This is a genomic window from Mesorhizobium sp. Ca11 (genome assembly GCF_020165275.1).
In the GTDB taxonomy this organism is placed as follows: domain Bacteria; phylum Pseudomonadota; class Alphaproteobacteria; order Rhizobiales; family Rhizobiaceae; genus Mesorhizobium.
In genome coordinates this window covers 1-225,166 of record NZ_JAIUHU010000010.1, presented here as the reverse complement: position 1 = coordinate 225,166, position 225,166 = coordinate 1, and the positions used below count along the sequence as shown (strand labels likewise).

Annotated in this window: 207 protein-coding genes, 1 tRNA gene and 2 pseudogenes; 99 read left to right on the top strand and 111 right to left on the bottom strand. The window is 63.8% G+C overall.

The features are described from left to right. Positions 1-318 precede the first annotated feature (318 nt). The 3 genes from LB538_RS19505 to LB538_RS19495 all read right to left on the bottom strand — a co-directional run bounded on the left by LB538_RS19505 (position 319) and on the right by LB538_RS19495 (position 3,067). Entirely contained in the window at positions 319-1,665 is a 1,347-nt protein-coding gene (locus LB538_RS19505) for an NAD(P)/FAD-dependent oxidoreductase (protein WP_224531771.1), read from the bottom strand. A 138-nt stretch (positions 1,666-1,803) separates the two neighbouring features. After that, positions 1,804-2,826: a substrate-binding domain-containing protein gene (locus LB538_RS19500; protein WP_224531770.1), complete on the bottom strand. Its 1,023-nt coding sequence runs from the start codon at positions 2,824-2,826 to the stop codon at positions 1,804-1,806. Between the two features lie 16 nt (positions 2,827-2,842). After that, positions 2,843-3,067 (bottom strand): hypothetical protein, encoded by a 225-nt coding sequence (locus LB538_RS19495; RefSeq protein ID WP_224531769.1) that lies wholly within the window; start codon positions 3,065-3,067, stop codon positions 2,843-2,845. Between the two features lie 118 nt (positions 3,068-3,185). On the opposite strand from LB538_RS19495, the gene LB538_RS19490 reads away from it, so the two are divergent. The 5 genes from LB538_RS19490 to LB538_RS19470 all read left to right on the top strand — a co-directional run bounded on the left by LB538_RS19490 (position 3,186) and on the right by LB538_RS19470 (position 9,693). Next, positions 3,186-4,541 (top strand): ABC transporter substrate-binding protein, encoded by a 1,356-nt coding sequence (locus LB538_RS19490; protein ID WP_224685847.1) that lies wholly within the window; start codon positions 3,186-3,188, stop codon positions 4,539-4,541. 165 nt (positions 4,542-4,706) lie between these two features. Then, positions 4,707-5,720, top strand: a complete 1,014-nt coding sequence (locus LB538_RS19485) for a carbohydrate ABC transporter permease (RefSeq protein WP_095768190.1) — start codon at positions 4,707-4,709, stop codon at positions 5,718-5,720. Position 5,721: 1 nt separating this feature from the next. After that, the gene (locus LB538_RS19480; protein ID WP_095768189.1) at positions 5,722-6,876 is read left to right on the top strand and encodes a carbohydrate ABC transporter permease; all 1,155 of its coding nucleotides are present in this window, start codon (positions 5,722-5,724) and stop codon (positions 6,874-6,876) included. 4 nt (positions 6,877-6,880) lie between these two features. Then, the gene (locus LB538_RS19475) at positions 6,881-8,545 is read left to right on the top strand and encodes an alpha-glucosidase (RefSeq protein WP_224531768.1); all 1,665 of its coding nucleotides are present in this window, start codon (positions 6,881-6,883) and stop codon (positions 8,543-8,545) included. Between the two features lie 35 nt (positions 8,546-8,580). Beyond that, positions 8,581-9,693, top strand: coding sequence for an ABC transporter ATP-binding protein (locus LB538_RS19470; RefSeq protein WP_224531767.1), 1,113 nt, complete (start codon positions 8,581-8,583; stop codon positions 9,691-9,693). Between the two features lie 178 nt (positions 9,694-9,871). On the opposite strand, the gene LB538_RS19465 is transcribed toward LB538_RS19470, so the two are convergent. Further along, the gene (locus tag LB538_RS19465; RefSeq protein WP_095768186.1) at positions 9,872-10,105 is read right to left on the bottom strand and encodes a DUF680 domain-containing protein; all 234 of its coding nucleotides are present in this window, start codon (positions 10,103-10,105) and stop codon (positions 9,872-9,874) included. A gap of 69 nt (positions 10,106-10,174) precedes the next feature. After that, on the bottom strand, positions 10,175-10,381 hold the full coding sequence (locus LB538_RS19460; protein WP_095768185.1) for a DUF680 domain-containing protein: 207 nt from the start codon (positions 10,379-10,381) through the stop codon (positions 10,175-10,177). 620 nt (positions 10,382-11,001) lie between these two features. Here LB538_RS19460 and LB538_RS19455 point away from each other — a divergent pair. Genes LB538_RS19455 through LB538_RS19435 form a run of 5 tightly spaced genes read left to right on the top strand, consistent with a single transcriptional unit; the run spans position 11,002 to position 15,405 of the window. Next, entirely contained in the window at positions 11,002-11,424 is a 423-nt protein-coding gene (locus LB538_RS19455) for a PqqD family protein (protein WP_224531766.1), read from the top strand. Between the two features lie 33 nt (positions 11,425-11,457). Continuing rightward, on the top strand, positions 11,458-12,507 hold the full coding sequence (locus tag LB538_RS19450; protein ID WP_224531765.1) for a serine kinase: 1,050 nt from the start codon (positions 11,458-11,460) through the stop codon (positions 12,505-12,507). After that, positions 12,504-13,259, top strand: a complete 756-nt coding sequence (locus LB538_RS19445) for a glycosyltransferase family 2 protein (RefSeq protein WP_224531763.1) — start codon at positions 12,504-12,506, stop codon at positions 13,257-13,259. The genes LB538_RS19450 and LB538_RS19445 overlap by 4 nt, the downstream gene beginning before the upstream one ends. Continuing rightward, positions 13,256-13,933: a glycosyltransferase family 2 protein gene (locus LB538_RS19440; RefSeq protein WP_224531761.1), complete on the top strand. Its 678-nt coding sequence runs from the start codon at positions 13,256-13,258 to the stop codon at positions 13,931-13,933. The genes LB538_RS19445 and LB538_RS19440 overlap by 4 nt, the downstream gene beginning before the upstream one ends. Beyond that, positions 13,933-15,405, top strand: a complete 1,473-nt coding sequence (locus tag LB538_RS19435; protein WP_224531759.1) for a nucleotidyltransferase family protein — start codon at positions 13,933-13,935, stop codon at positions 15,403-15,405. The genes LB538_RS19440 and LB538_RS19435 overlap by 1 nt, the downstream gene beginning before the upstream one ends. 25 nt (positions 15,406-15,430) lie before the next feature. Here the strand turns inward: LB538_RS19435 and LB538_RS19430 are convergent, their stop codons facing one another. From LB538_RS19430 to LB538_RS19395, 8 genes are all read right to left on the bottom strand, one after another. Beyond that, entirely contained in the window at positions 15,431-15,835 is a 405-nt protein-coding gene (locus LB538_RS19430; RefSeq protein WP_224531757.1) for a type II toxin-antitoxin system VapC family toxin, read from the bottom strand. Next, positions 15,832-16,065 carry an AbrB/MazE/SpoVT family DNA-binding domain-containing protein gene (locus LB538_RS19425; protein WP_095768178.1) on the bottom strand — a complete coding sequence of 78 codons (234 nt, stop codon included), beginning with the start codon at positions 16,063-16,065 and terminating at the stop codon, positions 15,832-15,834. The genes LB538_RS19430 and LB538_RS19425 overlap by 4 nt, the downstream gene beginning before the upstream one ends. Positions 16,066-16,134: 69 nt before the next feature. Beyond that, positions 16,135-16,881: a ferredoxin reductase gene (locus tag LB538_RS19420; protein ID WP_224531755.1), complete on the bottom strand. Its 747-nt coding sequence runs from the start codon at positions 16,879-16,881 to the stop codon at positions 16,135-16,137. Between the two features lie 24 nt (positions 16,882-16,905). After that, positions 16,906-17,517 carry a molybdopterin-dependent oxidoreductase gene (locus LB538_RS19415; RefSeq protein ID WP_224531746.1) on the bottom strand — a complete coding sequence of 204 codons (612 nt, stop codon included), beginning with the start codon at positions 17,515-17,517 and terminating at the stop codon, positions 16,906-16,908. A gap of 113 nt (positions 17,518-17,630) precedes the next feature. Beyond that, positions 17,631-19,169, bottom strand: a complete 1,539-nt coding sequence (locus LB538_RS19410; RefSeq protein ID WP_224531745.1) for a DegQ family serine endoprotease — start codon at positions 19,167-19,169, stop codon at positions 17,631-17,633. Between the two features lie 189 nt (positions 19,170-19,358). Then, positions 19,359-20,105, bottom strand: a complete 747-nt coding sequence (locus LB538_RS19405) for an MBL fold metallo-hydrolase (protein WP_140844655.1) — start codon at positions 20,103-20,105, stop codon at positions 19,359-19,361. 14 nt (positions 20,106-20,119) lie between these two features. Next, positions 20,120-21,286: a diphosphate--fructose-6-phosphate 1-phosphotransferase gene (locus LB538_RS19400; protein WP_224531744.1), complete on the bottom strand. Its 1,167-nt coding sequence runs from the start codon at positions 21,284-21,286 to the stop codon at positions 20,120-20,122. A gap of 112 nt (positions 21,287-21,398) precedes the next feature. Then, positions 21,399-22,088 carry a L,D-transpeptidase gene (locus tag LB538_RS19395; RefSeq protein WP_224531778.1) on the bottom strand — a complete coding sequence of 230 codons (690 nt, stop codon included), beginning with the start codon at positions 22,086-22,088 and terminating at the stop codon, positions 21,399-21,401. 304 nt (positions 22,089-22,392) lie between these two features. Here LB538_RS19395 and LB538_RS19390 point away from each other — a divergent pair, with 304 nt between their 5' ends. The 3 genes from LB538_RS19390 to xylB all read left to right on the top strand — a co-directional run bounded on the left by LB538_RS19390 (position 22,393) and on the right by xylB (position 25,876). Further along, a complete protein-coding gene (locus LB538_RS19390) occupies positions 22,393-23,016 on the top strand; it encodes a LysE family translocator (RefSeq protein WP_140844649.1) in 624 nt (207 codons plus the stop codon). 4 nt (positions 23,017-23,020) lie between these two features. Continuing rightward, positions 23,021-24,340, top strand: coding sequence for a tetratricopeptide repeat protein (locus LB538_RS19385; protein ID WP_224531743.1), 1,320 nt, complete (start codon positions 23,021-23,023; stop codon positions 24,338-24,340). Between the two features lie 81 nt (positions 24,341-24,421). After that, positions 24,422-25,876 (top strand): xylulokinase, encoded by a 1,455-nt coding sequence (gene xylB, locus LB538_RS19380; protein ID WP_224531742.1) that lies wholly within the window; start codon positions 24,422-24,424, stop codon positions 25,874-25,876. A gap of 194 nt (positions 25,877-26,070) precedes the next feature. Here xylB and LB538_RS19375 read toward each other — a convergent pair whose 3' ends face one another. Beyond that, positions 26,071-26,433, bottom strand: coding sequence for a nuclear transport factor 2 family protein (locus LB538_RS19375; protein ID WP_224531776.1), 363 nt, complete (start codon positions 26,431-26,433; stop codon positions 26,071-26,073). A gap of 111 nt (positions 26,434-26,544) precedes the next feature. On the opposite strand from LB538_RS19375, the gene xylA reads away from it, so the two are divergent. The 3 genes from xylA (at position 26,545) to LB538_RS19360 (ending at position 29,066) form a co-directional block, all read left to right on the top strand. Then, positions 26,545-27,870 (top strand): xylose isomerase, encoded by a 1,326-nt coding sequence (gene xylA / locus LB538_RS19370; RefSeq protein ID WP_224531741.1) that lies wholly within the window; start codon positions 26,545-26,547, stop codon positions 27,868-27,870. A gap of 170 nt (positions 27,871-28,040) precedes the next feature. Continuing rightward, entirely contained in the window at positions 28,041-28,244 is a 204-nt protein-coding gene (locus tag LB538_RS19365) for a hypothetical protein (protein ID WP_224531740.1), read from the top strand. A gap of 60 nt (positions 28,245-28,304) precedes the next feature. Next, entirely contained in the window at positions 28,305-29,066 is a 762-nt protein-coding gene (locus LB538_RS19360; RefSeq protein WP_318011856.1) for a TIGR01458 family HAD-type hydrolase, read from the top strand. On the opposite strand, the gene LB538_RS19355 is transcribed toward LB538_RS19360, so the two are convergent. After that, on the bottom strand, positions 29,047-30,027 hold the full coding sequence (locus tag LB538_RS19355) for a GlxA family transcriptional regulator (RefSeq protein ID WP_224531738.1): 981 nt from the start codon (positions 30,025-30,027) through the stop codon (positions 29,047-29,049). The genes LB538_RS19360 and LB538_RS19355 overlap by 20 nt on opposite strands. Before the next feature lie 131 nt (positions 30,028-30,158). Between LB538_RS19355 and LB538_RS19350 the strand changes: the two genes are divergently transcribed. The 12 genes from LB538_RS19350 to LB538_RS19295 all read left to right on the top strand — a co-directional run bounded on the left by LB538_RS19350 (position 30,159) and on the right by LB538_RS19295 (position 47,688). Further along, entirely contained in the window at positions 30,159-31,082 is a 924-nt protein-coding gene (locus LB538_RS19350; protein WP_224531736.1) for a 3-keto-5-aminohexanoate cleavage protein, read from the top strand. Positions 31,083-31,096: 14 nt separating this feature from the next. Continuing rightward, positions 31,097-31,723, top strand: a complete 627-nt coding sequence (locus LB538_RS19345) for an HD domain-containing protein (protein ID WP_224531733.1) — start codon at positions 31,097-31,099, stop codon at positions 31,721-31,723. Between the two features lie 5 nt (positions 31,724-31,728). Continuing rightward, positions 31,729-32,850 carry a carnitine 3-dehydrogenase gene (locus LB538_RS19340; protein ID WP_224531731.1) on the top strand — a complete coding sequence of 374 codons (1,122 nt, stop codon included), beginning with the start codon at positions 31,729-31,731 and terminating at the stop codon, positions 32,848-32,850. Positions 32,851-32,854: 4 nt separating this feature from the next. Continuing rightward, on the top strand, positions 32,855-34,018 hold the full coding sequence (locus LB538_RS19335) for an acyl-CoA dehydrogenase family protein (protein WP_095768160.1): 1,164 nt from the start codon (positions 32,855-32,857) through the stop codon (positions 34,016-34,018). Positions 34,019-34,082: 64 nt separating this feature from the next. After that, positions 34,083-36,161, top strand: coding sequence for an acetate--CoA ligase family protein (locus tag LB538_RS19330; protein ID WP_224531729.1), 2,079 nt, complete (start codon positions 34,083-34,085; stop codon positions 36,159-36,161). After that, on the top strand, positions 36,154-36,936 hold the full coding sequence (locus LB538_RS19325) for a carnitinyl-CoA dehydratase (RefSeq protein ID WP_224531727.1): 783 nt from the start codon (positions 36,154-36,156) through the stop codon (positions 36,934-36,936). Before LB538_RS19330 ends, LB538_RS19325 begins: the two co-directional genes overlap by 8 nt. A gap of 47 nt (positions 36,937-36,983) precedes the next feature. Then, on the top strand, positions 36,984-37,916 hold the full coding sequence (locus LB538_RS19320) for an alpha/beta hydrolase (RefSeq protein WP_224531774.1): 933 nt from the start codon (positions 36,984-36,986) through the stop codon (positions 37,914-37,916). A 365-nt stretch (positions 37,917-38,281) separates the two neighbouring features. Continuing rightward, complete coding sequence (locus LB538_RS19315) at positions 38,282-40,243, top strand: hypothetical protein (RefSeq protein WP_224531725.1); 1,962 nt, start codon at positions 38,282-38,284, stop codon at positions 40,241-40,243. A gap of 11 nt (positions 40,244-40,254) precedes the next feature. Beyond that, a complete protein-coding gene (locus LB538_RS19310) occupies positions 40,255-44,097 on the top strand; it encodes a DUF11 domain-containing protein (RefSeq protein ID WP_224531724.1) in 3,843 nt (1,280 codons plus the stop codon). Between the two features lie 288 nt (positions 44,098-44,385). Then, complete coding sequence (rpe, locus tag LB538_RS19305) at positions 44,386-45,063, top strand: ribulose-phosphate 3-epimerase (RefSeq protein WP_224531722.1); 678 nt, start codon at positions 44,386-44,388, stop codon at positions 45,061-45,063. A 261-nt stretch (positions 45,064-45,324) separates the two neighbouring features. After that, the gene (locus LB538_RS19300; protein ID WP_224531720.1) at positions 45,325-46,062 is read left to right on the top strand and encodes a GntR family transcriptional regulator; all 738 of its coding nucleotides are present in this window, start codon (positions 45,325-45,327) and stop codon (positions 46,060-46,062) included. A gap of 108 nt (positions 46,063-46,170) precedes the next feature. Further along, entirely contained in the window at positions 46,171-47,688 is a 1,518-nt protein-coding gene (locus LB538_RS19295; protein WP_224531717.1) for a malonate--CoA ligase, read from the top strand. A 182-nt stretch (positions 47,689-47,870) separates the two neighbouring features. Here the strand turns inward: LB538_RS19295 and nagA are convergent, their stop codons facing one another. Genes nagA through LB538_RS19275 form a run of 4 tightly spaced genes read right to left on the bottom strand, consistent with a single transcriptional unit; the run spans position 47,871 to position 51,713 of the window. Continuing rightward, entirely contained in the window at positions 47,871-49,031 is a 1,161-nt protein-coding gene (gene nagA / locus LB538_RS19290; RefSeq protein WP_224531715.1) for an N-acetylglucosamine-6-phosphate deacetylase, read from the bottom strand. Beyond that, positions 49,028-50,059, bottom strand: coding sequence for an SIS domain-containing protein (locus LB538_RS19285; protein ID WP_224531697.1), 1,032 nt, complete (start codon positions 50,057-50,059; stop codon positions 49,028-49,030). Before LB538_RS19285 ends, nagA begins: the two co-directional genes overlap by 4 nt. After that, positions 50,056-50,835 carry a GntR family transcriptional regulator gene (locus LB538_RS19280; RefSeq protein WP_224531693.1) on the bottom strand — a complete coding sequence of 260 codons (780 nt, stop codon included), beginning with the start codon at positions 50,833-50,835 and terminating at the stop codon, positions 50,056-50,058. The genes LB538_RS19285 and LB538_RS19280 overlap by 4 nt, the downstream gene beginning before the upstream one ends. Continuing rightward, entirely contained in the window at positions 50,832-51,713 is an 882-nt protein-coding gene (locus LB538_RS19275) for a BadF/BadG/BcrA/BcrD ATPase family protein (RefSeq protein WP_224531691.1), read from the bottom strand. Before LB538_RS19275 ends, LB538_RS19280 begins: the two co-directional genes overlap by 4 nt. Positions 51,714-51,913: 200 nt before the next feature. Between LB538_RS19275 and LB538_RS19270 the strand changes: the two genes are divergently transcribed. The 6 genes from LB538_RS19270 (at position 51,914) to LB538_RS19245 (ending at position 58,397) form a co-directional block, all read left to right on the top strand. Next, positions 51,914-52,864, top strand: coding sequence for an N-acetylmuramic acid 6-phosphate etherase (locus LB538_RS19270; protein WP_224531689.1), 951 nt, complete (start codon positions 51,914-51,916; stop codon positions 52,862-52,864). Positions 52,865-52,978: 114 nt separating this feature from the next. After that, complete coding sequence (locus LB538_RS19265) at positions 52,979-54,238, top strand: ABC transporter substrate-binding protein (RefSeq protein WP_095768147.1); 1,260 nt, start codon at positions 52,979-52,981, stop codon at positions 54,236-54,238. 241 nt (positions 54,239-54,479) lie between these two features. Then, the gene (locus LB538_RS19260; RefSeq protein WP_095768146.1) at positions 54,480-55,409 is read left to right on the top strand and encodes a carbohydrate ABC transporter permease; all 930 of its coding nucleotides are present in this window, start codon (positions 54,480-54,482) and stop codon (positions 55,407-55,409) included. Between the two features lie 8 nt (positions 55,410-55,417). Next, positions 55,418-56,257, top strand: a complete 840-nt coding sequence (locus tag LB538_RS19255) for a carbohydrate ABC transporter permease (RefSeq protein ID WP_224531687.1) — start codon at positions 55,418-55,420, stop codon at positions 56,255-56,257. A 64-nt stretch (positions 56,258-56,321) separates the two neighbouring features. Then, positions 56,322-57,383 (top strand): Gfo/Idh/MocA family protein, encoded by a 1,062-nt coding sequence (locus tag LB538_RS19250; RefSeq protein ID WP_224531685.1) that lies wholly within the window; start codon positions 56,322-56,324, stop codon positions 57,381-57,383. A 15-nt stretch (positions 57,384-57,398) separates the two neighbouring features. Then, complete coding sequence (locus LB538_RS19245) at positions 57,399-58,397, top strand: ABC transporter ATP-binding protein (RefSeq protein ID WP_224531683.1); 999 nt, start codon at positions 57,399-57,401, stop codon at positions 58,395-58,397. 204 nt (positions 58,398-58,601) lie between these two features. Here LB538_RS19245 and LB538_RS19240 read toward each other — a convergent pair whose 3' ends face one another. The 5 genes from LB538_RS19240 to LB538_RS19220 all read right to left on the bottom strand — a co-directional run bounded on the left by LB538_RS19240 (position 58,602) and on the right by LB538_RS19220 (position 65,353). Then, positions 58,602-59,447, bottom strand: a complete 846-nt coding sequence (locus LB538_RS19240; RefSeq protein WP_224531681.1) for a fumarylacetoacetate hydrolase family protein — start codon at positions 59,445-59,447, stop codon at positions 58,602-58,604. Positions 59,448-59,621: 174 nt separating this feature from the next. Then, a complete protein-coding gene (locus LB538_RS19235) occupies positions 59,622-60,353 on the bottom strand; it encodes an SDR family oxidoreductase (RefSeq protein WP_224531679.1) in 732 nt (243 codons plus the stop codon). Between the two features lie 280 nt (positions 60,354-60,633). Continuing rightward, entirely contained in the window at positions 60,634-63,009 is a 2,376-nt protein-coding gene (locus tag LB538_RS19230) for an aldehyde dehydrogenase family protein (RefSeq protein ID WP_224531677.1), read from the bottom strand. Between the two features lie 16 nt (positions 63,010-63,025). Next, positions 63,026-64,072 (bottom strand): deoxyribose-phosphate aldolase, encoded by a 1,047-nt coding sequence (gene deoC, locus LB538_RS19225; RefSeq protein WP_224531674.1) that lies wholly within the window; start codon positions 64,070-64,072, stop codon positions 63,026-63,028. Between the two features lie 453 nt (positions 64,073-64,525). Then, a complete protein-coding gene (locus LB538_RS19220) occupies positions 64,526-65,353 on the bottom strand; it encodes a ferredoxin--NADP reductase (protein ID WP_224531671.1) in 828 nt (275 codons plus the stop codon). A gap of 221 nt (positions 65,354-65,574) precedes the next feature. Here LB538_RS19220 and LB538_RS19215 point away from each other — a divergent pair, with 221 nt between their 5' ends. Both LB538_RS19215 and LB538_RS19210 read left to right on the top strand, forming a co-directional pair. Beyond that, positions 65,575-67,647, top strand: a complete 2,073-nt coding sequence (locus LB538_RS19215; protein ID WP_224531667.1) for a hydantoinase/oxoprolinase family protein — start codon at positions 65,575-65,577, stop codon at positions 67,645-67,647. Between the two features lies 1 nt (position 67,648). Next, complete coding sequence (locus LB538_RS19210; RefSeq protein ID WP_224531664.1) at positions 67,649-69,337, top strand: hydantoinase B/oxoprolinase family protein; 1,689 nt, start codon at positions 67,649-67,651, stop codon at positions 69,335-69,337. 262 nt (positions 69,338-69,599) lie between these two features. On the opposite strand, the gene LB538_RS19205 is transcribed toward LB538_RS19210, so the two are convergent. The 6 genes from LB538_RS19205 to LB538_RS19180 are packed head-to-tail and all read right to left on the bottom strand — an operon-like array spanning position 69,600 to position 76,724. Next, a complete protein-coding gene (locus tag LB538_RS19205; RefSeq protein WP_095768135.1) occupies positions 69,600-70,061 on the bottom strand; it encodes a MarR family winged helix-turn-helix transcriptional regulator in 462 nt (153 codons plus the stop codon). After that, the gene (locus tag LB538_RS19200) at positions 70,058-70,642 is read right to left on the bottom strand and encodes an amino acid synthesis family protein (protein ID WP_224531661.1); all 585 of its coding nucleotides are present in this window, start codon (positions 70,640-70,642) and stop codon (positions 70,058-70,060) included. Before LB538_RS19200 ends, LB538_RS19205 begins: the two co-directional genes overlap by 4 nt. Then, the gene (locus tag LB538_RS19195; protein WP_224531659.1) at positions 70,635-71,519 is read right to left on the bottom strand and encodes a UPF0280 family protein; all 885 of its coding nucleotides are present in this window, start codon (positions 71,517-71,519) and stop codon (positions 70,635-70,637) included. Before LB538_RS19195 ends, LB538_RS19200 begins: the two co-directional genes overlap by 8 nt. Further along, complete coding sequence (locus LB538_RS19190; protein WP_224531656.1) at positions 71,519-73,060, bottom strand: 6-hydroxynicotinate reductase; 1,542 nt, start codon at positions 73,058-73,060, stop codon at positions 71,519-71,521. Before LB538_RS19190 ends, LB538_RS19195 begins: the two co-directional genes overlap by 1 nt. After that, complete coding sequence (locus LB538_RS19185; protein ID WP_411909039.1) at positions 73,057-75,834, bottom strand: molybdopterin-dependent oxidoreductase; 2,778 nt, start codon at positions 75,832-75,834, stop codon at positions 73,057-73,059. Before LB538_RS19185 ends, LB538_RS19190 begins: the two co-directional genes overlap by 4 nt. 32 nt (positions 75,835-75,866) lie before the next feature. Further along, on the bottom strand, positions 75,867-76,724 hold the full coding sequence (locus LB538_RS19180; RefSeq protein WP_224531654.1) for an FAD binding domain-containing protein: 858 nt from the start codon (positions 76,722-76,724) through the stop codon (positions 75,867-75,869). Between the two features lie 303 nt (positions 76,725-77,027). On the opposite strand from LB538_RS19180, the gene pncA reads away from it, so the two are divergent. Together pncA and LB538_RS19170 are read left to right on the top strand one after the other, a co-directional pair. Beyond that, complete coding sequence (gene pncA, locus LB538_RS19175; protein ID WP_224531653.1) at positions 77,028-77,642, top strand: bifunctional nicotinamidase/pyrazinamidase; 615 nt, start codon at positions 77,028-77,030, stop codon at positions 77,640-77,642. 289 nt (positions 77,643-77,931) lie between these two features. Continuing rightward, complete coding sequence (locus LB538_RS19170) at positions 77,932-79,314, top strand: sodium:proton antiporter (protein ID WP_224531651.1); 1,383 nt, start codon at positions 77,932-77,934, stop codon at positions 79,312-79,314. 238 nt (positions 79,315-79,552) lie between these two features. On the opposite strand, the gene LB538_RS19165 is transcribed toward LB538_RS19170, so the two are convergent. The 8 genes from LB538_RS19165 to gcvA (LB538_RS19125) all read right to left on the bottom strand — a co-directional run bounded on the left by LB538_RS19165 (position 79,553) and on the right by gcvA (LB538_RS19125) (position 88,611). Then, on the bottom strand, positions 79,553-80,281 hold the full coding sequence (locus LB538_RS19165) for an ABC transporter ATP-binding protein (protein WP_224531649.1): 729 nt from the start codon (positions 80,279-80,281) through the stop codon (positions 79,553-79,555). Next, entirely contained in the window at positions 80,274-81,002 is a 729-nt protein-coding gene (locus tag LB538_RS19160) for an ABC transporter ATP-binding protein (RefSeq protein ID WP_224531647.1), read from the bottom strand. Before LB538_RS19160 ends, LB538_RS19165 begins: the two co-directional genes overlap by 8 nt. Further along, positions 80,999-81,961 carry a branched-chain amino acid ABC transporter permease gene (locus tag LB538_RS19155; protein ID WP_224531646.1) on the bottom strand — a complete coding sequence of 321 codons (963 nt, stop codon included), beginning with the start codon at positions 81,959-81,961 and terminating at the stop codon, positions 80,999-81,001. The genes LB538_RS19160 and LB538_RS19155 overlap by 4 nt, the downstream gene beginning before the upstream one ends. Continuing rightward, positions 81,958-82,839, bottom strand: a complete 882-nt coding sequence (locus LB538_RS19150) for a branched-chain amino acid ABC transporter permease (RefSeq protein WP_224531644.1) — start codon at positions 82,837-82,839, stop codon at positions 81,958-81,960. Before LB538_RS19150 ends, LB538_RS19155 begins: the two co-directional genes overlap by 4 nt. Positions 82,840-83,057: 218 nt before the next feature. After that, the gene (locus tag LB538_RS19145) at positions 83,058-84,362 is read right to left on the bottom strand and encodes an ABC transporter substrate-binding protein (RefSeq protein ID WP_224531642.1); all 1,305 of its coding nucleotides are present in this window, start codon (positions 84,360-84,362) and stop codon (positions 83,058-83,060) included. A gap of 154 nt (positions 84,363-84,516) precedes the next feature. Further along, entirely contained in the window at positions 84,517-85,959 is a 1,443-nt protein-coding gene (locus LB538_RS19140; protein WP_224531641.1) for a hypothetical protein, read from the bottom strand. A gap of 183 nt (positions 85,960-86,142) precedes the next feature. Continuing rightward, positions 86,143-87,447, bottom strand: coding sequence for a nicotinate phosphoribosyltransferase (gene pncB, locus LB538_RS19130; protein WP_224531638.1), 1,305 nt, complete (start codon positions 87,445-87,447; stop codon positions 86,143-86,145). 189 nt (positions 87,448-87,636) lie between these two features. Next, the gene (gene gcvA, locus LB538_RS19125) at positions 87,637-88,611 is read right to left on the bottom strand and encodes a transcriptional regulator GcvA (protein WP_095768121.1); all 975 of its coding nucleotides are present in this window, start codon (positions 88,609-88,611) and stop codon (positions 87,637-87,639) included. A gap of 213 nt (positions 88,612-88,824) precedes the next feature. On the opposite strand from gcvA (LB538_RS19125), the gene speB reads away from it, so the two are divergent. The 4 genes from speB to LB538_RS19105 all read left to right on the top strand — a co-directional run bounded on the left by speB (position 88,825) and on the right by LB538_RS19105 (position 92,203). Next, complete coding sequence (gene speB / locus LB538_RS19120) at positions 88,825-89,880, top strand: agmatinase (RefSeq protein ID WP_224531636.1); 1,056 nt, start codon at positions 88,825-88,827, stop codon at positions 89,878-89,880. A gap of 141 nt (positions 89,881-90,021) precedes the next feature. Continuing rightward, positions 90,022-90,822 carry a transporter substrate-binding domain-containing protein gene (locus tag LB538_RS19115; RefSeq protein WP_224531634.1) on the top strand — a complete coding sequence of 267 codons (801 nt, stop codon included), beginning with the start codon at positions 90,022-90,024 and terminating at the stop codon, positions 90,820-90,822. A 68-nt stretch (positions 90,823-90,890) separates the two neighbouring features. Then, on the top strand, positions 90,891-91,559 hold the full coding sequence (locus tag LB538_RS19110) for an amino acid ABC transporter permease (protein WP_224531632.1): 669 nt from the start codon (positions 90,891-90,893) through the stop codon (positions 91,557-91,559). After that, positions 91,556-92,203 carry an amino acid ABC transporter permease gene (locus LB538_RS19105; protein ID WP_224531630.1) on the top strand — a complete coding sequence of 216 codons (648 nt, stop codon included), beginning with the start codon at positions 91,556-91,558 and terminating at the stop codon, positions 92,201-92,203. Before LB538_RS19110 ends, LB538_RS19105 begins: the two co-directional genes overlap by 4 nt. 40 nt (positions 92,204-92,243) lie before the next feature. On the opposite strand, the gene LB538_RS19100 is transcribed toward LB538_RS19105, so the two are convergent. Then, entirely contained in the window at positions 92,244-93,647 is a 1,404-nt protein-coding gene (locus LB538_RS19100; protein ID WP_224531627.1) for an MATE family efflux transporter, read from the bottom strand. Positions 93,648-93,890: 243 nt separating this feature from the next. Here LB538_RS19100 and LB538_RS19095 point away from each other — a divergent pair, with 243 nt between their 5' ends. The 6 genes from LB538_RS19095 (at position 93,891) to LB538_RS19070 (ending at position 100,302) form a co-directional block, all read left to right on the top strand. After that, positions 93,891-94,808: an AraC family transcriptional regulator gene (locus LB538_RS19095; protein ID WP_140846401.1), complete on the top strand. Its 918-nt coding sequence runs from the start codon at positions 93,891-93,893 to the stop codon at positions 94,806-94,808. A gap of 278 nt (positions 94,809-95,086) precedes the next feature. Next, positions 95,087-96,361: an ABC transporter substrate-binding protein gene (locus LB538_RS19090; protein ID WP_140846400.1), complete on the top strand. Its 1,275-nt coding sequence runs from the start codon at positions 95,087-95,089 to the stop codon at positions 96,359-96,361. A gap of 100 nt (positions 96,362-96,461) precedes the next feature. Next, a complete protein-coding gene (locus tag LB538_RS19085; protein WP_224531626.1) occupies positions 96,462-97,328 on the top strand; it encodes a carbohydrate ABC transporter permease in 867 nt (288 codons plus the stop codon). Further along, a complete protein-coding gene (locus LB538_RS19080; RefSeq protein ID WP_224531623.1) occupies positions 97,307-98,152 on the top strand; it encodes a carbohydrate ABC transporter permease in 846 nt (281 codons plus the stop codon). Before LB538_RS19085 ends, LB538_RS19080 begins: the two co-directional genes overlap by 22 nt. Before the next feature lie 14 nt (positions 98,153-98,166). Further along, on the top strand, positions 98,167-99,213 hold the full coding sequence (locus tag LB538_RS19075) for an NAD(P)-dependent alcohol dehydrogenase (RefSeq protein WP_224531618.1): 1,047 nt from the start codon (positions 98,167-98,169) through the stop codon (positions 99,211-99,213). A 3-nt stretch (positions 99,214-99,216) separates the two neighbouring features. Further along, on the top strand, positions 99,217-100,302 hold the full coding sequence (locus tag LB538_RS19070) for an ABC transporter ATP-binding protein (protein ID WP_224531616.1): 1,086 nt from the start codon (positions 99,217-99,219) through the stop codon (positions 100,300-100,302). A 360-nt stretch (positions 100,303-100,662) separates the two neighbouring features. Here LB538_RS19070 and LB538_RS19065 read toward each other — a convergent pair whose 3' ends face one another. The 9 genes from LB538_RS19065 to gcvA (LB538_RS19025) form a co-directional block, all read right to left on the bottom strand. Further along, on the bottom strand, positions 100,663-102,249 hold the full coding sequence (locus LB538_RS19065; RefSeq protein WP_224525731.1) for an FGGY-family carbohydrate kinase: 1,587 nt from the start codon (positions 102,247-102,249) through the stop codon (positions 100,663-100,665). Next, positions 102,246-102,929 (bottom strand): HAD family hydrolase, encoded by a 684-nt coding sequence (locus LB538_RS19060; protein ID WP_224525733.1) that lies wholly within the window; start codon positions 102,927-102,929, stop codon positions 102,246-102,248. Before LB538_RS19060 ends, LB538_RS19065 begins: the two co-directional genes overlap by 4 nt. 22 nt (positions 102,930-102,951) lie before the next feature. Further along, positions 102,952-104,430: a mannitol dehydrogenase family protein gene (locus LB538_RS19055; protein WP_224525734.1), complete on the bottom strand. Its 1,479-nt coding sequence runs from the start codon at positions 104,428-104,430 to the stop codon at positions 102,952-102,954. A gap of 148 nt (positions 104,431-104,578) precedes the next feature. Continuing rightward, a complete protein-coding gene (locus tag LB538_RS19050) occupies positions 104,579-105,349 on the bottom strand; it encodes an L-iditol 2-dehydrogenase (RefSeq protein ID WP_095768106.1) in 771 nt (256 codons plus the stop codon). Then, positions 105,346-106,350 carry an ABC transporter ATP-binding protein gene (locus LB538_RS19045; RefSeq protein WP_095768105.1) on the bottom strand — a complete coding sequence of 335 codons (1,005 nt, stop codon included), beginning with the start codon at positions 106,348-106,350 and terminating at the stop codon, positions 105,346-105,348. Before LB538_RS19045 ends, LB538_RS19050 begins: the two co-directional genes overlap by 4 nt. A gap of 46 nt (positions 106,351-106,396) precedes the next feature. Continuing rightward, on the bottom strand, positions 106,397-107,221 hold the full coding sequence (locus LB538_RS19040) for a carbohydrate ABC transporter permease (protein WP_224525735.1): 825 nt from the start codon (positions 107,219-107,221) through the stop codon (positions 106,397-106,399). A gap of 206 nt (positions 107,222-107,427) precedes the next feature. Beyond that, entirely contained in the window at positions 107,428-108,300 is an 873-nt protein-coding gene (locus LB538_RS19035) for a carbohydrate ABC transporter permease (protein ID WP_095768103.1), read from the bottom strand. Positions 108,301-108,444: 144 nt separating this feature from the next. After that, positions 108,445-109,755, bottom strand: coding sequence for an ABC transporter substrate-binding protein (locus LB538_RS19030; RefSeq protein ID WP_224525737.1), 1,311 nt, complete (start codon positions 109,753-109,755; stop codon positions 108,445-108,447). A 174-nt stretch (positions 109,756-109,929) separates the two neighbouring features. Beyond that, entirely contained in the window at positions 109,930-110,838 is a 909-nt protein-coding gene (gene gcvA / locus LB538_RS19025) for a transcriptional regulator GcvA (RefSeq protein WP_224560586.1), read from the bottom strand. Between the two features lie 62 nt (positions 110,839-110,900). Here gcvA (LB538_RS19025) and LB538_RS19020 point away from each other — a divergent pair, with 62 nt between their 5' ends. After that, complete coding sequence (locus LB538_RS19020; protein ID WP_224629626.1) at positions 110,901-111,134, top strand: hypothetical protein; 234 nt, start codon at positions 110,901-110,903, stop codon at positions 111,132-111,134. Positions 111,135-111,155: 21 nt separating this feature from the next. Here the strand turns inward: LB538_RS19020 and LB538_RS19015 are convergent, their stop codons facing one another. Next, positions 111,156-112,112, bottom strand: a complete 957-nt coding sequence (locus LB538_RS19015; RefSeq protein ID WP_095768100.1) for a sugar-binding transcriptional regulator — start codon at positions 112,110-112,112, stop codon at positions 111,156-111,158. A gap of 207 nt (positions 112,113-112,319) precedes the next feature. Here LB538_RS19015 and LB538_RS19010 point away from each other — a divergent pair, with 207 nt between their 5' ends. Next, entirely contained in the window at positions 112,320-112,952 is a 633-nt protein-coding gene (locus tag LB538_RS19010) for an HAD family hydrolase (protein WP_224525742.1), read from the top strand. Between the two features lie 406 nt (positions 112,953-113,358). Here LB538_RS19010 and LB538_RS19005 read toward each other — a convergent pair whose 3' ends face one another. The 8 genes from LB538_RS19005 to ureC all read right to left on the bottom strand — a co-directional run bounded on the left by LB538_RS19005 (position 113,359) and on the right by ureC (position 120,039). After that, positions 113,359-114,126, bottom strand: a complete 768-nt coding sequence (locus LB538_RS19005; protein WP_140628305.1) for a class II aldolase and adducin N-terminal domain-containing protein — start codon at positions 114,124-114,126, stop codon at positions 113,359-113,361. Between the two features lie 82 nt (positions 114,127-114,208). Beyond that, complete coding sequence (gene ureG / locus LB538_RS19000; RefSeq protein WP_042637471.1) at positions 114,209-114,841, bottom strand: urease accessory protein UreG; 633 nt, start codon at positions 114,839-114,841, stop codon at positions 114,209-114,211. Further along, positions 114,838-115,278 (bottom strand): DUF3995 domain-containing protein, encoded by a 441-nt coding sequence (locus LB538_RS18995; RefSeq protein WP_224525743.1) that lies wholly within the window; start codon positions 115,276-115,278, stop codon positions 114,838-114,840. The genes ureG and LB538_RS18995 overlap by 4 nt, the downstream gene beginning before the upstream one ends. A 454-nt stretch (positions 115,279-115,732) precedes the next feature. Further along, positions 115,733-116,434: an urease accessory protein UreF gene (locus tag LB538_RS18990; protein ID WP_411909038.1), complete on the bottom strand. Its 702-nt coding sequence runs from the start codon at positions 116,432-116,434 to the stop codon at positions 115,733-115,735. Next, positions 116,397-116,981, bottom strand: coding sequence for an urease accessory protein UreE (gene ureE, locus LB538_RS18985; RefSeq protein ID WP_224525744.1), 585 nt, complete (start codon positions 116,979-116,981; stop codon positions 116,397-116,399). The genes LB538_RS18990 and ureE overlap by 38 nt, the downstream gene beginning before the upstream one ends. Next, positions 116,978-117,583, bottom strand: coding sequence for a glutathione S-transferase family protein (locus tag LB538_RS18980; RefSeq protein WP_224525745.1), 606 nt, complete (start codon positions 117,581-117,583; stop codon positions 116,978-116,980). Before LB538_RS18980 ends, ureE begins: the two co-directional genes overlap by 4 nt. A gap of 56 nt (positions 117,584-117,639) precedes the next feature. Beyond that, entirely contained in the window at positions 117,640-118,233 is a 594-nt protein-coding gene (locus tag LB538_RS18975) for a hypothetical protein (protein ID WP_224525747.1), read from the bottom strand. A 93-nt stretch (positions 118,234-118,326) separates the two neighbouring features. Further along, positions 118,327-120,039 carry an urease subunit alpha gene (ureC, locus tag LB538_RS18970; protein WP_411909035.1) on the bottom strand — a complete coding sequence of 571 codons (1,713 nt, stop codon included), beginning with the start codon at positions 120,037-120,039 and terminating at the stop codon, positions 118,327-118,329. A 167-nt stretch (positions 120,040-120,206) separates the two neighbouring features. On the opposite strand from ureC, the gene LB538_RS18965 reads away from it, so the two are divergent. Together LB538_RS18965 and LB538_RS18960 are read left to right on the top strand one after the other, a co-directional pair. Next, on the top strand, positions 120,207-120,584 hold the full coding sequence (locus tag LB538_RS18965) for a hypothetical protein (protein ID WP_140546156.1): 378 nt from the start codon (positions 120,207-120,209) through the stop codon (positions 120,582-120,584). A gap of 159 nt (positions 120,585-120,743) precedes the next feature. Beyond that, the gene (locus tag LB538_RS18960) at positions 120,744-121,229 is read left to right on the top strand and encodes a hypothetical protein (protein WP_140843683.1); all 486 of its coding nucleotides are present in this window, start codon (positions 120,744-120,746) and stop codon (positions 121,227-121,229) included. A gap of 20 nt (positions 121,230-121,249) precedes the next feature. On the opposite strand, the gene LB538_RS18955 is transcribed toward LB538_RS18960, so the two are convergent. The 5 genes from LB538_RS18955 to LB538_RS18935 are packed head-to-tail and all read right to left on the bottom strand — an operon-like array spanning position 121,250 to position 123,654. Then, entirely contained in the window at positions 121,250-121,555 is a 306-nt protein-coding gene (locus LB538_RS18955; protein ID WP_224525749.1) for an urease subunit beta, read from the bottom strand. Positions 121,556-121,562: 7 nt separating this feature from the next. Further along, the gene (locus LB538_RS18950; RefSeq protein WP_224525752.1) at positions 121,563-122,156 is read right to left on the bottom strand and encodes a HupE/UreJ family protein; all 594 of its coding nucleotides are present in this window, start codon (positions 122,154-122,156) and stop codon (positions 121,563-121,565) included. 25 nt (positions 122,157-122,181) lie between these two features. Then, complete coding sequence (locus LB538_RS18945; RefSeq protein ID WP_140756795.1) at positions 122,182-122,436, bottom strand: DUF1272 domain-containing protein; 255 nt, start codon at positions 122,434-122,436, stop codon at positions 122,182-122,184. Between the two features lie 12 nt (positions 122,437-122,448). Further along, complete coding sequence (locus LB538_RS18940) at positions 122,449-122,751, bottom strand: urease subunit gamma (protein WP_041003069.1); 303 nt, start codon at positions 122,749-122,751, stop codon at positions 122,449-122,451. A 21-nt stretch (positions 122,752-122,772) separates the two neighbouring features. Then, positions 122,773-123,654 (bottom strand): urease accessory protein UreD, encoded by an 882-nt coding sequence (locus LB538_RS18935; protein WP_224525755.1) that lies wholly within the window; start codon positions 123,652-123,654, stop codon positions 122,773-122,775. A 203-nt stretch (positions 123,655-123,857) separates the two neighbouring features. On the opposite strand from LB538_RS18935, the gene LB538_RS18930 reads away from it, so the two are divergent. From LB538_RS18930 to LB538_RS18920, 3 genes are all read left to right on the top strand, one after another. Further along, positions 123,858-124,112 carry an acyl carrier protein gene (locus tag LB538_RS18930; protein ID WP_041003067.1) on the top strand — a complete coding sequence of 85 codons (255 nt, stop codon included), beginning with the start codon at positions 123,858-123,860 and terminating at the stop codon, positions 124,110-124,112. Positions 124,113-124,116: 4 nt separating this feature from the next. Continuing rightward, a complete protein-coding gene (locus tag LB538_RS18925; protein WP_224525758.1) occupies positions 124,117-125,325 on the top strand; it encodes a beta-ketoacyl-[acyl-carrier-protein] synthase family protein in 1,209 nt (402 codons plus the stop codon). A 133-nt stretch (positions 125,326-125,458) separates the two neighbouring features. Then, positions 125,459-126,163 carry a glutathione S-transferase family protein gene (locus LB538_RS18920; protein WP_224525761.1) on the top strand — a complete coding sequence of 235 codons (705 nt, stop codon included), beginning with the start codon at positions 125,459-125,461 and terminating at the stop codon, positions 126,161-126,163. A gap of 418 nt (positions 126,164-126,581) precedes the next feature. On the opposite strand, the gene LB538_RS18915 is transcribed toward LB538_RS18920, so the two are convergent. The 4 genes from LB538_RS18915 to LB538_RS18900 form a co-directional block, all read right to left on the bottom strand. After that, a complete protein-coding gene (locus LB538_RS18915) occupies positions 126,582-126,902 on the bottom strand; it encodes a hypothetical protein (RefSeq protein ID WP_224525766.1) in 321 nt (106 codons plus the stop codon). 150 nt (positions 126,903-127,052) lie between these two features. Beyond that, a complete protein-coding gene (locus LB538_RS18910; RefSeq protein WP_140843669.1) occupies positions 127,053-127,679 on the bottom strand; it encodes a nucleoside triphosphate hydrolase in 627 nt (208 codons plus the stop codon). A 261-nt stretch (positions 127,680-127,940) separates the two neighbouring features. Then, positions 127,941-129,047 (bottom strand): hypothetical protein, encoded by a 1,107-nt coding sequence (locus tag LB538_RS18905; protein WP_224525769.1) that lies wholly within the window; start codon positions 129,045-129,047, stop codon positions 127,941-127,943. 240 nt (positions 129,048-129,287) lie between these two features. After that, a complete protein-coding gene (locus LB538_RS18900; protein WP_224525772.1) occupies positions 129,288-131,096 on the bottom strand; it encodes a tetratricopeptide repeat protein in 1,809 nt (602 codons plus the stop codon). Positions 131,097-131,414: 318 nt separating this feature from the next. On the opposite strand from LB538_RS18900, the pseudogene LB538_RS18895 reads away from it, so the two are divergent. Continuing rightward, positions 131,415-132,263 (top strand): annotated as a pseudogene (locus LB538_RS18895) (D-alanyl-D-alanine carboxypeptidase family protein); the annotation flags it as partial. A 208-nt stretch (positions 132,264-132,471) separates the two neighbouring features. Here the strand turns inward: LB538_RS18895 and LB538_RS18890 are convergent. Further along, positions 132,472-132,921 (bottom strand): universal stress protein, encoded by a 450-nt coding sequence (locus LB538_RS18890; RefSeq protein ID WP_224525779.1) that lies wholly within the window; start codon positions 132,919-132,921, stop codon positions 132,472-132,474. 500 nt (positions 132,922-133,421) lie between these two features. Here LB538_RS18890 and LB538_RS18885 point away from each other — a divergent pair, with 500 nt between their 5' ends. The 6 genes from LB538_RS18885 to LB538_RS18860 all read left to right on the top strand — a co-directional run bounded on the left by LB538_RS18885 (position 133,422) and on the right by LB538_RS18860 (position 139,491). Further along, positions 133,422-134,345 (top strand): DUF1003 domain-containing protein, encoded by a 924-nt coding sequence (locus LB538_RS18885; RefSeq protein WP_224546579.1) that lies wholly within the window; start codon positions 133,422-133,424, stop codon positions 134,343-134,345. 210 nt (positions 134,346-134,555) lie between these two features. Next, positions 134,556-134,632: transfer RNA gene (locus LB538_RS18880), tRNA-Arg, on the top strand. 363 nt (positions 134,633-134,995) lie between these two features. Further along, the gene (locus LB538_RS18875; protein ID WP_224525781.1) at positions 134,996-136,111 is read left to right on the top strand and encodes a Fic family protein; all 1,116 of its coding nucleotides are present in this window, start codon (positions 134,996-134,998) and stop codon (positions 136,109-136,111) included. Continuing rightward, positions 136,095-137,336: a hypothetical protein gene (locus LB538_RS18870; RefSeq protein ID WP_224525784.1), complete on the top strand. Its 1,242-nt coding sequence runs from the start codon at positions 136,095-136,097 to the stop codon at positions 137,334-137,336. Before LB538_RS18875 ends, LB538_RS18870 begins: the two co-directional genes overlap by 17 nt. Before the next feature lie 53 nt (positions 137,337-137,389). Continuing rightward, positions 137,390-137,629: a hypothetical protein gene (locus LB538_RS18865; RefSeq protein WP_224525787.1), complete on the top strand. Its 240-nt coding sequence runs from the start codon at positions 137,390-137,392 to the stop codon at positions 137,627-137,629. Beyond that, positions 137,611-139,491, top strand: coding sequence for a nuclease-related domain-containing protein (locus LB538_RS18860; protein WP_224525790.1), 1,881 nt, complete (start codon positions 137,611-137,613; stop codon positions 139,489-139,491). The genes LB538_RS18865 and LB538_RS18860 overlap by 19 nt, the downstream gene beginning before the upstream one ends. On the opposite strand, the gene LB538_RS18855 is transcribed toward LB538_RS18860, so the two are convergent. After that, a complete protein-coding gene (locus tag LB538_RS18855) occupies positions 139,457-140,086 on the bottom strand; it encodes a hypothetical protein (RefSeq protein WP_224525793.1) in 630 nt (209 codons plus the stop codon). The two genes, LB538_RS18860 and LB538_RS18855, sit on opposite strands and share 35 nt — an antisense overlap. A gap of 119 nt (positions 140,087-140,205) precedes the next feature. Here LB538_RS18855 and LB538_RS18850 point away from each other — a divergent pair, with 119 nt between their 5' ends. After that, entirely contained in the window at positions 140,206-140,442 is a 237-nt protein-coding gene (locus LB538_RS18850) for a helix-turn-helix domain-containing protein (protein WP_224525795.1), read from the top strand. Here LB538_RS18850 and LB538_RS18845 read toward each other — a convergent pair. Together LB538_RS18845 and traA are read right to left on the bottom strand one after the other, a co-directional pair. Continuing rightward, a complete protein-coding gene (locus tag LB538_RS18845) occupies positions 140,436-140,636 on the bottom strand; it encodes a helix-turn-helix transcriptional regulator (protein ID WP_224525796.1) in 201 nt (66 codons plus the stop codon). The genes LB538_RS18850 and LB538_RS18845 overlap by 7 nt on opposite strands. Before the next feature lie 127 nt (positions 140,637-140,763). After that, the gene (gene traA / locus LB538_RS18840; protein ID WP_224525798.1) at positions 140,764-143,811 is read right to left on the bottom strand and encodes a Ti-type conjugative transfer relaxase TraA; all 3,048 of its coding nucleotides are present in this window, start codon (positions 143,809-143,811) and stop codon (positions 140,764-140,766) included. Between the two features lie 172 nt (positions 143,812-143,983). Between traA and LB538_RS18835 the strand changes: the two genes are divergently transcribed. The 3 genes from LB538_RS18835 (at position 143,984) to LB538_RS18825 (ending at position 145,424) form a co-directional block, all read left to right on the top strand. Then, a complete protein-coding gene (locus LB538_RS18835; protein WP_224526215.1) occupies positions 143,984-144,310 on the top strand; it encodes a conjugal transfer protein TraD in 327 nt (108 codons plus the stop codon). Between the two features lies 1 nt (position 144,311). Continuing rightward, a complete protein-coding gene (locus LB538_RS18830) occupies positions 144,312-144,530 on the top strand; it encodes a conjugal transfer protein TraD (protein ID WP_224525800.1) in 219 nt (72 codons plus the stop codon). Between the two features lie 597 nt (positions 144,531-145,127). Continuing rightward, entirely contained in the window at positions 145,128-145,424 is a 297-nt protein-coding gene (locus LB538_RS18825; RefSeq protein WP_224525802.1) for a protein-L-isoaspartate O-methyltransferase family protein, read from the top strand. Positions 145,425-145,805: 381 nt separating this feature from the next. Here the strand turns inward: LB538_RS18825 and ftsH are convergent, their stop codons facing one another. Next, positions 145,806-147,737, bottom strand: coding sequence for an ATP-dependent zinc metalloprotease FtsH (ftsH, locus tag LB538_RS18820; protein ID WP_224525804.1), 1,932 nt, complete (start codon positions 147,735-147,737; stop codon positions 145,806-145,808). A 114-nt stretch (positions 147,738-147,851) separates the two neighbouring features. Then, on the bottom strand, positions 147,852-148,634 hold the full coding sequence (locus LB538_RS18815; protein WP_140715342.1) for a Crp/Fnr family transcriptional regulator: 783 nt from the start codon (positions 148,632-148,634) through the stop codon (positions 147,852-147,854). Positions 148,635-148,728: 94 nt separating this feature from the next. Between LB538_RS18815 and LB538_RS18810 the strand changes: the two genes are divergently transcribed. The 3 genes from LB538_RS18810 to LB538_RS18800 are packed head-to-tail and all read left to right on the top strand — an operon-like array spanning position 148,729 to position 151,835. Then, complete coding sequence (locus LB538_RS18810; RefSeq protein ID WP_224525806.1) at positions 148,729-149,208, top strand: circadian clock KaiB family protein; 480 nt, start codon at positions 148,729-148,731, stop codon at positions 149,206-149,208. Continuing rightward, positions 149,195-150,691 carry a circadian clock protein KaiC gene (kaiC, locus tag LB538_RS18805; protein ID WP_224525808.1) on the top strand — a complete coding sequence of 499 codons (1,497 nt, stop codon included), beginning with the start codon at positions 149,195-149,197 and terminating at the stop codon, positions 150,689-150,691. Before LB538_RS18810 ends, kaiC begins: the two co-directional genes overlap by 14 nt. A 1-nt stretch (position 150,692) precedes the next feature. Next, positions 150,693-151,835: a two-component system sensor histidine kinase NtrB gene (locus LB538_RS18800; RefSeq protein WP_140715338.1), complete on the top strand. Its 1,143-nt coding sequence runs from the start codon at positions 150,693-150,695 to the stop codon at positions 151,833-151,835. Between the two features lie 119 nt (positions 151,836-151,954). Here the strand turns inward: LB538_RS18800 and LB538_RS18795 are convergent, their stop codons facing one another. From LB538_RS18795 to LB538_RS29355, 6 genes are all read right to left on the bottom strand, one after another. Then, positions 151,955-152,320 carry an SPW repeat protein gene (locus LB538_RS18795; protein ID WP_140715336.1) on the bottom strand — a complete coding sequence of 122 codons (366 nt, stop codon included), beginning with the start codon at positions 152,318-152,320 and terminating at the stop codon, positions 151,955-151,957. Positions 152,321-152,323: 3 nt separating this feature from the next. Next, positions 152,324-152,662: a DNA-directed RNA polymerase subunit omega gene (locus tag LB538_RS18790; RefSeq protein WP_224525810.1), complete on the bottom strand. Its 339-nt coding sequence runs from the start codon at positions 152,660-152,662 to the stop codon at positions 152,324-152,326. Between the two features lie 8 nt (positions 152,663-152,670). Beyond that, entirely contained in the window at positions 152,671-153,417 is a 747-nt protein-coding gene (locus LB538_RS18785) for an NADH dehydrogenase ubiquinone Fe-S protein 4 (protein ID WP_224525814.1), read from the bottom strand. A gap of 73 nt (positions 153,418-153,490) precedes the next feature. Beyond that, on the bottom strand, positions 153,491-153,988 hold the full coding sequence (locus LB538_RS18780) for an Hsp20/alpha crystallin family protein (RefSeq protein WP_140715330.1): 498 nt from the start codon (positions 153,986-153,988) through the stop codon (positions 153,491-153,493). Positions 153,989-154,063: 75 nt separating this feature from the next. Further along, positions 154,064-154,534, bottom strand: a complete 471-nt coding sequence (locus tag LB538_RS18775; protein WP_224525817.1) for an Hsp20 family protein — start codon at positions 154,532-154,534, stop codon at positions 154,064-154,066. Between the two features lie 114 nt (positions 154,535-154,648). Continuing rightward, complete coding sequence (locus LB538_RS29355; RefSeq protein WP_411909034.1) at positions 154,649-155,377, bottom strand: hypothetical protein; 729 nt, start codon at positions 155,375-155,377, stop codon at positions 154,649-154,651. Here LB538_RS29355 and LB538_RS18765 point away from each other — a divergent pair. Next, a complete protein-coding gene (locus tag LB538_RS18765) occupies positions 155,376-156,770 on the top strand; it encodes a Do family serine endopeptidase (protein WP_224525820.1) in 1,395 nt (464 codons plus the stop codon). The genes LB538_RS29355 and LB538_RS18765 overlap by 2 nt on opposite strands. A 432-nt stretch (positions 156,771-157,202) precedes the next feature. On the opposite strand, the gene LB538_RS18760 is transcribed toward LB538_RS18765, so the two are convergent. Then, positions 157,203-158,537, bottom strand: a complete 1,335-nt coding sequence (locus LB538_RS18760; protein WP_224525824.1) for a tyrosine-type recombinase/integrase — start codon at positions 158,535-158,537, stop codon at positions 157,203-157,205. A 613-nt stretch (positions 158,538-159,150) separates the two neighbouring features. Between LB538_RS18760 and LB538_RS18755 the strand changes: the two genes are divergently transcribed. Both LB538_RS18755 and LB538_RS18750 read left to right on the top strand, forming a co-directional pair. Further along, positions 159,151-160,140, top strand: a complete 990-nt coding sequence (locus LB538_RS18755) for a hypothetical protein (protein WP_224525826.1) — start codon at positions 159,151-159,153, stop codon at positions 160,138-160,140. Between the two features lies 1 nt (position 160,141). Next, complete coding sequence (locus LB538_RS18750) at positions 160,142-161,617, top strand: FAD-dependent oxidoreductase (protein WP_224525829.1); 1,476 nt, start codon at positions 160,142-160,144, stop codon at positions 161,615-161,617. Positions 161,618-161,938: 321 nt separating this feature from the next. Here LB538_RS18750 and atzF read toward each other — a convergent pair whose 3' ends face one another. From atzF to LB538_RS18710, 8 genes are read right to left on the bottom strand one after another with little or no spacing between them, the layout of a single operon-like run. After that, entirely contained in the window at positions 161,939-163,741 is a 1,803-nt protein-coding gene (gene atzF / locus LB538_RS18745; protein WP_224525832.1) for an allophanate hydrolase, read from the bottom strand. Further along, positions 163,738-164,088 (bottom strand): cupin domain-containing protein, encoded by a 351-nt coding sequence (locus tag LB538_RS18740; protein WP_224525835.1) that lies wholly within the window; start codon positions 164,086-164,088, stop codon positions 163,738-163,740. Before LB538_RS18740 ends, atzF begins: the two co-directional genes overlap by 4 nt. Next, positions 164,081-164,749 carry a cysteine hydrolase family protein gene (locus LB538_RS18735; RefSeq protein ID WP_140655605.1) on the bottom strand — a complete coding sequence of 223 codons (669 nt, stop codon included), beginning with the start codon at positions 164,747-164,749 and terminating at the stop codon, positions 164,081-164,083. Before LB538_RS18735 ends, LB538_RS18740 begins: the two co-directional genes overlap by 8 nt. Then, positions 164,749-166,281: an ABC transporter ATP-binding protein gene (locus LB538_RS18730; RefSeq protein ID WP_224525837.1), complete on the bottom strand. Its 1,533-nt coding sequence runs from the start codon at positions 166,279-166,281 to the stop codon at positions 164,749-164,751. Before LB538_RS18730 ends, LB538_RS18735 begins: the two co-directional genes overlap by 1 nt. A gap of 10 nt (positions 166,282-166,291) precedes the next feature. Continuing rightward, positions 166,292-166,993, bottom strand: coding sequence for a cysteine hydrolase family protein (locus LB538_RS18725; protein ID WP_224525839.1), 702 nt, complete (start codon positions 166,991-166,993; stop codon positions 166,292-166,294). Between the two features lie 14 nt (positions 166,994-167,007). Further along, positions 167,008-167,934 carry an ABC transporter permease gene (locus LB538_RS18720; RefSeq protein WP_224525841.1) on the bottom strand — a complete coding sequence of 309 codons (927 nt, stop codon included), beginning with the start codon at positions 167,932-167,934 and terminating at the stop codon, positions 167,008-167,010. Further along, positions 167,934-169,022, bottom strand: coding sequence for an ABC transporter permease (locus tag LB538_RS18715; RefSeq protein ID WP_224526218.1), 1,089 nt, complete (start codon positions 169,020-169,022; stop codon positions 167,934-167,936). Before LB538_RS18715 ends, LB538_RS18720 begins: the two co-directional genes overlap by 1 nt. 57 nt (positions 169,023-169,079) lie before the next feature. After that, positions 169,080-170,207 (bottom strand): BMP family ABC transporter substrate-binding protein, encoded by a 1,128-nt coding sequence (locus tag LB538_RS18710; RefSeq protein WP_224525843.1) that lies wholly within the window; start codon positions 170,205-170,207, stop codon positions 169,080-169,082. Between the two features lie 324 nt (positions 170,208-170,531). On the opposite strand from LB538_RS18710, the gene LB538_RS18705 reads away from it, so the two are divergent. Beyond that, on the top strand, positions 170,532-171,176 hold the full coding sequence (locus tag LB538_RS18705; RefSeq protein ID WP_224526221.1) for a GntR family transcriptional regulator: 645 nt from the start codon (positions 170,532-170,534) through the stop codon (positions 171,174-171,176). 103 nt (positions 171,177-171,279) lie between these two features. On the opposite strand, the gene LB538_RS18700 is transcribed toward LB538_RS18705, so the two are convergent. From LB538_RS18700 to LB538_RS18670, 7 genes are all read right to left on the bottom strand, one after another. Continuing rightward, positions 171,280-172,593 (bottom strand): ABC transporter substrate-binding protein, encoded by a 1,314-nt coding sequence (locus LB538_RS18700; RefSeq protein WP_411909037.1) that lies wholly within the window; start codon positions 172,591-172,593, stop codon positions 171,280-171,282. Positions 172,594-172,687: 94 nt separating this feature from the next. Continuing rightward, positions 172,688-173,536, bottom strand: coding sequence for a carbohydrate ABC transporter permease (locus LB538_RS18695; RefSeq protein ID WP_224525849.1), 849 nt, complete (start codon positions 173,534-173,536; stop codon positions 172,688-172,690). Next, on the bottom strand, positions 173,533-174,468 hold the full coding sequence (locus LB538_RS18690; RefSeq protein ID WP_224525851.1) for a carbohydrate ABC transporter permease: 936 nt from the start codon (positions 174,466-174,468) through the stop codon (positions 173,533-173,535). Before LB538_RS18690 ends, LB538_RS18695 begins: the two co-directional genes overlap by 4 nt. Position 174,469: 1 nt before the next feature. Then, complete coding sequence (locus LB538_RS18685; RefSeq protein WP_224525855.1) at positions 174,470-175,561, bottom strand: ABC transporter ATP-binding protein; 1,092 nt, start codon at positions 175,559-175,561, stop codon at positions 174,470-174,472. A 46-nt stretch (positions 175,562-175,607) separates the two neighbouring features. Further along, complete coding sequence (locus LB538_RS18680) at positions 175,608-177,119, bottom strand: alpha-N-arabinofuranosidase (RefSeq protein WP_224525858.1); 1,512 nt, start codon at positions 177,117-177,119, stop codon at positions 175,608-175,610. Between the two features lie 185 nt (positions 177,120-177,304). Further along, the gene (locus tag LB538_RS18675) at positions 177,305-178,231 is read right to left on the bottom strand and encodes an ArsR/SmtB family transcription factor (RefSeq protein WP_224525862.1); all 927 of its coding nucleotides are present in this window, start codon (positions 178,229-178,231) and stop codon (positions 177,305-177,307) included. 203 nt (positions 178,232-178,434) lie between these two features. Next, positions 178,435-179,907, bottom strand: a complete 1,473-nt coding sequence (locus tag LB538_RS18670; protein WP_224525867.1) for a PLP-dependent aminotransferase family protein — start codon at positions 179,905-179,907, stop codon at positions 178,435-178,437. A gap of 550 nt (positions 179,908-180,457) precedes the next feature. On the opposite strand from LB538_RS18670, the gene iolE (LB538_RS18665) reads away from it, so the two are divergent. The 7 genes from iolE (LB538_RS18665) to LB538_RS18635 all read left to right on the top strand — a co-directional run bounded on the left by iolE (LB538_RS18665) (position 180,458) and on the right by LB538_RS18635 (position 187,552). Beyond that, positions 180,458-181,369 (top strand): myo-inosose-2 dehydratase, encoded by a 912-nt coding sequence (iolE, locus tag LB538_RS18665; protein WP_224525869.1) that lies wholly within the window; start codon positions 180,458-180,460, stop codon positions 181,367-181,369. Between the two features lie 27 nt (positions 181,370-181,396). Then, entirely contained in the window at positions 181,397-182,494 is a 1,098-nt protein-coding gene (locus LB538_RS18660) for an ABC transporter ATP-binding protein (protein WP_224525871.1), read from the top strand. Continuing rightward, entirely contained in the window at positions 182,491-183,804 is a 1,314-nt protein-coding gene (locus tag LB538_RS18655) for an extracellular solute-binding protein (protein WP_224525873.1), read from the top strand. The genes LB538_RS18660 and LB538_RS18655 overlap by 4 nt, the downstream gene beginning before the upstream one ends. An 11-nt stretch (positions 183,805-183,815) precedes the next feature. Further along, positions 183,816-184,709: a carbohydrate ABC transporter permease gene (locus LB538_RS18650; protein WP_224525875.1), complete on the top strand. Its 894-nt coding sequence runs from the start codon at positions 183,816-183,818 to the stop codon at positions 184,707-184,709. Next, entirely contained in the window at positions 184,706-185,524 is an 819-nt protein-coding gene (locus LB538_RS18645) for a carbohydrate ABC transporter permease (protein ID WP_095768049.1), read from the top strand. The genes LB538_RS18650 and LB538_RS18645 overlap by 4 nt, the downstream gene beginning before the upstream one ends. A 63-nt stretch (positions 185,525-185,587) precedes the next feature. Continuing rightward, positions 185,588-186,580, top strand: coding sequence for an inositol 2-dehydrogenase (gene iolG / locus LB538_RS18640; protein ID WP_224525878.1), 993 nt, complete (start codon positions 185,588-185,590; stop codon positions 186,578-186,580). 33 nt (positions 186,581-186,613) lie between these two features. After that, positions 186,614-187,552, top strand: a complete 939-nt coding sequence (locus LB538_RS18635; RefSeq protein ID WP_140843616.1) for a sugar phosphate isomerase/epimerase family protein — start codon at positions 186,614-186,616, stop codon at positions 187,550-187,552. Positions 187,553-187,621: 69 nt separating this feature from the next. Here the strand turns inward: LB538_RS18635 and LB538_RS18630 are convergent, their stop codons facing one another. After that, positions 187,622-188,731 (bottom strand): Gfo/Idh/MocA family protein, encoded by a 1,110-nt coding sequence (locus LB538_RS18630; protein ID WP_224525880.1) that lies wholly within the window; start codon positions 188,729-188,731, stop codon positions 187,622-187,624. A gap of 157 nt (positions 188,732-188,888) precedes the next feature. Here LB538_RS18630 and LB538_RS18625 point away from each other — a divergent pair, with 157 nt between their 5' ends. The 9 genes from LB538_RS18625 to phnN all read left to right on the top strand — a co-directional run bounded on the left by LB538_RS18625 (position 188,889) and on the right by phnN (position 198,955). After that, on the top strand, positions 188,889-189,734 hold the full coding sequence (locus tag LB538_RS18625) for a MurR/RpiR family transcriptional regulator (protein ID WP_224526225.1): 846 nt from the start codon (positions 188,889-188,891) through the stop codon (positions 189,732-189,734). Between the two features lie 154 nt (positions 189,735-189,888). Next, positions 189,889-191,823, top strand: coding sequence for a bifunctional 5-dehydro-2-deoxygluconokinase/5-dehydro-2-deoxyphosphogluconate aldolase (locus tag LB538_RS18620; protein WP_224525899.1), 1,935 nt, complete (start codon positions 189,889-189,891; stop codon positions 191,821-191,823). A gap of 32 nt (positions 191,824-191,855) precedes the next feature. After that, complete coding sequence (iolD, locus tag LB538_RS18615) at positions 191,856-193,700, top strand: 3D-(3,5/4)-trihydroxycyclohexane-1,2-dione acylhydrolase (decyclizing) (RefSeq protein ID WP_224525902.1); 1,845 nt, start codon at positions 191,856-191,858, stop codon at positions 193,698-193,700. A gap of 35 nt (positions 193,701-193,735) precedes the next feature. Continuing rightward, on the top strand, positions 193,736-194,650 hold the full coding sequence (iolE, locus tag LB538_RS18610) for a myo-inosose-2 dehydratase (protein ID WP_224525906.1): 915 nt from the start codon (positions 193,736-193,738) through the stop codon (positions 194,648-194,650). Between the two features lie 64 nt (positions 194,651-194,714). After that, positions 194,715-194,927, top strand: a complete 213-nt coding sequence (locus tag LB538_RS18605) for a DUF3329 domain-containing protein (RefSeq protein ID WP_095768043.1) — start codon at positions 194,715-194,717, stop codon at positions 194,925-194,927. Positions 194,928-195,304: 377 nt separating this feature from the next. After that, positions 195,305-196,117, top strand: coding sequence for a 5-deoxy-glucuronate isomerase (iolB, locus tag LB538_RS18600; RefSeq protein ID WP_224525908.1), 813 nt, complete (start codon positions 195,305-195,307; stop codon positions 196,115-196,117). Between the two features lie 245 nt (positions 196,118-196,362). Further along, the gene (locus LB538_RS18595; RefSeq protein ID WP_224525910.1) at positions 196,363-197,070 is read left to right on the top strand and encodes a DUF1045 domain-containing protein; all 708 of its coding nucleotides are present in this window, start codon (positions 196,363-196,365) and stop codon (positions 197,068-197,070) included. 122 nt (positions 197,071-197,192) lie between these two features. Beyond that, positions 197,193-198,332: an alpha-D-ribose 1-methylphosphonate 5-triphosphate diphosphatase gene (locus LB538_RS18590; protein WP_224525913.1), complete on the top strand. Its 1,140-nt coding sequence runs from the start codon at positions 197,193-197,195 to the stop codon at positions 198,330-198,332. Further along, the gene (gene phnN, locus LB538_RS18585; protein ID WP_224525917.1) at positions 198,329-198,955 is read left to right on the top strand and encodes a phosphonate metabolism protein/1,5-bisphosphokinase (PRPP-forming) PhnN; all 627 of its coding nucleotides are present in this window, start codon (positions 198,329-198,331) and stop codon (positions 198,953-198,955) included. Before LB538_RS18590 ends, phnN begins: the two co-directional genes overlap by 4 nt. Positions 198,956-199,154: 199 nt before the next feature. On the opposite strand, the gene LB538_RS18580 is transcribed toward phnN, so the two are convergent. The 7 genes from LB538_RS18580 to LB538_RS18550 all read right to left on the bottom strand — a co-directional run bounded on the left by LB538_RS18580 (position 199,155) and on the right by LB538_RS18550 (position 206,220). Beyond that, positions 199,155-199,970: an ABC transporter ATP-binding protein gene (locus LB538_RS18580; protein WP_224525919.1), complete on the bottom strand. Its 816-nt coding sequence runs from the start codon at positions 199,968-199,970 to the stop codon at positions 199,155-199,157. Next, on the bottom strand, positions 199,970-200,701 hold the full coding sequence (locus LB538_RS18575; protein ID WP_224525921.1) for an ABC transporter permease: 732 nt from the start codon (positions 200,699-200,701) through the stop codon (positions 199,970-199,972). Before LB538_RS18575 ends, LB538_RS18580 begins: the two co-directional genes overlap by 1 nt. 9 nt (positions 200,702-200,710) lie before the next feature. After that, positions 200,711-201,457, bottom strand: a complete 747-nt coding sequence (locus LB538_RS18570) for an ABC transporter permease (RefSeq protein WP_224525923.1) — start codon at positions 201,455-201,457, stop codon at positions 200,711-200,713. Between the two features lie 86 nt (positions 201,458-201,543). Then, positions 201,544-202,386, bottom strand: a complete 843-nt coding sequence (locus LB538_RS18565; RefSeq protein ID WP_224525924.1) for a transporter substrate-binding domain-containing protein — start codon at positions 202,384-202,386, stop codon at positions 201,544-201,546. Between the two features lie 193 nt (positions 202,387-202,579). Next, positions 202,580-203,575: an ABC transporter permease gene (locus LB538_RS18560; protein ID WP_224525925.1), complete on the bottom strand. Its 996-nt coding sequence runs from the start codon at positions 203,573-203,575 to the stop codon at positions 202,580-202,582. Next, a complete protein-coding gene (locus LB538_RS18555) occupies positions 203,572-205,137 on the bottom strand; it encodes a sugar ABC transporter ATP-binding protein (protein ID WP_224525926.1) in 1,566 nt (521 codons plus the stop codon). The genes LB538_RS18560 and LB538_RS18555 overlap by 4 nt, the downstream gene beginning before the upstream one ends. A 120-nt stretch (positions 205,138-205,257) precedes the next feature. Continuing rightward, positions 205,258-206,220: a sugar-binding protein gene (locus LB538_RS18550; RefSeq protein ID WP_095768035.1), complete on the bottom strand. Its 963-nt coding sequence runs from the start codon at positions 206,218-206,220 to the stop codon at positions 205,258-205,260. Positions 206,221-206,832: 612 nt separating this feature from the next. On the opposite strand from LB538_RS18550, the gene LB538_RS18545 reads away from it, so the two are divergent. The 5 genes and pseudogenes from LB538_RS18545 to LB538_RS18525 all read left to right on the top strand — a co-directional run bounded on the left by LB538_RS18545 (position 206,833) and on the right by LB538_RS18525 (position 210,214). Further along, on the top strand, positions 206,833-207,939 hold the full coding sequence (locus LB538_RS18545; protein ID WP_224525927.1) for a LacI family DNA-binding transcriptional regulator: 1,107 nt from the start codon (positions 206,833-206,835) through the stop codon (positions 207,937-207,939). A gap of 90 nt (positions 207,940-208,029) precedes the next feature. Then, a complete protein-coding gene (locus LB538_RS18540) occupies positions 208,030-208,335 on the top strand; it encodes a DUF1778 domain-containing protein (protein WP_224525929.1) in 306 nt (101 codons plus the stop codon). Beyond that, entirely contained in the window at positions 208,335-208,871 is a 537-nt protein-coding gene (locus tag LB538_RS18535; RefSeq protein ID WP_224525931.1) for a GNAT family N-acetyltransferase, read from the top strand. The genes LB538_RS18540 and LB538_RS18535 overlap by 1 nt, the downstream gene beginning before the upstream one ends. Positions 208,872-208,883: 12 nt before the next feature. Further along, positions 208,884-209,105: pseudogene (locus LB538_RS18530) on the top strand (hypothetical protein); the annotation flags it as partial. A gap of 32 nt (positions 209,106-209,137) precedes the next feature. Then, positions 209,138-210,214, top strand: a complete 1,077-nt coding sequence (locus LB538_RS18525) for an NAD(P)H-dependent flavin oxidoreductase (protein ID WP_224525933.1) — start codon at positions 209,138-209,140, stop codon at positions 210,212-210,214. A 68-nt stretch (positions 210,215-210,282) separates the two neighbouring features. On the opposite strand, the gene LB538_RS18520 is transcribed toward LB538_RS18525, so the two are convergent. After that, positions 210,283-211,686, bottom strand: coding sequence for an FAD-dependent oxidoreductase (locus LB538_RS18520; protein WP_224525935.1), 1,404 nt, complete (start codon positions 211,684-211,686; stop codon positions 210,283-210,285). A 177-nt stretch (positions 211,687-211,863) separates the two neighbouring features. Here LB538_RS18520 and LB538_RS18515 point away from each other — a divergent pair, with 177 nt between their 5' ends. Beyond that, positions 211,864-212,664: a class I SAM-dependent methyltransferase gene (locus LB538_RS18515; RefSeq protein WP_224525938.1), complete on the top strand. Its 801-nt coding sequence runs from the start codon at positions 211,864-211,866 to the stop codon at positions 212,662-212,664. A 19-nt stretch (positions 212,665-212,683) separates the two neighbouring features. Here LB538_RS18515 and LB538_RS18510 read toward each other — a convergent pair whose 3' ends face one another. Continuing rightward, positions 212,684-213,388, bottom strand: a complete 705-nt coding sequence (locus LB538_RS18510; RefSeq protein WP_224526228.1) for a helix-turn-helix transcriptional regulator — start codon at positions 213,386-213,388, stop codon at positions 212,684-212,686. Between the two features lie 127 nt (positions 213,389-213,515). On the opposite strand from LB538_RS18510, the gene LB538_RS18505 reads away from it, so the two are divergent. Continuing rightward, positions 213,516-214,151 carry a LysE family translocator gene (locus LB538_RS18505; RefSeq protein WP_224525940.1) on the top strand — a complete coding sequence of 212 codons (636 nt, stop codon included), beginning with the start codon at positions 213,516-213,518 and terminating at the stop codon, positions 214,149-214,151. A gap of 21 nt (positions 214,152-214,172) precedes the next feature. Here LB538_RS18505 and LB538_RS18500 read toward each other — a convergent pair whose 3' ends face one another. The 7 genes from LB538_RS18500 to LB538_RS18470 all read right to left on the bottom strand — a co-directional run bounded on the left by LB538_RS18500 (position 214,173) and on the right by LB538_RS18470 (position 222,117). Continuing rightward, the gene (locus LB538_RS18500) at positions 214,173-215,264 is read right to left on the bottom strand and encodes a 3-deoxy-7-phosphoheptulonate synthase (protein ID WP_224525942.1); all 1,092 of its coding nucleotides are present in this window, start codon (positions 215,262-215,264) and stop codon (positions 214,173-214,175) included. Between the two features lie 465 nt (positions 215,265-215,729). Beyond that, on the bottom strand, positions 215,730-216,524 hold the full coding sequence (locus LB538_RS18495; RefSeq protein WP_224525945.1) for an SDR family oxidoreductase: 795 nt from the start codon (positions 216,522-216,524) through the stop codon (positions 215,730-215,732). 29 nt (positions 216,525-216,553) lie between these two features. Beyond that, positions 216,554-217,546: an inositol 2-dehydrogenase gene (gene iolG, locus LB538_RS18490; RefSeq protein WP_224525948.1), complete on the bottom strand. Its 993-nt coding sequence runs from the start codon at positions 217,544-217,546 to the stop codon at positions 216,554-216,556. 80 nt (positions 217,547-217,626) lie between these two features. Further along, a complete protein-coding gene (locus LB538_RS18485) occupies positions 217,627-218,397 on the bottom strand; it encodes an ATP-binding cassette domain-containing protein (protein WP_095768022.1) in 771 nt (256 codons plus the stop codon). A 2-nt stretch (positions 218,398-218,399) separates the two neighbouring features. Next, complete coding sequence (locus LB538_RS18480; RefSeq protein WP_224525950.1) at positions 218,400-219,476, bottom strand: ABC transporter permease; 1,077 nt, start codon at positions 219,474-219,476, stop codon at positions 218,400-218,402. Positions 219,477-219,657: 181 nt separating this feature from the next. After that, positions 219,658-220,599: a sugar ABC transporter substrate-binding protein gene (locus LB538_RS18475; protein WP_095768205.1), complete on the bottom strand. Its 942-nt coding sequence runs from the start codon at positions 220,597-220,599 to the stop codon at positions 219,658-219,660. A gap of 486 nt (positions 220,600-221,085) precedes the next feature. Then, entirely contained in the window at positions 221,086-222,117 is a 1,032-nt protein-coding gene (locus tag LB538_RS18470) for a LacI family DNA-binding transcriptional regulator (protein ID WP_095768204.1), read from the bottom strand. Positions 222,118-222,290: 173 nt separating this feature from the next. Here LB538_RS18470 and LB538_RS18465 point away from each other — a divergent pair, with 173 nt between their 5' ends. From LB538_RS18465 to LB538_RS18455, 3 genes are read left to right on the top strand one after another with little or no spacing between them, the layout of a single operon-like run. Further along, positions 222,291-223,397: a fatty acid desaturase family protein gene (locus LB538_RS18465; protein ID WP_224525951.1), complete on the top strand. Its 1,107-nt coding sequence runs from the start codon at positions 222,291-222,293 to the stop codon at positions 223,395-223,397. Positions 223,398-223,428: 31 nt separating this feature from the next. Next, complete coding sequence (locus tag LB538_RS18460) at positions 223,429-223,743, top strand: MocE family 2Fe-2S type ferredoxin (protein WP_095768020.1); 315 nt, start codon at positions 223,429-223,431, stop codon at positions 223,741-223,743. A gap of 5 nt (positions 223,744-223,748) precedes the next feature. Further along, a complete protein-coding gene (locus tag LB538_RS18455) occupies positions 223,749-224,978 on the top strand; it encodes an NAD(P)/FAD-dependent oxidoreductase (RefSeq protein WP_224525953.1) in 1,230 nt (409 codons plus the stop codon). The last annotated feature ends 188 nt before the right edge of the window (positions 224,979-225,166 follow it).

The window sequence follows — 225,166 nt, the reverse complement described above, 5'->3', positions numbered from 1 at the left end:
CTGTCCGAAAGGACGACCAGGATTCATTCGGTCTCCTTCCCACTTCAACCATACACCAGAACCAACACACAGGATTCCAGGGTCTTCGCGACGGAGCTTCGCTCCTGCTCCGCCCTCGAATGACGATCGCGATGGGCGTTTCGGCCAATCCCCAACGCACCTGCCAACGCAAACAGCCGATCGATCAAAATCCCTGTGCAGAGCGTTGCTTCAGAAGAATTGTGGTTTACCAATCCCGGCGTCGCCATCCAGCCGCCCTTGACGGCGGATCGCGATGACCGCGACCGACCACGACGATCAAGAATGAACTTCGGCCATTTAAAGAGCCGGACCTAGCCGGACAGGGCTTCCGTCATAGAAACGCGACAATCGAAAACGGCTGAGGTCGTGGCCGGTTTCATTTCCCTGGATCATGTCGCAGACGACGCGGCCGATGCCAGGCCCGATACCGAATCCGTGGCCGCTCATGCCCGTCGCGACGAAAAGACCGCCGATCGCCTGGACCCGATCCACGACGGGAACGACATCGGGCATGGCGTCGATCATGCCGCCCCAGCCGGCCTTCAGGCGAACCGTCTCGAACCGGGGGAAAAGCTGTTTGAAATTGCGCTCGATCGAGCGAAGCTTTGCCGGCTCAGGGGCTGGGTTGAGCACGCGCATTCTTTCGAAAGGGCTTGCGGAATCCGGCGCCCAATCGCGCGGCGTCGACCAGCCATCCGGGTAGCCTGACGGAGCGAACGGGAAATAGCGCGTGCCGAACGGATTGTCCCTGAGGGCGGGAATATACTTGGTGAAGTGCCGGAATGCGTCAGGCCCCAGATAAAGCAAGTGGCTGCCGCCCGCAGCGAGCGTATATCCGCCATCCTGCCTGCGCCTGAAAGCGATGTGGTCGTCGGCGGCCGCGCCTCGATAGACCTCAGGCATGGGTTCTGTGGCGGCCGCGGTAACGCGGACGCTGAGCTGGGGGATGGCTACGCCATGTCTCGCCAGGAACAGGGACGACCAGGCGCCGCCCGCGACCAGCACGGTTGAGGTCTCGATATATCCCGCCTCGGTCCAAACGCCCTTGATCCTGCCGGCTGCGATCTCGAGGGTGCGCGCCGCGCAATTCTCCACGATCCTGGCGCCTTTTCGCACGGCAAGCCTGGCTAACGCAGGCACCGCCAACCAAGGTTCCGCGCGCATATCGGAGGGCGTCGTCATCGCGCCCTTGAACCTGCGCGACATGCCGGTGATGAGTTTTGCGGTCTCGTCGGCGCCCAGGAGGCGTGTGTCGAGCTCATGGATCGCGGCGATCCTCATGAATTCTTCGAACTTGGCCATATCCTTGTCGGCGTTCGCCAGGTAGGTCACGCCTGTCTGGTTGAGCCCGATGTCCTCGCCGCATTCCTCGGCCAGTTGCCGCCATAGGCGAATGGCCTCGATGACGATCGGCAGCTCATCCGCGTCCCGTCCCTGCTTTCTGATCCACCCCCAATTGCGAGAGGACTGTTCGGCCGCAACGCGGCCTTTTTCCAGCAGCGTCACCGGAATGTTTCGGGAAGCAAGGAAGAGGGCCGTCGTTACGCCGATGATGCCGCCGCCGACGATCACCACCTCCGAAGCCTTCGGCGGAGGACCGGGGTACTGGACTGGATCGGCTTCGGTGAACGGGAATGTCGGCAAATGGCGCACCCGGAAGGACTGGTTGAGGGTTCTGGCTTACCGGTTGTCACCGTCCAGCATCAGGAGCAGCCGAAGGCTGACCGTTGTCCCACGGCAGTCGCCCGGAATGAGTCAGTGGCGAAGCTGTTGGATTAGCCCCTATACCGGCGCTCCGGCCACCGACCCTCGCACCACCAGATCCACTGGCCAGACCTCACCACGAGCCCCTTCTTCCAACCCCGATATCCGCGCCGCGAGCCGTTCTGCGACACGCGCGCCGGCGAGGCGGATCGAGGAGCGTGTCGTCGACAGCGGCACCGGGAAATTCTCCGGCCGCAGCCAAGGGAAGACGTCGTCATGGGCGATCAGCGAGAGGTCGCCCGGAATGGTGAGGCCGAGATCGCGCACGGCGCGCACCACACCCAGCGCCATGATGAGGCTGGAGCAGACGATCGCCGTCGGCGGCTCAGCCTCCTCGAGCAGGCGGCGAGCGGCGCGGTAGCCGTTTTCCTCGGTCATCGCCACGGAGTGGATGTGGCGCTCGCCGAGCGCCAGCCCGTTCGCGGCAAGCGCGCGGCGCATGCCGCGCTCACGGTGGATGGCGAAGGTCTCGCGCTCGTCGCCGTTGATCAGCGCCAGGCGCTTGTGGCCGAGCTGGATCAACAGCCTCGACGCTTCGTGGAAGGCGCCCTCATTGTCGATGTCGAGATAGGGATAGTCGAAATCGAAGCCCTCGCTGCGGCCGTGGACGATGAAAGGGATGCCCAGCGTGTTGACCAGCGCCAGCCGCTTGTCGGCCGGCCGCGGCGCGGACAGGTAGACGGCGTCGACCTGGCGGTTGGCGACGATGCGCCGGTAGGTCGTTTCCTCGTCGTCGGCGTCGGCGGGCGAAAGCACAAGGTCGAGCTCGTGCGCACGCGCATAGTCGCCGAGGCCGGAGAGGAATTCGACGAAGTGCGGATCGATGTCGACGGCGGCCCCGGTCGGCAGCACATAGCCGATCATTCCCGACTTGCCGGTGGCGAGCCGGCGCGCGCTGGGGTTGGGCCGGTAGCCATGGCGCTTGGCGGCGTCCACAACCCGGCGCCGGGTCTCCTCGTTGACCTCTGGGTAGCCGTTCAGCGCCCGGCTCACCGTGGTCTGCGAGAGCGACAGCATATGCGACAGCTGCTTGAGGTTCATCGGAGGCCCTCCCGCCTCAAAGCGCTTTCAATTTTGAATCGGTCTGACGATTGTTGGCGAGATCATCAAGCAGGACGACCTTAGAGGCCAGACAGCGTCGTTTGAAGCAAAATTGCTGCTGCAGCGCCAAAAAAGCATGCTGCGCCGCACTTTTTTCGCTTAATCTTCTCCTACTTAAATCGATTAATGACGTCGCCCACTTGACTCCAAGGCGATTCAATGGCGAGATCAAAATAGCCAAAGCGCTTTGGAAGTCTCTTCGAAAGGTTGCGGTTGCCCTTTCGCTGAGTCACAGTTCCGCGGCGTCGGCGGACGAAATGGAGGTTTCGTCCTTTTTGTGATCACTGGGAGGACTTGCGATGAAGAAAATGCTTCTCTTGGGTGCGGCATTCGCGGCACTCACCCTCAGCCTGCCGGCGCAAGCCGAACTGAAGTTCAAGCCGGGCGAGGATTCGAAATTTCATTGGGCCAATTACGACGACCTCAAGAAGGTCGACCTCAAGGGCGAGACGCTGACGATCTTCGGGCCGTGGCGCGGCGAGGACGAGGCGCTTGTCCGATCCGTTCTCGACTATTTCCAGGAAGCGACCGGCGCTGAGGTGAAATATTCCTCGTCCGAGAATTATGAGCAGCAGATCGTCATCGACACCCAGGCCGGCAGCCCGCCCAACATCGCCGTCCTGCCGCAGCCGGGCCTCATCCAGGATCTTGCTTCCAAGGGCGTGCTGACCCCGCTGGGCGACGACGTCGCGGCCTGGATCAAGGAAAATTACGCCGCCGGCGACTCCTGGGCCAAGCTCGGCACGTATACGGGCAAGGACGGCAAATCGGGCTTCTATGCCTTTCCCTACAAGATCGACGTGAAGGGGCTCGTCTGGTACTCGCCCGACAATTTCGACGAGGCCGGCTACAAGGTGCCGAAGACCCAGGAAGAACTCGCCGATCTGGAGAAGAAGATCGTCGCCGACGGCGGCAAGCCCTGGTGCATCGGGCTGGGTTCGGGCGGCGCCACCGGCTGGCCGGCGACCGACTGGGTCGAGGACATCATGCTGAGGACGCAGCCGCCGAAAGTCTACGACAAGTGGGTGAAGAACGAGATTCCGTTCACCGACCCGGCCGTTGTCAACGCCATCGACATCTTCGGCAAGATCGCCACCGACGACAAGATGGTGGACGGCGGCGCCAAGGCGGTCGCGGCGACCGACTTCCGCGACAGCCCGAAGGGCCTCTTCACCGTGCCGCCCAAGTGCTACATGCACCACCAGGCATCGTTCATCCCCTCCTTCTTCCCGGAAAACGTGAAGCTCGGCCAGGACGCCGACTTCTTCCCCTACCCGCCTTACGCCTCCAAGCCGGAACTGGGCACGCCGCTGGAAGTGGCCGGCACGCTGGTGATGATCACCAAGGATTCCAAGGCCTCGCGCGAGTTCATCAAGTTCCTCGAGATGCCGCTCGCGCATGAATTGTGGATGGCGCAGAAGAGCTTCGTCACCCCCTTCAAGGCGGCCAACAAGGAGGCCTATGGCAGCGACGCGCTGAAGAAGCAGGGCGAGATCCTGGTCGGCGCCACGACGGTCCGGTTCGACGGATCCGACCTGATGCCGGGCAAGATCGGCGCGGGTTCGTTCTGGACCGGCATGGTCGATCTGGTGGGCGGCAAGTCCGCGCAGGACGTCGCCGCCGACATCCAGAAAAGCTGGGACGGCATCAAATAGCATCCTGAAATCTTCCTAATCCTCCTATTGGACCCGGGCTACGGCCCGGGTCCGACCGGCGGTCCGCGCCGGAAGCCTTCGCGTTTCGATTGTTCCGAATAACCGAAAGTCGGTGCATCCGATCGCCAGCCTCGGCCGGCCGATCATGCGCAGGGAGAGGGACCCATGGCGGCTCAGATTTTCTCGGCCATATTCGTCATCATCATCGGCGTCGGCGGCTGCGTCGCCTATTTCTGGGGCGCCAACAAACTGCTCGATCTCGTCTTCCCATCACGCGGCGTCTCTGGCACCGCCGCCGTCGACAATTTGCGCCGGCAGGGAATGGTGCGGCCCTGGCTGTTCGTCGGCCCGGCGATGATCATCCTAGCCATCTACCTGATCTACCCGGTGATCGCGACGCTGTGGCTCTCCTTCTTCGACCGCGGCGGCACCAATTTCGTCGGGCTCGCCAATTATGAATGGGCGGTCAGCGATCATGATTTGCGCAATTCGATCTTCAACAACATCCTGTGGCTGGCCGTCGTGCCGGCCGCCTGCACCTTCCTCGGCCTGATCATCGCCGTGCTCACCGACAAGATCTGGTGGGGCACCATCGCCAAGAGCCTGATCTTCCTGCCGCTGGCGATCTCCTTCGTCGGCGCCAGCGTGATCTGGAAATTCATCTACGAGTATCGCGGCGAGGGCCAGGTGCAGATCGGCCTGCTCAACGCCATCATCCAATATTTCGGCGGCCAGCCGCAGGTTTGGATATCGCTGCCGTTCTGGAACAATTTCTTCCTGATGATCATCCTGATCTGGATCCAGACCGGCTTTGCGATGGTCATCCTGTCGTCGGCGCTGCGCGGCATTCCGGAAGAGACGCTGGAAGCGGCCGTGATCGACGGCGCCAACCCGTTCCAGATCTTCTGGAAGATCATGGTGCCGCAAATCTGGGGCACGATCGCCGTGGTGTGGACCACCATCACCATTCTGGTGCTGAAAGTGTTCGACATCGTGCTGACGATGACCAACGGCCAGTGGAATACACAGGTGCTTGCCAATCTGATGTTCGACTGGATGTTCCGGGGCGGCGGCGATTTCGGCCGCGGCGCGACCATCGCCATCATCATCATGATCGCGGTCATCCCGATCATGGTCTGGAACATCCGCCAGGCCAACAAAGAGACGGGAGGGCACTGAGATGGCGACCAAGACCGGAAAGTCCTTTGTCGGCCGCTTCGGCGTCCATATCGCCGTGCTCGTCTTCGTGGCGATCTGGACCATCCCTACCCTCGGCATCCTCGTCTCGTCGCTGCGCGACAAGGACCAGATCGTTGCCTCCGGCTGGTGGAACTCCTTCGCCAGCTCCAGCCAGAGCGAGGCGGGACGGCTGCCGGGCGCATCGGCGCAAACCCAGAAGGACGGTAAATACGTCATCGAAGGCAATATCTTCGGCGATGGCCCCAAGCGCGAGATCAGCGCCTTCGGCGTCAAGTCCTCCGCGCCGACGCAGTACAAGGCGGGATCGGTTGCCGACCTCGATGATGGCGTCACGCTGCAGATGAATGCTGACGGCGGCTTCGTGCTGTCGTCACCGAAGGCCTTCGAGGGCGACCGCGGCCAGCGCGTTTATTTCGCCTCCTCGGCGCCGCCGAAATTCACCACGGACAACTACGATGCGGTGCTGTTTTCCGAAGGCATCGGCCGCTCGTTCATGAACTCGCTGACGGTGACCATCCCGGCGACGATCATCCCAATCCTGATCGCAGCCTTCGCAGCCTACGCGCTGGCCTGGATGCGCTTTCCCGGACGGCCGCTGCTGATCGCGGTGATCATCGGCCTTCTGGTGGTTCCGTTGCAGATGTCGCTGATCCCGCTGCTCAGGCTCTATAACGGGGTCGGCGCCTTTTTCGGCGTGCCGTCCAAGACCTATCTCGGCATATGGCTGGCACATACCGGCTTCGGCCTGCCTTTCGCCATCTACCTGCTGAGGAGCTATATCGCCGGCCTGCCGCGCGAGATCATGGAATCGGCACGCATCGACGGCGCCAGCGACTTCGAGATCTTCGTCAAGATCGTGCTGCCGCTGTCCTTCCCGGTGCTTGCCTCCTTCGCCATCTTCCAGTTCCTGTGGGTATGGAACGATCTACTGGTGGCGATGGTTTTCCTCGGCACGGCGCCCGATCAGATCGTGCTGACAGCCAAGCTCAACGCGCTGCTCGGCTCGCGCGGCGGCAAGTGGGAGATCCTGACCACATCGGCGTTCATCACCATTATCGTGCCGCTGTTCGTGTTCTTCTCGCTGCAGCGCTATTTCGTCCGCGGGCTGCTTGCCGGCTCGGTGAAAGGAGGTTGAAGACATGCAATCGGCTTTGAAGGCGACGTCGCAGCCAGACCCGGCCGTGGACCGCGACTGGTGGCGGGGCGCGGTGATCTACCAGATTTACCCGCGCTCCTATCAGGACTCCAACGGCGACGGCATCGGCGACCTGAAGGGCATTGTTCAGCGCCTGCCCTATATCGCTTCGCTCGGCGTCGATGCCATCTGGATCTCGCCCTTCTTCAAATCGCCGATGAAGGATTTCGGCTACGACGTGTCGGACTATTGCGACGTCGACCCGATGTTCGGAACGCTCGCCGATTTCGACGCGCTGGTGACGGAAGCCCATCGGCTGGGGCTCAAGGTGATGATCGACGAGGTGCTGTCGCACACCGCCGATATCCACCCCTGGTTCAAGGAGAGCCGTTCCAGCCGCAACAATCCGAAAGCCGACTGGTATGTGTGGGCGGACGCAAAGCCCGACGGCACGCCGCCCAACAACTGGCTGTCGATCTTCGGCGGCTCGGCCTGGCAGTGGGACACCAGCCGCCAGCAGTATTACATGCACAATTTCCTGGCCGAGCAGCCCGACCTCAACTTCCACAACGCAGAAGTTCAGGACGCGCTGCTCGACATCACCCGCTTCTGGCTGGAGCGCGGCGTTGACGGCTTCCGCCTCGACACGATCAATTTCTACTTCCACAGCCAGGGGCTGGAGGACAATCCGCCGCTGCCGCCGGAACAGCGCAACGACCAGACGGCGCCCGCGGTCAATCCCTACAATTACCAGGACCACATCTACGACAAGAGCCGGCCGGAGAACCTCGGCTTCCTGGAGCGCTTCCGCGCGCTTCTCGACGAATATCCGGCGCAGGCGGCCGTCGGCGAGGTGGGCGATTCCCAGCGCGGCCTGGAGGTGGTCGCCGCCTACACCGCCGACGGCAAGCGCGTGCATATGTGCTATTCCTTCGACTTCCTGGCGCCGGAGAAGATCAGCGCGGCGAAAGCGCGCGCGGTGCTGGAGGCCTTCGGCACGGTCGCCAGCGACGGCTGGTCGTGCTGGGCCTTCTCCAACCATGACGTGATGCGGGTCGCCTCGCGCTGGGCCGCCAACGAGGCGGATCCGATCGCCTATCTGAAGGTGATCTCGGCGCTTTTGATGTCGCTGCGCGGCTCAGTCTGCATCTATCAAGGCGAAGAGCTCGGCCTTGGCGAGGCGGAGCTGAAGTTCGAGGACCTGCAGGATCCCTACGGCATCCGGTTCTGGCCGGAGTTCAAGGGTCGCGACGGCTGCCGCACGCCGATGGTTTGGGACGCGGCCGCCAAGAATGGCGGTTTCTCGACCGCCAAGCCGTGGCTGCCGGTGCCGGGCAAGCACCTGTCGCAGGCGGTCAACGCGCAGCAAGGCGACGCAAGCTCGCTGCTCGAACATTACCGCCGCTTCCTAGCCTTCCGGCGCCAGCATCCGGCGCTGACCAAGGGCGACATCAACTTTATCGAAAGCGACGGCGACACCGTCGCCTTCACGCGCCGCGAGGGCAATGAGCGGATCGTTTGCGCCTTCAATCTCGGCAGCAAGCCCTCCGAGGTCGATCTCGGCAAAGGTGCGCTGCAACCCTTGCCCGGGCACGGCTTTTCGGGACAGACTGGCAGCGGGCCAGTCCGCCTCGGCGGCTACGACGCCTGGTTCGGACGCATCGACTGAACTTGCAAAACAGGGATCAACGGGAGAAGAAAAACATGGCCGATGTCACGCTCAACCAGGTGAAGAAATCATACGGCAACCTCAACATTCTCCACGGCATCGACCTCGATATCAAATCAGGCGAGTTCATCGTCTTCGTCGGGCCGTCGGGTTGCGGCAAGTCGACCTTGCTGAGGTCGATCGCCGGCCTCGAGGAGATCACGTCGGGCGAGCTGAAGATCGACGGCGAGGTGGTGAACGACGTGCCGCCGTCGAAGCGGGGCATCGCCATGGTGTTCCAGTCCTATGCGCTCTATCCGCATATGACGGTTTACGACAACATGGCCTTCTCGATGAAGATCGGCAAGGAAAGCAAGGCCGAGATCGACAAGCGCGTGCGCCAGGCGGCGGAGATCCTGCAACTGACCAAATATCTCGACCGCCTGCCCAAGGCGATGTCGGGCGGCCAGCGCCAGCGCGTCGCCATCGGCCGCGCCATCGTGCGAAACCCGAAGGTGTTCCTGTTCGACGAGCCGTTGTCGAATCTCGACGCAGCACTGCGCGTCGCCACCCGCATCGAGATCGCCAAGCTCAAGGAATCGATGCCGAACACCACCATGATCTACGTCACGCACGACCAGGTCGAGGCGATGACGCTGGCGGACCGCATCGTGGTCTTGAAGGAAGGCGTTATCGAGCAGGTCGGCACGCCGATGGAACTCTACAAGCGGCCCGGCAACCTGTTCGTCGCCCAGTTCATCGGCTCACCGGCCATGAACATATTGCCGGCGAAGATCGAGAAGGCCGGCAATCCGACCGTGGTCAGCCATGTCGGCGGCCGCAAGGCGACGGTGCCGATCGCGACGCCGGCCTCGGCCAATGGCGCGGCGGTCAGCTTCGGCGTGCGGCCGGAGGATCTCGCGATTGCCTCAGGCGCGGACTTTCTGTTCGAGGGCAAGGTCGACTATATCGAGCAGCTCGGCGAGGTTCAGCTCGTCTATATCGATATCGGCCGCGCCGACCTGCCGCTGGTTGCCAAGCTGCCGGGCAATGTCGACGTCAAGCGCGGCGAGACGCTGCGGCTCAACGCAGGCGCCGGCGATCTGCACATCTTTGATGCCGACGGCCATTCCTTCACGCTGCATCGCGAGGAAGCAAAGGCTGCCTGACGCTAGCGAGTTTCACCGAAACGGCGAAACTCTCTATCTCTTTGTTTTCACGCAATTCCGGACGGAAAACCGCTTACACTTTTCCTGGAATTGCTTTATCGGCAGGCTGGCGTTCCCGGCAAAAAAAGAGAGCGGCGGGCCTGGCCCGCCGCTCTCTCTTTCAAATCACAGTCGGCTGTCAACGGTTGCCGAAGTGGTCGCGGTCGGCACCCTGAGGCGCCGACTTCTGCACGTCGCGCGACGAGTTCAGCAGCTTGTAGACAGGCGAGTCAGTGCCGATCGACGACGTAGGGGTGGTATCGACCGCCGGGGCCGGCTGGTTGACGCCACTGTTGTTGTAATTGTCGCTGCCCGCAAAAGCAGCGCCGGAAACGGCCAGCAGGGCGGCCGTGGCAAGAACGATCTTCTTCATTTCAGTGCTCCTGAATCTTGTGGTCCGACCGATGCGGCGGGCAAGCCCGCCGCCGGTTCAAGTCGACCGTTAGTTGTTGCCGAAAAGGTTGTGGTCGGCGCCCGTCGTGGCAGGCTGCTGAGTGGCCGGCGCAGACTGGCGGACCGCAGCCGTGTAGGACGAGTCGACCTTGGCCGCCGCCTGATTGGCTTCATTCGGGTTGTAATGGTCGCTACCAGCAAAGGCGCTGCCAGAAATTGCCAGAAGGGCTGCGGCAGTGAGAACAATCTTTTTCATTTTTGCTACTCCAGTATCTTTATTCAGTCCGTCTAGCGGCGTGTCTTGGGAATGAAATCGCGTCGTTCGGACAGCGCTGATTTGGGTGAGCCGAGGGCGGGATTCCAATCACGAAGTTTTTCCGTCTGGACCATGATTCGGCATCTTGAAGTTTTGATAAGCATGCCTATGACTTTATTTTTATCACATTTAATCAATGACTTATGCAAATTTGACCGTTGGCTCACCAAATGTATCGGAGCGCCAACGTTCACACCGTCCTGCACGCACCGTCAACAGAAACGAACCGTTCAGTTCGATTTTAGAATCTCCTAATAGTCACTTTTCGATACTATTAACCATCATACCCCGTTCCACAGGCCGATTCGGCCCGCTCCATGACCGTGTTCAGACTTCAGGCCAGCGGGCATTCGCGCCGGAAGGGTCGCGGTCGCCCTGCTTGTCGGCGTTCAAAATCGGGGCTCGAACCGCGAGTTGAACGCCAAAATAGTCGAGATGGCGCCGTTATGGCTTGCCTTGCCAAGCAAGGATCGAGTGTTTACAGGCGTTGTCCTGGGGTCAGGGCAACGATTACGACCGGCGCAGCCGCCGGCCGGAATTGCAGAGCGGGGGTCAAGGACATGCCTCTTTCCGACGTCTACGCCGTTGCGAGCCGGGACATCGTTTTCGAATCTTTCGACGGCGAAGCTGTCGTGCTCGACCTCTCAAACGGCAAATATTTCGGCTTCTCCGATTCCGGCAGCAAAGTGTGGCAGGCGCTGTCCTCGGGTGTCGGCACCGAAGCGCTGATCCGATCGGCCGCTGGCAGAATCGACGCCGCCGCGATCGAGGCATTCATTACGCAGCTGGTCGAGTTCGGGCTGCTGGCACCTTCCAGCGCAACGCCGCTGCCGTCATCCGACGATTTGCCGGCGGCGCTGGCTGCGGCGAGCGAACCGCTCACCGTGAGCGTCCATGACGACCTTGCCGACTTGATCATCGTCGACCCAATCCACGAAGTCGAGGAGCCGCTCGGCTGGCCGGCTGTCAAGCAGGTTTCCTGAACCGGCGAAGGGTCAGGGCGGCCGGAACAGACCATGCCACATGTGACGCTCGAGACCCTGCCGGACTATGCCCGCTTTCTCATCGCCGCTGCCGAAGGCGCGGCGGTGCAGTTTCCGGTCCGGCGTGCTGTCCGCCTGCCAGGGCTGGAATTGATCGCGCATCTCGATCCCGGCGCGCTCGCTGATGCCCTTGGCCAGGCCTTCATCGAAGCCGAAGGCGATCCGCGGGACTCCCGCCAATGCCGTATCTTCATCGGCCATCCAGGCATCGGCGACATGCCGGAACCGGCAAGCTGGGGCGATGCGCATTTCACCGAGCACGGCTTTGCCCGGAAACTTGCCGAGGCAGGGCTGCGCGGCCATCATTACCACGATCTGGATTTCTGGCAGGTCTACGATCCCGCCCGACGGATCGGCGTCCAGTTGATGCGGTCTCCCGACGCGTTTCCGCCTTGGGAGCAGGGGTCGCCGCTGCGCGCCTTCCTGCACTGGGAATACGCCGCGCGCGGCATGCGCCTTGCCCATGCCGGCACGCTGGGCCTCGACGGCAGGGGCGTGCTGCTGGCAGGCGCCGGGGGTGTGGGAAAATCCGGAACCGTCGTTGCAGGACTGCTCAACGGGCTGGACAGCGTCGGCGACGATTACGTGCTGATCGATCTTTCCGGCGGCGTGACGGCGCGACCGCTGTTTTCGATCCTGAAGCAGGATCCGCCGGGTTTCGCCCGGCTTGGGCTGGAAAGGCGGCTGGGAACCGGCCGCCCGCTCAACTGGCAAGGCAAGCATGCCTTCCACATTCACGAGATCGCGCCACGGCCAGTAGGTGAGAGTCTGGACATTTGCGCGTTGCTGGTGCCACATGTCAGCGGCGGAAAGATAAGTTCGATCGCACCGATTTCGCGCAAGGATGCCATCATCGCGCTGGCGCCGTCCGGCATCGCCCAGATGCCTGGCGAACGCGAAAGCGGTTTTCGCTTCTTCAGCGATCTGACCCGGCTACTGCCATGCTACCGGATTTCGCTTGGGTCACGCCCAGGAGAAATCGCCGGTACGATTGCGGATTTCCTTGTCCGGAGCGCCCGGTGAAGTTGAGCGTGATCATGCCTGTCTACAACCGCGAGCGCTATGTCGTTGCGGCATTGCGTTCGCTCATCAGGCAGCGCGACGCCGCCGATCTCGACATCATCGTCATCGATGACGGCTCGACCGACGGTTCGGCCCAAGCGGTGCGCGCGATGATGGACGAAGCATCTTGCATCCGGCTGTTTCGGCAGGAAAACATGGGCGTGACCCGGGCGCGCAACAGCGGGCTCAGCCGGCTCAAGCCGGAGACGGAACTGGTGTCCTTTCTCGATTCGGACGACATCTCGCCAGCCGGGCGCTTCGCGGCGGATCTGGACCTTTTCAGGCGCGATCCTTCTCTCGAGCTCACCTATTCCAGGATGATGCTGGTCGACAGGATCGACGACGAGACGCTGGAGCCGACCCGCGACAGCACCAGCATCACGGTTCGCGGCATCCATCTCTCGGCGGCGATCTTCTCGCGCCGTCTGGTCGACCGGATCGGCGCTTTCGACGAGGACTTCGTCCAGGCCGAGGATACGGACTTCCTGCTGCGCAGCTTCGAGGTCGGCCCCCGATGCGCGCTTCCGGACACGCTGGCGCTTTATTACCGGCGGCACGCCGGCAACATGACAAGGCAGCAAGATGTCCAGTCGCGCGAGTTCATGCGCGCGATCTACAAGTCGATGAAGCGGCGCAGGGCCAACCCTTCGCTCAAGCCGATCGAAGGCATCTTCGAACTGAAGAAACTCGCGGACTGGCAGCTCATGTCATGAGCGCATACGGCGTCGTCATTCCGGCCTACAACGCCAGCGCCACGATCGCGGAGACGCTGCGATCGGTGTCGGCGCAGACGTTGCGGCCCGAACTGGTCGTGGTGGTCGACGACGGCTCGACCGACGATCTCGCCGGCGCGATCGGCGGCATCGACCTGCCCCTCAGGCTTTTGCACCAGGACAATGCCGGACCCGGCAGCGCGACCACCCGCGGCATCGCCGCGCTGTCGACGCCCTTCGTGGCCACGCTCGATGCCGACGACCTTTGGCTGCCTGGAAAGATCGCGGCGCAGCTTGCCCATCTCGAACGGCTTCCCGGCGTATCCGGGGTCTTCACCCATATGCGCGCCTTCCGCGACGGAGAGCCCGACGCAATGGCCCCGACCGCAACCCCCGGCTGGTCGCGCTCGACGATGCTGATGCGCCGGGAGACCGCGGAGAGCGTCGGCCCGATCGTCGATCCGCCGGGCGGCCGCGGCGAGATGATCGACTGGATCGCCCGCGCGCGGGAAAGCGGTTTTGTCCTCGACATGATGCCTGATGTCCTGGCGCTGCGGCGCATCAGGCCGGGGAGCCTGTCCTATGGGCGCGACGCGGCACGCGACCGCGGTTACCTGGAAGTGGCACGCCTGGCCATGCTGCGACGGGCACAAAGCAAAGCCAGCTCCCGCTGATGGCGAAGATCCGTCGCATCGGCAGGCGTTTTCCAGAGTATGGCTGGTCCTGGCCGACCGGCTCGCTCGACCAGTTGCTCAAGGCGGCACTTCTGCCCGACGAAGAGGCGGCGCGCCTTTGCGCCGCCGGCTGGCTGAACGAGAACGACATCGACCACGTCTCCTTCCGGGAACACCGCTTGCTTGCCGCGATTTCCGACAGGTTCGGACGCAAGCTTGCCGACAACGCCGCTTATCCGCGCCTGGTCGGCCTGCAGAAGATGCTGTGGACGAAGTCGCGCATGGCCATGCGCGAGGCCGAGCCCGCACTGAAGGCGATGGTCGATGCCGGCTGCACGGTGATGTTGATCAAGGGCGCCAGCCGCACCGCGCTCGATGCCGCCGCGCAGCGCGGGCGCGTGGCGCATGACATCGATATACTGGTGCGGCCGGGCGATATGCAGCCGGCCTTCGATGTGCTGCGCGACCGCGGCTGGCAGATCGCCAGCGGTGTTTCCCCGCAATATCTGCGCGCACGGCTGGGATCGCTGCGCTCGATGAATTTCTTCAAGGGCAATTACGGCGACATCGACCTGCATCAGCTTGCCTATGACGGGTCGCAGCAGAACACCGAGGACGACCTCGCCATCTGGCGCCGCGCGATTGCCGCCAAATTCAGCGACGTCAGCGTAGTCGTCCCCTCGGCAGCCGACCGCATCGCGCTCGCCATCGCGCATGGCGGCCTCGACGCACATACGCATAGCGACTGGCTGGTCGATTGCACCGTGGCCATCGAGGGCGGCACTGTCGACTGGACCATATTCCTCGATGTCATCGCCAGGCGCAGTCTCGCCGTCGCCGCGGCGGTGGCGCTTTCCTATCTTGCGCTGGAGATCGGCATCGCGGTGCCGGAGGCCGTCTTGGCCAAGGTGGTGGACATGGCCGACCGGCGCGGCGCGGCGCGGCTGTCGTCGGTTCTGCAGGCCAAGCCGCGCACCGATTTCGGCGCGCTGACCTGGCTGTCGCGGGGATTTGCAAAGCAGTTGCGCCTGCAGCGCAAGAAAGGCCGGCTGAAGCAGACCGAGCCCGACATCGTGTGGCGCGGCAAGTCCGTGACGACCAAGGCGACAGGCGGGCCTGCCGCATTTGTGCTCTCGCAAACCCTGGACGGACCGCAGGGCGAAGCCAGCGAGATGATGCTCGATCTTATCGTGCGCATCGTCGTCCCGCCGGTCAGGCGACGCATCGAGATGGAGATCAATGCGGGCGACCGGCACGTGGCCCGGCTGCGCTCGATGTCGATCAGCCGTTCCGGCGGGGAGCGGATGCTGCGGTTTCGCGGCAAGGTGAAGCTTGAGGGGACAGGACGGGCCCTGGTGCTGGAGGCTCGGCCGTCACGCCAGTTTCGCGTCTGGGACAACGAGCAGGCCGTCGCCAGCTATGGCGCGCTGCCTTTCCAGCTCGTTTCGGCGAAATTCTCTCCGACCGGCTGACATCAGCGCAACAGTCCGGGACGGCTCAAGAGCCTGGGGTAATCAGCTTCAGGAAGGGGAAATAGGTTCGATATCGGCCGATATCGCGGGTCAGAAGTGGAAGATGGCCGACCGCAGCGTGCGCACCAATGAAGAAGTCCGGCAAAACACCAGTCTTTTGTCCTTCTGACCGGCGGTACTGTGTAAATACCTTTCCGGCAAGGAAAAGAGCGGCCCTCGGCATGGGAGCCATTTCAAGACCGGCCGCATCGAGAAAAGCGTCAAGATCCTCGATGCGGGCGTAGCGTACGGCGAGCTCGGCATAGACCGCATCGTTGATCAACAATGGTCCGTTGAGGCTCGCCGCCTCAAGCTGAGCAACCGACCAATCTGCCCAGTTTGAATCGTCAGTAACAAGGTCAAGCAGGACGTTGGTGTCGATGAGCGTCACGCTTCACCACGCGTCAGCGCCATGATCGCGTCGGTCGTAAGCCCCTCGCCGGCATGGCCGCGCAACTTGGCGAAGCGGCTCGCCGTTTGCTTTCTGTCGACACGAGCAAGCACTACGCTCCCATCGGCGGCGCGCCGGAAATCGACCCTGCTTCCCGGGACGATCCCCAACAGATCGCGGACCGGTTTTGGAATGGTGACCTGTCCTTTTGACGTAACGGTGGTGGCCATCTTCGCTCCTCAGTAATACCAATTGTAAGCAAGGTATTACCTATTGGGTCGAATTTCAACGGGCTTCTGTCAAACTCCATAGCGCTCGGTGCGGATAATCCCCGCCGGAACGCCGGCGCCAATCAGGGCATCAGCGGCGGCCGAGACGAAGGCGTTCGAGCCGCAGACATAGGCCAGCCTCGGTGCCTTCGGCAGGCGCTCGACGGCTTGCGCCATCATGCGGGCGTCGACGCGCCGGGAATAGTCGGGCGGCCGCCTCGCCGGCTCGCGGGTCAGCGTCAGCACCAGATCGAACCCGTCACGACGATCGTCGAGGCCGATCAGCTCGTCGCGAAAAATCACCTCGTCCCAGACCCGGGCCGAGAACACCAGCGCAACGGGCACCGCTTTGTTGCGCAGCGTGCGATGGCGCACCATCGCCATCAGCGGCACGACGCCCGAGCCGCCGCCTACCAGAAGGATCGGCCCGCCGTCGCTCTCCTCCCAGATGAAATGGCCCCCCAGCGGTCCGCGCAGCTCGATCTCGTCGCCGACGGCAGCGACATCGTGGAAGAAGGGCGAGACCTCGCCGTCGTCGAGCCGCTCGATCGCGAGCTCGACGACGGCACCTGCTTCGGGCGCCGAAGCTATGGAATAGGATCGGCGCGCCTGATAGCCGTCCGGCGCCGTCAGCCGGACTTCGACATGCTGTCCGGCCAGATGGGCGAAGCGCCGCGACGGCTGGAACCAGAAGCTGGTGACGCGTGGCGTGCGCTTTTCGATGCGGGTGATCGTGGCTGCCTGCCAGGGCGATTGCGGCGACGGCTCGGCGCTCATCGATTGCTGCTCACAAATCGCCCCTCACGGGTCACTGGAATAGCGCTGCTCGCGCCAGGGGTCGCCATACATGTGATAGCCGCGCAGCTCCCAGAAGCCCGGCTCGTCGCGCTCGGTGAACTGCAGCCCGTTCACCCATTTGGCCGATTTCCAGAAATAGAGATGCGGCACCAGAAGCCGGGCCGGCCCGCCATGATCAGGCGTGATCGGCTTGCCTTCGTAAAGCAGCGCCACCATCGCCTTGCCGGTGATGAGGTCCTTGGTCGGCACATTGGTGGAATAGCCGTCAAACGACAGCGCCAGCGTGTAGGCCGTCGGCGGCTCGATGCCGGCATCGGCGAGGATGTCGTCGATCATCACGCCCTGCCAGGGCGTGTTGAACTTGGTCCAGGCCGTCACGCAATGGATGTCGCGCGTCATCTTGCTTTGCGGCAGGGCGTTGAACTCGGCCCAGTTCCATTTCTTGAGCGGTCGCGGCCCCTGCTTCAAGGTGAAGGACCAATTTTCGGTGCGCACGCGCGGCGTCGGCCCGGCCGAGAGAACCGGGAAACCTTGTTCCAGGTACTGGCCCGGCGGGATGCGCGCGTCGGCGTCGGAAGGAGGACGCCGTCCGGAAAAAAAGCCGCGCGTGACCATCGAGACGCCTCCTGCACCGGTGGAAGGATGCGGGGAGTGTTCTCGAATATACCTCTACGGGCAACAAGAATCTTGGCGACCCGCCTTGCAACAGGCAGGTCGCCACGACGTCGTCAGCCGGCCGCGAAAGGCACTGCGACGAAGATCTGCTGGTCGCCGCGATCGACAAGCAGCAGCACCGACTTCTTGCCCGACTTGGCTGCCTCGGCGATCGCCTGGTTCGCCTGTCTGGCGTTCTTTACGGGCGTCTGGTCGACGCCGATGATCACGTCTCCCGGCTGGAGGCCCGCCGCCGAAGCCGCTTTGTCCGGATTGACACGCTCAATCACGGCGCCGTGCTGGTTGTCGGCAAGGTTGAGCTCCTGCCGGATATCGGGAGTGATATCGGTCAGCCCGAGGCCGAGCGACGGCACGCCCTGGCCCGCTGACGGCTTGCCGCCTTCGCCATTCGAGGCGGTCTGCACCTCGTCGGTGTTGCGGCCGACGTCTGCGGAGACCTGAACCGCCTTGCCCTTACGCCAGATGTCGACGGTTTCCTTGTTGCCGGGCGGGACATCTGCGACGGCGCGCGACAGGTCCTTCGGATCCTTGATCTCCTGGCCGCCAAAGCCGGTGATCACATCCCCGACTTCAATGCCCGCCTTGGCCGCCGGCGAGCCCGGCGTGACCGACGAAACCAAGGCTCCGGCAGGATGGTCGAGGCCGATGGCGCCGGCAACATCCGGAGTGACCGGCTGGATCTGCACACCGAGATAGCCGTATTCGATGTCGCCGCCCTTCATCAGCTTGGCCACGACTTTCTGGGCCTGATCCGACGGGATGGCGAAGCCGACGCCGACGCTGCCGCCATTGGGCGAGTAGATGGCGGTGTTGATGCCAATCACATTGCCATGGATGTCGACCAGCGGACCGCCCGAATTGCCGTGATTGATCGGCGCGTCGATCTGAATGAAATCGTCGAACGGCCCGCTATGGAGATCGCGGCCGCGCGCCGACACGATGCCGGCGGTAACCGTGGTGCCGATGCCGAATGGGTTGCCGATCGCCAGCACCTGGTCGCCGGTCATCAGCTTGCTGGAATCGCCCCACTTGACGGTCGGCAACGGCTTGTCTGCCTTGATCTTGAGCACAGCCAGGTCATGCTTCGCATCGTGGCCGACAAGCTTGGCCGGAAGCTCGGTGCCGTCGTCGAGCGTCACCTTGATCGAGCTGGCGCCGTCGATGACATGGTTGTTGGTTACGATTGTGCCATCCGCGCTGACGATGAAGCCGGAGCCGAGCGCCTCGCTACGTGGTGCCCGCTGAGGGGGCGTCTTGGGCATCGGCATGCCCTGGTCGCCGAAGAATTGCCGGAAATAGTCGTCGAAAGGCGAGTTGCCGTCGAAGGGCGAACCCTCGCTCATGGCGTCCGGCTGGCCCTTCATCATTGTCGTGACTGTTACGACTGCCGGCTTTGTGGTGGCAACGATGGGAGCGAAGGAGCCGTTAGGCGCGGTAACGCCGGCGGCGGGAGTTTGCGTAGTGGCGACGGCGTTGCTCAATCCGGCGTTGTTCGTGCTCTCGGCAAAGGAACCAATAACGGGAGAAATGATCAGCGCAGCGCCCAACAGGGCCGCGACGCGATGTCTGCGAAGAATGTTCATGGGTGACATGGTCGTTTCTGTCCGGGCGAGAGGTTGATCGGGCACCCCGGATGTGTCTCGAAGCACGCATCCGTTGGCGTGTCGGCGACCGGGATTGCCTGCCTCGCCTTGCATGGCAGCCGGCCGGATCGACAATCAGGATTTAGGGTGCGGAATGGCCTGAATCAGGGCCTTTGGATGACCTTACGAAGATTTAATTCAGAGAGCGCTTACGAACCGCTCTCTCCGACGCAGATAAGCGGAGGCGATCTCACGCATTCGCTGGCCGGTAAAACTCGGGCCATGGCCGCCATGGCCGATGCGGATCGGCAGGTCGAGCAGGCGCCGCATGGTGCGGCAATAGGCCGTGCGGTCCGAATCCGGCAGATCGTCGATCAGCATGCCGTCATAGATGGCATCGCCGGCGAGGAAGAGGCCATCGGCCTCGTCGAAAAGCGCGATCGAATCCGGCGAGTGTCCAGGCAGATGCAGCACACGGAATTTGCGGTCGCCGAGATCGACGATGTCGCCTTCGTCGAGCGCACGCGTCAGCGGTGCTGAGGGAATCCGGTAATCGGCCGCCTTCCAGTCCGGCGCCGGCAGTTTCGAGACGGCGCCGTCGAGATTGTGGAACATGTACGCGTAGGTGACGGCATCATTCATGGCGTCGAACCGCGGCGCGCTCATCTTCGGGCCCAGGCGCAGCGGGAATTCATGCAGCGAGCCGACATGGTCGAGATGGATGTGCGTGGCGACGACGATGAGCGGCTTGCCGGGCGGCGTGTCGATCTCAGGCGCCAGCGGACGGATGCCCATGCCGGTATCGACCAGCAGATCCGCCTCGCGGCCCTTCAGATGCCACATATTGGCGCGCACGAAATCATGCACGAAAGGCTCGGTCAGCATCGTCGTGCCGGCATCGACTTTCGCCTTGCCGAACCAGTCGCCAACCTCAAGCTCGGGCATCGAGCCGCCGCCCATCAGATGAACGGCTTCCCGACCTTGTATTTTTTCGGCACCAGCCGCTTCAGGTAGGCCATGCCGGCTTCCGAAAGCTGATTGGCGTCCGGCTTCATGAAATCGTCGGGCATGTGGCGGGTCTTGCCGGCCACCGCCTTCAGTGGCACCTTCTTCAACACCGTCTTCGACCCGTCATATTGCAGCGCGACCGAGCCGCCGCCTTCGCCTGCGACAGCAACCGCGAAAGCGCCGGCGTCGAAGGCTTCCTTGGCGTCCACGGCGCTGATCGCGCCGACGTAACCGCGCGGCATGTAGCCCAGCGCGTCGACCCGCGCGCGCTTGCCCGGCAGGCCTTCGGCCAAGGCCCGTTCGAGCGCCGCCGGCAGGTCGCTGCCCGACAATTTGACGTTGCCGTGCTGATCGCGCTCCAGCTTGTCCGGCGGCACCAGGCTTTCGACCAGCGCCTTGCCGTCGGCAGTGCTGACGCCCTCCGAGACAGCGACGATGCAGCGCTTGTGGCGGTCCAGCTTTTCGCGCACCTCATCGATGAAGCGCTTCGCCGAGAAGGCGCGCTCCGGCACGTAGATCAGATGCGGTCCGCTGTCGGGATCGAGCTGCCATGCGGCCGCGGCGGCGGTCAGGAAGCCGGCATGCCGGCCCATGACGATGCCGACATAGATGCCGGGCAGGGCGCGGAAATCGAGGTCGACGGAGAGGAATGCGCCGGCGACGAATTCGGCCGCCGAGATGAAGCCCGGCGTGTGGTCGTTCTCCTCGAGGTCGTTGTCGATGGTCTTGGGCGCATGCACGAAGGCGATCGAGCCGCCGGCGGCATCGGTCAGGATCTGCTGCGTGCCCGACGTGTCGTTGCCGCCAATATAGATGAAGGCGTCGGCGCCGGCCTTTTTCAAGCCGTTGAGGATGACCTCGCAATAGGCGGCGTCCGGCTTGTCGCGGGTCGAGCCGAGGGCGGCGCTCGGCGTGCCGGCGATCAGCCGCAGCCTGTCCTCGGGGATGGCGGAGAGATCGACATAATTGCCGTCGCGGATGCCGCGCACGCCGTGGATCGAGCCCAGCACCTTGGCGCCGGGATGACGTTTGCGGATTTCCAGCGTGGCGCCGACGACCGTCTGGTTGATGACGGCGGTCGGGCCGCCGCCTTGCGCGATGACGAAGGTTCCAGACATGCTCGATTTCTCCCGAAGCGAAGGTTTTCAGGTACCTTGGCCTGTCTTGCGGCATCGCGCAACGGAAGAAACGGTATCTCGAAATGGCGGCCAGACAGGTCGCCTGGAAAGATCAGACCACGACGACCGGGTTCTTCTTGGAAACGCGGCTGTAGAGGTCGATAATGTCCTGGTTGATCAGGCGCACGCAGCCCGACGACATGGCCTGGCCGATGCTCCACCATTCGGGCGAGCCGTGGATGCGGTAGCCGGTGTCCTTACCGTTCTGGTAGATGTAGAGCGCCCGGGCGCCCAGCGGATTGGTGAGGCCGCCGGGCTGGCCGCCTTGCCATTTCACCAGTTCGGGCTTGCGCTGGATCATTTCCGGCGGCGGCGTCCAAACCGGCCATTCGCGGCCGTACTGGATGTTGGCGCGGCCCGACCAGCGGAAGCCGTCCTTGCCGATGCCGACGCCGTAGCGGATGGCGTCGCCGCCCGGCTGGACGAGATAGAGCATGCGCTCCTGCAAGTGGACGACGATGGTGCCGGGCGCCTCGCCGGTCTTGTCGACGACGATCTGGCGGCGGAACTGCGGCTTGACCTTCTGCCACGGCACCTCCGGCACCTGGAAGCCGCCGTCGGTGAGCGAGGCATACATGACGTCCGGGCCGGTGATGTTCTTGTCGACGCTGATCGCCGGACGCATCGGCGGCACGGAACCGGTGACGGTGTTGTCGAGCTGCATTTGCGGCAGGTCGAGCGTGTCGGTGGTGCTGCAGCCGGCAAGGCCGAGCAGCGCCATGGCGCCGGCGCCGGAAAGCATGGCGCGGCGGGAAAGCTGAATTTCGGTATCGATTGCTGCGCCGTTGGAAGGCGACGTCAGACGTTGCGGCAACTCGCGCATGCACAAACCCTACGCTGCCGGCGGGGGTCCGGCCGGATCGCAGGCATTTTCGCCATTCATCGTTGAAAAAGGGTGAAAGAGCCCGTGCCGGGCTTAACCCTAACGGATCGTTATGGCGGTAGATGAGCCGCCGGCCTCGGCGCTGAAGATTTTTCCAACGGCCCCTTTACATTCTCCCCGGCCCCAGGATTTATCCTTTTCTTTGCGTTCAAGGAGCAGGGAAATGTCCTTCGAAAACTGGGCTGCCTTCGCCGCCGCCTCTTCCATTCTTCTCATCATTCCTGGCCCGACGATCCTCCTGGTCGTCTCCTATGCGCTTGGGCAAGGCTGGCGCACCGCGTTGCCGATGGCAGTGGGCGTGGCGCTGGGCGACTTCACCGCCATGACGCTGTCGATGCTCGGCATTGGCGCGCTGCTTGCGGCTTCGGCAACGGTGTTCACCATGCTCAAGGTGATCGGCGCCGGCTATCTCATCTATCTCGGCATAAAACTGTTCCGCGCCGGCGGCGCGCTGAAGGCCGAACCGCGCACCGACGCGGTCTCGGCGGCACGGATGATGGCGCATGCCTGGCTGGTGACGGCGCTGAACCCGAAGAGCATCACCTTCTTCGTCGCCTTCCTGCCGCAATTCCTCGACCGGCATGCCGACTTCTGGACGCAGATGCTGATCTTCGAGACGACCTTCCTGACTTTGGCCTTCGCCAATGCCTTCGGCTACGCGCTGGTCGCGTCCAGGGCCAGGGCGATCGTGCGCAACCCGAAGGCGATCCGCATCTTCAACCGCACCGGCGGCACGCTGCTGGTCGGCGCCGGCATCGCCACGGTGGCGATGCGGTCGGCCAACTGAAGCTATGAAGGACGCATTCGGTCTTACCTATTCCGGTGCGACCGAAGCCGGGTTTTCGTCCTACGCCCGCGCTGTGCATGAATTGCAATGCTTCATCGGCGATCCGGTCAGCTCCATCGACCGCGCTATTGGCGAAAATCCCGGTTTCGTCATGGCGCATGTATTCAAGGGCTATCTGTTCGGCCTGGCGACGGAGCGCGAAGCGACTGCCGTGGCCAAGGCGTGCTACGAGGCGGCGTTGCCGCTTGCGGCGACGACCCGCGAGCAGGCGCATGTCGCCGCACTCGGCCATCTCGCGGGGGGACACTGGCACCAGGCGTCGCGCATTCTGGAAGATGTCGCCATCGACCACCCGCTCGATGCTGTGGCGCTGCAGACCGGGCATCAGGTCGATTTCTTCACCGGCAATGCGCGCATGCTGCGCGACCGCATCGGCCGGGCGCTGCCGGCCTGGCAGAAAGACATGCCGGGCTACCACGCTATTCTCGGCATGCAGGCCTTCGGGCTGGAGGAAATGGGCGATTACGCCCGTGCCGAATCCCTGGGCCGAGAAGCCATCGAGATCGAACCGCGCGACGGCTGGGCGCAGCATGCGGTCGCGCATGTCATGGAAATGCAGAGCCGGCAACGAGACGGCATCGCCTGGATGCGCGCCAATCCAGATGCATGGACCAAGGAGAGTTTTCTTCAGATCCACAATTGGTGGCATCTGGCGCTGTTCCATTACGATCTCGGCGAAACCGACGAGGTGCTCAAGCTCTATGACGGGCCGATCTATGGCGACCGCTCGACATTGGCGCTCAATATGGTCGATGCCTCGGCGATCCTGTGGCGCCTCGCTCTGGGCGGCGTCGATGTCGGCGACCGCTGGGCGGCGCTTGCCGCCAACTGGAGTCCAAAAGCCGCCGCCGGCAATTATGCCTTCAATGACGCGCATGCGATGATGGCCTTTGTCGGCGCAGGCCTGGAGGCGCCGGCCAAGACGCTGCTCGAAGCGCAGCGCGAGGCGATGCGCGGCGAGGATGACAACGCCGCCTTCACGCGCGATGTCGGCCATCCGCTGACGCTTGCGATCAAGGCTTTCGGCGAAGGCAAATATGACGAGGCCGTGCGCCTGATCCGGCCGATCCGCTCGATCGCGCATCGTTTCGGCGGCAGCCATGCGCAGCGCGACGTGATCGACCTGACGCTGATCGAGGCCGCGTTGCGCGCCGGCGATACGGCGCTCGCGCGGGCGCTGACGGACGAACGGCAGCTCGCCAGGCCCGACAGCCCGCTGTCGGCGCTGTTCTCGCGTCGCGCCGCCGATTTGTCAGAGAATTGACCCGGAGCGGATCTTGTCTTAAAAACTGCCGAGCCAGATTTTTTCGAGATCCGAAAAAATTAATGGCAATGGGAGGAAATCATGTATCTCGGCCTCGACCTGGGCACTTCGGGCGTCAAGGCGCTGCTGATCGACGACAGTCAGAAAGTCATCGGCTCCGGCCATGGCTCGCTCGATGTCTCGCGGCCGCATCCGGGCTGGTCGGAGCAGGATCCGGCGCATTGGATCGAGGCCTGCGAGGCAGCGATTGCCGAACTCAAGGCCTCGCACCCGAAGGAGCTTGCCGCGGTCAAGGGCATCGGCCTTTCCGGCCAGATGCACGGCGCCACACTGCTCGATGCCTCGGACAAGGTGCTGCGCCCCTGCATCCTGTGGAACGACACGCGCAGCCATGTCGAGGCGGCGGCGCTCGATGCCGATCCGCGCTTCCGCAAGCTCACCGGCAACATCGTCTTCCCCGGCTTCACCGCGCCGAAGCTTGCCTGGGTGAAAGAACACGAAGCCGCGACCTTCGCGGCCGTCGCCAAGGTGCTGCTGCCAAAGGATTACCTGCGGCTCTGGCTGACCGGCGAGCATATTTCGGAAATGTCGGATTCGGCCGGCACCTCGTGGCTCGATGTCGGCAAGCGCCGCTGGGCACCCGAATTGCTGGCGGCGACATCGCTCGACGAAAAGCACATGCCCTCGCTGGTCGAAGGCACAGCCAAGGCCGGCGCCTTGCGGAACGAGCTCGCTTCGAAATGGGGGATCGCGACGGGCGTCACGATTGCCGGCGGCGCCGGCGACAACGCGGCCTCGGCCTGCGGCATGGGCACGGTCGGCGCCGGCCACGCTTTCGTGTCGCTCGGCACGTCGGGCGTGCTGTTTGCGGCGAACGCCTCCTATCTGCCCAATCCGGAAAGCGCGGTCCACACATTCTGCCATGCGCTGCCCGACACCTGGCACCAGATGGGCGTGATCCTTTCGGCCACCGATTCGCTCAACTGGCTGTCGGAGATCACGGCAAAGAGCGCCGGCGACCTGACCGGCGAACTCGGCGATACGCTGAAGGCGCCGACGGGCGTTACCTTCCTGCCCTATCTCTCCGGCGAGCGCACGCCGCACAATGATTCCGCCATTCGGGGCTCCTTTACCGGGCTGGCGCATCAATCGAGCCGGGCCGTGCTGACGCAGGCCGTGCTTGAGGGCGTCGCTTTCGCCTTTCGCGACAGTCTCGAGGCGCTGAAGATGGCCGGCACCACGCTGAGCCGGGTGACCGCGATCGGCGGCGGCTCGCGCTCGCGCTATTGGCTGAAGGCGATCGCTACCGCGCTGCAGGTTCCGGTCGATATTCCGACCGACGGCGATTTCGGCGCGGCGTTTGGTGCGGCAAGGCTTGGGTTGATTGCGGCTACGGGGGCCGATCCGCTTGCCGTCTGCACTGCGCCGGCCACGGATGCGACGATCGAGCCGGATGTCGGGCTGGGTGGCGCTTATGCTGATGCGTATCAAGGGTATCGGGCGCTGTATCCGGCGATAAGAGCGATAACTGCGTGACTATGTGCGAGGCCCCCCTCTCTGCCCTGCCGGGCATCTCCCCCGCAAGTGGGGAGATTGGATGTCACGCCGGCTTTCGCCAATCGCCGGCGTTGCAAGGAGAGGCGAGGCCTCGAAGCTGCCAATCTCCCCCCCTGAGGGGGAGATGGCCGGCAGGCCAGAGAGGGGGGCCTCGCATCCCACCTCTCCAGTTATCACTGCGCCGGCACCTTATCCAAAAACCCGGTGACACTCTTCAGCCGCCCATTCTCGATGACGCCGATGTCGGTGCCTTCGATGACGGATTCCGTGCCTTCCGGCCCAAGATTCCACGAGAAGCGGATGCGGTCGGCGAAACCGTCCGGCTCACCCTTCAGCGAGAAGCGGAAGCCGACGAAGCGCTGTTGCACGCCGTCGATCAGCGCGGCGATGCCGTCATGGCCATCGCCTTGCATGATCGGGTCGCGATAGCTGACGTCGCTGGTGAAGGCGGCTTCGAGCAGCGCCTTGCGGCGCTGCGCATCGATCTCGTTCCAGGCGGCGATGTAATTGCGGGCGATCGTGTTGAGGTCGGTCATAGTCATGGTCCTTCGTTGGATCGTTTCGACATGACGCTTTTCGCCCGGCAAAAGAGTGAAACCAATTACGCCTGAGGTAATCGGGAAACCATCTCGGAGAGGAAGGAAACCATGAGCAGCGGATTTTTCGGCGACATCAAGACAATCAAATATGAAGGGCCGGATTCGACCAATCCGCTGGCCTACCGCTACTACAACCCCGATGAGGTGGTGGCCGGCAAGCGGCTGGAAGACCATCTGCGCTTCGCCGTCGCCTACTGGCATTCCTTCGCATGGCCGGGCGGCGACCCATTCGGCGGCCAGACCTTCGACCGACCCTGGTTTGCCAAGCCGGGCGGCGTCGACACGATGGAACTGGCCAAGCTCAAGGCCGACGTCGCCTTCGAGATGTTCTCGCTGCTTGGCGCGCCCTATTTCTGCTTCCACGACGCAGACGTGCGCCCGGAAGGCAAGGATTTTTCGGAGAGTGCCGCGCGCCTCGACGAGATCACCGACTATTTCGCCGACAAGATGAAACAGACCGGCGTCAAGCTGCTCTGGGGCACGGCGAACCTTTTCTCGCACCGGCGCTTCATGTCCGGCGCGGCCACTAATCCCGATCCGGATGTGTTCGCCTATGCGGCGGCGACGGTGAAGAAATGTATCGACGTCACCAAGAAGCTCAAGGGCGAGAACTATGTGCTGTGGGGCGGCCGCGAGGGCTATGAGACCTTGCTCAACACCGACCTTGCCCGCGAGCAGGAGCAGGCCGGCCGCTTCCTCAACCTCGTCGTCGACTACAAGCACAAGATAGGCTTCACGGGCACGATCCTGATCGAGCCGAAGCCGCAGGAGCCGACAAAGCACCAGTACGACTACGACGTCGCGACGGTCTACGGCTTCCTCAAGCGCTTTGGGCTGGAGAAGGAAGTAAAGCTCAACATCGAGCAGGGCCACGCGATCCTGGCCGGCCATTCCTTCGAGCATGAGCTGGCTTTGGCGAATGCGCTGGGAATCTTCGGTTCGATCGACATGAACCGCAACGACTACCAGTCGGGCTGGGACACCGACCAGTTCCCCAACAACGTGCCGGAAATGGCGCTGGCCTATTATCAGGTGCTGCAAGGCGGCGGCTTCAAGACCGGCGGCACCAATTTCGACGCCAAGCTCAGGCGCCAGTCGCTCGACCCGGACGACCTCCTGATCGGCCATATCGGCGGCATGGATGCCTGCGCACGCGGCCTCAAGGCGGCGGCAAAGATGATCGAGGACAAGGCGCTGTCCGGCCCGCTCGCCGAGCGCTATGCCGGCTGGAACACCGCCGAAGGCAAGGCGATGCTTTCGGGCGAGCGCACGCTGGAGGAGATCGCCGAGCGCGTCTTGAAGGAGAAGATCGAGCCGCAGCCGCGCTCCGGCCGGCAGGAACTGCTGGAGAACATCGTCAACCGCTACGTCTGATCGCTCAGGCGGAATGCCGAGCGTATAGCATTCGCGCGGGGCAGAACTTCACGACAAGGTTTTGCCCCGAGCCGCCCCTCAATCGCCCCGCTCTTGCCTTCAAACAGCCGTCACGGAACTCGTATAAACGTGGCTCCTGTGGCGGGTGAAGAAGAAGGAGGCGAACCGATATGCAGCACGAACGCGAGATCGACGCCCTGCTTTCGTCCGGTGAAACCGGATCGATCATCGACCGGCTGATGGCCTTGCCCCATTCGAAAGAGGGCGGCCGCAAGACAAATGAATGGGACCGCGCGGTCGCCGCGCGGTTGGAAACGGCGCTGGCCAAGAGCATGCGTACGCGCATCGTCGGCGAAGGCCGCGACGCCGCCTGACAATTCCCGTGATTTGACGAAAAGAGGTGGCTTCTCCATCCTGCACCGATGATACGCGCGGTGCTGCTTGACCTTGTGGGTGTCGTCTATGATGGCGATACCCCGATCGCAGGAGCCGTGACCGCGGTCGGGCGTTTGCGCAAGGCCGGCCTGCCGCTCCGCTTTGTCAGCAACACGACACGCTCGCCGCGCAGCAAGATCGTCGCGCAACTTGCCGCCATGGGCATCGAAGTTGCGGATGAAGAATTGCTGACGCCGGCGCGCGCTGCGATCGAATGGTTGCGCAGGCATGGCCGCGAGCCGCATCTGCTCATCCATCCCAATCTCGAAGCAGAGTTTTCGGGCCTGGAGGGAGGAAGCGGCAAGGCGGTCGTCGTGGGCGATGCCGGCGAGGCGTTCGGCTACGCCAGTCTCAACCGTGCTTTCCGCGCGTTATCCGCCGGTGCCGATTTTGTGGCTTTGGCCACCAACCGCACCTTCAAGGATGCGGACGGCCAGCTCAGCCTCGACGCCGGCGCTTTCGTTGCGGCCCTCGAATTCGCCAGCGGCCGAAAACCCGTCGTGCTCGGCAAGCCGTCGCCGGACTTCTTCCTTTCGGCGCTCGCCGATTTGAACTGCCCTGCGGCCGATGCGGTCATGGTCGGCGACGACGCGGAGAGCGATGTCGCCGGCGGGCTGCGTGCCGGGCTCGGCGCGGCGCTGCTCGTGCGAACCGGCAAGTACCGACCCAAGGACGAGACGCGATACGATCCAGCTCCGACGGCAGTGGTCGATGACCTCGCCGCCGCGACAGACTGGATTCTCAACCGCGCCGCAGCCTGACCGGGGCCTCGCCGAAAGCTCTTGAAAATGCCCTGGAAAATGCTGCGGCGGAGGAAAAGCCCGTACGCCCGGCAATGTCGGCCATGGCGATGCGCGTATCGACCACGAGCCGCCGGGCGGCGCTGAGGCGCAGCCTCAGATAATAGGCGCCGGGCGTCTCGCCGATCGACTTGCGAAAAATGCTTTCCAGCGTCCTTGCCGTGACGCCGGCGCGTTTTGCCACGGCGTCGATGGTGAGCGGCTGGTCGACATGCGCTTCCATCAGCCGGATCGCCTGGGCAAGCCTAGGATCGTAGCCGTCGAGCCGGCCGAGCGAGACCAGCGGCTGCGCGTCGGTCGCGGCGCGCGCCTGGTCGTAGATGAAGACGCTCGCCACATCGAGCGCGGCGGCCATGCCGAGTCTCGTGCGGATGAGATGCAGCATCAGGTCGAAGGTCGGCGAGGCGCCGCCGGAGGTGAAGACCGGCCCGTCGATGACGTAGCGGTCCGGCCGCACATCGACGCCCGGAAAGGCGGTCGAGAAATCCTCCATGTCTTCCCAATGCGTGGTGGCGCTGCGGCCCTCGAGCAGGCCGGCGCGTGCCACCAGCCAGGTGCCGGCCTCGACACCACCGCAAGCGCGTGCAGCGCGCGCTGCCCTGCGCAGACCCGCGAGCAAGGCCGAGGTGGCGTAGTTCTGCGTGCCGAAGCCGGCGACGACAACCAGCATGTCGGTGGCCTCGGCCGCGTCGAAGCGGCCGCTGACGGCCACGGGGAGGCCGCATGTCGTCACCGGCGCCTCGCCGGTGACCGAGACCAGCTTGAAATCGAACAGCGTCTCGCCCAAGATGCGGTTTGCTGCGCGCAGCGGGTCGACCGCCGAAGCCACGCACATGATCGAGGACCCCGAGAACACGAGGAGCGTAACCTTGAGCCTCTCGCGCTCGGATCGAAAGATGGTCGGCTTTTCGCTTTTGATCATGAGAGCTTCGTAAAACGCAAAACAGTTTCCGGCAAGTCGGGCATTCTTGGTGAATTGCCGTGCATGCCGTGCCGCTATCGGCTCCCGCTTCTGGGTGGCATGCATGGCCGATCGAATCTGGGAGGATCAAGATGCCGCTTGCGATGAACCGCGAGGTCTTCATTACCTGTGCCGTGACCGGCTCCGGCGGCACGCAGGACCGCAGCCCGCATGTGCCGCGTTCGCCCAAGCAGATCGCCGATTCGGCGATCGACGCCGCCAAGGCGGGTGCGGCGATCGTCCATTGCCATGTGCGCGACCCCGAGACCGGCAAGCCGAGGCGCGACGTGCATCTCTACCGCGAGGTGACCGAGCGCATCCGCGAAGCGAACGTCGACGTGGTGCTGAACCTCACCGCCGGCATGGGTGGCGACATGGTGTTCGGCTCGCCGGAAGCGCCTTTGCCGCTCAACGAGAAGGGCACCGACATGGGAGGCGCCACCAACCGCATGGAGCATGTGCGCCAGTGCCTGCCGGAGATCTGCACGCTGGATTGCGGCACGATGAATTTCGCCGAGGCCGATTATGTGATGACCAACACGCCGGGCATGCTGCGCGCCATGGGCGGCATGATGACGGCGCTGGGCGTCAAGCCCGAGATCGAGGCCTTCGACACCGGACATCTGTGGTTCGCCAAGCAGCTGGTCGAGGAAAAGGTGCTCGACCCGGATGCGCTGGTGCAGCTCTGCATGGGCGTGCCATGGGGCGCGCCGGACGACCTCAACACCTTCATGGCGATGGTCAACAACGTGCCCTCGACCTGGAACTGGTCGGCCTTCTCGATCGGCCGCAACCAGATGGCCTATGCGGCGGCGGCCGTGCTTGCCGGCGGCAATGTCCGCGTCGGCCTGGAAGACAATCTGTGGCTCGACAAGGGCGTGCTGGCGACAAACGCGCAGCTGGTCGAGCGCGCGGCCAGCATCGTCACCAATCTCGGCGCGCGTATCCTGGGGCCTGAGGAAGTGCGCAAGAAGCTCAACCTGACCAAGCGGGCACCGATCGCGGCCGCGGCGTAAGGCGGGCGCTGGCCATGGCTGATACCGTCAAGTTCACTGCGATGAAGGACGGCGACAAGGAAGACTATGAATTCCTGACCGCCCATGAGATCGACTACGCCGCCAAGACCGGCGACCGGCTGCTCGACGCGCTCGTACAGCTGGATGAGGGTCTTTCCGGCTACAAGATCACCCGGCTCGGCCATTCGCTGCAGGCGGCGACGCGCGCCTGGCGCGACGGCGCCGACACCGACTGGATCGTCTCAGCGCTACTTCACGACATCGGCGACATCTACGCGCCCTACAACCACGACGAATATGCGGCTGCGATCCTGAAACCCTTCGTGCGCGAGCAATGCACCTGGGTGGTGGAAAAGCATGGCGACTTCCAGCGCCTCTATTATGCGCATCACCTGGGCGGCAACCGGCATGCCCGCGAGCGCTTCGCCGGCCACCTCTATTTCGATGACTGCGACCAGTTCTGCGAGCGCTGGGACCAGTCGAGCTTCGATCCCGACTACGAGACGCTGCCGGTCGAGTTCTTCCGGCCCTTCGTGCTCGAGGTCTTCGCCCGAAAGGCCTACGATCCGGCGGTGATCCGCGCCGGCGAGCGCGTGGCCCTCACAGATCCCGAAACAGCCAAGACGAGAACCGGAGCCTGACAAGCATGAGCATCATCAACAAGGCGGCCGCGATCGGCGGCGGTGTCATCGGCGCCGGCTGGGTGGCGCGGCTGCTGCTCAACGGCATCGAGGTGTCGATCTTCGATCCGGATCCGGAAGCCTCGCGCAAGGTGGGCGAAGTGATGAAGGGCGCGCGCCGCGCCTACAAGCAGATGCTGCCCGGCGGCCTGCCCAAGGAAGGCAAGCTCACCTTCGCCAAGACCATCGCCGAGGCGGTTGCCGACGCCGACTTCATCCAGGAAAGCGTGCCGGAGCGGCTCGACCTCAAGCACAAGGTGCTGGCCGAGATCGACCAGCATGCGCCCGCCAACGCCATTGTCGGCTCGTCGACCTCCGGCATCAAGCCGACCGACATGCAGGTGGCGATGAAGAAGCATCCGGAGCGGCTGGTCGTCGGCCATCCGTTCAACCCGGTTTATCTCTTGCCGCTGGTCGAGATCGTCGGTGGCGAGCAGACCTTCCCCGAGGCGATCGAGGTGGCCAAGGAGCTCTACGCCTCGATCGGCATGAAGCCGGTGGTGGTGCGAAAGGAGATCGAGGCCTTCGTCGGCGACCGCCTGCTCGAGGCCGCATGGCGCGAGGCGCTGTGGCTGGTCAAGGACGGCATCTGCACCGTCGAGGAACTCGACGACATCATGCGCTATTCCTTCGGCCTGCGCTGGGCGCAGATGGGCATGTTCCAGGTCTACCGCGTCGCTGGCGGCGAAGCCGGCATGCGCCACTTCATGGCGCAGTTCGGGCCCTGCCTGAAATGGCCGTGGACCAAGCTGATGGACGTGCCCGAGTTCAATGACGAGCTGGTCGACCTGATCGCCACGCAGTCGGACGAACAGGCGCACGGGCTGTCGATCCGTGAGTTGGAGCGCATCCGCGACGACAATCTCGTCGCGATCATGGAGGCGCTGTCGAGGCAGAACAAGGGCAAGGGCTGGGGTGCCGGCGCGCTGCATAAGGACTATACCAGGCAACTCGCCAAGCTGGCAGCGAAGAAGACTCCATCCAAAACTGCCGAAAAGCCCAAGCCGGCGAAGAAGGCAGCCAAGCCGGCAAAGGCTGAGAAGCCCGCCAAGGGCGATAAGGCGAAGAAGAGCAAGAAGAAGGGCTGAGGCGATGCATTTCGGTCTTTCGGAAGAACAGAAGCTCATCGTCGAGACGACGCGCGCCTTCGTCGAGAACGAGCTCTACCCGCATGAGCGCGAGGTGGAGCGCACCGGCGTGCTGCGCCGCGAGCTGATCGACGAGTTGAAGGCCAAGGCGATCGAGGCCGGGCTTTATGCCGCCAACATGCCGGCCGATGTCGGCGGCGCCGGCTTGGACACGGTGAGCTGGCTGCTCTACGAGAAGGAGCTTGGCCGCGCCAATTACGCGCTGCACTGGACCTGCGTGGCGCGTCCGTCCAACATCCTGCTTGCCGGCACGCCGGAGCAGCGCGAGAAGTATCTTTTCCCGTGCATCCGCGGCGAGAAGTCGGACTGCCTGGCGATGACGGAGCCTGGCGCCGGCTCCGACCTGCGCGGCATGAAGGCGACCGCGGTGCAGGACGGCTCGGACTGGGTGCTCAACGGCACCAAGCATTTTATCTCGCATGCCGACATCGCCGATTTCGCCATCGTGTTCATGGCTTCGGGCGAAGAGGATTCGCCACGCGGCAAGCGCAAGAAGATCACCGCCTTCTTCGTCGACAAGGGCACCAAGGGCTTCACGGTGCGCGACGGCTATCGCAATGTCTCGCATCGCGGCTACACCAATTCGATCCTCGAATTCGACGATTGCCGGCTGCCGGCTTCCCAGGTGCTCGGCGAAGTGCACAAGGGCTTCGACGTCGCGAATTCGTGGCTTGGCGCCACGCGTCTCCAGGTTGGCGCCACCTGCCTCGGCCGCGCCGAACGCGCGCTCTCGCATGCCATCGAATATGCCGCGCAGCGCCAGCAATTCGGCCAGCAGATCGGCAAGTTCCAGGGCGTCTCGTTCAAGCTCGCCGACATGGCGACGGAATTGAAGGCCGCGGACCTGATGGTCTTCGAAGCCGGCTGGAAGTACGATCAGGGCACCGTCACCGATCAGGACATGGCGATGGCCAAGCTGAAGGCCACCGAAATGCTGGCCTTCGTCGCAGACGAGGCCATCCAGATCCATGGCGGCATGGGACTTATGGACGACCTGCCGCTGGAGCGCATCTGGCGCGATGCCCGCGTCGAGCGCATCTGGGAAGGCACGTCGGAGATTCAGCGACATATTATTTCGCGGGCGCTGCTGCGTCCGTTCGGAGCTTAGAGCATGATGCGCCAAGGCCCGGATCCGGCCTTGGACAAGATCGCGCTCAAACGAAAAGATGGCCATGCATAAACTCGAACGTCTCCTGCGCCCGAAATCGATCGCCGTGTTCGGCGGGGCGCAGGCCGCCGCCGTCGTGGCGCAGTCGATCAAGATGGGCTTTGCCGGCGAGATTTGGCCGGTGCATCCGACCAAGGACGAGGTCGCCGGCCGCAAGGCCTATCGCTCCGTCGCCGACCTGCCCGGAGCACCGGACGCCGCGTTCGTCGGCGTCAACCGGCATCTGACCATCGAGGTGATCAAGGCGCTGGCCGAACGCGGCGCCGGCGGCGCCGTCTGCTTCGCCGCCGGCTTCCTCGAGACCGAGGCCTATGACGAGGACGGCGAGCGGCTGCAGGCCGAGCTCGTCGCCGCCGCAGGCCAGATGCCGATCATCGGGCCGAACTGCTACGGCCTGATCAACTATGCCGACGGCGCGTTGCTTTGGCCCGACCAGCACGGCGGCATCCGGTTGGCCGAAGGCGGCAAGGGCGTCGCTATCATCACCCAGTCGTCCAACATCGCCATCAACATGACGATGCAGAAGCGCGGCCTGCCGATCGCCTTCCTGATGACGGCAGGCAACCAGGCACAGACCGGCCTTTCGGAAATGGCATTGGGCCTGATCGAGGACGAGCGCGTCACCTCGCTCGGCCTGCATATCGAGGCCTTCGATTCGGTCGCCGGCTTCGAGAAGCTGGCGGCACGGGCGCGCGAATTGAAGAAGCCGATTATCGCCATGAAAGTCGGCCGATCGGAGCAGGCAAGGCAGGCGACGGTGTCGCACACGGCCTCGCTGGCCGGCTCCGACGCCGCCTCCGGCGCCTTCCTGAAGCGTCTGGGCATCGCGCGCGTCGATTCCATTCCCGCCTTCATCGAGGCGCTGAAGCTGCTGCACATCACCGGACCATTGCCCGGCTACAGGCTCTCGTCGATGAGCTGCTCGGGCGGCGAGGCTTCCGTGATGGCCGACAGCGCCGAAGGGCGCTGGGTGCATTTTCCGGCCCTGACGGCCGAGCACCGCGCGCATGTCAAATCGACGCTCGGACCGCTGGTCGCGGTCGCCAATCCGCTCGATTACCACACCTTCATCTGGAACAACGAGCCGGCGATGACCGCCACCTTCACCGCCATGGTGTCGGGCGGCTTCGACCTCAACATGCTGGTGCTCGACTTCCCGCGCCCGGACCGCTGTTCCGACGTCGACTGGTGGGCAACGCTGCGCGCCTTCGAGGCGGCGCTGAAAACCAACAAGGCGCAAGGCGCGATCGTCTCCTCGCTGCCAGAAAACCTGCCGGAGGAATACACCGCCGGATTGATGGCGCGCGGCATGGTGCCGTTGTTCGGCATCTCGGAAGCCATGGACGCCGCCCAAGCCGCCGCCTTCATCGGCTGGGCTTGGCATGAGCCGCAGGCGCAGCCGGTCGACACCACCGCGGCAGGCACGTCCGAAGCCAAACGCGTAACGCCGGACGAGGCCGAGGCCAAGGAAAGGCTGATCAAGGCCGGCCTGCCGGTGCCGAAGGGCGAACGCGCCTCCAACGCGGTGGAGGCGGTGATCTCGTCCATGACGCTGGGCTTCCCGGTAGCGTTGAAAGCGCTCGGCGTGACGCACAAGTCGGAAGTCGGCGCCGTCAGGCTGAACCTCAAGGACGCCGAATCCGTCAGCGCCGCCGCGCATGACCTTCTGCCGCTCGGCACCGGGCTTTATGCCGAGCGCATGGTGCGCGACGGCGTCGCCGAGCTGATCGTCGGCTTCACCCGCGATCCGATGTTCGGCGTGGTGATGACGCTCGGCACCGGCGGCGTGCTGGTCGAGCTGTTGCGCGACAGCGTGACCCTGATGCTGCCGGCGACGCGCGACGACATCGAGGCGGCATTGCGCGGATTGAAACTCTATCCTCTCCTCGAAGGCTATCGCGGCCGGCCGCGGGCCGACGTCGACGCCGCCATCGACGCCATCGCCGGCATTGCCGACTTCGTGCAGAAGAACGAGGGCGAGATCGAGGAACTCGACATCAACCCGCTGATCGTGTGCGCCGAAGGCAAGGGCGCCTGGATCGCGGACGCCCTGCTGGTGCTTGGAGAGAAGAAGAATGGCTGACGTCATCACCACCCGCCGCGAAGGCGCTGTCCTCGAGGTCACGCTCGACCGGCCGAAGGCAAACGCCATCGACCTCAAGACGTCGCGGCTGATGGGCGAGACCTTCAAGGCGTTCCGCGACGACCCCGAGCTGCGCGTCGCCATCGTCAAGACGGCCGGGGACAAGTTCTTCAGCGCCGGCTGGGACCTGAAGGCGGCGGCGGCCGGCGATGCCGTCGACGGCGATTACGGCGTCGGCGGCTTTGCCGGGTTGCAGGAGCTGCGCGACCTCAACAAGCCGGTGATCGCCTGCGTCAACGGCATGGCGGTGGGCGGCGGCTTCGAGCTGGCGCTGTCCTGCGATCTCATCTACGCCTCGGACCATTCCTCTTTCGCGCTGCCCGAGATCCGCGCCGGCACGCTGGCCGACGCTGCGACCATTAAGCTGCCGAAGCGCATCCCCTACCATATCGCCATGGACCTTCTGTTCACCGGCCGCTGGATGGATGTTGCCGAGGCGCATCGCTGGGGCCTGGTCAACGAGGTGCTGCCTAAGGACAAGCTCGAGGAGCGCGTCTGGGAGATCGCAAGATTGCTCGCCAGCGGCCCACCGCTGGTCTTCGCCGCAATCAAGGAGACGGCGCGGGTGGCCGAGGCGCTGACCTTCCAGGACGCCATGAACAAGGTGACGCGCCGGCAGCTGCCGACGGTCGATAAGCTCTACGGGTCGGAAGACAATATGGAAGGGTTCCGGGCTTTCGCGGAGAAGCGCGAGCCGGTTTGGAAGGGCAAGTGATTCTGCGGAGATGACGGAGCGAGGCCTTGGCTACCTGTTCCGCACCCATGACCGACTACAAAACCCTCATCGACGCAGAAACCTGGGCCTTCATCGAGAAGACCAATTCCTACTATCCGCCGGACACGATCGACTACACGATCGAAGAGCAGCGCGCGATCTATGACCGGATGTGCCGGGAGTTCTTTGCCGGCTATCCGCAGGGCGTGACCGCCTTGACGACAGGCATCGCCGACGGCATCCCGATCCGCATCTATCGCAACGCGGAGCCGAACGACGCTGCGATGGTGCTCTACCTTCATGGCGGCGGCTTTATCCTGGGCGGGCTGGAGAGCCATGACGATGTCTGCGCCGAGCTTTGCGCCCGCACCGGTTACGAGGTGGTCTCGGTCGACTACCGGCTGGCGCCGGAGCATCTGCATCCGGCCGCCTTCGACGACGCCATGGACGCGTTCGAATGGGCCGCCAAGACCTATGACTGCCCTGTCGTGCTTTGCGGCGACAGCGCCGGCGGCAATCTCTGCGCGGCGGTAGCGCATGCGACGCGCGGCCATGAAAAGAAGCCGGCCGGCCAGATGCTGATCTATCCCGGGCTCGGCGGCGACCATTCGCGCGGCTCCTACGTCACCCATGCCGAGGCCCCGATGCTGACCGTGCGCGATCTCCACTTCTACAAGCATATCCGCACCGGCGGCATCGACCAGACCGGCGACATCACGCTCTATCCGCTGGCCGACGCCGATTTCGCCTATTTGCCGCCGACGGTGCTAATCACCGCCGAGTGCGACCCGCTGTCATCCGACGGCGAGGCTTATCGCGACCGGGTCATCGCGGCCGGCGGGCGCGCCGCCTGGTTCGAGGAGCCGGGCCTGGTGCATGGCTACCTCAGAGGCCGCCACATGATCGGCCGGGCACGGACGAGCTTCACCCGCATCGTCGAGGCGGTATCGGCGCTCGGCCGGGGCGACTGGATCTGGTAACGCCCCTGGCGACCGCAAACACTTTCCACCCCGCTATCCTCCCATGAACCTTTCCATGCCGGCCAGCGACTGACGGCCAGGCGCCGCAATGGCGCGGCCCGGAAAGGAAAGCCGCCATGACCAGAAACCCAGAGACTTCGCGGTCTCCGGGAACAACGGGAATCCAGCGCGATCACCCCCTTCGGGAAGGGGTCGACGCGCTGGGCTTCCGGCTGATTCCGTTGACCCTGCCCAGCAGCCGGCGTATCGTCGCCAAGAGGAAAACAGACAATTCGAACGGGGAAGAACGTGCCGCAACGCCGCGCCTTGCCCTGGTTGGCGCGGTAGAGGCGGACGTTCCTTCCAGCGGCTTCGGGGGGAGTTCAATGTCTGGCGTTCGCGGCTCGTTCCTGCGTTCCCGTGGCCGCCGTTTGCGCCGCGCAATCGCAACAAGCGGCGGAATTCTGGCTTTGGCGCTGTCCGCCGGCTTGTGGCTCGGCGTTGCGAAGGCGCAGGAAACGCAGATCATCTATCCCGGATCGATGGCGGTCACCGGCTTCCCCGGCACCACCATTCCCGATTTCGATCTGGGTCTGCCCCCCGGCGTCGACCCGGTCGACGAGACCTTCATCGATACGTCCCGCGCATCCTTGCGCATTTTCGACGTCTCGCATCTCGGCGGGCCCGCTTCCGGCCAACTCGTCAACACGCGGCCGCCCTTCGAGGTGACGGCCGGGCAGATCGGCGAGGTGTTCGGCCTCGCCTATGACGATGGCGTGCGCGACGGCGTGCCCTCAGGCGTTCCCAACCTCTACGCGGCTGCGACCTCGCTGCATGGCGTCGAGATCGTCACGCCGGACGCCGACCATGACGGCAGGCCGGAACGGCAGCGCCGCGGCACCGCGGGCGCCACTTTCATGCAGGGTCAGTTCGGCACCGAGAATGGCGGCGGACCAGGCACGATCTGGAAGATCGACGGCATCACGGGCGCCGTCTCCAAATTCGCCGACATCGATACCAACAGCGGGCCGGGCATCGGCAACCTCGCCTTCGATGCTACCCATCGCCAGTTCTTCGCTTCGGATCTCGATACCGGACTCATTCATCGCATCGATATCGAGGGCAATCTGATCGACAGCTTCGACCATGGCGTCGCCGGGCGCCCCGCGCATGGATTAGCCCCGGTCGCCGACGACACCGCCGTGATGGACATCCAGGCTGCCGCTTTCGATAGCGAAGACCCCGCGACCTGGGGCTACACGCAGGATGCGCGCCGGGTCTGGGCCGTCGCCTATCATGGTGGCCGGCTCTACTATTCCGTCGGCGAGAAGGCCGAAATCTGGTCGGTCGGCATCGCGAGCGACGGAGGCTTTGCCGGCGGTCCGCGCTGGGAACTGACGGTCAAGGCGGACCAGGACTATGCCGTCACCGACATCGCCTTCGACAATAAGGGCTTCATGTATCTCGCCCAGCGCGGCCCGGTCGAGAACCGCTACGATTACAGCCGCTTCGCCGATTCCGGCAAAGGCGAGCTGATACGCTACTGGCGCGAGGATCCGGACGATCCGGCAACGGAATCGGCCTGGGTCGAGGTGCCGCAGGAATATGCCGTCGGCTTCCCGCAGGGCAACCGGCAGTCGGCCGGCGGCGTCGACCTGCAATATCGCTATGACGCCGAAGGCAATCTCGACACTTCCGTTTGCACCGACACCGTCGTCAACACCGGCGACAAGTTGCGCGACAATCCCGAACTTGCCGAGCGCCTCGCCGCCGGCGGGCCGCTTGCCGTGCATGGCGTCCAGCTGACGCCAAGCGCGCTGGTCAAGCCGGCGAACGTTCCGCCCTTCGGTTCATGGTTCGTCGACTTCGACGGCTATTTCGAAGACCCGGACGTCCAAGGCCATGTCGGCGACGTAAGGGTCTGGCGCCCCTGTGAGGGCCGCGCCGGCTACTATGAGGAAATCCCCGGCGGCGGCTATCTGCCTCCGTTCTATCCGCCGGACTTCCCGCCGCCCGGCAACCTGCCGCCCTGCATGGATGTCGAGGACGTGCATTACTACTGCACGCCACGCGGGCTTCAGGCCGAACTCTATCTCCATGACCATGCCGGCTTTGGCGGCGATTCGATCAAGGCGCAGTCCAGGACGCCCGGCGTCGGGGTATCAACCCCCATGTCGCATGTTCCGGGCAAGCCCTACACGATCGACATCACCGGCCATGATCCGGGCGACACCGTCAATGTCGGGCTCTGCTTCTACCGCAAGTCCGACCAGGACAAGGGTGGCTACTATCCTTGCTGCAAGATGACGCTGCCGCTCAGAACGCCAGCCGTCAGCTGCGAACGTTGAGGGAGGGACAGATGAGCAATCTCGCCCTTTCCCGCTTCGTTTCGAGCAACCCGAAACCCGTCATGGAGACGATCATGAAACCCCTGTCATATGCCAGGCGCGGCGCGCGCTGGCTGATGGCGGCCGGTATCGCGGTCGCCATGATGCCGGCACTGCCGGCGCTCGCCCAGGACCAGGCTCCGGCCAAGACCAATCAGGCCGCCAATCCGGCGTCACGCGGTATCAATGCGGAGCTCGCGCGGATCGTGCCCTTCTTCACCAAGAAAGGCAGCCAGAAAAGCTGCGATACGGTCGAATATGTCCTGAGCTTCGGCATCCATGGCGACCCGCAGGACTTCGACCGCCCAAGCGTGGCCGCCCTGCTCAAAGCGACAAGGCTCGATTTCAAGGACCAGCTGCCGCACGGCCTGCAGATTGTCGGCGTCGATGTCTCCGGCGACGGCACCAGCGCCTCCGGCGGAGCGCTGCCCGCTGCTTCAATCGGCACGTCGGACAGCCCGAACGACACGGCCAGCGTTTCCAACTTCCGCATCAGCGCTGCCAACCTTGATGGCGCGGGTGCTGCGAACGAACGCGTCATCACCTTCCGCATCACCGCCAGGATAGACCACGCGACCTTTCCCGTGCCGACGACGGTCGACAACCAGGGTGAGATCGAGGTGGCCTTCAGGGGCGGTCCGGCAACAACGATCCACTCGCAGGATCCGGACAGACCGGACGACGGTGATTTCCTGACCGGCGTGAAGACCTCGATCAAGATCGACTTGATCAAGTGCAACCCGCCGCCACCACCTCCCGGCAAGGAATGTTTCAAAGTCGAGCGCGGCACGGTCGATTGCGTGCCAGGCGGCGGCGCCTTCATCTATCATATGCCGGTCGGCCCGGAGATGGGCGACAAATGGGTGCAGGTGTCGACGACGACGCCCGGCGTCAGCATCGTTCCCGACATGCAGAAGGTGCCGATCGGCGGCGGCGTGCTGAACTGGAAGATCATCGGCGCTTCGCCCGGCGAAACCATCCACCTCGTCGTCACCGGCATCGAGACCTATGCCGGGCCGAAGGAAGGCTGGGGGCTCTGCTGCACGCAGGTGATCGACATCGTCGTCCCGCGTGACCTGAGATGCCCGCCGAAGGACAAGGAGCCTGACCTCAAGGTCGAAAAACATGCGGACGTGCCGCGTTGCACGATGGCCGGCGGCTGCGACTTCACCATCACCGTCACCAATGTCGGCGACGCGCCCTATAACGGCAAGATCGTGCTCGACGAGGTGACGCTGCCGGCAGGCTCAGTGCTGACCTCCGGGCCGAACGCGCCCTGGGTCTGCGCGCCCGGCACGCCGCCGATGACCTGCACCTATCCGGCGACTACGCTCAACCCCGGCGCCTCCGTCAACCTCAAGCTCGGCTTCAAGCCGGCGGGCGGCTGGCAAGGCGGCGTGCTGCGCAACTGCGCCGCCTATGACTACCAGGCCAGCGGCAAGCCGCTGTTCGGCAGCCAGCAGAACGACCGCGGCTGCGCCTCGATCCCGATCTGCCGCCGCGGCGATCGCGATCCGCAGTGCAATCCGCCGGTCGAGAAGAAGGTCGACCTGATCCTTAAGAAGCGCGCCCGTACCCCGGTCTGCACGCCGGACGGCGCCTGCACTTTCGTGATCGACATCATCAACAACGGCACCGGCACCTATAACGGGCCGCTGACCGTGATCGACACCTACCCCGGCGGCGCGCCGACCTCGTCGACCTTCGGGCCGAGCCCGCCATGGACCTGCGGACCGAACGGCCCTGGCCAGTTCCGCTGCGACAATGCCGGCATCTCGCTGCCTCCGGGCGCCTCGACGCCGATCGTCGTCAGAGCGGTGATGCCGGCGAACTACCGGCCGGACACGGTGGAGAACTGCGCCGAGGTGAAGGGCATTGCCGGCGAGGTCAACCTCGCCAACAACAAGGCCTGCGCCACCGAGCGCATCCGCCATCCGAATGGCGGCCAGGCCGGACTGCGCATCGCCAAGACCTGCGATGGCTCGCTTGCCGGCGCTGCGGTTGTTTCCTGCCGCATCACCGTCACCAATGTCGGCATCGCCGCCCCCACCGGCCCGGTGCGGGTCAACGATGCCGCCACGCTGGTGTCGGGCGGAGCGCCTGTGCAAATCCAGAGCGTCACCCCCGACGGTGCGGACTGGGCTTGCGGACCGGTGCCTGCCAACACGCTGTCGTGCCAGATTCCCGGCGCCGTGATGACGCCCGGAACCAGCCGGCACTTCGACGTGACGGTGAGCGGCAACGGCGCGTTTGAGAATTGCGCGCGCGGCTCCTACGGGCCGGCGCCGGGGGACGATATCGTCTACCCGATCGGCCAGGCCTGCGCGAAAGGCGGCGGCGGCTCGACCATCCGCGTCGAGAAGACCGGCGATGCCGAGTGCCGGCCGGGAGAGCCCTGCTCATTCGAGATCACCATCACGAACGATGGGCCTACCCCCTTCTCCGGCCCGGTCCGCATCGGCGATGCGATCGGCATCGACGGCATCGGCAGGCTGGAAGGCGTCCGGATCACCGCGATCGAGCCGCCTTTCGGCTGCTCGCCGGAGCCGGCGACGCTGCCGGCGTCCTGCATCGCCAACCTGGCGCTCGGCGCCGGGGAAAGCCGCAAGCACCATGTCACCGTGACCCTTCCCGACGACAGGCGGCTTGCCGATCTCAAGGGCACGGTCACGGGACAGAATTGCGTCGGCGTGCTCTCGCCGAACACGCCGGTGCAAAGCGGCGGCGACGTGCTGTCGCGCACGCCGAGCGGCATGCAGGGCGATCGCGGCAAGGCCTATGCGTGCCATCCCTTCACCGTCAGCCGAGAGGTTAAGAACCAGTGCTTGTATGGAATGGTGCTGAACTCGGCCGGCCGTTGTGTCTGTCCGGAAGGCACCATCTTCCGTGACGGCCAATGCTCGTCCGGTGGCAGCAAGCTTCTGCCGCTGCCGCAGCGTTGCGTCCTGCTGCAGGGCCAGATCCGCACCGAGGACGGACGCTGCGTCTGCCCGCGCGGCACCGAGCTGGAGAACGGCAAATGCGTGCGGGGCGAAGAGCCGCAGGAGCCGCAATGCACGCTGCGTCCCGGCCAGTACCGCGACCAGAACGGCAACTGCGTCTGCCGCCGCGGCGAGCTGGTGAACGGCGTGTGCCAGGTCGTCCCGCCAAAATGCACGATTCGTGGCGCAGTGCTGACGACGGACGGCTGCGTCTGCCCGAAAGGCACGCATCTCGACCGTGCCGCCAAGGCTTGCGTGCCTGACAGGGAGCCGCCCGCCCAGTGCCGTATCCGCGGCCAGTCCCGCAACGCCGATGGCGATTGCGTCTGCCCGAGTGGCATGGAGGTGCGCGGCGGCGCCTGCCGGCCGATCGTGTCGAAGCAGTGCCCGGTCCGCGGCCAGCTGCGCGACGCCAACGGCAACTGCGCCTGCCCGGACGGCCTGGTGGCGCGGGGCAAGGCCTGCCAGCGGCCGAAGCCGAGCCAGGAGCAGTGCGCCATTCGCGGCCAGGTCCACAACAAGCGGGGTGACTGCGTCTGCCCGCGCGGGACCGAAATCCGCAACGGCGCCTGCCGCAAGGCGTCGGTGGAATGCGCACCGGGTGCGGAGTTCATCGACGGACAGTGCCAGCCGGTTTTCACCCGGCGGCGCTGCCCGGCCGGAACGGCCGGACAGTATCCGGATTGCTACCCGATCCGCAGGCAGCCGGACATCGAGATCAACCCCGGCATCCTGCTCAACCCGAATGTGCTGCAGCAACTGGTGCCGCAGCGCCAGCCGCGGCGCATGCTGCAGGATCCGGCGGGCGCCAACATCCAGAACTTCAAGCCGTAATCTTGGCTGAAGACCAGGACCCGCCGGAGCGATCCGGCGGGTTTTCTTTTCCACATCGAAGAAAGCCCTATGTCAGGCGGGCTAATGCACCTGCCCTAAACATGCTTCCCCCTGGCCGGATCATGGTCCAGCGCGTTTCACCGTTTTACGGAAACGGTGAAACGCCCTATCTCTTTGTTTTCACGCAATTCCGGACGGAAAAGCGCTCGCACTTTTCCTGGAATTGCTCTAGGCAATCGCCCTGACAGGCGCGACCACGCGCACAGGACCGCCGGGAGAATTTGCGCCATGAGCAAGAAGACCCTGATCGCGCCATCGGTGCTGGCGTCGGATTTTTCGAAGCTGGGCGACGAGGTCGAGGCCGTCGCGGCGGCCGGCGCCGACTGGATCCATCTCGACGTGATGGATGGTCATTTTGTGCCCAACATCACCTTCGGCCCGCCGGTGATCAAAGCGATCCGCAACCGCACCAAGGCCTTCTTCGATTGCCATCTGATGATTGCGCCGGCCGATCCTTACCTGGCGGCCTTCGCCGAAGCGGGCTGCGACGGCATGACGGTGCACGCCGAGGCCGGGCCACATCTCGACCGCTCGCTCCAAACCATCAAGAACCTCGGCAAGAAGGCAGGCGTCTCGCTCAACCCGGCAACGCCGGAAACGGCGATCGAATATGTGCTCGACCGGCTCGACCTGATCCTGATCATGACGGTCAATCCCGGTTTCGGCGGACAGGCCTTCATCCCGGCGATCGTCGACAAGGTGAAACGCGTGAAGGCGCTGATCGGAAGCCGGCCGATCCACATCGAGATCGACGGCGGTGTTTCGGCCGAAACCGCGCCCCTGGTGACCGCGGCCGGAGCCAATGTGCTGGTAGCGGGCGCCGCAGTCTTCAAGGGCGGCAGCGTCGAAGCCTATAGGGCAAATATCGAAGCAATTCGAACGGCTGCCGACAGGGCCGCCAGTTAAACATATAACGGTGCGAGCCTCGCGGGAGTTGTACAACCGCGACAGGGATCGAACGATTGTTCATTCTATGAAGCGACGCAGGAACATCGACTTTTCCCTGAGATTCTACTTTGTTCAATAAATAGACGATCCGCTTGTCTTAAAGTCGAATATCATCATCTTCCGCTTGAGACACCTCATTGCCCGGCTGTATGATACATGTACGGGAATTGCTTCGCCGCGGGGCCCTGGCGAACCAGGGGCAAAGCAACAGGAGTTCGATTGACAAACGGAAGCACCGAGCCGGGCGAGAGCAAGGGCGCCAAAAGCACGCTTGCCAGTTCGGTCTACCAGCAACTCCGCGACGACTTGCTGCGCGGAGCCCTGGAGTCCGAGACGAAACTGCGTGTCGAGTGGGTCGTTTCCCGCTATGGCGCCGGCGCCTCGCCGGTGCGCGAGGCGCTCAACCGCCTGGCCGCCGAGGGCCTGCTCGGCCGTCACGACCAACGCGGCTTCTTCCTGATGCCGGTCAGCGCCGCGGAACTGGAGGAGCTGACGCGTACGCGCTGCTGGCTGGAGGAGCGGGCGCTGCGCGAATCCATTGCGCACCGAACCGCAGAATGGGAAGAGCAACTGGTGCTTGCCCTGCACCGCCTGGCGCGCGCCGAGCGCCGCCTGCCGGATGACCCGGCAACCAACAATCCAGAATGGGAAAAGCTGCACCGCGCCTTCCATCGCGCCCTGATCGCGGCCTGCAGGTCGCACTGGCTGATCGGCTTTTGCGATCAGCTCTCCGACCAGGCCTCGCGCTACCGCCTGATCGCGCAAAACGCGCCAGGCACGGGGCGCGACGATCTCGGCGAGCACCGCATCATCGCCGAACGCACGCTGGACGGCGACGCCGACGGCGCGGTCGAGGCGCTTCTCAATCACTACCGCCTCACCGCGGCGATGTGCATGGAACGCCTCGCCCAGGGTTATGATCCGGGGGCCGGCAAGTCCCAACGCGGCCGTAAATAGCCGATCGAAAAATCAACGCAGTTTTTGCTCCGGGCGCCAAATCTGGTATTCGCTCAGGCGAGCGCAAGGCATGCGCCATTCGGCCTTCGTCCGCCCTGAGGACATTTCATGACCAATCATCTCTTCAGCGCTTTCCGTTCCCGCATGCCGGCGCCCGGCCGGCTGCTGATGGAGACGGATGACGGCCGTTCGATCACCTATGGCGACATGGTGGCGAAGTCGGCGCAGCTGGCGCATGCCCTCGCGCAGGCCGGCGTCGAGCCCGGCGACCGGGTCGCGGTCCAGGTCGAGAAGAGCCCGGAGGCGATGCTGCTCTATCTCGCCTCGTTACGCACCGGCGCGGTCTTCCTGCCGCTCAACACCGCCTACACGCTGCCCGAGCTCGACTATTTCTTCCGTGATGCCGAGCCGAAACTGATCGTTTGCGATCCGGACCGTCTTTCGGGCATCGAACCGCTTGCCGTGGCGATCGGCGCCACGGTGCTGACGCTTGGCCGCGACGGACAGGGAACGCTGGCCAGCCAGGCTTCGCGACAGGCGACGGATTTCAGCGATGTCGCGCGCGGGCCGGACGATCTTGCCGCGATCCTCTACACTTCCGGCACGACCGGCCGTTCCAAGGGCGCGATGCTCAGCCACGAGAACCTCGCCTCCAACGCGCGCGTGCTGGTGGAGCAATGGCGCTTCGGCGCCGACGACGTGCTGATCCACGCGCTGCCCATCTTCCACACACACGGCCTGTTCGTCGCCACCAACGTCGTCTTGATGGCCGGCGCGACAATGTTTTTTGAGCAAAAATTCGATCCCGCGCGCATTCTGTCGCTGATGCCGCGCGCGACGGCTTTGATGGGCGTGCCGACCTTCTATGTGCGGCTGTTGCAACAGGACGGCCTGACACGCGAGGCGGCGAAGACGATCCGGGTCTTCATCTCCGGCTCGGCGCCGCTCTTGGCCGAGACGCACAAGGCCTGGCGCGAGCGCACCGGCCACGCCATCCTCGAGCGCTACGGCATGACCGAGACCAACATGAACACGTCCAACCCCTATGACGGCGAGCGGCGCCCGGGCACGGTCGGCTTCCCCTTGCCCGGAGTCTCGCTGCGCATCACCGATCCCGAGAACGGCAAGTCGCTTCCCCAGGGCGAGATCGGCATGATCGAGGTCAAGGGCCCGAACGTCTTTGCCGGCTATTGGCGCATGCCGGAAAAGACAAAGGCCGAGTTCCGCGACGACGGCTTCTTCATCACCGGCGACCTCGGCCTGATCGATGCCGACGGCTATGTCCACATCGTCGGGCGCGGCAAGGACCTGATCATCTCGGGCGGCTACAACGTCTATCCGAAGGAGATCGAGAGCGAGATCGACGCGCTCGACGGTGTCACCGAAAGCGCGGTGATCGGCGTGCCGCATCCCGATTTCGGCGAAGGCGTCACCGCGGTGGTGGTGCGCAAGCCGGGCTCGGCGATCAGCGCCGCCGACATTACCGGCGCCATCGCCGGACGACTGGCGAAATACAAGCATCCGAAGCAGGTGATCTTCGTCGACGAACTGCCGCGCAACACGATGGGCAAGGTGCAGAAGAATGTGCTGCGCGAGGCGTATAAGGATATCTATACAGCCGGCTAACAGCACTGCGTCGTCATCCTAGGGCGAAGCAAGGAGCGAAGCGACGCGCGCAGACCCTAGGATCCATTCCGTGACGCTAAGGTGTTGCAACGGTTACAGAATTCTGCGCCAATGCGCTCTGCGGCAGAGGTCGCGGAATGGATCCTCGGGTCAAGCCCGAGGATGACGAAAACCGCGAAGGCCTACGCTCCAAACGCCTTCTCGCCGCCGATCCAGACGTTCCTGACATCCAAGTCCTTCGACAGCCCAACAATGTCGGCGGCGGTGCCGTTGGCGAAGCGGCCGAGGCGGTGGGCCTGGCCGATCGCCTCGGCCGGATAGAGCGAGGCCATGCGCAGAGCCTCGTCGAGTTCCAGGCCGACGACGCGATGGACGTAGCGCACGGCGGAAATCATGTCGAGATCGGCGCCGGCCAGCGTGCCGTCGGCAAGCCGTAGGCTCCCGTCCTTGCGGTAGATGGTGCGGCCGTTGAGCGTGAACGATGTCATGTCGGTGCCGATCGTCGCCATGGCGTCGGTGACCAGCACGATCTTGCCAGGCCCCTGCTTGCCGCGCAGCGCAAGCATAATCGTCGCCGGATGGACATGGATGCCGTCGGCGATGATCCCAGCATACAGGCCGCCGGTGTCGATCGCCGCACCGGCCAGGCCCGGCTCGCGGTTGCCGATCTGGCTCATGGCGTTGAACAGGTGCGTGACCACCGTGGCGCCGGCTTCAGCGAAGGCGGTTGCCGTCGCGTAGTCGGTATCGCTATGGCCGAGGCTGACGACGACGCCGGCCTTGGCCAGCGCCGCGACACGGGCCGGCTCGACCGATTCCGGCGCGATCGTGGTGAGCAGGACGGGAAGCTCACTGCGCGCCGCGATCAGCGCCGCCTGGTCGGCGTCGGTCATCGGCCGGATCAGCGCCGGATCATGCGCGCCCTTGCGGGCTACCGAGAGATGCGGCCCTTCCAGGTGCAGCCCGAGGAAGCCCGGCGCCTTTTCCCGGGCGGCCTCGGCGCCGGCGGCGATGGCGGCGGCGGTGATCGCCGGCGTGTCGGTGATCAGCGTCACCAGCAGCGCGGTGGTGCCGAAGGGCGCGTGCGCCCGGCAGATGGTCTCGATCGAGGCGACGTCGGGATGGTCGTTGAGCATCACGCCGCCGCCGCCATTGACCTGGATGTCGACGAAACCGGGCACCAGCAGGCCGCCGCCGGTCTCGACCGCCGAAACGCCGGACGGAATCGCCCCGGCGGGCAGGATGGCCTCGACCACGTCGCCCTTGACGACGAGGGCGGCGTTGTCATGCCAGTCGGCGCCGTCGAAGATGCGGGCGCCGGTGAGTGCGAAACGGTCGCTCATACGGTTTCCGTCACCTTGCGCAGGTTGCGCGGCGCATCGGGGTCGAGGCCGCGATGGCGCGCGAAGGCCTCGACGAAGCCGTAGAAGGACACGATCAGCGGCAGCGGATCGGTCAGCGGGTGGCCGGTGGCGACATGGGGAAGAAGCCGCGCGGCCTTCGCCTTGTCGGATGTGATGAAGGCGGCGGCGCCCTTGGCCGTCAATCCGTCGGCCGCCTCGGCGACCGAGGGTTCGGACGCATCACGGGCGGCAAGCGCCAGGACCGGAAAACCCGGACCGACCAGCGCCAGCGGCCCATGCATGACCTCGGCGGCGCTGTAGGCCTCGGCATGCATGGCGCAGGTTTCCTTGAATTTCAGCGCCGCCTCGCTGGCGATCGCGAAGGACGGGCCGCGGCCGAGGATGAACAGCGATTGCGGGTTCTCCAGAGCGCCGGCGAGCGCCATCCAGTCGCAGGCGATCGCCTTCTCGAAATGGCCGGGAAGGCCGGCGAGCGCCTTGATCAATGCTTGGTCATCGGTGGCATGCGCCATCAGCGCAAGGCCGGCGACGGCCGAATTGACGAAGGTCTTGGTGGCCGCGACGCTGCGCTCAGGTCCGGCCAAGATATCGATGGCATAGTCGGAGGCCCGCGCCAGCGGCGAGTCCGCCGTGTTGGTGATGGCGACGGTGAGCGCGCCTCCGGCCCTTGCCGTTTCGGCCATGGCAACGATGTCGGGGCTCTTGCCCGACTGCGAGATCGCCAGGCAGGCCGAGCCTCGGAGCCTCAACCTGGCGCCATAGATCGACGCGATCGACGGCCCAACGGAGGCGACTGCCAGGCCTGCCGTCAGCTCGACGGCATATTTCATGAAGGTCGCGGCATGGTCGGACGAGCCGCGCGCCACGGTGACGACGAAATGCGGATCCCGCTCGCGAAGGCCGCGACCGGCCTCGGCCAACATGGCGGACGAGCCGTCGAGAAGGCGCGCGGCCGCTTCAGGGATCTCGTCGATCTCGCGCCGCATATGGGTGGTGCTGGCATTCATGGCCGGAGCTCCTCTCCCGGCCCGGTCAGCCGGAGTTCCGCGACGAAATCATAGGCGTCGCCCCTGTAGACCGAGCGGGTGAACTCGATCACCTTGCCGCTCGCCAGATAGGAAATGCGCTCGATCTGCAGTCCGGCAACCCCCGGAGGCACTTCCAAGAGGCGCGCATCGGCGTCGCCGAGATTGGTGGCGGAGATGCGCTGCACGGCACGTACCGGGCGATTGCCGGTCGTTTCCAGCGCCGCATAGAGCGAGGAGCCGATCGCTTCGGGATCGGGCAGGACGCTGGCCGAGAGCGCCGCGCGCTCGATCGCCAGCGGCGTGTCGTTGGCGATGCGAAGGCGCGCCACGCGCGCCACCAGCTCGGTCGAGGAGAGGCCCAGCACCATCATCTCGTCCGGCGACGGCGCATAGAGGCCGCGGTCGAGCCAGACCGAACGCACATTCATGCCGCGGCGCGCCATGTCCTCGGTGAAGGAGGTGAGCCGCGACAGCGACTGCTCGACACGCTCCATGCGCGGCGCGACGAAGGTGCCCGAGCCGTGGCGCTGAACGAGGATGCCGCCCTTGACCAGGTCCTGCACCGCCTTGCGTACTGTGACGCGGGAGATATCGGCCTTGCTGGCGATGTCGCGCTCGGAGGGCAATGCGTCGCCCGGACCGATCAGGCCGCGATTGACCGCTTCCTCGATGCTGCGCCTGAGCTGCAAATAGAGCGGTGCGCCGCTCTGCGAGGATTCTTTCAGCATGGAGAAGATCTGGTCGGCGGCGCTCATCGGGCGGCCTCCGAACCCTTGGCAAAGATGCGCACGGCCATCTGCACGGCGCCGCCCAGCGCATCGTCGAGCGGGGCCTTGAGCAGCGCCTGATAGCGTGCCGAAAGGCGCGGCGCGTAAAGCGGCGCCAGGCCGCCGAGCAGGCAGAGCGGAGCATGGTCGGCAAGCTCGAGCGCGTTGAGCGAGGCCTCGACATCGGCGACCGCCTTGGCGAGGATAAAATTGGCGACGAGATCGCCCTTCTCGGCATGCTCGAAAACCTTTGGCGCGAAGCCGCCGAAATCGCCCGGCTTGGCGTTGGTGGTGAATTCCACCACGTCTTCGGGATTGTTGCGGAAGACGGCGAGCATGGCGTCGGTCAAGGGCGAGCCCGGACGGATGCCGTCATAGGCAAGCAGCGTCTGTTCCAGCAGGTCGCGGCCGATGCGGGCGCCGCTGCCCTGGTCGCCGACCTGGAAACCCCAGCCGCCGATGGCGCGCGACTTGCCGTCCTTGCGCGCCATATAGGCGGTGCCGGTGCCCAGAATGGCCATGGCGCCGTCACTAGGCCCGACCGCGCCCTCTAGCGCGATCTCGGCATCGGTTTCGACACGACTCCGGCTGAAGGGCAGGATCGCCTCGAGCTGCTGCCGGTAGGTGCCGACATTGGCGCCGGCGAGACCGAGAATGGCCGGTGTTTGGGGAATCAGTTCCGGATCCGCGCCGGCGGCCAGAAAAGCCTGCCTGGCCGCCTCGACAATGTTGGCACGGGCGCCGGTGAGGTCGGTGCGGATGTTGGCGGCGCCGCTCTTGGCGCGGCCGACAACGGCGCCGCCGACGGTCGCAAGGGCCGCCCTGCAGCTGGTGCCGCCGCCATCGATGCCAAGCACGAATTTCACGCGATTTCTCCTCGGAGCCGGATAATACCAATAAAATACCAATAGCCAAGAGTTAATTTTTGTTCAAAAAAGATTAAGGCGCATTTTATTGAAAAATCACGCCAATTTGCCGACAAGGGAGGTCCGCCGCCTGAAATTCATTAATGCGTGTGGACAAGTGGTATTTTTTTGGTATTGTTCGCTCAATCGGAGGAAAATGCATGGCCGAGACGTGCACCGAAGCGCTCCACCAGAATGCCGAGGGGCTGGATGTCCAGGCCCCCGAAACCATTCTGGCGTTCCTGGCCAACGCCCAGATCGAGGCCGGCAAGGCCGTGCACGGCGCCATTCCGGCGATTGCCGTTGCCGCCGAACTCATCGCGAAGCAATTGAAGGGCGGCGGCAAGCTTGCCTATGCGGCGGCCGGCAGCTCCGGCTTGATGGCGCTGGCCGACGCGCTGGAGTTGCCGGGCACCTTCGGCATTGCGCGCGACCGCATCGCCATTCTCGTCGCCGGCGGCGACGACGCCTTCCGCACGCTGGCAGGCGGGCCGGAGGACGACACCGGGGAAGCGTCGGCGGCGGTTGCCGCGGCCGCCATCGGCAAGGGCGACTGCCTGATCGCCATCTCGGCCAGCGGCTCGACCCCTTATGCGGTTCAGGCGCTCCAGGACGCGCGGCGCCGGGGCGCCGCCACCATCGCGATTGCCAACAACCGGGGCGCCGTCCTATTCGAGCAGGCCGACGTCGCCGTCCTGCTCGAAACGCCGCCTGAGCTGATCGCCGGCTCGACGCGCATGGGCGCGGGCACGGCGCAGAAGATCGCGCTCAACATGCTTTCGACGCTCACTGCCATCCATCTCGGCCATGTCCATGACGGCTATATGGTCAATCTCACCGCCGACAACATCAAGCTGCGCGACCGTGCCGTGCGCATGGTCGCCGCCATCAGCGGCAAGAGCGGCGACGACGCCGCCCGCCTGCTCGAAGAGAGCGGCGGCAGCGTCAAGACCGCCATTCTGCTCGCCGCGGGCGCCGCCAGCGCCGACGCGGCCGAGAAGATACTGGAAGGAACCGGCCAGAAGCTCAGGCCGGCGCTTTCCGCGCTGGGGCATGATCCCGAAAAGTGGAACCCGCTTTTCGGAAAAGATCATGCCCTAACAAAGAGGTAGGGCCCTTTTCATCCCGATTTCCATCGGGGTGAAACGGGCTTGCGAGGGGAGCAAGGGGCGCTGAGCCTCTGTTCTCAAAACCGAACCTGAAAAAGGTCAACAGGGAGACTGAAGATGAAGACCAAACTACTGACGGCCCTTCTGCTCGGCACAAGCATCCTCGGCACGACCGGGATGGCGCTGGCCGAGGACGTGACGCTCAACATCGAAAGCTGGCGCGGCGACGACCTGACCATCTGGAAGGACAAGCTGATCCCGGCTTTCGAAGCCAAGAACCCCGGCATCAAGGTGGTGTTCGCGCCTTCGGCGCCGACCGAATACGACGCGGCCCTCGGCGCCAAGCTCGCTGCCGGCTCGGCGGGCGACCTGATCACCTGCCGCCCCTTCGACAAGTCGCTAGAGCTGTTCAAGAAGGGCAACCTCGCCGACCTGAGCTCGCTGCCTGGCATGGAGAACTTCTCGCCCGTCGCCAAGGCCGCCTGGCAGACCGACGACGGCAAGTCGAGCTTCTGCGTGCCGATGGCCTCGGTCATCCACGGCTTCATCTACAACAAGGATGCCTTCGACAAGCTCGGCATCAAGGTGCCGCAGACCCGCGACGAGTTCTTCGCCGCGCTCGACAAGATCAAGGCGGACGGAACCTACATCCCGATGGCGATGGGCACCAAGGACCTCTGGGAAGCCGCGACCATGGGCTACCAGAATGTCGGCCCGAACTACTGGAAGGGCGAGGAAGGCCGCCAGGCGCTGATCAAGGGCGAGCAGAAGCTCACCGATCCGCAGTGGGTCGAGCCCTTCAAGGAATTGGCCAAGTGGAAGCCGTATCTCGGCGACGGCTTCGAGGCGCAGACCTATCCGGACAGCCAGAACCTGTTCACGCTCGGCCGCGCCGCCATCTACCCGGCCGGCTCGTGGGAAATCGGCCTGTTCAACACCCAGGCGCAGTTCAAGATGGGCGCCTTCCCGCCGCCGGTCGAGAAGGCCGGCGACACCTGCTACATCTCCGACCACACCGACATCGGCATGGGCCTGAATGCGGCATCGAAGCATGCGGAAGAGGCCAAGAAGTTCCTCTCCTGGGTCGCCTCGCCGGATTTCGCCACCATCTACGCCAACGCGCTGCCCGGCTTCTTCAGCCTGAACTCCTCGCCGGTGAAGATGGAAGACCCGCTGGCGCAGGAGTTCGTCTCCTGGCGCGGCAAGTGCAAGTCGACGATCCGCTCGACCTACCAGATCCTGTCGCGCGGCACGCCGAACCTCGAGAACGAGACCTGGGTCGAATCGGCCAATGTGATCAACGGCACCGATACGCCGGAAGCTGCGGCCAAGAAGCTGCAGGACGGTCTCGACAGCTGGTACAAGCCGGCGAAGTAAGGGCATCGACTGCGATACCGGCCGGGCTCGGCCCGGCCGGCATTCAAACAGTTCCCGATAGCGATTGTCGGCGCAGCCTCCCGGCCTTACCCTCGCCGTGCGGGGAAGACGGAGCCGATCTGTCGCTGGCCTTGTCTTTCTCCTCAAGGGGACAGCCAAGCCGGGCATCGAGGCGTCAGCTAGCATCAACCGACCTGGAACCCAGAGACGGCGGGGAACCGAACTCATGGCTACCGAACTCATGGCTGCAGAAACGCGACCGAAAAGAGCGATCCGCTGGCATGTCGGCGTCTTCCTGGCGCCGGCAGTGCTGGTCTACACCGCATTCATGATCCTGCCGCTGTTCGGCACGCTGCAGCTTTCGCTGTTCCGCAACATCGAGCAGTCCCAGGTCTTTGTCGGACTGGGCAATTTCCGCACGCTGTTCGGCGATCCGAACTGGTCGGTGAATTTCTGGAACGCGCTGAGGAACAATGTCTGGTTCTTCATCATCCACATGCTGGTGCAGAACCCGATCGGTGTGCTTCTGGCGGCGCTTCTTTCCAGCCCTCGGCTGCGCTTCACCGCCTTCTACCGCACGGCGATCTTCGTGCCGACGATCCTGTCCTTCGTCATCGTCGGCTTCGCCTGGAAGCTGATCCTGTCGCCGATCTGGGGCGTGGCGCCGCATCTGATGGATTTCGTCGGATTGAAGAGCTTTTTCACGCCGTGGCTCGGCAAGGAGCAATATGCGCTCACCGCGCTCAGCCTGGTCTCGGTCTGGCAGTTCGTCGGCATCCCGATGATGCTGATCTATGCAGCGCTGCTGTCGATCCCCGACGAGGTGATCGAGGCGGCCGAATGCGACGGCGTCACCGGCATGGCGCAGTTCTGGAAGATCAAGCTGCCGCTGATCCTGCCCTCGATCGGCATCATCTCGATTCTGACCTTCGTCGGCAATTTCAACGCGTTCGACCTGATCTACACGGCGCAAGGGGCGCTGGCCGGGCCGAACTATTCGACCGACATCCTCGGCACCTTCCTCTACCGCGCCTTCTTCGGCTTCCAGCTGCAGGTCGGCGATCCCAACATGGGCGCGACCATCGCCACGATCATGTTCCTGATCATCCTCGCCGGCGTCTGCGTCTATCTGTTCCTCGTGCAGACGCGCCTGCGTCGCTACCAGTTCTGAGGCGCACCATGAGCACAGCCACACGTTCGCTTCCCCGCGCCATCGGCGCGCATGCGATCCTCCTGACCTACACGGCAATCGCGCTGTTTCCGGTGATCCTGGTGGTGATGAATTCGTTCAAGTCGCGCGCGGGCATCTTCGGCGCGCCGCTGACGCCGCCGACGCCGAAGACCTTCGACCTGATCGGCTACACCACGGTGATCGGCCAGGGCGACTTCATTCACTATTTCCAGAACAGCCTCGTCGTCACCGTCGCCTCGCTGTTCTTCGTGCTTCTGTTCGGCGCGATGGCCGCCTTCGCGCTGTCGGAATACCGCTTCCGCGGCAACACGATGATGGGGCTCTACCTGGCGCTCGGCATCATGATCCCGATCCGTCTCGGCACCGTCGCCATCCTGCAATTGATGGTGGCGACCGGGCTGGTCAACTCGCTGACGGCGCTGATCCTGGTCTATACCGCGCAAGGCCTGCCGCTGGCGATCTTCATCCTGTCGGAATTCATGAAGCAGGTGTCCAGCGACCTGAAGAATGCAGGCCGCATAGACGGGCTGTCGGAGTACACGATCTTCTTCCGGCTGGTGCTGCCGCTGGTGCGTCCGTCCATGGCGACCGTCGCCGTCTTCACCATGATCCCGATCTGGAACGATCTGTGGTTCCCGCTGATCCTGGCGCCTTCGGAGGAGACCAAGACCGTGACGCTCGGCGCGCAGCTCTTTCTCGGCCAGTTCGTCACCAACTGGAACGCGATCCTGGCGGCGCTGTCGCTGGCGATCCTGCCGGTGCTGATCCTCTATGTCATCTTCTCGCGGCAGCTGATCCGCGGCATCACGTCGGGAGCGGTGAAGTGAGCCGCAATAGCCAACTTTTGATAGGGCTGCGCTTCACCCTCTCAGGAAAAAATGGAGCAGTCAGGTGAGCGATAAAACCCCTCTTCGCGTAGTCGTCGCCGGCCTCGGCAATATGGGCCGCAGCCATGCGCTTGCCTACCACAGCAATCCAGGCTTCGAGATCGCCGCACTCGTCAACCGTTCCGACGTGCCGCTGCCGGACGGGCTCGCCGGCTACGGCATAAGGCGCTCCTTTGACGACGCGCTGCGGGACGAGAAGCCGGATGTCGCGGCGGTCGCCACCTATTCCGACAGCCATGCCGACTATGCGGTGCGGGCCCTAGAGGCCGGCTGCCATGTCTTCGTCGAGAAGCCGCTGGCGACCACGGTTGCCGACGCAAAGCGAGTCGTCGATGCCGCGAAGGCCAACGGCAAGAAACTGGTGATCGGCTATATCCTGCGTCACCATCCGTCCTGGGTGCGGCTGATCGCCGAGGCGCGTAAGCTCGGCGGCCCATATGTCTTCCGCATGAACCTCAATCAGCAATCCTCCGGCCACACCTGGGAGACGCACAAGCAGCTGATGCAGACGACGTCGCCGATCGTCGATTGCGGCGTGCATTATCTCGACGTGATGCTGCAGATCACCGACTCGAGACCCGTCGAAGTACGCGGCATGGGGGTGCGGCTGAGCGACGAGGTGGCGCCCTCGATGTACAATTACGGGCACCTGCAGGTGCTGTTCGAGGACGGCTCGGTCGGCTGGTACGAGGCCGGCTGGGGGCCGATGATCTCGGAAACGGCCTTCTTCGTGAAGGACGTCATGTCGCCGAAGGGCTGCGTCTCGATCGTGATGAAGGAGGGCGTCAGGTCCGACGACATCGACACCCATACCAAGACCTCGACGATTAGGCTGCATAGCGCGGCGACTGGGCCGGACGGCAAATTCGCCCGGGAGGACCAACTGCTGTCGATGGAAGGCGAACCGGGCCACCAGGAGCTTTGCGACCTCGAACAGGCCTTCCTGCTCAAGGCCATCCGCGAAAACATCGACCTCACCCGCCACATGGACGATGCCGTGAAATCGCTCGCCGTCTGCCTTGCCGCCGACGAGAGCGTGCGCAGCGGCAACGCCGTGAAACTCTAGAACAGGAACGACGCCGTGGGCTCGCTGAAGATCGAGAATGTGAAGAAGGCTTTCGGGCCGATCGAGGTGCTGAAGGGCATCGATCTCGAGGTGACGGACGGCGAGTTCGTCGTCTTCGTCGGCCCGTCCGGCTGCGGAAAATCGACGCTGCTGCGCGTCATCGCCGGCCTGGAAGATTCGACCTCCGGCCGCGTGCTGATCGACGGCACGGACGTTTCCGTCACGCCGCCGGCCAAACGCGGCATCGCCATGGTGTTCCAGACCTATGCGCTCTACCCGCATCTGACGGTGAAGAACAATATGGCGCTTGGCCTGAAGCAGGCCGGCACGCCGGCGGCCGAGATCGAGCGGCGCATCAAGATCGCCTCCGCGATGCTGTCGCTGGAGCCCTATCTCGAGCGGCGCCCGGCGGAACTGTCGGGCGGCCAGCGCCAGCGCGTCGCCATCGGCCGCGCCGTGGTGCGCGAGCCGAAGCTGTTCCTCTTCGACGAACCATTGTCTAACCTCGATGCCGCGTTGCGCGTCAACACCAGACTTGAGATCGCGCAGCTGCACCGGCGGCTGAAGGCGACGATGATCTACGTCACCCACGACCAGGTCGAAGCGATGACGCTGGCCGACAAAATCGTGGTGCTCAACGCCGGCCGCATCGAGCAGATCGGCAGTCCGATGGAGCTCTACAATTCGCCGGCCAACGAATTCGTCGCCGGCTTCATCGGCTCGCCGAAGATGAATTTCATCGACGGCGCCAGGCTGGGCGAGACGGCCAAGACCATCGGCGTGCGGCCGGAGCACGTCACCGTCGACGCGACGTCGGGCGCCTGGAAAGGCACGGTCGTGCATGCCGAGCATCTCGGCGCCGACACCAATCTCTATCTCGACTGCGAGAAGGCCGGGCTGATCACCGTGCGCATCTTCGGCGTCTACAACGCCGAGCCGGGCGCGACTCTTTACGCGACCCCGGATGCGGCGAAGACGTATCGGTTTGGGGCGGATGGGAAGGTGCTGAAGTAGCGCCGGCTTCCCCTTCTCCCCTTGTGGGAGAAGGTGGCCGCGAAGCGGCCGGATGAGGGGGGTTGGAAGGATCTCGTCGCGGCAGAATGAAGCGTGGGATATCTTCAATCTTCAAGGCGGCACTCCGCTGGAGCACCCCTCATCCGTCTCGGCGCTGCGCGCCGATCCACCTTCTCCCACAAGGGGAGAAGGGATAGTCGCACCTTACTCGTCCGCTTTGAAGGTCTGCTTCTGCTGGCCCAATCCCTCGATGCCGAGCTCGACGACGTCGCCGAGCTTCAGGAACACCTGCGGCTTCATGCCGAGGCCGACGCCGGGCGGGGTGCCGGTGGAGATGATGTCGCCGGGATGCAGCGACATGAATTGGCTGAGATAGGCGACCAGATATTTCACGCCAAAGACCATGGTCCTGGTCGAGCCGTTCTGCATCGTCTTGCCGTTGACGGTCAGCCACATCTTCAGGTTCTGCGGGTCGGCGACCTCGTCTTTGGTGACCAGCCATGGCCCGGTCGGGCCGAAGGTGTCGCACGACTTGCCCTTGGTCCACTGGCCCTGGCGCTCGGCCTGGAAGGCACGCTCGGAGACGTCATGCGCGACGCAGTAGCCGGCAACATAATCCAGCGCGTCGTCCTCCGAGACATACTTCGCCGTCTTGCCGATGATCACGCCGAGCTCGACTTCCCAGTCGGTCTTGACCGAGCCGCGCGGGATCAGCACGTCGTCATCGGGCCCGACGATCGCCGAGCTTGCCTTCATGAAGATGATCGGCTCCGGCGGCACGGTGGCGCCGGTCTCGGCGGCGTGATCGGAATAGTTCAGGCCGATGCAGATGAACTTGCCGGTGCCGGCGACGCAGGCGCCCAGGCGCGGCTTGCCGGGAACCACCGGTAGCGACTTCGGATCGAGCTTCGAAAGCATCTCCAGCGAGGCCGGATGGAGCGCCGTGCCGGCGATGTCGGCGACATGAGCCGAAAGGTCGCGGATCGTCCCATCCGCATCGAGCAGGCCGGGCTTTTCGCAGCCAGCTTCGCCATAGCGCAACAACTTCATCTCAACGTTCTCCACCTTGCGGCCAAGGGCCGGTTTTGCAAATTCCCATCGAAGCCAGCGGACCGTAGTTGCCGACCCCGTCCACGGCAAGCAAGCCTCGCTGCTATGCCGACCAAATCGTCGAGATTTTCAGACGTTTCGATCCGACCGCCCCACCGATATCCGAGCCTCTCGTCAGATCGACCAGCCGCCATCGATATTATAGGCCTGCCCCGACGTGTAGGTTGCGCCGGCAAGGTAGACGGCGAGATCGGCGATCTCCTCCGGCGTGCCAAGCCTGCCCATGGGCTGGCGGGCGATGAAGGCCGCGCGCGCTGCCTCATAGTCGCCCTGGGCATGCATGCGGTCCTGAAGCGACGGGCTTTCGACCGTGCCCGGGCAGATCGCGTTGCAGTGTATGCCCTTGGCGACATAATCGGCGGCAACCGCCTTGGTCAGGCCGACCACGGCTGCTTTGGTCAGTCCGTAGACGAAGCGGTTCGGCACACCCTTTTGCGAGCTTGCCAGCGAGGCCATGTTGATGATCGAGCCGTCGCCGCGCTCCAGCATGCCGGGCAGCACGGCGCGGATGGTGCGGATCATCGAACGGACATTGAGGTCGAGCGCGAAGTCGAGATCCTCGTCCTTCATCTCGAGGATGGAGCCGCCATGGACGAAACCGGCGCAGTTGAACAGCACGTCGACTTGGCCGATCTCGGCGAAGGCAGTAGCGACGGCCGCATCGTTCAGCACATCGAGCTTGCGTATCTTGATGCCAGGCGTCTTGCCCAGCTCGGCCAACAGCGGCTCGTTGATATCGGTGGCGTGAACGGTCGCGCCCGTCTTGGCGAAAGCCAGCGCGCTCGCCCGGCCGATGCCTTGCGCCGCCGCGGTGACGACGACCACCTTACCTGCCAGATCCGCCATGCTTTTCTCCTCACCTGCCTGGTGCGTCCGCGTCTATTGATGGCCAGTCCGGGCGTCATGCGCCAGACCGTCAGCACCGTACGGCCTAAGTTCTTGCCCATAGATAAAGATGTTTTTTCTGGTTAAAGAACACCCGCACAAGCGTCAAGCCCGAACGCGATCACCTTCGCGGCAGCTGCTTTAATGCATATAGTCTGTCGCGGCGCAAGGACTTGTATGACAACCGGGCAACAAGTTCCGCTGCCCTGGACCATTCGGGCACGCCGCGCTTCGTAAGCGATCAATCGCCGTAAGGCACCCAGACATTCTTGACCTCGATGGCGCGGCGCAGGATGGCCTCGCCGGCCGCGTCGCCCGAGGCCCAGTCGAGGCTACGACCATTGCCGGTCCAGACGCGCTTGAGGTTGCCGATGGAGTCGGCCTCCGCCTTGGCGCAGGTGTCGGCATCGGCGAAGACCCAGAGCCCGTCGACGTCGTCATGCTTGGCCAGCACGCCGGCCAACTCCGCGCTACGGCCGGTGACGATGTTGATGGCGCCGCCCGGAATGTCGGAATATTCGATCACCTGGTAGAGGTCGGTGGCCAAAAGCGGATGCCGCTCGGACGGGACGGCGACGACTGTGTTGCCCATGGCGAGCGCCGGCGCGACCAGCGAGATGAAGCCCAAAAGCGGCTGGTTGTCCGGCGCGACGATACCGACGACGCCGACGGGCTCATGCAGCGCAAGTGTCACGACACGGGCCGGCGGCTGGTGCACGCGGCCTTCGAACTTGTCGGTGAGGCCAGCATAAAGGAACAACCGCTCGATCGACTGCTCGACCTCTTCGCGCGCGGCCTTGGCGCCGACGCCGGTGAGTTGGACAAGGCGCGCGGCGAACTCGTCGGCGCGGCCCGACAGGTTCTCGGCGAAGTAATAAAGCACCTGGCTGCGGTTGAAGGCCGTCGCCTCCGGCCAGGCCTTGCAGCCACGCGCGGCTGCGACGGCGTCGCGGATATCCTTGCGGTTGCCGAGACCGACTTCGCCTGCCAGCTTGCCCTTGGCGCTGGCAATGGCGATCGAGTAATTGCCATCCGGGCGCACCTGCTTGCCGCCGATGAACAGTTTTGCCGTGCGGTCGATGGCCAAGCCGTCGGCCTGCTCGACCGGCTGGGCCGAGCCGGCCGCGGCCGGCTTGATGGCGGGGCCGACCGGCAGCTTGGCTGCGAGATATTCGAACATGCCTTCGCGGCCGCCTTCACGGCCAAAGCCGCTTTCGCGATAGCCGCCGAAGCCGCAGGCGGCGTCGAACATGTTGGTGCCGTTGACCCAAACCACGCCCGCCTTCAATTGCGGCGCGACATGCAAGGCGAGGTTGATGTTCTCACTCCAAACGGACGCGGCAAGGCCGTAGCGCGTGTTGTTGGCAAGCTCGATCGCTTCCTCGGTGTTGCGGAAACTCATCGTCGCCAGGACAGGGCCGAAGACCTCTTCCTGCGCCAGAATATTAGCCGGCGAAACACCCGTCGCCAGCGTCGGCAAGTGATAATAGCCGGAGGATGGCAAAGCGGCGTCCGGCTGCCAGCAGACGGCGCCTTGTTTCGCGCCCTCCGCGATCAGGCCCTTGACGCGGTCCAGCTGGGTGCGATCGACCAGCGGGCCGATATCGGTGTTCTTGTCGAGCGGGCTGCCGACGCGCAGCCGGCTCATCCTGACCTTGATCTTGGCGATGAAGGCCTCCGCAACGCCTTCCTGCACCAGGAGGCGCGAGCCGGCGCAGCAAACCTGGCCCTGGTTGAACCAGATGCCGTCGACCAGCCCCTCGACGGCGCTGTCCAAATCGGCATCCTCGAAGACGATGAAGGCCGACTTGCCGCCAAGCTCCAGTGAAAGCTTCTTGCCTGAACCGGCCGTCGCCTTGCGGATGATCTTGCCGACTTCCGAAGAGCCGGTGAAGGCGATCTTCTGGACGCCGGGATGATTGACGATGGCCGCACCGGCCTCCGGTCCGCCCTGGACGATGTTGACGACGCCCTTCGGCACGCCGGCCCGCTCGCAGATCTCGGCGAACAATATGGCGGTGAGCGGCGTGAATTCGGCCGGCTTCAGCACCACCGTGCAGCCTGCGGCCAGAGCCGGCGCAATCTTCCAGGCCAGCATCAGCAGCGGGAAATTCCACGGGATGACCTGGCCGACGACGCCGACCGGCTTGTGATCGGGAAAATCCTTCTCGAGCGTCTGCGCCCAGCCGGCATGATGGATGAAATGGCGGATCGCCAGCGGCACATCGATGTCGCGGCTCTCGCGGATCGGCTTGCCGTTGTCGATCGATTCCAGCACCGCGAACAGGCGCTGGTGGCGCTGCATGGCGCGGCCGATGGCATAGAGCACTTTCGCGCGGGCGTAGCCCGAGGATGCCGACCATTTTGGCAGCGCCTTTGCTGCCGCCGCGACCGCCGCATCAATATCGGCGGCGCCGGCATCCGATATCTTGGCCAGAAGCTTGCCGGAAGACGGCTCGCTGGTGTCGAAAGTCTTGCCGCTTGCCGCCGGCTTCCAGCCGCCGTCGATGAACAGCGCCTTGGAGAAGTCGCGGCCGGCAAGCCAGGCGTCGGCCTCGTTGCGGGCTTCCGGCGCCGGGCCGTATTCCATGGCGTGATAGCGTTCGAGGATGTTCATGGGGCGCACTCGTAGCCTACGCCATCGCGTGGCGGTGGTTGGCCGAATAGTGGCCGGTCAAATGATGTTCGAGCTGGCGCTCGATGTCGGTGAGCAGGCTGGAGGCGCCGAAGCGGAACAGGTTCGGCTCGAGCCAGGGACGGCCGAGCTCCTCCTTCATCAGCACCAGCCAGTCGAGCGAGACTTTTGCCGTCGAAATGCCGCCGGCCGGCTTGAAGCCGATGAGATAGCCGGTCTCCTCGAAATAGGCGCGGATGGCGCGCACCATGGCAAGCCCGACAGGAAGCGTGGCGTTGACGCTTTCCTTGCCGGTCGACGTCTTGATGAAATCGGCGCCCGCCATCATCGCCACCATCGAGGCCAGCATGACGTTGCGCAGCGTGGCAAGGTCGCCGGTACCAAGAATGACCTTGAGATGCGCATCGCCGCAGGCGGCGCGCATGGCGACGATCTCGTTGAACAGCTCGCGCCATTTGGCGCCATAGACCAGGCCGCGCGGAATGACGACGTCGATCTCGTCGGCGCCGTCCTTCACCGATGCTTCGATCTCCTGCAGGCGGGTCGAGAGCGGCGCAAGGCCGTGCGGGAAAGCAGTCGAGACGGCGGCGACATGGATGCCGGTGCCGCGCACGGCGTCGACCGCGGTGGCGACGAAGGGATGGTAGACGCAGACCGCCGCCGGACGGATCGCCTCGCCCGATATGCCGAGGCCCTCGACGATATCGCGGCGCAGCGGGTTGATCGCCTTGGCGCAAAGTCGGCGCACGCGCTCGTCGGTATCGTTGGAGTTCAGCGTGGTGAGGTCCATGCAGGCGATGGCGCGCAGGAGCCAGGCGGCCTGGTTGTCGGCCTTGATCGAGCGCCGCTTGGTGAGCGTGGCGACGCGACGCTCCAGCGCCGAGCGGTTGACGCTGCGCACCGATTCCAGAAAGCCGAGATCGAGCTTCATGCCGGGATTGCGGGCAATGCCGTGGTCCAGCGGCAGCGGCGTGTTGGCGGCGGCGCGCGCCGGCAGCGGCATCACCTTGGGCGCGCCTGCGCCGGCCTCGCGGATCGTGCTCATCTCCTGCCCTTTCACTCAGCGCCTTTGCGCTTTTATGCCTTCGTGGGTGTCATTGGGTGGCACGAACGAAGATAGCCCGTGAAACGATGCTTCACGAGTCTTTCAAAGGGTCATAGCGCAAAAAGCCCGCTCAGGCAGCAGATTTTTGACCGTATGGTCAAAACATCATGCTGGTAGGCGCTCCATGCGTTGGAGATTGATCGAAATGCCCATCCCTTCGCCATGCTCGGGTTCGTCATACTCGGGCTTGACCCGAATATCCATGCCGTGACCTCAGCCGCCGAGTGCAACGGTGCAGAATTCTGTAATCGCCGCAACGCCTTAGCGTGATGGCGATGGATTCTAGGGTCTGCGCGCGTCGCTCCGCTCCTTGCTCCGCCCTAGAATGACGAAGCGCGAATGCCGTCGCTAATCTCAGACGCCTCCAACAGAGCAGGCGGACCGCGATATGTCTCAGCCGACGAAGGCGCGCTCGACGACGAAGCTGGCCGGATGGCTGAGCGAGCCTTCCTGGAAGCCGAGGCTTTCGGCGAGTTCCTTGACGTCCTTCAGCATGTGCATCGAGCCGCAGATCATGATGCGGTCGGTCTCGGGATTGAGTTTCTCGATGCCGAGGTCCGCATAGAACTTGCCCGAGCCGATCAGCGCGGTGATGCGGCCCATGCGCGCCGATTCCTCGCGGGTCGTCGAATTGTAGAGCGTGACGCGGCCGCCGGTCAGCTCGCCGATCAGCGGATCGCTTTCGAGCGCCGCCACCAGCTCCTGGCCATAGGTGAGCTCGGCATTGTCGCGGCAGGTGTGGGTGAGGATGACCTCGTCGAACTTCTCGTAGGTATCGGGGTCGCGCAGCAGGCTGGCGAAGGGCGCGATGCCGGTGCCGGTCGAGATCATGATCACGCGCTTGGCGGGCGTCAGCGCGTCGAGCACCAGCGTGCCGGTCGACTTCTGGCGCATGATGACGGTGTCGCCGACCTCGATCTTCTGCAGCTCGGAGGTCAGCGGACCGTCCGGGACCTTGATCGAGAAGAATTCAAGCTCGTCGTCCCAGGCGGGGCTCGCGACCGAATAGGCGCGGAAGATCGGCTTCTCGGCATTGGGCAGGCCGATCATGACGAACTCGCCGGAGCGGAAGCGCAGCGACTGCGGCCGGGTGATGCGGAAGGAGAACAACCGGTCGGTATAATGCTTCACCGACACCACGGTCTCGGCATAGACATTGGCCGGGATCGGGAACTGCAGCGGCTTTGCGCCGGCGACGTTCAACGCGGATGTCGTGTTCATTCCAACCCAACTTTCCGGCCCAGACGGAACCTTCTGGCGCCAAACCTTTTCGTGCGCGCCCGAACGGTCAGGTTCCGGCGTGCTCCCTGCACACTGTCAAGCGGTAAGCTCTTGTGTCCGGAATTTATTAGTATACAAATGATCTTCAGGTCAAGATGGCGGCGTAAAACGCCTTTCCAAACCGAGGCATATCCGTAGTCCTGGCATTTCGGGTTTCGGCAATGAATGAGAAATTTTCGGCGTCGGCGGGAAACGTCGTGGCTGGCATCGATGTCGGCGGAACCTTCACCGATCTGCTTTTGATCGACGGCAAGGCGGGCGGCAAGGTCCATATCGCAAAGACACCGACCACGGTGGAAAACCAGGCCTTCGGCGTCGTCGCGGCACTTGGCGCCACCGGTTTTCCGATCGACGGCATCGACCTCATCGTGCATGGCACGACGACCACGACCAACGCCGTACTGGAACGTCGCCTGGCGCGGACCGGCATGATCACCACCCGAGGCTTTCGCGACGTGATCGAGCTTGGGCGCCGCACAAGGCCGCAGGCCTATGGGATGACGGGCACTTTTGTTCCCGTCATTCCCCGCGACCTTCGGCTGGAAGTGTCGGAGCGGGTCGAGGCGTCGGGCGCCGTGCGCATTGAACTCGACGAAGCCGAGATGCGCGATGCGGTGAAGGCGCTGCTCGACGCCGGCTGCGAGTCGCTGGTCATCCATTTCCTGCACTCCTACGCCAACCCGTCGCATGAGCGGCGCGCGGCAGAGATCGCGGCGGAGCTCTGGCCGAACAGCCACATCACCACCGGTCATGCGCTGCTTTCGGAAGCGCGCGAGTTCGAACGCGGCGTCACCGCGGCAGTCAACGCCTCGGTTCAGCCGATCCTCGAACGCTATGTCGAGCGGCTGCGCAAGGAGCTGGCGGCAAAGGGCTATGCCCGCGACTTCCTGATCATGAACGGCAATGGCGGCATGATCTCGGCCCGCTTCGTCACGCAGGAATCGGCCAAGACCGTGATGTCCGGCCCGGCCTCCGGCGTGATCGCCGCCGCCTATACGGGAAAACGCGCCGGCTTCGGCAATCTCGTCACCTACGACATGGGCGGCACCTCGACCGACGTGGCGCTGATCCGCAACGCCGAACCCGCCGTCTCCAACGAGATCGAGATCGAATATGCGATGCCGATCCATGTGCCGATGGTGGCGGTGCACACGGTGGGCGCCGGCGGCGGCTCGATCGCGCGCGTCGATGCGGCCGGGCTGATCCAGATCGGCCCGGAAAGCGCCGGCGCCAACCCAGGCCCGATCTGCTACGGGCGCGGCGGCATCGAGCCGACCATCACCGACGCCAATCTGGTGCTCGGTCGCCTGGCGCCGAAGAAATTGCTCGCCGTCGACAATCCCGTCACCGTCGAGCGCGTCACCGGTATTTTCGAAGACCGGATCGGCAAGCACACAGGCCTCTCCGGCGTCGAAGCGGCGGGTGCCGTCTTGAGGCTCGGCAACATGAAGATGGCAGGCGCCATCCGCATGGTCTCGGTGTCGCGCGGCCACGATCCGCGCGATTTCGCGCTGTTCGCCTTCGGCGGCGCCGGACCGCTGCACGCGACGGCGCTCGCCCGCGAGCTCGGCCTACCGAGAGTGCTGGTGCCGGCGCGCCCGGGCATCACCAATGCGCTCGGCTGCGTTGTGGCCGATCTGCGGCACGACTTTGTCAACACAATCAATCAGCCCGTCGGCGGCCTCGACGAAACCGCGCTTCGCGAGGTATTGGAACGGCACCGTAACGAAGGCGAGGCGCTGATTGCCAAGGAAGCGGTGAAGCCCGACGCGATCCGCGTCACGCATTCGGCCGACATGCAGTTCGTCGGCCAGACGCACATCATCAACGTGCCGCTGCCCTCCTCGTCGGTTTCACGAGAAACACTGCAGCTTCTGTTCGAAAAAGCCTATTTCGCCCGCTTCAAGGTCGAGTTACCGGAGATCCGCGCCAACCTCGTCAACCTCAACACATCGGTTACCGGCGTGCGGCCGCAGATAGACCTGTCGCGGCTGATCGACCCGGCAGGACGCGCGGCAACGCTAACAGAGGCGCGGCGCGAAATCCGGCCGGTCTGGTACAACGGGCGCTGGCACGACACCTCGGTCTATGCCCGCGAAAAGCTGCCGCTCGACGCAACAATTGTGGGGCCGGCAATCCTCGAGCAGATGGATGCCACGACCGTGCTCGAACCAGGCGACCGGGCGCGCTCGGATGCCGACGGCAACATCATCATCGACATCGGCGAGGCCTAAGATGGCAAAGCTCGACACGATCACGCTTTCGGTGCTGCAGGCAGCGCTGCAGCAGGTCTGCGACGAGATGGACCTGACCTTCTCGCGCGCGGCCTTCTCGCCGGTCATCGCGGAAGCCAATGACCGCTCGGACGGCATCTATTCGGCCGTCGACGGCTCGCTGATCGCGCAAGGCAGCCAGGGCCTGCCGGTATTCGTCGGCGTCATGCAATATTCGACCAAGACCGTCATCGAAATGATCGCCGACGGACGATGCCTGCCGCCGGAGCCCGGCGACATCTACATCGTCAACGATCCCTATCTCGGCGGCACGCATCTGATGGATGTGCGCTTCGTCATGCCGGTCTATCGCGGCGGCAAGATCTTCTGCTGGCTATCCAACACCGGCCACTGGCCGGATATTGGCGGTTCGGTGCCGGGCGGTTTTTCCGCCTCGGCCACGGCGGTCGAACAGGAGGGCTTGCGTCTTCCACCGGTGAAGCTGTTCAAGAAGGGCGCGCTCGATCCGGAGATCTACGCCATCATCTGTTCCAACATCCGGGTCGCAGATCAGCGCATCGGCGACATCCGGGCGCAGGCCGCCGCGCTGCTGATCGGCCAGGATAGGCTCAACGAAATCCTCGATCGTTACGGTGACGAAACTGTCGTCGAGGCAATCGCGGAACTGCGCCGCCGGGCCGCCGAGCAGATGCGCGCCTCGATCGCCGTCATCCCGGACGGCGTCTACCGCTCGCAGGCCTTCGTCGATTCCGACGGGGTGGTGAACGAACCGCTGACCATCAATCTCGCCGTCGAGAAGCAGGGCGACACGCTCACCTTCGACTTTGCCGGCTCATCGAAACCCTGCGCCGGACCGATGAACAGCGTGCTGGCGACGACCTTGTCGTCGGTCTATCTGGCCATGCGGCATATTTTTCCAGAAGTGCCGATCAGCGCCGGCGCCTTCGAGCCGCTAAACGTCAAGCGGCCGGAAGGCACGTTCCTCGACGCCAAATATCCGCGCCCGGTCTCGGGCTGCGCGGCGGAGGTCTCGCAGCGCATCGCCGAAGCCGTATTCGCCGCGATGGTGCAGGCGCTGCCGGAAAAGGTGACGGCGGCGCCCGCCGGCTCCAGCGGCAATTTCGCCCTCGGCGGCAACGATCCGGCGCGCGGGCGCGACTATGTCATGTACCAGATCTCGGGCGGCGGTTATGGCGGCAATGCCGGCCATGACGGGTTGAGCAATGGCTGCTCGACGATCGGCATTTCGAAATCGCCGCCGGTCGAGATCATGGAGCAGGCCTTTCCGGTGCTCTACCGGCACTATGCGCTGCGCGAAGGCTCCGGCGGCGCGGGAAAACATCGCGGTGGCTTCGGGCTCGCCTATGAAGTCGAGCTATTGCGCGGCGAAGCGCGCGCATCATTCGTCATGGATCACGGCCGCTTCGGGCCGCAAGGCGCGCTCGGCGGCAGGGACGGCGCGCCGAACAGCGTCACCGTGTTCCGGGGCGGCGAAGCGCATGTGCCGCCGCATCTTTCCAAGGAACAGGACATCGCGCTCAAGGCCGGCGACCGCGTGCGTGTCGGCACGCCCGGCGGCGGCGGTTACGGCGATCCGCGCGAGCGCGACCCGAAGCAGGTCGCCGAGGATGTCAGGCTCGGGTACTATACGGCTGAGCAGGCCAGGGAGATGTTCGGGGTGGACGTGTAGGCGGACGGGCGTGGCGGATAGGTCGCGATCCAATCCAATCGCCCGCGTCGAGTTCCCGCCAACCCCCCTCTGCCCTGCCGGGCATCTCCCCCGCAAGGGGGGAGATCGATGTCACCGGCACTTTCGCAAATCGCCAGCGCCTTAGGAAGGCACCGGGTGAGAAGCTGCTAATCTCCCCCCTTGCGGGGGAGATGGCCGGCAGGCTAGAGGGGGGTGCTGTCCCTCCAGCGTCTAAAGGTGCCACCCTCTCGAAAGCAACCCTTCACGCCAGCTTCGCCAACAGCCGCAGGAACGTCGCGGTTTCCTTGGCAGTCAGCGGCGCCAACGTCTCCTCGGTGATTGCGCGCGCGAGCGGGATCAGCCGCTCGATCGCCTCGCGGCCTTCCGGCGTCAGATTGACCAGCAGCCGCCTTTTGTCGACCTCGTGCTTGGAAACTTCGACCAGCCCGCGCGCCTTCAGCCGGTCGATGACACCCTTCACGGTCGCGGCGTCCATGGCTATCAGCGTTCCCAACTGGTTCTGCGAGGTTTCGCCGATGTCGTAAAGCTTGGCCAAAGCGGCAAATTGCGGCGGCGTCAGGTCGCCGATATGCGAGGCGAAGATCGAAACATGGCGCTGGTGCGCCTTGCGCAGGATGAAGCCGACCTGGTCCTGCAGGTGGTAGTTGTTCTCGTCGCCGTCTTCGGCTTCGACCAGCCGCAGCAGATTGTCCTCGGCGCTCATCTCAGGCCGTCCCATGCCTTGATGTCCTCGGCAGCCAGGCCGCCCATGCGGTTGTGGACGCGCGGACCGCAGGTCATGGCGAGGCAGAACAGGATCTCGTCCGGACGCGGGCCGTCGCTGATGCCGACCTCCATGGCGTCGAAATGACTGCGCACATAGGCGGCGTTGATATGGCCGAGCGGCACATCGAGCCTTGACCCGAAGGCGCCGACCTTCTTGGCCGAGGGCACGATCGCCTTGGCGTCGCCGAGGCGCTCGCGCATGGCATAGCCGCCAGGGACATGCCACAGCGCGCCGTGCTCCAGCTCCCCTGCCGTGCCGACGATGGCGCCCTTGCCGTAGCCGTCGATCTTCTTCACGTCACCGCCGAGCGCCGCGATCAGCCTGTCCGAGAGCAGAAGCCCGAGCGGCTTCAGGTCCTCCATCGCGCCCTGCAAATCCTCGACATAGCGGCCGGCGAAGGGGTTCTTGACCACGGCAAGAGCCGCCGCGCGCAGGCGGGGTTCTTTCACCACCGGTCCGCCGTCGTGAAAAATCTCCTCGGTCAAGACCGCGACCTTGCGGATCGGAAACTCAGGCATCGGCAAATTCCTCCTGTGCATGCTTGTTGGGCGCAGCGAGCGTCACCGAGCCACTGATGCGGGCCTCGCCCGCCAGAAATAAAGCCGATGCGGCGACCAGGCCGCGCCGGCGAAAATCTTCGGCGACGGCAAGGCCGTTGTCCAGCGCGCGCGCAATCTCGGCGGCGTCAAGCGGGCCAACGCTCTGCGTCACCAGCATCTCGCCGAGATCGCTGTCTGGCGCCAGATCGCGCGCGGCGGCGCGTGCAATGGCGGGATGTCCGGGTAGATCGACGGCGTTGGCAATCAGCGTTGCCGCCGCGTCGGCCTCGGCGCCGGTCGGCGCCAGCACCGTGACCGCATCGGCAATGCCCAGTGAAAACGACCGGCCGCGCCAGCCGCTGGTGGCGACGCCGCGCACGCCGTCTTCACCGCGAATGGCGACGCGGTCGGCCATGCCATTCCCGGTGCCGGCGATCGCCACTGTCATCGTCTGGCCGATGCCAAGATGGAGAGCGCAGTCGCCGCCATTGTTGACGTAAGCGCGATCGAGCCGACGGCCGGCGAGCATTGAGCTGAGAATTTCGTCGGCTACCGAACCGGCAACGGCGGCCATCGGCGTGATGAAGCATTCCGCCAACGGCATGACGGCAGCCTCCATGCGGCGCGCTGTCGGGCCGGCGAAATCGCGCGGCGCCAGGAAGAAGGCCGGCAAGCGCAATTCAGGCAGTTCCTCGACCACCTCGATCAGAATCGTCTGAAAGCGGGCGACCGCCTGTTCGTAAGCGGCGCGGCATTCATCCGCTTCCCCAAAGGCCTCGACGATCAGATCGATCGGCCCATGGTTGAGATGGAGCCGCCTGCCGTCGGCAAGCCAATGCGCCTGCGGGCCGTTCATCAGCCGGCCCCGTTCGCCACGGCGCGGCGCAGCTGCGCCAACGGCGGCCAGGGGTTATCGGCCGGCGCGCCCGTGCCGCGGCGTGGGTTGAGATATTCGCCGCCCTTGGCGAGGATGTCCTCGATGCTGCGGATCTCGTTCTCGTAGCCGCCGAGCCGGACATAATCGTCGCGGCGCATGGTGAATTCGATCGGCGCCACCAGCGCCGGCGTCGGCACATAGCCGAAGGCGCCTTCCGGCACGCGGGTGACGTCGACCATCAGCGTGATGCCGCCGCCCGGCCAGACATAGACTGGCGCGCCGCCCACGGTCACATAGGTCTTCAGCCCTTGCACCGAGCGGGTGAGGTTGACCGGGTTTTCGGTGACGCCGGCGCGCAGCGAGCCGCCGGCGCCGCCGATGAACAGAACCGTGCACAGCGCCGGCTCGCAATTGTCCTCGATCAGGCCGACGGACTTTTGCAGCCGCTCGGGAAATGGCTTCTGGACCGGCTTCAGCTGGTCGTCGAGCTCGTAATAGGCGAACTGCTCGCCGGTGGTCGAGACCATCAGCAGCGACAGGCCGGGACGCGCGCCCTTCTTGGCGTTCCAATCGCCGAGGATCGACAGCGGATCGGAAATCGTGGTGCCGCCCCAACCGAGGCCGGGCTCGGACACCTTGAAATAGCGGCCGGGGGTCGAGCGGCGGCCGATGATCTTTATCCCCGTATCCTCCCAGCCCAGCACCTTGCCGGCTTGATGCTCGGAGACGACGCCGGTGATGTGGTCGTCGACCACCACGACCTCGTCAACGAGGCCGCGCCATTGCGTGGCGAACATGCCGATGGTCGCCGAGCCGCAGCCGACGCGCATGCGGTGCTCGACCTTGCCGTCGATAACCGGCGCCTTGCCGGCTTCGACGATGACCGTCGCGCCGCCGTCGATGGTGAGCTCGACGGGCTTGCGGTTGCAAAGATTGAGCAGCGCATCGCAGGTGGCACGTCCCTCCGCTTTCGAGCCGCCGGTCAAATGATGGACGCCGCCGAGCGACAGCATCTGCGAGCCGTATTCGCCGGTCGTGACATGGCCGATCGCCTCGCCTTGCGCGCGCACCGTCGCCGTCTCGTCGCCGATATGGCGGTCGGTGTCGATCTTCACCTTGACCCCGCAATAGGAGAAGATGCCTTCGGTGACGACGGTGACGAGATCGACGCCTTCGACTTCCTGGCTGACGATGAAAGGCGCCGGCTTATAGTCCGGATAGGTGGTGCCGGCGCCGATCGCGGTGACGAAGCGACGGCCGGTGTTGACCAGCTCGCCATCCCAGGCCTCGCCCTCGGCAATGAACGGCACGACCGCGCCACCGGTCTCGGCCGCGTGGTCGAGGATGGTCAGCGGGTCCATGCGCACGATGCGGCCGCCGACATTGCCGTAGCGGTCGCAGGCGCCGGTGCGACCGTCTGCGATGTAGCACATGACCGGGCAGGCGTCGCAGCGGATCTTTTCCGCCACCTGCTTCTCACCGGGATCGTGGGTTTCGAACCGTTCGGCAAGCTCGCTCATCGGCGCGCCTCCTTCTCGCGGATCGCCGCCAGGATGCGGCTCGGCGTCGCCGGCACCTTGGTGACCAGGATGCCGGTGGCATGGCGGATGGCGTTGAGGATCGCCGGCGCGGTCGGGATCAGCACATGCTCGCCCAACCCTTTGGCGCCGAACGGTCCTTCCGGATCCGGAACCTCGACCAATATATGTTCGATGGGCGGCACGTCGCCGATGGTGGGGATGAGGTAGTCGTGCAGGTTCTCGGTGCGGCCGGGGATATATTCCTCCATCAGCGCCATGCCGATGCCTTGCGCGATGCCGCCCTCGATCTGGCCTTCGACCAGGACCGGGTTGATCGCCTTGCCGACATCATGCGCCGCGGTGATCTTGATCAGCTTCACGGTGCCAAGCTTGAGATCGACCTCGAGCTCGGCGATCTGCGCGCCATAGCCGTAGACCGCGTAAGGCTTGCCCTGGCCCTTGGCATCGAGCGGCAGCGTCGGCGGGTCGTAGGTTTCTTCCGCAACGAAAACGAAGCCGTCGGCATCGGCCTTCAGGGTCGCGAGATCGATGCGCCGCGCGGCATCGCCTTCGCGGATGGAGATGCTGGTGCCGTCGAGCGCGATCGTCGCTTGTTCCGAGACATTGGCAAAGCGCAGGATCTTCTCGCGCAGGGCGCGGCCTGCCTTTTCCGCCGCCTTGCCCGTTACAAAAGTCTGCCGCGAGGCGGATGTTTTGCCGGCATCGGGGGTGATGGCGGTGTCGGCGCTCTTCAGCTTGAAACTGGCCAGCGGCAGGCCGAGCGCGTCGGCGCATATCTGGCTGATGACGGTGTTGGAGCCCTGGCCGATGTCGACCGCGCCCTGGTGCAGGACGACGTCACCCGCGGCCGAGATGCCGACCTTGATGGTGGACGGATTGGGCAACGAGGTGTTGCCGCAGCCATACCAGCAGGAGGCGATGCCGACGCCGCGCTTGCTCGCGGCATGGGTAGCGTTGAACGCCTCCGCATCCGCCAGCGCACGTGCCCAGTGCGGCTTGAGCTGTTCCAGGCATTCGTCGATACCGACACCGGATTCCAGACGCTGGCCGGTGACCGTTTCGTATCCGTTACGAAGGCAGTTTTTAAGCCGGAAATTGAGACGATCCATGCCAAGCTTTGCGGCGAGCTCGTCATAGAGCGTTTCCTGCATGATGGTGGCTTGCGGCACACCGAAGCCGCGGAAGGCGCCGGCGATCGGGCCATTGGTGTGGATGGCGTAGCCCGTCGCACGATAGTTCGGCGTGAAGTAAGGACCGGAGGCATGTACCGGCACGCGGTTGGCGACCGTCGGACCCCAGCTGGCATAGGCGCCGGTGTTGAAATCGCCCTCGAAGACCATGCCGGTGACCCGGCCCTCGGCATCGGCGCCGATCGTCGCCTTCATCTCGGCCGGATGGCGCTTGGTGGTCGACATCATCGATTCGTTGCGCGTGTAGGCAAGTGCCGCCGGCCGCCCGGTCTTCATCGCCACGAGGCCGATGAGAGGCTGCAGCGAGACATCGAGCTTCGAGCCGAAGCCGCCGCCTGTCGCCGTCGGCACGATACGGACCTTCTCCACAGGAAGGCCCAGCACCTTGGCCGTGTCGTCGCGGTCCATGTAGGGCGCCTGGGTGCAGGCGACGACGACCAGCGTGTCGCCGTCCATATAAGCATAGCCGGCTTCCGGCTCGATATAGGCGTGCTCCACAAAGGAGGTCTCGATGGCGCCGGAGACAGTGACCGCTGCGCCGGCGAGCGCGCCATCGGGATCGCCGCGCTCGACATAGCCGGAGGTGAGCAGGTTTGCCGGTCGGTGCGGATGGATCAGCGCAGCGCCCTCGGCCTTCGCATCGCGCGGCTGCAGCACATGCGGCAGCTCGGTCCAGGCGATGGGAAAGTCCGTCAGGTCGAGGTCGAGGATCGCCTCGCGCTCGCCCGCCACCAGCGCAACTGCCTCACCGCGCAGGCGGACAAAACCGTCGGCCAGCGCCGGCTGGTCGGCGAAGGGGCCGATGACGCCGAAGCAATTCTTTCCCGGAATGTCCTTGGCGGTGAAGACGCCGGCGATGCCGGGATGCGCTTCCGTCCAGGCATCGAGATCGCCGAAGCCGAAGCGGGCATGATAATGCGACGAGCGCACCACAAGCACCGCCAGTGCGTCGGACGGGAAGGAATCGCCGCCGAATTTTTCGTCGCCGGTGACTTTCGGCACGCCGTCGAGCCGGATCGGCGAGGCACCGACGGCATGGCCGGCTTCCGGCAGGCGAAGATCCACGCTGTTCATGTGCTGCGAGGCCTGCATCACCGCCGCGACGATTTTCCTGTAGCCGGTGCAGCGGCAAAGGACGCCGCCCAGCGCGTCCTGCGTCTCGGCCTCGCTCGGCGTGGGATTGCGATCCAGCAGCGCGGTGGCCGCCACAAGCAGGCCGGGCGTGCAGATGCCGCATTGCGCGGCACCATGTTCGAGGAAGGAGGCCTGCAAGGCGGACAGCCGGCCGTCGGCGAGGCCCTCGACAGTGGTGACGGAGGCGCCGGCCACGGAGGCCACCGCCAACAGGCAGGCGCAGACCGGATTGCCGTCGACCAGCACCGTGCAGGCGCCGCAGTCGCCGGCATCGCAGCCGACCTTGGTGCCGGTCAGCCGCAACTCGTCGCGCAACACCTGCGACAGACGCCTGACCGGCGGCACCGACACGCTGACGGCGGCGCCGTTGACCTCGAAGGCGATCTCGGAGCGGTCCATACTGGATCGGGCCATGCCAGATTGAGCCATGCCGGATTTGGCAGCACCGGACTGGGTCATGCTCATGCGGCCACCTTGCTTTCGCCGTGGCCGATCGCAGCGCGCACCGCGCGGGCTACGATCTCGCGCGCGGCATCCTGTCGGTATTCCGCACTGCCACGCACGTCGGCGATCGGCGACAGTTCGTCGATCGGCGCGGATAGCACCGCATCGGCAAGGGCAGAAGTAACTGGCTGCCCGCGCAACGCCGCCTCGACACCGGCGAGACGGCGGGCGACTGCCGAGCAGGCGCCGACGGCGATCGCCGCATCGGCGACGACGCCATTCTCGACCACCAGCCGCGCCGCCGCCATGGCGATCGAGATGACGAGATAGCGCCGGGCGCCGAGCTTGACGAAGGCAGAGGTGCCAACCGCGGAGCGCTTCGGCACGCGAATGGCGGTGACCATCTCGCCCGGCTGCAGCGCGGTGCGGCGATTGCCAAGGATGAAGTCACCGAGGGCCAGATAGCGGACGGCTTTCGCCGAGCGCAATTCGACATCGGCATCGAGGGCCAAAAGCGCCGGCACGCCATCCGCTGCCGGCGAGGCATTGCAGAGATTGCCGGCCACCGAGGCGACATTCTGGATTTGGACCGAACCGACCTCGCGCGCGGCCGATTTCAACGCATCGAACGCGGCCGGCAACGGGTGGCGCACGATGTCGGTCCAGGTCGTGCGCGCGCCGACGCGCCAATGCTCCCCGGTCTCGGCGATGCCGCGCAGTTCGGCGAGACCGTTGATGTCGAGGACGTTGTCGCGGAAGGGTTTCGCGCCCTGCGCCGGATAGAAATCCGTGCCGCCGGCGAGAATGCGCCAGCGGTCCTCGCCAAGCAAAGCGAGCGCTTCGTCGACCGTGGTGGGTTTTGCGTAACGGATCACGCTCTGCCTTCCAGACAATTAGGGCCTTCCCAGACCTTTAGGCCTTCCCCTGGCCTCCCGAAGTGCCGCTTCAGGTCTTCTTGCCGGTCTCCGGACCGGTCAAATTCATTCGTATGCAAATGATATCAGGCCGGCCGGAATTGTCAAAGCCGGAGTTGACGCCGCGAGGAGCTGAACGCGATTGTTATGACGCCGGAGGTTGACGCCGCCGGCCATCTGGTCAAGGTTCCGTGTCCGGTCGCGTCAGCGGCTTTTGGACAGGTGCCCCAAGCCAGACGAGAGGGCCGGAACGAAAGGGACCGCATGGCCGAAGAAGCGCTCATCGTCATCGACCTGCAGAACGATTTTTGCCCCGGCGGCGCGCTGGCGGTTGCCGGCGGCGACGAGATCGTGCCTTTGGTCAACGACCTGATCCGGCGAACGGAGCACGTGATCCTGACCCAGGACTGGCACCCGGCCGGGCATTCGAGCTTTGCCTCCAGCCATCCGGGCAAGCAGCCTTTCGAGGGCATCGAGATGCCATATGGGCCGCAGACGCTGTGGCCCGATCACTGCATCCAGGGAAGCCTCGGCTCCGATTTCCATTCGGGACTGGCGTGGACCAAGGCGGAACTGGTGATCCGCAAGGGATTCCGCACGGCGATCGATTCTTATTCCGCCTTCTTCGAGAATGACCATAAGACGCCGACCGGTCTCGGAGGCTATCTGAAGGAACGCGGCATCGACACGATCACCCTGGTCGGCCTCGCCACCGATTTCTGCGTCGCCTTCTCTGCGCTCGACGCGGTGAAGCAGGGTTTCAGGACGACCGTGCGGCTCGACGCCTGCCGCGGCATCGACCTCAACGGCTCGGTCGAGGCGATGCTGAAGCGGATGCGCGACGCCGGCGTGACGCTCGAAGACCATTCGGCGGACTGACCGGATCGTGGGGCAAGCGACGGTTCCTTTCGTATCTTCCTGGTGGGGAGAGGCCACCAGTTTGCGGAGCCAAGATGCGGGCTCCCCCTTCTCCCCTTGTGGGAGAAGGTGTCGCCGAAGGCGACGGATGAGGGGTGTTCCAGGGAACGCCAGCGCCTCACTCCGCTGGAACACCCCTCATCCGTCTCGGCGCTACGCGCCGATCCACCTTCTCCCACAAGGGGAGAAGGGGAGGGCGCGCCGCGGCCGAAGGAAGGAGCTTTTCGCATTCATCGCGCTCGCCATCGCGATGCTGCTTCCGGTCCAGGCTTTCGCCTCCGAAATTCACGGGCTGCCGGGCGCCGCGATGCCGCTGTGGTGGGGATTGCCTTTTGCCGGCCTGCTGTTGTCGATCGCGACCGGACCGCTGCTTTTCCCGCATGCGTGGGAGCATCATTACGGCAAGATCGCCGCTGCCTGGGCCATGCTGGCGGTGGTGCCGCTGACGATCGCCTTCGGCCTTCCATCGGCAGGCGAAGCGGTGCTGCACACGCTGCTTACCGAATATCTGTCCTTTATCATCCTCCTGTTCGCGCTCTACACCATCTCGGGCGGCATCCTGCTTGCCGGCAATATCCATGGCACGCCGCTCGTCAATGCCGGCCTGCTGCTCATCGGTGCGCTGCTTGCCTCGGTGATCGGCACCACCGGCGCCTCGATGATCCTGATCCGGCCGATGCTGCGCGCCAATGACAACCGGCCGTTCAACGCGCATGTGGTGATCTTCTTCATCTTCCTGGTCTCCAACATCGGCGGCTCGCTGACGCCGCTTGGCGATCCGCCTCTGTTCGTCGGCTTCCTGCGCGGCGTCGATTTCTTCTGGACGACCGCGAATCTGTGGCGCGAGACGCTGTTCAGCGGCGGGCTGGTGCTCACCGTCTTCCTGGCGCTCGACATCATGCTGCATCGCCGCGAAGGCGGCATGCCGAAGATCAAGGATCCGACGCCGGACACGAAGGTGCGCCTGCGCGGCCTCGCCAATTTGCCGCTGCTTGCCGGCGTGATCGGCGCGATCCTGCTTTCGGCGAGCTGGAAGCCGGGCGTCAGCATCCCGATCCTCAGCGTCGGCCTCGAGTTGCAGAACCTGGTGCGCGACGCCATCATCATGGCGCTCGCCTTGCTGTCCCTCAAGGTGTCGTACAAGAGCCACCGCGAGGCGAACGGCTTCACCTGGGAGCCGATCGCCGAGGTGGCGAAGCTCTTTGCCGGCATCTTCACCTGCATCGTGCCGGTGATCGCCATCCTGCGGGCCGGCCATAACGGCGCGCTGGCGCCGCTGGTGGCCCTGGTCACATCCGCCGACGGCCAGCCGAACAATCTCGCCTATTTCTGGCTGACCGGGGCGTTGTCGTCGTTTCTCGACAATGCGCCGACATATCTGGTGTTCTTTGAGCTTGCCGGCGGCGAGGCGCACCACTTGATGACCGAGGCCGCCTCGACTTTGGCCGCGATCTCGGCGGGCGCCGTGTTCATGGGAGCCAACACCTATATCGGCAATGCGCCGAACTTCATGGTCTTCGCCATCGCCCGGCATCGCGGCTTCAAGATGCCCGGCTTCTTCGGCTATATGGCGTGGTCGGGGCTGGTGCTGATCCCGACGTTCTTGGTTGCGGGGATTTTGTTTTTTAGTTGAGCTGAGCTACTCAATTTCCACCGCCGGCGCTGCCCCTCATCTGGCTGCCGCCATCTTCTCCCCGTGAACGGGGAGAAGGGGGCTGGCATCGCCGATTTCGCCAATCACCAACGTTGCAGAATGACCGCCGAGGTCGCGGCCAGCTTCTTTCTCCCCGTTCACGGGGAGAAATGCCCGGTAGGGCAATGAGGGGCAGCGCAGCCGCCGATAGTCTTGGCACCGACGCGCATTCGGCGCCCTATCCCACCCCCACATACCTGCGCACCGCCGACGGGTCGGCGCGCAGTGCTTCGACCTCTACCGTCTCGCGCTTGCGGCCGTTCTCGATGAACGAGACGCGGTCGGCGACCGAGAGCACGGCGTCGACGCGCTGCTCGACCAGGATCGTCGAAACGCCAAGCTCGCGCAGCTTCGCCACCGTCTCGCGGATTTTGGCGATCATCGACGGCATCAGCCCTTCGGTCGGCTCGTCCAGCAGCAGTACTTGCGGCTCGAGGCAGAGCGCGCGGGCCATCGCCAGCATCTGCTGCTCGCCGCCCGAGAGCGTGCCGGAGCGCTGCCTCAGCCGCTCCCTGAGCAAAGGGAAGAGATCGAGCACGCTCTCGCGGGTTTGCTTGCCCTTGCCGCGCGCCATCAGGCCGATCTCGATGTTTTCCGCCACCGTCATCTCGGCGAACAGCCGCCTGCCCTGCGGCACATAGGCGACGCCGGCTTTGGGCACGTCATGCGCGGCGAGCCCGGTCAGTTCCTTGCCGTCCAGCCTGATCGAGCCGGCAGCCGCCGGAACCACACCCATGATCGCCTTCAGCGTCGTCGTCTTGCCGGCGCCGTTGCGGCCAAACAGGCAAAGCACCTCGCCCTTGTTCAGCGTGAGGTCCAGGCCGTAGAGCACCTGCACCTCGCCGTAGAAGCAATCGAGGCCGGAAATGGTGAGCAATCCGCCATTGGTTCTAACGGAGTCAGCCATGGGTCGCTCCGAGATAGGCGTCCTGCACCTCGGTGTTGGCGCGGATCTGCTCCGGCGTGCCCTCGGCGAGGATCTTTCCCGAATTGAAGACGGTGATGCGGTCGGCAAGCTGCATGACCACCGGCATGTTGTGCTCGATCAAAAGCACCGTGGCGTCCCTGGCGATCTCGCGCACCAGCATGATGAAATTGTCGATCTCGCTGTCGGCCAAGCCTTGCGTCGGCTCATCGAGGATCAGCAGGCGCGGCTTCAGCGCCAGGCCCATCGCGACTTCGAGCAGGCGCTGGTGACCATAGGAAAGCTGCCCGGCAAGCGTGCCGGCGCGGTCGGCGAGACCGGTCCGTTCGAGTGCCGCCATCACGCCGCTTCTCACCTGGCCATTCGTGCGGCCGTCGGTCAACGTGCGCTGCACCGGCAGCGCGACATTATCGAAGGCGGTGAGATTGGCGAAGACGCTGGTGATCTGGAATGTATAGGCGACGCCGAGGCGAACCCTTTTGTAAGCCGGCATGGCGGTGATGTCGGCGCCGTCGAAGACGACCATGCCGGAGGACGGCCGGATGCGGCCTGAAAGCAGGCTGACGAAGGTGGTCTTGCCGGCGCCGTTCGGGCCGATGATGGCGCGAATCTCGCCCGGCATCAGCGCGAAGTCGACGCCGTCGACCGCGCGCAGGCCGCCGAAATGACGCGACAGGCCCTTGGTGGTAAGCAGCGGCGTCATGGCAACCACCTCAGCCAGCGCTCGCGGATGCTGCCCAGAATGCCTTTCGGGAAGAACAGCACCAACAGGATGAGCGCCACGCCGACAATCAGCAGATAGGCGGAGGTGAAGCCGCTGGTGATGTCGGTGACATAGTACATGAACAGCGTGCCTACGAGCGGCCCGAGCGTGGTCGCGGCACCCCCGAGCAGGACCCAGAGCAGCGGCAGGATGGAATATTGCACGGAAGCGAAGCTCGAGCCGACATAGCCGAACAGCAGCGCATAGGCCGCGCCCGAGGCCGCGCAGATGGCGCCGGAGGCGATGACCGCGGCGAGCTTGTTGGCGACTGTGTCGTAGCCGAGCATCTTGGTGCGCTCCTCATTCTCGCGAATGGCGACCAGCACGCGGCCGAAGCGGGAGCGGACGACGGCTAAGGTGACGAGCAGAATGATCGAGAAAAGCGCCAGCGCGCTCATGTAGCGCACGGTCGGGTCGGTCAGGTCGAAGGATGCGCCGCCGATCGCGATCACCCGCGACGCCTGCTGGATGACCAAGCCCTGGTCGCCGCCTGTCCAGGCGGCGAAATAGAGGATGAGCAGATAGAAGACCTGAGCGAACATCATGGTGACGATCATGAAGGCGACGCCGGAGGTGCGCAGCGCCAGCAGGCCGATGACCAAGGCGAGCAGCGCGCCACAGGCGACGCCGGCGACAAAAGCTGCCGGCACGCCCCAGCCGAGGTGATAGACGGTCAAGCCGGCGCCGTAGAGGCCGGCCGAGAAGAACATGGCATGGCCGAGGCTGAGCAGGCCGACATAGCCGAAGAGCAGATTGTAGCCCATGGCGAAGACGGCGAGCGCCATGATGCGGGCGAACAGGCCCTGGTGGTAGTCCGGCAGGACGAAGTTCAGCGCGAAGAGAAGCGCGATGACGCCGACATGCAGCGCATAGGTCTTTGCCGGTGAAGCATCCCTCATCGCGGCGTGGTCCCGAACAGGCCTTGCGGCCGGAACACCAGCACCATGGCGACGACCAGCGTGGCGATGATCTTGGCCAGGGTCGGCGAGAAGAACATCGAGATGATGCCGTCGGAAAGGCCGATCAGGACGGCGGCCACCACGGTGCCGCGCAGCGATCCCAGGCCGCCGATGATGACCACGATGAAGGAGAGCAGCAGCGGGTCTTGCCCCATCAGGTAATGCGCCTGGCTGATCGGCACGATCAGCACCGCGGCGATCGCCGCCAGCATGGCGCCGATGGCGAAGACGCCGGCATAGACGCGTTCGACCGGGATGCCGAAGGCCTGCGCCGTCTCGCGGTCATATTGGGTTGCCCGCATGATCAGGCCGATCTTCGTTCGCGTCAGCACCAGCCAGGTGATGACCAGCAGAATGGCGGAGGCGGCGACCACCGAGAGCTTGTAGCCGGAATAGCCGAACCAAGGCAGGAGAATGCGATAGCTGAAAGGCGGCTCGACCGGGCGCGCCTCGGGACCATAGAAGGTCAGCGCCAGCTGCTGGATGATGTAGAGCATGCCGATGGTGGCGACGATGGTGCCTTCGGGATTGTAGTGGAGCCGGCGCAGCACCAGGCGTTCGGCAATCAGCGCGACCAGCCCGACCAGCAAGGGCGCGATCACCAGCGCGGCGATGAAACCGATCGCGGGGTGGCCGGAAATCGCCGTCGAAACCGCCCAGGCGAGCACCGCGCCCAGCATGAAGAACTCGCCATGCGCGACATTGACGACGCGCATGACGCCGAACACCAGAGACAGGCCAAGCGCCGTCAGCGCCAGCACGGCGGAGGTGACGAGGCCTTCGAGGGCGGCGAGGAGGAGATGGGGTCCGAAGTGCATATGCTAAGCACCAACGGATGCGCGAGGCACCCCCCTCTGCCCTGCCGGGCATCTCCCCCTCAAGGGGGGAGATTGGCCTTCACCTAAGGCTTCGCCAATCTCAAAAGGAAGAAAATAGGCGCTGCCGCACGAACTGCCGATCTCCCCCCTTGCGGGGGAGATGGCCGGCAGGCCAGAGGGGGGTGCCTTGGCGCTCACGTTTGCAGGAGCAGCTAAGCTCACAGCGCCTGCGTCGTGTAGTCCCCTTCCGGCTCGTAGAGACCGTCCTCGATCTTGGTCTTGTGGACGACCTTAAGCTTGCCGCCTTCGACCTTGGAGATGTTCTGGACGCCGAAGCATTGGTGGATCTTGCCGTTGAAGGTCTTCGGTCCCTGCGGATGCTCCGGCCCTTCGGCGAACTCCTTCAGCGCCTCGGTCGCCTCGACCAGCTTGGCGCGGTCTTCGGGTCCCTTGTAGCCGGCGTCTTCCATCGCCTTCTTGACCACGTAGAGCGTTTCCCAGCAGCCGAACATGTGGGCGGCGGTGGAGACGTCCTTGGGGTCGCCGACCGCGGCGCCGTTGTCGTCGATGCCGACCGCGGCGCGGTAGGCTTTCTGCGCCGCAGAATCGTCAGGCTGCGCATAGCGCGGAGAGCCTTCCCAGAAATGGCTGCCGTCGAGGAATTCGAGGCCGGGGCTGTTGATGTCGACGGCTTCGAGCGAGTCGATGAAGCCGAAGAGCTGCGGCCGTTGCGAACCATAGAATTCGCCGAGCTCCTTGACGAAGGTGAGCACGGCCGGACCGACCATGACATGGTAGATCACCTCGGTCTCGGCCGGGATCTGCGGGAAGTACTTTGTGAAGGAGCTCTCCGTCGGCGGGATGGCGATCTGGGCGATCACGTCGGCGCCCTGCGCCTTCAGCGCCGGCGGCAGGTAGTCGCGATGGTCGTAGCCGAAGGCGAAGTCGGGGAAGATCTGCGTCACCTTCTTGCCCGCGTTCGCCGCGATCCACGGCGCCATCGACTGGATCTGGCTCTTCACGTCGGTGATGCCGGGCTGGAAGACGTAGCGGTTAAGCTTGGTGGAGGCGACGTGATGGCCTTCGCTGACGACGAAATAGGGGATCTTGTTCTCGCCGGCGGCGGGCGCCGAGCCGATCACGACATGCGAGAACAAGGTGCCGAAGACGATGTCGGTCTTATGCTGTTTGGCGAATTTGTTGACCACCTCGGCGCCGCGCGCCGGATCGGTGCCGTCATCCTCGATGACCAGCTCGACCTTGCGGCCGCCGATACCGCCGGCGTCGTTGATCGCCTTGACAGCGGCGGCGCTCGTCTTCTCGTACCAGCGACCATAGGCGGCTCCGATGCCGGTGCGGTGCAACTGGAAGCCTATTCTGATCGGCGCCGAGCTCTGCGCCTGGCTGTAACGGACGAAGCCCGGCGCCAGCGCCAGGCCGGCCCCGGCGGCGATACCCTTCAGCGCGGTGCGGCGCGACAGCGTCGTCTTGGAGAGGTCGAAAAATCCGTTCTTGTCAGCCATGTCGGTTCCCCTGTTTTTTTCAGTCTTGACCAGCGATAAGGCGGCTAAGCCATCCCCTTCCGAGGGATGGGAAAATTGCATGTGTACAAACTAAATCACCAAAGCCGCGACGTGGCAAGCTAGCTTCCCTCGCGTCATGGCGGCGGCCCTTGTCTCATCCCGCCGTCGGCGTGGCAAGCAGCCACAGGCCGAACATTGTGTAGGCGATCATCAGCAGCGTGAGTGGAAGCTGGCTGAGCGCTGCGCGCGACGGCTGAGGATGAAGACGCCAGGCAAGGCCATGCGCGACGAGGACCGCCAGCACATGGCCGGCGATGATGACGCCGGCCTGCAGGTTCCACAGCCACCAGGCGGACTCGGCGCCGGCGACTACGCCGGCCTCGACCATCCTGTTGGCGGTACCGAACAGGTTCCAGCCGAGCGCGAAAGGATCGGAGAGCGCGACCAGCGCATACTGGCCGTCGACCAGGAGCACGGCGAGGTAATGCGCGACATGATAGGCGAGCGCGATCGGCACGATCGACCAGACCAGCAGGCCGGCGGCTTTTGCGAACGACTGCGCATCGCCGGCGAGGCGCTGTCCAAGAAAGGCGGCCAAAGCGAACACCGCCGCGAGCAGGACAAGGGTCAGCACGAGGCCGAAGCTGCCGATGCCGACCAGCGCGGTGCGGCCGGGATATTCCAGCGGGTTGACGCCGAACAGGCTGAGCCAGAAGAAGGTCTTCGACAGGCCGTCGAAGGACACTGAAGAAAGCGCCAGCAGGAGGAAAGCCGTGCCGCTCAGCGGCAGCGGGTCGCCGGCAAGCAGCTTCGCACCGGGCCAGCAGAGCGAGAGCCGACCATCGAGACGTTCGACAGGCGCGAAGCGGGCGACCATGGCGAAGAAGACAGTGAGGAATTCTCCGCGCTTGCTCCAGGGGTCGTAGCCGAAGATGAGCATCGCGACGAGGCTGGCCAGCCAGTAGAGGCCGGCGGCAAGGGCCAGGCGGGCCGGATCGTCGGGTGCCGGATCGATCAGCTCGAACCAGGTGAAGGCGAAGAACAGCACGAAGGCCGGCCAGTAGCCGAGTCTTAACGGCAGATGTGACGGCTGGGCTTCGCTCCATCGGTCGCCCACAAGCCGGCTCACGACGCGCCAGGGCCCATACCATGGGTTGAGCCACGCCCACAGGTCGCCGAGCATGCCCTGCAGCAGGGTGAAGCCGGCCCAGAGCAGCGTCCAAATCACCAGTGGGAGAGGGTTGGAAAGCGGGTCGCGACTGCCGGAGAGACCGGCAGCGATGAGAAGCGCAAAGCCGGCAAATGAAATCAGGCTGACGACGATGCGGGGGGTGTCGCTGAAGGCAAATAGGGGTAGACGCCGACGCCAGAAACGATCGAGGGCGGCAGGCGGCAGCAGCGCCAGCACGAGGAAGCTGACGGCCACCGCCAGCGCGCCGCCGGCGATGTAGTAACCGGTCGGGAGGAGCAGGACGTGGCCGCGGTCGGAGGCATGGGCGAAGGAGTGCGTGGGGAGAGTGGCCGCCAAGGGAGTTGCGAGAAAGGCCAACCTCCAACGTTGGCGCTCTACGGCGCCCCCCTCTGCCCTGCCGGGCATCTCCCCCTCTTGGGGGGAGATTAGCAGTTTCGGCGCCAGCTCTCCTCCTGCGACGTCGGAGATTGGCGAAAGCGGAGATGACAGCGTAATCTCCCCCCTAGAGGGGGAGATGTCCGGCAGGACAGAGGGGGGCGCGAAGGAACTCGGCTTATCCGGGAATTCCATTCGTCCGGGCCTTAAGCCTCACACCTTCACCAGCTGCTCCACCCGGCCCTTCTCGCCAAAAATCCTGAGATACCGCTTGATCTCCTTCTCGTCCCCGGTCGCCTTGGCGGGGTTGTCCGACAGCTTCACCGCCGGCCGGCCATTGGCTTCACTGACCTTGCAGACGAGCGAGATGGCGTCGAGGCTCTTGGTTTCGGTCGGCGCGCAACCCTCAAAATCATTGGTGAGGTTGGTGCCCCAGCCGAAGGACATGCGCACCTTGCCGCGGAAATGCTTGTAGGTCTCCTCGATTGTCTCAACTTCCAGGCCGTCGGAGAAGATGAGCAGCTTCTGCTTGGGATCCCTGCCTTTCTCACGCCACCAGGAGAGGACCTTCTCGCCGCCTTCGATCGGCGGCGCGCTGTCCGGCCGGAAGCCGGTCCAATCGGCGATCCAGTCCGGCGCATCGCGCAGGAACGCGGCGGTGCCGAAAGTGTCGGGGAGCACGATCAGCAGATTGCCGCCATAGTAGCGCTGCCAGTCCTGCAGCACCTTGTAGGGTGACTGCCTCAGCTCCTCCTCGGAATTGGCAAGCGCCGCGAAGACCATAGGCAATTCATGCGCATTGGTGCCCAAAGCCTCGAGGTCGTTATCCATGGCCAGAAGCACGTTGGAGGTGCCGGTGAAGGCATCGCCGATGCCTTCCTTCAGCGCCTCGACGCACCAGCGCTGCCACAGGAAGGAATGGCGGCGTCTTGTGCCGAAGTCGGAAATACGGATGCCGGGCAGCGCCTTCAGCCGCTCGGTCTTGGCCCACATCTTGGCCTTGGCGCGGGCGTAGAGCACGTCGAGCGCGAACGGGCCGAAGGAGCGCATCGCCGCTCGCGAGCGCAGCTCGTTGATGATCGCAAGTGCCGGGATTTCCCAGAGCGTTGTGTACATCCAGGGCCCGGCGAAGGAGAGCTCGAACTGGCCGTCGCGCCTGGAAAGCTCGTATTGGGGCAGGCGGAAATTCTCGAGCCAGGCGAGGAATTCCGGCTCGAAGATCTGCTTGCGGCCGTAAAAGGTGTTGCCGCCCAGCCAGATCATCTCCTTCTTCGAGAAACGCAATGTGCGGGCGTGGTCGAGCTGTTCGCGCAACTCGCCCTCATCGATCTCATCGGCCAGCCGCACCGAGGTGGTGCGGTTGATCAGCGAGAAAGTGGCATCGACCTTGGGATACATGCCCCAGATCATCTGCAGCATCAGAAGCTTATAGAAGTCGGTGTCCAGCAGGCTGCGGACGATCGGGTCGAGCTTCCAGGTGTGGTTGTAGACGCGCCGCGCTATATCGGTCTTTGCCATGCTCGCTCACCCATAACGCACAACGCACGGAAACGCGGGCGCCACGCTTCAAATCCTTGTTCGATCAATTCCGGACGGAACCCCGTTGCGCGGAATTGCTTTAGCAACTGCCTCTTAGCACCGTATTTTCGAACGCGCTTGCTGCTTTGCAAGCTGGCCCGACAAAAAGCAGCTATGCAAGTCCAGCCATCAGGACGCGGTCCTGGCGCCTATGACCTTGAGGGCGGGGCGTTTTCTGCGGCTCGGCACGCGGCCGGCGACCGGCGCATCGGCGCGGGCCTCGTCCTGCTCCTTCTCGGCGAACAGCCAGTCGATGAAGAGCTGAACGATCGGCGCCGAGCGCATCTCGTTGCGGCAGACGACGTAGAAATCGTCGACCGCCGGAACCGACAAACTGAAGGGCGCCACGAGCATGCCCCTGGCGAGCAAGGCGCGCGCGGTGACGGAATCGCCGAGCGCCACACCATGGCCGTGCACGGCGGCCTCCGTCGCCATGCGGGCATCGCCCAGACGGTGGCGGCGGCCGCGTTCCAGATCGAGCGCGTCGGCGGCGGCCAGCCAGGTGTGCCATTCACGGCCATCGTCGCCATGCAGGAAGACGTGGTCGGCGAGGTCGCGGACGCTGCGGATCGGGCGGTTGTTGATCAGCGTCGGACTGACAACCGGAAACAGCTCCAGGCCGGACCACTTGCGTATCCAGCAGTCGCTCCAGCTGCCGTCGCCATAATGCACGCAGACGTCAATGTCCGCGGCGCGGATGTCTTTGGGATCGTTGGACGGGATCAGCGTCAGCTGGATGTCCGGATATTGCGCCGTGAAGGAGCCGAGCCGCGGCGTCATCCAGAGCAAGAGCAGCGCCGGCACGCAGGACACCGACAGCGCGCCGGCGCTTGCCGGCCGCGTCATGCGCTGGGTGGCGGCGGCAATGCCCTCGAAGGCGGCCGATACCGCCGGCAGGAACTCCGCGCCATGGGGCGTCAGCTTCACGCGCTGCCCGCTGCGCTCGAAGAGCTTTACGCCCAGCGACTGCTCGAGTGCCTTGATCTGGTGGCTAACGGCGCCGTGCGTGACATTGAGCTCACCCGCCGCCTTGGTCAGCGAGGCGTGCCGCGCCGTGGCCTCGAAGGCGCGCAGAGGGTTCAGCGGCGGCAGGCGCTTGGCCATGAGGGGCTCCTCCTTTGTGAGATTTTCTCACAGCCAAGACCCTAACAATATCAATTGATTTTTCAAAGCGGCTGCCCGACACTTTTGTCCGGAAACAGCTTCAAGAGACGTGGAATCCGCAACGCAGCGGCGGACAGCGATCCAGCCGGACAACAGGCTGGCTTGGCAAATCGCCCATACGGGCAGCGCTGCAGGCAGGCAGGAGGACCGGACATGGGTTACGATCGCGGCAAGCTCGAAGCGTTGCGCCGCAAATATGGCGAGAGCCATGGCGGCGAGATGTTCGACCCGAAATTCCGCAAGGTGGCCGACAAGATCTTCAACAAGTCGGGCACACGCCTCGCCCCCTATTCCGGCATCCCGACCTTCCTCGCCGCGCCCTACCGCGAGATCGCGGCCGACAATCCGGATTTTGGCGACCTGCAGGTGGCGATGATCGGCGTGCCGATGGATCTCGGCGTCACCAACCGTCCCGGCTCGCGCTTCGGGCCGCGCGCGTTGCGCGCCATCGAGCGCATCGGCCCCTACAATCATGTGCTGGAATGCGCGCCGACGCATGAGCTGCGCGTCGCCGATATCGGCGACACGCCGTTCCGCAGCCGCTACCGGCTGGAGATCAGCCACGAGGACATTGAAAAGCGGACCAATCAGATCGTCGACGCCGGCGTGCTGCCGCTCTCCGTCGGCGGCGATCATTCGATCAGCCATCCGATCCTGAAGGCGGTCGGCAAGAAGACCCCGGTCGGCATGATCCATATCGACGCCCATTGCGATACCAGCGGGCTGTTCGACATGACCAAGTTCCACCATGGCGGACCGTTCCGCAACGCGGTGCTGGACGGCGTGCTCGATCCGTCGCGCACGATCCAGATCGGCATCCGCGGCTCGGCCGAATATCTGTGGGAATTCACCTATGAGTCCGGCATGACCGTCGTGCATGCCGAGGAGGTGACCGGGCTCGGCATCCCGGCCATCATCGAGAAGGCGCGCAAAATCGTCGGCGACGGCCCGACCTACATCTCCTTCGACGTCGACAGCATCGATCCGGCCTTCGCGCCCGGCACCGGCACGCCGGAAGTCGGCGGGCTGACGACGCGCGAGGTGCTCGAACTGCTGCGCGGCCTGAAGGGTCTCAACATCGTCGGCGGCGACGTGGTCGAGGTGGCGCCGCAATATGACGCGACCACCAACACCGCCCATGTCGGCGCCCAAGTCCTGTTCGAGATTCTGAGCCTGATGGTGTTCAGCCCAGCGATCAAGAAGGGCTGATGCCTCGCGCAATTCCGGACGGAAGCTATGGCCAAGGCGCAAAGCCTAAACCGCGTTCTTCCGGAATTGCTCTCCCAACACGACCGCCGCGCTGGAGCCGGCGGCCGGTTTCAACAACAAGCTTCCAGCAGGGGAATAACAATGTTACTTCGCAACGCACTGAAATCCGTAATCACAGCGGCGATGATACTCAGCGCTGCCGGCCTCGCCACGCAGGCCAAGGCGGACGCCGTCGACGACATCACCAAGGCCGGCGCCATCAATGTCGGCATCTTCTCGGACTTCCCGCCCTTCTCCTCGGCCAGCGCCGATATGAGCATCAAGGGCTATGACATCGACGTCGCGCAGGCGATCGCCGATACACTCAAGGTGAAGCTCAACCTGGTCAGCGTCACCGGCCAGAACCGCATCCCTTATCTCACCGACAAGCGTGTCGATATCCTGATGAGCGTCGGCTACTCCAAGGAGCGCGAGCAGGTGATCGATTTCGCCGCCGCCTACGCGCCCTACTACATCGCCGTCATCGGCCCGGCCGAGCTTGCCGTCAAAGGCAAGGAAGACCTCGCCGACAAGTCGGTCGCCGTCAATCGCGGCACGCTTGAGGATACCTCGCTGACCCAGGCAGCACCGGCTTCGGCCGACATCCGCCGCTTCGACAACTACAATTCCGTCATCCAGGCCTTCATCTCCGGCCAGACGCAGCTGATGGTGGTCGGCAACGATGTCGGCGCCCAGGTGCTGGCCAAACAGGATGCGCTGAAGCCGGAGCAGAAATTCCAGCTGCTCACCTCGCCCTCGCATATCGGCCTCAACAAGAATGAAGACCGGCTTAAGAAGGCGGTGAACGACGCCGTCGCCAAGATGCTGGCCGACGGCAAACTTGACGAGAGCTCGAAGGCCTGGCTGAGGACGCCGCTCAATCCGGACAACCTCAAGGATTGATCTCCAGAGCGGCTCAGTCCACGACAAAGCGCCGAGCCGCTCCGCCTGTTCCAACAAGGTCAATCGCCATGGGCTACAGCCTCGACTTCGGCTGGCTTGCGGGCGCCGTGGGCGCGATCACGCGCGGCGCGGCGACGACGATCCTTCTGATCGCCGTCACCACGCTGGCGGGCACGTTCCTCAGCATCCTCGGCGCGGCCGGCAAGAGAAACGGCCCGAAGCCGCTTCAGCTGGCGATCGGCATCTATGTCGAGGTGATGCGCAACACGCCATTCCTGGTGCAGCTGTTCTTCATCTTCTTCGGGCTGCCCACGCTCGGGATCAGGCTCGACCCGATCCTTGCCGCGATGCTGGCGATGACGCTCAACATGGCAGCCTATACGATCGAGATCGTCGGCGCCGGGCTCGACGCCGTGCCGCGCGGCCAGAGTGAAGCCGCGCTGGCGCTCGGCCTCAGGCCCCGCCAGGTGTTCGTCAAGATCGTGCTGCCGCAGGCGCTGAAGGTGATCTATCCGGCGCTGACCAGCCAGATCGTCATCATGATGCTGGAATCGGCCGTGGTGTCGCAGATCGCGGTGCGCGAATTGACCTACGAGGCCGACATGCTGCAGGCGCGCACTTTTCGCGCCTTCGAGACCTATTTCGTGGTGACGATGGTGTATCTCGGCCTGTCCATGGGGCTGCGCCGGCTGCTGGTCGGCGGCGGCCGCCGTGTTCTGGGGGCGGGCGTGTCATGATCGAATTCACCTTCTGGGACATCGTTCGCAACCTGCTGCTCGCCGCGCGCTGGACGGTGCTGCTGTCGCTCGCCGCCTTCGTCGGCGGCGCGCTGGTCGGGCTGGTGGTGCTGTTCTTCCGCATCGCCAAGAACAACTGGGTGAAGCGGATCGCCTCCGGTTATATCGCACTGTTCCAGGGCACGCCGCTCTTGATGCAGCTCTTTTTGATGTTCTTCGGGCTGCCGATGCTGGGGTTGCGTATCGAACCGTGGACGGCAGCGGCGCTCGGGCTCACTTTTTTTGCCAGCGCCTATCTGGCCGAGATCTGGCGCGGCGGCGTCGACGCGCTGCCGCGCGGCCAATGGGACGCCGGCGCCAGCCTCGGGCTGCATTATCTGCAGGAGCTCAGGCTGATCATCCTGCCGCAGGCCTTCGCCATCACCCGCGCGCCGACCGTCGGCTTCCTGGTGCAGCTCATCAAATCGACGGCGCTGACCTCAATCATCGGCTTCGAGGAACTGGTCAGGACTTCCAACGCCATCAACAATGCGACCTTCGAACCGTTCAAGGTCTACGGGCTTGTGGCGCTGATCTTCTTCGTCATGTGCTTCCCGCTGACGCAATACGCACGGCGCCTGGAGCAACGTGCAGGGGCGCGCTGAGCCGCCAAAAGGCCGCCGACCGGACCGCAGCCTTTGTCGATCAATGCCCGAAGGCGAGCTGCGGCGCGATGCGGTCGCGCCGGAGCCAGCGCGCCAGGAGCAGCGCCGCCACCACGGCCAGTCCCGAGGCCAGGCCGATCCAGATGCCGACGCCGTTGAGGCCGAAATGGAAGGCGAGCAGCACGCCGAGCGGCAGGCCGACGCCCCAATAGCCGATCGCCGCATAGATCATCGGCACCTTGGTGTCGTGCAACCCGCGCAGCATGCCGGCCGCGACCGCCTGGGCGCCGTCGAAAATCTGGAACAGCGCCGCGAACCCAAGGAAGGACACGGCAAGCGTGATCACCCTGGCATTGGCCGGATCGGCAAGATCGATGAAGGCGCCGATCAGGAGATGCGGCCACAGGATCATCACCAGGCCCATCAGCGCCATGAACGAGACGCCGATGACGAAGGCCGTCCAGCCGGCACGCGAAACGCCTTCGGGGTTGCCGGCGCCGTGCGCCAGGCCGACCCGAACCGTGACCGCCTGGTTGAGCCCGAGCGGCACCATGAAGGAGATAGAGGCGATCTGGATGGCGATCGCATGGGCGGCCAGCGAATCCGCATCGATCAGCCCCATGAGCAGGGCGGCCGCATTGAAGATCGTCACTTCGAAGGCAAGGATGCCGGCGATCGGCAGGCCGAGCCTGAGCAGGCCGCGGAAGCGCGGCCAGTCGGAGCGCCAGAAACGGCCGAACAGACGGTAACGGCGGAACTTCTTCTCCCTGATCACCACCGCCGCCAGGCCGACGAACATCAGAATGCTGGACAGAGCGGTGGCGAGGCCGGAGCCAGCAATGCCCATCGACTTGACGCCGAGATTGCCGAACATGAACACCCAGTTGAAGAAGGCGTTGCTGGCGACCGCGACGAAAACGATGATCAATGCCCAGCCCGGGCGCTCCAGGGCCGAGATGAAGGAGCGCAGCACGATATAGCCATAGAAGGGCAGCACCGCCCATTGCAGCCAATGCAGATAGATGCCGGCCTCATGCGCGAGCTCCGGCTTCTGGCCCATGGCCAAAAGTACCGCTTCGCCATGCCAGAGAAAAATCCAGATCGGGATCGAGATGAGGATCGCCAGCCACAGGCCCTGGCGCACGGTGCGGCGCAGGTCGCGCACCGAATGGCGGCGACGGCCGAGCTCGGTCGCCATCATCGGCGAGGTCGCCAGCATCAGGCCGAGGCCGAAGATCAGCGGCATGAAATAGAGATTGGAGCCGAGCGCGCCGGCGGCGAGCGTATCGGGCCCGAGGCGGCCCATCATCATGACGTCGGTCGCGGTCATGGCGGTCTGGCCGAGATTGGTCAGCACCATCGGCCAGGCGAGCGCGATCGTTGCCCTGATTTCCTGACGCCAAAGGTTTTCCGGCGCGCGAGCGCCGGCTTCGATCGCAGACATTGTTCCGCTCTTTCAGAACACGGCGCGTCGGCCAAAGGGCCGGAAGCCGCACAACAATGGCGCAAAATGGCGCCATTTGCGTCGCCTTGTGAACGAAATGCGACATGTTGGCAAGGGACGAGCCCCGGCTAGCGATTGATCCAGGCGGAGCCGGGATTCCGCGACGCCTCTTTCATTTGCCGGCCGGGGGCTGCTACGGATGCCCTGGCATATTAAGCCGGCGCGCCATGCCGGGAGGAACGAATGCCGTTCAGGCGCAGAAAGAACACAGCCGCGATCCCGCGCACGGCGCCCGCCTTCGAGCACATCGTGACGGAGGCGAGCGAGAGCTTCCTGTGGCGGCTGGACGATTATCCGTGGGAGCGCAATGTCTGGAATTTCCATCCCGAATACGAAATCCATCTCTTGCGGAAATCGTCCGGCGTCGTGCTGGTCGGCGACCATATCGGCGAGTTCGGGCCGGGCTATCTGACCATCGTCGGCGGCGGGCTGCCGCATGACTGGGTGACGGCGGTGCAACCCGGCGAGCTTATCGAAGGCCGCGATATCGTGCTGCAATTCGATCCCGAGCGGCTGCGCGGCTCCTCGGGGCTGCTGCCGGAGCTGCGCGAGCTGGAGCCGTTCCTGGAACGCTCGCTGCGCGGAATGGTCTTCCATGGCCAGACGGCGCTCGACGGCGCCGAGCTGATGGAACGAATGGGCGAGGTGCATGGGCTGGCAAGGTTCCGCATGTTCCTCGAACTGCTGGACCTTCTGGCCACCACCCAGGAATACGAGCTTCTGTCGTCGCCGGATTTTTCCCCGCTTCTCGACGCGGAATCGCTGGATATTATCCAGCGCTCGCTGACCTATCTGTTCCAGCACTTTGCCGAGGATCTGAAGCTGCCGGAGGTGGCGGCGTTGGCCGGGATGAGCGAAAGCACTTTCTCGCGCTTCTTCCAGAAGAACACCGGCAACTCGTTCAGCGACCATGTCGCCAAGCTCAGGCTCTGGCAGGCCTGCAAGCTGCTTGCCGACACCGAGATCCCGATCACCGACATCTGCTTCCAGGTCGGCTATATGAACATCTCGAACTTCAACCGCGCCTTCCTGCGCAAGCACAAGATGACGCCGTCATCCTACCGCAAGCTGTCACGGCAGCGGCTGACGCTGCGGGCCTGATTTCGCCACCTAGCTTTTGTTTCATCGCAATTCCGGACGGAAAACCGCTGCGCACCTTTCCTGGAATTGCTCTAATCGTACTGATACTCATGTGACGGACAGACTCTGCCGGTGCCATTTTTTGCGCCGCACAATGCATAAAAGTACAGGTCTGCTGCAACGGGGCTTCTAGTCTCGCCCCTTCCAACTCCTCATTTTGGCGGCGGGTCGCAGTCATGCGGGCGACGGTGAGGGTCGCTTAGCCCGCGGACTTGCTTGTTCCTGGAGGAGAAACATCAATGAAATCAACCCGGCTCGCTGCCAGCCTCGGTGCAGCTTTCGTGCTTACCGCTTCCGTTTCAACCGCAGCACTGGCGCAAGCGCCGGTCTGCTCGGCGCCGGTCAAGGTGCTGGCGCAGCCGCGCGACGGGCTGACGCTTCTGGAGGACTCCAAGGACGAGTTCAAGAAGTTGTCCGGCGCCTCGTTCCAGATCGACTATCTCAACGAGAACGACCGCCGCGCCAAGTCGCGCGCCGACGCCTCGACCGTCGGCAACTACAATGTCTACTATGTCGACGAGGCGAACGTCGCGCTGTTCGCTTCCTCGGGCTGGATCGCGCCGCTGACCGATTATTATCCGGCTGAATACGATTTCGCCGATTTCGATCCGGGCCGCCAGAAGGTCGCCACCTATGACGGCAAAGTCTGGTTCGCGCCGCTGACCGGCGGCGGCGACCTGATGGTCTATCGCAAGGACGTGCTGGAGGCCGCCGGCATCCAGCCGCCCAAGACGCTGGACGAGCTGATCGCCGACGTGCCGAAGCTGACCAATGCCGACAAGGGCATGTACGGCATCGCGCTGCGCGGCGCACGCGGCTCGGGCGCCAATGTCTGGCGCTGGATGCCGTTCTTCAAGGCTTATGGCGGCAAGTGGTTCGACGGCGACAAGCCGGCTTTCAATTCGGACGCCGCCGTGAAGGCGACCGAGGCTTATTTGAAGCTGTTCAAGGACTCGGCCCCCGGCACGCAGACCGGCAGCTGGGACGAATCGACCGGCGCCTTCCTCTCCGGCCAGGTCGCCATCCTCGTCGAATCGACGCCGCTGTCGGGCATGGCGGTGGACCCGAAGACCTCGCAAGTGGTCGGCAAGGTCGGCTTCCTGCCGCCGCCTTCGCCGCTGCCGGGCGGCGGCTATGGCCATGGGCTTGCCATCGGCACCAAGGCCAATGCGGATGACGCCGCGAAGAAATGCGCCGGCCTGTTCATCGCCTGGGCGACGTCGAAGGAGAACGAGAAGCGCCGGCTCGACGCGCACCAGTTCGGCGAGTTGAACCGCACCAGCGTGCTCTCCAGCAAGGAATTCGCCGACATCTACGGTGCCGATCTCGGCAAGGCGCTGGCCGACACCGGCAAGGTGACGGCGGTGAATTTCTGGCAGGATCCGCGCTGGCCGGATCTCGGCGACCGCTGGGGCATCATCCTGGAAGAGCTGGTCACCGGCACGCGCACCGACATCAAGGGCGGCCTCAACGAGCTCGAGGCCTATGCCAACGAGCTGGTGAAGAAGAAGTAATCCTCCCGCCCGCGGGGCGCGGTTCGCGGCATTCGTCCGAATGCCGGAACCTGCGCGCCGCGGGACGTTCACCAGACAGCAGTAAAAATCCGAGGAGGCCATGCGCCGACGCTCTTCCCTGCCGGTCACATTTCTGGTTCCGACTTTAGCCATCCTTCTGGTGCTGTCGATGGTGCCGACGCTCTATGCCATCGTCATCGCCTTGCAGAATCGCGAGCTGAGCACGACCGGTTACTCATGGGTCTGGTTCTCGAACTTCGCCGATCTCTTCCTCGACCGCCGCTTCCTCAACGCCGTCTGGGTTTCGGTGAAATGGGAGATCGTCACCGTGGTAGCGACGATGGTGGTGGCGATCGGGCTGGGTGTGCTGATGTTCGAGGTCGCCGGCCCACGCCTGCGCAATTTCTATTGCCTCCTGTTCATCATCCCGGTGCTTCTGCCGCGCGTCTCGGCCGCCTTCGTCTGGAAGTTCGCCTATCACCCGCTCTACGGCATCGCCACCTATCCCTACCGGCTGATCACCGGCGGGCTGATCTTCGATCCGCTGTCCAAGCCGGGCACCGCATTGTTCGCGGTCGCTTCGGTGGATGTTTGGCAGTGGGGGCTGTTCTTCGCCGTCATCGTGCTGAAGCTGCTTGAAACCTTGCCGCCGCAGCCGATCGAGGCGGCCAGGCTCGACCACGCCAAGCGTTGGCAGATCCACGCCTACGTCACCTTGCCCATGCTGAAGGCGCCGCTGATCAGCCTGATGTTCGTCAAGATGATCGAGTCGCTGCGCTCCTTCGACCTGATCTATGTGATGACGCGCGGCGGGCCGGGCGTCGCGACCGAAACGCTCGACATGTACGCCTTCTCGCAAGGCTTCATCGAGTCCGGCAAGGTCTCCTACGCATCGGCCATGGCGGTGCTGATGATGATCGCGACGGTCATCACCTTCACCATGCTATGGAAGCGGGTGCAGGCATGAAGCCATATCCGATAAGACCGGGCCGTCTGGTCGCCAAGGCCATCCTGGCGCTGGCCGGGTTCCTGGCCGTGTTCCCGCTTCTGTGGACGGCGCTCAACGCGCTGAAGAACAATGTCGACATCATCACGCGGGTGCCGAAGGTGATCTTCACGCCGACGCTGGCCAACATCGGCTACATCCTCGGCCGCGACAGCGTGCTGACCGGGCTCTACAACTCGGTCGTCGCCTGCGGTTCGGCGGTGCTGATCGGCGTCGTGCTCGGCCTGCCGGCGGCCTACGCGGTGGCGCGCTATCCCAACCGCTTCGCCGGCGACATCCAGTTCTTCGTCCTGTCGCTGCGCTTCCTGCCGCCGGTGGCGGTGGCCATCCCGCTGATGGTGACCTGGCTGCAGGTCGGGCTCTACGACACTTTGCCGGCGCTGATCGTCACCTATTCGCTGCTGACCATATCGGTGATCATGTGGCTCGCCATTCCCGCCTTCCAGGGCGTGCCGAAGGAGATTGAGGAGGCGGCCTTCGTCGACGGTTACGGCGCTTATGCCGTCTTCTGGCGGATCGCGCTTCCCGTCGCGGCGCGCTCGCTGATCGGCGCCATCGCCTTCAGCTTCGTGCTGGTCTGGAACGAGTTCCTAATCGCGCTGATGCTGTCGAGCTCCAACGCCAAGACGCTGCCGATCGTGGCTTCCGAGCTCTCCCAGCAAGGCATGAACGTGCCGTGGGGAATCCTCAACGCCTCGGTCGTGCTTCTGTCGCTGCCGCCGCTTTTGTTCCTCGGCGTTTTGAGCGGCTTCCTGAATTCCGTTTTCCGGCAAAAGAAAAGTTGATGCGAGGATACCCGATGCGGGCACTGGTGCTTGAGAAAAAAGGCGAACTGTCGCTGCGCGAGATCGCGCTGCCGCAAGACGTCGGGCCGGACGATGTCAGGATCGCCATCCACACGGTCGGGGTCTGCGGCAGCGACGTGCACTACTACACGCACGGCGCCATCGGCAGCTATATCGTGCGCGAGCCCATGGTGCTCGGCCATGAGGCTTCGGGAACCATCGTCGAGGTCGGCGCCAATGTCACGAATCTCAAGGTCGGCGACCGCGTCTGCATGGAGCCAGGCGTGCCGAACCTTTCATCGCGCGCGACCAAGCTCGGCATCTACAATGTCGACCCGGACGTCCGCTTCTGGGCAACGCCGCCGGTGCATGGCGTTCTCGCGCCCTACGCCGTCCATCCGGCGGCCTTTACCTACAAGCTGCCGGACAATGTCTCCTTCGCCGAGGGCGCGATGGTCGAACCCTTCGCCATCGGCATGCAGGCGGCGGCGCGCGCGCGCATCGTGCCCGGCGATGTCGCCGTCGTCGTCGGCTGCGGCCCGATCGGCATCATGATCGCGCTCGCCGCGCTGGCGGGCGGCTGCGCAAAAGTGCTGATCTCGGACTTCTCCGCGCCGAAGCTTGCGATCGCCGCCCAGTATCCTGGCATCGTGCCGGTCGATATCGGCAAACAATCGCTGGTCGACGCGGTGCGGGCGGCCACCGACAATTGGGGCGCCGACATCGTGTTCGAGGCGAGCGGCAGCCCGAAGGCCTTCGCCAACCTGTTCGACGTGGTGCGGCCAGGCGGCGCGGTGGTGCTGGTCGGCCTGCCGGTGGAGGCGGTCGAGCTCAACGTGCCGGCGGCGATTTCCAAGGAAGTGCGCATCGAGACCGTGTTCCGCTATGCCAACATCTTCGACCGCGCCCTGCAGCTCATCGCCTCGGGCAAGGTCGACCTCAAGCCGCTGATCACCGGCACCTATGATTTCTCCGAGAGCATCAAGGCGTTCGAGCGCGCCGCCCAAGGCAAGCCGCAGGACGTCAAGCTGCAGATCCTGCTGACCGGCGAGAAGGGCTAAGGCATGTCCGCGATCGTTTGCTCCCATGTCGACAAGGCCTATGGCGCCACGACCGTCATCCGCGATCTCAACCTCGCGATCGAGGAACATGAATTCGTCGTGTTCCTGGGGCCGTCCGGCTGCGGCAAGTCCACGCTTCTTCGGATGCTGGCCGGGCTGGAGGATATCAGCGGCGGCGAGGTGTCGATCGGCGGCAAGGTGGTGAACGATCTCGAGCCGGGCGACCGCGGCATCGCCATGGTGTTCCAGAATTATGCGCTCTATCCGCATATGACGATCTTCGACAACATCGCCTTCGGATTGAAGCGGCAGAAGGTGCCGGCGAACGAGATCAGGCAGCGGGTCGAGGCGGTCTCGAAGACGCTCGGGCTGGAGCCCTATCTCGGCCGCAAGCCGACCGAGCTTTCCGGTGGCCAGCAGCAGCGCGTGGCGATCGCGCGCGCCATGATCAAGACGCCGAAAGTGTTCCTGTTCGACGAGCCGCTCTCCAATCTGGACGCCAAGTTGCGCAACCATATGCGCGTCGAGATCGCCAGGCTGCACCAGTCGCTGAAGACCACCACCGTCTACGTCACGCATGACCAGCTCGAGGCCATGACGCTGGCCGACCGCATCGTGTTGCTGAAGGATGGCGTGATCGAGCAGATCGGCTCGCCGGCGGAGATCTATCGCCGTCCCGGCAATCTGTTCGTGGCCGGCTTCATCGGAACGCCGAACATGAATTTCATCGACGTGACGGTCGGCAAGGGCAAGGATGGCTGGACTCTGACCGGTGCGGGGACGGTGCTGTCGCTGCAAGGCGGCGACTTCCATCTGCAGCACGGCGATCGCGTTGTGCTCGGCATTCGGCCTCCGGATCTGAAGACGGCGCACGCCGGCACGGCAAACCTTTTACAAGGCACCGCCGATCTCATCGAGTTCCACGGCAATGACGCGCTGGTGACCTTCGGCTCCGGCGGCAAGGAGATCAGCGCGCTGGTGCCGGCGCGCGAATGCCCGGAGTTGCGCGCGCCGGTACGCTACACGTTCGAGGAAGAGAGCATCCATCTGTTCGACGCGGAGACAGGCAAGTCGCTGCGCAAGCAATAGGCAATTCCGCCCGGAATTGCCTAGGGACGCGCACAGTTCCAAGCGGCTGGTCTTTGCCGTAGTGTGCATGGCAGCTTGGCACATGCATTGTCTAGCGCAGCGCTGGTCGACCCCCACTCCGTCTCGGCTTCGCCGAGCCACCTCTCCCCCGATCGACGGGGGAGAGGAAAGGCGCCAAGCTTTTTAGCCATCAACTGTCGTCCAGCAAGGCTCCCTTCCTTTCCCTCCGGAGGGGGAAAGGTGGCGCTGCGAAGCAGCGACGGATTGGGGGAACCACGTGGCAATCAAGCCTCGGCCTGATCCGTCACGCCCGTCACAGAAGATGTGTGCATGGCGTAGCCGGAATTGCGTTGATGGAAGCTACCCGATCGCGTCGAGCGCCTGCCGCTGGCGGTGCATTTCGAGGAAGATCCGGTAGTCGCGGTCGAAGCGGGCGCCGGCTTGCTTGTTGGGGGCGCGCGTCCTGCCGCCCTGCTGCATGGCGACGCAGGCCGCGTTGAGCTCAGGGTAGAGGCCTGCGGCGGTCGCCGCCACCATGCCGGTGCCGAGCAGCACCGCCTCGTCGGCCAGCGGCTCGACCACCGTGCAGCCGGTGGCGTCGGCGTAGAGATCCATCAAAAGCGGGTTCTTGGTGTGGCCGCCGGTGACATGCAGCGTGTCGATCAGATAGCCGTTCTCGTTCAGCGCCTCGAGCACATGGCGCACGCCGAGCGCGATGCCGACGGCGGTGCGCCAGTAGAGCTTGCACAGGCTGTCGAAGGAGGAATCGAGCGTCAGGCCGCTGATGACGCCGACGGCGTGCGGGTCGGCGAGCGGCGAACGGTTGCCGTGGAAATCCGGCAGCACATGCAGCCTTGCCGCCAGCGCGTCGCCATCCTCGGCGCGCAGCTCGGCGACGCGCCTGGCGATCTTCATATGCATGGCCGCGTCCGGCTCGCCGCCGGCGCCATGCCAGCGGATGATGTGGTCGAGCAGCGCGCCGGTGGCCGACTGGCCGCCTTCCGACAGCCACAGCCTCGGCAATGCCGCGCCGTAATACGGTCCCCACACCCCGGCAAAGGGCTGCGGGTCTTGCGACATCGCCATGACGCAGGACGATGTGCCGGCGATCAGCGCCAAATGCCGGCTGATGTTCCTCTCGTCGCCGGCAAAACCGCCCAAAACGCCGAGCGCGCCGGCATAGGCATCGATGACGCCGGCGCCCACCCGGCATTTTTCGGTGAGGCCGAGCTCGGCCGCGGCCTTCGCCGTCAGCGGACCGATATCGGCGCCGACCGGGCTTGCCTTTTCCGGCAGATTGCCGTGCTCGAACAGGTCGCCGAGGCCGACCAACTCGAAAAAATCGCGCCGCCAGCTTTTTTCCTCATGCGCGAGATAGGTCCATTTCGCCGTCAGCGTGCATTGCGAGCGGGCGAGCGAGCCCGAGGCCTTCCAGGTCAGGAAATCGGCAAGATCGAATAGATAGCCAGCTTCATTCCATGTCTTCGGCAGATGACGCTTCAGCCACATCAGCTTCGGCGTTTCCATCTCCGGCGACATAACACCGCCGATATAATCGAGCACGGCGTGGCCGCTCGTCGTGCATTCATCGGCCTCGGCGATGGCGCGGTGGTCGAGCCAGACCATCGTGTCCCAGCGCTTCTCGCCCGTGACCGATACGCTGATCTGGCCGCCCTGCCTGTCGCGCGCGACCAGCGAGCAGGTCGCGTCGAAAGAGATGCCGGCGATATCGCCGGCGGCGACGCCGGATTTTTGGAGCGCGGACCGCACGGATTTGCACACCGCCGACCAGATATCTTCCGAATCGTGCTCGGCATGATCGGGCTTGGGCTGATGCATGGCGATCGGATGATCGGCGCGGCCGAGCAGGTTGCCGCGCGCGTCGAGAATGCCCGCGCGGGCGCTCCCGGTGCCGACATCGACCGCGCAAACGAAACTCTTGATCAAGATGCTTTTTCTCTCGCTCCCAGGCCTGCAATCAAATCGGGCAATTGCAGCATGTCAGCGAATATAAAGTCCGGTTCCGTCGACGCAAGCCGCGCCTTCAGGGCGGGATTGGAAGCATGCGAGCCGCCGGTGAAGGCAAAGACGTACATGCCCGCCGCGCGGGCGGCGGCAACGCCGGCCGGGCTGTCCTCGATGACCAGACAATTGCGAGGACGCGCCTGCATGCTTGCCGCGGCATGAAGGAAAAGGTCGGGCGCGGGCTTGCCGCGTTCGACCATGCTGGCGCTGAACAGATGCGGCTCCAGCAGCGGAAGCAGGCCGGTGACGTCGAGCGCATAGCGGATGCGCTCCAGCGTGCCGGACGACGCGACGCAGAAGGGCCGGCCGAGCTTCGGCAGCACCTCCTTGACGCTTGGGATCGGCTTCAATTCCTCACGGAATTTGCGCATCAGGTCGACGCGCATGGCGGTCAGATGCCGGTCGCTGATATCAAGCCCGAAATCGCGGCCGAGGATCTCGCGCACACTCTTCATGCTCTTGCCCAGGAAATGCTCGTAGGCGGCATCCTCGCTGACCGTGCCGCCGGCCAGCTCGATCATGCCGAGCAGCGCCGAGACCGAAAGCGCCTCGCTGTCGACCAGCACGCCGTCACAGTCGAAGATGACCAGTTCCGGCGTCATCGAAGCGGCTTCCGGCGGCGCCTCAGAGCTTGCCGGCGAGGTAACGCGTCAGGGTTTCGCGCGCGCCGTGCGCCCACAGGACCTTCAAGGCGTGGGCGAAGGCCTCGGCGAAGACGGACGAACGGCCGATATCGCCATAGATGTCCTCCATCGCCAGCCAGGCCTTCGGATCGTCCTTCGCCGCCTTCGCGGCCGCCTGCATGCGGTCCCAGCTCGGGTCGTTCGGCTCGATGACGGCGCCGCTGTCGGTGGTGCCGAAGCAATAGCGGCACCACAGGGCCGATTCCAGCGCGAGGCCGGCGACACCCTCGCCCGCCTTCAGCCGGTCGGCGATCGTCGGGATGATGAATTTCGGCTGACGGTTGGAGCCGTCGAGGCAAAGCCGGCGGATCGTGTCGCCGATCTTGGGATTGGAGAAGCGGCGCTCGATAAGCTGATAGTAGTCCTCCAGATCCGTATCCGGCACCGGCGGCACGGTCGGGATGATCTCGTCATGCTCGAGTTTCGACAGGAAGGCGCGCACCAGCGGCTCCTGCATGGCTTCATGCACGAAATGGATGTCCATCAAGCCGGCCGGATAAGCGATGGTGGCGTGGCCGCCATTGAGGATGCGGATCTTCATCAGCTCGTAAGGCGAGACATCCTTGACGAATTGCACGCCGACCTTTTCCAACGTCGGGCGGCCAGCGGTGAAACGGTCCTCCAGCACCCATTGCTTGAACGGCTCACAGAACACCGGCCAATTGTCCTCCAGCCCGAAATCGTCGGCGAGGATCTTGCGCTCGCGGTCGGTGGTGGCAGGGGTGATGCGATCGACCATGCCGTTCGGGAAGGCGACCTTGTCCTCCACCCATTTGGCGAGGTCCTCGTCGATCAGCCGCGCAAGGCCGATGACGCCGTCGGAGGTGACGTGGCCGTTATGGGGGATGTTGTCGCAGGACATGACAGTGAACGGCACGACGCCGTCGGCGCGCCGACGCAACAGTCCGGCAAGGATGATGCCGAAGACGGTCTTGGGCACAGCGCCCGGCTGTGCGTCGGCGACGATATCGGGATGGGCCGGGTTGAACTTGCCGGAGGCCGGGTCGATGAAATAGCCGCCCTCGGTGATGGTGAGCGACACGATCTTGATCGCCGGATCGGCAAGCCGCTCGATGGTCACAGCCGTGTCGCCGGGCATCAGGAAATCGATCATGGCGCCGGTGACGCGGGCGCTCATATGACCCTGATCCTGCTCGACGACGGTGGTCAGCCAGTCCTGTTCCTGCAGCTTGGCGCGACCGATCTTCTCGCCTTCGAACACGCCGGCGCCGATCAGCGCCCAGTCATGGCCCTCGCCGGTGCCGAACAGGTCGTCGAGATAGACCGCCTGATGCGAGCGATGGAAGTTGCCGACGCCGAAATGGACGATGCCCGCCTTCAGGACAGAGCGGCCATATTTCGGGCCGGCGACCTTGGCCGGCAGCATGGCGAGGTTCGAGGAAGAGAGTCTTACGGTCATCTCATTTACCCTTTGGCCGATCTGCAGCCCGACTGTTCCGCCTCCTTCGGATGGCGAGGATGAGGGGCAACACCCGGTATTCCAGTATGCTGCCCCTCACCTGCCCCATGGCGTCTTCTCCGGAGGAAAGAAGAGAAGCGCCTCCCCCTCAACTCATCCATTGGCCGCCGTCGACATTGTAGGTCTGGGCGACGATGTATTCGGCCTCGTCACTGGCGAGGAACACGGCCATGCCGGCGAGATCTTCCGGCTTGCCCATGCGACCGTAAGGCACGCCTTCGCCGACCAGCCGCTTCTTCTCGCCCTTGGGCCGGTTCTCATATTTTGCAAAGAGCGCATCGACCTGGTCCCACATGTCGCTGTCGACGACACCCGGCGCGATGCCGTTGACGTTGATGCGATGTTTGATCAGGTCGAGCCCGGCCGATTGGGTGAGCGAGATGACGGCGGCCTTGGTGGCGCAGTAGACCGCGACCAGCGGCTCGCCGCGGCGACCGGCCTGGCTCGCCATGTTGATGATCCTGCCACCTTTGCCACGCGCGATCATCGAACGGGCAGCCGCCTGCAGCATGAACAGCGTGCCGGCGACATTGACCGCGAACAGCTTTTCGTAGCTCGCCCTCGTTATCTCGACGATCGGCGCGAGGTCGAAGATCGCCGCGTTATTGATCAGCACGTCGAGGCCGCCGGCGTTCACTTCGACCATCTTCACCGCCGCCTCGATCGAAGCCTGGTCCGTGACGTCGAGCCTGATCGCGTAGGCGGCAGAACCGATCGCTTTCGCCGTCGCTTCCGCCGCTTCAATGTCGATATCGGCAATTGCGACTGTCGCGCCTTCGCGCGCATAGGCTTCGGCGAAGGCCTTGCCGATGCCGCGCGCCGATCCGGTGATCAGCGCCGATTTGCCTTTCAGCCTCACTGCACCAGCGCCTTGCCGTCGGCGCCGAAGCGATGGAGCTTGGTCTTGTCGGGGGTCAGGTAGACGGTGTCGCCATGCTTGACCGCGACCTCGCCGTCGGCGCGGACATTGATGGTGCCGATGCCGTCCGCCTGGACATGGAGGAAAGTGTCGGAACCGAGATGCTCCGCAACGCCGACCGTCGCCTTCCAGTCGCCGGCCGAGGTCGAGATGTTGAGATGCTCGGGCCGGATGCCGATGGTCTTGGCGCCATATTTCTCCGCCGGCGCGCCTTCGATCATGTTCATCTTGGGCGAGCCGATAAAGCCCGCGACGAAGAGGTTCTTCGGCGTCTTGTAGAGCTCCATCGGCGAGCCGACCTGCTCGATGTTGCCGGCATTGAGCACGACGATCTTGTCGGCCATGGTCATGGCTTCGACCTGGTCGTGGGTGACGTAGATCATCGTCGTCTTCAACTGATGATGCAGCTCGCTGATCTCAAGCCGCATGGTGCCGCGAAGCGCGGCGTCGAGGTTGGACAGCGGCTCGTCGAACAGGAACGCCGAAGGCTGGCGCACGATGGCGCGGCCGATGGCGACGCGCTGGCGCTGGCCGCCGGACAGCTGGCCTGGGCGGCGCTCGAGATAGTTGGTGAGGTTCAAGATGCGCGCGGCGTCCTTCACCTTCTTGTCGATGGTCGCCTGGTCCTCGCCGGCCATCTTCAGTGGAAAGGCGATGTTCTTGGCGACCGTCATATGCGGATAGAGCGCGTAGGACTGGAACACCATGGCAAGCTTGCGCTTGGCCGGGGCCTCGCGGGTGACGTCGCGGCCATCGATGCTGATGGCGCCGCCGCTGGTGTCCTCGAGCCCGGCGATCAGCCTAAGCAGCGTGGACTTGCCGCAACCCGAGGGGCCGACGAACACCACGAACTCGCCGTCCTCGATGTTGAGGTCGATGTTCGGAATGATCGTCGTCGACCCGAAGGACTTGGAGACGTTCTTGAGCGCGATGTTTCCCATGGTTTCCTCCCGGGGATGGTCTTCGTCGTCCGCCGCTTGGGCGTTGCTACTTCACGGCGCCAAAGGTGAGGCCGCGCACCAGCTGCTTCTGGCTGAACCAGCCCATGATCAGGATCGGCGCGATCGCCAGCGTCGAGGCCGCTGACAGCTTTGCCCAGAACAGGCCTTGCGGACTGGAGAAGGAGCTGATGAAGGCCGTCAGCGGCGCGGCATTGGTGGTGGTGAGCCGGATGGTCCAGAACGCCTCGTTCCAGGCCAGGATGATGTTCAAGAGCATGGTCGAGGCGATGCCGGGAACCGCCATCGGCGTCAGCACATAGATGATCTCGTTCCACAGCGAGGCGCCGTCCATGCGCGCCGCTTCCAGGATCTCGCCCGGGATTTCGCGGAAATAGGTGTAGAGCATCCAGACCACGATCGGCAGGTTGATCAGCATCAGCATGACGGTTAGGCCGATGCGGCTGTCGAGCAGGCCGGTGTCGCGAAAGATCAGGTAGATCGGGAACAGCACCGCGACGGCCGGCATCATCTTGGTGGACAGCATCCACATCAGGATGTCCTTGGTGCGCTTGGTCGGCGAGAAGGCCATAGACCATGCCGCCGGGACCGCAATCAGGATCGCAAGCAGCGTCGAGCCGACCGACAGAATCACCGAGTTCAGGAAAAACTTGAAATAGCCGCTCTGCGCCTGCACCTCGCCATAGCTCTCCATGGTGCCGGACGGGATCAGTGCAAAGCCCTGGATCGCCTCCTGCTCGGACTTGAACGAGGTGATGATCGTATAAAGGATCGGAAAGAAGATCAGCAAGGCGACGATCCAGGCCGCGGCCGTGGCGATGGTCTTGTGCTGGGTGGTGACTGCGCGTGCCATGATCAGGTCCTCCCGTATCGGCGATGTTGGCAGCAGGGTCGACCCCCACTCCGGTTTGCTGCGCAAACCACCTCTCCCCCGATCGACGGGGTAGAGGAAGGGCGCGGCTTCGATGCAGGCGTTTCCTCTCCCCCGGGCAGGGGGAGAGGTGTCCCGCGCAGCGGGACGGAGTGGGGGTGGTTCAGCGCAAGCGGCATCGTCTCCCCCTACTTGTCCAGGTTCTTGCCGACGGCGCGCATGGCGAAGAAGGCAACGATGTTGGCGAGAATGACGGCGATCACGCCGCCAGCGGACGCCTGACCGATTTTGAACTCCAGGAGCGCCTTCTGGTAGACGAGGAAGGGCAGGTTGGTGGAGGCATAGCCCGGGCCGCCATTGGTGGTGACCAGGATCTCGGCATAGACTGACAGCAGGAAGATCGTCTGGATCAGGATGACGACGGTGATGGCGCGCGACATATGCGGCAGCGTCAGATAGATGAACCGGCTAATAAAGCCGGCGCCGTCCATCTCGGCCGCTTCCTTCTGCTCGCCGTCGAGCGATTGCAGCGAAGTCAGCAGGATCAGCGTGGCGAAGGGCAGCCACTGCCAGGCGACGATGAGGATGATAGCGGTCAGCGGATGCTGGCCGAACCAGTCGATCGGCTCGGCGCCGAAAAAGCGCGCTATATCGGCAAAGACGCCGTATTGCGGATGCATGATCATGTTCTTCCAGACCAGCGCCGCGACCGGCGGCATGACGAAGAACGGCGAGATGACCAGGATGCGCACGATGCCCTGGCCCCAGATCGGCTGGTCGAGCAACAACGCCAAAAGGATGCCCCCGACCACGGTGATGACCAGCACGCTGACAACGATGATGAGCGTGTTGAGGATCGAGGAGAGGAAGGCCGGGTTGGAATAGAACAGCGCGTAGTTCGAGAAGCCGACAAAGCCGTTACGGATCGGGTTCAGCGGATTGTATTGCTGGAACGAGAACCACAGCGTGAACAGCAGCGGCACGATCATCCAGACGAACAGCAGGATTACCGATGGCGCCATCATGAAACGGGCAAGCGAACGGGTTTGCTGAGTAGCCATGACGGTCACCCTCCCAAGGTCAGCCGGATTTTCAGAGTCGTGCCAGAATTTTCCCCGATTTTGAAGGGTGGCCGCCCGAACTGGGTTTCGGACGGCCCCTTGCCGGTCATGATGTGCTACCGGCGTTCGGCACCGGGAGGAGCCTTACTTGATGTAGCCGCCTTCGGTCATCGCCGCGGTGGCGGCGTCCTGAGCCTGCTTCAGCGCGTCGTCGACGCTCGACTGGCCGGCAAGGGCTGCCGAGAAGAGCTGACCGACCGTGGTGCCGAGGCCCTGGAATTCAGGGATGGCGACGAACTGCACGCCGACATAGGGCACCGGCTTGACGGTCGGATGCGTCGGATCGGCGGCGTTGATGGAGTCCAGCGTCATCTTCGCGAAGGGCGCCGCCTTCTGGTACTCAGGATTGGCATAGAGCGAGGAGCGCGTTCCAGGAGGAACATTGGCCCAGCCCTCCTTCGAGGCGACGAGCTCGAGATAGTGCTTCGAGGTCGCCCATGAAACGAATTTCTCGGCGGCATCGGCCTTCTGGGTGCCGGCGGGAATGGCGAGCGACCATGCCCACAGCCAGTTGCCGCGCTTGCCGAGGCCGTTGTCGGGCGCCAGCGCATAGCCGACCTTGTCCGCAACCTTCGAGGCCTTCGGATCGGAGACGAAGGACGCCGCGACGGTGGCGTCGATCCACATGCCGCACTTGCCCTGCTGGAAGAGCGCCAGGTTCTCGTTGAAGCCGTTGGAGGAAGCGCCTTCCGGACCGTCGGCCTTCATCAGGTCGACATAGAACTGCAGCGTGTTCTTCCATTCCGGCTGATCGAATTGCGGCTTCCAGTTCTCGTCGAACCAGCGGGCGCCGAAGGAGTTCGACATGGCGGTGAGGAAGGCCATGTTCTCGCCCCAGCCGGCCTTGCCGCGCAGGCACACGCCGTTCACGCCGTTGGCGCGGTCGGTCATCTTGTCGGCGGCCTGCTTGATGAAGTCCCAGGTCGGCGCGTCGGGCATCTTCAAGCCAGCCTTCTCCATCAGGTCCTTGCGGTACATGACGAAGGAGCTCTCGCCGTAGAAGGGCGCGGCATAGAGTTTGCCGTCGACCGAAAGGCCGCCGGCGATGGCCGGGATGATGTCCTTGACGTCATAATCGTCGCCGAGCTTGTCGAGCGGCAGGAGCCAGCTCTGCTTTGCCCAGATCGGAACCTCGTAGGTGCCGATGGTCATGACGTCGTACTGGCCGCCCTTGGTGGCGATATCGGTCGTAACGCGCTCGCGCAGCACGTTCTCTTCAAGCGTCACCCAGTTGAGCTGGATGTCGGGGTTGGCCTTGGTGAAGTCGTCCGTCAGCTTCTGCATGCGGACCATGTCGCCATTGTTGACGGTGGCGATGGTGATGGATTCGGCATTCGCGGCGAAAGCGAGGGCGCTGGCCGACAGCAGGCCCAGGGTGAGCGTGCGAAGTTTCATCAAATTCCTCCCATAAACCAAGATGAGCATTTGCCTTGGCTCTGGGCAATTACTCACTTGGCGTGAATTATGTCAACCCTGAATCTGTGCTGCAGCGCAGCAGAAATGACGCCGCACGACCCGGTCGGGCGACACGCCGGGATCCTAGGGAGGAGGAACGTCAGGGCGATTGGCTTACGGGCAGGCGATCTCGGCCAGGAGCCAGTCGCGGAAGGCGCGGATCTTCGGCACGTTGCGGCGCGCCGTCGGATAGACCAGCCAATAGGCATGGCCGTCGTCGCCGACGAGGTCGAAGGGCTGGACCAGGCGGCCGTCGGCGATCTCGTTCTTGAACAACGACCTGGTCAGGATCGCAACGCCATGGCCGGCCATGGCCGCGTTCGCTTCATAGGCCTGCGCGCCCATGCTGGAGCCCGGCCGTTTGGCAAGGTCGTGCCCGGTCACGCCGGCGGCCTCGAACCATTGCGTCCACCAGATGTCGCCGGGGTCGAGGATCGGCAGGCGCAACAGGTCCGCCGGCTCCCTGACGCCGCCGATGCTAGCCGCGAGCTTGGGGCTCAGCATCGGCGTGAAATCGGCGTCGAGCAGCTTATGCGCCTCCAGGCCCGGCCATTTGCCGGCGCCGGAGCGGATGGCGAGATCGACATCCTCGCGCGCGAAATCGGTCAGGCGGCTCGACGTGTCGAGCCGCACGGCAAGTGCCGGATGCGCGAGCTGGAACGCGCCCAGATGCTGCGCCAGCCAGTTCGAGGCAAAGGTCAGCACGGTGGTGATGCAGAGCAGGCCGTCGGCGCCGCCGCGCGCTGCGGCATAGGCCTGGCCCAGGATGGCGAAGGCTTCGCTGACGGCGGGCGCCAAGCGCTGGCCGGGCTCGGTCAACTCGATCTGTCGTGGACGGCGCAGGAACAGCGGCGCGCCGATGCGCTCCTCGAGCAGCTTGATCTGGTAGCTCGCAGCCGCCTGGGTCATGCCCAGCTCCTGCGCGGCCTTGGTGAAGGACAGGTGCCTGGCCACCGCCTCGAACACTCGGATCGCCTGCAGCGGCGGCAGGGGCGCAAGCTGCGGAGAGCTGAGATCGGGCATAAGGCCTCCTTATGGGTCATGATCGAGGTTTGATTGGAAGCACGAACCGGCCAGACCGATATTTGGGGTCGACGATCAATCCAGTTCAAGCATTGCGAAGGCTGACGATCATGGTCACGGTTCAGGAAAAGCTCGTTTCCACCCCGGCACAAGGCTGGTTTTTCACGCTCCTGCGGGAATTTGCAAGGTTTTCGGGCCGCAGGCGCGGTTATCTCGATGTCCGGGAATTTTCCGAGCATCTGCAGCGCGACATGGGTTTTCTCGACGGCAACGATCCGCGCGGCCGCTCGCAATAGCCGGCACTTTTTTATGGGCAATCAGCCGGCAAGCAGTGCTTCGGCCGTGCGTTCGTCGGTGATGAGGCCGTTGACCAGCCGGCGGTTGACGGCGGCCAGGATGCCCGCCAGCTTGCGTTCGCCCATGGCCAGAGCGATGACCAGCGACCTTTCCCGCGACGGCAGCGCGGCGGAAGACACGCGGTCGTTGGTGATGCCTTCGATCATGCGGCCTTCGCGGTCGTACACCCAGCCGACGATCTCGGCGATACCGCCTGCCTTCTGCAGCGCCTTCAACTCGTTTTCGGAAATGAAGCCGTCCTCGTAGAGCGGGGCCTTGGGCCCGAGATCGCCGATGCCGACGAAGGTGACATCGGCCTCGGCCGCCAGCGCCAATGTAGGCTGGATCATCGGCTGGTTGAGCAGCATCTCGCGCTCTTCCGGCGAGGACGCAATGACCGGCAGCGGCATCGGGAACGACCGCGCCTTGACGCGGTCGGCCATGGTGAAGATGACGTTGTAGAAGGCGGCCGAGCCATCGGGCGAGATGTTGCCGGTCAAGGACACGACCTTGTGCTGCGGGCAGTCCATCGGCGGCAGTTGCTCGATCGCCGCCTTCAGCGTGCGCCCGGTGCCGATCGCCATGACGATGGGAGCCTCGGAGCGCAGCCGGCGTTCGATCTCGGCCGCGGCCGCCTCCGCGATGCCGATCGTCGTCGAGCTCGACGTCGGGTCGCTCGGCACCACTTCGACAAGGTCGAGCGCGAAGCGCGACTTAAGCCGCGCGGCGAGGTCCAGGCAGTTTGCGATCGGATGATCGACCCGCACCTTGATCAGGCCCTCCGACATGGCGAGCGATACCAGCCGCTGCGCCGTCTGCCTGGAGATGCCCAGTTTGGCGGCGATCTGGTCCTGCGTGTTGCCGGCAACATAATAAAGCCAGCCGGCGCGCGCGGCGTCGTCCAACCTGGTGCTGCCGATTTCCTGTCGCGAATTCACGTCTCGCCTCCCAGCCCGCAGAATGCTGAAACGGGCGCCATAGCTTACAGCGATTGCGCCGACGCGCAATTGTCTATCGAAAGAGCAATTGCTTGGCAGTTTTCCTGATCCCCAAGGATCAATCCGCCGCTTGCCCAACCATTTGCCGGCGGGACGGTTTATCTCCACCGGGAAACCGATTAAGGGGATCGGCGAAGGGAGCCGCGCATGACGCCGAAAGCCGTTTTCTGGGATATGGACGGGACGCTGGTCGACAGCGAGCCGCTGCACGAGGCGGCACTTGTGGCGGCGCTGCGCAGCGTCGGCATCGCCCCGCCGCCCGACCTGCATCAGCGCGTGCTGGGCATCGCGGCATGGCCGGTCTACGAAATGCTGCGCGACGAGTTCGGCCTCGCACTGCCCTTCGACGATTGGATCGTGCGCAAATACGATCACTATCTGCCGCTGGCCGAAACGCTGAAGCCCCGCCCCGGCGCGATCGAGGTGTTCAACGAATTGCGCGCGCTCGGCGTCGAGCAGGCGGTGGTGTCCAACTCCGACCGGCTGATCGTCGACGCCAATCTGCGCGCCGTCGGCCTCACCTATCCGGGCATGATGACGGTCAGCCGCAATGACGTAATTGACGGCAAGCCGCTTCCCGAACCATTCCTGCGCGCCGCCTATCTCGCCGGCGTCGATCCGGCGGATGCTTTTGCCGTCGACGACAGCCTGACAGGCGCCATGGCCGGACTGGCGGCGGGCATGAAGACGATCTTCTGGCCGGAGGCGCCGATGGAAGGCCCGGCCGGCGCGATCATCATCAACAGCGCCGAGGAGCTGCGGGCGCAACTGGGGCTCTGAGCAGCTTCAGACCTCGGCGCCGCCCCGCCCTTCGGGCATCTTCTCCCCGTAAAACGGGCTACGGCATGCACACATTTCCAAGCGGGCTGGCCTTTGGCGATAGCGTGCATGGCAGCTTGGCGCATGCATTGTCTTATGTAGCGGTGGTCGACCCCCACTCCGTCTCGGCTTCGCCGAGCCACCTCTCCCCCGATCGACGGGGTAGAGGAAAGGCGCCAAGCCTTTTGCCGTCAACGCCCGCCCAGCAACGCTCCCTTCCTTTCCCTCCGGAGGGGGGAAGGTGGCGCTGCGAAGCAGCGACGGATCGGGGGAACCACCTGGCAATCAAGCCTCGGCCTGATCAGTCGCGCCAGTCACAGAAGATGTGTGCATAGCGTAACCGGGGGAAGAAGGAAGGAGTCCAGCATCAATTCCGGTAGACCGGCTCTTCCTCGTCGAGGATCGCCTTCAGCTCGGCCAGATGACGCTCGGCCTGGCCGGGATAATCGTCCATCTCGCGCGCGGTCTTCTCGGCGATCTCGTCCGAGAGCGTGCGCAGCGGACGGCCGGTCCACAGCGCCTTGATGTAGGTCTCGGCGGCGCGTTCGAAATAGAACATGCGGTTGAAGGTGTCGGCGACGGTGTCGCCGATGACCATGACGCCGTGATTGCCCATGACCATCACCTTGACCTTGGGGTCGGTGAGAAGCTGCGAGCAGCGCTCGCCCTCTTCCTCGAAGGCCAAGCCGCCATAATTTGCATCGACGACATGGCGGTTGAAGAACATGGCCGAGTTCTGGTCGACCGGCGGCAGCGTCGAATCGGCGAGCGAAGCAAGCACGGTGGCGTGGATTGAATGGACATGCATGGCGCAGCGCGCATGCGGGACGTTGCGGTGGATGGCGCCGTGCAGGCCCCAGGCGGTCGGGTCGGGCGCGTTGGGGCCGGACAGCGTGTCGGGATCGTTGGCGTCGATCAGCAGCAGGTCGCTCGCCTTGATGCGCGAGAAATGCACCTGGTTGGGATTCATCAGAAACTTCGTGCCTTCGTCGTTGACGGACAGCGAGAAGTGGTTGGCCACCGCCTCATGCATGTTGAGCCGCGCCGTCCAGCGGAAGGCGGCGGCGAGATCGACCCGCTCCTCATAATAGGGCAGGTTGCTCAGCGGTTCCTTGTGCAGGCGGGCAAGGCTCATCGAAAATCCTCCGCTTGGGTTTGTTTTCCGAGAATGCCGCGCATGGCGGCTGCCAGCAACCGATAAACGCTGGCTCAGCGGATCAAGCCGCCGGGCGCGCCGACTGCAGCCCGCCCTGCTCGACGATGAAGTCGATCACGTCCTGCAATCCCTTGCCGCGCGAAAGGTCGGTGAAGCCGAACGGCCTTTTGCCGCGCATGCGGCCGGCATCGCTCTCCATGACGTCGAGGTTGACGTTCACATAGGGCGCCAGATCGCTCTTGTTGATGATCAGGAAATCCGAGCGGGTGATGGCCGGGCCGCCCTTGCGCGGGATCTCCTCGCCCTGGCAGACCGAGATGACGTAGAGGGTCAAGTCGGCAAGGTCGGGCGAGAAGGTGGCTGCGAGATTGTCGCCGCCGGATTCAATGAAGATGATGTCGAGATCGGGGAACTTCTTGTTCAGCTCGGCAATGGCCCTCAAATTGATCGAGGCGTCCTCGCGGATGGCGGTATGCGGGCAGCCGCCGGTCTCGACGCCGACGATGCGTTCTTCGGGCAATGCTTGTAGCCGCGCGAGCATCATCGCATCCTCCTTGGTGTAGATGTCGTTGGTGACGACGGCGATCGAAAAATCGTCGCGCAACGCCTTGCAGAGCTTTTCGGTGAGCGTCGTCTTGCCGGAGCCGACCGGGCCGCCGATGCCGATGCGAAGAGGACCGTTTTTCGACGTCATGCCGGAAACTCCGTGATGGCAAGGATTGCGAAGCCTGCCCCGATCAAGAGGCAAAGCGGCGAATAAAGACTTTGGTCAAGCCGCGCGAAAGGCTGTTCGGGCGCAAGCCGGCGCCACCAGGGCGTGAAGCCGGCAATGCCGCGGCCGAGGAAGACGAGGCCGATCATCAATGCCGAGGCCGCCAGGCCCTCTCTTGGAAAGGGCGTCGCAAAGACGCCGGCCAACGCCAGCGGCCAGAGCGTTGCCAATGCCAGGCAGGCCGCGACAGCAAAACTCGCGAATGACGACGGCATCTCATCGACACCGCGGAAGCCGACGACGGCGCGGGCGCAGGATGCCTGGTCCGTGCCCGGCCAGATGCCGCCTATGCCCCAATAGACATGCAGCGTTGTGATCAGGAGCAGGACGAAGGAGAGGATGCCGGCAAGGATGGTCATCAGCGATCACTTCCCGGAGAGAGGATATCTCGACCGGTTCTTAGGTCCCAGCCGTCAAAATCGTAGCGGTCCGGCTGGATCCGTAATGTCCGGCGATCGGTAAAGTGGATCTGGACCTGTCGGTGAAATCCATTCAGCGAGGTTTTCACGACTGTCTTACCTATCAAGGACTGTACTTCCTTTGCGATCCGACCCGGATTGTCCGACGAACGAAGGCGATAACCGCAAGCTCCCTGAACCTCCCAGTCCGCCGAAAGCAGAAACAGGTCTCGTTCAGCCAGCTTTGCGTAACCGGGGCGGCGACGCCCCGATCGGCGCTTCGCGTAACGGAGTGGAAGCAATCTTCCAAATCCAATATTGATCGTCGATCCTGCGGAATGCCCCACCACAGTGACGGGCAATGATCGGAGGTCTCGAAAGGCGTTTACTATGCGTATCCTGTTTGCGCTAAAGGTCATGACCGGAACAGCCGCGAATATTGCGTTTCATGGTTCATCGCCATGATGTCCGACATGAAGGCGGCGCCACCCAGATTATCGAGCGTCGATGCGGCGGCGCGCGACGCAGTCGCCAGCGCCAGCGATTCGAAGCCGGCTAACAATGCGACGGCATCGACCTGGCCCACGACACCCAACCTGATTGCCGCCTGCAGGAGGTTGGAGAAGAAAGCCTGGAGGAAGGCGGAAAGCGCATCCGAAAGGCCGATGCCGCTGCCGCCCGCAAGGGCGCCGACTGCTACGCAATAGGGGCAATCGGCCGGCAGGCGCTCCAGCGCTCGAGACGACCAGGCCGACGCCGCGTGGAGGAAGGCTGTGCCCTGCAGCATGGTTTCCGTATGCCGCTCCTGCGACCCGGCAAGCGCTTCGGCCAGCGCGGCAACCTCGCTGAGATCGCCGCCGTCACGTCCGCGGCGCCAGCTTTCGGCGAAGAGCACAGCGTCGTTCCAGCCCGAGCCGATCTCGACCAGCGTCTCCAGCCAGCCGGCGAGATCGTCACGATCCGCGATCAGCCCGTCATGCACGGCGCGCTCGATCCCGTGGCTGTAGGAGAAGCCGCCGACCGGAAAGGACGGCGACAGCCAGGCCATCAGTCGCAGCAGCGCGACGCTGGAAAGCTCCTCAGTCATGATGGTGGTCGTGGTGATGGTCGTGCGCATGATCGTGGTGATCGTGATCATGGCCGTGGTGATCATGGCCGTGGTGGTCATGATCGTGATCATGCGAATGGCCGTGGTCATGGCCGGAATAGGCGCCACGCACCGGGCTGAACGGCTGCGAAACCTCATTCACCGTGGCGCCGAGGCCTTCCAGCATCGCCTTGATGACATGATCGCGCAGGATAAGGATGCGCTCCGCCTCGATCGCCGCCGCGAGGTGACGGTTGCCGATGTGCCAGGCAAGTTCGGTGAGATGAACCGCGTCGCGGGCGCGGATGTCGTAGACCTCCTCGGGCGCGGCGACGATTTCGAGCTGGCGGCCGTCTTCCAGCACCAGCCGGTCGCCATTACCGAGCGCCACCGGCTCGGGCAGGTCGACCAGCACCTTGTCGCCGCCGGCGGTTTCAACGGCGCGGCGGCGCAGGTGCCGCTCGTCATGCGGCAGCACTGCCTTGTCGTAGGGCGGCGCTGAGCCGGCCTCGCCGGCTGGAACGACCGAGACAGCGCGCGGAAACTTGGTGAAATCGGTGGTGATGTTGAGCTTCATTTCATGGCTCCGCCATTGGCTTGGGCACGGGCACGAGCGGGGCGCCCGAGGACACGATCGAAATAGGTGTTGACGCGCTGGGACTCGATCGGAAAACGGCCGGCACGAGCCCAGGCGCCAATATCGCCCAGCAGCACGTCGACGGCCGAGAAGCGGTCGCCCAGCGCAAAGGGCTTGTCGCCAAGCCGCCGTTCCAGCGCCTTTATTTCGGATGCGAAATCATAGGCTGCGGCCGGGCCGACATCGACCCGCACATCCTTGGGCAGCAGGAAGCGGTGGCGCAGCTTGTTCCACAGCGGCGCTTCCAGCTCGCTCTGGGCGAAATGCATCCAGGAATCCATCTCGGCACGGCCGGCAAGACCCGGATTGGCGCCCATGCCTTTGTCGGCATGCTTGTCCGCCAGATAGACGCAGATCGCCGCCGAGTCGGTCACCTGGAGGTCGCCGTCGATCAGGATCGGCACCTTGCCGGAGGGGTTGAGCGCGTAAGCCTCCGGCGAGCGCAGCTTCACCTCGACGAATTCGTAGGGCTGCCCGAGCTCCTCGAGCATCCAGAGCACCCGGCTGACCCGGGATCCGCGCGATCCGACGGCCTTGTACATGGTTAACCTTGCTTTTCCGAAACCTTAGACCATCGCCCGTATCAGCCCAATGGCGCTCAGACGATGGTGTCGAAGAGCCGCAGGATGAACGATACCTGGTAGACAAGCGCAGCCGCGACGAAAGCGATGTGGAAACGGCGGTCGCGTACCAGGATCGCCACCAGGCAAAGCGCGACGAAGACCGGCGTGCGGAACAGATACTCATTGCCGAAGCGGGCAAAGTGCTCGGGACCCTTGAGCAGCGTGTCGACGACGTCGAGCAGATAGGTGAAGCCGAGCAGTCCGAAGAACCAGGCGCGGCGCGAATAAAAATAGTCCTCGTAGCTGGTGTAATCGAGCATCGAATCCGGAAACAGCAGCGCGCAAAGCAGGAACAGCGTGATGGCGTAGAAGATGATGAAAAGATATTTGCCGAAGGTCCAGTTCTCGATGGCGTAGAGGCCGAATTCCCACCACCAGAAATGCACCAGCATCAACAGCACCGAAGCGACCCAGGCGAGATGCACCGCATAGAGCCGGTACTGGCCTGGATGCTGGACGATGCGGGCAGTTCCCGAAAGCAGACGCGTGACGCCGAGGCCGATCACCATGCCCATGACGATGCGGATATGCGGAAAGATGTCATGCGGGGAGGCGATTTCGGTGGGCATGCGTAATCACAATGCGGCTGCTGCTTTGCCGCATATTGCGGTCTGCGCGCGCGAGCCGCAACGATATTTGCCCATTCGCCGATCAGCCGCCTGTCAAAACAGGAAATACCGTTGCGCCATCGGCAGCACGGTCGCGGGCTCGCAGGTCAACAGCTCGCCGTCGGCCCGCACTTCGTAGGTTTCGGGATCGACCTCGACATGTGGCGTGGCGTCGTTGAGCACCATCGAATGCTTGCCGATGCCGCCGCGCGTGTTCTCGACCGCGATCATCGCCTTGTCGACGCCCAGCCTGCCCTGCAGGCCGGCGTCGAAGGCGGCCTTCGAGACGAAGGTCACCGATGAATTGGTCAAGGCCTTGCCATAGGCGCCGAACATCGGCCGGTAGTGCATCGGCTGCGGCGTCGGGATCGAGGCGTTCGGATCGCCCATGGGTGCTGCGGCGATCGAGCCGCCGACCAGCACCATCTCCGGCTTGACCCCGAAGAAGGCCGGATTCCACAGCACGAGATCGGCGCGCTTGCCGACGGTGATCGAGCCGATCTCCTTCGACAGGCCATGCGCGATGGCCGGATTGATCGTGTATTTGGCGATGTAGCGGCGGACGCGGAAATTGTCGTTGTCGCCGGTCTCGTCCGGCAGCGCGCCGCGCTGGCGCTTCATCTTGTCGGCGGTCTGCCAGCAGCGGATCGCCACCTCGCCGACGCGGCCCATGGCCTGGCTGTCGGAAGAGATTATCGAGAAGGCGCCGATGTCGTGCAGTATGTCCTCGGCGGCGATCGTCTCCTTGCGGATGCGGCTTTCGGCAAAGGCGATGTCCTCCGGGATCGACGGCGACAGATGGTGGCACACCATCAGCATATCGAGATGCTCGGCGAGCGTGTTGACCGTGTATGGCCGGGTCGGGTTGGTCGAGGAAGGGATGACGTTGGGCAGGCCGCAGACCTTGATGATGTCGGGCGCGTGGCCGCCGCCGGCGCCCTCGGTGTGAAAGGCATGGATGGTGCGGCCCCTGATGGCCGCCACCGTGTTCTCGACGAAGCCCGACTCGTTCAGCGTGTCGGTGTGGATCATCACCTGCACGTCGTAATCGTCGGCGACCGACAGGCAGCAGTCGATGGCGGCCGGGGTCGTGCCCCAGTCCTCATGCAATTTCAGCGAGCAGGCGCCGGCCAGCACCATCTCTTCCAGCGCCGCGGGCTTTGAGGCATTGCCCTTGCCCGACAGGCCGATATTCATAGGAAAGGCATCGAAGGACTGGATCATGCGCGCCATGTGCCAGGGCCCGGGCGTGCAGGTGGTGGCCAAGGTGCCGTGCGCCGGGCCGGTACCGCCGCCAAGCATGGTGGTGACCCCGCTCATCAGCGCTTCCTCGATCTGCTGCGGGCAGATGAAATGGATATGCGCGTCGAATCCGCCGGCCGTCAGGATCTTGCCTTCGCCGGCGATGATCTCGGTGCCGGGGCCGATGATGATGGTGACGCCGGCCTGCGTGTCCAGATTGCCGGCCTTGCCGATCGCGGCGATGCGGCCATCCTTCAGGCCGATATCGGCCTTGACGATGCCGATGAGCGCATCGACGACCAGCGCATTGGTGATGACGGTATCGACCGCACCGCCGGCCCGCGTCACCTGGCTTTGGCCCATGCCGTCGCGGATGACCTTGCCGCCGCCGAATTTTACTTCCTCGCCGTATACGGTGAGATCCTTCTCCACCTCAATGAAGAGCTCGGTGTCGGCAAGCCGCACCTTGTCGCCGACCGTCGGTCCATACATCTGCGCATAGGCGGCACGGCTTATCCTGGCCATCAGCGATTGCTCCCGAAATTCAAGTTGAATGAACGCGAGGTGCACATTGTCGCCACCCAATGGTCACGCAATGACCCGCTCGGCGACACCTTGCGCTCCCATTTGGCGGTTGAGGTGCCCCGGTCAGCCCAAAAGGACCGTTTGCCAAACCGATGGAAGGAATATCCATGCTCAAAGCGATTCTTCTCGCCGCAACCGCCACCACGTTGATGGCGGGCACTGCCAATGCCCAGCAGCAGCCGACGCCGCAGCCCAGCCCCGCGCCGACCGCGCCCGCCGCACCGAAGGCCCAGTCTGCGGCGCCCGCTATCCAGAGCGTCAACGTCGTCGATATCACCGAACTGCCCAAGGACACGCAGACGCAGGTCAACCAGATCGTGGCGCAGCGCGGCGATGCCGGCCTGCAGACATTGCGCAAGTCGATCGACGCCACGCCCAAGGTCAAATCCGCGCTCGAAGCCAAAGGCATGAGCTCCGCGCAGGTGATCGCCGCAAGCATGCAGCCCAATGGCGCGCTGACGCTGATCACCAAGAAAGCGAGCTGATTGCACGCCCAGGCGGGCCGCCTTGCGGTCCGCCAGCCATATTTTGAAGGGAATGCGGGCCGCGTCACGGTCCGCCTGCCGGCTTTTGAAGGGAACCTCCGGCCAAGCAGGACCGTTTCGCTGTTGTCGCCCCGCCACGAGTTCAGTCAGGAGCGAGCGATGGCGAAAGCCCCGCGTTTTAAAAGATGGAGTTCCGCGGTTGCCGCCACGCTTTTCGTGGCTGCGCCGCATGCGGCGCCCGCGGCGCAGCCGCTGGACAACGACAGGCCTGCCGCGGCAATCGTCGATTCCGATGTCCGGCAGGAAGAGGCGCTTTCCTCGACGGAGGCCGGAAAGGTCATCACTGCCATCGACCGCACCCGCGACAACATCGGCACGGTGCGCAAGACAACCAAGCTCGATACGGTCGACATCGTGTTCCTGACCGACGCGGCGCGCAGCGAGGGCGGGCCGCCGCCGGCGATAGAGAACAAGGTGAAGCAGCATCAGGAGGATGTCGCCGAATTGCGCCAGGAGATCGAGGCGAACGCCCTGCTCTTCAACGCGATCGATTCGCGACGCGTGCAGGCCGAGGACGTGCTCGCCGTAGAATTCGACAATCCGGGGAAGGTCGTCATCTATGCCGCCGCCAAGCCTCCGAAGTGATGTGAGCGCGCCGGCGGACGTCACAGCTTGCCCATCACCTTTTGCTGGAAGCCATAGACCTCGCGTTTGCCGCCCAGCGGCACCAGCGTGACGTCGCGCTCCTGCCCCGGCTCGAAGCGCATCGCGGTGCCGGCGGCGATGTCGAGCCGCATGCCGCGCGCCCTCTCGCGGTCGAATTTCAGGCCCTCATTGGTTTCGTAGAAATGATAGTGGCTGCCGACCTGGATCGGCCGGTCGCCGCTGTTGGCGACCTTGAGCGTGACGGTCGGCAGCCCCTCGTTGAGCTCGATCTCGCCCTTGGCCGCGATGATTTCGCCGGGGATCATCGCGCCCTCACAACACGCCGAAGGCGACGCCGACGCCGGCCGCCGCGTAAGCCGCACCTGCAGCGCGCGCCAGGCTGCGGAAGCGCATGCCGAGGCTGAGGGTCGCCGCGATGCCCACGGCATGGAGAAGGGCCGTCGCGGCGGCGAAGCCCGCAATGTATTCCAGCCCGCCGGCGTTTTCGGGCACTTCCGTGCCGTGGGCGTGACCATGGAACAGCGCGAACAGACCGATGACCGCGATCCCGGTCGAGACCGGCAGGTCGATCGCCAGCGCCACCAGCAGGCCAAGCGTCACCACGGAAGCGAGGATGCCGGGCTCGACGAAAGGCATCGGCACATGCAGCATGCCGAGCGCGCCGCCGGCCAGCATCAAGCCGACAAAGGCCAGCGGCCAGGCCCAGATAGCCTTGCCGCCCTTCAGCGCCGCCCAAAGGCCGACGGCGATCATGACCGTCATGTGGTCGAGACCGGACAGCGGGTGCGCGAAACCGGCGGCGAAGGACGAGGTCGTGGCGATGCCGACATGGGCATAGGCCGGCATGGCGGCCGCCAGGAAAAGGATCGCGGCAAGCGTGCTACGTTTCGTCGAAGCGGGGATCATCTTTCTGCCCTTCCAATTGAGCCGGTCAAGCGGCCTTGCGCGGGCCGCAGCCTTCGGCCTTGAGCACGCGCCTGGTCGACGGCGGATATTTCGTCAGCTTGGCCGCCGGCCGGATCGGCCGCGGCGCGAAATTGCCGCCGCAATTGGGGCAGACGCCACCCAGCACATTGTCCACGCAGTCGGCGCAGAAGGTGCACTCGAAGGTGCAGATCAGCGCATCGGTCGCTTCCGGCGGTAGATCCTTGTCGCAGCATTCGCAATTCGGCCTGAGCTCCAGCATCTGTCTTCCTCCTCACCGGATCGGTTCATGCACGGTCACCAGCTTGGTGCCGTCGGGGAATGTCGCCTCGACCTGGACGTCGTGGATCATCTCGGCGATGCCGTCCATGACCTGGGCGCGGGTGACGACATGCGCACCCGCCTCCATCAATTCCGCGACCGGGCGGCCGTCGCGCGCGCCTTCGACGACGAAGTCGGTGATCAAGGCGATGGCTTCGGGATGGTTGAGCTTGACGCCGCGCTCCAGGCGCTTGCGCGCCACCATCGCCGCCATGGCGATCAGCAGCTTGTCTTTTTCACGCGGCGTCAGGTTCATGCAACTTCCCGATATTTTAAATCAGAGTGACCACAATTTGGGCAGGCCCGCCCGCCCATTGAGCAGTTCGACGAGCGGAACCAGCCGCTTGCGGAGCTGGTAGCCGTCGCCGGCACAGAGCCTCGCAAGAAGCTTGCCAGATCGGCCGACGCGCCAGAAACTGGCGCCGCCCCAACCACCGATGGCGGGGCCGCCGATGATGGCGCGGGCCGGCTCCAGCAGACTTTCAGCCTGCGGCGACACCAGCAGCAATGTGGCGACGGCAAGCGCGCCGCCGGTCGCCGCCCGCCGCTGGAGCGTTGCGGCGATGTCCGGGCCGAGCCGGAAATCCTCCGCATGGACCAGCGCGCCGCCCTGGCGGACCCGCCAGCGGTCATGGAAACTGCCGTTGGTTGTCCGCTCGCCCATCGCCAGCCGGCCGAACAGCGTGGCTTCGAGCATCAATGCCTCGGCATCGTCGCCAAGCTCGACATCCAGCGTGCGGACGAAGGCGGCCCGGTCGAAAACGATGGTTTCCTGCGGCAGCCAGGCGATGCGGCCGCCCGGACCGACCCGCAGGTTGACGCTTGTCTCGGCCCTGTCGGCGGCGGCGCGATAGACCTTCTCGCAGGCCTGGGTGGTGACGGCGGCGGAGGCGTCGGCGCCGACCTCGACCGTCCAGCCGAGGCGATCGCCGCCGGTCAGCCCGCCGGCGGTGTTGATCAGCACCGCCTCGAGCGGATCGCCTTGCACCGCCGGCAGGCGGATCTTGGCCGATCCGTCCTGATAAAGCCGCCGCAGGCGCGTCCGGCCGCCGCTCTTGCTGCAGAAAAGCCTGCCCAGTCCGGCAACACGTTGCGGGGCAGGCAAGGGAGGGACGGCCAAAGGCGAGGCAGGCTGGGATGTCAAAGTGTTGCCGATCATGTCCATGATCCCAGGTTAAGCACTCCGGCGGCTTTGTCGATATCGCTTGTTGCTTGACATCGTTTCGGTTTCTATAGAGGGAAGCCACCTTGGAGCGGTCGCGCGGTGTCTGGCGAGGTAAGGGCAACGGCGTTTGTTGGGTCCGGGGATCAAAAAAGAGGCGCTGATCAGTTGGCGTCGGGCAACGACAGGGAAGGAACCGAATGGCTGACCAGCTGACGACCGAGATCATCGAAAAGATCAAGGCGCATGCCGATACCGGCGGCGAGGAAATCACCGCCAGCACCGATCTCGGCACGCTCGGCATCCATTCGCTGGAGCTGACCGAGATCATCTTCGATCTCGAGGAAAAGTACGGTATCGAGATCGAGATGAACACGGTCGATGCCTGGAGCAACCTCAAGAACGTCGGCGACATGGTCGAGGCGGTTCGCGAACTGATCGCGAAAAAAGCCTGACTGCATGCAAAAACGCGTCGTCATTACCGGTATTGGCGGGATTTGCGGGCTCGGCAACGATGCGGCGGCGATATGGGACGCCATGCGCGCCGGCCGCTCGGCCATCGGCCCTATCGACAATCCGTCGCTGCATGACCTCAAGGTCAAGACCGGCTGCGAAATCAAGCAATTGCCGGACCATGGCATCGACCGCAAACAAGTGGTGTCGATGGACCGCTTCAGCCTGCTGGCCGTGATCGCGGCGCGGGAAGCCATGCAGCAATCGGGCTTGACCGCACATGCCGACAACACCTACCGGATGGGCGCAATCGTCGGCATCGGCGTCGCGGGCTTCGAGACGATCGAGGAGAATTACCGCGCCATCCTGCTCGAAGGGCGCAACCGCGCCGCCATCTTCACCGTGCCAAAAGTGATGCCGGGCGCGGCCGCCGGCCAGGTCAGCATGAATCTTGGGTTGCGCGGCCCTGTTTTCGGCGCCACCTCGGCCTGCTCGTCGGCTAACCATGCGATCTCCTCGGCGGTCGACCAGATCAGGCTCGGCCGCGCCGACGTGATGGTCGCCGGCGGCACCGAAGCGCCGCTGGTGTGGGGCGTGCTGAAGGGCTGGGAGGCGCTCAGGGTGCTTTCGCCCGATACGTGCCGGCCGTTCTCGGCCGATCGCGCCGGCCTGGTGCTCGGCGAAGGCGCCGGCATGGCGGTGCTCGAAAGCTACGATCACGCGATGGCGCGCGGCGCCACGATTCTGGCCGAGATCGCCGGCGTCGGGCTTTCGGCCGACGCCTCCGACATCGTCGCGCCGACCATCGAGGGACCGGAAGCGGCAATGCGTTTTTGCCTGGCGGATGCCGGGCTCAATCCGGAAGATGTCGACTACCTCAACGCGCACGGCACCGGCACCAAGGCCAACGATCAGATCGAGACCGCGGCGATCAAGCGCGTCTTCGGCGAGCATGCCCGTTCGCTTTCGGTGTCGTCGACGAAGTCGATGCATGCGCATTGCCTCGGCGCTTCGGGCGGACTGGAGATGATCGCCTGCGTGATGGCGATCCGCGACGGCATCGTGCCGCCGACCGCCAATTACCGCGAGCCGGACCCCGAATGCGATCTCGACGTGACGCCGAACACGGCGCGCGAGCGCAGGGTGCGCGCGGCGCTCAGCAACAGTTTCGCCTTCGGCGGAACCAATGCGGTGCTGGCCTTCAAGACGGTTTGACCGCGGCCCACTGGTTGACTGTGTGTCCATGCCAAGCCGCTTGCCGGTGTATTGATCCCGGCCGGCCGGGATCCTAATTCTCCCTGACCCGCCATGAGCGCCGCCCGCCGCCGATCCGCATCCGGAGTTTGCGATGACCGACCTGTCCGCCTTTCCGATCGCCAAGCGCTGGCCGGCCAAGCACCCCGAGCGCCTGCAGCTTTATTCCGCCACGACGCCCAATGGCGTGAAGGCGTCGATCGCGCTGGAGGAGATCGGTCTGCCCTATGAGCCGCATTATGTCGATATCGGCAAGAATGAGAGTTGGACGCCGGAATTCCTGTCGCTCAATCCGAACGGCAAGATACCGGCGATCATCGATCCGGACGGTCCGGGCGGCAAGCCGATCGGCTTGTTCGAGTCCGGCGCCATCCTGCTCTACCTGGCCGACAAGACCGGCAAGCTCATTCCCGCCGATCCGGCGCGCCGCTACGAGGCGATCCAATGGGTGTTCTTCCAGATGGCGGCGATCGGCCCGATCTTCGGGCAGGTCGGCTTCTTCCACAAATTCGCCGGGCGCGAAATTGCCGACAAGCGGCCGCTGGAGCGCTACCGCGACGAGTCGCGGCGGCTGATCGGCGTGCTCGAAACGCGCCTGAAGGGCCGCAAGTGGATCATGGACGACGACTACACCATCGCCGATGTCTCGATGCTGGGCTGGGTGCGCAACCTGATCGGCTTCTACGAAGCGCGCGACCTGGTCGGCTTCGACGATTTCCCGACCGTCGCCGAGTGGCTGGAGCGCGGTCTGGCACGGCCGGCGGTGAAGAGGGGCCTGACCATCCCGGCGAAGGGCTGAAGTAGCTTCGGGAAACGTGCAGCGGTGGGGGCAACAAAAAAAGCCCTGCGGGCGCGCTTGACCGAGGTTGATCGCGCGGCCCATGCCGGGCTGGTTCGACCTCGGAAAAGGCGCTTTGGCTGAAGGTGGCGGTGGCTAAGCGGGCGCGGCTAGCGCCTGCGTTGGAAATTAGCCGAACCCCCGTGTCGTCGTCATACTCGGGCTTGACCCGAGTATCCATGCCGTGGCCCTTGCCGTAGAGTGCAACGGTGCAGAATTCTGTAACCGCAGCAACGCCTTAGCGTCACGGCATGGATTCTAGGGTCTGCGCGCGTCGCTTCGCTCCTTGCTCCGCCCTAGAATGACGACCGTGCTGTCGTGGTGGCCAATCGCGAAGGTCCGGCTCGGCGACTTCGCCGTCCGGAATCGCGTAAAGGGGCTACTTCGCCTTGGCCTTGGCACCACCGCGACCGAACACGGAAGCCGCGAGCCGCGCGGTGGCGACGACCGCTCCTGTGGCGACGCTGGCCACGGTGCGGATCGGACCCGGCCTGCTTGCGGCTGGTTTATGGGGCTTCTGCGCCTTGGCCGCGACCTTGTGGGCCGCGCCGGGCGTCACTTTCTTCGGCGCTGCCTTACCGAAGGTCGGCTTGGCGTCCTTCGATCGTTCGGCCGCCGCGGCGCCGGCTTGGGCTTGCGTCGTCCTGGATTGGCTGGCCCTGGCCTTTTTGGGCGCGGTTTTTCTGCTGTTCGTTGCCATCTGACGGCTCCTGCATTCTCGGTCGCAGTTTCGGAGGGAAAGCGTCCACCACCTTCCTGGAATTGCTCCGGCGCCGGACAATTCGGGATAGGGTCATAACGGCGCGAAAACCTTAAGGTTCCCGCCCAAAACTATTGAAAATTGAGCAGGTTAACCAATAACCAAGGAACCAACGACCATGTCGGCAGGCCGGCGCCGCGCCAGCACCCGCTCGATGTTGGGCATGTCGTTGGAGGCGATCCAGGCGCGGGCGTCCTCGTCGGACTTGCCATGTTCGCGCCAGCGCTCCATCAGGCGGCTTTCGAGCTCGGCCCGCGGCACGTCGACGAAGATGGTGAAATCGAACAAAGGCGCCAGCCGCGACCACGGCTCCTCGTCGAGCAGCAGATAGTTGCCCTCGACCAGGATGAACTTGGTGTCGGTGCCGACGATTTCGGCCGCCGCGCGTGACAGTTCCATGCTGCGGTCGAACACGGGAATCGCGATATCGGGTTCGCCGGAGCGGATGCGCTTCAAGAGCGTCTCGAAACCGGCGAAATCGAACGTTTCCGGCGCGCCCTTGCGGGGGCGCAGGCCGCGGCGGTTGAGAATGATGTCGTCATAATGAAAGCCGTCCATCGGTACGACCTCGGATGTGCCCTCCGGCAGCAGTTCATGCAATGCAGCTGACAGTGTCGACTTGCCGGAGCCGGGCGGACCGGCGATGGCGACGACGAAGCGCCTGGCTCCGCCGGCGCGCTTGAAGATGGCGGCTGTGATATGGGCGATCTCGGACATCGGCGGCTTTCCGGCTGCGGTTCAGCCGACATCTTGGCGGGTGTCGGCGGAAAATTCAAACCTTAGGACGTCGTTTAGACTGCAGCCTGGCAGTCGCATGCTGCCGGTTCATGCAGAAATCCAAAACGCCGGCGGGACAGCACCCCCCCTCTGTCCTGCCGGCAGGCCAGAGGGAGGGTGTGACGGAACTCGGCGTCACAGAGCAACTTAACCTTAGAGCTCCGCCCTGGAATGGCGAACTCTCAGGCGCTGGCCGACCTCTCAAGCAGGAACCGAGCGGCCGATGCGCAGGAACCCCCCGTCGAACGGCAGTTCCCGCGCTGCCCCGCCGGCAGCGAGGACACGCAGGCGGTCGGGCGCGGTTTCCAGACTCCCCGGCGGTTCGGTGTTCGCGAACGGCACCGCGCCGATGACATGGCGGAAGGAGACCGACCGCCCCTCGGCCAGCGCAAAGGCCGTCGCCACGCCTTCATGCTTCAGCCAGTTGTCGCCGAGCGAAGCGGCATGGCCGATCGCGGTGCGGCCGTCCTCGATGCCGAGCACGCCGAGATGGCGGCCGCTCCAGGGCGCGTAGTCGCGGCCGCCATTCGAGAACCACAGCATGGTGACCGGCAGCTCGGCCGGGTTCTTCAGCACCAGAACCAGATCCTGCTCGGCGCGCCGGGCAATAGCCGTCCAGCCCGGGCCGCCGTGATCCGCCTCGACCAGGGTGATGAAATCCTCGCGCCTGTCCTCCATGCGGTAGTCGGTAAGGTCGGTTGTGCCGCCGGCGGTAAGCGGGAATTTTGTGAGGTCGGCGGCGCGAGCCGGATAGGCCAGCATGAAGCGGCCGCGCGCCGGATCGGGCTCCGGCGGCATCGGCGGCGTGACGGCCATGCGCTTCGCAGAGAAGGCGAGCCGACCGCCGCCCGTCATCGCCGTCATCGGATGATGGGCGACGGAAATCGCGCCGGCGCCGCCGGAAAAGACGTGCTCCTGGTAGAGGAAAGGATGGCCATCGCGCAGCGTGAAGACCTTGTCGACAGTGGCGCCCATGACCTTGCGGCGCAGCCGGAAGACGGCGCGCCAGCCGCCGGGAACCGCGCCGTTGTCGACGACGTCCCACTCGCTGTTGGCCGGCCAGCCATGCAGGGGCGCGGTCTCGACGTCGCTGGTGGAGAAAGGCGCGCAGAGGAAATCGCCGGACAGGCGGACCGTGCCTTCGGGCAGGGTTTCCGGCAGGCTCTCGCGCGGCGTGCCGACCCAGGGCGCGCGATGCAGGGGCTTCAGGAGGCGGCCTTCGGCCTCGATCTCCATGGCACTGATGTGACCGACGGCAAGATCGAGCGAAACCGAGATGCCCTTTGCGCCGATGGTGAGCGTGTCCATGAATGCTTCCCGAATCTTTTCTCGCGGCAGCAAAGCCTGTCCAGCACCGGATACGCAAGCGTGATGGCTGGCAATTTGCATCAGGCGTTTTCGCCCCCGCCAACCTATCCTTCGTCATTCTAGGGCGGAGCAAGGAGCGAAGCGACGCGCGCAGACCCTAGAATGACGAAGGATAGGTCGCCGCTTCACGCGCGATAAAAAATCGCAAGAGAGGGGAACAGCGCCACGCTGAAAACGACCCTACTGCCTTTTATACTCCCTGACCGGCGACTTGGTGCCATCGGTATAGGTCACCTGCACCGCCATCGATTTCACGTCATCCTTGACCTTGAAATAGGGCTGGTAGTCGGACGGAATTGCATAAGGGTCCTTGGCGTCGCAGGGCGGCATCTTGATCTCCTTGTCGAGCGCGGTTCCGTTCAGGCTGTAATGCACTTGCCTGATGGCGCAGCGGAAGGAGAGCATCTGGGTGAAATAGACCAAACCGCGATTGCCGCCTGCGTCGAAGGCGATCCATGAGGTCCAGAATTGGTCGAGGATCTGCTTGTTGCCCTGCTGGAGCGCTGAATCTGGATCGAAGCGGATGTCGAACGGGCCGGTCTCACGACCGCGGATGTCGAGATATTTGATGCCGATGTTGGTCGCCGCGGTGCTGTCCGGCAATTCGAAGCTCGGATTGGGCATCGGCTTGCCGGTGCGCTGGTCGTTCATCGCCAGCATGCCGGTGTCGGTGAACGGACCATTGTCGCCGAACCGCCAGGAAATCGCCGTCGCCGGCTCGGGCAGCGAGATCGTCATCGACCAGCCGGCGTTGGAGCGCGTCGGCGTCAGCGTCGGCACGAAGCGCGACGGGTCGAGCACGTCGCCCAATGCCGTCAGCCGGGTGCGGCTGCGGTCGAGCCAGTCGGCCAGTTGGGTCTGATCGACGAAATATTTGAGCAGGCCGCCGTCTTTTTCGTACGAGACGAATTTGGTCAGCGCGGTCGCCTCGCTGCGCTTGTCGGCCAGCGTCTGGCTGCCCAGGCGGTCTTCCGAAAATTCCTGCGCCAGGAGAAAGTAAGCCGGCGCGTAATCCGGGTTGGCGGCGATGAAGGCGTTCAGCTTGTCGAGCCGCTGCGCGTCGTCGAACTGCAACAGATGGACGAGCTTGAGCGAGGGCGCCTTGGCCTTTTCGGCGAGCTGGCCGAACACTTCGCGGGCGCTCGCCTTGCCGTCCTGGACCCTGAGCAGCGTGGCAAAGCGCGTATAGGGGTCGATCGCATCGACATCGAAGCCGGCAAAGGCAAGATAGGAACGGCGGGCGTTGAGCATGTCGCCGGCCAGCTCGTAGACGCGGGCATTGTGATAGAACTCGTCCGGGCGCTTCGGATCGGCGATCGTTCCGCCTTGCGCCGCAAGCTGCGCGAAGCCCTTGGCGATGGTGTCGATAGAAGCGGCGATCTGCTCGGTGGTCGCCTGCAGCTTTTCCACCTGCGCCTGCTGCCGTTGCTGGCCTGCGGCCAAAGTGTCGGTGGTCTGCTTCACCGCATCCACGGTCTTCTGCGTCTCGGTGCCCTGTTGGGTCTGCCTGGTCTGCGTCAGCGCGATCTCTTCGGTCGTCTTCGCTACCGTGTCGGTGGACTTCTTGACCGCTTCGACGGTCTTCTGCGTCTCTGTGACGGTCTTTTCGATCTTCGCCACTTTCTGCGAGACGATGCCCAGCGACTGCTGCAGCTCGGCCACCGCCGGCACGAGGCCGGCGATTACGCCATTCTGCGAATTCGTTTGCTGCTGGATGCCGTAGACGCCGCCGGCGATTGCCGCCGCGCTGGTGGCGAAGATCAGCGCCGGCATGGCTTTTGCCGCCAGCACCAGGCGCAGCACCATGGCGATGGCGATGATCAACGCCGCGACGGCGGCGCCGAGCGCGATATAGGCGGCAAAGGGTCCGAGCGGGTTGAGCACGTCGCCAATCGCGCCGCTGACAAAGGCGAAGCTCGCCGCCCATTTGCCGGTGCGGCTAAGCGATGCCCGCAGAAGCGAGGTGGTACCCGTGGCGATTTCCGACATTGCCGATCCCCCCAAAAACCAAGCCGGGCGCATATTAACGGAAAGGAGGGGCGGAAGGCAAAGCGGGGACATCCTGCAACGCTGGCGATTGGCGAAAGCCTGCGCGACATCTGATCTCCCCCCTTGCGGGCCGCAAGGGGGGGAGATTGGCCGCTTCGCCGGCAGCGCGCACCCCGAAAACCTGGGCAAATGCCTTATTGCCGCCGTTAACCCATTGGACGCGGCACATGCGGTACGTTAGCTTCGCCGCATCTCAGCAACAGCTTTAGAACCGTCTTGCCCCGTCCCTTCCCTTTCCTTCAGAAACTCATCGCCGCGATGGCCCTGCTGCTGCTCGTCGCCGGCTGCACCACGGCCGCGCCGCCTGAAAGCGTGCTTGCCGTGCCGGCGAAGCCGCAGAAATATGCGGCGATCGTGGTCGATGCCTCGACCGGCAAGACCTTGTTCGAGGTGAACTCGAGGTCGCAGCGCTATCCCGCCTCGCTGACCAAAATGATGACGCTCTACATGCTGTTCGAGGCGCTCGAGTCCGGCCGCGTCACCAAGCAGACGCAGATTCCGGTTTCCGACCACGCCGCCTCGCAGCCGCCGACGAAGCTGCGCTTCCGGCACGGCGAGACGATCGACGTCGATTCCGCCATCCGCGCCATGGTGGTGAAGTCGGCGAACGATGTGGCGGTGGCGGTGGGCGAGTATCTGGGCGGCGGCTCAGAGGACCAGTTCGCCGCCATGATGACCGCCAAGGCGCGCGCACTCGGCATGACCGCCACCAATTTCCGCAATGCATGCGGCCTGCCCGACGACGGCCAGGTGACCACGGCCCGCGACATGGCGGTGCTGGGCATGGCGCTGGAAAAGCGCTTTCCGCAGCACTTCCACTATTTCTCCGAAAGCGACTTCATGTTCCGCGGCCGGCTGGTGCGCGGCCATAACGACATGCTGGGGCGCGTGCGCGGCGTCGACGGCATCAAGACCGGCTATATCCGTGCCTCCGGCTACAACATCGTCACCTCCTACAATGCCGACGGCAGGCATCTGATCGTGGTGGTGATGGGCGCCGACAGCGCGCGCCAGCGCAACAACCATGTCGAGGCGCTGATCCAGCGAAGCCTGGGGCCGACGACAGCCGATGCCGGCCAGCCCAGGCTGATGTATTCCGGGCAACAGCCGGCCTCGCCCGTGCCCGGCATGGCGCCGCCGGACTCGGCTTTGCCAGGGCTGCCGGCACCGGGTTCCGCGTCCCCTGCGTCGACGCAGGCTGGCCAGCCGGCGTCCGACCTGCCGTCGCCGGATTTGGCGTCGCCCACTTCGCCGCCGCTGCTGCCGACGCAGTAGTATGGCGCGCTCGACGTCCAGCGCCTCGCCGTCCTAGGACCTACCGAACCACCAGCACCGGGATCTGCGTCAGCGACACCACCTCCGCCGTCTGGCTGCCCAGCACAAGGCGCCCCAGCCCGCGGCGGCCATGTGAGGCCATGACGATCAGGTCGCAGGCCTCCGCGGTAGCCACCTCGAGGATCGCCTCGGCGGGGGTGCGGTTCTCGATGTGCAGGGTTTTCGAACCGATGCCCTTCGCATCCGCCTCGGCCTTGCATTTGTCGAGCAGCTCGCGGGCAAATTTGCGCGCGCTTTCCCGGTAATTGGTGAGCTCGTCGGCGGCGACATAGCCGGCCATGGCGCCGCCCCAGGCCAGCGTCGGGAACGGCTCGGAGACGGTGACGAAGACGACAGTGGCGCCGAGCCCCTTGGCCAGCTCAAGCCCGTGGGCGACGCCCTTTTGGGCGAGTTCCGAACCGTCGGTGGCAATCAGGATTGTCTTGTACATGGTGGCGATCCCTCATTTGCGGGGCGCTGCGCGCGGCCCAGGTGGCGGGAGCCTGAACGGTCAGGCCTGATCTCGATATAGTCAGCCTATCAGGCCCGCCACAGGGGCCAGGTTGATCCGGATCAAGGCCAGGGGGCGGAGACGATTGCTCCAGGGTGGTGAGAAATTGCCGACGGCGCTCCCCCTCTCCGTCTCGGCTTCGCCGAGCCACCTCTCCCCCGCCTCCGGCGGGGGCGAGGAACCCAGGATTGCGAACGGCGCGGCAATGGCGATTGGCGTTTCCTCGCCCCCGCAAAGCGGGGGAGAGGTGGATCGGCGCGAAGCGCCGAGACGGAGAGGGGGCTGCGCCGACCTGTGCGATCGCGGCGCGAAGGTCGGCGAAGAACGCACCCTGCCCCCCATCACAAGAACTTGTTCCGTCACACGCTTTTCATACTGACCATGGATATGCCGCCGGCTTGGCGTATCGTATCGCAAAGCCTCGAACAGGAGCACCGACCATGGCCAGCGACCCGAAGGCAGCCGCGCAGAAGCAGGCGGACAACGAGAACGACGTCGCCGGCGAATATCTCGAGGCGGAAACCGTGTTGGAGGATGCCCAGCACGGAGCCGACGAGATCCTCGAAGCGCCGGAAGTGCCGGATTCCGAACCGCATGTGCCCGGCCGGATCAAGCCGAAGAAAAAACCCTCGGCGATCAGCGGCCGGAAATTCCGCAAGCGCGACCTGGTGCGGATCGACGACCTCAGGCCCAGCCTTGCCGACCGCATCCGCTCCGACCATCCCGACCTGCCGCGCGGCGCCCGCATCAGCCGCGAGGAGCTCGGCCGCTACCGCATGCGCTACATGGAGGAGTTGCTGCAGCAGGAGCACGGCGAATTCTCCGAGCTCGACCGCCAGGTGGTTGAATCGATCGCGAGACAAGACACGATCTCGGAAAACTCGGAAGAGGAGTTCGAGGAGCACCGCTCCTTCGCCGACCGCGTCTCCGACACGATGGCCGAGTTCGGCGGCAGCTGGTGGTTCCTGATCTCGTTCGGTACCGTGCTTCTGGTCTGGATCGGCATCAACCTGATCGCCGGCCTGGCGCACGCCTTCGATCCCTACCCGTTCATCCTGCTCAACCTTCTGCTCTCCTGCATCGCCGCCATCCAGGCGCCGGTGATCATGATGAGCCAGAAGCGGCAGGAAGCCAAAGACCGGCTGCGCTCCTTCAACGACTACCGCGTGAACCTGAAAGCCGAGCTCGAAGTGCGCCACCTGCACGAAAAGCTCGACTATTTGATCTCGCGCCAATGGCAGCGGCTGGCCGAAATGCAGCAGATGCAGCTGGATGCGATGCACGAGCTGACCGCGGCGAAGAAGGTGAAACGCGCGACACGGGCGGTGCGGCGCAAGACGGCGAAGGCGGGGGCGGAAGGTTAGGCCAATTCCTCGCCCCGCCAGAGGCGGGGAGAGGTGGCTCGGCGAAGCCGAGACGGAGAGGGGAGCGCCCTATCCGACAATCCTCCGTCAGACAATCAACCCGCAGCCTCCCACCCAATCGCCAATTGCCCGTTGAAGCCCGCGGCGGCTTCCGCTAAGAAGCCGTGGCTGGCCGGCTCACCGGCCGGTTCGTTTTCCGGTTTCCGGGAAGCACCCGTAGCTCAGCTGGATAGAGCGCTGCCCTCCGAAGGCAGAGGTCGCAGGTTCGAATCCTGCCGGGTGCGCCATTTTTATACTGTCAAAACAGGTGGTTAGCAAGGTATTTTTCCCGCGAGACGAGGTCGGGAAGTGCGTCGCGGAAGCACCACGGAAGCAGTCGGACATGTATTCGGGCTAGGCTTTGACCGATCACTGTGGAGTCAGACGCCCATTCCGCGCCAACTTACCACTGGTTCGCGGCCGGGCGCAGCTTGTGGCTCCGGCTAAGGCCCAACTCTACTCATGGGACTGTGGTTTCTTCACGGTCAATATGTCGAATTTCTGCAGAGGCGGCCGGAGACTGTCTAACGGGTGCTGGCTGAGGCATAGATCAGATTGCTATAGCTCACCTTTTTCGATATCATGAGTTATAGAAAGGCGCTCTATAGCTCATGGCATGGAATTGGGAGCAGGCCGACTGGCCGCATTTTACCTACGACAAGATGGCATTGGACCCGCTGGAAAGCGAGTTCCTATTGCGATCGGGCGAGTTCCTGGGCGTGTTTCGCCATGTCGGCCCCGATGACCGCGACCAGATCCGCATCGATCTAATCAGCGAAGAGGCCTTGAAGACATCCGAGATCGAGGGTGAGTATCTCAACCGGGAAAGCCTGCAATCATCCTTGCGGCAGCAGCTTGGGCTCGGAGGCGAGAATAGGCGCATACCGCCCGCCGAGCGGGGCATCGCCGAAATGATGGCCGACGTGTATCTGCATTTTGCCAAGCCGCTCTCGCATCGCACGCTCTATGCCTGGCACAAGATGGTGATGTCCGGAGAGCGACGCATCGAGACGATCGGCAACTATCGCCAGCACGCCGATGCCATGCAGATCGTCTCTAACCGGCTGGACAAACCCAAAGTGCATTTCGAGGCGCCGCCCTCATCGCGCGTGAAAGCCGAGATGGACGCCTTTACCATCTGGTTCAACGATACCGCGCCCAAGGGTAAGACTCCGCTTCCCGCGCTGACGCGCGCCGGTATCGCGCATCTTTATTTCGAGAGCATCCATCCGTTCGAAGACGGCAACGGCCGCATAGGACGCGCGCTTTGCGAAAAGGCGATGGCGCAAAATCTGGGCGAGCCGAGTCTCATCGCGTTGGCCTATACGATCGAACGTCATCGCAAGGCTTATTACGACCGGCTGGAAGCCAGCAACAAAAGCAACGCGATTACCGACTGGCTGCTATATTTCGCCGACACGATCCTCGAAGCGCAGCGCGTAACGCTTGCTCGTGTCGAATTCTCCGTCGCCAAGGCCAAATTCTACGAGCGCCATCGGGATCAGTTCAACGAGCGCCAGGAAAAAGTCATCGCTCGAATGTTCCGCGAAGGTATCGACGGCTTCAAGGGCGGTCTTAGCGCCGAGAATTACATCGCCATCACCCAGGCGTCGCGCGCTACGGCGACGAGGGACCTGCAGGATCTGGTTGCCAAGAGTGCGCTGACAAGAACTGGTGAACTCCGACACACACGTTACACGCTGAATATTTGTGACGATCGTGCGTAAATCCCATCGAAAGAAGAGGCAGGCTGTCAAAGAGCCTGCTTGCCTCAACATCAGTGAATGGCGGGCAGCTACCCGGCAGGAAGTGGTGGAATGGGTTACGCGCGACAGGAAGCCTAAGAAGAAGAAAGGCGGCGCCATTCTCGCGGTCAGGTCACGGCTTAGGCCGGTGGATATCTACTGTTATCTGAAAGCTCGCTTTGGCGAACCGAACGGTTTTCAAAACTTTCTGCGCAAGGATGACAGCGATAACTGGATACACTGGGACTACAGCCTCAAGGCCGGCGAGACCGACGTGTATATCTTGGGCATGTCGCGCGAGATTCATATCATGGTCGGCGAGGCGCTCACGCACCAGCAGTGGCGGGACCTGATTGTCGGTATTAGAACGGACTATGCGAGGATCGGTCCGCAGAAATCTGCCGTACTACAGAGCCTGGAAAAATTCGTCGTCTTTCAGAACAAGTTTGTCAGTATCGCGGGCCTGTGCGCCGACTTGCACGCAGCTATTATCGACGCCCCGGCAAAGACGGCTTTTCCAGAAAGATCGCCAGGTGCCAAATCGCGGCTGAAAACTTTGGAAAAAGCCATGCAAGGAGTATCCACACGTGCGAACGACCTCTTCGGGAACTGTCTAAAGCTTCACCTTCTGATGCCGGTTATGGCCGAGGCCTTCATCAATATGGTGATCCTCATGTTCACCCGCGATGAAATCCGGAATGCCCCTGAAGCCTATCAGGCCTTCATCCGGGCTAAGATTCCCGACCGCCTCGCGCTGCTCAGCCAGCATTGCGATGGCTTTGCACGCGATATCGACAAGAGCACCAATGCCTATGCGCATTTCATGCGAGTCATCGATAAGAGAAATTTCGCATTGCACGGTAATGTCGATCCTATCCGCGAGCAGATCGAGGTGGTCTATTTCGACGGCAGACGCCCGCTCTTCAATATGCCAGGAAACCATGTCGAAAGGTTCTTCGAGCATCTCGAAGCGATTCATCGACCCGAAGAGATCGTGTCCGATTACGAAGCCGTCCACGCATTTCTGTGGGAAATTACGGAATGCCTGAAGCCTCGCACGCAGACGTTCTTCAAGCAAGTCATTGGGGACGCATACCCCGGGTTCGAAGTCCATAAGAAGCGGGCTACTCGCATCCTGCCCGACCATGTGATGATGGGTATGTTGCCAAGTGTGCTCTACGACGACGACCTCGTTGTTAAGTGGTGAGTGAGTCGATTCTTTGGCCCAATAGCTCTAGCCCACATAAGAATTGGCGCGACATGACAAACATGGAATTGGGAAACCCAGGGCGACCAAAGGCGCGTTCTCTCGAAAATATATTCGACGACTTGCGTGTTCTCGCGCAGAGCCCCGGGACATTGCATGATATTTCCGCCATCATGTATCGCGACTGGATCGTTGCTATTGATTTGCGAGAAGCTAAAGTTGCCGACGATCCAGAAAAGCGCTGGTCTACCACCAAGCTAACAGCAATGAGTTCATGCTCTTGCTCGGGCTGATGGTTCAGTCCGCGTCGGATTGCACTTACTCCATCGTCAATACTGACATCGATTTTGCAGACAAAGCTGACAGACTTCTCAGGGAATTCCACGACCGGCTCACATTGGATTCGATGCCGAATTTCAGTGATCCTGGAAAGATCGAAAGGGCTCTGGGCGCCGCGGCTCGGGAAGCCATTTATTACGGTGCTGACAGCTTCTTTCTCCATCAGCTAGAGCGTTTTGCCCGAGACCGATATCGCGATGATTTTGAATGGCTGATCCGCAATGCTGGGCTTTCAGCGCGTCCAATGGTCGAAATTGCACGGTTCATCATGGAGCATACATCGCGGCAGATGTCAGCGATCAACGCGAGGAAGGAGGATGGAACGGTTCCGACCAAGGCAGATTTAACGGACAGCCTCTTAATCGCCAAAGCCGAGCTGATCAAGAAATTCGGTGCCAGCAAGGCGAAGGCCTTCATGGCCAAGTTCGCAACCCCTGTCACAAACGCAAATGCCAACTTCACGTCTGCGTTTGTTGTGAATCAAGCCAATCTTGCGCCGCTGATCGATATTGGGGAGCATCTCTATGCACCAAACGCATACAGGCTGGCTGAGAGCGTCTACGAGAGCCCGACCTATTGGATGATAGCCGACAAGACATATGTCGACATAGCAGCCAAGCATCGAGGTGCCTTTCTGGAGAAAGCAGCTGCTGACCTCTTTCGATCGGTATTCGGCGCGGCGAATGTGTATGAGAACGTCACGATCCAGCCAAGCAAAAAGAAGACAGCCGGCGAAGCCGACGCGCTCATAGTTTACGGCGAGTTCGTGATCGTCGTGCAGGCGAAATCCAAGCGTGTGACGTTAACGGCAAGAGCGGGTGATGAAGAGGCATTAAACAAGGATTTCGAAGGCGCCATTCAAGCCCCATACCGCCAAGCCTACGAGTTTGCCGAGCTAGTCCAGGCCGGAGCGGAATGCAAAACGAAAGACGGCAAAGCACTGACGTTCCCACCAACGGTGCGGGTGTTCCCTGCCGTCATATTGAGCGACGCTTTTCCTGCTGCGACGTTTCTCTCAAACATCATGCTGAAGAGAAGCGACAGGATCGCGCCCGTCATTTGGGACCTAGGCGTTCTCGATTGTGTGGCGCGCATGCTGCCAAAGCCCATCGAGTTTCTTTACTACCTTAAGTGCCGCTCGGACGTTTTTGATAAGATGCATTCGGATAGTGAATACAATTTTCTCGGCTATCATTTGAAATACAAACTGGCGATGGATCCTGAATATGACTTCATGCATCTTGAGAAGGATTTTGCCGAAATCGTCGAGGATTTTATGATGCCGCGGGACGTCGGGGTGAAGACGGTTCGCCCAGTTAGCATCCTTGAGCGGTTGGACATTCCGGTTATCTCCGAATTGTTCAAGAGCCTGAAGACGGCACCCCCCGAACTGGCATCGGTAGTCATCGACCTCTACGATTTTTCCTATGGCTCGCTGACGGACTTATCTAAAACCGTGCTGGCAATCCGAGAAGAAGTTGCGGCGGGCAAGGAGATGAAATCGTTCTCGATTCTAACAGAAACAGGCGGTCTTACCTACTTGGTTTGCCGGACTCTGAACGACAAAATATGGCTGGCCGCTGAGGCAATCGGCCAAAAACACAAGTACGATTCGAAGCGAGATCGATGGTACGTCATCGTGGACGACATCAGCACATCAGCGCCTGTCGATGCGGCCCTCCCGCTGGTGGAGAAGTGGCATGAGGATGCTGATCTAGCCGAAAACTCCCGCAAGGTAGACGAACTATTCAAGACCAAATGGCAGCCACGTGCCATTCTCCCTAGGCATCAGAAGAATGGGCCGAAGTTGACATGACTTGGCATTCATTTGGGGATTGAATGACGCGGGAGGGGTGCACGGAGAACCCCAATTGAAGGTTGGCGGCCCGGTTTTCCAGACCGACGAGGTTGGCCGCGATCGCTTGATATTGCCTGCAGTCCGCCTGAACGACGGATCGCTCAGGCCGCCCAAGCGGTAGGCTGCCGGCGATTTTCTTCAAGTCGTCGAGGATCGAAGCAATATGCGGCCAGGGAAAGTCTGTTGGATCGTCGATATCGCGATCTGCGCCAGCGATGATTTCGAGCTTGGCGACGATGCCAAGAAGCGACCGCGCCTGTATGTGGGGAAGTTTGTCCTGAAGCTTTAAAACCGCCGTTGTGGCCTCGACCTCCGCTTGGCAAGCGATCGAATAGCCGACTTTCTCATCGATCGCTTTTGGGTCTGCAGCGCCGAGAACGCGCCTCTCTAGGCGCTGTTGAAGTCGGCAAAGGACATGCGAGACATGCTGCGCCCGCGCCCAATCTCGCAGCAGTTGAATTGCAGGGTCTGCATCCGGCAACCGGTCCAACGCGTTGGCAGTCTTGCCATTCGTGACGGGAGGCATAGTCGTGCTATGGTCGGAATCAGCCATGATCCGAGCTCCGCAAAGCCTAGGCGTGGTCAGACCGTTGGAGGCGGACGCACCACTTCCAACTGTCGTTTCCTAAAACAAGCATATTTGCGCTTTTTGTGCAACAGGGCATTTGAACAATGAAGGTAAGTGCGGCCCAAGTTCGCGCGGCCCGTGGGCTCCTCGACATTTCTCAGCAGGAACTGGCGGATTTATCCAAGGTGAGTTTGAGGACGATCGTGCAATTCGAACGTGGTTCGAAACCCGCATCTGAATCAATCCTCCAAGCGCTGAAGCTGTCACTCGAAGCTGCCGGAATAGAATTCATTCCAGAGAATGGTGGCGGCCCGGGCGTGCGCTTGTCACGCAATCACTGATCTTCTGTTCGCCATGCGACGGGATTTTCGATCCATTGATTTACGTCTGATTCCCGCCAACCCGCACCGTTGACGCTGATCTTGATCTGAGCCGGGAATGTGCCTTCGGCGATTTTGCGGTACATCGTTGAGCGGGACAGGCCGGTCCGCGCCAGAACGGTTCTAAGGCGAATGATACGATCCGGTTCAGGCATGACTGCGTTGCCTTCGCTGAGAGCATTTGGCACCTGTTGGAACCAAACAGGACAACCCAAGGCTCGCAGGCAATCAGATTTGTCATCTGATCGATTTGGGGCGTCGGAACGGCGGCAAATCGGATGTTTAGATTCCTATGCCACGCCCGCTGCCAATGCCGTGGTTGAACGCGAGTTCCACACCCAGACGCCGGCCGGATTCGACTTGGATGCCGAGCACCTTCTTGTGATTGGCGAGTAGCGATTCGAGTTGGGGATCGCGTTCAAGGCCCTTGGCCATATCGGACATGGCCGCACGCGTTGACTTGTAGCCGGACATGTCGCCGGCCTGATATTGCTGCTGTGCCGTCCGATCGAGTCTTTGCCAACGTTCCACGAACAGGTCGGCGCGGCGGCCGGGATCGATGTCCATCCCGGTGCGGATTTCCGTCTCAAGCTGGAGAGCAAGCACGATGCGGTTGACGCGGCCGGCACCCGCCTCGCGGACAAGTTCGGGATTTTTCACATATGCCGCTTCGGCATCGCGCCAACCATGCGGCCGCACCTTCTCGAAAGCGCTACGCGCATCTCTCAATTCGCGCATCTGCTCGGGACTGCCCTGCCCGTCTGCATTTCCGGTACTGAGGATCGCGTCGAGCGCACGCGCGTGCCGAACAAGCGCCTTCGTGCGAGCGCTGCGCAATGCCGCTTCCGCGTCCACCGGCACATTCACGTCGGGCGGCACGCCTGTGGCGAGATTTCCTCCGCCGGGCGTCCGGCCTGCATCTCCGATCCACGCGCCAACACTTTCCCTCGCCGGCCCAGGTCCACGTTCCTGCATCGGCTCGCCGTCTTCGGGAGAGCGCAACCCGTCCAGCAGCCCGCCAATCCTGTCACGCAGCTTCTCCGGAACGATCCGGCGCACGATTTCGACCACACGCTGTCGAAAGGTGATCCCGCGTCGCTCGGCATAGGTCTGCGCCGGGTCGACCTGGTCGTAGTCCGACGCCATGTCCTTGGCGCGATCGCGTGAGAGCGTGCGGACGAGCCGGTCTCGTGTCGCGAAGTCGTCGCTGCCGTAGTGCAGTTCCATCCCGTCGCGATGCCGCGACAGGGCAACGTAGCTGCCATGGGCATCCATGCCCGGCGTTGCCAGCACATGGGTCCGGTCGACGGTCATGCCCTGAGCCTTGTGGATGGTCGCGGCATAGCCGTGGTCGATGTGGGCATAGTCTTTCAGGTCGAAGCGCACCGACCTGCCGTCGTCGGTGCGAGCCGTCATGCTCTGCGTGCTGACCTCTTCGATCACACCGAGCGTGCCGTTCTTGACGCCGAGCGACCGCTCGTTCCGCAAGAACATCACCCGGTCGCCACTGGCAAAGTTTCTCGCGCCGCGTTCCACACCCACGTGAACATCGTCGCCGAGATCTCCAGCAACGCGCATGCGCTCGCGCGCTGCCTTGTTGAGCGCGCGCACTTCGTCGTTTGTGTGAGTGAGGATGATGCGGCTTGCCTCTGGGTCTGCCTGCCTGTCGCGATCCCAGCGTTCGACCAGATCACTGCGGGCCTCATCGCGCGAGGCAGCCCGGTGCACCATTCCTCTGTCGTCATAAGCGCCGATCGCAGCGCCGATCCTGCCGGTCGCCAGATCGCGCGTGGCGTCACGCTGCCACTCCTCGCGCTGCCGGCGCACTTGACCGATTTCGACGCCGCCATGGCGCTCATGAATCGAACGGAATGCGGCGCCCGCCTCGATCGCCTGCAACTGCCGCGGATCGCCGACCAGCACGACTTTTGCGCCAACGTCCGAGGCGTGGGAGAGCACGCGCTCCAACTGGCGCGTGCCGACCATGCCGGCTTCGTCAATCACCAGGATATCACGCGCTTTGAGCAGATCGCGGCCCTGTCCCCAGCTGTGTTCCATGCTGGCGATTGTTCTCGACGAGATGCCCGAACCGCTTGTGAGATTCTCGGCCGCAATGCCGGAAAGTGCCGCGCCTCGGACCTCAAAGCCCGCTGCCGCCCATGCCTGGCGCGCAACACCCAGCATCGCGCTCTTGCCCGTTCCGGCAAAACCGACAACGATTCCAAGACCGCGGTCATCTGTGATGTGATCCAGTGCATCGGTCTGCTCGTCAGAGAGAACAAGGCTACGATGCTTGGCATCCGCCAACGCCGTCGCACGATCCCGGTCACTCACAGCATGCTGCCGCTCGCCGGCCATGCGTTCTGCCGCGCGATGCAGGCGCTGTTCCGTTTCGATCATTTGCCGGGTGGTGAAGCGATCGGCACCGCGTCCGTCCTTGCCGAGTTCGACCAGATCGGGTGCGTTGCCGATGGCTGCCGCCACCGTGTTGAACTGCTCCATCCCGTCGCTGTGTCGGTGCGAGAACTTCGCAATGTCTTTTCGGGTGAAGGTCGATTGCTGATGCGTGAGGGCATCCAGCGCCACGGATGGATCGGCAATAATGCGATCGCCATTGTTGCGCGCGATCTGGCGGTGCAGTTCGGCGCGATCCGCTTCAATGCCGGCAGCGTCAAGGCCACCGCCCTCGATGCGTTGCGCCGGTGCACCAATCTGGGTTTGCGGCTCAAGGGCAATGCCCTGGGCTTCCAGACTGCGATGGTCGATGCGGGCGTCTATGTCGAGTTCGGCAAGCCGCTCATTGGCAAGCTCGGCCCATCGCTCGCGCCAGCGCTCGACCAGCTCAGTGCTGTTCCAGTCGCGGACTTTCGGACCAAAGCCGTTCTCGTCCACCGACCGCATGGTCAGCATGACATGAGCATGAGGTTTTGGACTGCCATCCTCTGCCCTGTCCCAATGCACATTGAGATCGGCGACCATGCCCCGGCTGACAAACTCGGCCTGCACGAAGTCGCGCGCCAGTCCGATGCCTTGCGCGTGGCTTAGTTCGCGTGGAAGGGCAAACTCCACCTCGCGGGCAAGCTGCGCATCCTTCCTCACCTCGAAAGCCTCGACGTCGTTCCACAGCCGTTCGCGGTCGCTCCAGGCGCCCAGTGCATTCTCTGGCAAGATCACCTCGGAATGGACGACACCGCGCTTAGCCGAAAAGTCATGGCTGCGTTCGATGCGCTCGTCGCGCAGCCGCGAGGCCGAGCGGTAGGCGGCCGACGCCACGGCACTTGAGCCAGCTTTGCGGCCAATGACCTTGACGTGAAGATGATAGATCGCCATCGCGACCAGATCATTTGCACGGCAAAGCGAACGTCGGCACGACGTATAAGCGCGCCCTCCCTCGAAAAAATCTCGGGAGCGACCAGCCCGTCCCGGGCTGTCTCGGCAACCCTGAAGCCTTCAGGCAAGTGCTCGTCTATCATCGCCGCATTGACGTCAGATGGAGACGGCCATGCGTAAACCACGGGATTTCGACGCGGAACTGAAGGCACTGGAAGAAAAGGCGCGGGAACTCAAAACGCGAAAAGTGCAGCAACTCGGCGAACTGGTCATCTCGACCGGAGCCGATGCGCTCACCGCCGATGAACTGGCGGGCGCATTGGTCGCCATCGCCGAGGCGAAGGATGCCGGAAAAAGGGAGGCATGGGCGAAGCGCGGGGCCGCTTTCTTTCAAGGGCGGGCGCGGCGATCTGGGTCAGCGCTTAACCGCGACAACGGCAGCGCTCAAACGCAACCGGGCGGCGCGCAGTCGCCATCAGGCGACGCGGGCGCGGCATGACATGCGCATATGGCAGGTCGAGCGCCGCAAGCGCACGCGCCATCTGATCGAACTCGGCGGTCTCGTCATCAAGGCCGGGATCGTCGACCTGACCGGCGATGATCGTGCCACCATCTATGGCGCGCTGCTCTGGATGGCCGACAAGCTCAAAAGCGATCAAGGGGCACAGGCGCGGTCGCTCTGGGCAGCAAAGGGAAAGCAGGCGTTCGAGAATGAATGAAGTACATCAGCATCGCCAAATGACAGGGCCCGTTTGGCCGCCATTGAGACAGGCGGGCGCAAGGTCCTCGAACAGACGTGGGGCTCCTTATCGACCATTGAGCGACCCGCAACGGCAGATACCGATGTCTTGGTACTCGTCCACCAATGTCCAACAATAACTCTGGATCAGCGTTTCGCGTTGCGCGTCTGCCTAAAGCTTGCTCAGGCCCTCGCCGTTCAGCTGACGCACAGCTTCCATGACAACCCCGTGAAAGTCGTGCGACTCCCTCGCTGGGCCGGCAAAGCTGGCGCTTACCAGTTGGGCCATCAGTACGCGCAACACGGGACCCGATATCCATGCCGACAAGAATCGATGCTAGTGAAGCGCGCCGGTGGTTTGCCGAAGACCTGCGTGTCTCGTCACCTGTCTTGCACAATCCTGCGGTCATCGAGGCCTTCGCAAAGGTTCCGCGCGAACATTACCTTGGCAACGGGCATGCCGTATCCATTCGCGATTGCAAATCGGAGCGAGCCATACCAGCCCTTCAGCCGCACTTCATGAGATTTACCATGACGTTCTGGTCTCGCTTGACGAAAGACGCGGACTAACAGCGGCTTGCCGTCGCTTTGGGCCTTGGTTTTCGACCATCTGAACACCGCTCCCGGCCAGACCGTGCTTCAGGTGGGCGCCGGTGCCGGCTATTTCACCGCCATCCTCGCTGAGCTGACGGATTCTGGAGGACGCGTGATCGCCTATGAGATCGACGAAGAATTCGCGCGGCGCGCGCAAAGCAATCTTGCTCATTATGCCCAGGTCGAAGTGGTATCCGGTGATGCACCGCAGGCGGTTGATCTGCCGGACCTCGATGTCGTTATCGCCTTTGCCGGAGTAACGCACGTGCCGGAACGGTGACTTTCGAACTTGTCCGACGCTGGCCGGATGGCGCTGCCGTTCACGGGTCAAAACCAAGGAGGTTTCATGATGCTTCTGGAAAGGGCTGGCGATACGTTCCCTGTACGATCACTTGTGCCATGCGGGTTTTACCCCTGCAGCGGAGCCGGGCGCAGTGAGGAAGAAAAGGTCGCGCTCAAGGCTGCGCGAGGCAAGGTCACCCGTCTCGCGTAATATCACCTAGGGCGACCAGCAAATGGCATCGAGAACGCTTGGCTGGTGACCGACATATACTGGTTTCGAAAACCTAGCGATCGATATCAATCTCGCGTGTCGCCGTTGCAGCGTGCGACACGGCTTTCGACGAGCGATCTATGCCGTCGGGAGCAGTCCGAAGCATCACTATTGCGTCCTGAATTTCCCCGATCCGGGCGTGGGGATTGCGGCCGCGGTCCTGGCCGGCTGCAGCGTAGGCTGCCTCTTGTCCGACGACTGACCAGACCCGTCCCGTACAGCACCATCCGCCGAGACGTCTCCGACCAGCGACGCAAGTTCGGTCTCGTCGAGCGTCTCGGTCTCGAGCAGCCTGCGTGCCGCCCTTTCCAGCACGTCGCGCCGCTCGGTGAGGAGGCCGACGGTTCGTTCGAACGCGGCCGCCACAATGTCGCGTACTTCCGTGTCGATGGCGTCGGCGGCGGCTTCGCCGTAATCGTGCTCGCGCGGTCCGCCGGCGAGCGGGTTAGGGCTCAGGAAGGAGCGCGGGTCCTTTTCCAGCGCCACGTGCCCGAGTTTTGCCGACATGCCGTAACGCGTCACCATGGCGCGCGCTATGTCGGTTACCTTGGCAAGGTCATCGGCGGCTCCGGTGGACAAATGGCCGAATACGATCCATTCGGCCGCCCTGCCGCCGAGCAGCACCGCCATCTTGTTGTCCAGCTCCTCACGCGTCATCAGGAAGCGGTCCTCGGTCGGACGCTGGATAGTGTAGCCGAGCGCGCCGACGCCGCGTGGTATGATCGACACCTTGTGCACCGGGTCGACGCCAGGCAGCGCCATGGCTACCAGCGCATGACCCATTTCATGATAGGCGACGATCTCGCGCTCCTTCGGGTTCAGGAGCCGATTGCGTTTCTCCAGTCCCGCGACGATGCGTTCCACCGCATTGTTGAAATCGTCCATCGTTACCGCATCCGCCTTGCGGCGCGTGGCGAGCAACGTCGCCTCGTTCACAAGATTGGCCAGGTCAGCACCGGTGAACCCGGGCGTCAGCGCCGCCACTTTTTCCCCATCGACATCCCTCGCCAGCTTGGCCTTGCTCATGTGAACCTGCAGGATCTTTATGCGACCCTTCTTGTCGGGCCGGTCGACCAATACCTGGCGGTCGAAACGGCCGGCGCGCAGAAGTGCCGGGTCAAGGATTTCAGGACGGTTCGTCGCGGCCAGCAGCACGACGCCGATCTGCGGATCAAAACCGTCGAGTTCGACCAGAAGCTGGTTGAGCGTCTGCTCCTTTTCGTCGTGGCCGCCGACCGCGGTCCCGCGGGCGCGGCCAAGAGCGTCGAGCTCGTCGATGAATATGATGGCGGGAGCCTTGGATCGCGCCTGTTCGAAAAGATCGCGCACGCGCGCGGCCCCGACCCCTACGAACATCTCGACGAACTCCGAACCGGAGATCGAGAAGAACGGCACCTTGGCCTCGCCCGCGACGGCCTTGGCGAGGAGAGTCTTGCCGGTGCCTGGCGGTCCGACCAGCAGCACGCCTTTGGGCATGCGTCCTCCGAGGCGGCCGTATTCGCCCGGGTTCTTCAGAAAATCCACAATCTCTTGCAACTCGGCCTTGGCCTCGTCGACCCCCGCCACATCGTCGAACGTCACGCCGGTATTGGCTTCGACATAGATTCTGGCCTTGCTCCTGCCAATTTGCATCAAACCGCCGACGCCGCCGTCCATGCGTCTTAGAAGCAGCATCCACAGGCCAAAGAAGACGAGCACCGGCACAACCCAGGAAAGCAGGTCGCTCAGGAAGGTGCTTTCGACCTGGCCAGTCACAGTGACACCGTGTTCCTGCAGGTCACGGGCGAGGTCCGGCTCGACGCGTGTAGTGATAAACAGCGGCCTGCCGTTTTGCGGCTCCTTGAAGCGGCCCTGGATAAAGCGGTCCGAAACCTGCACCTCAGCGATCTTGCCGGCATTCAGAAGGGTCTCGAACTGGCTGTACGGTATCTGGGCGACGTGTTGCGTCGTGGCATAGATGTACTGGACGACCATCACGCCCACGAACGCCGCAATCCAGTACCAGATATTGAACTGCGTCTTTCTGTTGCTCATGTCCATGGCGGCCTCCACAGGGGAACGGATATAGGTCGCCCAGTCCGCGCGGCATCGGTGTAGGCCAGGTCCGGGGCAAAAAAGTGGGAGGCCCCAGACCGGCCGGCGACAATGGGTCTGTCACTGTCCTTTCCTATGCGGCATGCCCAGCGCACCTGTCATGCCGTTTTCCTCCGCCGGATAGACCCCCTTCAAAACGTCGTTGAAATGATGGCTGACGGCCGCATTGCACTCGCAGGCAAGCGAGCGCAGCCCTTCTGGACTGCGTACAGCAAGCCGGGAGCGCCGGGTTTCGATGACGCCGCGCTGCCTCAGGTCTCGAATGACCCGGCTCAGATAGGAGCGGCCGACCCCCAGCATTGTAGCAAGCTGTTCCTGCGTCACCGCAAGGTTTTCGGCTCCCGTCCGTTCTGTCACGGCCAACAGCCATCTTGCCGCGCGCTGTTCGATCGAATGCGCTGCGCTGCAGGCGACGGATTGGAATACCTGCGCCATCAGGCAATCAGCGTAGCGGGCAAACAGGTGACGCAATGTCAAGGAACGCAATTTGGCTTCTTCGAGATGTTGCAGGTCGATCCTGAAGAATGAATCGCCAAGTTGAACTTCGGCCCGCGCATACGCTGGAAGTCTGCCTTGGCTGACGATGCCGCCGACCGCTCCTTCACGTCCGATGAGCGCAGTCTCGATCGCTCGCCCGTCGCTCAACACGACGCGGTAGGAGACCAGGGCCGATCCGCAAGGGAAATAGGCGTAACGGACTGCATCGCCTGGCTCGTGCAGCAAAGTCCCGGCAGGCGCCGACCATTGTTCGAGCCTCGGTTGCAGGATCTCCCAGTCGTCGGCTCTGAGGGCCCGAAGCAGGTTGTTTCCGATCGGGTCTGATCGCTTTCGAGGGTTCTCCATCGCACTCCTCCGTTTCAAATGGCGGCGTTTACAACGACCGGCGCGAAGAAATGTTCACAAGTGCGCAGACGCGGCGGGCGCGGCTATCTACAAATTGCACGGGGGCGCTGATCCAGGCCTCACCGAGCGCAAGCCGTGGTGCATCGGCTTCCAGGCAGACCGACGGCTGCTGAGGGAAGAACGGCGGCTGGATTCCGCGGCGTGGCGCCTCGTGCACGTCGAAAACTGCAACTCCCTGCGGCAAGGCGTGAACATGAGCGTCAGTCATCGGTCCAATCCAGAGGCCAACGGCCTGCTTCGCCTGTATGTCGCCGGCGATGGGCCGGGCGCCCGTCGGGCGCTGGCAAGCCGTCTGAGGATAGTGGAGGAGTTGGCCGGCGGTATCGAAATCCAGGTCGTCGACGTCGTCGCGGATCCTGACGAGGCGGAAAGGGCCGGCATTCTAGCGACGCCGACGCTCTCGGATGAGTCAACCATCCCTCCACGACGGCTGATTGGCGACATCAGCAACATCGCTCAGGTTCTCGACTATTTCGGTTATCGCAAGAAGGACAGTGGCTATGACCACAGCTGAAGAGATCCTCATCGATCCCGCGCTCGAACGCGTCAGGACCGGTATCGAGGCTTTCGACGATCTTGTGATGGGCGGCCTGCCGCGCGGGCGCACCACCATCGTCGGAGGCACGCCCGGCAGTGGCAAGACTGTATTTGCGACGCAGTTTCTGGCCCACGGCATCACCGTGCTCGACGAGCCCGGCGTCTTCGTCACGTTCGAGGAATCGCCGGTCGAGATCGAGGTCAACATGGCTAGCTTCGGCTGGGACATCCGTCGCTGGCGCGAGATGAACAAGCTGGTCTTCGTCGACGCCAGCCCGCGTGACCACGACCAGATGGTTGTCGGCAATTTCGATCTGTCAGGCTTGCTGACGCGTGTCCTGCACGCTGCGCGAAACGCCGCGGCGAAGCGCATCGTGCTGGATTCCGTCACCCAGCTCTTCGACCACTTCGTCGCGGAGCAGACATCGGTCCGTCGGGAACTCCTTCGCATTGCGACAGCGCTAAAGAGGGATGGTTTGACGGTGCTAATGACCGCCGAACGCAACAGCGAGTATGGCGAGATCTCCCGCCACCGGATCGAGGAGTTTGTTGCCGACAACGTCGTAATCCTGCGCAACGCGCTCGACCGCGAGCGACGCAGGCGTACGATCGAAGTTCTCAAGATGCGGGGCAGCCGCCACGTGGAGGGCGAGGTGCCGATCACGCTTGTGGTGAAGCAAGGCATAGTGGCAGTGCCACTGTCTTCACTGCGGCTCGAGCAGCAATCCAGCACCAAGCGGGTGACGAGCGGCAATCCGCAACTCGACAGGATGTGTGGCGGTGGATTTTTCCGCGACAGCATCACCCTCGTCAGCGGTGCGACGGGCACCGGAAAGACCCTGCTGGTGACAAACTTTCTGGCAGGCGGCGCGGCGGCTGGCGAACGTGCCTTGCTGGTCGGCTACGAAGAGAGCCGCGGCCAGATGTTCCGCAATGCGCGCGGCTGGGGCGTCGACTTCGAGGCCATGGAGGCGGATGGCCGGCTGAAGGTCGTTTGCATTTACCCGGAAGCGCAGAACTTGCCGGACCACCTGTTGATGATCCGCGAGCTAATTGAAGAGTTCAAGCCTGACCGGATCGCTATCGACAGCCTGTCGGCATTGGAACGGATCGCACCAGAGACCGGTTTCCGGGAATTCCTAATCAGCCTCACTTCCTTCATCAAGAAACACGAGATCGCTGGCCTTTGCACGGCCACCAACAAATCGCTCGTCGGCGGCCAGAGTGCTAGCGAACAGCATATTTCAACCCTCACGGACTCGATCATCTTATTGCGGTACATCCAGGAAGGGGATTTCATGCATCGGGGGATCATGGTGCTGAAAATGCGCGGCAGCGAGCATGACAAGCAGATTCGGCGCTTCACAATCGACGGCACCGGCATGCATCTCGGTCAGCCCTTCGACGGCGCACCCGACGTGTTCGGCGACTCCGCCGCGTCTTGGCGTGAGGAGCGTTGAGATGGCGTGCGGCGCAGCCGAAATCTCCGACCAACACGGCGACGCAAATCTGACGGGCATCAGCCAACTCGACTTTCGACGGCTGATCGAAACCACGGCCGACGGGGTTCTGGTTGTCGATCTGTCGGGAACGGTGCTTTATGCAAATCCGGCGGCCGCCGCGATCTTCGGTTATCCGGCTGCCGATCTCGTCCACATCCCCCTCGGCCGGCCGGTCATATCGGGTGAAACCACGGAAATCACCGTCCACAGACCCAATCGAGCACCAGCCGAAGTGGAAATACGGACGGTTGAACTTAGCTGGGACGGTAGGCCGGCGCTGCTTGCCAGTCTTCGCGACGTCTCCGCGCAACGCGCGCAGCAGGAGCGTCGGCGTCAATCGCAAAAGCTCGAAGCGATCGGCCGGCTCGCTGCCGGCATCGTTCACGACATCAACAATCTGCTCGCGGTGTTCGAATCGGGGCTGCGACTGCTTCAGAAGCAGCTGCGCGAGAATCCTGCGAATCCGAACGCGGCGATGCTGATCGAAGAGTTGCTCAAACGAACGCAAAACGGCAGTGCGCTGACGCAGCAATTGCTCGCGTTCTCTCGCGCACAGTCGCTGTATCCGGAGACAATTGACCTGAATGGACGTATCGAAGCCGTCACGATGCTGCTGGAGCGGACGCTGGGGAACGGGATCAGCATCAGGCTTGAGCTGGATCCGGCACTTGGCCCCGTCGTTGTCGATGCCAATCAGCTAGACGTCGCCATCCTGAACCTGGCTGTGAATGCCAAGGACGCGATGGCCGGCCGGGGCACGCTGGCGATCGAGACCAGCGGTACTCCCGGCAACATCGAAGACGTGCCCGCTCCGGCTGCCTCTTTTGTTCGGGTCACGGTCAGCGATACGGGTTGCGGGATGAGCAAGGAGGTCCTGGCCCACGTGTTTGAGCCGTTCTTTACGACCAAGGCCGATGGCCGGGGAACCGGACTTGGGCTTAGCCAGGTTTACGGCTTCATCAAGCAGTCCGGGGGGCATGTTAGGATCGAGAGTGCGGTCGGCGAGGGAACAAGCGTTCATCTCTTTCTTCCCCGCGCGCCAAGCACAGGAAATGAGGAACTGCAAATGCAGGGCGAGATCAGGCTCAACACACGTCGGTGAAAAAAGCGGCCTGTGTTTCGGCTGCCGATGTACCTGGCCGCAACGCCTACAACGGCAGACCGCACCCGTAGCGGTTGAAAAAAGCGGGCCCGGATCTCCGGGCCCGCCAGAGATGCTGGTCAGGCCGTTGAAAGCGGACGGTCGCCGAAGAACCAGAGGCTTCCGGCAGCCAAGGCCGCTACGATCACTCCCACGACCACATGTACCCACATGGCCGTTGTCAGGGCCGAGAAACCGAGGGCCCAGGGCGAGATCAGCGTCCACAGCCCAACCACCAGGTTTGCCCATTCCTCATAGGCATGGAACGCAACCAGCGCACCCACGGCGATCAGGGCAATCACCGCACCGGCGATCCAGGCGTTCCAGGCCGCATAGGTTTCAGCCGCAAATCCAAAATACCAAGGCGACAGTACCAGCGCTATGCCGGCGATCACATTGACGATATCGATCGCCGGACGACTTTCAGTTTTCAGCCATTTCTCCATTGCTCATCCTCCTTTCCTGACATGGTGAGTGCGCCGCCCTCTGAGCGACGGCGGGTGCGGCAGCCATGGATTGACCTTAGCCACCGCGAAGCTTTCTTCGTCGGCCGGGCCGTACCCAGCCATCGCGCGGAACCGACCGGCCAGAACAAAGGACTTGATCTCGTCGAGCTGGAAGCGGTTGCCGGCGATCTCGCGCAGGGCGAGTTCGACGGGCGCCGTCGCTTCGTCGGTCAGGCGCTCAGCACCCCGGCTGAGCGCACGAGCGCGCCCCGCCACGGCGACGGCCAGTGCGAAACGGTTCGGCACCGTATTTTCACAATCGAGCACAGTCAGCCGATCCATGACGACCCTCACATTGCCTTCTGCTTCTGTTCAGGAATAGAAACGGCCAGGTTCGCTGCCGTAACTGGCTCCAGCGCGAGCAGGGCCAATTCCACTTCGTCCAGCCGCGTCGGACGCGCGTTTTCCGGCATCCCCTCGGCCGTGGCGAGATCGACCAGATACTCGTTCCACGCCCAGTTTCGCAGGATTGCGCGTTTCTCGTCGGCTGTCAGAAGAGGATCGACGACCACGTCCATCGGCGATGCATAAAGCGCCTCCGGGTCCGTCAGCGCCGGTCCATAATGCGGCGCCTGCGAAACTGCGCCGTGGCTGCTTTGCAGCAAAGCCAACTGGAGGCGGTTCCAGACAACGTCTGCGCCGGCCTGCAGCGGGTTGTCCGCGTCAGACGATTCGACACTGGACTTTTCGGCCGCCGGGCTTCCTTGAACAGCGTAGGCAAGCCCCTGCCGTTCGGCATAGTCGATGGCCGCCTGAGCCGTTGGAAAATCGAGCTCCACCTGGGTCAGCGTGTCACCACTTGCGGTGTAGCCCATCAGCGGTTCAATGACCGGCGCAGTACGCCGCTCGAACAACAGCCGCCACCCTTTCGGCCGCGCACGGCTTGAGGTCATGACTGAGCGGCAAGGCTTGTAGATCCGCGCGACGGCATCACGCGGGAACTCGGATCGCCCGAGCGACGGCGCTCGCCCGCGTTTCTCGTTTGCCGGTCCGAGATTTTCTACGACTGGTGTGACTTTTCTTTCTTGCTTCTGCATCACTCATCCCTCCCATTTTTGGCGAAGGATGCGCCGGAGGCAGCGGGCTGCCGCCTCCGACTTGGTCCATGCGTCAGTGGGTGATCGGGATGCGCTTCACCTTCGACTGCGCGTTCGGGTTCTTCGGCAGCGTCAGGATCAGGACGCCATTGGCAAAGGACGCCTTGACCTTGTCGTCCTCGACCTCGTAGCCGAGGGGTATGCGCCGCTCGAAGCGACCGTAGAAGCGCTCGGAGTAATCCTTCTCCTCGGTTTCCGACCGCTTTTCGCCACGCAGAGTCAGCACATCTTCGTCGAGCAGGACTTCGATGTCCTTCTCTTCCATGCCGGGAACCTCGGCGGTGACGCGAAGCTCGTTGTCCGACTCCGAAATCTCCACCTTCGGCCAGCCCCCATCGAAGGGCGAAAGCTGTCCCACAGCAGGCAAGCGCGTCTCGAAGCTCCTCAACATATCATCAAAGAGCCTGTTTACCTCGCGGTGAAGCGACAGGAACGGGTCGCCACCGCTATAGATGCTAGGGGCCTGGTTGTTGCTGTTGCGGCCCCACGGAATAAGGTCACGCACGTTCATGGTTATTCACCTCCACGTTCAACCGCGCGGCACCGGGCGATTACCGGTGCCTGTCGCTTCTGATTCACTCTGACTTCAGGCAGCGTTCTTTTCGGCGTCGATCTGCCGCGGCGCTGCCTTTGCCGGACTGCCTGCTAAGGCGATCCGGCGCGGTTTCATCTCTTCGGGAAGCTCGCGCTTGAGATCGATGTTCAGCAGCCCATTGTCCAAGCTGGCGCCGACGACTTGCACATGGTCGGCCAGTTCGAACCGACGCTCGAAGGCACGCCCGGCAATGCCGCGATAGAGATACTGGCCGTCATCATCGCTAGATTGCGACCCGCTCACAACCAGCAGGTTAGGTTGATGAGTGATAGTCAGCTGTTCCTGCGAGAAGCCGGCAACCGCCATGGTGATGCGATAGGCGTCCTCACCAGCCTTGGCGATGTCATAGGGCGGCCAATTGTCTATCGCAGTGACACGGCTCGCATTTTCCAGCATGTTCAAAATCCGGTCGAAGCCGATGCTGGACCGGAACAAAGGGGTGAAATCGAGGTTTGTCCTCATAGCCACATCCTCCTTCGAGCAACATGGATACAACGAGACGCCAAGAGCCTTGGCGCCTCCTGGACTTGTGCCGGCCCCATGTGGCGGCCGGTGATCAACATTTATAACAGTGATTTACACGTTCAAGGGGCCTATAGGAAAATTTTCAGCCAGATGAATGGTCGCTGAGAGAACACGTCTATCCCCGCCAGCGAATCCTCGCCGGCGGGCGGATGCCTCGGATGAAGAGCGTGGCTGCGCTCCACTCAAATCGACGGATGCTGCAAGACTGGTGACCGCAATGCTGTCGATCTCACGACCGCGACCGGTGCCGGGAAGCTTCTCCAACTGATCCAATTGGCGCAACGCATCCATGATGGCATCGAAGCTGACCGGTTCGGTTGCTCCCGGCGGCATGTGCAGCGCCGGCACCGATTCCACTGCACATGCGTCCGATGCCCATGACGAAAGGATTGCACGCTTCTCCTGGACGTCCAGCGTCACGTCGGTCAGCACGTCCTGGGGTCGCTCGAAATGCCGTGCCGGATGGAGTAACCGGTCAAGAAAAGCATCAGAGCCCACGGGCCCGATCGGGGGAAAACTCGTCGAAATGGCTCCTTCCATCGATAGTTCTCCGCTTTGAACAGTCTCCTCTGTTGACGTCATGTTTGGTGGCTCTCTCGCGATTTCCACCAGCTGAAATTTTGGAGAGTTTCGAGCAAATTTCAATGGCCCCGCAAGGCCACATCCCCGCAGTTCAGCCCACCATAAACATTTTTTCAAACCGGTGAAACAATCGGCGTGAATGTCAGTTCTTGGGTTCGCGCAGCAGCGCCAGGGCGGTCGGGCAGGAGAACCAATCATGTCTTACATTTCCGGGAAGCGACTTTGCATTGGCTTCGTCGCAGGAATTTTGATGCTCACGGCTGCCGGCTTTGCTCCCGTTTCAGCACAGGAAATTCCGAACGACTTCAGCGCAATCGTGCGTCAGAAACTGCCGGCCGTGGTCGCGATCACGACGAGGCAGATCATCCAGGACCAAACGATGCTCGACGACTTTCTCAACCCCTTCGACAGCCGCGGGCCTGCCCAGCCGCAGGTGCGAGAAGCTCTTGGCTCCGGCTTCGTGGTCAGTCCCGAGGGCTACATCGTCACCAACAATCATGTCGTGGCCGACTCCACCGAAATCCACGTCGTATTCTCCGATAGGGAGACTTCGCCCGCGCGACTTGTGGGCCGCGATCCAGCGACCGACATTGCGGTGCTGAAGGTCGATCCACGCCCCAACATGACGGCCACCGCCTGGGGTGACTCTGACGCAATGCAGCCGGGGGCCTGGACGATCGCGATTGGCAGTCCCTTCGGGCTCGGGGGAACCGTTACCGTCGGCGTTCTTTCCGCCCGCTCGCGCGACATCCAAGCCGGCCCTTACGACGATTTCCTTCAGACAGACGCCTCGATTAATAGAGGCAATTCCGGCGGCCCTCTGTTTAACGCGCGCGGCGAAGTGATCGGGGTCAACACGGCCATCGTCTCTCCGTCCGGCGGCAGCATAGGCATCGGGTTCGCCGTGCCCTCCCGAACTGCACGAAGCGTTGCTGATCAGCTGATCCGCACCGGCCGCATCGAGCGCGGGTTCATCGGAGTGCGTCTCCAGGAGGTGACGCCGCCGCTTGCCCAGTCACTTGGCATATCAAGCACCAAGGGAGCGCTGGTCGCCTCGGTCGAGCCCGGCAGTCCGGCGGAGAAGGCCGGCTTGCAATCGGGGGACGTGATCACCCGGTTCAACGGCAAAGATATCCAGGGCGTCCATGACTTGACATTGGCGGCAGCGAACGAAAAGCCAGGGTCGAAAGCGACGTTGACAAGGAACCGCGGCGGCTCCCAGCAGGAGGTGGAGCTCACTGTGGGTCAACGCAAGAACGAGGAGGTGCAGACCGGTGCAGTTCCGAGTCCGGAAGCGGCGGACCAACCGCTCGGATTGTCGCTCAGCCCCATTCCTGACGAAGCGCGTCAACAACTCGGTCTCCAGCCGGGTACGACCGGAGTCTTCATCCAGGAAGTGGCGCCAAATAGCCTCGCCGCGGAGAACGGCCTTCGGCCTGGGGACGTCATCATCTCGGCCAACAACCGCAACGTGACGCAGCCTTCTGATATCCAGCAAGAGTGGACCAAATCCCGCCAGCAGAAAAAGCCCATCTTGTTCCGCATCGAAAGGCAAGGACAATCGCTTTTCGTTGCAGTGGCCGTTTCCTGACGCGGCGCTGCGTCAGGCCAGCCACGGTGACGAAGAAGTGGCCTTGATGGCCGCCCTCACGGCTGCTCAAGGCAAGGTCGCGGTTAGAGGCTGACCAAATTCCGACAATCCCGGCTTAGTGAACGGCGAGAGAGGAGGTGTTCCGCTGCTCCCTTTGAGGTGAAACTGTAGAAGACGTCTTCGACACGTGACCAAGTCCCTACGACCTGGCCGTCCTTGTCAATTACGTCTTCGGGTCGCGGCTCCCCGTGCCCATCCAGCAAGACATTTCAAATGTTGAGGCATCGTCACGGCGTTCTTTCCAACGCTCGAATCGCGACGAGGTCGAATCGAGCAAAGATAATGCCTCGGGAGGCGACCTCTGGGTCCCTGTCACGAAGTGCATGTACGCAAAGCGACAACCAACTCGTAAGATGTTGCGCAATTGCACCGTCACGACATCTTAGTACCGGTGGACCCTACAGCCGTCGTCAAGAACTTCCGCATGGCATCCTTGCGCGCACTGTGATCGAGCGCATAATTTGCGCGCTCGAACTTCGCTCCATCGAGCAAAGCCTGAATGTAGCTAGCGACTGTGTCACCTGCCATTACGAGCGCAGTGTCTACCGTGTGGATGTAGCGGCTTGTGATCGTTCCGCGAGAATGTCCCACCAATGCAGCTATGGTCGACTCGGTAAAGCCGAGATCGTTTGCCACGCTCGCGAAGCTGTGACGAAGCACGTGGGGTGTCACGCTTTCAAGCGGTGTGTCTTTGACGAGCTTTTGCCATAGCTTGGGGAAGCCGACCAATGGCTTCCCTTCCTCCGTGCCAGGAAAAACAAAATCAGCCTCATCGCCGGACAATAGTGGCTTGAGCAACTCGACCACAGGCAGGCCGATAGCCCGAGTCGACGCACCTTCCTTGGAGTCCTCAAGCCTGATGCAACTGCGCTGAACATCGATCTCGCCCATTCGAAGATTGATGATCTCGCCTCGTCGACATCCTGTCATAGCGAGGGCTCGAACCATTTTCGTGGCCGTTGAAAACTGCGGGTCGAGAGCGGCGTCCGCGAGAATCTTGCCTAACGCTCTATACTCACGCTCGGTCAGGCGACGGTCACGGACGCGATCTTTTGGCTTACGAAAGCCGTGAACCGGATTCTTTTCGATGATCCCTTCTCTAACTGCATAGGAGAAGATGCTGCCGAGAAGACCGACGCCGCGCGAGCCGGTGCCAATGCCTCCGCGAACGATCGCTCGGCCACGCTTCTTCGTTTTGATGTCGGTTCGGGTCTTGCCGTTGGCAACGTCGCGCAGAAATTTGGCAATGTCTGCCATGGTGATCTCGGTCACTCTCCGGTTCCCGAGGAGCGGAAGGATGTGGCGCTTTATACGGCTACGGTCGATCTCCATAGTCGACGGCTTCTTGGGGCGACCGCCTTTGCCAGGTACAAGTCCGGCTTCACAATCAGCCAAATATCGGGTGCAAAGCTCTCTGACGGTAATCGTTTTGGCGTCGAGAAGTTTCGTTTCCGCAGGATTGTCGCCTTGCGCGATCCGACCGATCAATATGCGGGCCTCCTTTCGGGCCGCATCTGGTGCCCAGACCCCGTGGGGACCGATGGTGAATCGGCGGGTCCGACCTTTAGCTCGATATTGCACGAGGTAGCTGCGCTTACCGGATGAAAACACGCGCAGCCCAAAGCCAGGCAACTCATCATCCCAAAGGAAGTAGTCCGACTTTCCCGGTCCCGCTTGATCCACGGTTCGTTTGTTCAGCTTAGCCATCGCACACCTCAGGGTTCTGTCGAAGTGATCCCGCGGAAGCACCACGGAAGCACCCGGACGGAAACTCCGGCCTGCGGTAGGATACTGGCTTCGGTTTTTGGGTCGACAAAAAGTCAGTCGTCGTAGTAGCTTAGCGAACGATATCGTAGAAACAGAAGCTATTGAAAAGACTGGCTAAATCGGCCTCCGAAGGCAGAGGTCACAAGTTCGAATCTTGTCGGGTGCGCCAATTTCTCATTGCATAACAGGTAGTTAGCACTAGGCTTTGCTTAGCTGAAGTCGTTCGGGGTTGAGCGGCGTAAGCGCTGAGAACCGCGCTCGGCTGCGGCCTCGCCAGCCTCAATTCGGATTTGGCGGCGTCGCAACTTTGCCTCCCCGATCGAAACGCCTGGCAACCTCGCACATCCCGCTATGAGTGCCTGGACCCGAAACTCGTGATCAGGACGAGGATATCCGGTCGGCGGGCAAAGCGGCCAAGGAACCCGCCGCCGATCAGATCGTTTCGCGATATCTGGCCAGATCAACGGACCGAGGAGAGCTCGAAATTCGGCATGCTCGCAGTCGCGCGGTGCCGAATACCGGCCAGTTCCGCCAGTTTTAGGACTTTGGCTCAATGTTGCATGACGTCGACTATGTCCTGCGAAAACTCGATTGGCTGCGCGCCGAAGGCATCTGGCCCAACGGCTTGCGGTATCTTTGGACCGATGCATTCGGCGTCGTGCTCTATGTCTCGCTCTACACAGAAACTGGCGAAGAGCGCTGGCTGGGCGCGGCCGACCGGCTGGTGGCCGATGTCGAGCGTGTGCTCGGCCGCCGGCGCGGATTGAGGATCGGCGAGGCGGCGGATCGCGACGGCCAGTATTTCCATTATCTGGCGATGTGGCTGTTCGCCTTGGCGCGTCTCGGCGATCTGAAGCCGGAATACCGCAAGCGGGGCATTGCGCTGGCGCGTGACATTCACCCAGCCTTTGTGATCCCCGGCCGCGGCGTGATCTGGAAGATGCAGGAGGATCTGAGCAGTCCATATCCTGGCTACGGTCTCGGCAGCATGGATGCCTATGACGGTTACGTCTCTTACCGGATGCTCGGTGAGGACGCACTAGCGGTCGAGATCGCGCAAATGCGCGACCTGATGGAGCGGGATTGGCGCACCCTCGACATCGAGCAGGACCTCGGCCTGGGCATGATGCTGTGGCTCGCCCATTTCTTTCCCGACGAGCCGTGGGCAGAGGCGCAGACGAGGCGTTCGCTGCGAACGCTGGAAACGATGTGGGTCGACCCGCCCGGCTATTTCAGCCGCGCCCCATGGCTGGGCGATACCAAGTTCGCCTTTACCAATTACGGCGTTTCACTCGGCCTGCAGGCCGCCGGTATCTGGCCAGGGCGTATCGACAGGCTGAACGCCTTCTTCGAGGACTGGCGCTCGGGCGACGAATACGACCGCGAGGCGATCACTTGGGTGATGGCCTGCACCTCGCACCTTCCCGGTGCTTTTTTGGCCAGGGGTGGCGAGCGATCGAATGAAAGCGACGAACCCCGGGAACGTTCCTCCGCCGGCCCGGTTGTCGATGGAAGCGCATCGAGACGCGAGGGACGCGGTTGAAATGGCCATTCTCTTAGGAAAACCGGGAAGCTGTTGGGTTGCGGCAGCCACCGCCACGAACTTTCCCCGGTTCGAAGGTTCGCTCCGTGCGGACGCCGTTGTCGTGGGAGCCGGAATTGTCGGCCTGACGACGGCGCTTCGTCTTTGCGAAGCGGGCCAATCGGTGGTCGTCCTCGAAGGCCTGCGGACAGGCGGCCAGGTCACCGGCCGCTCGACGGCCAAGATCACCACGCAGCATGCCCTGATCTATCGTCATCTCATCGACACTGTCGGCCTGGAGTTGGCCCAGGACTACGCCGACGCGAATTCCGCTGGCGCCCAACAAATCCGCGATTGGGTCAACAACCACGCCATCGCCTGCGATCTCGAGAGCAAGGACGCCTATACCTACACGTGCAGTGAAAGCCGGCGCGCGGAGGTCGTGGCCGAGGCGGAGGCCGCGCGCCAGGTCGGGCTGGAGGCCGATCTCCTCGATCGCGCGCCGCTGCCTTTCGAAACGACCGCAGCATTACGGTTCCCCGACCAGGCGCAGTTCAATCCAACGATGTATCTGATTGGCTTGGCGGCAGCGGTGACAGCCCATGGTGGTCGTATTTTCGAAAACAGCCGCGCCACCTCGATCGACGAGGCAAGCCGCTGGCGCGTCGTCACCGATGGCGGCGCCGTTGATGCCGGGGACGTCATCGTGGCCACCAACATGACGGTGAAGAGTCCCGTCGGCATGGCGAACCGGACGCAACCGCGCTGCCACACCGCCATGGCCTTTCGGATCGATGATCCCCGCCCTGTCGACGGCATGTTCATCGGCATCGACGATCCGACGCATTCCATCCGCACGGGCCGTGACGCCGAAGGTCCACTGCTGGTCGCGCTCGGCCCCAAATTCAACACTGGCTGGGATGGCGACGTGGCGCGGCGGTTCATCGAACTGGAAAAATGGGCGAGAAAGAACCTTCCCGTCGGTGACGTTGCGTGGCGCTGGTGCAATGAGGACTATGACACGGCCGACAGGATCCCATACGCCGGCGAACCCGATCCCACCAAGGCGGCCGGCTTCCACATTGCCACGGGTTTCAACGCCTGGGGCATCACCAACGGAACGGTCGCGGGCACGATGATCGCCGACCTGATCTGCGGCCGCCCAAGCCGATGGCAACAACTCTACGATCCGGCGCGGCCCTATCCCGAGGACTTCCACAAGAATGGCCGCAGTCAATCGATCGTCTCGAGCACGCACGATATCGCGCCCGGCATGGGTGGCGTGATCGTCAGGGGAGACGAAAAGATTGCGGCGTGGAGAGACACCGAAGGAGCACTCCGGGCGGTTTCGGCGACCTGCACCCACAAAGGCTGCACCGTATCCTGGAATAATGCTGACCGCACCTGGGATTGTCCCTGCCACGGCTCGATCTTTGCCGCCGACGGCTCGGTCATCCACGGCCCCGCCCGAAAACCGCTTGCCCAGATTGCATTGTGAAAGCGGCAGCTGTGAAGGCGGCGACCAATGCCGCCGACCTCATGCTGGCCGTTCGTAGGTTCCGACCAACTCCGTCTCCTGCAATGCGTGTTTCTGGGCTTGCTTCCAAACTTGATGCACGCCCGCCTGTCCCGGTACGCCGAGGCTCGGCAATCGTTGCCGCGGTGCTCGACGTCTGGCATCAGTACGCGTCGGGTTCTGGACTGTCGGCAGCAGCGCCTAATAGCAATCGTTGAGCGGCACCCTCTTCGTCATCGTTGGGACGACGTGCCCGGCACTGATTCCATGCAAAGCAGTTCGCGGAACCCGTTGACGACGCACTCAAACGGGAACGCGATCTGACAGAAAGCGGCGCCAGCCGCCGAATGACGAGATGTCGGAAGCGCCCAGCAAGCCCACGGATTCCACCAGGAAGCCTTTGGCGCTGCTGCCGTCGTCAAGCTCTATGTTGCCAATGCCCAGCGGCGGCGGGATGGCGGCCACGAAGTGGCCGAAGGCCTCGGCAGGCAGCCGCCAGACCTCGACATCGATCGCAGTGCCGCCGCTCTCCACACGGACCAGTCCGGGCTTGGGCGTGGCTTGGCCGGCGAGCTGGTAAAGCTTGTATGAAGAAGCCGTCCTCATCGCCCGGCAGAACCGGGCGCCGGCCTGCTTGAGCTGGCCATTGAGCGGCATTCCCGAGAGGTGAGCGCCGACCACCACCAATTCGATCGTGCCGTCTTCGGCCAATGCGCCGACAGGCTGCACGCTCGGCTGCCCCCAACCGGTCGCGCCGAGTGTGAGACCGCTCGCGGCATGGAGATCGCGCGCGACGGACGCCACAAGGCCGTCCAGTCCGGCGGCCGCAAGCAGTGTCACGCTCATCGGCAGGCCGTCATCGCGCGTGCCGGTCGGCACGGCGATGCCGCACATGTCGAGCAGGTTGACGAAATTTGTGTAGGTGCCGAGCCGGCTGTTGATCTCGACCGGATCGGCGAGCACGGCGGCGGTGGTGTAATGCGTCGGCGCGGTCGGCACGCAGAACAGGTCGACCGAGGCGATGAGCGGGGCGAGCTTGGCCTTGTAGGCCTGCAAGGCATAGAGGCCGCGGAAGGCGTCCGCCGCCGACAGCTTCCTGGCGCCGCCGATGATCCTGCTCGTCACCGGATGCATAGCGGCTTCGTTGGCTTCCATGAAATCGCGGATCGCAGCATAGCGTTCGGCCACCCAGGCACCCTCATAGAGCAGGTTGGCGGTGGCGTAGAAATCGCCGAACGGGATTTCGATCAGCCGGCAGCCGAGCCGCGACAGCATGGCGAGCGAGGCCTCGAAGCCGCCCTGCATCGCCGCATCGCCGAAGAATTTCCGGTCGGCTCTTGCCGGGATGCCGACGCTCGGCACAGGCGGGCGCGCGGCGAGCGGCCGGACGGCGATGTCGCGCGAATAAGGATCGGCCGCATCGCGCGCCGCCGCGACGCAGAACACTGCATGGGCGTCGTCGACGGTCAGCGCGAACACCGACACGCAGTCGAGCGTGCGGCAGGCCGGAACGACGCCGCCCGTCGACAACGCACCGACGGTCGGCTTCAGCCCGACGATGTTGTTGAGGCCAGCCGGGATGCGGCCGGAGCCGGCGGTGTCGGTGCCAAGCGCGAAGGAGACGATGCCGCGCGCCGTCGCCACCGCCGACCCGGAGGAGGAGCCGCCCGGCACCAGCTCCGCGTCGATGGCGTTGCGCGGGATCGGCCAGGGCGTGCGCACACCAACGAGGCCGGTGGCGAACTGGTCGAGATTGGTCTTGCCCACGACCAGCGCGCCGGCGGCCTTGAGCCGCGCCACCACGGTGGCGTCCTTGTCGGGCCAGTAGGTGTATTGCGCGCAAGCCGCCGTCGTCGGCATGCCGGCGACGTCAATGTTGTCCTTGACGGCGAAGGGAATGCCCCACAGCGGTTTTGCCACCGGGTCGAACGGGCCGAGCGCTTCGGCCGCGGCAAGCAGATCCGCCCTGGCGGCGAGATGGATGAAGATGCCCGGATCGTCGGCAGCCTCGATGCGGGCATAAATCGCCGCGATCACATCGCCAACGCCGACACCTCCACGATAGGCGGCGCGCAGGCTCGCTATGTCGAAGTGGACATCACTCATTTCGTCTCCCCCAGAATGATCACCGGCAGGTCCCATTGGATCAGCACGACACAGCCGTCCTTCGTCCACACCGAATGCTCGGTTCCGACCGGATTGAGGATCACGCTGCCGGCAGGATAGTCGCCGTTCTCGTCGCTCTGGGTGCCTTCCAGCACGACGATGGTCTCCAGCCCGACATGGCGATGGCGCGGCACGCTGGCGCCCGGCCGGTATTTCAGGATCGCGACGGACGGCTCGACCGGCCCGCCCTGCAGCAGCCAGTGCACGCCGATGCCGTCGCGGAAAGACTCGAACGCCAGATCGCGCCAGCCGCCGTCGAGCAGGCCGGCAAAGGCAAGATTAGGCATTGGCAATTCCCTCGAGCACCTGGTCGGTCGTCGCCGTCCAGCCGACGATGGCGCCCTGCGCCCTGATCATGGCGATCGCCGCCGCCTTGAACTCGGGAAAATAACTTTCCGTGGCGTCCTCGGCGAGCAGGCACTCATAGCCGCGATCGTTGGCCTCGCGCATCGTCGTCTGCACGCAGACTTCGGTGGTGACGCCGGCAAAGACGAGCTGCTCGGCGCCGAGCCTTTTCAGGTCATCGCCGAAGGAGGTCGCATAGAAGGCGCCCTTGCCCGGCTTCTCGATAACGATCTCGCCGGGCAGCGGCGCAAGCTCGTCGAGGATCGCGGTGCCCGGCTCGCCGGCGATCAGCACGCGGCCCATCGGCCCGGCATCGCCGATACGAACCGACGGATTGCCGCGATTGCGCTTGGCCGGCGGCAGGTCGGAAAGGTCGGGCCGGTGGCACTCCATCGTGTGGATCACCGGAAGGCCTGCGGCGCGAAAGCCGTCGATCAATCGCTTCACCGTCGGCACGATCGCGGTCACCCGGCTGACGTCATTGCCGAGGCTGGCGCCGAAGCCGCCGGGCTCGGCGAAGTCGCGTTGCATGTCGATGACGACCAGCGCCATAGTCCGCGGCTTGAAAGCGAACGGAAATGGCTGCGCTGCGATTTCCGCCATTAGTGATGTCCCGCCATGTGCTCGCCGATGGTCTGGACACTGGCCTGCGCGATCGGCGTCTCGTAGACCAGCGCACCGTCCGACATGACGAAGATGCGGTCCGAGAGCTCGAGCAGTTCGTCGAGATCCTCCGACATCAGAAGCACGGCGGCACCGGCATTGCGCGCCTTCATGATGCGGGCGCGGATTTCGGCCACGGCCGAGAAGTCGAGGCCGAAGCATGGATTGGAGACGATCAGAAGGTCGACCTTGCCGGTGAGCTCGCGGGCAAGCACGGCGCGCTGCACATTGCCGCCCGACAGCGAGGCGATCGGCGAGGCAAGGGATGCGGTCTTGACCTTGAACTGCTCGACCAGCCTGGCGCTGAATGCCCTGATGGCGCCGGCACTGATCCAGCTCACCGGTTTGCCGTTGGCGTCGATGTCGAAGGTGCGGAAAGAAATGTTTTCGGCCACCGTCATTTTCGGCGCGCAGGCATTCTTCAGCGGCTCCTCGGGAATGAGCCGCACATTGAGAGCGCGCGCCTCGGCCCGCGTTGCCGCATAGGCGGCGCCGCGCACCATGACCTCGCCGGCATCGCGGGGGCGCTGCCCGGCCAACACTTCGAGCAATTCCTTCTGGCCGTTGCCGGAAATGCCGGCGATGCCGACAATCTCGCCGGAGCGCACGCCGAGATCCTCGATCCGGATCGACTTCAGCCCGGTGCGGTCCGGCGCCTTCAGTGCCTTGACCTTGAGCACGATCTCGGCGTCCGGCCTGGGCTCGGCGCGGCTGTCGAGGGCCGCGATCGGCTGGTCGCCGATCATCATCGCCGCCATGGCTTTGCGGTCGAGGTCGACGACGCGGCCAGTGCCGGTCAGCCTGCCCTTGCGCAGCACGCTGACGTCGTCGGCGAATGCCGTCACCTCATGGAATTTGTGCGAGATCATCAGCACCGTCAGGTCGCCGGCCCTGGTCATGGCGCGCACCAGGCCAAGCACTTCCTGCGCCTCGCCGGGGGTGAGCACGGAAGTCGGCTCGTCCAGCACCAGGAAGGAGCGGCCGAGATAAAGCTGCTTGACGATCTCCAGCTTCTGCTTCTCGCCGGCAGCGAGCTCGGCCACCTTGACGTCGAGCGGCAGCTTGAACGGCATTCGATCCATGAACGCGGCAAGCTCGCCGTGCTCCTTGCGCCAGTCGATCACGCCGGGAACCTTCTCACGCGAAATGACCAGATTCTCGGCGCCGGTCAGCGAGGGGACAAGCGTGAAATGCTGGTAGACCATGCCTAGGCCGAGCGCCGAGGCGTCCTTGGGGCTGGCGATCGCGACCTCGCGGCCGTCGACGAGGATGTCGCCGGCGGTCGGGTGATAAAAACCCATCATGCATTTGACCAGCGTCGACTTGCCGGCGCCGTTTTCGCCAAGCAGCGCGTGGAACGATCCGGCCGGCACCTTGATGGAGACGTCGCCCAACGCCGTGAAGGCGCCGAAACGCATGGTCATGCCGATGGTCTCGACGCCGACGGCCTTGTTGCCGGTGATCGCGCTCATCCTGGTTTCCTTACGGCAGCTGGGCGACGAAGGACGCCGAGCTCGACACCGCGCCGAAGACGCCGCCCTGCATCTTGATCATCTTGATCGCGGCAAGATGATTGCCGTAGTCGGTCGCGCCGCAGCAGTCCTCCAGCATCACGCATTCGAAGCCGCGGTCGTTGGCCTCGCGCATGGTGGTGTGCACGCAGACATCGGTGGTAATGCCGGTCAGCACAATGTTTTCGATGCCGCGCTGGTTGAGGATCAGCTCCAGGTCGGTGGCGCAGAAGGAGCCCTTGCCGGGCTTGTCGATGATCGGCTCGCCGTCGATCGGGTAGAGGTCGGGGATAATGTCCCAACCCGGCTCGCCGCGCACCAGGATGCGCCCGCAGGGGCCGGGGTCGCCAATGCCGGCATTGATGCGGCGCGAGCGCCAACGCTTGTTGGCGGGCAGGTCGGCGAGGTCGGGCCGGTGGCCCTCGCGGGTGTGGATAATGGTGTAGCCTTTCGCGCGCATGGCCGACAGCACGGACTTGATCGGCTCGATCGGCGCGCGCACCAGCGACAGGTCGTATCCCATATGATCGACATAGCCGCCCGGCCCGCAGAAATCGGTCTGCATGTCGATGACGATCAACGCCGTATTGTCGGGGCGAAGCTCGCCATTATAGGGCCATGGATACGGGTCGGCGTCGATATAGCGCTGGGTGATTTCGGCTCTGGCGTTCATGGCAAAAACTCCAGCTATCTGGTGATCGACAATTCGCCCGGCGCGCCCGCTAGCGAGCGTGTCGGCGACGAGGTGGCGATCATGATGATGAGGGTGAGGATGTAGGGGGCGGCGTAGAACAAATAGTAGCCTTGCGTGACGCCGACCGACTGCAGCGCCGGTCCGAGCGCTCCAGCGCCGCCGAACAGAAGCGCGGCGGCAAAGCAGCCGAGCGGATTCCAGCGCGCGAAGATGACCAGCGCCACCGCCATCAGCCCCTGACCGGACGAGATGCGCTCGGTCCAGCTGCCGGGATAGTAGAGCGACAGATAGGCGCCGCCGATGCCGGCCAAAGCGCCGCCGACGCCGGTGGCGATGAGGCGCACTGTGTTCGGGTTGAGGCCCATGGCGCGCGCGGCATCGGAACTGTCGCCGACGACGCGCACGATGAGGCCAGCGCGGGTATTGCGGAAGGCCCACCACAGGACCAGCGAAAGCACCGCACCGATCAGGAACAGGACGTTAACGTCGAGTGCCGCCTGCACCTGCGGAATGTCGGACCAGGCGCCGAAGGGAATGGCCGGAAGATTGGGCGCTTTCGGCTTGATGAACGGCTTGCCGAAGAAGAAGGCGAGCCCCGAGCCGAACAGCATCAGCGCGATGCCGATGGCAATGTCGTTGACTTTCGGGAACTTGCAGATCCAGCCATGGAACAGGCCGAAGCAAAGGCCGGCGGCCGCGGCGGCCAGCAGGCCGAGCCATGGCGAGCTGGTCATGACCGCGACCGCATATGCGGTCATGGCGCCGAAGACGAGCGTGCCTTCCAGCCCCAGATTGATGCGGCCGGAGCGCTCGGTGATGGCCTCGCCCAGCGAAACGAAGATAAAGGGCGTCGATACGCGGATCGCGCCGCCGAGGATGGCGAGCGGCACGCCGCAGAGGCCGATCCCGGTCGCATCCATCACGAGGCCCTCCGCCACAAATCGGGATTGAAGGCCTTGAAGCGGCCGTACAAGGTTTCGCTGAGCAGGATGACGATGAACAGCATGCCTTGCAGCACCAGCACGGTGGCGTCGGGCAGGTCCATGCGGCGCTGGATCAGACCGCCGGACGCGTCGATGCCGCCGAGCAGGATGGCAACCGGGATGATGGCCAGCGGGTTATGGCGGGCGAGGAAGGCGACAAGGATGCCGGTGTAGCCATAGCCGGCGGCGAGCGAACCGTTGGCGCTGCCTTGCACGGCTGCGACTTCCAGCATGCCGGCAAGACCGGCAAAGCCGCCCGCAAGCGCGGTAAAGCCGACGATGAGCGGTCCGACGGCCAGCCCCTGCACCTGCGCTGCCCTGACATTGCCGCCGGCAATGCGGGCGGCAAAGCCCCAGCGGGTCTTTTCGATCAGCACCCAGGAGAGCACGCAGGCGACGACGCCGACGGCAAGCCCCCAATGCACCTCCATGCCCGGAATGTTGCCGACGCGGTAGATGTCGGCGAGCGGCTGGGTCGAGGGCTTGTTGAGCGAGGCCGGGTCGCGCAGCGGCCCTTCCACCAGCTGGTTCATCAAGGCGATGGCGATGTAGGCCATCAGCAGGCTGGAAATGGTCTCGTTGACGGCCCGGTAGTGGCGGAGCGCGCCGACGGCACCGATCCAGATGCCGCCGGCGGCCAGGCCCGCCACGCCCATGGCAAGAATGACGATGAAGGAAGGCGCGCCGCTCAGCATCACGCCTATGGCAGCTGCGCTGACGCCACCGAGCACGATGGCGCCCTCGCCGCCGATGACGACGAGGCCGAGCCGCGCCGGCAGTGCCACGCACAGCGCCGCCAGCAGCAGCGGTGCGGCCCGCGACAGCGAATTCTGGATGGAGAACCACGAGCCGAAGCCGCCCCGCCACATGGTCTCGTAAAGCAGGACCGGGGACTTGCCGACCAGGGCGATGAACAGGCTGAACAGCACCATGCCGGCGACAAGTGCCGCGAGCGGAATGACGAAAGCCTCCGCCCGCCGCGCGATCCATTCCAGCGCCGCCGGATATCCCTTGGCGCCGAGCATGGCCGGCGCCTCCGCACTGCTGACCGTATCCGCCATCGTCCCCGTCTCCGCTCGGCTTCAGGCGGTCGAGCCGACGACGCCCTCGACGAGATAGTCCATGCTTTCGAGCTCGATGGCGGTCTCGACGAAGGCCTGGCCCTCCGTCGCCACGACGGCGCCCTTGTTGCTCTTCAGCGGGCCCTTGATGACGGAGAAGCCGCCCTTCATCATTTCGGCCAGGGTGGCGTCGAATTGCTTGCGGGCCGGCTCGCCGACGGCGGGACCGAGCGGGCTCATCTTGACGAAGCCGTCGGCCAGTCCACCGCGGGTGAAATTGGGTAGCGGCGTGCCGGCGATGAGATCGTCGACGAACATCTTGTAGACCTTGGCCCAGTTCCACTCGGCGCCGGTGAGGTATTTTTCCGGCGCCAGCGGGCTCTGGTTGGCGTGGTAGCCACAGACGAAGGCGCCGCGGCCCGCGGCCGTCTCGACCACCACTTTCGGGCTGTCGACATGGCAAGTGATGACGTCGGCGCCCTGGTCGACCAGCGCGTTGGTGGCTTCCGCTTCCTTCACCGCCAGCGACCATTCGCCGGTGAAGATGACCTGGCAGGTGATCGACGGATCGACCGAGCGCGCGCCGAGCAGGAAGGAGTTGATGTTGAGCAGCACCTGCGGAATGGGCTTGGCGGCGAGGAATCCTAGCTTCTTCGACTTCGATGTGTGGCCGGCGACGACGCCGTTCAGGTACTGGCCCATGCCGATATAGCCGAAATAGGAGCCGGCATTCATCGGGTGCTTCGCCTTGTCCCACATGCCGCCGCAATGGCGAAACTGCACGTCGGGGAATTTCGCGCACATGGCCAGCATGTGCGGATCGAAATAGCCGAAGGAGGTCGGGAAGATCAGCGAGGCGCCGTCGAGGTTGATCATCGATTCCATCGTCTTCTGGACGTCGACCGTCTCGGGAACGTTTTCCTCCTCGACGACGGAGATGCCTTCGATGCCCTTCAGCGCGGCCGCCCCCTCAGCATGCGCCTGGTTGTAGCCGTAGTCGTCCTTTGGGCCGACATAGATGAAGCCGACAGTGGCGGCGGCGGCGAAGGCACGGCTGATCGGAAAGGATGCCGAGGCCAGGCCGAGCGCGGCTCCCGCGGCTGAGGTCTTGAGCAGTTGGCGGCGGTTAAGCATGAATCTGTCGGTCATAGTGAATGCTCCCCTTTGGGACCCTTTTCCGGGTCGGTTAACATGCCGTCCAAGAAAGTGCATGCAACCGCCGTGCCAGTTTATGTCTTGGAATTTATCCAATAAAATCAGTTATCAGATCGGAGGCTTATGCCTATGCCGGAGGCAATTGCATGCACTTTTTGCCTTGAAAGTAGCCAATTTGACAGACAGATTAAAATAGAGGCATAGAGGGCATGCCTGAGTCGAAAGGCCAACGAGTCGGCCGACTCCACGAGAAGACGCGACGGAGGAAAATTGTCGGGGAAGCGCAGCTTGATCAGGTCGGGCACGACCGTGGATCAGATGGTTCGGGCGATCGGCGACCGGATCGTCACCGGCTACCTGCGTCCGGGCGAAAAGCTGGACGAGACCGCGCTCGCCGCTCGCTTCGACGTATCACGCACCCCTGTCAGGGAGGCGCTCGGCCAGCTCAGCGCCATGGGCCTGGTCGAGAGGCGGCCCAACAGAGGCGCTATCGTTGCCGTCGTGACGCAGGAACATCTCGCCTCGATGTTCGAGAGCATGGCCGAGCTGGAAGCGATCTGCGCGCGCTTCTCGGCCGAGCGCATGACCAGCAGCGAGCGTCGCGGGCTCGAGATCGAGCACCAGGCTTCGGCGCGGATGGTGCAGCTGGGCGCCGAGGAGGACTATGAGTATTTCAACACCGAGTTTCATAGCCGGCTTTATCGTGGCGCCCACAATGCGCATATCCACGAACTCACCGTGATGACCCGCAGCCGGTTGGCACCCTTCCGCCGCGCCCAGTTCATGCTGCCCGGACGGCTGGCCAAATCCTGGCAGGAACACGACCTGATCGTCACCGCAATCATGCGCGGAGACAGCATGGCTGCGGGCAAGGCCGCCAGGGACCATGTCTCGATCGTCAGCGAGGCGAGCGCGGTGTTCGCGGCTGACGATCGCAAGCCAAATCGGCGGGATGTGGCCTGAAAATTTCCGCACGGTCCGAAGAAGCGGTGCTGCTTCATTGACCAAGAATGCCCGCGACGGCCTTCAGCCGCGGGCATCGAGAGCGTTTTCGAGAAACCTGCAGTCAAATGTTGGCGAGCAATTCGTTGACGCGGCTTTCCATGTCGGCAAGCGCGGCATCGACGTCCTTCTGGCCGGTGATTGCAGCGCTCATCTCTTCGCCCACGATGTCCTGGATCGCGAACTGGCGCTGTACCGCAGACGGCAGCGGCCTGCCGAGATCGGCGACCGCGGCGATGGTATTGCGATGCGGCAGCGCCTTGAAAGCGTCCGAGGCGATGATGGCTTTGTAGGCCGGCAGGTGGCCGGTGCGCGACCAATCGAAGTCATGGTCGGCGAAGAACTTCAGGAACTTGCCGATAGCCGCGGTCTGTTCGGGTGTGCGGTCCTTCTGCGAGACTGCCCAGGTGTGGCCATCGGCATATTGCGCATGGGCGCCGGCAAATAGCTGCGGATACGGGTAGACTGCATAGCCGCCCTTGTTGAGGGCCGTGCCCTTGGTTTCGGACTGGGCGTTGTTGTCGCCGACGACCCACGTGCCATTGAGCTGCACGCCACCTCCACCGGCAAGGAAGGCGTTGATGGCGCCGCCATAGTCGAGGTCCTTGGTAGTGTAGTCCTTGTCGAAGATCGCCTTGTACATCTCGACGACCTTCTTGGCTTCCGGCGTGTTCAGCTTCACATGCTTTGGATCGGCGAAGAAATCGGAATTCTGCTGGAAGAGATAGGTGTAGAGATTGCGCGTGTAGAGCGCGGTCTCATTGGCCAGGTTCTGAACGAAGTAGGGCTTGCCGGTCTTCTGCTTGAACTGTTCGGCCTGGGCGAGCAGCTCCTCGGGCGACGTCGGAAGGATCGGCGTGCCGTCGGCAGTGACGAGGCCAGCCTGTTTGAAGAGATCCATGTTGATGTGATAGAGCATCGTCCAGCTGTCGATCGGCAGGCCATAGATCTTGCCGTCCTTAGTGGCGCCGTTGCGCGCCGCGTCCGTGAAGGAATCGGGTGTGACGCCGACGGACTTCAACAGATCGTCAAGCGGCATCAACAGCCCCTTGGACTGGTAATCCGAAAGCGCGGATTCATGAATCGTGACGATGTCGGGAGCCTCGCCCGAAGCGAACTGCGCGGTCAGCTGGTCATAGCCCGGCCATTCCACAGTGCTGACGCTGACGTGGACATCGGGGTTGTCGGCGTTGAACTTGTTGATCAGCGAGGTGATGATGCCGCATTCGCCTACTGCCTTGGCGACATCGGTGTTGGTGCCGAAATCGGCATCGCAGGCACCGAAAAAGCGCTGCACGGTCAATTCCGTCGCTGCAAGGCTCGGGCTTGCGAGCATCAGCACGCCTGCCGAGACCGCTGCAAACAGGACTTTCTTCATTTTCATATCAGTTCCTCCTACTGAGTCTGCGCCACTCCACGCTGGACTGGCTTCATGCTTCGATCGCTACGACGCCCGCCGTCAGGCAATCTCGTCATCGCACCGCGGCGCCCGAGACGGCCGTGACGATGTATTTCTGGAAAAACAGGTAGACGATCAGGATCGGCGCGCCGGCGAACACCGCCTGCGCCATCAAGAAGCCGATGCCTTCGGACTGGGCGAAATTGGTCTGTGTCGAGGCCATGCCGACCGTCAGCGTGTACATATCCTTCTTGGTTGCCGAGATCAGCGGCCACAAGTAGTCGTTCCACGCGCCGAGGAAGGTGAAGATGCCCAGTGTTGCCTGGGCGGGCACCGTGAGCGGCAAAAGAACCTTCCAGAACGTCCTGAACCGGCTGGCATTGTCCAGCATGGCGGCTTCGTCCAGCTCCTTCGGGATGGCCTTGAAATACTGGGTCATCAGGAAGACGCCGAAAGAAGCCGACAGGCCCGGGAGAATGAGCCCGTGATAAGTGTTGTGGAAGTTCAGCATGCTGAAGATCTGATGGCGGGCGACAAGCACGGCCTGTTCCGGAACCGCCAGGCCGAAGAGGACGATCACGAACAGGGCGTTTCGGCCGGGGAAATTCAGCCGTGCAAAGCCATAGCCGGCAAGCGATGACAGGATCAGCGTTCCGAGCGTCAATCCTCCGGAGACGATGATGCTGTTGAGCACCCAGACGAACACCGACGAGGTGCCGATGGTGTTGATGTAGTTCTTGAGCGTATAGGGCGCCTGAAACACCGAATTCGGATTTGCCATCAGCTCGGCATTTTCCTTGAGCGACAGGCCGATAACCCACAGGACCGGCGCGACCATGACCAGGGAAAGCAGGATGACCAGAGCCAGCAACACGCGGTCGCCGAATGTGCGTCCCTTGATGGAAATGGCTGGAGCCCTCATGTCTGACCTGCCTTGTTGCGCGTGACCAGGTACTGGGCCATGGCCGCCATCAGGATGAGGATGAACAGGACCTCCGAAGCCGCGGCGCCCATGCCGAGATCCCAGCGGCGGAACGCGGTGTCATAGATGTAGAGCACGATCGGCTTAGTCAGGTTGTTCGGACCGCCGCGTGTCATCAGCCAGGCCTGGCCGAACAGCTGGAACTGCAGCACGATCTGGACGATGACCACCAGGACGAAGGTGCGTTTGATCGACGGCAGCGTAATCGAGCGTAACGTCTGCCAGCGATTGGCATTGTCCAGGGCTGCCGCTTCGTAAATATCCTGCGGAATCTGCTGGAGGGCGGAGAGAAAGAGCATCATCGGCAGGCCGATGCACCACCAGACGGTGGCAATGGCGATGCCGATCATCGCCAGGCTAGGATCGGAAATGAAAGCCGGGGCGGTTGCGCCGAACCATCCGTAGATCGTCGACAGAAGGCCGACATTCGGAATGAACACGATGCGCCAGATCAGCGTGACGATCGTGACCGACAGCACGGAGGAAGAAAAGAACAGGGTCCGCAGCACCGCGGCGGTGCGCGTGCGCCGGTTGAGGCAAAGCGCGAGAAAAAGACCGATCAGCGCCAGGGTCGGCACCGTCAGAAGCACGAAGTAGAAGGTATTCCAGACCGATTGCAGGAACACCTTGTCGTGAAACAGCCTGATATAGTTGCCGAAACCGACGAAGTTTCCGGATGAGAACGTGTCGGCCTTGTGGAAGCTCAGCCACATTCCCCAGAACAGCGGGACCAGCAGGAGCGTCGTGAAGAAGAACAGGAATGGCGCCACGAAAATGAAGTTTCGCCATTGCGGCGCGTAGATATCGATGCTTGCAGCTCTGGCGCCGGCGGCCGGAGGCGCGTTGCGCGGCGTCGCCCGTCGGTCGTCCATGTCAGACCTCCCTCGCGTGCCAGGCGCGACCGGTCTCGCCGAACAGATGCGATTTCCGGCCGTCGAATGCGAGCCCGACCTTGTCGCCGACCGCGACGCGGCTGTTGCCGACATCCGAGCCGACGATCTGCTGGCCGTCGCCAAGCCGGGCGTAGACCAAGGTGCGTTCGCCGAGCCGCTCAAGCACATCGACCACGCCATCGGCATTGCCCTGCCCGGCGGGAACGATGCGCACGTCTTCCGAACGGATGCCGAAAGTGTATTTGCCATCGATCATCTGGTCGGAGGCGATCTCGGTCTGAACCGATATGCCGTCCGCAAACCTGGCCGTGGCGTTCCGGCTCGATCTGTCGAGCGTCGCCTCGACAAAATTCATTGCCGGCGCGCCGACGAAGCCTGCGACGAATTTGGTCGCGGGGCGGTCGTAGATTTCCATGGGAGAGCCGATCTGCTCGATCTTGCGATTGTTCATGACGACAATACGGTCGGCGAGCGTCATCGCCTCAACCTGGTCGTGGGTGACGAAGATCATCGTCGATTGCAGGCGCTGGTGCAGTTGGGCAAGCTCGATGCGGGTACGGGTCCGCAATGCCGCATCGAGATTGGAGAGCGGCTCGTCGAACAGGAAGGCCTTCGGCTCCTTGACGATCGCACGGCCGATGGCGACGCGCTGCCGCTGGCCGCCGGAGAGCTGGCCCGGCTTGCGCTCGAGCAGGTGCTCCATCTCGAGGATGCGGGCGCTCTCCTTTATGCGCGCATCGATGACGTCGCGCGGCATGCCGATATTTTCGAGTCCGAATGCCATGTTGTCGCGCACGCTCATATGCGGATAAAGCGCATAGGACTGGAACACCATGGCAATGCCGCGCTTGCCCGGCGGCAGATGATCGATACGTTCGTTGTTGATGGCTATCTCGCCGGTATCGACAGTTTCGAGGCCCGCGATCATGCGCAGAAGCGTCGATTTCCCGCAGCCGGAGGGTCCGAGAAAGACGATGAATTCGCGTGCCTTGATGGACAGAGACAGATCATCCAGCACCGTCATGGCGCCGAAATGCTTGCTCACATTCCTGATCTCGATATCGGCCGTCACGTCGAGGCTCCTCCTCCTCAGCCCATGCACGACGATGCGCCTGAAGTCAGAGCTTCAGGCGGACCATCTGGTAGGAATAGGGCGGCAGCGGCAGGCTCAGTTTGCCGCCCACCACCGACGCGCCGGTCCCCTTCCTGGGGCCGACATTGCTTGGGTTCTGCGCCGAATTGACGGCTTTCAGATCAGCATGCGTCATCAGCTGATGGTCGACGATCTCAGCCGCGCCGAAGCCCGCTATGTCGATCGCGGTTTCGATTTCCTGGCTCGAATGGCGGTTGACGGCAAAGAAGGTGACATGCCCGGTTTCCGTGTCATGCACGCCGGCGACGTCGACATATGAAACATCGCCGGCGACGGTGGAGCTGTAGGTCGGGCTTTCCACCTTGAGATCCAGCGCATTGCCGCGGCCGTAGATCGAGGCATAGAGATAAGGATAGAAGATCGTCTGACGCCATGCCGGGCCGTTGGGAACGGTCATGATCGGCGCGATGACGTTGACCAGTTGCGCCAGGCACGCGATCTTGACCACGTCGGAACGACGGATGAAGGTGTTGAGGATCAGGCCGACCTGCAGCACGTCCTCGAAATTGTAAATGTCTTCGAGCAATGGCGGGGCGAAGGGCCAACCCTCATTGCCGCCAAGGATCTTCTTGTCCTGCTCCTTGGAATGGTACCAGACGTTCCATTCGTCGAACGAGATGTAGACCTGCTTCTTGGAGCGCTTCTTGGCCTTGATATAATCGATGACGCCGGCGACCGAGACGATGTAGGCGTCGAGCTTCTCGCTCATGGCTAGATAGTTCGGCGCGTCGTTGGCTTCATTGTCGAAATACATGTGCAGCGAGATGTAATCCACCTCGTTGTAAGTATGATCGAGAACGGTCGCTTCCCATTCCGGATATGTCGGCATCTTGGCATTTGACGAGCCGCAGACCACGAGCTCGAGCGACTTGGAGAAGGCACGCATCGCCTTGGCGGTCTCGTGGGCCAGGCGGCCATACTCGTCGGCGGTCTTGTGGCCGATCTGCCAGGGGCCGTCCATCTCGTTGCCAAGACACCAGAGCTTGACGTCAAAGGGCTCCTTGCGGCCATTGGCGATGCGCTTGTCGCTCCACTCGCTGCCGCCGGGATGATTGGTGTATTCCAGAAGGTTGCGGGCTTCATCGAGCCCACGCGAGCCGAGATTGACGGCAAGCATCATCTCGGTGTTCGCCGAGGCGCACCAGTCGGCAAATTCATGCAGGCCGACTTCATTGCTTTCCGACGTGTGCCAGGCAAGGTCGAGGCGCACCGGGCGCCCTTCCTTGGGGCCGACGCCATCTTCCCAATTGTAAGCGGATACGAAATTGCCGCCGGGATAGCGGACGATCGGAACCTTGAGCTCCCGGACAAGATCGATGACGTCGCGACGCATGCCGTTGTCATCCGCCGTCGCATGGCCGGGCTCATAGATGCCGGTATAGACCGCCCGCCCAAGATGCTCGATGAAGGACCCATAGAGCCTGGGATCGATCTTCGAGACGATATAACGCGGATGCGCCGTAACGGCCGCCTTCATGCATTTCCTCCGAAAATATCATAAATGATGATTTAAATCACCTTATTAGATATCAAAGGGGAAACAGCATCCGTTCGTCAAGCGAAAAACCGCCAAAAGTCTGACAATTGACCGGCAGCCTCAGTCGAAAATGAAGTCAAATATCTGAAATCACTGCACTATTTTTGAGACCCGATTTCATGATATCAACCGGTTTTGATCCTCAGCAGAATGTCCTGATCGTAATTTCCAAATCCCTTGCCGAAAATATTGATTCCGCCGGGACGCTCGGCGTCGTCCTTGACGCCAATACGAACCCGGATTGAGTGATGGCCCTTGAGATCGAGGGCGGCGAGGCTGGTCTCAGAAATCCTGACACCGTCGACATAGGTTCCGTCAGCGGAAACCCGCCAGTTCTTCAGCTTGCCATATTGCGAGCCCTTGAGCTTCCACCAGGAGGGCGTGAAAACGCCGCGCTTGTCGCCGAAATCGCCAGGTGACGTCCAGGTGCCGACGTCGACGCCATTGATCGTCAGCGTGATGTCGGAGGGCCAGTCGGCGCTGGTGCCCGGCACTTCCGAGGACAGTTCCACCACCAGCTCGAGCTCGGTAATCTCGGTATTGGCGAGCTTGGCATTGTTGGGGAACTGATATTCGACATAGCCGCGCGTGAACCACAACAGACCGGCCTTCATACGGTCAGGATCCAGGAAAGTGTTGGGCACATCGAGCAGGCCGATGATCCCGTCCGGCGAACAGAGACCGCAGGGCGCGGTGACCTCGAATCCGGTGTAAAGCCCGATCGGCATCGACACTTCGATCGCGTCGTTCTTGACCGCACGATACTCGCTCTTGAAGACCACGAGCACTTCCTCGGCGGTCGGATAGCAGATCTTCTGGCTGCCTTTCTTCGCCTTCTGGTTCTCGGTGCGGATCAGGCCCGCATCCTCGAGCACCTGGATATTGGTCGAGACCGTCGACTGCGGCAGCGACAGCACGGAGGCGATTTCGTTGACATTCATCGGCCCCTTCTCATGCAGCAGCCTCAGCATGGAAATGCGCGCCGAAGAGGCAAGGCCCTTAAGGACGGCCATGCCCTCCTCAGGGTCGATCACCAGAAAATTGCGACTCAATGGATTGCCAGCCTATGCGATTTGCACCCGAAATCAGCTTGTATATCGGGATAATTGATTCAATCAATGCGGCGGCGGCACTCCATGCACCTTTTTGGTTGAGCGGCCGCGAAGAGGCCATTTGTTCCTCGGCAGGCTTGCCGCCTCGTGCGACCTAGCCAAGCAGGACGTCGGGTGCGCCATTTACCGGCGCCGCGAAACCCTCACTCCAGCGTCTCGCGGATCGCCTGCGCCAGCCGCTCCACCCCGTCCCGCGTCTGCGCGGCATCACACGCCGCATAGCCCAGCACCAGGCCTTGCGTCGGGGCCGTGTTCTGGAAATATTTCGACAGCGGCGAGACGTTGATCGCCCTTTTTGCTGCGGCCTGGCTGACCTTGATGTCGTCGATGCCCTCTCTCAGATAGCCCACCACCTGGATGCCGGCTTCGGCGGGGGACAGCGTGATCTCATCGCGCAGGCGCTCGGTCACGATGTCGCGAAAAAGCTGGCGGCGCTGGGCGTAGATGCGGCGCATGCGCTTCAGATGCCGGCTCATATGGCCTTCGGTGATGAAGTCGGCCAAGGCGGCCTGCAGCAGCAGCGGCGCGAACTGGCCGGTGGTGGAGAGCGCGTTGACGATGCGGCCGGCAAGCTCCGGCGGAAGCACCATGAAGCCGAGGCGCAGCGCCGGGAACAGCAGCTTGGCGAAGGTGCCGACATAAATGACGCGGCCGGAACGGTCCATGCTCTGGATCGCCGGCACGGGCCTCCCTTGAAAGCGGTATTCGCCGTCGAAATCGTCCTCGATCACCCAGGCGTTCGCGGTCTCGGCGATGTCGAGCAGGCGCAGCCGCTCCTCCATGCGCATGGTGATGCCGAGCGGATGCTGGCAGGCCGGCGTCACATAGATGAGACGGGGCGAGAAATCCGGGGCATCGAGACGCCAGCCGCGCTCCTGGTCGACAGGGATGGGCAGGATCCTTGCGCCGGCCACGGTGAAGGCGGCCTTGGCGCCGTAATAGCCGGGCTCCTCCATCCACACCGTGTCATCGGGGTCAAGCAGCAGGCGGGCCAAAAGATCGAAGGCGGCCTGCGCGCCGGTGGTGATGACGATCTGCTCGGGACGACAGCGCACGCCGCGCGCGGAATAGAGATAGCCGGCGATCGCTTCCTTCAGCGCTGGATGGCCGGTTACGTCATAGGTGCCGAACAGCGTCTCGCCGCCATGGCTGGCGCGGCGCGCAACCAGGCGGCCCCAGACGCCGAAGGGAAAGCTCTGCGCATCCGGCATGCCGGGGTGGAAGGCGACATGCCCCGGCCTGCCGTGATGATAGGGTTGGCTGAGCAGCTGCTGGCCGCGCAGCGAGGGTGATCGCAGCGGGGCGGGCGGCTCCTCGCGCGGCGACTCGCGCGGGCCCTCGGGCAGGTCGACGATGACCGGGCGGGCGCCCTGGCGGTTGGCGAGATAGCCTTCGGTGACGAGCTGGTCGTAGGCGGCGACGATGGTGTTGCGGCCAAGGCCGAGCTCGGCGGCCAGGGCGCGGGTGGAGGGAAGCTCCGAGCCGGGGGGAAGCGCGCGGTTGCGGATGATGGCGACGAGGCCGTGATAGAGCTGGCGCGAAAGGTGCTCGGGGCTCGAGCGGTTGACGGCCAGCATGTCGAGCGGGAAGGCCTGGGGTTTGGGGTGGGAGCGCATCGTTTATCCCCACCCATGGATGCAATGGCAATGGCGTGCCGCGACACGCTTGTGCTGCAAGGCCGAGTTCCTTCGCCCCCCTCTCTGTCCTGCCGGACATCTCCCCCTCAAGGGGGGAGATTGGCAGTTCAGGCGCCTCGCTTTTCTTTGCGGCGTCGGCGATTGGCGAAAGCCGGCGCGACATCCGATCTCCCCCCTTGAGGGGGAGATGGCCGGCAGGCCAGAGAGGGGGGCCTCGCGCCGACGATCAATGATTTCGAGGTAGCCCATCTACCCATCCTGCCACACCCGCCTCTCCGCACAAACTGGTTCCTTCATTTTCCGGAAAACTGGCCCTCGCGATGGAGACAGAGCGGCGTAGACTTCGCTCAATGACGTCGGGGTAAGACGTCGACAGGGACATGTAAGACGGGGACGTCTGAGGCGCGGCACTGGGAGGGCGTCGTGCCGAACGAACGGCAGGGTTTCGCCCCGCCGCCGGCAACCGCAGCATCTCCTCCCGAGACAGGACACCCCGCAGCCATCATGGCTGCGGGGCGGAAAGCGAGCAATGACGACAGTTCGACTTGGCATCAACCCGATCACCTGGACCAATGACGACGTGCCGGAACTGGGCGGCGACACGCCGCTCGAGACCTGCCTCAGCGAGACAGCGGAAGCCGGCTATGCCGGCACCGAGCTTGGCGGCAAGTTCCCGCGCGAGAGCCGTGCGCTGAGGCCCATCCTCGACCATTACGGGCTGGCGCTGGTCTCCGGCTGGTATGACGGGCGCATCTGCGAGAAGGAGGTGGACGAGGAATTCGAGGCGATCCGGCCGCATCTGACGCTGCTTCGCGACCTCGGCGCCAGGCGCGTCGTCTATGCCGACACCTCGCGCGGCCGGCACGGCGCCATCCACGACCCGATCTCGCAGCGGCCGAAGCTGATGGACGGGGAATGGAAGGCCTATGGCGCCAAGATCACCCGGCTCGCCGAGCGGTTTTCCGATTTCGGCGTCGGCATGGCCTTCCACCATCACATGGGCACGATCGTCGAGACCGACGCGGAAATCGACAGGCTGATGCATACAACCGGCGAGGCGGTCGGCCTGCTCTACGATACCGGGCACTGCGCCTTTTCGGGCGGCGACCCGGAGCAGTTGCTGCGCCGGCATGTGGAGCGCGTCGTGCATGTCCATTGCAAGGATGTGCGCCCGGCCATCTTAAAGAAAGCGCGCGAGGCCGACATGAGCTTCATGGGCGCGGTGATGGAAGGCATCTTCACCGTGCCGGGCGACGGCGCGATCGACTATCCGACGCTCTTAAAGATACTCGCCGACCAGGGCTATTCCGGCTGGCTGGTTGTGGAAGCCGAGCAGGATCCGGCCAAGGCGCATCCCTTGACCTATGCGACGATGGGGTATCGGAATCTGAAGAGGCTGGCCGAGGGCGCGGGCTTCTACGTCCACGAGCGCAAGGCCTGAAGAAAGCATGAGGCGCCGGGGAGGGAAATGAGCTCGGTTCTGTACCAGAAGGTGGTCAAGAGCTTTGGCGCGCTCAACGTGCTGCGATCGCTCGACCTTGCGGTGCCGGACCACAAATTCCTTGCCCTGCTCGGCCCGTCGGGCTGCGGCAAGACGACGGCGCTGCGCATCCTGGCTGGGCTCGACATGCCGACCGCCGGCAAGGTCTTTATCGGCGAACGCGACGTCACCCGGCTGCAGCCGCGCGACCGCGACATCGCCATGGTCTTCCAGAGCTACGCGCTTTATCCGCAGATGACGGTCGCCGAAAATATCGGCTATCCGCTGTGGATACGCGGCACGCCCGAAGCCGGGCGAAAGGCCAAGATCGGCGAGGTCGCCGCCGTGCTCGAGATCGGCCATCTGCTCGACCGCCGTCCGCGCCAGCTCTCGGGCGGACAACGCCAGCGCGTCGCGCTGGCCCGCGCCATCGTGCGCGACCCGGCGGCCTTCCTGATGGACGAGCCGCTGTCCAATCTCGACGCAAGACTGCGGCTCACCATGCGCGGCGAGATCAAGCGGCTCTGCCAGCGCCTCAGCGCCACCACCATCTATGTCACCCACGACCAGGTCGAAGCCCTGACGATGGCCGACTTCGTCGCCGTCATGCATGGCGGCGAGCTGCAGCAGATGGCGCCGCCCATCGAGATATACGACCGCCCGGCAAACCGCTTCGTCGCCACCTTCGTCGGCAACCCGCCGATGAACATTCTGCCGGCAGCGCTTTGCGAGCAAGGCATCATCGTGGCCGGCAAGGTCGTCCCACTGGACGCCGCGCGGCTTGCTGCCTGCCGCGCCGCCTCCGTCGCCGAAATCGGCCTCCGGCCGGAGGACTGCAGCGCTGCCGGCGTCGGCACGCCCGATGCCCTGCCCGGCGAAATCTACGTCGTCGAACCGATGGGCAACGAGACGCTGGTCAATGTCCGCCTCGAAGGCGGCAACGTCTCGGTCCGGGCCGGCCGCGATTTCAGGGGCGTGGTGGGTGAAAGCATCGGCGTCGCCTTCGACCCGGCGAACGCCTGTTTCTTCAATTCGGACGGCCTGACAGCCGTCCACAGGGTCAACAACAATGGGAGAGTGACATGATGCATTCAAGCAGACTTACTCGCCGCTCCGTCATCAAGGGTGGGCTTGGCCTGGCCTTAGCGACCACCGCCCTCACCACGCTTGGCCTGCCGATGCCTGCCCGCGCCGCCGGAAAGAAGGTGATCATCGGCGCCTTCGCCGATGGCGGCCTGACGCCGTTCAAGGAAAAGATCATCCCGCTGGCCAAGGAGCAGGGCTTCGACATCCAGTTCCTCGAGGACGAATACGGGGTGACGCTCGAGAAGTGGTTCGCCGACGCCCAAAGCGGCGCCGGCCAATACGACCTCTACCTGCTCGACGACCCATGGGTGCCGCAGTTCGGCGCCGCCAACGTGCTCGAGGACCTTGGCGCTGGAGGCATCGATGGGTCGGACAAGGACTGGATCGGCGCGATGATCGACATGGGCTATTGGCCGCCGCAGAAGGGGCCGCGCGTCAAGGGCTTCGAGAACGCCAAGCCGACGTTGATCTGCGTGCCCTTCGTCGGTGACCTGCAGACGCTGACCTGTCGCAACGACGTCTTCACCGGCGGTGCGCCCAAGACCTGGGACGAGGTGATCGCCAAGGGCAAGGAAGGCGTCGCGGCCGGCAAGATCAAATACCCGGTCGTCTTCCGCGGCGTTTCCGGCAACCCGATCGTCACCAGCTGGTATCCGGTCTTCCTGTCGTTCGGCGGCTCCTTCTTCGACGACAAGTGGAACCCGATCTTCAATTCGGCCGAAGGCAAGGCCTCGGCCGATTTCTTCGTCGGCACGATGAAGCAGAACGCGCCGAGCGGGGTGGTCGAGTTCGACTCCGACCAAGAGGGCGCGGCGATCCTCGGCGGGGAGGCAGGGGCGATCATCCAATATTCGGGCAACGCATTGAAGGCGGACGACCCCGCCCAGACCAAGGTGGCCGGCAAGCTCGATTTCGGCGTTGTGCCGAAGCAGGAAAAGGCGATCGCCCAGATGGGCATCTTCATCGCCGGCGTGCCGAAATCGGCGCCCAACAAGGCGAATTCGATCGAGTTCCTGAAGTGGTACGTCAGCGCCGAAACACAGGCCAAGCTCTCGGAGGCGGGCTCGATCCCGGTCAAGCGCAGCGCCTTCGGCATCGCCAAGCCCGGCAACCGTCTGATACCGGTCGCCCTGCAGCAGCTCGACGCCGGCGCGCTGCCGCGGCCGCGCACCCCCGACTGGGCGAAGGTCGAGGAACTGCTCGGCATCGAGCTCAACAAGGCTTTGCAGGCCGGCTCCGGCGGCGGTGCGGCCCTGGACACGGCGGCCAAGCAGGTCAAGGACTATCTGACCACGGCCGGGTACTACTGATGCAAACCGGCATGCAGGCATGCAAATATCGCCTGCAGGGGGCGGGGCTCGACCTCGCCCTCCCCTATCTCATGCTGGCGCCGGGCCTGACGATCGTGCTCGGCGTGCTCGTCTACCCGCTCTGGGACGGGCTGCGCGCCAGCACCAGGGCGTACCGCTACGGCTCGCCGGTCTCCCATGTCGGCTTCCGGAACTATGTGCAGCTTTGGAGCGACGCACAGTTCCTGAATTCGCTGTGGGTCACCGTCAAGTTCGTGGCGCTGTCGGTTTCGATCGAGGCGGTGCTGGGCTTCGCGCTTGCCTTGTTCTGCCTGCACGAATTCCGCGGCATTCGGCTGCTCAGGACGGTGCTGATCATTCCCATGGTGATCACGCCGGTCGTCGTCGCCATCCTGTTCAGGCTGATCTACGCCAGCGACGCCGGCATGCTGACGGCGCTCTCGGAGGCCATGGGCGGCGGCGGGGTCCAGATCCTCGGAAACCCGCTCAATGCCTTCATCGGCCTTGTCGTGCTCGACGTCTGGGAGTGGACGCCGCTGATGTTCCTGATCCTGCTCGCCGGCCTGCAGTCGCTGCCGCACGAGCCGTTCGAGGCGGCGCGCGTCGACGGCGCCGGGTCCTGGCGCGTCTTCGCCGATCTCACCTTCCCGATGATGCGGCCGGTGCTGGCGGTCGCCATCGTGCTCCGCACCATCGATGCCTTCGGCACCTTCGACCAGGTTTTCGTGCTGACCCGGGGCGGGCCGGGCGAAGCGACGAGGCTGATCTCGATCTATGGCTACGACACCGCTTTCAAATTCCAGCAGACCGGATACGCGGCGGCGCTGTTCGTGACGATCGGCCTCGTCGTGCTCGCGCTCGCCTTCAGCGCCATCAGGCTCCTGCGCAGGATCGACGCGTCATGAGCACCCGCCTGGCGCGCATCCTCACCACCATTTTCGTGCTGGCAGTGGTGCTGCTGCCGATCTACTGGCTGGTGTCCACCTCGCTCAAGTCCAACCGCGAGATCACGCAGGAAGGCACCCTCTATCCGCATGTGCCGACGCTCGACAATTACGTCAGACTGTTCACTGAAAAGCAGTTCGGCTCCTATCTGACGAACTCGGTGGTGGTCACCTTCTTCTCGGTCGCGATAGCGCTGGTCTTCGGCGCGATGGGCGCCTACGCGATCGCGAGGTTCCGCCTGCCATTCGCCGCGGAGCGCAAGATCGGTCTCTTCCTCCTGACACTGCGCATCATCCCGCCGGTGGTGATCCTGATACCCGTCTATCTCTTGATGCTGAGCCTCGGGCTGCTCGACAGCTGGCTCGGCCTGATCGCCACCTACACCGCCTTCAACGTCACCTTCTGCGTCTGGATGATGGAGAGCTTTTTCCGCGAGATCCCGGTCGACCTCGAGGAGGCGGCCATGGTGGACGGCGATTCACGCTTCGGCGCCTTCCGCCGCATCACGCTGCCATTGGCGGCACCAGGGCTCGCGGCCACCGCGATCTTCGCCGTGCTGGTCACCTTCAACGAATTCCTTTTCGCGCTGGCGCTGACCGCGACGCCGCGGGCGATGACCATGCCGCGCGGCACCGCCACACTCATCGGGCGCATCGATACCGACTGGGCCTCGATGGCGGCCGCCGGCGTCATCGGCGCGTTGCCGATCGTCTTCTTTGCACTCCTGGTGCAGCGGCATCTGGTGCGCGGGCTGACCATGGGCGCGGTGAAATGATTGCCGCTCGGATACACGAACCGGCCGGCAGCGCTGGAGCGGCCTGATGAGAAAGTCGAACGCATGATGGATGTTTGTCTGTTCGGGGTGGGGCTGATCGGCCGCGTGCATGCGAGCAATCTCGCGCGCCACCCGAAGGTGCGGCTGCGCTACGTCGTCGATCCCAATCGCGAGGCGGCCGAGAAGGTCGCCGCCGTAACCGGCGCCGAGATCATGGACACCGAAACCGTTATGAACGATCCGGTAGTGAAAATGGTGTTCATCGCCTCGGCCACGCGCACGCACGCGGAGCTTGCCATGGCAGCGGCGGCAAAGGGCAAGGCGATCTTCTGCGAGAAACCGATCGACCTCGACCTCAAGCGCACGGACGAGTGCCTGGCCGCTGTGGCGAAAGCCGGCGTGCCGTTCCAGATCGGCTTCAACCGCCGCTTCGATCCGAGCTTCCGGGCGCTGAAGGAGCGCCTCGACGATGGCGAGATCGGCGCCGTCGAGCAGGTCATCATCACCAGCCGCGATCCCGAACCGGAGACCGAGGAAGCGCTGGCCGGAGGCGGCGGCGTCTTTCGCGAGATGACCATCCACGATTTCGACATGGCGCGGAATATGCTTGGCGAAGAGCCTGTGGAGCTTTTCGCGACCGGCTCCTCGCTTGTTGCGCCGCAATACAGGAAGCTCGGCGACTACGACACCGCGATGTTCATCCTGCGAACGGCGTCCGGCCGGCAATGTCACATCAACAACAGCGTCAGGGCCGCCTACGGCTACGACCAGCGCATCGAGGTGCACGGCGCCGACGGCATGCTGCAGGCCGGCAACCGGCTGCCGACCTCTGTGGAAATGTACGGCGGCAAAGGTATATCGCGCGACAAGCCCTACTACTTCTTCGTCGAACGCTATGCGGAATCCTACGCCGCCGAGATCGATCACTTCATCACCTGTGTCGAGACGGGCAGGAGTCCGGCGGTCACGGCCAGCGATGGGCGCAAGGCCATGATCCTCTGCGAGGCAGCGCTAGCGTCGGCCCGGTCCGGCAGGTTCGAACCCGTAGAGCTGTGAGCGGATGGTCCAAAATAAGCGGGAGTTTCCGAAATGAAGATTGGCATGATCACCGACAGCCTCGGCAACCTGTCCTTCGACGAGATGCTGCGCGCCTCGGCCGATCTCGGACTGGAGACGCTGGAGTTCGCCTGCGGCAACTGGTCGTCGGCGCCGCACATCGATCTGACCGCCATGCTGGACAGCAAGACGACCCGAACCGAATTCGTCGCCAAGGTTCGCGACCACGGGCTGACGATCGCGGCGCTTAACTGCTCCGGCAACCCGCTGCATCCGGGACCGCAGGGCAAGCAGCATCGCCAAGTGACCGAGGACACGATCCGGCTGGCGAGCCTGATGGGCATCGACCGGGTGGTGATGATGTCCGGGCTGCCGGGCGGACCCGGCGACACCAATCCCAACTGGATCATCACCGACTGGCCGCCCGAATGCGCCGACATACAGCGCTACCAGTGGGACGATTGCATCATCCCGTATTGGCGCGATCTCATCGAATTTGCGAACAATCTGGGCATCAGGAAGCTTTGCCTGGAACTGCATGGGCATCAGGCCGTGTACAATGTTCAGACGCTGTTCCGGCTGCGCGATGCGGTCGGCGAGACGGTCGGCGCCAACTACGATCCGAGCCATCCGATGTGGATGGGCGCCGATCCCATTGCCGCCGTGCGCAAGCTTGGCTCGGCGATCTACTATGTCCACGCCAAGGACACACGCATCGAACCTATACCGGCGGCCATCGACGGCACGCTCGATGCGCGCCCGCCAAATCATTATGCCGAAAGGGCCTGGAATTACATCACGCTCGGCTACGGCCACGGCGAGACCTGGTGGCGGCAGTTCTGCACGGCGCTGAAGCAGGCCGGCTACGACGACGTGCTGTCGATCGAGCACGAGGACATGATGCTGTCACCAATGGAAGGCATGCGCAAATCCGTGGCGCTGCTGCGCAACGTCGCTATCAACCTGGCCTGAATGCTCAGATCCGATTTTGCATTGGCCGGCCGCCGTCGGCCGCCATACTGGCCCCAGCGCTCGGCTCGATCACCTCACATCGACCCAGCGCTGCTCCTGGAACGAGCGGGCCATGGCATGCACGGTGCGCTCGATCTCCAGCCCCTCGTCGAAGTCGATGATGCGGGCCGGCTTGCCGGCGATGCGCATCAGGAGCTCGCGGCATTCGATCATCTTGAGGTCGTTGAAGCCGAGGCCGTGGCCGGGCGCCGGCAGGAAGGAATCGTAGGGCTTGTGGTGCGGCGCGACCAGGACGGTGCGGTAGCCCTGCTCGGTCGGCCGGTCGGCGGTGACGTAGAGCTGGAACTCGTTCATCCGCTCCTGGTCGTAGAGGATCGAGCCCTTCGAGCCGAAGATCTGGATGGCGATGCGGCCCTTGCGGCCCCAGGCCGAGCGGTTAACCAGCAGCGAGCCGGCAACGCCGTTCTCGAGATGCATCAAGACGCTGGCGATGTCATATGTCTCGACCGCGCGGCGGGCGCCGGAAGCGGTCTTGCGGTCGGCATAGGGCTTGACCATGTCGCACATGACGCGGGAAACACGGCCGAACAGCGCCCTGATCAGCGACAGCGGATGCACGGCGAAATCGTCGAGCGCGCCATAGCCGGACGAAGCCTCGTGTTTCCAGAAGAACAGCGCCTCCGGATCGGCCATGAAATCCTCGTCCATCTCGATGCGCACGAGATTGACGTCGCCGATGATCTTTTCCTCGAGCAGCGCGCCGATATGGCGGATGGCGGGGTTCTGGATGTAGTTGTAGCCGAGCACGGCGACCCTGCCGGATTGCTTCGCGGCCTTCGCCATCGCCTCGGCCTCGGCGAAACTCGGCGCCATCGGCTTCTCGCACCACAGATGCTTGCCGGCTTCGAGGACGGCGATCGCCATTTCCGGGTGGAACTGGTTCGGCGTGGTCAGCGAGACGATCTCGACGTCCGGATCCTCGACCACGGCGCGCCAGTCGCCGGACCCTTTTGCGAAGCCGAACTCGGCAGCTTTGCGTTTGGCAAGCTCGTCATTCACCTCGCCCAGATGCACCAGCTTCGGCTTGTCGACATCGGGAAAGACCGTGCCCACCGCGTTCCAGGCGATGGCGTGGCACTTGCCCATGAAGCCAGTGCCGATGAGGCCCACTCCGACCATGTCGATTATCTCCAGGATAAAGGAAAGTATGCGTGGATGAATTAGTCTATTTTGATAAAGAATGGAATATCTAAATCATTTTTTATGGTGTTTTTGCGCGAACTCGCTATGATGAGGCAGGAGAGAGACAAACCTTATGAGCGTGGGCGGAGCGACGATGGACGAACGGGTGCCTCGCGATTTCGAAACGCTGCGCGCGACGATCCTGGACAGACGCGCGAGCCTGCCCAAGCGCATCGCGCAGATCGCCGCCTATGCGCTCGACAATCCCGACGACATCGCCTTCGGCACGGCGGCGAGCATCGCCGCCTCGGCCGGCGTGCAGCCCTCGACGCTGATCCGTTTTGCCCAGCAGCTCGGCTTCGACGGCTTCACCAGCCTGCAGCAGGTTTTCCGCGAGCGTCTGCGCGAGCGCAACTCCTCTTATGACGAGCGGCTGGCGGCGTTGCGCGCCAAGGCCGAGGAAGGCCGCGGGCACCGGGCGATCTTCGACGGCTTCGTCGCCGCCGCCAGCACCTCGCTGGGCGACATCTCACGTTCGCTCAACGATGCCCATTTCGAGGAGGCGGTGGCGCTTCTGGCGAAAGCCGAGACGATCTATGTGCTGGCCAAGCGCCGCTCCTATCCGGTGGCGTCCTACATCGCCTATGCGCTGGGCAAGCTCAAGATCCGCAACCAGCTGGTGGAATCGGCCGCGGGGCTGAACGCCGAGATGATCAGCTTCGCCACGCCGCGCGACGCCGTCATCGCCATCAGCTTCTCGCCCTACGCGCCGGCGACCATCGAGGAAACGCGCTCGATCGCCGAACAGGGCGTGCCGATCGTGGCGATCACCGACTCGTCGTTTTCGCCGCTGGCGCAATTCGCCAAGGTCTGGTTCGAGGTCGCCGAGGCCGATTTCGGCGGCTTCCGCTCGATCTCGGCGACGATGGCGCTGGCCATGGCGCTGACCGTCGCCGTCGGCGAGAAACGCCGCGAAGCCGGTCGCCGGCGCAAGAGCTGAGCCTCCCGGACGAGCGCTTTTCGGCTTGGGAATGCTCATTCCATATTGACTGTAGATTGGAATTAATATTTCATATTGACGACACCGCGCCGTCGCCGGCGCGCGCTGTCCAAAACGACGCTGCTCTGCACAACAAGGCCGATGGGAGGTTCGAATGGGCGAAGCCGTGGAAGGGACATACCCGCCGCTCGACGTCATCACCATCGGCCGCGCCTCGGTCGATCTCTATGGCCAGCAGATCGGCTCGCGGCTGGAGGACATCACCTCTTTCGCCAAGTCGGTCGGCGGCTGCCCGGCCAATATTTCCGTCGGCACGGCAAGGCTCGGCCTGCGCTCGGCGCTACTCACCCGCGTCGGCGACGAGCAGATGGGCCGCTTCATTCGCGAGCAGCTTCGGCGCGAAGGCGTCTCGGTCGACGGGCTGAAGACCGACAAGGAGAGGCTGACGGCGCTGGTGCTGCTCTCGGTCGAGAGCGAAGGCGTCTCGCCGATGATTTTCTATCGTTCGGACTGCGCCGACATGGCGCTGGCCGAGGAGGATATCGACGAGGCCTTCATCGCCTCGGCGCGCTCGGTGGTCGTCACCGGCACGCATTTCTCGCGGCCGAACTCCGATGCCGCGCAGCGCAAGGCGATCCGTCTGATGAAGGCCAAGGGTGGCAAGGTGGTGTTCGACATCGACTATCGCCCGAACCTCTGGGGCCTTGCCGGCCATGCCGAGGGCTTCGAGCGCTACGTCAAGTCGGACCGCGTCTCGGCGCAGCTGAAGACGGTGCTGCCCGATTGCGATCTCATCGTCGGCACCGAGGAAGAGATTATGATCGCTTCCGGCGCCGACGATTGCCTGAGCGCGCTGAAGACGATCCGCGCGCTGTCGCCGGCTACCATCGTGCTCAAGCGCGGCGCCAAGGGCTGCATCGTCTATGACGGGCCGATCAGCGACGACCTCGAGGACGGCATCGTCGGCAAGGGTTTTCCGATCGAGATCTACAATGTGCTCGGAGCCGGCGACGCCTTCATGTCGGGCTTCCTGCGCGGCTGGCTCGGCGGCGAAAGCTTCGCCACCGCCGCGACCTGGGCCAATGCCTGCGGCGCCTTCGCGGTGTCGCGCCTGCTCTGCGCGCCGGAATATCCGACCTTCGAGGAGCTGCAGTTCTTTTTGAAGCACGGCAGCAAGCATCTGGCGTTGCGCAAGGACGAGGCGATCAACCACGTCCACTGGGCAACGACGCGGCGGCGCGACATTCCCTCGCTGATGGCTTTGGCCTGCGACCATCGTGTGCAGTTGGAAGACGTTGCCGCCAAGGTCGGGGCCGACGTTGCGCGCATCCCCGATTTCAAGGTGCTCACCGTCAAGGCGGCGGCAAAGGTCGCCGCCGGCCGCGACGGTTATGGCATGCTGATCGACGAAAAATATGGCCGCGACGCCATGTTCGAATTCGCCCGCCATCCCTTCGCCTGGCTCGGCCGCCCGGTCGAATTGCCCGGGTCGCGGCCGCTGCGCTTCGAGTTTTCGCAGGACATCGGCTCGCAGCTCACCGAATGGCCGGTCGACCATTGCATCAAATGCCTGTGCTTCTATCACCCGGACGACCCGGAAGCGCTAAAGACCGAGCAGCAGCAGAAGCTGCGCGCGCTGTTCGAGGCGGCGCGGAAGGTCGGTCGCGAACTGCTGGTCGAGATCATCGCCGGCAAGCACGGCAAGCTTGACGACACCACCATTCCGAGCGCGCTGGAAGAGCTCTATGCGCTGGGCATCAAGCCGGACTGGTGGAAGCTCGAGCCGCAGGCTTCCGCAGGCGCCTGGGCGAAGATCGAACAGGTGATCGTCAGGAACGATCCTTGGTGCCGTGGCGTGGTGCTGCTCGGGCTGGAAGCGCCGCAGGACGAGCTGGTCGCGGCGTTTGCCGCCACCGCCAATGCGCCGATCGTCAAGGGCTTTGCCGTCGGCCGCACCATCTTTGTCAACGCCGCCGAACAATGGCTGGCCGGCAGGATGTCGGATGACGAGGCGATCGCCGACATGGCCGCGCGCTTCGAGCAGTTGACCGAGGCATGGCTTGCCGCTCGCGGCCGCAAAGCCGCATAACAAGACCGCTGAAGGACTGCGGAGGAGACATCATGAGCAAGACAATCCGCCTGACGACGGCGCAGGCGCTGACCCGCTTCCTCAGCCGGCAAATGACCGAGATCGACGGGAAGAAGGTGCCGATCTTCGGCGGCGTCTGGGCCATCTTCGGCCATGGCAATGTCGCCGGCATCGGCGAGGCGCTCTACCAGGTCCGCGACGAGCTGCCGACCTTCCGCGCCCATAACGAGCAGGCGATGGCTCACGCGGCGATCGCCTATGGCAAGGCGAATTTCCGCCGCCGCTTCATGGCCGCGACTAGCTCGATCGGTCCCGGCGCGCTCAACATGGTGACGGCGGCCGCACTCGCGCATGTAAACCGGTTGCCCGTCCTGTTTTTGCCGGGCGATGTCTTCGCCAACCGCCTGCCGGACCCGGTGCTGCAGCAGGCCGAGGATTTCTCCGACGGCACCGCTACCGTCAATGACTGCTTCCGCCCGGTATCGCGCTATTTCGACCGCATCACGCGGCCGGAGCAGATCATCCCGGCGCTGAACCGCGCCATGCAGGTGCTGACCGATCCGGCCGAATGCGGCCCGGTGACGCTCTCGCTCTGCCAGGATGTGCAGGCCGAAGCCTATGATTATCCCGAAAGCCTGTTCGCCGAGCGCGTCTGGACACCGCGCCGGCTGCGCCCGGACCGCAACGAGCTGGCGGCAGCCGTCGCGGCGCTGAAGGGCGCCAGGAAGCCGCTGGTGATCGCGGGTGGCGGGGTGCTGTATTCGCAAGCTTCGGACGAGCTCGCCAAGCTGGTGCAGGGCGCTGGCATTCCGGTCTGCGAGACCCAGGGCGGCAAATCCTCGTTGCCCGACGACCATCCGCTCAACATGGCGGCGGTCGGCGTTACCGGCACGTCGGCCGCCAACCGGCTGGCGGAGGAGGCCGATGTCGTGCTTGCGGTCGGCACCAGGCTGCAGGATTTCACCACCGGCTCCTGGGCGCTGTTCAAGAATGCCGGCCGCACCATCATCGGCCTGAACACGCAAGGTTTCGACGCCGGCAAGCATTGGGCACTGCCGCTGGTCGCCGACGCGGCCGAAGGGCTTGCCGAGCTGTCCGCCGCGCTGAAGGGCTGGAAAGCGCCGGCCGTTTGGACCGACAATGCATTGAATGGCAAGACGGAGTGGCAGGCCGCCGCCGCCAAGGTGACGGCGTCGACCAACGCCGCCTATCCGTCCGATGCGCAAGTGATCGGCGCCGTGCAGCGCGCCATGGGCTCGGGCGTCACGCTGCTGCATGCCGCGGGCGGTCTGCCCGGCGAATTGCACAAGCTCTGGCAGGCCGGCGCGCCGGGCTCCTACCATGCCGAATACGGCTTCTCGACCATGGGCTACGAGATCGCCGGCGGGCTCGGCGTCAAGATGGCGAAGCCCGACCAGGAGGTGGTCGTCATGGTCGGCGACGGCTCCTATCTGATGCTCAATTCCGAGATCGCCACTTCGGTGATGCTTGGCCTGAAGCTCACCATCGTTTTGCTCGACAATCGCGGCTATGGCTGCATCAACCGGCTGCAGATGGCGACCGGCGGCGCCAACTTCAACAACCTCTTGAAGGACGCCCGCCACGAGGTGATGCCTGACGTCGACTTCGCCGCGCACGCGGCAAGCTTAGGTGCCGTGGCCGAGAAGGTAGCGTCGATCGCCGAGCTGGAGACGGCACTGGCCAAGGCGAAGAAGAACGACAAGACGACGGTGCTGGTCATCGACACCGACCCGCTGGTCTCGACCGAGGCGGGCGGCCATTGGTGGGATGTCGCCGTGCCGGAAGTCTCGTCGCGACGCGAAGTCAATGCCGCGCGCAAGAAATACGAGGAAGCCGTGGGCAGCCGTCAGGGCTGAACCGGCTCGCAACGAACCGACATTGGAGTGACGACTTGAAAGCCAAACTGGGCATGTCCCCCATCGCATGGTGGAATGACGATCTCGTGGAATTGAGCGATGACGTGTCGCTGGAAGAATGCCTGCGCCAGTCGCGCTCGGCCGGCTTCACCGGTATGGAGATGGGCCGCCGCTTCCCCAATGATCCGAAGGTGATGCTGCCGATCCTGAAGGAGGCCGACGTCACGCTTTGCGGCGGCTGGTTCTCAGGCACGCTTGTCAACGAGGACATCTCCCGGAACAAGGACCGCATCCAGCCGATGATCGACCTGTTCAAGGCGGTCGATGCGCCCTGCATCGTCTATGGCGAGGTCGGCCGGTCCATCCAGGGCGACCGCTCCAAGCCTCTGGCCACCAAGCCGAAACTTTCCGCCGACGAGATGAAGGCTTATGGCCGGCGCGTCACCGAGTTCGGCGAGTGGTGCGCTGAGCAAGGCATGCCGCTCTCCTACCATCACCACATGGCGGCGGTGGTCGAGACCGAACCGGAGCTCGACGCCTTCATGCGCAACTCCGGCGAAGGCATTCCGCTGCTGCTCGATGCCGGCCATCTCGCCTTTGCCGGCGGCGACGTGCTGCGCGCCATTGACAATCACCACAAGCGCATCAACCACGTCCATGTGAAGGATGTTCGCATGGGCGTGATCGACAGGCTCGACCGCACGAAACAGTCCTTCCTCGACGCCGTGGCGCTCGGCGCCTTCACCGTGCCGGGCGACGGCTCACTCGACTTCGGGGCGATTGTCCAGCGTTTCGCCGATCATGGCTATGAAGGCTGGTTCGTGGTCGAGGCCGAGCAGGATCCGAAGAAGAACCCGCCGCTCAAGATGGCCCAGGTCGGCCACAAGGAACTTATGCGGGTGATGACGGCCGCCGGCTATACGGTCGAGACGCAGGGTTTTCCGGCCTGAGCAGTGGATTAGTCGGGGCGCCCGGTTTATCCGTTGTGCTTTGGGCAAATCCTGGATTGGCGCGATGAAAGACTATGAGCATCCCTTCTTCCGGCCGCTGTGGCGCCGTATCGCGGTCGTCGCGGTCTGCCTGGTCTGGTCGGTGATCGAATTCGCGTCCGGCACGCCGTTCTGGGGCGTCATCGCGCTGGGCTTCGCCGGCTATGCGGTGTGGCAGTTTTTCTATCTCTATAAGCCGATTGAGGAGAACAAGGCCGAACCCGGACCGAAGGAGTGACTAATTCATGGCTCAGAAGCGTCTACGGATCGGATACTGCGTGCATGGCGGATCGCATGCGTTGGCGATTAGCCGAAACGCCCCTCGCTTCGTCATCCTAGGGCGCAGCAAGGAGCGCAGCGACGTAGCGCAGACCCTAGGATCCATTCCGTGACTTCGAAGCAGCCGCTGCGGTACAGAATTCTGCTCCGCAGCGCCCTTCGATTGAGGTAACGGCATGGATTCTAGGGTCTCCGCGACGGAGCTGCGCTCCTGCTTCGCCCTAGAATGACGAAGTTTGGAGGCCTCGGCCAATCTCGAAGGTTGTGCTGGTTCTGTCAGCCGGCAAGATCTTTGATCCGCAACCAACGAAGGCCAACGGAATAGGAGAGACAAAAATGTCGAAACTGCTCGTCAAGGCCGACAAGGCCCACGGCCATGTCGCTCATGTCACGCCGCAAAGCGCCGGCTGGACCTATGTCGGTTTCGACCTGCATCGGCTTCGTCCGGGCGAGACGGTGTCCGGCAAAACCGGCGAGCGCGAGGTCTGCCTGGTGTTCGTCACCGGAAAGGGCAAGGCATCGGCCGGCGGCAAGGATCTCGGCCTGCTCGGCGAGCGCATGTCGCCCTTCGAAGGCAAGCCGTGGTCGGTCTATGTGCCGCAAGGCGCCGACTGGTCGGTGACCGCCGATACCGAGCTGGAACTCGCCGTCTGCTCGGCGCCTGGCCTCGGTGGCCGTCTGCCGGTGCGCGTCATCGGACCTGACGATCTCGGCCAGGAGGTGCGCGGCAAGGGCACCAACACGCGCTACGTCACCAACATCCTGCCCGAGGGCAAGCCGGCTGATTCGCTGCTGGTGGTCGAGGTGATCACGCCCGGCGGCCACACGTCGAGCTATCCGCCGCACAAGCACGACCAGGACAATCTGCCGGCCGAATCCTATCTCGAGGAGACCTATTATCACCGCCTCAACCCGCCGCAGGGCTTTGCCTTCCAACGCGTCTACACCGATGCCGACCGCAACGGCGTGCGCGAGCTGGACGAGGCGATGGCGATCGAGGACGGCGACGTCGTGCTGGTGCCCAAGGGCTATCATCCCTGCGCCGCCTGCCACGGCTACGATCTTTATTACCTCAACGTCATGGCCGGACCGAAGCGGACGTGGAAATTCCACAACGCGCCCGAGCATGAATGGCTGATGAAGGCCTGATCGACACGCCGGCAAAGCCGTTGGTCCAGCCCGGAAAAATCGTCGGCTAACGAGCTCCGTGCTGGACTTGCCTTCGAAAACCCACGAAAGCTTCGTCAATCCGTCATGGAAATCACCTATGGCAGCGGTTCCGGTGCATGTCGCCGCAAGCGCTCCGGCGTTTGGGCCACGACTTGCCAAGACAATGACTTGAAGCGCGTCGCATATTCCTTTGGGGCGCGCAGCGCGCTTGACGAGGAACGCCCATGCGCTACGCGATCTACTACACCCCGGGGCAGGACGAGAAGCTGGCGCGCATTGCCGCCAACTGGCTGGGCCGCGACCCGTTTGGCGCGGCGACGCGGCCGGTCGAGGCCGTAGGCGATCTGTCGGCCGCGGAAGTCGCTTTCCATACTGCCTCTGCCCGGCGCTACGGATTCCACGCGACCCTGAAAGCGCCGTTCCGGCTGGCGCCGGACGAGACGGAAGCCTCGCTGCGCGCCGCGCTCGACGCTTTCGCCGAGGCGACGCCGCCTGTGATCATCCCGCGTCTGGTCGTCGGCCAAATCGACGGCTTTTTCGCGCTGGTGCCGGAAGCGCAGTTCGCGCCGCTCAACGATTTCGCCGGCGAGGTGGTGCGCGCCTTCGATCCGTTCCGCGCGCCGCTGACCGAGGCCGAGATCGAGCGCCGCAGCCCCGATGCGCTGAAGCCGGACGAGTTTCGCAACCTTTGCCAATGGGGCTATCCTTACGTCTTTGACACGTTCCGCTTCCACATGACGCTGTCGGGGCGGGTCGGGCCACAGGAAAGCCCACGTCTTCGTGCAGCGATCGACGGCCTGTTCGCCGACGTGCTGCGGCAGCCCGTGCCGGTGGATGCGCTGACATTGTTCGTCGAAAGCGAGCCCGGCGCCCCGTTCATGGTGCTTTCCCATCATGCGCTTGGCCGCAGCCCCGCCCGCAAGACCGCATAGGACGGATCCGCGGAAACGCTGAACCGCCCTATCTTTTTGTTTACGCAATTCCGGACGGAAAACCGCAAAGCACTTTTCCTGGAATTGCTCTGAAACGACTGCTTGAGATAGGACCGCCCGAGATGACCGCCGAAACCGTTCTCACCAATGCCCGCATCGTGTTGCCCGACGAAATCGTCAAGGGCTCGCTGTTGTTGCGCGACGGCCTGATTGCCGCCGTCGAGCCCGGTGCCGTCCGCGCCGGCGAGGACATGGGCGGCGATTACATCATCCCGGGTCTCGTCGAGCTGCACACCGATCACCTCGAAGGTCATTACGCGCCGCGCCCGAAAGTGCGCTGGAACCCGATCGCCGCCGTGCTTGCCCATGACGCCCAGGTCGCGACCGCCGGCATCACCACGGTGCTCGACGCCCTGCGCGTCGGCATGGACGAGGATGCCGACCTGAAATCCGACGACGTTCGCAAGCTGGCCGACGCCATCGAGGACAGCGTGCGCCAGGATCGGCTCAGGGCCGACCATTTCATCCACCTGCGTTGCGAGGTCTCGGCGCCGGACTGCCTCGAGGCTTTCGCCAATTTCGAGACCGACGAGCGGGTTAAGCTCGCCTCGCTGATGGACCATGCGCCCGGACAGCGCCAGTTCGTCAACCTCGAGACCTATGCCTATTACTACCAGCGCAAGCTGAAGCTGACGGACCGCGACTTCCAGAAATTCTGCGAGAAGCGGATGGCCGAATCGGCCCGCAATTCCGGTCCGAACCGCGTCTTCATCTCGGCCGCCTGCCAGGAGCGCGGCATCGTGCTGGCGAGCCATGACGACGCGACCGCCGGCCATGTCGACGAGGCGATCGAGCAGGGCGTGCGCGTCGCCGAGTTCCCGACGACAGAAGAGGCGGCCAAGGCCTCGAAAGCCGCGGGCCTCGGGGTGCTGATGGGCGCGCCGAACGTCATGCGCGGCGCCTCGCATTCCGGCAATGTCTCGGCGCGCACGCTTGCCGCCGACGGCCTGCTGGACATCCTTTCATCCGACTACATCCCCTTCAGCCTGATCCAGTCGGCCTTCTTCCTCGGCGATGTCGTCGAGGGCATCTCGCTACCGCAGGCGGTCGCGATGGTCTCGAAGAACCCGGCCGAAGCGATCGGCCTCGCCGACCGCGGCGTCATCGAGCCCGGCCGCCGTGCCGACCTGGTGCGGGTGCGCGTGGACGACCATGTGCCGGTCGTTCGCACCGTGTGGCGTCAGGGCAGCCGGGTCGCATGATGGTCTCGGCCCTCATCGAGCGCGAGCTGGCCGACAGCCTGCCGATCCGCAACGGCGTCTTCGTCGCGGTGGTGGGGCCGAGCGGCGCCGGCAAGGACACGCTGATCGGCTACGCCAAGGCGCGCTTTGCCGGGGAGACGCGGCTGGAATTCGTGCGCCGTGTCATCACCAGGCCGAGCGACACGGCAAGCGAGGACCACGACACGCTGGCCGATGCCGCCTTTGCCGAGGCGGAGGCCGACGGCGCCTTCTCGCTGTGCTGGGACGCGCACGGCCTGCGCTATGGCCTGCCGGCCGATGTCGACTGGGCGGTCGCCAATGGTCATGTAGCCGTGGCGAATGTCTCCCGCGCGGTCATACCGGCGCTGCGCGAACGCTACGCCAACCTGGCCGTGGTCGAGATCACCGCCACGCCGGAGATCCTCGCCGAACGGCTCGCCGCGCGCGGCCGCGAATCGCGCGGCGAGGTGCTTGCCCGCCTGGCGCGCAGCACCAGCGTCAAGCTGACGGGACCGGACGTGACCTCGATCGACAACAGCGGCGACAAGGAAATCGCCGGCGAACGCTTCGCCGAGGTGCTGCGCAAGGCGATGGCGTTCTCGGATCTGTCGGACATGATCTAGCGCTTTCCCTTCTCCCCCTGTGGGAGAAGGTGGATCGGCGCGAAGCGCCGAGACGGATGAGGGGTGCTCCAGCTTGGCGGTGGCTTTCGCCTGGCAGCACCGTTGTGCCCAAACGCCAGCGCCTCGCTCCGTCCAGCACCCCTCATCCGGCCGCTTCGCGGCCACCTTCTCCCACAAGGGGAGAAGGGGGCGCAGCGCCTCACTTATTGAAGTTGGCGATGAACTGCGTGAACTGCGGCGTCGGCGGCCTGGCGAACATCTCCTTCGGTTCGCCGGCCGAGTCCACCTCGCCCTTGTGCAGGAACATCACCTTGCTCGACACGTCACGGGCAAAACCCATCTCGTGCGTGACGACCAGCATGGTGCGTCCTTCTTCGGCGAGCGAGCGCATAACGCGCAGCACCTCGCCGACCAGTTCCGGATCGAGCGCCGATGTCGGCTCGTCGAACAGCATCACCTTGGGATTCATCGCCAGCGCGCGGGCTATTGCCGCGCGCTGCTGCTGGCCGCCCGACATGTGGGGCGGATAGTAGTTGCGGCGCTCCCATATGCCGACGCGTTTCAGCAATGCCTCGGCCTGCTCCAGGCACTCGGCGCGCGGCCGCTTCAGCACATGCGTCGGCGCGGCGACGAGGTTTTCCAGCACGGTCATGTGCGACCACAGATTGAAGCTCTGGAACACCATGGCGAGGTTGGCGCGGATCCGCTCCACCTGGCGGATGTCGGCGGGCATCTGGTGGCCGTCGCGACCCCGCTTCATCTTGATGAGCTCGCCGTCGACCCGCACTTCGCCGGAATCCGGGGTCTCCAGGAGATTGATACAACGCAGCATCGTGCTCTTGCCGGACCCGGAGGAGCCGAGAATCGAGATGACGTCGCCCTTGTGGGCCTCGAGCGAAATGCCCTTGAGCACCTCATGATCGCCGAAGCACTTGCGCAGATCCTTTACGCTGATGGCGGGCGTCTCGTCGGAGGACGGCGCGGCTTTCGCGGCAGCGGCGACATTTGCCGACATCACAACACCTCCGGTACGGGTTTGACTTGCTGGCTCCGCTCGGGCGGGGGACGCAGATGCGGCGAAAGCCGGTGCTCGACCCAGGCAAACAGCCGGGCGATCGACAGGTTGAGAAGCAGGTAGATCACGCCGGCGCAGGTCAGCACCTCAATCGGCCGGAACGTGTCATGCTGGATCTTCTGCGCCGTTCCCATCATCTCCATGATGGTGACCACGGACGCCAGCGCGGTTGCCTTGGTCATGAGGATGATTTCCGTCGAATAGGCCGGCAACGCAAGCCGCAGCGCGATCGGCAGCGTGACGAGGCGGAAGCGAGTGAAGGCCGACATGCCGAACGCCTTGGCCGCCTCGATCTGGCCGACAGGCACCGCGCGCAGCGCGCCGCGGAAAATCTCGCTCTCATAGGCCGCAGTATTCAAGGCCATGGCGACGATCGTGCAATACATCGGATCGCGCAGGATTGGCCACAGGATCGGGCTGTGGCGCACGAAGTCGAACTGGGAGAGCCCGAAATAGACCAGATAGAGCTGCACCAGCAACGGCGAGCCGCGGAAGACGAAAACATAGGCGCGGGTGAAATACTCGCCCGATTTGTAGCCGGAAGCCCGCAGCCAGGTCAGGCCGGTGGCGATGATGAGCCCGAAGGCGATGCCGAAGAACCAGATCTCGAGCGTCAGCGGCAGCGCCTTCAGCACGCTCCACATGGTTGAAAGGTAGAAGTCGAAATCCACCGCCACCTCTTATTTCGGCCGTGTGAAGCTTCGGGAGGTGTAGCGCTCGGCTTTGTCGAAGATCGGCGTCGAGATCGAGGTCATCACCAGATAGAGGATGCCGGCGAGCGTGTAGAAAAGCAGCGAATGATGCGTCGAGCGCGCCGCCTTGTTGGCCGTCAGCATCAGCTCGGCGACGCCGGTGACCGAGATCAGCGCCGAGTCCTTGATGGTCAATTGCCAGACATTGCCCAGCCCCGGCACCGCGAGACGCAGGACCTGCGGCATGATCACGAGGCGAAAACGCAGCCAGGCCGACATGCCGTAGGCACGCGCCGCTTCCAGCTCGCCGCGATGGATCGCCAGGAACGAGCCGCGAAAAACCTCGGCCTGATAGGCGCCGGAAATGATGCCGACCGCGAGAACGCCGCCAAGGAAACTCGGCATGTTCAAGATATCGGCCGAGCCGATCGATCCGGTCGAGCGCGCCACGCCGGTCAGGACCTGGGTGCCGCCATAGTAGAACAGGTAGATGATCAGGAGTTCCGGTTCGCCGCGGAAGACGGTGGTGTAGCTCTCGCCGATGAACCTCAATCCGCCGCGATGCGAAAGCTTGGCCGCCGCCACCAGCGAGCCGAGCACGGCGCCGATCAGCATCGAGACGACGGTGACGGCGAGCGTCCAGGCGATGCCCCAGAGCAGTTGCACGCCCCAGCCGGCGGCCAACAGCTCATAGGCCGTCGAAACCTGATCCTTGAGATCGTTGAGAAACTCCACTTACGGCTCCTGCGGGCGCCGAGATAGGCATCGACGTATATGCTCAATGCAAAACGGGAGCAGCCTTGGCTGCTCCCGTTGCGACATTACTTGGTAATGTCGATCTTGAACCATTGCATGGAATATTTCGACACCGAGCCGTCATCGAGCGCGGCCTTGAGCGCCTTGTTGTAGATGTCCTGCAGGTCCTTGTCGCTCTTGCGGAAGGCCGCGCCGATGCCCGGCCCGAGGATCGGGCCACCCTTGAATTGCGGGCCGACGAATTCCAGGTCTTTCGCATCGGGCTTGGCCAGCGTGCCTAGGAAATAGGTGGTGTCGGCGAAGGCGACGTCGATGCGGCCCGCCATCAGGTCGAGGTCGTGCTCGTCGGTGGTCTTGTATTCATGGACGTTGGCGACATCCTTGAGATATTTGTCGGCGAAGGTCGCCTCCGTGGTCGAGACCTGCAGGCCGACATTCTTGCCGGTGAGCTCCTTGCGCAGCGTGTCGAGCGCCGCCTTGGATTCGGCGTCGTCCTTTGAGAGATCGATCATCTTGCCGGTGTTGGACATCTGCGCCAGCGGGCCGTTCTTGTCGGCCAGGAAAGCCACCGGCGACGACGCGTAGGGAATCGAGAAGTCGATGGTCTTCATGCGCTCTTCGGTGATCGACATGCCGTCCATGACGATGTCGAACTTGCCTGCCGTTAGCCCGGGAATGACGCCATCCCAATCCTGCGCGACGATGCTGCATTCCAGCTTCGCGCGGGCACAGACGTCGTTCAGGATGTCCACCTCGAAGCCGACGATCTTGCCGCTGGCATCGGTCTGGTTCCACGGGGCATAGGAGCCCTCCATCGCGACCGTCACGGTCTTCCAGTCCTTGGCCATAGCCAGGGTCGAGCAGGTCAGCGCCAGCGCGGCGAGCGCGATCCAACGTGATGATGTCACGGTAATTTCTCCCATATTTTGTTCTTGGAACCCTCAGATACCATTTGCTTAGCCCAGCCCCGATTCTGCGACAAGGGCTGTTTTCCGGTTCACGCGTTGTTGCAATTCGTCCGCGAATCGGGACCTGCCCACGGCTTCACCGCGAGCATCGATCCAATCGGAACCCGGTCCGGGTGTGGACGGAAGAGCGAGACTACTCCGCCGGCGCGCCGGCGACGCCCCGGCGAGACGCCTCCAGCATCCGGCGCCGGGCGCGGAAGACGCCCCATTGCTGGTCGACCAGCACGCCGATCAGGATCACGCCGCCCATCACCGCGAAGTTGAGCGAGGAAGGAATGCCGAGCAGGTTGACGAGGTTCTGCAACTCCTGCAGCAGCACGGTGCCGAGGACAGCACCGACCAGCGACCCTTCGCCGCCGCGCAGCGAGAAGCCGCCCAGCACCGCCGCGGCGATGGCATAAAGCTCATAGAACTGGCCGTGGCTCGCGGGCGAGATCGAGCGCGTGTACATGGCGAAATAGATCGCCGACAGCGCCGTCAGCACGCCGCAGATGACATAGGCGGCGATGATCACCCGGCCCGTGCGGATGCCGGAATATTTCGCCGCTTCCTCGTTCTTGCCGATCGCATAGAGATAGCGGCCGAAGACCGAGCGGTGCAGCACCACCCACATAACGATGGCGATGACGATCAGCGCGATGAAGCTGTTCGGCAGGCCGTAGGAGCGGCCCGCGGTCAGGAACTCGAGCGTCGGGAAGTTCTGCCCGAAGGCGAAGCCGGCCGTGCCGTCGGCGGTATAGAAGCGCGCCACGCCGCGATAGATGAGCAGGCCGCACAGCGTCACCACGAAGGGCTGCAGTTTCAGCCGCGTGATCAGCCAGCCATGCACGAAGCCGATGACGGCGCCGAGCACGAGGATCAGCACGAAGGCCAGCGGCCAGCTCACCTCGCGCACCGCGATGAAATCGATGAACAGCGTGCCGAGCAGGGCGATCACCGAGCCGACCGACAATTCGATGCCGCCGGTGATGATGACGAAGGCCTGGCCGATCGACAGGATGCCGAACAGAGCGACCAGGTTGGAAGTGTTGGCGAGATTGATCGCCGACAGGAAGCGCGGGTTGATGGCCGTCACCACCGCGCCGACCACCAGGATCAGGATCAGCAGGCCGAGATCTTTCTTGCTCATTGCGCTCCTCCCGCCGCCTGCAGCAGTTTCGGCTTCTTGCCGACCGCCAGCAAAAGCACGTTCTCCTGGCTGAAATCGTCCTTATCGAGGATGCCGGAGATCTGCCCCTCATGCATGACCGCGATGCGGTCCGACACGCCGATCACTTCTTCCATGTCGCTGGAAATCATCAGCACGGCGACGCCGGCATCGGCGAGCGCCCGCATCAGCCCGTAGATCTCCGCCTTGGCGCCGATGTCGATACCGCGCGTCGGCTCGTCCAGGATCATCACCTTGGGGTTCATCGCCAGCCATTTGGCCAGAACCACCTTCTGCTGGTTGCCGCCCGACAGCGTCCCAGTGCGGGTCAAGACCGACGGCGCCTTGATGCCGAGGTTCTTCTTCTGCTTTTCGGCCGTCGCGAGCTCGGCGCCGACCGAGACCAGCGAGCGCCTGGCATGGGCCGGCAGGTTGGGCAATGAAATGTTCTGCGCGATCGAGAGATCGAGCAATATGCCGGTGAGCTTGCGGTCCTCCGGCACGAGGAAGATGCCATTCGCCACCGCGTCGGCCGCCGATGTCACATTCAGCGGCTTGCCGTCGAGCGTGACGCTGCCGGCGAGCCGTTCGTCGATCCCGAACAGCACGCGCGCGAGCTCCGTGCGGCCGGAACCGACCAGGCCCGCAAGGCCGAGTATCTCGCCGCGTTTCAACTCCAGACTGACCGGCCGGTCCGGATAGGTGCTGGTGCGGATTGCATCCGCCGACAGGGCTACGCTGCCCGGAGCCCGCGCGGCCTCGCCGGCCTTCTCGCGCTCCTTCAGCATGCGGCCGATCATCAGCCTGACCATCTCGTCGTGATTGATGTGGCTCTTGGGAAGGGTGCCGGCCAGCGTGCCGTCGCGCAGCACCACGACGCGGTCGGCGACGCGCTCGATCTCATGCAGCCGGTGCGAGATGAAGATGACGCTGATGCCTTGCGCCTTCAGGCCCTTGATGACGTCGAGCAGCTTTTCGGTTTCCGCCATCGGCAGGCTGGAAGTAGGCTCGTCGAGGATGACAAGGCGCGCCTTGATCGACAGCGCCTTGGCGATCTCGACCATCTGCTGCTGCGCGAGCGACAGCGACGCCACCGGCGCGTCGGCCGAGAAATTGGCGCCGACGCGCTTTAGCAGCGGCGCCACCATCTCGCGCAGTTTCGCGCGGTCGACCAGCCTCAGCGGCCCGGCACGCAGCGGCTCGCGGCCGAAGAAGATGTTGGCGGCGACGTCGAGATTTTCGAAGAGGTTCAGTTCCTGGTGCACGAAGGCGATGCCGGAGCCGATGCTATGCTCGACGGTCAGCGCGTCATGCGCCGCGCCGTCGACGGTGATGGTGCCGCTGTCCGGCCGCGTCACGCCGCCGAGGATCTTCATCAGCGTCGATTTGCCGGCGCCGTTTTCGCCGACCAGGCCTATGACCTCGCCGGGCCGGACCTCCATCGAGAATCTGTCCAGCGCCACAACGCCCGGATAGGTCTTGCGCACGGCCTCGAGGCTCAGGAACGGAGCGGTGGTCGGTTGAGTGGAATCGGTAGAGGTCATCACGCCATAGTTTACCGCACGGGGCAACAGCCGGTGGCCACAGACTGACGGGCCTTGGCGGGTCCGTCAATACGAACGCCGGCTCAAGGCGAACCTTGAGCCGGCGCAACTGTGCTGAGCTTACTTGCCCTGCATCGCCTTGAGGTTGGCGGCGTAGGCGTCCACATCATCCTTGCCGATGATCTTGGTCGGGATGATGATCAGGTTGTTGGCCGGGATGCCCGACTTGTCGCCCTTGAGGTAGGAAGCCATCAGCTTCATGCCCTGATAGGCCCATTCGAACGGCTGCTGCACCACGGTCGCGGCGACGGTGCCTTCCTTGACGCCGCCCAGCGTGATCGGATCGTCATCGAAGCCGACGACGGTGATCTGGCCGAGCTTGCCGGCGTCGCGCAGCGCTTCATAGATGCGCGGCGTGTTGTAGGAGTAGAAGCCGACCATGCAGGTGATGTCGGGGCTGGCGACCAGCGCGTCCTCGACATTCTTCTTGGCACGCGCCTGGTCGATGTCGTCGCCGCGTACGTCGACCAGCTCGATCTTGCTGCCGGCGAGCCCGTCCTTCATGCCCTGGATGCGCTCCTTGGCGTTGTCGGCGCCGAGCAGGCCGACGAAGCCCAGGCACTTGCCGCCGTTGGGCATCGCCTTCTTGGCGATTTCGGCCGCCTGTTTGCCGGCATCGACGTTGGACGAGCCGATATAAGCGACGCGCTTGGTCTGCGGCGCATCCGAGTCGGTGGTGAACAGCGCGGTTTCCGACGCGATCTTGTTCAATCCGTCGGTCGAGGTCTTGGGATCGACGGCCGAGACCATGATGCCCTTGACGCCTGCCGTCACCAGATCATCCATCAGCCGCTGCTGGATGGCGACCGACGACTGTTCCGGATATTTGAGCTCGAGATTGTAGTCGGGCAGTTCGCCCTGCGCCTTCTTCACGCCGGCTTCCGCCGCCTTCCAGAAGTCTGACGCACCGTTGACGACGAAGGCCAGCGTCGGCTTGTCGTCGGCGCGCACGCTGGCGCTCACCGACAGGCCTAATGCCAAGGCCGCCGCGGCGACTGATGCGTTGCGTATCATGGATTTCATAGTTCAAACCTCCCTTGTAGAACTCTTCGCTGATGTCTCGGCTGCGGCGCGGATAACCCTCCTCCTCAAGGGTGTGGCGCAAAGGTCCGCCGACTTAAGAACGGTTCCGATCCGGCCGCGGTCGAGACACTAGACACTCATGTGGCATTCGTAAATAGTCCGATTTGTCTGACATTTTCGTGAGGATGGACACGCGCCCAAACCGGCGATCCCGCCGGCTTTCGAGCGAGCATCCTTCGCACTTTGCCGGCACCGAGCGGAAGCCCGGACGGTTACGACGAGTTGACAGTAGAACGCTTACAGCTATTAGTAAAGAGTATTAGTTTTGGGCTGAGGCGCGTGCTTTCGAAGCGGAGGAGACGCTGGTCGAAAGATGCGCCGAGAGTGAGGAGAGCACGTGCGCAAAAGCGTTCTATCGCACGGAAACCCGTAGGAATTGTCAGCGCTGCTGACCCTATCGGACTGATTTCGTCGCGACGCGGCGCGGCCGGCGATTTGCATGTCGCGCTTGATAATACTTATTATCAATAGTGTGTTTCAGATGAGCGTGCCGACCATCTTGCCGTTGCAATCGGCCTTTGCTTTGGAGCCGGCCGGGTTTGGGAACCGACCATGAGTGAACCGACGGAACTGCGGGATCCTCCCGGGGCTTCCAGGCGCCGCAAGCCGGCCGCCAAGCCCAAAGGACGTGTCACCATGACCGACATCGCGCGCGCCGCCGGCTGCTCGCAGGCGACGGTCTCGTTCGTGCTCAACAATTCGCCGGGCATCAGGCTGTCGCAACAGACACGCGACCGGGTGATCGAGGCGGCCAGAGCGCTGGGCTATTCGCCGCCGGTCTTTTCCGCGCTGCGGCCGCCGGTGACGCCCTTCGAGGGCCTGGATGGCGTCATCGGCTTCGCGGTCGACCAGCTCGCCACCAGCCCCGAGGCGGTGGTCGCCATCGAGGGTGCGCGGCAGGCCTCGTGGAACGCCGGCAACGTGCTTCTGGTGGCGCAGACCATGGGCGACGCGGTGATGGAGTCGCGCGCCATCCAGGCGCTGACGGGGCGCGGCATCACGGCATTGATCTATATGACCATCTTCACCCGCGAGATCGCCGCGCCGGATTTCCTCTACAGCCTCGAGATGCCGGTCATCCTGCTCAACTGCTACACCGCCGATTATGCCTTCCCGGCCGTGGTTCCCTCCGAGATCGCCGGCGGCCAGAGCGCGACGAGACACCTGATCGGCCATGGCCATCGCCGCATCGCCACCATCACCGGCGAGCCGTGGATGCAGGCCGCTCAGGATCGGCTCAAGGGCTATCGCCGCGCTCTAGCCACCGCCGACATCCCGTTCGACCCGGAACTGGTGGTGGAGGGCGACTGGTCGGCCAGCGCCGGCTATGCCGCGACGGTCAAGCTGCTCGGGCTCAAGGAACGACCGACCGCCATCTTCTGCCAGAACGACCGCACCGCGATCGGCTGCTACGAAGCGCTGAAGGAAGCCGGCCTGCATATCCCGCACGACATCTCCGTGGTCGGCTATGACGATGAGGAGATCGCCCGCCATCTGTTCCCGCCGCTGACGACCTCCATCCTGCCGCATCTGGCGATGGGCCAATGGGCGATCGAGCAACTGGAGACGCCGCCGACGCCCGGCCGCGGCCGCTATCCGATCACCAAGCTGGAGTGCCCGCTGGTGGAACGGGAGAGCGTGGCAGGCGTGAAGGGATAGGATGTCCCAGATCGCCACTTCAAGGCTTGGAACGTATTGACATTGTACTGACAATCGCTAGATATCTGACCCTGACACAGGAGGATTTCGATGGCGCAGCCCAGTCATGCTGGCAGCAATCGCAACGCAGTTCGCAAGGATGATATGATTCAGATCCGCGCTTCGGCCGAGACGAAGGCCATTCTCAACCGCGCCGCGAGCTTGCGCGGGCAAAAACTGTCGGAGTTCATGCTGGACAGTGCGCGCAAGCAGGCTGAGGAGACCATTCTGGACCAGCGTGCCTTCTTTCTCGATGCCGACGCGCATGAGAAATTTCTTGACCTGCTTGATGCTCCGAACAAGCCGTCGCAAGAGCTTCGCGCCCGCATGACGCGCAAGCCAGCCTGGGAGCGCTGATGCCCGCTGGGCAATCGCAAGGCCCGCGAGTCCGTGCTCCGGAACGGCTGACCATCATTCATGATGTCGCAGAATTTCGCAACGGCAGGCATCCCACCCTTGATGACTGGCTGCGAAACCGTGCCCTCGCCGGCGAGGGATTGTCTGCCCGAACCTATGTCGTCTGCGACGCGGGCACGAAAAATCGTGTCGTCGGTTACTACGCGATCTCCACGGCGATGGAAGAACGGGTCGCGCTGCCAAGCGCCAAGCTACGCCGGGGCATGCCTGAACAGGTTCCTTTGCTGCTGATAGGCCGTCTGGCGATCGATCAGGCGTTCCAGGGAATGGGCCTCGGGGGCGACCTGCTTTCCGATGCGCTGCGGCGTTGCCTCGCGGTTTCGGACATTGCCGGGGTTCGTGCCGTGGTGGCGCACGCCATCGACGACGACGCCGTTGGTTTCTACCAGCGTCACGGCTTCACTATTTCTCCGCTGGGCGAGCGCGTCATGCTGATGCCGATCGAGACGATACAGGCGCTGTTCTCGAAAACTTGAGGCGAGTTGCATGACGAGGAGATCGCCCGCCATCACTTCCCGCCGCTGACGACCTTGCCGCATCTGGCGATGGGCCAATGGGCGATCGAGCAGCTCGAAACGCCGCCGACGCCTGGCCGCGGCCGCTATCCCATCACCAAGCTGGAGTGCCCGCTGGTGGAACGGGACAGCGCGGGGAGTGTGTACCCGCACAATTCCGATGACCCGGCCCCGAGACCGGCCTATGATGAGTGAGCGTGTGTTCCTTCCCAACAGGAAAAACGCTCATGTGGCCGAACCGCCGTTTATGCGATCTTTTCAAGATCGAGCATCCGATCATCCAGGCGCCAATGGCGGGCTCGGCGACGCCGGAACTCGCCGCCGCGGTGAGCAATGCCGGTGGGCTGGGGTCGCTCGGATGCGCATCGATGCTGCCGGATGGCCTGCGCAACGTTGCGCGCCAGATGCGCGCCTTGACCGTGCGTCCCTTCAACCTCAACTTCTTTGTTTTTCCCAGACCCGACACCGGCGACACCGTGCTGACCCAGGTCATTGACAGGTTGCGGCCCTACTACGAGGAGCTGTCGCTCGAGGAACCCTCGCGGAGGCTTCCGCCGATCGGACCGGGTTTCGACGAAGAAAAGCTTGAACTGCTGCTCGAGATCCGCCCGCCGGTCGTGAGCTTTCATTTCGGCATTCCGGATGCGGCTGCCGTTGGCAGGCTGAAGCATGCCGGGATCGCAGTCATCGGCACCGCGACGAATGTCGCCGAGGCGCGCAAGCTTGCCGACGGCGGAGCCGACGCGGTCATCGCCCAGGGCTGGGAGGCGGGAGGTCACCGCGGTTCGCATGCTCCCAATGGTCCTGGCGACGGCGTTGGAACGATGGCGCTGGTTCCCCAGGTCGTCGATGCCGTCGGGCTCCCGGTCATTGCCGCGGGAGGCATCGCCGACGGCCGCGGCATAGCGGCCGCTTTCGCGCTTGGCGCCAGCGGCGTGCAGATCGGCACCGGCTTCCTGTCCTGCGACGAAGCCGGCACGGACGCACCGCGCCGCGCCCTGATCCGCGCGGCCACGGACATGGACACGATGGTCACCGATGTCTTCACCGGCCGCGCGGCGCGGGCGAGACGCACCCGCTACGCCCTGGAAATGGAGGAGAGCAGGGTTCCCCTTCCGGACTTCCCGCAAATGGTCGCGCTCAGCGCTCCGCTCGGCGGCGACAAGGATTTCGCCTTCCATCTCTATGGGCAAGCGGCGGCGCTGAACAGGGAGCTTCCGGCCGGACAACTGGTGCGAACGCTCGTGGCCGAAACGGGCGAAGTGTTCGACGCTCTCTCGACCGGCAAAACGACGCCTGCGTGAGCGAAGTCTCCGTCATCGCGGTCCCGACGAGCTTTTAACCCGCCCGTCGACGCTGGATTACGAAAAGATCAGCCGGCAAGTAGCGATGCCATACGGTCGCGATCGATGATGTTGGGATTCGGCGGCAAGGGACGACCGTCCAGTTCGGCCAGTTTTGCCGCGACATGCGGTCTGGCGACGACATCCTGCGGCAGCGAAACGCACATGGCGATCTCGATCACGCCGCGAAACACGTCGGCATCCTCGCTTGCGGCAGCGAAAAGCCGGGCCATGACCGGATTCGGCGGCGGAACAGGAAGGCCGTCGGCCAAGGCGTTCATCTCCGCGATCCGGGCACGGTCGGCGGCGATCTGGTTGCGATAGAACGGGCCGACCTGACGCTCGGTCTCGACATCGTATTCCCGCGAGAATTCGGCAGGGTCGCCGATGTGCCGGCAAGCGACGTTCCTGAGCACCTGCGCGTGCAGAAGGCCGACGCTCAACCCCCGCCCGGCGGACGGATTGGTGCAGGCCCAGGCGTCGGCCACAGCCGCAAACCCGGTGACGACAGGCCGGCCGTCGACGACAAACCGCCGGTAGCGGTCGAGAACGCCTGCCATCAGCAGGACGTGCGTGATCGGCTCGCCGTCAAGCCAATGGGCTTGCATCGGACATGCCGTTACGACACGGTGGAAGGTGGCGGTGTCGCGCAAAGCGCGCATGGCCTTGTTTCTCGCGGAGGTGAACAGGGTGACCGACCAGGTGTCGTTGTCGCCATCCAGCGTGAGAATCGAGAACAGCCCCATCGGAGTGAGCAGGCGGCCCTTTCGGCGCGGCCGCTGCTTGCCCGTGAAATAGCGAGTGAAATAGACGAAATTGCTGTCCTCGGCTTCCTCGCTCGGACTGCGGCCTCCGGCGGCAACGATCCATTCGCAGGCAGGGCTTCGCCGCCCCATCGCATCGATCACCAGATCGGCGCGAATCTCTTCGCCGGACGTGGTGCGGACGCCCGCAATATGCGGCACGCCGGGAATGGCTGAGGCGCCTGTGATCAGCTCGCGAACCTTGATCCCCCGCCGGACCGTCACATTGGGCGCAGCTTGCGCCATCTCGGCTACGGCCCACTCGATCACCGGCCGCCGGCCGGTAACGAAGCGCATGGCTTCGTCGCCCGGGCGGGGCGCCCTGTCCGTTATCGTCGGGGGCAACGATCGGGGGTCGAAGAAATCCATCCAGACGCAGCCGGCGCGCAGCAAAATATCCGTCAGCCCCGGCAACTCCTGATCGGCGACCATCCGGAAACGCGAGCTGAGGTTGTGGGGCTGCCTGAACTGCGCAACGCCGGGGCGCTCCCAGTCCCATCCTTGACTGGAACTCGAAGGCCGGTCCGCCGGATCAGCCTCGAGGACCGTCACGTCGTGACCATCGCGGCCAAGCATGGCCGCCGTGCACAACCCGATTACGCCTCCACCGCAAATCAGGATTTTGCTCACCCCGTCCCCCAATATCCGCGAGGGTTAGGCGCCATATTAGCTTCTGCGCACAGTCCCGGCAACGTGCCGGGCCGCCAGGCCCACCGCTTGTGTGCGGTCACGGAACGATCCGCTGCTTTGGCTGCTTGGCATGGCTTCCGTGGAAGTCTAGGTTGACTTCAACGAAGGGAGGGCGAGATGACATCAAGTTTCACCGTTCACGCGGCGTCGGGCTATGAGCAACTGATGGGGCGCTGGAGCCGCAGGCTCGCGCCCAAGTTCATCGATTTCGCCGGTCTGGCCGGCGGCGAAAAAGTCCTCGACGTGGGTTGCGGCACCGGCAGCCTGACCTTCGAGCTGGCGAAGTCAGGCGATCTCACCGATATCCAGGCCATCGACTTCTCGCCGGTCTTCGTCGCGGCGGCGAAGGACAGGAACACCGATCCGCGCGTCACCATCCAGCAGGCGGATGCCACCGCCTTGCCGTTCGCCGATGATGCGTTCGACCGCGCGCTGGCGCTGCTGGTGCTGCACTTCGTGCCGGAAGCCGGCAAGGCGGTGGCCGAGATGCGCCGCGTGACGCGGCCGGGCGGTGTGGTCGCGGCCGTGGTCTGGGACCATTACGGCGGCATGGCCGGCATGCGCATGATGATCGACACAGTTGCGGCGCTCAGCGAAAGCGGGCGTCAGCTGCGCAACCGCTATTGCTTCCAGCCAATGATGCAGCCGGGCGAGATGAAGCGGACCTTTGTCGAGCAGGGTCTCGTCGATGTCACCGAGGCCGAGCCGATGATCCGCATGGACTACGCGAATTTCGACGACTTCTGGGTGCCGATCGGCGCCGGCGAAGGCCCGCTCGGCAAATACATGACCACATTGGATGCAGCCGAGCGGGAGCGTGTCGAGGCCGCCGTCCGCGATGCCTATCAAGCCGGCCGGCCGGATGGCCCGCGATCCTTCGCCAATGTCGCCTGGGCCTGCCGCGGCATCGTTCCCTGAGACATAAGGCGGCAACGCGTCAGTTGCCGGCGGCCGCCGGGGCATTGATCTCCCAGCCGTCGACCCACACCTGCCGCAGCCGGTCGCCTTCGCCCTTGAACCATTGGCCGGCCGCCCGGCAATCCTCGATGCGGTCGCTGCGGAAATTGCGGATGGCCTGCCGCAACTCGCACCAGGCGACGATGTTGGCGGTTTCGGCATAGTAGATCAGGGCGACCGGGCGAATGATGCGGCCGGTCGGCCGTCCCGCCTCGTCGCGATAGGAGAGGCTTAGCTTCTCCTCGTCGCGGATGGCGCGGCGGACCAGAGCGAGGTCGACGGCTGAAGCGGAGGGTGCTGCAAAGCCCCAGGCATGGAGGGCGTTGGCGTCGAGCGTCTGCCGCAAAGGCTGCGGCACGGCGCCGGCGATCTTGGCGCCGACGCGTTTGGCGGCCTGCTTGAGCTCCTCGTCGCCGGTGCGCTCGAGCAGCGCCAAGGACAGCACGATCGCTTCCATCTCCTCGATGGAAAACATCAGCGGCGGCAGGTCGAAGCCAGGGCGCAGTATGTAGCCGATGCCGCGCCCGCCCTCGATGGGCACGCGCATCGCCTGCAGGGCCGCGATGTCGCGATAGACCGAGCGTACGGTGACTTCCAAATGCCCGGCGATCGTCGCCGCCGTCACCGGCTTCTTGGCCAGACGCAGGATCTGGATGATCTCGAACAGCCGCGAGGCCTTGCGCATTTCCTTGGCCCGATCAGAACGCAACTGACACATCCCCGTCAGTTGGAGTGACCTATAGAGTCGCCTACCCGCTTGAAAAGCAACAGATTCCTTTTCGCGCAAGCAGATAATGCGACAGGCAACTGACATGAGCTATGGCGAAAATCTCTGGCTGTTCTTCGTGCTTCTGTTCGGCATCATCGCCGTTCCGGGCATGGACATGCTGTTCGTGCTGGCCAATGCGCTGACCGGCGGCAGCAACAGGGGCTTGGCCGCCACCGCCGGCATTATGCTCGGAGGCGCCGTGCACACGCTGAACGGCGCGATCGGCGTCGGGCTGCTCATGCATTTCGTGCCGATCCTGTTCACGCCCCTGATGATCGCCGGCGCCGCCTACATGGCCTATATCGGCATTTCGCTGATGCGCAGCTCGATCACCGTCGGCGACAACGGACCAACGGGGAGCCGCTCGGCCTGGAAGGCGTTTCGCCGGGGCCTGGTCACCTGCCTGATCAATCCGAAGGCCTATCTCTTCATCCTCGCCGTCTATCCGCAATTCCTGAAGCCGGCCTACGGTCCGATCTGGATGCAGGCGACGATCATGGGATTGCTAACGGTCGCCACGCAAGCCGCGATCTATGGCGGGCTCGCCGTCACGGCGGGGCGCAGCAGGCAGATGCTTGTGGCCAATCCCCGCGCGACCGTTCTCGCCGGGCGCATGGCAGGGCTGCTGCTGTTTGCCGTTTCGATATTCACGGCCTGGGAAGGGTTGAGGGCGGCGTGATCGCCGCCCTCTCCATTTCGCTCAAGCCGCACCCTGCCGGCTGGCGAGCATTTCGCGCTTCACGGACCGCCGCCATTCGACGGCGCCGGCGAGGCCGTGCAGCACCGTTTCCGTGGTCGCCCAGTCGATGCAGCCGTCGGTGATGCTCTGGCCGTAGACGAGCGGCTTGCCGGGCACGACGTCCTGCCGGCCGGCGACGAGATTGCTCTCGATCATGACGCCGATGATGCGCTCGTCGCCCGCAGCGACCTGGCCCGCCACGTCATGCGCGACCTTCGGCTGGTTCTCCGGCTTCTTGGCGCTGTTGGCGTGGCTGACATCGATCATCAGCCGCGGCGCGACGCCGATGCGGCCAAGCTCGGCGGCAGCGGCGTCGATGCTTGCGGCATCATAGTTCGGCTGAATGCCGCCGCGCAGGATGACATGGCAATCCTCGTTGCCGGTGGTCGCCGCGATGGCGCTGCGGCCGCCCTTGGTCACCGCCATGAAATGATGCGGCTGGGCGGCGGACTTCACCGCCTCGCCGGCGATCCTGAGATTGCCGTCGGTGCCGTTCTTGAAGCCGACCGGGCAGGACAGGCCCGAGGCCAGCTCGCGATGGATCTGGCTTTCGGCGGTGCGCGCGCCGATCGCGCCCCAGGCGACGAGGTCGGCGATGTATTGCGGAATGGTCATGTCGAGGAACTCGGTCGCCGCCGGCAGGCCGAGATTGTTGACGGCCGACAGAACGTTGCGCGCCATGCGCAGCCCTTTTTCGATGTTGAAGCTGCCGTCGAGGTCGGGATCGTTGATCAGGCCCTTCCAGCCGACCGTGGTGCGCGGCTTTTCAAAATAGACGCGCATGACGATCTCGAGCCGGTCGGCCAGGGCCTCGCGCAGCGCCGCCAGACGGCTGGCATAGTCAACGGCCGCGACCGGATCGTGGATTGAACATGGGCCGACGATGACAAGCAGTCGATCGTCGGTCCCCGAGAGGATCGAATGGATGGCGTTGCGCGAGGCAGCGACGGTGCGCGTCGCGGTGAGCGAGCGCGGTATCTCGCGCATCACCTCGTCCGGCGTGCTCAAGGCTCTGATTTCGGTGACCCGGAGGTCGTCTGTGGTGGTCAACACGGCTTTCTGCTCCTGGTTTAGGAGACCTGCCGGCTGAAACAAAAAAGCCGCCAGGTCTGGCGGCTTGTCGGATTTTTTGATCTGGAGTTTTCAGATCGAGCGCAATCCTCCCGCCGCCAGCGAGCTGAAATAAAAGTACCAAAACGAGGCGGTCAGGTGGATCATGCGGCTGATATAATCGATGCGTGGGCGTTTGTCACGTGCCTGTTGAGGCTGGCAATTTCGGGTGGGGCCGAACCTTCGCGATTTCGTCATTCCAGGGCGAAGCAGGAGCGAAGCTCCGTCGCGAAGACCCTGGAATCCATGCCGTTACCTTGGCCGAAGAGCGCGGCGATGCATAATTCTGGACCGCAGCAACGCTCCGGAGTCGCGGCATGGATCCTCGGGTCTGCGCCGCGTCGCTTCGCTCCTTGCTCCGCCCGTGGATGACGAAGTGACCTGCGTCGCCGCCAGGCTCCCCTGCGACTACTCCCCGACCACGCCGGCTATGTTCTGATCATAGTCGACCAGCGAGCCGGTCATGACGCCCGCCTGCGGGCTCAGCATGTAGGTGATCAGCCGGGCAAGCTGCGCGGGCTTGACCAGCTGGCCCATGGGCTGCGCGGCCTCGGCCTTCTCCAACCAGTCATCCGACGCTCCGTGCCATTTTTTCTGGACGATCGCCTCGCCCTCGGTGTCCATCCATCCCGGCAGCACCGCATTGCAGCGGATGCGGTTCCGCCGATAAGCGCTCGCGACATTCTTGGTCAGCGTCATCAGCGCGCCCTTGCTGGTCGAATAGGGCGTCAGGAAGGACTGGCCGGCATGCGCCGACATCGACAGAACGTTGACGATCGAGCCCGGCGCTTTGCGCTCCAGGAGATGCGCGACGAGGCCCTGCATCAGGAAGAAGGGGCCGCGGACATTGGTGTCGAAGATCTGGTCGAAGAGTTCTTCCGATGTCTCGACCAGCGAGCCTCGCGCGGAAGTAGCGGCGGCGTTGACCAGCGCGTTCAGCGTTCCGAAATGCTTGATCGCGGTCTCGACGGCGCGCTTGCAGTCCGCAACCTTGGCGACATCGGCGCTGATGAAGATGGCGTCGACGTCGTTCTTCTTCAGCGCCGCGACCGCTCTGTCGCCCTTTTCCTGCGAGCGGCCGATCAGGGCCAGCGCGCGGCAGCCCTCATCGGCAAGCGCTTCCGCAACCGCGAAGCCGATGCCCTGCGCGCCGCCGGTGACGATGGCGCGCGTTTCTGAATTGCGACCGGCCAAACCGTTCATCGCTGTGCTCCTCAATCCGTATTCAAATTTCAATCGACGCGGATGGTCTTGCCCGTCTTGGCCGACTGCAAGGCCGCGTCGGCCAGCTTCAGCGCGATCAGCCCGTCCTTGCCGCTCGGCGCCGCCTTCTTGCCGGCAGTTGCCGCGGCGATGAAGGAGGCGATCTCGTTGGCATAGGCGTCGATGTAGCGGGTCATGAAGAAGTCGTGCAGCGGCGGACGGGTGTAGCCCTTGTCGTTGGCGAGCTCGATCGACACCGGCCGCTGGTTCTCGGCCGCGACCATGCCCTTGGAGCCGTGCACCTCGATGCGCTGGTCATAGCCATAGGTGGCTCGGCGCGAATTGGAAATGACGGCCTGCTTGCCGGAGGCGGTCTCGAGGATGACGCTGACCGAATCGAAATCGCCGGCTTCGCCGATTTTCTTGTCGACCAGCACCGAAGCATGCGCGCTCACCGCAACCGGCTCCTCGCCGAGCAGAAAGCGCGCCATGTCGAAGTCGTGGATGGTCATGTCGCGGAAAATGCCGCCGGAGCGGGCGATATAATCGAGCGGCGGGGCGCCCGGATCGCGCGAGGTGATGGTGACCATCTCGACCGTGCCGATGGCGCCGTCGTCGATCGCCTTGCGCACGGCGGCGAAATGCGGGTCGAAGCGGCGGTTGAAGCCGACCATCAGCGTGGCCTTGGTCTCCTCGACAACGGCCAGGCATTTTTCGACCCGCTCGACGGAGAGATCGATCGGCTTCTCGCAGAAGATCGCCTTGCCGGCCTTGGCGAAGCGCTCAATCAAGTCGGCGTGGGTGTCGGTCGGGGTGCAGATGATGACGGCGTCGATGTCCTTGGCCTGCTCGATGGCATCGATCGTGCGCACTTCGGCGCCGTAGGCGGAGGCGAGATCAGTCGCCGCTTTCTCGAAGGCATCCGCCACGGCAACCAGTTTTGCCTGCGGATTTGAGCCGACGGCGCGGGCATGCACCTTGCCGATACGACCGGCGCCGAGAAGAGCGAAGCGGAGAGTCATGGAATATCCTTCGAGATGATGTTAAAGGCTCGCCCGCGTCTGGTGGCGCGGACAATTGGTTGGTCCCGTCGCGGCGTCCGTCAGGCGGCCTGAAGCTCCGCCTGTCCGGTCTTGGCGCCGGTGATGTAGGCGACGATGTCGTTGCCGTCGGTGTCCTGCTTGCGCAAATTGGCGACGATGCGGCCGCGGCGGAAGACGACGATGCGGTCGACCAGGTCGAACACCTGGCGCATGTTGTGGCTGACCAGGATCAGTGGCTCGCCGTTTTCCTTCAGCGTACGGATGATGTTTTCGACCTGCGCGGTTTCCTGCACGCCGAGCGCCGCCGTCGGCTCGTCCATGATGATCAGCTTGGAGGCGAAGGTCGCGGTCCGGGCGATCGCGACGCATTGGCGCTGGCCGCCGGACATATGGCGGATGGTGCTGGACAGGTTCGGGATCTTCACCGCCGTGCGGACAAGCGCTGCCTCGGTCGCCTTGCGCATCGCCTTGCGGTCGAGAATCGAGAACGGCCCGAGGTTGAACAGCACCTTCTCGCGGCCGAGGAACAGGTTCGACGGCACGTCGAGATCGTCGGCCAGAGCGAGGTTCTGGAACACGGTCTCGATGCCCGCCTCGCGCGCCTCGATCGGGCCGGCGAAGTTCACTTCCTTGCCGTCGAACCAGATCTTGCCGTCGGTGCGCTGCTCGACGCCGGTGATCTGGCGCACGAAGGTCGATTTGCCGGCGCCGTTGTCGCCCATGATGGCGACATGCTCGCCCTTGCGCAGCTCGAAATTCGCCTCCTGCAGCGCGTGCACGCCGCCATAATGCTTGGTGAGGTTTTCGGTCTTCAGAACGATGTCGGACATGGTCAAGCTCCTATCGCGCGGCGGCGCTGGCGCCATTGATCGAGAACGACCGCGCCGACGATGATCACGCCCTTGACCATCTCCTGATAGTAGGCGTCGAGGCGCAGGAAGGTGAAGCCGGAAATGATGACGCCGAAGATCAGCGAGCCGATCACGGTGCCGATGATGGAGCCGCGGCCGCCCGACAACGAAACGCCGCCGATGACCGCCATGGCGATGGCGTCGAGCTCGTACATGACGCCCATGCCGGCCTGGGCGGTGAGGTTCTTGGAGCAGAGCACCACTGCGGCAAGCGAGGCGAGGATACCGGCGATGGCGTAGACCAGCACCTTGTGATTGGCGATCTTGATGCCCGACATGCGCGCGGCATCCTCGTTGGAGCCGATCGCATAGCAATGCTTGCCGTATTTCGTATAGCTCAGGATAAGCTGGAACAGGAGCGCCAGCGAGATGAAGATGACGACAGGCATCAGGCCCTTGCCGATGGCCGCGAAGCTGTCGGTCGGGAACGAGATCGGCTGGCCCTTCGACCACCATTTGGCGATACCGCGGGCGGTGACCATCATGCCGAGCGTGGCGATGAAAGGCGGAATGCGGGTATAGGCGATCAACAGGCCGTTGATCAGGCCGGCGATCAGTCCGCAGCCGATCGCGACCAGCACCGGCACGACGACCGGCAGGTCGGTCCAGCCATAATCGATGAACATCGCCTTGGGATTGGGATTGCCGTTGACGGTCGCAACCTGCGCGAAGCTCATGGCGATCATGGCGGTGGCGCCGACGATCGAGCCCGAGGACAGGTCAATGCCACCGCAGATGATGACCTGGGTGACGCCGATGGCGATGATGCCGACGATCGAGACCTGCAGGATGATGATCTGCAGGCGCTGCTCGTTGAAGAGGCCCGACACATTCTCGCGCGTGTTGAACAGGAAGCTGTCGCCGAGGAAGACGCGGCCGATCAGCTCGAAGGCGACGACGAGGATGACCAGCGCCAGGAACACGTTGAACTCGGCCGGCCATGGACGCTTCTTGGCGTCATAGCTCAACCCGCCAATGCCATGCGATGTCTGTGACACGTCTTCTTCCTCCGAATGACCGCGCCCCGTTCTCCCGCCCTGTCGGGCGGGAGAGGAACAGAGCGGCGCCGCTTCGCCAGCAGCCGATTTCAGCCAGTCCGATGCGTCGCGGCATCACCCCGCGGTTTGTCTTCACGCAATTCCGTACCGAAAACCGTTCCTGGAACTGCGCCGGCGCGCCTCAGTTCTTCTTCAAGAACTTGTCGATGTTCGCCGGAGTGACGAGCTGGAACGGGATATAGACTTTGTGTTCCACCTTTTCGCCCTTGGCGAGCTTCAGCGCCGCATCGAGCGCACCGGCGCCCTGGCCGGCAGCGTCCTGGAAGACCGTCACGTCGAGATCGCCTGCCTGCATAGCGGCTAACGCGTCCTGGGTGGCGTCGACGCCGCCGACGACCACCGACTTCATGTCGATATTGGCGGCCTTCATCGCCTGGATGGCGCCGATGGCGCTTTCGTCGTTGTTGGCTATAACGCCGTCGAACGCCTTGCCCGACGACAGCCAGTTGGTCATCAGGTTCTGCGCCTGGTCACGATCCCAGTTCGAGGTCTGCTTGTCGATGATCTTGATGAAGCTGCAGTCCGGCGTGGCGATGACTTCCTCGATGTCCTTGGTGCGCTGCACCGCGGCCTGGTTCGAGAGCTCGCCCATGATCACGTAGACATTGGCTTCCTTCTTGCCGGCTTCCTTGAACAGGCGGCAGGCTTCCTTGGTCTCGAGCGTGCCGGATTCCGCCTCGTTCGACGCGACGAAAGCCTGGTTGTCCGGCAGCTGGTCGACATTGACCGGCTGACGATTGACATAGACCAGCGGGACCTTGGCCGCGGCGGCCGCGTCCGACATTGCCTGGGTGGCCGAGGTGTCGACCGGATTGACGATGATGGCGTCGACGCCCGAGGCGGCGAAGTTCTTGATCTGGTCGAGCTGCTTGGCCACGTCGTTCTGCGCATCCTCGACCTGCAATTCGACACCGCTCATGCCCTTGGCCTGCGCGATCATGCCGTTGCGCAGCACGGTCAGGAAGTTGTCGTCGAACTTGGCCATCGAAACGCCGATCTTGGCGGCGAAGGCGGATGAGCACATCAGCGCCGAAAGCGCGACGCCCAAAAGCAGTTTCTTCATTTTATTCTCCTCCACTTGGTGTCCGGCTGCACCCATTTGAACCGGAATCCCCGGTTTGCCCGGGGAATCTCTCCCTGCGGCCATGCGGCGTCCCAACTCGACTGGAACGCCTCTTCCTCCATTCGCACTGGCGCTTCGGAACGAAAGAACCAAAAAGCCTAGTTAGTGAAATATTTATTCCATTTCGTTTTGGAAACGTCAAGGGCGATTCCGACGAGATTGGCCGGTTTTTCGGTCCCGATCGTCGAAACCCGAGCCCGAATCGAAGCAAATCGCCATGAAAGAATCCATCAGCCTGATGGATTCTTTCACATCGACCCATCGCAAACGCCGGGAATTGGCTGAAGCTGCCCCAACCTCGTCATTCTATGCGAACTATGGCGAAGGAAGGAGCGAATCGACGCGATGGGCGCTTCGGCCAATCTCCAACGCGTGCCGCCTGCCAACGCAAACGGGCGACCGATCAAAATTCCTGCGCTGGAGCTTCTAGATGTTTTCTGGCAGATAGATATCGAAGGGCAGGAAGGTCTGCCCCGGCGCATTGGCGGCGCCGCTTTCGATGGCATGGGCCATCAGTCCCAGGAGTTCCCGGCAGAGCGCGGCGAGCGGCGTCGAGATCACCATGGTGAGGATGTTGTCGGCAAGTGCTGCGCGCGAGACGGCGTTGATCTCGTTGCAGATGACGACCGGCATATCGGCCGGGTTTGCCGTTCTCAGCGCCGAGACGGCGCCTTCCATGCCGCCGCCGGCGACATAGCAACCGGCAAGATCGGGATGGCGCGCCAGGAGATCGAGCATGGCGTCATGCGTCACGTCATTCGCCTCGAGGTTGACCAGCGTCTCCATCACGGTGAAATCCGGCGCGTGCTCGCGGAAATAGGAGCGAAAGCCGATCTCGCGCAGCTCGTGGCCATGGAAGCGGTGGCTGCCGACGAAGAGAGCCACCTTGCCCGGCTTCCTGGCGGCCTTGGCGATCATCCATGCGGCGCTGCGTCCGACCTTGCGGTTGTCGAGACCGACATAGCCCTCGCGGATGCCGGCGGCAAAATCGGACAGCAGCGAGAACACCGGCTGCCCCCTCGCCTTCAGCGCCTCCACCACCGCCGTCAGCGTCGGGTGATCCGGGCCGACAACGGCGATGGCTCTCGACTTGGCCGCCAGCCTGCGCATCTGGCCCGCAATCTCATCGGGTGCCAGCGACGTGGCGAAGTCGATCGCGGCAGTGCCGCGGAAACGTTGCGACTGCGAAACCGCCAACTCGAGCTCCCTGGCAAAATCGCCATAGAAGACGTCATTGCCCCTCAGCAGCAGGAAGCCGAGCCGGTATTCCGGCAATTCCTGGCGCATGCGCTGCTTGATCAGCCCCGCCGCGTGGTAGCCGATCTCGGTGGCGGCCTCATACACCCGGCGCGCCGTCTCCTCGCGCACCGGCAGGCGGCTGTTCAGCACCCTGTCGACGGTGGCGACGCTGACGCCCGAGACGCGCGCGAGATCGCTAATGGTCGGCCGCTTTGCCATGAATGCTCCATTGCCTGTCCGACTCAGCATATCTCATTCTGATAGGAAATGATAGAAACTATCTTCCTGATGTTGAGACTATCATGGGCCGGCGGTATGGTGAAGTGGAAGCCGGCCATGAACGACCCGAGACCTGCTAAAACCGTTCGCCAGGCGTTGTTGGAGGAAGCTCAATGACTGCCATGACGTCTTCGTCGGCGTCGCCACGCGACTACAGCCTGACCGGCCGCGACGCCAAGCTCGCGGTCGAGAACGGGCTGGCGGCGGCCGAGTGGTACCATACCGAGATCCCGCGCAAGCAGATGAAGGAGCTGATGCAGCGCTCCGACCAGCCGGCGATCCGCGACACCATCATCTGGCTCGGCGCGCTTATCCTCAGCGGCGCGGGCGGCGCCTGGTTCTGGGGCAGCTGGTGGTGCGTGCCGTTCTTCTTCGTCTATGGCACGCTCTATGGCTCCTCGACCGATTCCCGCTGGCACGAATGCGGCCATGGCACGGCCTTCCGCACCCAGTGGATGAACGACGCCGTCTACCAACTCGCCTGCTTCATGATCATGCGCAATCCGGTGACATGGCGCTGGAGCCATACACGCCACCACACCGACACCATCATCGTCGGCCGCGACCCGGAGATCGCCGTCATGCGGCCGCCGGATCTGCTGCGCGTCGTCTTGAACTTCTTCGGCATTCTCGACGCATGGCATGCCATGACCGACATGCTGCGCAACGCCGCCGGCGTCATCAGCGCGGCGGAAAAGACCTACATCCCCGAACAGGAACAGCCGAAGGCCATCCGCGTCGCCCGCCTATGGCTCGCCATCTATATCGCGACCATCGCCCTGGCCCTCTACCTGCATTCCTGGCTGCCGCTGCTGCTGATCGGCCTGCCCCGCCTCTACGGCGCCTGGCATCACGTCATGACCGGACTGCTGCAGCATGGCGGGCTCGCCGACAATGTCATCGACCATCGGCTCAACAGCCGCACCGTCTACATGAACCCGGTCAGCCGCTTCATCTACTGGAACATGAACTACCATGTGGAGCACCACATGTTCCCGATGGTGCCCTACCACGCGCTGCCGAGGCTGCACGAGATGATCAAGCACGATCTGCCGGCGCCGACACCGTCGATCCTGGCCGGCTATCGCGAGATGATCCCGGCCTTCCTGCGCCAGCTGCGTAACGAGGATTATTTCCTTAAGCGCGCGCTGCCGCCGACGGCGAAGCCCTACCGGGAAGAGCTGCACAACGACAATCCGGTGGCGGCAGCGGCCGAATAGCGTAACCAACCGAATTTTCGCGGAGGACGAGATGAGCGACTGGGTCGAGGCCTGCGCGGCCGGGGACATCGATGAGGAGGACGTGATGCGGTTCGACCATGCCGGCCGCACCTTCGCCATCTACCGCAGCCCGGACGACGAATATTTCGCGACGGACGGGCTGTGCACGCATGAAAAGGTGCATCTGGCCGACGGGCTGGTCATGGACGACATCATCGAATGCCCGAAGCACAATGGCCGCTTCAATTACAAGACCGGCGATGCGCGCGGCGCGCCGGTCTGCGTCAACCTGAGGACCTATCCGGTCAAGGTCGACGCCGGCAAAGTTCTTGTTCAGGTCGGGTGACGCTGATGACGGGAGGAATGGTGGTCATCGGAGCCGGCGAATGCGGCGGGCGCGCCGCGCTCGCTTTGCGCGATCTCGGCTTCGAGGGGCCGGTGACGCTGGTCGGCGACGAGCCGCATCTGCCCTATGAGCGGCCGCCGCTGTCGAAGGAAGCGATGACCGGCGAGGCGCCTTCGATCAAGGCGATCGCCACCGACGCGCTTTTCGCCGAGCGCGCGATCCGCCACATCCATTCCGTCCGGGCCGTCGCGATCGATCGTGCCGCGCATGTCGTGCAACTGTCGGACGGATCCTCCCTGCCATACGAAAAACTTTTGCTGGCAACCGGATCCGTGCCGCGCACGCTGCCGATGCCGGGTCTCGGGGGGCGTTGCGTCTATCTCAGGACCTTCAACGATGCTTTGGCCATTCGCGCTCATCTCAGCGCCGGCAACCGCGTCGCCATCATCGGCGGCGGCTTCATTGGCCTCGAGCTTGCCGCCGCGGCGCGCAAGCTAGGCGCCGCCGTCACCGTCATCGAGGCGCAGCCGCGCATCCTGATGCGCGGCGTGCCGGCCGAGATCGCCGAGATCATCCACAAGGCGCATGAGGCCGAGGGCGTTGCGATCAGCACCGGCCAGGGGATAGCGGCGATTGCCGATGACGGCGCGGAGGTCAGCATCACGCTGGCCGACGGGCAGGCCATCGTCGCCGATCTCGCGGTGATCGGCATCGGCGCCGTGCCGGTGACCGCGCTTGCCGCTGAGGCGGGACTGGCGATCGACAACGGCATCGCAGTCGACGAGCAGTTGCGCACCGCCGACCCGGATATCTTCGCCGCGGGCGACTGCTGCTCGTTCCCGCTTGCCGTCTATGGCGGCCGGCGCGTGCGCCTCGAAGCCTGGCGCAACGCCCAGGAACAGGGCGCCTTGGCCGCGAAGAACATGCTGGGCGCCGAAGAGGCGCATGCCGCCGTGCCGTGGTCCTGGTCGGATCAGTATGGGCTGACCCTGCAGATCGCCGGGCTGTCGGACGAAGGCAAGAGTATCGTGCGGCGCGACCTCGACGACGGCGCCTTCATCCTGTTCCATCTGGCCGAGGATGGCAGGCTGGTGGCCGCCAGCGGCATCGGCCCCGGCAATGCGGTGGCGCGCGACATCCGGCTGGCGGAAATGCTGATTGCCAAGCGGGCGACCCCAGCCCCGGAAGCGCTCGGCTCGCAAGCGGTCAAGCTGAAGTCGCTGCTGGCGGCGTGAACTGCCTTGGTAATTGTTGAGCTCGGCGCTGGCCCTCATCTGCCTGCCGGCACCTTCTACCCGTAAAACGGGCTACGCTATGCACACGTACTCTGTGACTGGCGTGACTGGTCGACCTGAGGCTTGATTGCCACGTGGTTCCCCCAATCCGTCGCTGCTTCGCAGCGCCACCTTTCCCCCCTCCGGAG

Coding starts and splice junctions, on each gene's coding strand:
- LB538_RS19500 (WP_224531770.1), bottom strand. CDS start 2,826: ATGAACCTCAAGCAGCTGTCGCATATGCTGTCGCTCTCGCAGACCACG.
- LB538_RS19490 (WP_224685847.1), top strand. CDS start 3,186: ATGAAGAAAATGCTTCTCTTGGGTGCGGCATTCGCGGCACTCACCCTC.
- LB538_RS19485 (WP_095768190.1), top strand. CDS start 4,707: ATGGCGGCTCAGATTTTCTCGGCCATATTCGTCATCATCATCGGCGTC.
- LB538_RS19480 (WP_095768189.1), top strand. CDS start 5,722: ATGGCGACCAAGACCGGAAAGTCCTTTGTCGGCCGCTTCGGCGTCCAT.
- LB538_RS19475 (WP_224531768.1), top strand. CDS start 6,881: ATGCAATCGGCTTTGAAGGCGACGTCGCAGCCAGACCCGGCCGTGGAC.
- LB538_RS19470 (WP_224531767.1), top strand. CDS start 8,581: ATGGCCGATGTCACGCTCAACCAGGTGAAGAAATCATACGGCAACCTC.
- LB538_RS19465 (WP_095768186.1), bottom strand. CDS start 10,105: ATGAAGAAGATCGTTCTTGCCACGGCCGCCCTGCTGGCCGTTTCCGGC.
- LB538_RS19460 (WP_095768185.1), bottom strand. CDS start 10,381: ATGAAAAAGATTGTTCTCACTGCCGCAGCCCTTCTGGCAATTTCTGGC.
- LB538_RS19455 (WP_224531766.1), top strand. CDS start 11,002: ATGCCTCTTTCCGACGTCTACGCCGTTGCGAGCCGGGACATCGTTTTC.
- LB538_RS19450 (WP_224531765.1), top strand. CDS start 11,458: ATGCCACATGTGACGCTCGAGACCCTGCCGGACTATGCCCGCTTTCTC.
- LB538_RS19440 (WP_224531761.1), top strand. CDS start 13,256: ATGAGCGCATACGGCGTCGTCATTCCGGCCTACAACGCCAGCGCCACG.
- LB538_RS19435 (WP_224531759.1), top strand. CDS start 13,933: ATGGCGAAGATCCGTCGCATCGGCAGGCGTTTTCCAGAGTATGGCTGG.
- LB538_RS19425 (WP_095768178.1), bottom strand. CDS start 16,065: ATGGCCACCACCGTTACGTCAAAAGGACAGGTCACCATTCCAAAACCG.
- LB538_RS19420 (WP_224531755.1), bottom strand. CDS start 16,881: ATGAGCGCCGAGCCGTCGCCGCAATCGCCCTGGCAGGCAGCCACGATC.
- LB538_RS19415 (WP_224531746.1), bottom strand. CDS start 17,517: ATGGTCACGCGCGGCTTTTTTTCCGGACGGCGTCCTCCTTCCGACGCC.
- LB538_RS19410 (WP_224531745.1), bottom strand. CDS start 19,169: ATGTCACCCATGAACATTCTTCGCAGACATCGCGTCGCGGCCCTGTTG.
- LB538_RS19405 (WP_140844655.1), bottom strand. CDS start 20,105: ATGCCCGAGCTTGAGGTTGGCGACTGGTTCGGCAAGGCGAAAGTCGAT.
- LB538_RS19400 (WP_224531744.1), bottom strand. CDS start 21,286: ATGTCTGGAACCTTCGTCATCGCGCAAGGCGGCGGCCCGACCGCCGTC.
- LB538_RS19395 (WP_224531778.1), bottom strand. CDS start 22,088: ATGCTTTCCGGCGCCGGCGCCATGGCGCTGCTCGGCCTTGCCGGCTGC.
- LB538_RS19390 (WP_140844649.1), top strand. CDS start 22,393: ATGTCCTTCGAAAACTGGGCTGCCTTCGCCGCCGCCTCTTCCATTCTT.
- LB538_RS19385 (WP_224531743.1), top strand. CDS start 23,021: ATGAAGGACGCATTCGGTCTTACCTATTCCGGTGCGACCGAAGCCGGG.
- xylB (WP_224531742.1), top strand. CDS start 24,422: ATGTATCTCGGCCTCGACCTGGGCACTTCGGGCGTCAAGGCGCTGCTG.
- LB538_RS19375 (WP_224531776.1), bottom strand. CDS start 26,433: ATGACCGACCTCAACACGATCGCCCGCAATTACATCGCCGCCTGGAAC.
- xylA (WP_224531741.1), top strand. CDS start 26,545: ATGAGCAGCGGATTTTTCGGCGACATCAAGACAATCAAATATGAAGGG.
- LB538_RS19365 (WP_224531740.1), top strand. CDS start 28,041: ATGCAGCACGAACGCGAGATCGACGCCCTGCTTTCGTCCGGTGAAACC.
- LB538_RS19355 (WP_224531738.1), bottom strand. CDS start 30,027: ATGATCAAAAGCGAAAAGCCGACCATCTTTCGATCCGAGCGCGAGAGG.
- LB538_RS19350 (WP_224531736.1), top strand. CDS start 30,159: ATGCCGCTTGCGATGAACCGCGAGGTCTTCATTACCTGTGCCGTGACC.
- LB538_RS19345 (WP_224531733.1), top strand. CDS start 31,097: ATGGCTGATACCGTCAAGTTCACTGCGATGAAGGACGGCGACAAGGAA.
- LB538_RS19340 (WP_224531731.1), top strand. CDS start 31,729: ATGAGCATCATCAACAAGGCGGCCGCGATCGGCGGCGGTGTCATCGGC.
- LB538_RS19335 (WP_095768160.1), top strand. CDS start 32,855: ATGCATTTCGGTCTTTCGGAAGAACAGAAGCTCATCGTCGAGACGACG.
- LB538_RS19330 (WP_224531729.1), top strand. CDS start 34,083: ATGCATAAACTCGAACGTCTCCTGCGCCCGAAATCGATCGCCGTGTTC.
- LB538_RS19325 (WP_224531727.1), top strand. CDS start 36,154: ATGGCTGACGTCATCACCACCCGCCGCGAAGGCGCTGTCCTCGAGGTC.
- LB538_RS19320 (WP_224531774.1), top strand. CDS start 36,984: ATGACCGACTACAAAACCCTCATCGACGCAGAAACCTGGGCCTTCATC.
- LB538_RS19315 (WP_224531725.1), top strand. CDS start 38,282: ATGTCTGGCGTTCGCGGCTCGTTCCTGCGTTCCCGTGGCCGCCGTTTG.
- LB538_RS19310 (WP_224531724.1), top strand. CDS start 40,255: ATGAGCAATCTCGCCCTTTCCCGCTTCGTTTCGAGCAACCCGAAACCC.
- rpe (WP_224531722.1), top strand. CDS start 44,386: ATGAGCAAGAAGACCCTGATCGCGCCATCGGTGCTGGCGTCGGATTTT.
- LB538_RS19295 (WP_224531717.1), top strand. CDS start 46,171: ATGACCAATCATCTCTTCAGCGCTTTCCGTTCCCGCATGCCGGCGCCC.
- nagA (WP_224531715.1), bottom strand. CDS start 49,031: ATGAGCGACCGTTTCGCACTCACCGGCGCCCGCATCTTCGACGGCGCC.
- LB538_RS19285 (WP_224531697.1), bottom strand. CDS start 50,059: ATGAATGCCAGCACCACCCATATGCGGCGCGAGATCGACGAGATCCCT.
- LB538_RS19280 (WP_224531693.1), bottom strand. CDS start 50,835: ATGAGCGCCGCCGACCAGATCTTCTCCATGCTGAAAGAATCCTCGCAG.
- LB538_RS19270 (WP_224531689.1), top strand. CDS start 51,914: ATGGCCGAGACGTGCACCGAAGCGCTCCACCAGAATGCCGAGGGGCTG.
- LB538_RS19265 (WP_095768147.1), top strand. CDS start 52,979: ATGAAGACCAAACTACTGACGGCCCTTCTGCTCGGCACAAGCATCCTC.
- LB538_RS19260 (WP_095768146.1), top strand. CDS start 54,480: ATGGCTGCAGAAACGCGACCGAAAAGAGCGATCCGCTGGCATGTCGGC.
- LB538_RS19255 (WP_224531687.1), top strand. CDS start 55,418: ATGAGCACAGCCACACGTTCGCTTCCCCGCGCCATCGGCGCGCATGCG.
- LB538_RS19240 (WP_224531681.1), bottom strand. CDS start 59,447: ATGAAGTTGTTGCGCTATGGCGAAGCTGGCTGCGAAAAGCCCGGCCTG.
- LB538_RS19235 (WP_224531679.1), bottom strand. CDS start 60,353: ATGGCGGATCTGGCAGGTAAGGTGGTCGTCGTCACCGCGGCGGCGCAA.
- LB538_RS19230 (WP_224531677.1), bottom strand. CDS start 63,009: ATGAACATCCTCGAACGCTATCACGCCATGGAATACGGCCCGGCGCCG.
- deoC (WP_224531674.1), bottom strand. CDS start 64,072: ATGAGCACGATCCGCGAGGCCGGCGCAGGCGCGCCCAAGGTGATGCCG.
- LB538_RS19220 (WP_224531671.1), bottom strand. CDS start 65,353: ATGAACACGACATCCGCGTTGAACGTCGCCGGCGCAAAGCCGCTGCAG.
- LB538_RS19215 (WP_224531667.1), top strand. CDS start 65,575: ATGAATGAGAAATTTTCGGCGTCGGCGGGAAACGTCGTGGCTGGCATC.
- LB538_RS19210 (WP_224531664.1), top strand. CDS start 67,649: ATGGCAAAGCTCGACACGATCACGCTTTCGGTGCTGCAGGCAGCGCTG.
- LB538_RS19205 (WP_095768135.1), bottom strand. CDS start 70,061: ATGAGCGCCGAGGACAATCTGCTGCGGCTGGTCGAAGCCGAAGACGGC.
- LB538_RS19200 (WP_224531661.1), bottom strand. CDS start 70,642: ATGCCTGAGTTTCCGATCCGCAAGGTCGCGGTCTTGACCGAGGAGATT.
- LB538_RS19195 (WP_224531659.1), bottom strand. CDS start 71,519: ATGAACGGCCCGCAGGCGCATTGGCTTGCCGACGGCAGGCGGCTCCAT.
- LB538_RS19190 (WP_224531656.1), bottom strand. CDS start 73,060: ATGAGCGAGCTTGCCGAACGGTTCGAAACCCACGATCCCGGTGAGAAG.
- LB538_RS19185 (WP_411909039.1), bottom strand. CDS start 75,834: ATGGCTCAATCTGGCATGGCCCGATCCAGTATGGACCGCTCCGAGATC.
- pncA (WP_224531653.1), top strand. CDS start 77,028: ATGGCCGAAGAAGCGCTCATCGTCATCGACCTGCAGAACGATTTTTGC.
- LB538_RS19170 (WP_224531651.1), top strand. CDS start 77,932: ATGCTGCTTCCGGTCCAGGCTTTCGCCTCCGAAATTCACGGGCTGCCG.
- LB538_RS19165 (WP_224531649.1), bottom strand. CDS start 80,281: ATGGCTGACTCCGTTAGAACCAATGGCGGATTGCTCACCATTTCCGGC.
- LB538_RS19160 (WP_224531647.1), bottom strand. CDS start 81,002: ATGACGCCGCTGCTTACCACCAAGGGCCTGTCGCGTCATTTCGGCGGC.
- LB538_RS19155 (WP_224531646.1), bottom strand. CDS start 81,961: ATGAGGGATGCTTCACCGGCAAAGACCTATGCGCTGCATGTCGGCGTC.
- LB538_RS19150 (WP_224531644.1), bottom strand. CDS start 82,839: ATGCACTTCGGACCCCATCTCCTCCTCGCCGCCCTCGAAGGCCTCGTC.
- LB538_RS19145 (WP_224531642.1), bottom strand. CDS start 84,362: ATGGCTGACAAGAACGGATTTTTCGACCTCTCCAAGACGACGCTGTCG.
- LB538_RS19140 (WP_224531641.1), bottom strand. CDS start 85,959: ATGCCCGGCAGGGCAGAGGGGGGCGCCGTAGAGCGCCAACGTTGGAGG.
- pncB (WP_224531638.1), bottom strand. CDS start 87,447: ATGGCAAAGACCGATATAGCGCGGCGCGTCTACAACCACACCTGGAAG.
- gcvA (WP_095768121.1), bottom strand. CDS start 88,611: ATGGCCAAGCGCCTGCCGCCGCTGAACCCTCTGCGCGCCTTCGAGGCC.
- speB (WP_224531636.1), top strand. CDS start 88,825: ATGGGTTACGATCGCGGCAAGCTCGAAGCGTTGCGCCGCAAATATGGC.
- LB538_RS19115 (WP_224531634.1), top strand. CDS start 90,022: ATGTTACTTCGCAACGCACTGAAATCCGTAATCACAGCGGCGATGATA.
- LB538_RS19110 (WP_224531632.1), top strand. CDS start 90,891: ATGGGCTACAGCCTCGACTTCGGCTGGCTTGCGGGCGCCGTGGGCGCG.
- LB538_RS19105 (WP_224531630.1), top strand. CDS start 91,556: ATGATCGAATTCACCTTCTGGGACATCGTTCGCAACCTGCTGCTCGCC.
- LB538_RS19100 (WP_224531627.1), bottom strand. CDS start 93,647: ATGTCTGCGATCGAAGCCGGCGCTCGCGCGCCGGAAAACCTTTGGCGT.
- LB538_RS19095 (WP_140846401.1), top strand. CDS start 93,891: ATGCCGTTCAGGCGCAGAAAGAACACAGCCGCGATCCCGCGCACGGCG.
- LB538_RS19090 (WP_140846400.1), top strand. CDS start 95,087: ATGAAATCAACCCGGCTCGCTGCCAGCCTCGGTGCAGCTTTCGTGCTT.
- LB538_RS19085 (WP_224531626.1), top strand. CDS start 96,462: ATGCGCCGACGCTCTTCCCTGCCGGTCACATTTCTGGTTCCGACTTTA.
- LB538_RS19080 (WP_224531623.1), top strand. CDS start 97,307: ATGGAAGCGGGTGCAGGCATGAAGCCATATCCGATAAGACCGGGCCGT.
- LB538_RS19075 (WP_224531618.1), top strand. CDS start 98,167: ATGCGGGCACTGGTGCTTGAGAAAAAAGGCGAACTGTCGCTGCGCGAG.
- LB538_RS19070 (WP_224531616.1), top strand. CDS start 99,217: ATGTCCGCGATCGTTTGCTCCCATGTCGACAAGGCCTATGGCGCCACG.
- LB538_RS19060 (WP_224525733.1), bottom strand. CDS start 102,929: ATGACGCCGGAACTGGTCATCTTCGACTGTGACGGCGTGCTGGTCGAC.
- LB538_RS19055 (WP_224525734.1), bottom strand. CDS start 104,430: ATGACCGTAAGACTCTCTTCCTCGAACCTCGCCATGCTGCCGGCCAAG.
- LB538_RS19045 (WP_095768105.1), bottom strand. CDS start 106,350: ATGGGAAACATCGCGCTCAAGAACGTCTCCAAGTCCTTCGGGTCGACG.
- LB538_RS19040 (WP_224525735.1), bottom strand. CDS start 107,221: ATGGCACGCGCAGTCACCACCCAGCACAAGACCATCGCCACGGCCGCG.
- LB538_RS19035 (WP_095768103.1), bottom strand. CDS start 108,300: ATGGCTACTCAGCAAACCCGTTCGCTTGCCCGTTTCATGATGGCGCCA.
- LB538_RS19030 (WP_224525737.1), bottom strand. CDS start 109,755: ATGAAACTTCGCACGCTCACCCTGGGCCTGCTGTCGGCCAGCGCCCTC.
- gcvA (WP_224560586.1), bottom strand. CDS start 110,838: ATGCCCGATCTCAGCTCTCCGCAGCTTGCGCCCCTGCCGCCGCTGCAG.
- LB538_RS19010 (WP_224525742.1), top strand. CDS start 112,320: ATGACGCCGAAAGCCGTTTTCTGGGATATGGACGGGACGCTGGTCGAC.
- LB538_RS19005 (WP_140628305.1), bottom strand. CDS start 114,126: ATGAGCCTTGCCCGCCTGCACAAGGAACCGCTGAGCAACCTGCCCTAT.
- ureG (WP_042637471.1), bottom strand. CDS start 114,841: ATGACGTCGAAAAACGGTCCTCTTCGCATCGGCATCGGCGGCCCGGTC.
- LB538_RS18995 (WP_224525743.1), bottom strand. CDS start 115,278: ATGACCATCCTTGCCGGCATCCTCTCCTTCGTCCTGCTCCTGATCACA.
- LB538_RS18990 (WP_411909038.1), bottom strand. CDS start 116,434: ATGCGCACGACCATCACCACGACCACCATCATGACTGAGGAGCTTTCC.
- ureE (WP_224525744.1), bottom strand. CDS start 116,981: ATGAAGCTCAACATCACCACCGATTTCACCAAGTTTCCGCGCGCTGTC.
- LB538_RS18980 (WP_224525745.1), bottom strand. CDS start 117,583: ATGTACAAGGCCGTCGGATCGCGCGGATCCCGGGTCAGCCGGGTGCTC.
- LB538_RS18975 (WP_224525747.1), bottom strand. CDS start 118,233: ATGCCCACCGAAATCGCCTCCCCGCATGACATCTTTCCGCATATCCGC.
- ureC (WP_411909035.1), bottom strand. CDS start 120,039: ATGGCCAGGATAAGCCGTGCCGCCTATGCGCAGATGTATGGACCGACG.
- LB538_RS18965 (WP_140546156.1), top strand. CDS start 120,207: ATGCTCAAAGCGATTCTTCTCGCCGCAACCGCCACCACGTTGATGGCG.
- LB538_RS18960 (WP_140843683.1), top strand. CDS start 120,744: ATGGCGAAAGCCCCGCGTTTTAAAAGATGGAGTTCCGCGGTTGCCGCC.
- LB538_RS18955 (WP_224525749.1), bottom strand. CDS start 121,555: ATGATCCCCGGCGAAATCATCGCGGCCAAGGGCGAGATCGAGCTCAAC.
- LB538_RS18950 (WP_224525752.1), bottom strand. CDS start 122,156: ATGATCCCCGCTTCGACGAAACGTAGCACGCTTGCCGCGATCCTTTTC.
- LB538_RS18945 (WP_140756795.1), bottom strand. CDS start 122,436: ATGCTGGAGCTCAGGCCGAATTGCGAATGCTGCGACAAGGATCTACCG.
- LB538_RS18940 (WP_041003069.1), bottom strand. CDS start 122,751: ATGAACCTGACGCCGCGTGAAAAAGACAAGCTGCTGATCGCCATGGCG.
- LB538_RS18935 (WP_224525755.1), bottom strand. CDS start 123,654: ATGATCGGCAACACTTTGACATCCCAGCCTGCCTCGCCTTTGGCCGTC.
- LB538_RS18930 (WP_041003067.1), top strand. CDS start 123,858: ATGGCTGACCAGCTGACGACCGAGATCATCGAAAAGATCAAGGCGCAT.
- LB538_RS18925 (WP_224525758.1), top strand. CDS start 124,117: ATGCAAAAACGCGTCGTCATTACCGGTATTGGCGGGATTTGCGGGCTC.
- LB538_RS18920 (WP_224525761.1), top strand. CDS start 125,459: ATGACCGACCTGTCCGCCTTTCCGATCGCCAAGCGCTGGCCGGCCAAG.
- LB538_RS18915 (WP_224525766.1), bottom strand. CDS start 126,902: ATGGCAACGAACAGCAGAAAAACCGCGCCCAAAAAGGCCAGGGCCAGC.
- LB538_RS18910 (WP_140843669.1), bottom strand. CDS start 127,679: ATGTCCGAGATCGCCCATATCACAGCCGCCATCTTCAAGCGCGCCGGC.
- LB538_RS18905 (WP_224525769.1), bottom strand. CDS start 129,047: ATGGACACGCTCACCATCGGCGCAAAGGGCATCTCGGTTTCGCTCGAT.
- LB538_RS18900 (WP_224525772.1), bottom strand. CDS start 131,096: ATGTCGGAAATCGCCACGGGTACCACCTCGCTTCTGCGGGCATCGCTT.
- LB538_RS18890 (WP_224525779.1), bottom strand. CDS start 132,921: ATGTACAAGACAATCCTGATTGCCACCGACGGTTCGGAACTCGCCCAA.
- LB538_RS18885 (WP_224546579.1), top strand. CDS start 133,422: ATGGCCAGCGACCCGAAGGCAGCCGCGCAGAAGCAGGCGGACAACGAG.
- LB538_RS18875 (WP_224525781.1), top strand. CDS start 134,996: ATGGCATGGAATTGGGAGCAGGCCGACTGGCCGCATTTTACCTACGAC.
- LB538_RS18865 (WP_224525787.1), top strand. CDS start 137,390: ATGACAAACATGGAATTGGGAAACCCAGGGCGACCAAAGGCGCGTTCT.
- LB538_RS18860 (WP_224525790.1), top strand. CDS start 137,611: ATGCTCTTGCTCGGGCTGATGGTTCAGTCCGCGTCGGATTGCACTTAC.
- LB538_RS18855 (WP_224525793.1), bottom strand. CDS start 140,086: ATGGCTGATTCCGACCATAGCACGACTATGCCTCCCGTCACGAATGGC.
- LB538_RS18850 (WP_224525795.1), top strand. CDS start 140,206: ATGAAGGTAAGTGCGGCCCAAGTTCGCGCGGCCCGTGGGCTCCTCGAC.
- LB538_RS18845 (WP_224525796.1), bottom strand. CDS start 140,636: ATGCCTGAACCGGATCGTATCATTCGCCTTAGAACCGTTCTGGCGCGG.
- traA (WP_224525798.1), bottom strand. CDS start 143,811: ATGGCGATCTATCATCTTCACGTCAAGGTCATTGGCCGCAAAGCTGGC.
- LB538_RS18835 (WP_224526215.1), top strand. CDS start 143,984: ATGCGTAAACCACGGGATTTCGACGCGGAACTGAAGGCACTGGAAGAA.
- LB538_RS18830 (WP_224525800.1), top strand. CDS start 144,312: ATGCGCATATGGCAGGTCGAGCGCCGCAAGCGCACGCGCCATCTGATC.
- ftsH (WP_224525804.1), bottom strand. CDS start 147,737: ATGGACATGAGCAACAGAAAGACGCAGTTCAATATCTGGTACTGGATT.
- LB538_RS18815 (WP_140715342.1), bottom strand. CDS start 148,634: ATGGAGAACCCTCGAAAGCGATCAGACCCGATCGGAAACAACCTGCTT.
- kaiC (WP_224525808.1), top strand. CDS start 149,195: ATGACCACAGCTGAAGAGATCCTCATCGATCCCGCGCTCGAACGCGTC.
- LB538_RS18800 (WP_140715338.1), top strand. CDS start 150,693: ATGGCGTGCGGCGCAGCCGAAATCTCCGACCAACACGGCGACGCAAAT.
- LB538_RS18795 (WP_140715336.1), bottom strand. CDS start 152,320: ATGGAGAAATGGCTGAAAACTGAAAGTCGTCCGGCGATCGATATCGTC.
- LB538_RS18790 (WP_224525810.1), bottom strand. CDS start 152,662: ATGGATCGGCTGACTGTGCTCGATTGTGAAAATACGGTGCCGAACCGT.
- LB538_RS18785 (WP_224525814.1), bottom strand. CDS start 153,417: ATGCAGAAGCAAGAAAGAAAAGTCACACCAGTCGTAGAAAATCTCGGA.
- LB538_RS18780 (WP_140715330.1), bottom strand. CDS start 153,988: ATGAACGTGCGTGACCTTATTCCGTGGGGCCGCAACAGCAACAACCAG.
- LB538_RS18775 (WP_224525817.1), bottom strand. CDS start 154,534: ATGAGGACAAACCTCGATTTCACCCCTTTGTTCCGGTCCAGCATCGGC.
- LB538_RS18765 (WP_224525820.1), top strand. CDS start 155,376: ATGTCTTACATTTCCGGGAAGCGACTTTGCATTGGCTTCGTCGCAGGA.
- LB538_RS29355 (WP_411909034.1), bottom strand. CDS start 155,377: ATGATTGGTTCTCCTGCCCGACCGCCCTGGCGCTGCTGCGCGAACCCA.
- LB538_RS18760 (WP_224525824.1), bottom strand. CDS start 158,537: ATGGCTAAGCTGAACAAACGAACCGTGGATCAAGCGGGACCGGGAAAG.
- LB538_RS18755 (WP_224525826.1), top strand. CDS start 159,151: ATGTTGCATGACGTCGACTATGTCCTGCGAAAACTCGATTGGCTGCGC.
- LB538_RS18750 (WP_224525829.1), top strand. CDS start 160,142: ATGGCCATTCTCTTAGGAAAACCGGGAAGCTGTTGGGTTGCGGCAGCC.
- atzF (WP_224525832.1), bottom strand. CDS start 163,741: ATGAGTGATGTCCACTTCGACATAGCGAGCCTGCGCGCCGCCTATCGT.
- LB538_RS18740 (WP_224525835.1), bottom strand. CDS start 164,088: ATGCCTAATCTTGCCTTTGCCGGCCTGCTCGACGGCGGCTGGCGCGAT.
- LB538_RS18735 (WP_140655605.1), bottom strand. CDS start 164,749: ATGGCGGAAATCGCAGCGCAGCCATTTCCGTTCGCTTTCAAGCCGCGG.
- LB538_RS18730 (WP_224525837.1), bottom strand. CDS start 166,281: ATGAGCGCGATCACCGGCAACAAGGCCGTCGGCGTCGAGACCATCGGC.
- LB538_RS18725 (WP_224525839.1), bottom strand. CDS start 166,993: ATGAACGCCAGAGCCGAAATCACCCAGCGCTATATCGACGCCGACCCG.
- LB538_RS18720 (WP_224525841.1), bottom strand. CDS start 167,934: ATGGATGCGACCGGGATCGGCCTCTGCGGCGTGCCGCTCGCCATCCTC.
- LB538_RS18715 (WP_224526218.1), bottom strand. CDS start 169,022: ATGCTCGGCGCCAAGGGATATCCGGCGGCGCTGGAATGGATCGCGCGG.
- LB538_RS18710 (WP_224525843.1), bottom strand. CDS start 170,207: ATGACCGACAGATTCATGCTTAACCGCCGCCAACTGCTCAAGACCTCA.
- LB538_RS18705 (WP_224526221.1), top strand. CDS start 170,532: ATGGTTCGGGCGATCGGCGACCGGATCGTCACCGGCTACCTGCGTCCG.
- LB538_RS18700 (WP_411909037.1), bottom strand. CDS start 172,593: ATGAAGAAAGTCCTGTTTGCAGCGGTCTCGGCAGGCGTGCTGATGCTC.
- LB538_RS18695 (WP_224525849.1), bottom strand. CDS start 173,536: ATGAGGGCTCCAGCCATTTCCATCAAGGGACGCACATTCGGCGACCGC.
- LB538_RS18690 (WP_224525851.1), bottom strand. CDS start 174,468: ATGGACGACCGACGGGCGACGCCGCGCAACGCGCCTCCGGCCGCCGGC.
- LB538_RS18680 (WP_224525858.1), bottom strand. CDS start 177,119: ATGAAGGCGGCCGTTACGGCGCATCCGCGTTATATCGTCTCGAAGATC.
- LB538_RS18670 (WP_224525867.1), bottom strand. CDS start 179,907: ATGCGCTCCCACCCCAAACCCCAGGCCTTCCCGCTCGACATGCTGGCC.
- iolE (WP_224525869.1), top strand. CDS start 180,458: ATGACGACAGTTCGACTTGGCATCAACCCGATCACCTGGACCAATGAC.
- LB538_RS18660 (WP_224525871.1), top strand. CDS start 181,397: ATGAGCTCGGTTCTGTACCAGAAGGTGGTCAAGAGCTTTGGCGCGCTC.
- LB538_RS18655 (WP_224525873.1), top strand. CDS start 182,491: ATGATGCATTCAAGCAGACTTACTCGCCGCTCCGTCATCAAGGGTGGG.
- LB538_RS18650 (WP_224525875.1), top strand. CDS start 183,816: ATGCAGGCATGCAAATATCGCCTGCAGGGGGCGGGGCTCGACCTCGCC.
- LB538_RS18645 (WP_095768049.1), top strand. CDS start 184,706: ATGAGCACCCGCCTGGCGCGCATCCTCACCACCATTTTCGTGCTGGCA.
- iolG (WP_224525878.1), top strand. CDS start 185,588: ATGATGGATGTTTGTCTGTTCGGGGTGGGGCTGATCGGCCGCGTGCAT.
- LB538_RS18635 (WP_140843616.1), top strand. CDS start 186,614: ATGAAGATTGGCATGATCACCGACAGCCTCGGCAACCTGTCCTTCGAC.
- LB538_RS18630 (WP_224525880.1), bottom strand. CDS start 188,731: ATGGTCGGAGTGGGCCTCATCGGCACTGGCTTCATGGGCAAGTGCCAC.
- LB538_RS18625 (WP_224526225.1), top strand. CDS start 188,889: ATGGACGAACGGGTGCCTCGCGATTTCGAAACGCTGCGCGCGACGATC.
- LB538_RS18620 (WP_224525899.1), top strand. CDS start 189,889: ATGGGCGAAGCCGTGGAAGGGACATACCCGCCGCTCGACGTCATCACC.
- iolD (WP_224525902.1), top strand. CDS start 191,856: ATGAGCAAGACAATCCGCCTGACGACGGCGCAGGCGCTGACCCGCTTC.
- LB538_RS18605 (WP_095768043.1), top strand. CDS start 194,715: ATGAAAGACTATGAGCATCCCTTCTTCCGGCCGCTGTGGCGCCGTATC.
- iolB (WP_224525908.1), top strand. CDS start 195,305: ATGTCGAAACTGCTCGTCAAGGCCGACAAGGCCCACGGCCATGTCGCT.
- LB538_RS18595 (WP_224525910.1), top strand. CDS start 196,363: ATGCGCTACGCGATCTACTACACCCCGGGGCAGGACGAGAAGCTGGCG.
- LB538_RS18590 (WP_224525913.1), top strand. CDS start 197,193: ATGACCGCCGAAACCGTTCTCACCAATGCCCGCATCGTGTTGCCCGAC.
- phnN (WP_224525917.1), top strand. CDS start 198,329: ATGATGGTCTCGGCCCTCATCGAGCGCGAGCTGGCCGACAGCCTGCCG.
- LB538_RS18580 (WP_224525919.1), bottom strand. CDS start 199,970: ATGTCGGCAAATGTCGCCGCTGCCGCGAAAGCCGCGCCGTCCTCCGAC.
- LB538_RS18560 (WP_224525925.1), bottom strand. CDS start 203,575: ATGAGCAAGAAAGATCTCGGCCTGCTGATCCTGATCCTGGTGGTCGGC.
- LB538_RS18555 (WP_224525926.1), bottom strand. CDS start 205,137: ATGACCTCTACCGATTCCACTCAACCGACCACCGCTCCGTTCCTGAGC.
- LB538_RS18550 (WP_095768035.1), bottom strand. CDS start 206,220: ATGAAATCCATGATACGCAACGCATCAGTCGCCGCGGCGGCCTTGGCA.
- LB538_RS18545 (WP_224525927.1), top strand. CDS start 206,833: ATGAGTGAACCGACGGAACTGCGGGATCCTCCCGGGGCTTCCAGGCGC.
- LB538_RS18540 (WP_224525929.1), top strand. CDS start 208,030: ATGGCGCAGCCCAGTCATGCTGGCAGCAATCGCAACGCAGTTCGCAAG.
- LB538_RS18535 (WP_224525931.1), top strand. CDS start 208,335: ATGCCCGCTGGGCAATCGCAAGGCCCGCGAGTCCGTGCTCCGGAACGG.
- LB538_RS18525 (WP_224525933.1), top strand. CDS start 209,138: ATGTGGCCGAACCGCCGTTTATGCGATCTTTTCAAGATCGAGCATCCG.
- LB538_RS18515 (WP_224525938.1), top strand. CDS start 211,864: ATGACATCAAGTTTCACCGTTCACGCGGCGTCGGGCTATGAGCAACTG.
- LB538_RS18510 (WP_224526228.1), bottom strand. CDS start 213,388: ATGCGCAAGGCCTCGCGGCTGTTCGAGATCATCCAGATCCTGCGTCTG.
- LB538_RS18505 (WP_224525940.1), top strand. CDS start 213,516: ATGAGCTATGGCGAAAATCTCTGGCTGTTCTTCGTGCTTCTGTTCGGC.
- LB538_RS18495 (WP_224525945.1), bottom strand. CDS start 216,524: ATGAACGGTTTGGCCGGTCGCAATTCAGAAACGCGCGCCATCGTCACC.
- iolG (WP_224525948.1), bottom strand. CDS start 217,546: ATGACTCTCCGCTTCGCTCTTCTCGGCGCCGGTCGTATCGGCAAGGTG.
- LB538_RS18485 (WP_095768022.1), bottom strand. CDS start 218,397: ATGTCCGACATCGTTCTGAAGACCGAAAACCTCACCAAGCATTATGGC.
- LB538_RS18475 (WP_095768205.1), bottom strand. CDS start 220,599: ATGAAGAAACTGCTTTTGGGCGTCGCGCTTTCGGCGCTGATGTGCTCA.
- LB538_RS18470 (WP_095768204.1), bottom strand. CDS start 222,117: ATGGCAAAGCGGCCGACCATTAGCGATCTCGCGCGCGTCTCGGGCGTC.
- LB538_RS18465 (WP_224525951.1), top strand. CDS start 222,291: ATGACTGCCATGACGTCTTCGTCGGCGTCGCCACGCGACTACAGCCTG.
- LB538_RS18460 (WP_095768020.1), top strand. CDS start 223,429: ATGAGCGACTGGGTCGAGGCCTGCGCGGCCGGGGACATCGATGAGGAG.
- LB538_RS18455 (WP_224525953.1), top strand. CDS start 223,749: ATGACGGGAGGAATGGTGGTCATCGGAGCCGGCGAATGCGGCGGGCGC.